The following is a 166,289-nucleotide window of genomic DNA, read 5'->3' as shown; positions in this document are numbered from 1 at the left end:
CGCGGCACTGGAAGTCCACCTGGCCGCCGGGAACCACATGATCATCGATGCGACCTTGAGCACCACGATCAAGGCAGGCGGGCACTGGATATCCATCACACCCGCTGGAATTTTCACCAGCGTGCCGATCCTGCCGGGCGGCGTGCCGATGCCGGGGATGCCAGCGGTGCCGGATTTGCCTGCGCCGCTATCGAAATCAACCGCACGCCCCGCCCTTTCAAACAGCCCGCCAGTAGTGCCCCACAAGCAAGTTGAAGCGATAGGAAGCGGCGCGCTCTTCTGCCCGAGATGCGCCGAAAGGAATAAGGAAATCTTATGAGTACACCATTGGCAAACCCGCCCCAGCCGTTGCCCGGCGATCTGCCATGGGGGCAAACCGTGGGGTTATTACTTGATGCGCTGCAAGTAGATGACCTTATCAAGCGCCTCTATGAATGGTCAGAAGCGCCCCACGTCGACGTTCTTTATCAGGGTACTCAGTGGGCTGGAATCAGCCGCTTTTCTCCGTGTCTGGTACATATCACGCATCCTGAACACCCGGTTTTACTGCAGTTTCTGGCCAACACCCGGAACCAGTGGGGCTATCTGTTATTCAGCGACGGCCCCTGGGCTGAGTTGCTTGATCATCTGCGCTGGTTGACCAGCATCCAGCCAGAGCAGATGGACGAAATGTTCCTGCGCATTTCCGATCCCGTCGTCGCACATGCCCTGTTTGCGGCCGATCTGCACCCACATGCACAGGTCTTTGGCCCTTGCTCCCAAATCGTCGTTGCCAATACGCCGTTAGACGGGTGGCAGCAATACAAACGCCCCGGCGAAATGCCGCAACCTCAATACCACACGCCTTATGTGCCCGGGGCGGCTCAGTGGACTGCGTTGCAGGCCGCAGCTTTTCGCAAGTCCATCGGCGAGCTTTATCTGCATATGCAGCACTTCTTTCCTGGCTACCAAGCGGATCTGCAACCCGCCCAGCGCCTTGCGCATCTGCATGAATTGTCGAGCGCTGCCATCGCGCGAGGCTTTGCAGATGAACGAGAGATCTGGCTGTACGCCAATGTTCACGGATTTTTAGGCGAGCAAAACATCAGTTCGCATCCAGACATCGTGGAACTGCTGACCGTTGAATCCGAGCTGACCACTTTCCAGCGCATTGATCGTGCAAGCGAACTTGCCGCGCAGAGGAGCACCCAATGACCACCGCCATCGATACGCCTCTCGGCCACCTGGCCAACCTGAAGGGCAAGGCCCGCCCTGCAAAACCGCTGGATGCCGGTGGCACCTGTCCGCTGATGAAACGCACGGTGCAGTTTCTACCGCTGCGTTACGGGCTGGTGGAAAACCTGCAACCCGGTCGCGACATTCCGATGCCCCATGAGCTGCAAAGCCGAAAAATGGGCGTGCGCCTGCTGCGTGATGGCTATCTATACATCGTCGACAACGCCAGCGGTTACCTGCACGAATACCATATCGAGCAAGGATCGATCAGCAAACTGCTCTGGAAAGGCGCGCAAGTCAGCGCTGACACTCGCACCAACGCCATTGGCGAGCCAGATCTGGTTTTCCCCCGGCATGGCGCGCTGCACGTGGCGTATTCCGAGTTTCAATGGACGGCCTACAAATGCTCGCAGGTAATCGGCAAACCGCCGGAGCGGGAAAAATACATGCAGTCCGTCAGCTTCGGCCAGATCGACTGCGAGAATGTTGGCGCGCACTTGCTGACAGAAAAGCAGACCCGACGCTGGCTTGCAGAAGTGGCGGAAACCAGCGCAGCAAAGGATCTACCCGAAGGCGCCGACCCCGAGGAAAACACTGCCTACCACTGGGAACACAAACCGCTGTTTCGCAAAGCCTGGATCGAGGAGCTGACAAGTCAGGTCAACGCCGCGCATAAACACGATTTCCTGTTTCTGGTGGTGCGCGACGACATTGGCGTCATGCTGGATCTGGCTGTGGCGCAACTCAAGGTGGCCGACTGGATCGAACGCTGGAGCAATGATGAGGATACCCAGCGCAAATACCTGACCGGCGCCTACATTCAGTCAATGTATCAAGTCACGCAGAAGCGTCTTGATCAACTGGCTACCAAGGACAAACGCTACCAGGCACTGCTTGACGACACCAACGAGGATCAACGGGAAAAGCTCCTCGAGTACCTGCGCGTCAAACGCGACTACCGTGGCCCCGCCATTTTTGGCGATGAGCAGAGCTGGCGTGAGCAGGCGCAACATAACCCGCTGGCGAAGGCGACGATGGACATGCGCGACGCCCTGGGTCCGCAGCTTTTCGATAAACACAGCCCCGCCATCACCGACCTTGAGTTGGCGACCTGGTATGCATTAAGCGGTGAGAAAGTCGGCGAGCGAGGCATCAATCAATTGGCTCATCGCGAACCCATGGACGCTTTTGTGCTCAAGCAGCAGAAGCTTCTAAGCCATTGGCGCAGCCAGCTCAAAAGCATCCGCGCCGACCGCTTGAAGATGATCATTGAAGGTCATTTCCATCGCGCCGCGTGGTACTACGACTTTCGACAAAACGAGCAGATTCAACATCGGTTGGAGCGCGAGTTCAATTGCGTGGCCGCCATCTGTGACGATCAACAAGCCACTGAACAACTGCAGGCGTATCTGGAAAAAAACCCCTTAGTGCAGGTGCCGGGCCTGGACACCTTGAATCTGGCCGACCAGGCGGATTTGCGCAAGAAACTCGCCGACCTCAGCGACTTCAGCATCAAGCTCGCCGACGCCCCCGGCGTAGTGCGCAACATGGACGTACTGGCGAACCAGTTCAACAGCCTGATGCGCCAGAGCCTGCCCAACTATGACAACCTCAATACCCGGTTCAGTGGTTTGAACAGCTTGCTGGGCAGTGCTTATGATCCGGCGCGGCAGTTACGGGTGGCTGCGCGTCTGGCTCAGGCACAACTGGATTTTCAGCGGGGCGCATCGATTGACCCCAATGATTTCATTCGCAGCATTGGACCTGCCGCGCGGCTCCGCCTGCTGAGTGCCTACGCGTCGAGCGGCTTACAATTGAGAGTTGCCTCAGCCTCCGAAGTCGAACTGTTTACCCGCGACCGCAACGCAGCCCTTGCCCTGCGTAACGACCTCAAGACGCTTTATAAGGAGCGCCGTGAAAAGCTCAGGGGGCAGACTACCGACGCAGATCCGCTGGGTTCGCGAAAGCGGATTAATCAGGACATCAACTTCTTCAAATATCAGCTGGGCCCCATAGAAGAGCGCCTCAGCCTGGCGCTGACACCTGGCGGCGGTGCCGGCCAGTTTGGCTTGGTGCTGGGCAATATGGACCCGCAACTCAAGGAGGAAATGCGCCGCACAGTGGACGACTACCGTAGCACTGGGACTTACAAAGCGCCGATGCGCGGCGTGCTGCGATCCACGGGTGATCAGATCGCTGTGGTGTTGTTTTATTTGCAGGTGATGAAGTTTTTCGAAGTGGCTTCGAAGGTCAGGTCGAACGAGGATCGTGGATGGAAAGATCTATTAGATCTTGGTGAGTCTTTAATCGCGACGCTCTCTGCGGGCTTTGCAGCGGTTCAGGGTCTGTCTATCAATATCCTGCGAGCCCATATCGACCAGATGGAAAGTGCGGCTGGCAAGCTCAATACCATGAGTAAGCTGGGGAAGTGGTCGGCTTTTGCGGGGCTGGGCGCATTCGGTTTTGGAATCGGTGCAGCTGCATTTGATCTCGGCAAACACACAAAGCAGTGGATGAATGCTCTGGCAGAAGGTGATGGCAAAAAACTGGCAACGACGTCATTGCAATTGGCTGGCGATTCAATCTTGGCAGGGGCCAATGTATGGGCTTTAAAACATACGGCTTCCATCACCCGCGAGATTATGCGTAAGCCCATGGAGCTACGCGCTCTGGCTTGGGCTGAACGCAGCGTTCAGCTGGTGGGTATTGCGACCAGGGCCAACTTGATCGGAATCGCGGCAACGGGTCTGCAATTGATGGGTGAAGCACTCTTCAATTATTTCAATCTTGATGCGATGAACAAATGGGTATTGCACGGCGCATGGGGCCAGGAGTCGCTCGGCCTGAGTTTGGATGAGGATTGGCGCAAGCTGGCCTCCATCGTCCAGCAACCCGTTTGCCAACTGATCCGTACCGAGTACAGCACCGAATTGCGCCTGACCTTCCCCGGCATACGCAGCGACGAAATGGAACGTCGCAAAGTCTGGATTGAGGCGCTCCAGCGGCAAAAGGATTACAGCGCGCCTTATGGATCACAAAACCCGGTGTATTGGGCGGTGTGCAGCGAAGCCCTGGCAGGGCAGCTCAAGCGAGTAGGACCAGCGGACGGTGCGTTGGTCCTCAGCCTCGATCTGCGCCCGCTGATCTCCGATCATTTCGGCCTCGCCATAGCGGTCAGTTATAACCTGGAAGAGCATCGCGATATAAGTCACCGGTCGACATTCCACGTCCTGGATCTGCACCGCCAACAGGTTGAAGGTCGCTGGCGCGAGCGCAAGGGCGTCTTTGCTTACAAGGCAGAGCCAGATGAGTCAATGCAACTAACGGCAACGCCGCCCTGGCTTCTGCGCGAAGTGGATCTGGAAGCAAGTAATGCTGAATAAACTATTCAAACGCAAAGCCGAACCTGCGCCGCCTTCAACGGCGCAGGAGGGTCAAAACCCCAAAGCAGGGGAAGTACGCCAGTTCGGTTCGGAAGAAATTCTATATCTCGCACCTTTGCCGGTCTATACCGGCCAGCAACCGGTGAGCATGCAGGGTTTTCCAGTAGTTAATGACGTTTACCTGCAAGTGGGCGGAAGTAATATAGGGATGGTGTGGCAAGGAAAGATGCTGGCATGGGTTATTTGGCTGATGATCATTATGAATATTTTTTCTCCGTTATTCCTTGCCGCGCTATTGTGGGTTATAACTCCTGAAGGAACGAACAATACGTTTACCAAAGATTTAAGTATGTTGTCTGAGATTTTTTTATACCTAGGCATTTTTACTGCACCAATATGCATAGGCACCGTTATATATACCATAATCTCCCAAACCCGCGAACAAGCCCGCCAATACCCCCTGCGCTTCAATCGCCAACGCCGGGAAGTATGTTTTGTCGACAGCAACACCCATGAAATCCTGATCGTGCCTTGGGAAAAGGTCACCGCCTGGATTTCTCAGGGCCAGATGGTGACCCAATACAACGCCACGACTTTCTATACCTTCGGCATGGCACTGGAAAACGAAGAGAAAGGCACGGTGCAGCCGATCCTGATCGACAAACCCAGCCAGGCCCATGCTATCGGTACCTGGGAGGCCATTCGGTTGTATATGGAACAGGGTGTTCCAACGGACGAGACAGGCGAATGGTTGAGGCTTTTGTTAGGCCGTGAACTGACGGAGTACGAGTTACGGCCTTATGAAGGTTTGCATACCTGGGAGGTCGAAAAGCTGATGAAAATCGAGGACCGGTTTCCTGACGTCGATATGACCGACGAGGAACGGGCCAAGCATGGCTTCCTTCCTCGCGATTACTGGGCATTGCGCTGGTGGTATGTTTGGCGCGTCCTGAGCTTCTGGAAAATGCCCTACATGATCGCCGAATGGGGCCACAAAGCGGGTACACCTACGATGCCCGAACGCGTTCAACAATGGTCGCAACCCATCCCGCCGGAGCAATGGGCCAAACCCAGCCCTGCCCTGCAAAAAGCCACACAAGTGGTGCAGCACGCCATGGACAAGAAGAAGATGAACTTCATCGAAGCCTGCAAGTTGATTGAGCGTAAGGCTTGAAGTGCAATGTTGACTAAACTATTCAAACGTAAAGCCGAACCTGCGCCGCCTTCAACGGCGCAGGAGGGTCAAAACCCAAAAGCAGGGGAAGTGCGCAAATACGGTTCGGAAGAAACCCTATATCTTGCGCCTTTACCGGTCTATACCGGTCAACAACCGGTGAGCATGCAAGGTTTCCCGGTAGTGAATGACGTCTACCTGCAAGTGGGCGGAAGTAATATGGGGATGGTGTGGCAGGGAAAAATGCTGGCCTGGGTTATCTGGCTATCAATTTTTTATATATTTATGTGCCCGTTTATTATAGCGACGCTGTTATATGTCATCACACCCGAAGGCACGAATAACACATTTTCCAACGATCTCGGCCTATCGTTCCTTTTTTTTGGTGGAACCGGTGTTCCAGGTTGTGCGTTCCTTATCGGTAACTGCATCCAAATACTAATCTCCCAAACCCGCCAACAAGCCCGTCAATACCCCCTGCGCTTCAATCGCCAACGTCGGGAAGTGTGTTTTGTCGACAGCAAAACTCATGAAATCCTGATCGTGCCTTGGGAAAAGGTCACTGCCTGGATTTCTCAGGGGCAGATGGTGACCCAATATAACGCCACGACTTTCTATACGTTCGGCATGGCATTAGAAAACGAAGAGAAAGGCACGGTGCAGCCCATTCTGCTCGACAAACCCAGCCAGGCCCATTCTATCGGCACCTGGGAGGCCATTCGGCTGTATATGGAACAGGGTGTTCCCAAGGACAAGACAGGTGAATGGTTGAGGCTCTTGTTAGGCCGCGAACTGACGGAATACGAGCTTCGACCTTATGAAGGCTTGCATACCTGGGAGGTCGAGAAGCTGATGAAAGAAGAAGACGGCGGTTTGCACAGTTGCTTCACTGACGAGCGCCGCGCAGAAATCGGCCTGACTCCGCGCTCACGCTGGCCGCTGCGCCGTTGGTACATCTGGCGCGTCCTAAGCTTCTGGAAAATGCCCTACATGATCGCCGAATGGGGCCACAAAGCGGGTACACCTACGATGCCCGAGCGCGTTCAACAATGGTCGCAACCCATCCCGCCAGAGCAATGGGCCAAACCCAGCCCTGCCCTGCAAAAAGCCACACAAGTGGTGCAGCACGCCATGGACAAGAAGAAGATGAACTTCATCGAAGCCTGCAAGTTGATTGAGCGTAAGGCTTGAAGTGCAATGCTGTATGAGATGGCCTTTGTGGGAGAGGACTTGTCCTCGATAGCTGGCCCAGACAACGCTGATCCGTCTGACCCACATGTGGTGCAGAAGTTGATTGAGCGTAAGGCTTGAAGTGCAATGCTGTATGAGATGGCCTTTGTGGGAGAGGACTTGTCCTCGATAGCTGGCCCAGACAACGCTGATCCGTCTGACCCACATGTGGTGCAGAATTACAGCCATCGAGGACAAGTCCTCTCCCACAGCCAAATGAAGGGCGCCCCAGAAGTTGTCCACCTTCCCGCCCTGAGACCCACAGCACAAAGAACCTCGCCTCAATCGCGTTACGTTGTGTTTCACTAGCATCCGGGCCAGCCCGGCGCTGCGGTAACAGTTATCCACAGGCGCCTCCTGCGAATTTCACGACACAAGGACGGTTGTACGTTGATTTCGATCTATCAGCTCAAACCCCGCTTTCAAAACCTGCTGCGGCCTCTGGTTCAGCGTTTGTTCGACCAAGGCGTGACGGCGAATCAGGTCACGTTAAGTGCCTGTGCGGTGTCTATCGTGATTGGCGCGTTGGTGGCGCTGTTTGCCGCGCATCACTGGGTCTTCGTGCTGATCCCGCTGTGGATGATCGTGCGTATGGCGCTCAATGCTGTCGACGGCATGCTCGCCCGCGAGTTCGGCCAGCAGTCGCGGCTTGGCGCTTATCTCAACGAATTGACCGATGTCATCGCCGACAGCGCGCTGTTCCTGCCTTTCGCGCTGCTTCCCGATGTGAACCTGTTGCTGGTGGTGATGGTCACTGTGTGGGCGATTTTCAGTGAGTACGCAGGCGTGCTCGGCCCGATGGTCGGTGCTTCGCGGCGCTATGACGGGCCGATGGGCAAGAGCGATCGGGCTTTTGTCTTTGGCGTGTTGGGCGCAGGCGTGGCCATCGGCTGGCTTTCCGGGCTGTGGATAAATATTGTCCTGGCCGTGATTGCTGCACTGCTGGTTTACACCGTGGTCAATCGCGTGCGTCGCGGTCTTGCCGAAACGCCTGATCCCGCAGCCCCCAGCAAACAATAAATAATCGCCAACGACACCCGGCATAAGGATATCCACATGCGTGACGTTCAGGATCAGCGCTTCATGACCCATGATGGGGTCGAGCTGTTCTACCGCCATTGGCCCGCAGCGAATCAGGACCCGACGGTCCCGCGCCAGGCCGTGTTGTTGTTCCATCGTGGCCATGAACACTCCGGACGCATTGCGCATCTGGTGGATGAGCTGGATCTGCCGGGTTTCGATTTTTTTGCCTGGGATTCGCGCGGCCATGGCCAGTCGCCCGGCGCGCGTGGTGACAGCCCGAGCTTCGCCACCAGTGTGCGCGACGTGCAAACTTTCGTTGATCACCTGAGCGCGACGTTCGACATCGCCGAAGAAAACATGGCCGTGGTTGCGCAAAGTGTTGGCGCAGTCATCGCGGCGACCTGGGCCCATGACTATGCGCCGAAGATCCGCGCACTGGTGCTCGCCTCGCCGGCCTTCAAGGTCAAGCTGTACGTGCCGTTTGCCCGTCCGGGGCTGGCGTTGCTGCGCAAGTTCAAAGGCAATTTCTTCGTCAACAGTTACGTCAAGGCGCGCTTCCTCAGCCATGACCCGCAGCGCATTGCGTCCTACGACAGTGACCCGCTGATCACCAAGGCCATTTCGGTCAACGTGCTGCTCGGTCTGTACGAAGCGGCCGATCGGGTTGTAGCCGATGCGCAGGCCATTTCGATTCCGACCCAGCTGTTGATCTCCGGCTCGGACTTTGTCGTGCATCGCGGCCCGCAAGAGCGTTTTTTCGAGCGGCTGGGCAGTGTACGCAAGGAAAAACACATCCTGCCGGGCTTCTTTCACGACACCCTCGGCGAGCGGGATCGCCATTTGGCGGTCAGTCGTGCGCGGCGTTTTATCCTGCAGAACTTCGAACTGCCGATGACCCGCCCTTCCCTGCTGGACGCTGACAAGCTCGGCGTGACCTGTGCCGAGTCCGAAGAGCTGGCCGCGCCGCTGCCGCATAACTCGCTGCGCGATCTGTACTGGCGCATGACCCGGGCCAGCATGCGCTTGGGCAGCAAGTTATCCACAGGCGTAAAACTGGGTTTCGATACCGGTTTCGATTCCGGCAGCACGCTGGATTATGTCTATCGCAACCAGCCCATCGGCAGCGGCAAGCTGGGCGAGATGATCGACAAGAATTACCTGGATTCCATCGGCTGGCGCGGCATTCGCCAGCGCAAGCTGAACGTTGAGGAGCTGCTGCGCCTGGCCATGGAGCACCTGCGCAATCAGGGCAAGCCGGTGCGCATCGTCGATATCGCCGCAGGTCACGGGCGTTACATTCTCGAATCTCTGCAAGGCGTCGATCCGCTGCCGGAATCGATCCTGCTGCGCGACTACAGCGACATCAATGTGCGCGATGGCAGCGCCTTGATCGAGCAGAAAGGTCTGGGTCACATTGCGCGCTTCATCAAGGCCGATGCCTTTGATCGCAACGACCTCGCCGCTCTCGACCCGAAACCGACGCTGGCTGTGGTGTCCGGCTTGTACGAGCTGTTCGCCAGCAACCAGATGGTTGGCGACTCACTGGCAGGATTGGCCACAGCGGTCGAGCCGGGCGGATATCTGGTGTACACCGGCCAGCCTTGGCACCCGCAACTGGAATTGATCGCCCGCGCCCTGACCAGCCATCGCCAGGGCCAGGCCTGGGTGATGCGTCGACGCAGCCAGACGGAAATGGATCAGCTGGTGGAGGCTGCGGGTTTCCGCAAGATCACCCAGCGTGTGGATGAATGGGGGATTTTCAGCGTGTCACTGGCGCAGCGGATCAATTGAAGATGCTGCGCGAAGCCGGTTTGTGGAAGCGCGCCGTGGTCTGGTTGCTGGCGCTGGCGCCGTTCTTCTTCGCCAGCTACGGCTTCGCCACCTGGGTGACGGCACAGCGCAGCGACGTGCCAAGCCTGGCCTTCGGTTGGGAAGCGCATATGCCATTCTGGGCCTGGACCATCGTGCCCTATTGGTCCATCGACCTGCTTTATGGTTTCTCGCTGCTGGCGTGCCTGACGCGTCGCCAACTGGATACTCACGCCCTGCGCCTGTTCAGCGCGCAATTGATTGCGGTGAGCTGCTTCCTGATCTGGCCGCTGCGTTTCGCGTTCGAGCGTCCGGAGCTCGACGGCGTATTCGGCTGGTTGTTCGCCGTGCTGGCGGGGTTCGACAAGCCCTTCAATCAGGCGCCTTCGCTGCATATCGCGCTGTTGGTCGTGCTGTGGGTCTGTTATGACCGCTATTTGCGCAACTTTCATCAGGTCTGGCGCTGGTTGCTGCATGGCTGGTTCAGTCTGATCGGCATTTCGGTGCTGACCACTTATCAACATCACTTTATCGACTTACCCACAGGCGCGCTGGCCGGTTGGTTCTGTGTGTGGCTATGGCCGGATGAAGGCCGCAGCCCTTTGCTTGCAGCGCGTATCAGCCTGGGACCGAAGCGCCTGAAGCTGACGGCGATTTATGGACTAGCCGCGCTGCTACTGGGCGCAACGGCCCTCAAACTGGGCGGCGCCTGGCTTTGGCTGGCCTGGCCAGCAGGCTCGCTGCTGTTGGTCGCGCTGAATTACCTGCTGTTCGACGCGGCAGGTTTTCAGAAACGTCCGGACGGCAGCCTCAGTCCGGCGGTGTATGGGCTGTTCGCGCCGTATCTGCTCGGTGCCTGGATCAATTCGCGGCTGTGGACCCGCAAGCATCCGCAGCCCGATCAGGTTGTGGATAACGTCTGGCTGGGGCGCTTGCCTGATCGGGAGCAACTAAAGCCATTCACTGCGGTTGTGGATATGTGTGCAGAAATCGCGATACAGCCGGGGCCACGCGGCTATCAGTCGATCCCGACCCTGGATCTGGTCGCGCCCACCGCGCAGACCTGCCTGCTTGCAGCCCAAGCTATTGAGCGCCTGCGCCAGCAAGGCCCGTTGCTGGTGTGCTGCGCGCTGGGTTATTCGCGCAGCGCCACGGCAGTTGCCGCCTGGCTTTTGCACAGCGGCCGTGCCGGGACTGTGGATAACGCAATTGCGATCATCCGTGAGGCGAGACCGGGCGTCGTCTTGCGCGCCGCGCATGTTGAAGCCTTGCAGGAAATCGTAGGCGCGAGGCTTGCCCGCGAAAGCAATCCGCCTGACACAGTGTCTCCGCCTGCAGGCCTGATAACCACAGGACTCAACGATGTCATCTGAAATGCAGCTGCATATCGTCGCCAGTCTGCTGCGGCGCGGCCAGACGCTGGATAACTTGTCCACAGGGCTGACATTGCTCGGCCTGGCATTCGGGCTGCTCCAGCTGTTGATAACTCCGATAATGCCATTGCTGTTGATACTGGCGGCGGCGGTGGTTCTGCTGGGCCTTATTGAAAAGTACTACGCGCTGCGGGTCGCGTTCGATGCCGATTTATTCCAGGCCGTCGCCAACGATGCAGCCCGGCTGGCCGAGCGCACTTTTGCTCTCGATCAAGCGCTGGTCGCGCTGCAGTTTCAGCCTGTGGATAAATCCGGGCGATCCTGGGCGCTGCGCAGCAAGGGCGCGCTCCGGCTGCTGCGCCAACAATTGTTGTTTGTTGCTGTCCAGCTGTTGGTGATGCTGGGCGCGATGCTGATCTTCCCTTGGTTGTCCTTCACCGCATCATAAGGAAACGCCATGTTCGAACCTTTGGTCGCGACGATCATTACTGCCGGCGCGCGAAGCGTGACTGGCGCGCGCAGTCTCTGGCTGGGTTGCACGCCGGAACCGGTGCAGCGCATCTATTTCGCCAATCACAGCAGCCACGGCGACTTCGTGCTGTTGTGGGCTTCGCTGCCGCCCGCATTGCGCAAGCTGACCCGGCCGGTGGCGGGCGCGGATTACTGGCAAAGCAGTCCGCTGCGGCGTTACATCATCAATCGCGTGTTCAATGGCGTGCTGGTCGATCGCCAGCGCAAGGCGCCAGACGCCAATCCGCTGCAACCGATGCTCGAAGCGCTGGAAAACGGCGACTCGCTGATCATCTTCCCCGAAGGCACGCGCAATCTGGAGGACGGCTTGCTGCCCTTTAAAAGCGGCCTGTATCACTTGGCGAAAAGTTATCCACACGCTGAGCTGGTCCCGGTGTGGATAGCCAACCTGAACCGCGTCATGCCCAAGGGCCGCGTGTTGCCGCTGCCATTGTTATGCACAACCAGTTTCGGCACGCCGTTGCAGTTGGGCAATGATGAACTCAAAGAACAGTTTCTATTGCGCAGCCGTGAAGCGCTGCTGGCCCTGGCACCGGAGCAGCATTGATGGATAACCAGACGCAAATGTTGTTCATGGGGATCGGCGCGATTCTGTTGCTGGCCTCCACCATCGGGTTCATTCTCAAACGCCGGGCTGGCGGCCCGAATTCGGTAATCGACAACCTCAACGCGCGAATCAACGCGTGGTGGGTGATGGTCATCGTGATCGGCATCGCCTTCGCGCTGGGCTATAGCGCAGTGATCATCCTGTTCTACGCCGTGTCGTTTTATGCGCTGCGCGAATTCCTGACCCTGACGCCCACGCGCAAGAGCGACTACCCGGCGCTGGTCGCCGCGTTCTATCTGGCGCTGCCGCTGCAATACGTGCTGATCGCCATGAGCTGGTACGGGCTGTTTTCGATCTTCATTCCGGTTTACGTGTTCCTGCTGCTGCCGATCCTCGCGTCTCTGGGCGGCGACAGTACGCACTTTCTGGAGCGCGCGTCGAAAGTCCAGTGGGGCTTGATGATCGCGGTGTTCTGCGTGTCCCACGTACCCGCATTGCTGACCCTGGAAATCCCCGGTTACGAAGGCCGCAATCTGCTGCTGATCGCTTATCTGGTGATCGTCGTGCAGCTGTCGGACGTGTTGCAGTACGTCTGCGGCAAGTTGTTCGGCAAGCGCAAGATCGCGCCGAACCTGTCGCCGTCCAAGACTGTGGAAGGCTTCGTCGGCGGCATCGCCCTGGCTTCGCTGATCGGCGGTGCGCTGTGGTGGATCACGCCGTTCAATCCCTGGCAGTCGGCGTTGATCGCGCTGCTGATCAACCTGCTCGGTTTCGCGGGTGGCATCGTCATGTCGGCGATCAAGCGCGACCGTGGTGTGAAGGATTGGGGGCACATGATCGAAGGCCACGGCGGCATGCTGGATCGCCTGGACTCGGTCTGCTTCGCCGCGCCGATCTTCTTTCACCTGGTTCGTTATTGGTGGGTGTGAGGCAGCGGCAAGCGGCAAGCATCTAGCTGCAAGCGCAAGCTGCAAGCAAAAGCGGAATTCGATCGCTGCTGCTTGAAGCTTGCAGCTTGACGCTTATAGCTGTAAATATTACAACCATAATCTAATCGCTCTCGACCCGTTTCCGGACTCACGAGCTACGCTTCCCTCCATTCTCAACTTCAGGAGCATTTGGGCATGAGCAGTTATGACGTTGTAATCATCGGCGGCGGCCCTGGCGGCTATAACGCAGCCATTCGCGCGGGCCAGCTGGGCTTGAGCGTGGCCTGTGTCGAAGGCCGCGAAACACTGGGCGGGACTTGTCTGAACGTCGGTTGCATCCCTTCCAAGGCCTTGCTGCACGCCTCGGAACTGTATGAAGCGGCCACCGGCGAAGAGTTTGCCAAACTGGGCATCGAGGTCACGCCGACCCTGAATCTGGCGCAGATGATGAAACAGAAAGGCGAAAGCGTGACGGCGCTGACCAAGGGCATCGAGTTTCTGTTTCGCAAGTACAAAGCCGAATGGATCAAGGGTTGGGGGCGGATCGCCGGGCCGGGCAAGGTGATCGTCACCGACGCCAATGGCGCCGAAACCGAGCTGCAGGCCAAGGACATCATCATTGCCACCGGCTCCGAGCCGACCCCGTTACCGGGTGTGGATATCGATAACCTGCGCATTCTGGATTCCACCGGCGCGTTGTCCCTGACTGAAGTGCCCAAGCATCTGGTGGTGATCGGCGCCGGCGTGATCGGCCTGGAGCTGGGTTCGGTGTGGCGGCGGTTGGGCGCGCAGGTGACGGTGGTGGAATTTCTCGATCACGTCGCCCACGGCAGCGATCTGGAAGCGGGCAAAACCTTGCATCGTGCGCTGTCGCGTCAGGGCATCAACTTCAAGCTCAGCTCCAAAGTGACCACCGCCACAACCTCGGACAAAGGCGTCAGCCTGAGCGTCGAACCGGCAGCGGGCGGCGAGGCTGAGTTGATCGAAGCGGATTACGTGCTGGTGTCCATTGGACGTCGGCCTTTCACCAAGGGCCTGGGGCTGGAAACGGTCGGCCTGGAGTTGGACAAGCGCGGCATGCTGGAAAACAAGGGCCATCGCACCGCAGCTGAAGGCATCTGGGTGATAGGTGACGTGACGTCCGGTCCGATGTTGGCCCACAAGGCCGAAGACGAAGCCTCGGTGTGCGTGGAGCGCATCGTCGGCAAAGCGGGCGAGATCGATTACAACCTGATCCCCAACGTGATTTATACCCGTCCGGAACTGGCCAGCGTCGGCAAGACCGAAGAGCAGCTCAAGGCCGAGGGCCGCGCCTACAAAGTCGGCAAGTTCCCGTTCAGCGCCAACAGTCGGGCCAAGGTCAATCACGAAACCGAAGGCTTTGCCAAAGTCCTGGCCGACGAGCGCACCGATGAAATCCTCGGCGTGCATCTGGTCGGCCCAAGCGTCAGCGAAATGATCGGCGAGTTCTGCGTGGCGATGGAATTTGCCGCGTCTTCCGAAGACATCGCCCTGACCAGCCACCCGCACCCAACGCGCTCCGAAGCGTTGCGGCAGGCGGCAATGAGTGTGATTGGGTTGCCGACGCAGTCGTAGATTCCACCTGCGTAGGACCGGCTTTAGCCGGGAGAGCGTCATTTCTGACGAAAGATGTTCAGAATGTACCGGCCCTCTCCCGGCTAAAGCCGGTCCTACGAAGGTTTTTCCATCCTTATTTCAACGCCGTAAATTGAAGATTGACCGTCCGTAGGAGCGGCTTTAGCCGCGAAGGCGATAGGGCAGAGGATAAAGATGTGTCCGGCGTCGTTGTGAAAATTCTGTCACGGCGCTAAAACGGTAAATCGACAAATAGCCTCAAAGCCCGGCCCAGACAGCCATTGATACAATCCAATGGAACTAAATCGTAATTATTTATGTTTTTTTCGAACCGGTTGCTGTGTTTGTTATCTGTTGTGGGTAGTTTGGCGTTCAGCAAGGAGTCGTAGCGCGCATTTCTCTTGTGCAGGACGCACAGCACTAGTCAGAGGCTTCACCTTATGAATCGCAGGAATCTCCTTAAAGCATCCATGGCGTTGGCGGCTTACAGCAGCGTGCCGGCCTCGGGGCTTTATGTTGCACGTGCTTTTGCTGCCGCCGCCGATGGCGAGATCGAAAACTTCGATTTCGATACGTTGAAAGCCCACGCCAAACAACTCGCTGGCCGTGGCTATGTCAGCAACAAGCAAGTCCTGCCGCCCGTGTTGGCGAACATGACCCCGCAACAGTTCAACGCCATCAAATATGACGCCGGCCATTCCTTGTGGCACGACGTCAAAGGCCAGCTGGACGTGCATTTCTTCCACGTCGGCATGGGCTTCAAGACGCCGGTACGCATGTACAGCGTCGACCCGACGACCAAGCAGGCGCGGGAAGTCCACTTCCGCCACGAACTGTTCAATTACGAGTCCAGCGGCATCGACAAGTCGCTGGTCAAGGGCGATCTGGGTTTTGCCGGCTTCAAGCTGTTCAAGGCCCCGGAAATCGCCATCAACGACGTGGTGTCGTTCCTGGGCGCCAGCTATTTCCGCGCCGTGGACAGCAACAAGCAATACGGCCTTTCCGCGCGCGGCCTGGCCATCGACACGTATTCGACGCGTCAGGAAGAATTCCCCGACTTCACCAAGTTCTGGTTTGAAACTCCGGACAAGAACGCGACCCGCTTCGTGGTCTATGCCCTGATGGATTCGCCGAGCGCGACCGGTGCCTATCGCTTCGATATCGACTGCCAGTCCGGGCAAGTGGTGATGAATATCGATGCCACGGTCAATGCGCGCACCGACATCGCTCAGCTGGGTATTTCGCCGATGACCAGCATGTTCAGCTGCGGCACCCATGAGCGCCGCATGTGCGACACCATCCACCCGGAAATCCACGACTCGGATCGCCTGGCCATGTGGCGCGGCAACGGCGAGTGGATCTGCCGGCCGCTGAACAATCCGCCGAAACTGCAATTCAACGCCTTCGCCGACAAAGATCCGAAGGGTTTTGGTCTGGTGCAGACTGATCATAATTTCACCAGCTACCAGGACACCGTCGATTGGTATCACCGCCGCCCGAGCCTGTGGGTCGAGCCCACCACGCCTTGGGGCGAGGGTTCGGTGAATCTGGTGGAGATCGTCACCACCGGCGAGACGATGGATAACATCGTGGTGTTCTGGACGCCGAAAGATCCGGTCAAGGCCGGCGAAACGCTCAACTTTGGCTACAAACTGTACTGGAGCCCGCTGCCTCCGGTGAGCACGCCATTGGCGCAGGTCCATGCAACCCGTTCCGGGATGGGTGGCTTCATCGAAGGCTGGGCGCCGGGCGAGCATTATCCGGAAGTCTGGGCACGGCGCTTCGCGGTGGACTTCAATGGCGGCGGTCTGGAACGCTTGCCGGAAGGCACGGCCATCGAGCCGATCGTCACGGTGTCCAACGGCAAGGTTCAGGATTTCAACATTCTGGTACTGCCGGATATCCAGGGTTATCGCGTGACATTCGACTGGTATCCAACCAACGAGGGTGCCGATCCAGTCGAGATGCGCATGTTCATCAAGTCCCAGGATCGCACCCTGAGTGAAACCTGGCTGTATCAGTACTTCCCGCCAATGGCTGACAAACGCAAGTATCCGTAAGCGGCAAGTTTCAAGCTTCAAACGGCAAGTTCGGGGTGACCTGAACTTGCCGTTTTGCGTTATAGGGTCGCTATAACCTGTGTCAGTTTCAGGATTATTTACACCGTCAAATTTCTAGCACCCAATAAATTCAAAAAGTTAGCGGGTTAACACTGTTACGCTTGTCGGCATCTGATTAATTTTTGACGAATAGATTGACAGTCTCTCCAAGTCAGGCTGATATAGCCCTTGTCGCGTAGTTGGAGCGTTCGCTCCAGACCTGAATGCCGCACCCTTCTTCAGCGGCCATTTTCCTATCCTGATTGATACCTCTATTGACCGTTTTCGACAGTCGATGGGCGGTAGCGTTGGCGATTGCTCAATCTCAACAAGCGCTTCAGAGGCAGAAAACATGATGTTGAACTCTGCGAACAGGGCCGACGATAACGCGTCGATGCTTTCCTTCAATAAGTCGACGGCCATCGTCTGGGCCGCTATCAGCCTGATTGTGGTCGAGACTTTTTCCGGCGCGTTGCGTTTCTATCTCGACCAGGCGGGACTTTCGCCAGCGCTGTACCTGCCAAAAATTGCCTGTCTGATTCTATTGCTTCTGGAGCTGCGCACTTACAAGGCCGGTCGCGTGGTGTGGCTGAGTTTGCTGATGCTGGTGATTTCCGCCGTGCTGGCGATGTTGCATGGCGCCACGCTCAATAACGTCGCCTTCACCCTGTTCGCCCTCAGCCCGATTTTGTTCGGCATGGTGTGCAGCGACCACCTGATCCATCGCCGGCGGCTGCTGATGTGGGTCATCGGCCTATGCCTGGTGGCGTGTTTTGTCGGCCTCGCCCTGGACAAAGTCACCACGGTGCCGTGGAAGGGTTACAGCTACGCCATTGGCGAGACGCAGCTGAGCGCCAACACCACCTGGTCGGTCGGCGACGAGGACCGCAGCGCCGGTTTCGCCCGAGTCTCCAATACGTTGTCGATCCTGATCGCGATCTACAGCCTGTACATCGCGATGTTCCTGCGCTCGCGCCTGCTGATTCTGGCTCTGAGCCTTGTCGCCCTGTACGGCATCGTTCTGACCACCAGCAAGGCGCCAGCCGGCGGGTACATGTTGACCATGGGCCTGCTGCTGATTGCCCGCATGCGCTGGACCACTCGCGGCGCGTGCATCGTGGCCGTGGTGGTCGGCATGCTGCTGCCGCTGATGGGCCTGCTGTATGACTTCGACGCCCGCACCGTAAGCAGCGGCGGGTCATCGCTGTCGTCACTGTATGACCGCTTGAACAACACCTGGCCCAACGTCGTCGATGCCATGACCAAGCTGGGTTATGGCTACACCGGCGCAGGTTTCGGGTTGTTCGGCAGCTCGGTGATCATTTTCCCGGTACCCGGCACCGAATTTTTGGTCGGCTCGGACAGCACCTTCATGTACCTGTGGGGATTGTTCGGGGTGTTCGGCCCGCTGCTGTACGCCCTGCAGGTTCCGTTGTTCTTCGCCCTCAGCAATGACGATTCGCGCATCGCCCGGGCGTTGCTGGCAATCACCTTCTGCTGCTGCCTGATCAGCTGGACCACGGACATGTTCGAAATCGCCGTGGCCAATCTGTTTCTCGGCCTGGCCATCGGTCATGTGCTGACCGGCAAGCAACTGGACAGCCGACAGACCGCGCGCCCTGCGCAGTTCCAGCTGTCCACCCTGCCCAACATGAATTGAGTGGTGAGCATGAAGGTCTGTCAACGTCTTGCCGCAAGCCTGTTATGTGTCGGCTGCCTGAGTGGCGGTTTGGCCAAGGCGCAGGAAACCGCGCCAGAGCCGTTCATTCTCGGCATTGGTACGCACCTGATGAATTACCCGACGCCGTCGCGGCCAGCCCTGCAACTGGCGGCCGATGCCGGCATCGCTTCGGTCAAGGACGACGCGCATTGGTCCACCGCAGCGCCCAACGCCAACGAACTGCGCATCGTGCCCTCGTGGCGTACTTACCTGACCGACGCCCAGAGTCTGGGCCTGAGCCGGCTGACGATCCTCGACTACAGCACCTGGTTTCATGACAACGCCAAACCGCGCAGCGGCGAGGTCAAGGCGGATTTCCTGAGGTATGTGGACTACGTGACCGGCCAGCTGGGCAATCGCGTGACCTTCTATGAAATCTGGAACGAGTGGGACATCGAAGCCCCCAAGGACCCGCAACTCAGCGCCGACTATGCCGCGCTGGTGCGTGATGTGGTGCCGCTCATTCGCAAGAACACGCAGAACGTTGAGGGCACACCGGCAAAAATCCTCGCCGGCTCGGTTACGCCCGAAGGCATGGATTACGGATTCGCCGACCGCCTGATCGACGCCGGCATGCTGGATCTGGTCGATGGCCTGTCGGTTCACCCTTACGCCCACTGCTTGCCCAACGTAAAGCCCAACCCTGAAGCCTGGGTGGTCTGGATGCGTGCATATGAGGAGCATATCCGCGCCAAGGCCGGGCGCGATGTACCGATCTACATCACGGAAATGGCTTGGCCCAGCCATCAGGGCAATTGCGGCTTCACGCCGACGGTTCAGGCGGTGTACATGGCGCGGATTCTGTTTCTCGCCCGCAGCCTGCCGAATCTCAAGGGCATGTGGTGGTACGACCTGGTCAACGATGGCCCCGACCGCACCGATCAGGAACACAACTTCGGCTTGCTCAACGAAGACCTTTCACCCAAACCGGCCTATCAGGTCATGAAAGTTATCGCCCCGGTGATCAAGGACTTCAGCTATGACGCCCAGGCCAGTCGCCAGTCGGACAACATTTACCTGCTGTATTTCGACAAAGGCCCGCAGCGCGTGGTGGTCGGCTGGACCACCGGCCCGACGCTGCAACAGGACATTGCCAGCGCCGCGCCCATGACTGGAGCAGTGCGCCTGATCGATACCGCTGAACCCGAGAAAGGCAGTCTGTCGGGCGAGCAATGGCAGTGCGCGGATCAGCGGTGTTCGGTATCGGTCACCCTGACCCATTTCCCCAAGATCATCAGCCTGAGCCCCGAGGAGACAGTGGCCACGCCCTGAACCCGCCTCCTCGCTCCTACGTGAAAAAACGCCATGGACTTCAGAAAAGACATCAATGGACTACGCGCCATCGCGGTCATCGCCGTGCTGCTGTTTCACTTCAACCCCGGCTGGCTGCCGGGCGGCTTTGCGGGCGTCGATATTTTCTTCGTGATCTCCGGCTACCTGATCACCGGAATCATCGTGCGCAGCCTGCACAAAGGTAATTTCAGCCTGATCGCGTTCTACAAGTCCCGGGCCAGACGGATTATTCCGGCGCTGGCGGCGCTGTGTTTCGTGCTGCTGCTGGCGGGCTGGTTTTATCTGCTGCCGCTGGAGTACAGCGAACTGGGTAAACACATCGCGGGCAGCCTCGGGTTTGTCTCCAACTTCGTGTATTGGGCTGAAGCCGGGTATTTCACGGCGGGCGCCCACGAGAAATGGCTGCTGCACACCTGGTCGCTCTCGGTGGAATGGCAGTTCTACATGATTTACCCGCTGGCGTTGCTGGCCTTGAGTCGCTTCATTGCCCAGCGCCATCTGCGCTGGTGGATCCTCGCTGGTTGCCTGCTCGGCTTTGGTTTCTGCGTGGTCGCTTCGTTTCTGTGGCCGGAACCGGCGTTTTACCTGCTGCCTACCCGGGCGTGGGAATTGCTGGTCGGCGGCGTCGCCTGCGTGTTTCCGGTCAAGCTGCGTGCGCTGCCGCAACGCCTGCTGGAAGCCACCGGCCTGGGCCTGATGCTCGCCAGTTTTGTGCTGCTTTCCGAAAAAGACGTCTGGCCCGGTTATCTGTCGTTGATGCCGGTGCTGGGAACCCTGGCGGTGATTATCTCGGCTCGTCAGGATTCGTTCATGACCAGCAACCCATTCTCGCAATGGACCGGGAAGCTTTCCTACTCGCTGTATCTCTGGCATTGGCCGGTCGTGGTGTTCATGAGTTATGCCGGTTATCTGGGCGACACGTTCAACGCGTTGCTCGGCATCGCCTGCGCCTTTGCGCTGAGTCTGGCGTCCTATCAATTGATCGAAAAATCGCCAGCCAAAACACTCAAACCCAAACGCAGCTGGAAGTTCGCCACTGCCAGCGGCCTGATCACCATGGTCTTCGCCGCTGCCACTGCGGTCAGCGCGACCGAAGGCGCAATCTCACCACTGCGCACCCTGAGCATTTCGGACAAGGCGCGCTTTGTTCAGGACTATGCGGATCGGCAGAAGAATCTCTACGAATCGTACTGGCTCAAGTGTGATGCCTTTTCGGCCTTCACCCAGCGCGGGTTGTCGGGCATCGACGAGTCCTGCACCCACAAGCAAGGCGAAGGCGGCGTGTTTCTGTGGGGTGATTCCCATGCCCAGGCGCTTTCCCTGGGGCTTCGAACGTCGCTGCCAGCGGGCACGCCGTTCTATCAGGTCGCTTCCGCCAGTTGTCGGCCCAGCCTGACCCTGGACAACGGCCGCGCCACCCCGCCGCGCGTGACGTGCAACTACTCCAACAAAAAGGCCCTGGAAAGCATTCAGAAGCTGCAGCCGGACGTGGTGGTCATCGCGCAAAAGGATGAACACGACAAGACGCGCTGGAGCGACATCGCCGCGCGGCTCAAAAGCTATGGCGTCAAACACATTGTGCTGCTGGGTCCGTTGCCGCAATGGAACCCGTCACTGCCCAGCGTCATCGCCAATCGTCATTGGGGCCTGAATGAATCGCACATTACCGACGCCGCGCTGGACCAGAGCGTGATGGCCGCTGACCAGGCGATCCGCCGACAAATCGATCCGCAAGCGGTGGATTTCGTCTCGCTGATCGACAAGTTGTGTGTCGCCAATTCCTGTCTGGTGCGCTTGCAAGACGACTCCCTGCTGCAAATCGATTCCGGGCATTTGAGCGAAAAAGGCTCGCTGTACATCGTGAAAAACTTTGTGATGCCGGAGTTGAGCAAAATCAGCACCCGATAACCGGTCCCCCAAACAACAAAAAGCCCGCATGGCGTGACCATTGCGGGCTTTTTTTGCGTTGAGGCCACGAACCCTCTCGACCAGCACACAGGATCCTACGGCATCTGGGGTTCTGGCTTACAGCCGCATACCCACCGCCAATCGATTGAAGGCATTCATCAACGAAACGGCAATGGTCAGATCGGAGATCTCGGTGTCGCTGAATGTGTCCTTCAGCACGGCATACAACTCGTCCGATGCGCCTTGGGTGGAAACATGGGTCAGCGCTTCCGACCAGGCCAAAGCGGCCTGCTCCCGCGCATCAAACAGTTCGCTGACACGCCAGCCGGCCAGGCAGTCGAGTTTGCGCTGCGATACACCAGCAGCGCGCAATGACTTGGAATGCATGTCCAGGCAAAACGCGCAGCCGTTGATTTGCGAAATGCGCAGGTAAACCAGCTCGACCAGCGCCTGACCGAGAGAACTTTTACTCAGGGCGTGGCTGGTGTTCTTCAAACCTTGATAGGCCTCTGGAGAAAGGTCTGAAAATGGAAGACGAAGCTTGCTCATTGGATACTCCCGAATGAATGGATGAATTGCGGGTGGATTTGAATCGGGGTTTCAATCGCCTGGCACAGAATGCCCGGCCAGTTGTTGTGCCGCCGCGATAAACGCCGCGCGGCTCACTTCCTCGCCGAGGACCATGCCTTCCAAATAGACGAAGTGAACGTCGAACAGGCCGATGGTTTTCAGCACTTCAAGCAGGTACGGCGTGAGGAAATCGGCTTGCTGTCCACGCGGCTTGAGATGAAAGCCTCCTGAGCTGACGATGATGTAGACCGGGCGATCGCGCAGCAGACCGACCTTGCCATCAGGCCTGGCTTCGAAGCTGCGCCCGATGCGCACCACGTAATCAATCCACAGCTTCAACGCGGCGGGCACAGTGAAGTTATGCATTGGCGTGGCAATCAGCAGCAGGTCGCAGCGCTCCAGTTCGCCAATCAACTGCTCGGACAACTCAAGCGCCGGTTGGGCGACAGGATTGCGCTGGGTCAACGCGGTGGCGTAGGCATCGCTGATAGGCAGCAGCGGATGGGCGGCCAGGTCGCGCTGGGTCAGGGTGAAGGGCGCGTGCCTGGATCGCAGCGAGTCGACCCATTCGATGGCCAGGCCATATCCGGCTGACGTTTCCCGGTGCGGGCTGGCATTGATCAGCAACAACTCACGCATGGGCTGACTCCTGGGTGGCTTGCAGTGGCTGGACGAAGTGCATGCCTCGGGCCAACAGCCCGGCGCGATAATAAAAGCGCTGTGCCAGCGCCATGTGCAGACCAGTGTCCAGAACCAGATGCGCGCAGCCGCGCAGTCGGGCTTCTTCGCGGACTTTATCCAGCAACAGCGCGCCCAATCCTGACTGGCGCATGGCCGGATCGACGATCAGATCATCGACGTAAATGAAGCGGCCATAGATCAGGTTTTCCAGCTCACGAAAGCCGATCAATCCGGCCAGCTGATCGCCCTGCCACAAACCCCACAACCGATAGCCGTGATAGGCCTGGCGATCCAGCTGCATCGTGAACGATTCAAGATCGCTCAAGTGCGGGCGTAGTTGCTGCATGAGCTTGAAGCCTGCCGCCTGCTCGGCGCCGCGACTCAACAGTCTGAACATGTGGGGTTGCATGGCACGTTCTCCTTCAAATGTGTGCCCACTGTATGCGCCACATGGCCTACTCTATAGAGCCAAGAAGTGCAAAAACGACTAGGCCATGCGATGAATAAATCCTTGCCCGACACAACCCCGGACGCGCCCCTGTATCGGCAGATCTATTTGCGCTTTCGCCAGTCCATTGCCGATGGCCACCTCAAGCCCGGGGATCGAGTGCCATCGGTGCGCGCGCTGGCCGCCGAACTGAACCTGGCGCGCGGCACGGTAGAAACCGCTTATCAGCTATTGATCAGCGAAGGTTACCTGCTCGCCCGTGGACCGGCCGGCACGGTGGTTTCGCAACTGGTTGACGCTGTGGCTGGCGCGCCGCCCACCCGCCCCGCTCGCGAACCGCAGCCTGCTGTCGTGCATCCCGGCACTGCGTCCTTGCCATTGCAGATGGGAATGCCCGCGCTGGACGCGTTTCCGCGCAAACTCTGGAATCGGCTGGCCAGCCGCACATTGCGCCAAGGCGGGCTGGACGCACTCAACTATCCCGACAGCCACGGCGATCTGGCGCTGCGCACCGCGCTGGCGGGGTATCTGGGGATTTCGCGGGGTATCAATTGCCTGCCGGAACAGATCTTCATTTGTGCAGGCTATCGCGGCTGTCTGGATCTGATCTGCCGCAGCCTGATGCACAAAGACGATCACTGCTGGTTCGAAGATCCCGGCTATTTCATGGCCCACCAGTTTCTCGGCGAAGCGGGCATGCAACTGGTCCCGGTGCCGGTGGACAGCGATGGCCTGATAGTCGAGGCCGGCATCCAGCGCGCACCCGATGCACGCTTTGCCGTGGTCACGCCCACGCATCAGAGCCCGCTGTGCGTTTCACTGTCGTTGAATCGCCGCCAGGCGCTGTTGGACTGGGCCAATCGCCAGGACAGCTGGATCATCGAGGACGATTACGACAGCGAATACCGTTACAAAGGTCGGCCGATTCCAGCGCTCAAGAGCCTGGACGAACACGGCCGGGTTTTGTACTGCGGCACCTTCAGCAAGGTGCTGGTGCCCGGCTTGCGCCTTGCGTACCTGGTGGTGCCCGAGGCGCAGGTCAACCGGTTCCGCAAAATGGCCGACGACATGCATAACCATTGCCCGCAACTCTGGCAATCCACCGTCGCCACCTTTATCGAGCAAGGCCACTTCTCCCGGCATCTGAAAAAGATGCGCAGCCTCTATGCCCATCGGCGAATGTTGCTGACCCAGGCACTGAGCGTCAGGCTGGGCATGCAGCTGTCGGTGAACCTCCAGTTAGGCGGCATGCACCTGTGCGCCGATCTGAAAGAAGGCCTGAACGATCAAGTCATCGCCGCTGCGGCAAGGCGGGCCGGGCTTGGGGTTCAGGCATTGTCCGACTGGCACCTCACCTCACCCGCCCAACGCGGGCTGTTGATGAGTTTTACCAACGTGACCAGCGAGGCTCAGGCAGCGGAACTGGCTGAGCGGTTGGCGGGGGTGATTGATGAATGTGGGAAGTTATCCATAAACAACCCCTGACTGTAGAAGCTGGTAGCTGTGGATAACCGGGCCTGACCTGCGACTAGCCAAGCCCGAACCGCTTGCGAGGAAATCCGGTTTCGTCCGGGAACCCCATCGCCTTGAAAGTGCATCCTGGCATATCTGGCTTTGTATCGATGAGATCGGCGACGTCGTTGATCCAGGTCGAGCCTGGTGCGAATTTCTGCAGCAAAAACCACATGACCGCGACCAACCCGTACAGCCGCGTAAGCGCTTGTTGGTCCAGTCCCAGCTTCTGAAAATAAGGGTCAGCAGAAACCCCCAACGGATTGGGAGACGCCTGATTCCATATGCGCGCATGGTGCGCACATCGGTTACGCAGATGGCTGGTCTGCTGCATCCATCGGCTCAGTATCCTGGCGTTGTCTAAACCAAGGCGGGCGACGATAAGGTTCTGATACTTATGACTCAGCAGCTCAAAAAACTCCGAGAGGTCACCGAAGTCCCACGCCTCGACCGCGACCCAAACAGGGATCGACTTGCCTGAGCGCAAGTGCCACTGGATGCAATCCTCTCTACTGCGCACGATGTGCGACTGCTGTTTCTGACTCCATTCTGTCCACTTGTTGCGCAGATTGCCGCGACCATCAGTGTAGGTTTGCGTCCACTTGCGCAGGACGAACTTCGCATTGGTGTAGGCCATGGGGTCGTGATACCCGACCTCGTGAGCCATGACGGTCTTGAGGTGGACTTCCAGACGTTCGATTGCATCCAGCATGAGCATTCGCAACTGTTTATCGAACTTGTAAACGCCAACCGCTGCGTCGAAAGCGGTGGCAGCGTGGAACGTGTCCAGACGCAGCGGCTTGCCGGTTACCTCGCACAATTCCTGCTGCTGGCCGCTCATCTTGAACTCGCGCGCCGGATACCAGAATCCGCTGAGACGGTAATAACCCAGCTGCGCAAGCTTACGCTCAGCACGCAATGGATCATCGATTTGCATACCCCGATTGGCCAGCAGCGTAACCAGATCAGGATAGGTACAGAACGGTTTTGGAGGGGATAACGCAGGCAACTTCCATGTCCCAGAAATAAGAAGGCCCAAACGTAATGCCGGACTAAGCCAGCACCAGAGGATCGGGCGCAATTGCGACGAATATTGCCGGGACCTAACGGCTATGTCAACGGCGCGTCACGGATGAATCCGCAAAAAAGGTTGCACAAAAATTCATGACTCGCTGTGGATAACTTATTCCACAGTCACCGACTTGGCCAGGTTGCGCGGCTGATCGACGTCCGTTCCCTTGAGCACTGCGACGTAATACGAGAGCAGTTGCAGCGGGATCGTGTAGAGGATCGGCGACAGTGCATCGATGATGTGCGGCATGGCGATCACGTGGGTGCCTTCGCCGTTGGTCATGCCGGCTTGTTCGTCAGCGAACACGATCAATTCGCCGCCACGCGCGCGGACTTCCTGCAGGTTCGATTTGAGTTTTTCCAGCAGCTCGTTGTTTGGCGCAACGGTGACCACTGGCATGTCGCTGTCCACCAGCGCCAACGGGCCATGCTTGAGCTCGCCAGCCGGGTAGGCTTCGGCGTGGATGTAGGAAATCTCCTTGAGCTTGAGCGCGCCTTCCATCGCCACCGGGAATTGCGCGCCACGACCGAGGAACAGCGTGTGATTCTTCTCGGCAAACAACTCGGCCACTTTCTCGATGGTGTGATCCATGGCCAACGCTTCACCCAGACGAGTCGGCAGACGCCGCAGCTCTTCGACCAGTTCGGCTTCGACGCCTGCGCCTAACGTACCCTGCACCTGGCCCAGCGACAGCGTCAGCAACAGCAGGCCGACCAATTGCGTGGTGAAGGCTTTGGTGGACGCGACGCCGATTTCCGGCCCGGCCTGAGTCAGCAGGGTCAGATCCGACTCACGCACCAGCGAACTGATGCTGACGTTGCAGATCGCCAGACTGGCCAGGAAGCCCAGCTCCTTGGCATTGCGCAGCGCAGCCAGCGTATCGGCGGTTTCGCCGGACTGGGAGATGGAGACGAAGAGCGTGTCCGGCTGGACCACGACCTTGCGATAGCGGAACTCACTGGCCACTTCGACCTGACACGGAATGCCCGCCAGCCCTTCCAGCCAGTAACGCGCCACCATACCGGCGTGGTAACTGGTGCCACAGGCGACGATCTGCACATTACGAACTTTGGCGAACAACTCGGCGGCCTGCGGGCCAAAGGCCTGAACCAACACCTGCTGCTGCCCCAGACGACCTTCAAGCGTGCGTTGCACAACTTTTGGCTGCTCGTGGATTTCCTTGAGCATGAAGTGACGGAACGCGCCCTTGTCAGCAGCTTCCGCACCTTCACGGTACTGGACGACTTCACGTTCTACCGGCAGGCCGTCGACGGCCCAGATCTGCACGCTGTCGCGACGAATCTCGGCGATGTCGCCTTCTTCCAGGTACATGAAGCGGTCAGTGACCTGGCGCAGGGCCATCTGGTCGGAGGCGAGGAAGTTTTCGCCAAGGCCCAGACCGACCACCAACGGGCTGCCACTGCGGGCGGCCAGCAGACGATCCGGTTGTTTCGCGCTGACCACGGCCAGACCGTAAGCGCCATGCAGTTCCTTGACTGCCGCTTTCAGGGCGACGGTCAGGTCCGGCGTGTCCTTGAGCTTGTGGGCCAGCAAGTGAACGATGACTTCGGTATCGGTATCGGAAACGAACACATAGCCGAGCCCCTTGAGGCGCTCACGCAGGGCTTCGTGGTTTTCGATGATGCCGTTGTGAACAACCGCCAGTTCCTCGCCGGAGAAATGGGGGTGGGCGTTGCGTTCGCAAGGCGCGCCGTGAGTCGCCCAACGGGTGTGCGCGATGCCAAGACGGCCTACCAGCGGCTCTCCGGCCAAGGCCTGCTCCAGCTCGCTGACCTTGCCTGAGCGACGACGGCGCTCAAGCACACCGGCGTTGCTGAAGACAGCGACACCGGCGCTGTCATAGCCGCGGTATTCCAGGCGTTTCAGGCCTTCGAGCAAGATGGCGGTGATATTACGTTCCGCGACGGCACCAACGATTCCACACATAAGTTTTCTCCTAGCTGACGGCGGCGCAAATCAACGTTATGCCGCGGGCTTCAATCTGTTCGCGTGCCTCAATGGGCAGGCGATCATCGGTAATCAGGGTGTGGACGCTGCTCCAGGGCAGCTCCAGATTGGGTATCTTGCGTCCAACTTTGTCGGCTTCGACCATCACCACCACTTCTCGGGCCACTTCAGCCATCACCCGGCTCAAACCCAGCAATTCGTTGAAGGTGGTGGTGCCACGATTCAGATCGATGCCATCGGCACCGATGAATAGCTGATCGAAATCGTAGGAACGCAGCACTTGCTCGGCGACCTGGCCCTGAAAGGACTCGGAATGCGGGTCCCAGGTGCCGCCGGTCATCAACAACACCGGCTCGTGTTCCAGCTCGGACAGAGCGCTGGCGACATGCAGCGAGTTGGTCATCACCACCAGGCCCGGCTGCAGGCCCAGTTGCGGAATCATCGCTGCGGTGGTGCTGCCACTGTCGATGATGATTCGCGCGTGCTCGCGAATCCTGGTAACGGCAGCACGGGCGATGGCCTGCTTGTATTTCGAGACTGGCTGACCGCTTTCGGTGATCAGCTCTTGCGGCAACGTGACCGCACCGCCGTAACGACGCAGCAGTAAGCCGTTGCTTTCGAGCGCAGTCAGATCCTTGCGAATCGTAACCTCGGAAGTTTCGAAGCGTTTCGCCAGTTCATCCACACTGACCTCGCCCTGCTCGTTGAGCAAGGCGATGATGTTGTGGCGACGCTGGGGAGTATTGCGTTTCGATATGGACACGGTTTTGTTTCGTTTCGAAAGATAACGAAGGCAATCAAAACCTATTGCGCAAAAAAAAACAAGCCGTAGGAGCGGATTTATCCGCGAGGCGTTACGAACAGGTGCCGGGTTTTGCCAATCTCCCCGGCACCCTCCCAGATAAATCCGGTCCTACGATTTCTTGATCTTCACCGGACGTTTCCAGCCTTCGATGTTGCGCTGGCGAGCGCGGGCGACGGCGAGTTGCGACTTATCCACATCCTGGGTGATGGTCGACCCGGCGGCGGTGTTCGAGCCATCGCCAATACTCACAGGCGCAATCAGTGAGTTGTTGGAGCCGATGAACACGTCTTCACCAATCAGGGTCTGGTGCTTGTTGGCCCCATCGTAGTTAACCGTAATGGTGCCGGCGCCGATGTTGGTACGGGCACCAATCACGGTATCGCCAAGGTAGGTCAGATGGCCGGCTTTCACGCCTTCGCCCAGATGGGCATTCTTCAGCTCGACGAAGTTACCCACATGCGCCTTGGCTTCCAGCACGCTCCCCGGACGCAGACGGGCGAACGGACCAGCATCGCTGCCCTCACCCATGATCGCGCCGTCGATATGGCTGTTGGCCTTGATGACGACGCCTTTGCGTAGAGTGCTGTCCTTGATCACGCAGTTCGGGCCGATCTCCACGTTGTCTTCGATAATCACCCGGCCTTCGAGGATCACGTTGATATCAATCAGCACGTCGCGACCTACGGTCACTTCGCCGCGCACGTCAAAACGCGCCGGGTCACGCAAGGTCACGCCTTGCGCCATCAAGCGGCGGGCTTCGCGCAATTGATAGTGACGCTCCAGTTCCGCCAGCTGCTTGCGGTCGTTGGCGCCCTGCACTTCCATGGCGTCGTGGGGCTGCTCGGTCGCCACCACCAGGCCGTCGCCGACCGCCATGGCGATCACGTCCGTCAGGTAGTACTCGCCTTGGGCATTGTTGTTCGACAGCCGTCCCAGCCAGTCAGCCAGGCGCTTGCCCGGTACCGCCAGAATTCCGGTGTTGCCTTCGGTAATCGCTTTCTGGGCGTCGGTTGCGTCTTTGTGCTCGACGATGGCACAGACACGATTCTGCTCGTCCCGCACGATGCGACCATAACCGGTCGGATCGTCGAGGTTGACGGTCAGCAGACCCAGCTGCTCGGCGTTGACCTGTTTCAGCAGACGTCGAAGGGTTTCCACTTCAATAAGTGGCACATCGCCGTAAAGGATCAGCACGTTCTCGGCAGTCAGCTCCGGCAGCGCCTGTGCAACCGCGTGGCCGGTACCCAGTTGCTTGTCCTGCATCACAAAGTTCAAGTCATCTGCCGCCAGACGCTCACGCACGACATCCGCGCCATGCCCGATCACGACATGGATACGCTGCGGCGCAAGCTGGCGGGCGCTGTGGATAACATGCCCGAGCATGGAGTCGCCAGCGACCGGATGCAGAACCTTGGGCAGGGCCGAACGCATGCGAGTGCCTTGGCCGGCGGCGAGAATAACGATATCGAGAGACATGAGGGCTTCCAACTGAGCGAGCCGCGAACCCGTGAATCCGGGTGGGCTGATCCTGAAAAAAGAAAAAGGGTAGCCGAGGCTACCCTTTTACTCAATCGCGCAGAATGACGACGGGGTTAGCCGCCGTACTTCTTGCGAATTTGCTGAACGGTACGCAGCTGGGCTGCGGCCTCGGCCAGACGAGCGGTTGCAGATCCGTAATCGAAATCCGCGCCCTTTTCGTGCAGAGCTTTCTCGGCGGCCTTTACGGCGGCCTGAGCAGAGGCTTCGTCCAGGTCATCAGCGCGTTGCACAGTGTCGGCAAGCACCTTGACCATGTTCGGTTGAACCTCGAGGAAACCACCCGAGATGTAATACACCTCAGCTGCTCCGCCCTGCTTGATCAAGCGGATCGGACCTGGTTTCAGATCAGTGATCAGCGGCGCGTGACCTGGAGCGATACCGATATCACCCAGGTTGCCGTGCGCAATCACCATCTCGACCAGACCGGAGAAAATTTCTCCTTCCGCGCTGACGATATCGCAATGGACTGTCATAGCCATTTGCTTGCCTCGACCTGATTAGCGCCCGTTGCCGGGCGCTGGGATTACAGTTTCTTGGCTTTCTCGATCGCTTCTTCGATGCCGCCGACCATGTAGAACGCTTGTTCTGGCAAGTGGTCGTAGTCACCGTTGAGGATGCCTTTGAAGCCGGCAATGGTGTCTTTCAGGGAAACGTATTTACCCGATGCACCAGTGAAGACTTCAGCCACGAAGAACGGTTGCGACAGGAAGCGCTGGATCTTACGAGCACGGTTAACCAACTGTTTGTCGGTCTCCGACAGCTCGTCCATACCCAGGATCGCAATGATGTCCTTCAGTTCTTTGTAGCGCTGCAACACGTACTGTACGCCGCGAGCGGTGTCGTAGTGTTCCTGGCCGATTACGTTCGGGTCCAGCTGGCGCGAAGTCGAATCCAGTGGGTCTACCGCTGGGTAGATACCCAGGGAAGCGATGTCACGGGACAGTACGACGGTTGCATCCAAGTGGGCAAACGTGGTCGCTGGCGACGGGTCAGTCAAGTCATCCGCCGGTACGTATACCGCCTGGATGGAAGTGATCGAACCGTTCTTGGTCGAAGTGATGCGCTCTTGCAGAGTACCCATCTCTTCGGCCAGGGTCGGCTGGTAACCTACTGCCGAAGGCATACGGCCCAGCAGTGCGGATACTTCAGTACCGGCCAGCGTGTAACGATAGATGTTGTCGACGAAAAGCAGAACGTCGTTACCTTCGTCACGGAATTTCTCGGCCATGGTCAGGCCGGTCAGTGCTACGCGCAGACGGTTACCCGGCGGCTCGTTCATCTGACCGTAAACCAGTGCCACTTTGTCCAGAACGTTGGAGTCCTTCATCTCGTGGTAGAAGTCGTTACCCTCACGAGTACGCTCACCCACACCGGCGAACACGGAATAACCGCTGTGCTCGATGGCGATGTTACGGATCAGTTCCATCATGTTTACGGTTTTGCCTACACCGGCACCACCGAACAGACCGACTTTACCGCCTTTGGCGAACGGGCAAACCAGGTCGATAACCTTGATGCCTGTTTCCAGCAGATCGTTGCCGCCCGCTTGCTCAGCGAAGGTTGGCGCAGGACGGTGAATGCCCCAGCGTTCTTCGGTGGCGATTGGACCGGCTTCGTCGATCGGGTTGCCCAGCACGTCCATGATCCGGCCCAGAGTCGCTTTGCCGACCGGTACGGAGATGGCTGCGCCAGAGTCTGTCACTTCCAGACCGCGCTTCAAGCCCTCGGTGGAGCCCATCGCAATGGTGCGAACCACGCCGTCGCCCAGCTGTTGCTGAACTTCCAGGGTGGTCCCTGCCGCGCTTTGAACCAACAGCGCGTTGTAGATGCTCGGTACGCTATCGCGTGGGAATTCCACGTCGATCACGGCGCCGATGATTTGAACGATACGTCCGCTACTCATTAGCTGGTTCCTCTAATATTTGAACCGTTAAACCGCGGCAGCGCCGCCGACGATTTCCGAGATCTCTTGGGTGATCGCTGCCTGACGCGCCTTGTTGTAGATCAGCTGCAAATCGCTGATCAAATCACCGGCGTTGTCTGTGGCGTTCTTCATCGCGATCATCCGCGCTGCTTGTTCAGCTGCGTTGTTCTCGACCACCGCCTGGTACACCTGCGACTCAACGTAGCGAACCATCAAGCCGTCAAGCAGCTCTTTGGCGTCCGGTTCGTAGAGATAGTCCCAGTGGTGCTTGAGTTTCTGATCCGGGGTTGCCACCAGCGGAATCAATTGCTCCACCGTTGGCTGCTGGGTCATGGTGTTGATGAACTTGTTGGACACCACGGACAGGCGATCAATACGGCCATCCAGGTAGGCATCCAGCATCACCTTGACGCTGCCGATCAAATCATTGATCGACGGCTCTTCGCCCAAGTGGCTGATCGCAGCGACGACGTTACCGCCGAAGTTGCGGAAAAATGCCGCACCTTTGCTGCCGACCACACACAGATCGATCTCTACGCCGTTTCCACGGTTTACCGCCATGTCCCTGACCAAAGCCTTGAACAGGTTGGTATTCAAGCCACCGCACAAACCACGGTCACTGCTCACTACGACATAACCGACACGCTTTACTTCGCGCTCGATCATGAACGGGTGGCGGTATTCCGGGTTGGCGTTGGCCAGATGACCAATCACCTGGCGGATGCGCTCCGCGTAAGGACGGCTAGCAGCCATGCGCATTTGAGCCTTGCGCATTTTACTGACCGCCACTTTTTCCATGGCGCTGGTGATCTTTTGCGTGCTTTTGATGCTCGCAATCTTGCTGCGAATCTCTTTTGCGCCTGCCATGTAACACCTATCAGGTTAGCAAGCGGGAGCCTTTCGGCCCCCGCTGCGGCTTACCAGGTTTGGGTGGCCTTGAACTTCTCGATACCGGCTTTCATGCCAGCGTCGATTTCGTCATTGAAGTCACCCTTCACGTTGATCTTCGCCATCAAATCGGCGTGATCGCGGTTGAAGTAAGCAATCAGCGCTTGTTCAAAGCTGCCAATCTTGGCGATTTCGATGTCGATCAGGAACCCACGCTCAGCGGCATACAGCGACAGCGCCATGTCAGCAATCGACATTGGTGCATATTGCTTCTGCTTCATCAGCTCGGTAACGCGCTGACCATGCTCAAGTTGCTTACGGGTCGCTTCGTCCAGGTCAGAAGCGAACTGGGCGAATGCCGCCAGTTCACGGTACTGAGCCAGAGCGGTACGGATACCACCGGAGAGCTTCTTGATGATCTTGGTCTGCGCAGCACCGCCCACACGGGATACCGAAACACCGGCGTTCACAGCCGGACGGATGCCGGAGTTGAACATGGCCGATTCCAGGAAGATCTGACCGTCGGTGATGGAAATCACGTTGGTCGGAACGAACGCGGAAACGTCGCCAGCCTGGGTTTCGATGATCGGCAACGCGGTCAGGGAACCGGTTTTGCCGGTCACTGCGCCATTGGTGAACTTCTCTACGTATTCTTCGGAAACACGCGATGCGCGTTCCAGCAGACGGGAGTGGAGATAGAACACGTCGCCTGGGTAAGCTTCACGGCCTGGTGGACGGCGCAGCAGCAGGGAAATCTGGCGGTAAGCCACTGCTTGCTTGGACAGATCGTCATAAACGATCAGCGCGTCTTCACCGCGGTCGCGGAAATACTCGCCCATGGTGCAACCCGAGTACGGTGCAAGGAACTGCAGCGCAGCGGATTCGGAAGCACTGGCAGCAACGACGATGGTGTTAGCCAACGCGCCGTTTTCTTCGAGTTTGCGAACCACGTTGGCGATGGTCGATTGTTTCTGACCAATTGCTACGTAGACGCAGAAGATGCCGCTGTCTTTCTGGTTGATGATTGCGTCGATGGCCAGAGCGGTTTTACCGATCTGACGGTCACCGATGATCAGCTCACGCTGGCCACGGCCGACTGGAATCATGGCATCGACGGCTTTGTAGCCGGTCTGCACAGGCTGGTCGACCGACTTACGCCAGATCACGCCCGGTGCAACCTTCTCGACAGCGTCAGTGATGACGTTGTTCAGAGGGCCTTTGCCGTCAACTGGGTTACCCAGTGCATCGACTACGCGGCCGAGCAGTTCCGGACCAACCGGAACTTCAAGGATGCGGCCAGTGCACTTAGCGCTCATGCCTTCAGCCAGAGTCGTGTATGCGCCCAGTACCACAGCACCTACAGAGTCTTGCTCAAGGTTCAGCGCCATACCGTAGACGCCGCCCGGAAACTCGATCATCTCGCCGTACATTACGTCGGCCAGACCGTGAATCCGCACGATGCCGTCAGATACGCTGACGACTGTGCCTTCGTTACGGGCTTGGGAGGTTACATCGAGCTTGTCGATGCGACCCTTGATGATTTCACTTATTTCGGAAGGATTGAGTTGCTGCATTGCTCTGCTGCCCCTTCAAACTCAAGATTTCAATGCTTCGGCTAGTTGCGCGAGTTTGCCGCGAACTGAGCCATCGATAACCAGGTCGCCGGCGCGGATTACGACACCACCGATCAGGGTGGCATCCTCCGCAGCGTGCAGGCGCACTTCCCGGCCGAGCCGTGCACTGAGAACCTTGGCGAGTTTGTCTTGCTGTTCTTGGTTCAATGCAAAAGCACTGGTGACATCGACATCGACTGATTTTTCCTGCTCGGCCTTGTACAGGTCAAACAGTTCGGCGATCTCCGGCAAAAGCGGGAGACGGTCGTTTTCAGCAACGATGTGGATGAAATTCTGTGCCTTGGCATCGAACTTGTCGCCACACACTTCAATAAAAGTGGTGGCCTTGTCTGCGCTCGTCAGTCGCGGGGCCTTGAGTACGCGCTGCATGGTGTCGTCTTCCGACACCGCTGCAGCCAGGCCGAGCATGGCTGACCAATTGGCCAGTTGCTGGTGAGCCTGGGCGTACTCGAAGGCAGCCTTAGCGTAAGGTCGGGCCAACGTGGTCAGTTCTGCCATGATCGCCCTCGCTTAAATTTCAGCAGCCAGTTTATTAACCAGCTCCGCGTGCGCGTTTTGATCGATTGTGGCACCCAGGATCTTCTCAGCGCCGTTGACTGCCAGGCTACCCAATTGGGCGCGCAGCGCATCTTTGACACTGTTCAGTTCCTGCTCGATCTCGGCCTGAGCCTGAGCCTTCACACGTTCAGCTTCAACGCGAGCCTGTTCCCGGGCTTCGTCGACAATCTGAGTACCGCGTTTCTTGGCTTGCTCAATGATTTCAGCTGCCTGAGCTTTTGCATCGCGCAGTTGATGACCCGCTTTCTCTTGGGCCAACTCCAGGTCGCGAGCTGCTCGGCTGGCAGCGTCCAGTCCATCCGCGATCTTCTTCTGACGTTCGTGCAAAGCCGTAATGACCGGAGGCCAAACGTACTTCATGCAGAACAGCACAAAAATGAAGAACGCAACGGACTGGCCAATCAGGGTTGCATTAATGTTCACGCCAACACCTCGCTCGTTCGTTGTCCATCACACCAATCACCTCGAATATTCGAGAGATTAGCCAGCGAGTTGACCAACGAAGGGGTTCGCAAAGGTGAAGAACAGAGCGATACCAACACCGATCATGGTCACGGCGTCGAGCAGACCGGCAACGATGAACATTTTGACCTGCAGCATTGGAACCATTTCTGGTTGGCGAGCAGCGCCTTCCAGGAACTTGCCGCCCAGCAGGCCGAAACCGATTGCAGTACCCAGTGCGCCCAGGCCGATCAACAGTGCAACAGCGATAGCAGTTAGACCAACTACAGTTTCCATCTTTCCTCCCGACTTTTACGTCGTATTGGTTAGGTTTTTTAGATTAAAGCGGTAAAACAAATCGTTTCCAGCATCAGCCCTTGCGGTTACCCGCTTGCGGCTATCCTCTCGCCGAAACGAGAGGTACATCCAGACGCGCCAGGCGAGTCTTAATGGTTGTCTTCGTGAGCCATCGACAGGTAAACGATGGTCAGCATCATGAAGATGAACGCCTGCAAGGTGATGATCAGGATGTGGAAGACAGCCCACGCCCATTGCAGAACCACGCCCAGGCCGCTCAGCCAGAGCAGGCCGCTGCCGAACATGACGGCGATCAGGATAAACACCAGCTCGCCAGCGTACATGTTGCCGAACAGACGCAGTGCCAACGAAATAGGCTTGGCAATCAGAGTCACGAATTCAAGCAGGAAGTTCACCGGAATCAACAGCGCCTGAACAAAGATGTTCTTGCTGCCGAACGGGTGAAGGGTCAGTTCGCCGATGAAGCCGCCGATGCCCTTGACCTTGATACTGTAGATGATGATCAACGCAAACACCGACAGGGCCATGCCCAGGGTGGCGTTAGGGTCAGTCGTCGATACCGCACGGAACGGAATGTGAGAATCCCCGGTGATCATGATCGCCAGCTGAGGAATCCAGTCGACCGGGATAAGGTCGACGGCGTTCATCAGGAAAACCCAGACGAAAATGGTCAGTGCCAGCGGTGCAATCACCGGGCTACGACCGTGGAAGCTGTCCTTCACGCTGCCGTCGACGAACTCGACGAGCACTTCAACGAAGTTCTGCAGTGCGCCTGGTTGACCGGAAGTCGCCTTTTTTGCCGCCATGCGGAAAATCAGGACGAAGATCAGACCCAGTGCGACCGACCAGCCGAGGGTATCGACGTGGAAAGCCCAAAAACCCATTTCCTTCGCCGCGGCCGCATCGTGGGCGAAGCCCCAAGTGCCGTCCGGCAAATGACCAAAGGTCAGGTTCTGCAAGTGGTGCTGGATATAGCCCGAAGCTGTTTGCTCTGCCATGGTTGCCTCAAACGCCCTAAGGTCTCGAAAGTCTTGTTCTCATAAGCACCGGTGCGAACCAGCTGACCAGTTGGGTCAGCATGAAGACGCCGAATACAGCCAGCGGCGCCAATGGCTTCACACCTGCGAACGTCAGTGCAAACAGCACTGCCGTCAAAATCAGTTTGCCCGCCTCGCCGGCATAAAAAGACCGGACAATGGCTTGCGCTGCTCTAGCCCCGGTGAACCGGAAAGCCTTGTGAGCGAAATACAAATTGGGGAGCCAAGCTATCAGGCCTCCGCACAGCCCTGAGTATCCAGCTACGACCCCATGCCACTGCCAAAGCGCCAAAGCTGCCAGCAGCAGGACAATAAATTGAGCAAGCAGTACCGGAAAAACCGCCAGGCGATGGAACGGCAAGCGGTTTGGCATGCGTGATTCCATCACAATTGCTCCTGATGCGTCGGCCGCCAAAATCAATAACTTGGCATAAAATGTGCCGACAAAATGCGCGCAGAGTATAGGGGCGCTTAAGCCCCTATTCAACCGTCAGGTAGTGATTTCCGACTACACGCTACACAGCAATTGTTTCAGCGGATGTGTGCGAGTACGCCCTGAAGCTCATCCAGTGAGTTATATCGGATAACCAATTGACCTTTTCCCTTCTGCCCGTGGCGTATTTGCACCGCGGAGCCCAGCCGCTCGGCCAATCGCTGTTCCAGGCGGCTGATGTCCGGATCGGTTTTTACCGGTTCCGCAGCGGCCGGTTTGCCGCTCAGCCACTGGCGAACCAGGGCCTCGGTCTGACGCACCGTCAGGCCACGTGCGACAACGTGTCGCGCCCCTTCGACCTGCCGGTCTTCCGGCAAACCCAGCAAAGCTCGGGCATGACCCATTTCCAGATCGCCATGGGACAGCATGGTCTTGATGACTTCCGGCAACGCAATCAGACGCAGCAGGTTGGCCACGCTGACGCGGGACTTGCCCACCGCGTCGGCGACTTGCTGCTGGGTAAGCTGGAACTCCTGCTGCAAACGCTGCAGGGCGACCGCTTCCTCGATGGGATTGAGGTCTTCACGCTGAATATTCTCGATCAGCGCCATGGCGATGGCCGTTTCGTCCGGCACATCGCGCACCATCGCCGGAATGGTTTCCATCCCCGCCTGCTGGCTGGCACGCCAGCGGCGCTCACCGGCAATGATTTCAAAACGGTTGTCGGCAAGCGGCCGCACCACGATGGGCTGCATCACGCCTTGGGCCTTGATCGACTGGGCCAGCTCTTCGAGGGCTTGCGGGTCCATGTCGCGGCGCGGTTGATATTTGCCCCGCTGGATCAGGTCCAGCGGTACGTGCTGCAATTCGCGCTGATCGGCCTTGACGGCCTGTTCTTCCAGCGAACTGACGGTTGGACTGCTCAGAAGTGCGTCCAGCCCACGTCCGAGACCTCGTTTCTTGACGGCCATGGGATTCCCTTAAGTTGGCTGAGCTGTGCGCGTAGTGCGCCGTTGACGACGGACCATTTCCCCGGCCAGAGCCAGGTAGGCCAGCGCACCGCGCGATGACTTGTCATACGCCAGCGCCGGCATGCCGAAACTCGGTGCCTCGGCCAGACGGATGTTGCGCGGAATCACCGTGTCGTACAGCTGCTCGCCAAAGTGTTCCTTGAGCTGGGCAGAAACGTCGTTGATCAGGCTCAGGCGAGGGTCATACATGGTTCGCAACAGGCCTTCGATTTTCAACTGCGGGTTGAGCAGTTCGCCAATGCGCTTGATGTTATCCACAAGGTCACTGAGCCCTTCGAGGGCAAAGTATTCGCATTGCATGGGGATAATTACCCCGTCGGCTGCAACCAGAGCGTTCAACGTGAGCATCGACAACGACGGCGGACAGTCGATGAGGATGTAGTCGTAGTTCTCGCGGATCGGCGCCAGCGCATTGCGCAGGCGACTTTCCTTCATCTGCATTTCCAGCAGATTGACTTCCGCAGCCGTAAGGTCGCGGTTGGCCGGCAACAGCTGATAACCGCCATGCTCGGAAAACTGCATGGCCTGCACCAGATCACATTCGCCGATCAGTACGTCGTAAATGGAGTTTTCCAACCCGTGTTTATCCACACCGCTACCCATCGTAGCGTTGCCTTGCGGGTCGAGATCGATCAACAGAACGCGGCGCTTGGTCGCGACCAGTGACGCTGCGAGGTTGATGCAGGTGGTGGTTTTGCCCACACCGCCCTTTTGGTTCGCTATCGCGAATACCTTAGCCATTCTTGCTTGTGTTCCCCGTCATGCCGTGCGGCGCAGTATCAGCAGATGGCGTTGGCCTTGGCAACCTGGAACGGTCAAGGCTTGTGCGCTATCGAGGTAAAAATCTGCCGGTAATGCTACCAGCTCATCGGCAGGATGCAGCCCTTTCATCGCCAGCCATCGCGTATCGGTGTCACCCATGTGTCGGGTCCACCCGGTAAAGTCCTCGAGGCTGCTGAACGCCCGGGAAACAATCCCGGTAAACGGTACTGCGGGCTGATACGACTCTGCACGGCTGTGGATAACTTCCAGATTGTCGAGCTTGAGCTCAAGTTTAACCTGGGTCAGAAATCGTGTTTTCTTGCCATTGCTGTCCAGCACGGTGACTTTCATCTCCGGAAACAGGATAGCCAATGGAATGCCAGGCATGCCGCCGCCACTGCCGACATCGAGCCAACGCGGGCCTTCGATGAAGGGGACGACGCTCAGGCTGTCGAGCAAATGCCGCGAAACCATCTCGTCTGGATTACGCACCGCAGTGAGATTGTAGGCCTTGTTCCACTTGATCAGCAGCGCCAGGTAAGCCAGCAGCTGGTTGTGCTGGCCCTCGCTGAGGGTAACACCCAGCTGTTGGGCGCCACGGGACAACTCTTCGGCGTGTTGCGGGGTGACCATAGAACTCAAGCGCTTTGCTCCAACTGACGGCCCGCGCCGCGTTTTTTCAAATGAATCATCAACAGGGAAATCGCCGCCGGGGTAACGCCGGGGATGCGTGAAGCCTGTCCGAGGGTTTCCGGCCGGGTTATCCCCAGCTTGCTCTGAATTTCTTTCGACAGGCCGGAAATGCCGGTGTAGTCGATGTCTTCCGGAAGTTTAGTGTCTTCACTGGCCCGCAACCGGGCAATCTCGTCCTGCTGACGGTCGATGTATCCGGCGTACTTGGCCTTGATCTCGACCTGTTCGGCCACTTGTGGATCCAGGCAGCCATCACCAGTGATCGACACCAGACTGGCGTAATCGATTTCCGGACGGGTCAGCAGGTTGAGCAGATTGTATTCGTGGGTCAGCGGCGTACCGAAATGGTTGGCAATCGCTTCGCCCTGTTCGGTGCCGGGACGAACCCAGGTACTTTTCAGACGCTGCTCTTCGCGCTCGATGCTTTCGCGCTTGGTGCAGAATGCGGCCCAGCGCTGATCATCGACCAGACCCAACTCGCGGCCCTTCTCGGTCAGACGCAGATCGGCGTTGTCTTCACGCAGGATCAAACGGTATTCCGCCCGGGAGGTGAACATCCGGTACGGTTCCTGAGTTCCCAGGGTAATCAGGTCGTCGACCAGCACGCCGATGTACGCCTCGTCCCGTCGCGGACACCAGCTTTCCTTGCCTTGGGCACGCAGTGCAGCGTTGGCTCCGGCCAGCAAACCCTGGGCTCCGGCTTCTTCGTAACCGGTCGTGCCGTTGATCTGCCCAGCGAAGAACAGACCGCCGATGACCTTGGTTTCCAGGCTGTATTTCAGGTCGCGAGGGTCGAAATAGTCGTATTCGATGGCATAGCCGGGACGCACGATATGGGCGTTTTCCATTCCGCGAATCGAGCGCACCACTTGCAGCTGAACGTCGAACGGCAGGGAAGTGGAAATGCCGTTTGGATACAGCTCGTGGGTGTTCAGCCCTTCCGGCTCGATGAAGACCTGATGGCTTTCCTTGTCGGCAAAGCGGTGGATCTTGTCTTCGATCGATGGGCAATAGCGCGGGCCGACGCCTTCGATGATTCCCGAATACATCGGCGAACGATCAAGGTTGGCCGCAATGATTTCGTGGGTGCGGGCGTTGGTATGGGTGATCCAGCAACTGACCTGGGCCGGATGCTGTTCCCTGGAGCCCATGAACGACATGACCGGAATCGGCGTATCGCCCGGTTGCTCGGTCATCACCGAAAAATCTACCGAACGACCGTCGATGCGCGGCGGCGTACCGGTTTTCAGGCGACCAACGCGCAGCGGCAATTCACGTAAGCGTTGTGCCAGGGCAATCGACGGCGGATCACCGGCGCGACCACCCGAGTAATTCTGCATTCCGATGTGGATAAGTCCACCGAGGAAGGTGCCAGTGGTCAACACAACCGAGTCGGCCATGATGCGCAGGCCCATTTGGGTCACGACACCACGTACCTGATCCTGCTCGACGATCAGATCGTCACAGGCCTGTTGAAATATCCACAGGTTCGGCTGGTTTTCGATGGCTTCACGGATCGCGGCCTTGTACAGGACGCGGTCGGCCTGAGCACGAGTAGCCCGGACTGCCGGGCCTTTACGACTGTTCAAGACGCGGAATTGAATACCACCTTTGTCCGTGGCCATCGCCATGGCGCCGCCCAAGGCGTCGATTTCCTTGACCAGATGGCTTTTACCAATGCCACCGATCGCCGGGTTGCAGCTCATCTGACCCAGCGTTTCCACGTTATGGGTCAACAGAAGGGTTTTTGCACCCATACGTGCCGACGCCAGTGCGGCCTCGGTACCGGCATGACCGCCACCGATGACGATCACTTCAAAACGGGAAGGGAAATCCACCACGCACCTCGTGCCTGTTGTAGATGGGAATTTGGGATAGCTGACAAGTATAGGGACTTCACCCCCCTGAAAGGAACCCGTTGAACAAAATTTAACCAGCTGTGGAAAACTCTCAGATATAGAAATTAAAAGAGAGAAGATTTATAGAATCTTTGTTTTTATGTTTATTTCTACTGAGCACATTTTCTGTGGATAGAATCCTACAGGCTATATAAATCAATGTGTACAGAGATTCAAAAGTCTGTGGTCATGTGCCAGTGAGGGGTTGGGATAACCGCCGTGAGCCTGTGGATTAAAACGGTACTTGTCCACAGGCGGGTTTTTCCTCAGGTTTAACCCCCGCTTATCAACCGAGCTAAAGGTGCGTTATGCACAGGGCTTATGGGTGAAATTCTTTGAAATTGGCTGAAAAAATCTGTCTGGACGAGCGGGCGGTTAGCGAGATTTTCTCCAAGAGGCTCGAATTAATCCTGAAAAATGCCGGTAAAGGCGCTCTTGTGAGTTCCAGAAACAAAAGCTAATAATAGGCATTATCATTAACTCGCTCTCTTCCTATGTCCTCTCAATCCCACACGACCGCAGTCCAGCGCATTTATGAGCAGCATCATTCGTGGTTGCATGGCTGGCTCAAAGGCAAGCTGTCCAACACGAGCGATGCTGCCGATCTGGCTCAGGATACGTTTGTGCGAATTCTCGGCTCGGCCAATGCAGCGCAGATCCGTGAACCTCGGGATTACTTGGCGACCATCGCCAGAGGGCTGGTTATAGATCGATATCGACGACGGGCCATTGAGCAGGCTTACCTGCAATCCCTGGCTGCACGACCGGAACTCACGGTCATCAGTGAAGAAGACAAGGCACTGATCATCGAAACGCTGGTGGCTGTGGATAAAACCCTCGCAGGCCTTGGCCCGCGGGTTCATCGCATATTTATGCTGTCGCAGATCGATGGTCTGACTTATCAACAGATCGCCGAGCAACTGCAGGTTTCCTTGACCACGGTGAAGAAGCACATGATTCGCGCATTTACCGAATGCTCGATGCTCCTGGCGGGGCTGGCATGATCAATATGCCGGATCGCAAGGTCTTTCAGGCGGCCGCCAGTTGGTACGTGCAGTTTCAGGTGGAGCCGCCGACGCCAGCCGAGCAGCACGCCTGGCAGCAATGGCTGGACAGTGATCCCGCCCATCAGGCGGCGTGGAACCAGATGGAGCAACTGCAACGCGGGCTTGGCGCGTTACCGCCCGATCTGGCGCGGCGCGCGCTGTCCGAGCCGCGCCAGCGTCGAGACATTCTCAAACTGATGCTGGTGCTTGCCGGTGCCGGCTATGTGGGCTGGAATATCAAGCAGCACACCAGCCTGGGCAATGTCTGGGCGGATTACCGGACGCCTGTGGGTCAACGGCGACATATCGAATTGGCCGATGGCAGTCAGATCGAGCTGAACACCAATACCTCTGTCGATGTGGTGTTTGATGGCCAGCAGCGCTTGATTCACCTGCGCGCAGGCGAGATTTTGATCCAGACCGGTAAACGCGGCGACACCCGACCGTTTTTTGTCGAAACGCGCCAGGGACGCGTTCAGGCATTAGGTACGCGTTTCTCGGTTCGGCAACTGGATACCACGACACGAGTCGGCGTCCTGGAAGATCAGGTCAGCCTTTTACCCAAGGAGCCCGTCGGTCATCCGGTTCTGCTCACGGCGGGGGAAAGTGCAGAGTTTGACGATCATCGTGCCAATCCGGGCCGCACTTACACCCCCGCCGAAGTGGCCTGGGTTGATGGTCAACTGGTGGTGCTCAACGCCCGGCTCGGGGATCTGATTGACGAGCTGAGTCGCTATCGCCCAGGTGTCATGCACTGTGACGAGCACGCTGCTCGATTGCGCGTGTCGGGGGCGTTCCGACTCGATGCCATCGATGCGGTGCTGGCCAACCTGCAAGCGACGCTGCCGATTCGCGTCAGCCATTTCACCCGTTATTGGGTTTCGGTCAAGAGCACCGCCTGAGCAAATCTCGCGTGAAAATAAATCTATCCACAGGGTTATCTTTTTTCGGCATGGCACGGCCCTACAGGTAAACGCGAAATTCAATCCTTCAGGGCTTCAAAACCATGCGCTTTCCACCGCTCCCGCTTCCTGCTCGTCAGCGTCTTTTCCGGCAATGCTTCAGCTACAGCCTGTTGATGGCCAGCGGCGTCGGCTTCGCTTTGGCGGCGAACAGCGCCATTGCTGCCAGCGCTACGCAGAATTTCAATATCAGTGCCGGGCCGCTGGACAGCGCGTTGAGTCAGTTTGCCTCGGCGGCCAACGTGATTTTGTCGTTTTCCCCTGAGCAGACTGCCAATCGCCGCAGCTCCGGGCTGCAGGGCAACTACTCGGTTGAACAGGGTTTCGCCGTGTTGCTGCAGGGTTCCCGGTTGCAAATCGCGGCGCAGGCGCCGGGCAGTTACATCCTGCAGCCGGTCCCGGAAAACGGCTCGGTGGTGCTCGGCCCCACCAATGTGAACAGTTTTCAAGCGGATGACGCCAGTCAGGGCCGCACGCTGGATGTCGGCTACAAGGCCGAAAAGAGCCGCATCGGCACCAAAACCGATACGCCGCTGTCGGAAACGCCGCGTTCGGTGTCCGTGGTTACCAGCCAGCGCATGAAAGATCAGAAGACCCAAACCCTAACCGAAGCGCTCGGTTATGTGCCGGGCATTTTTGCGCCGCCCTTTGCGGCTGGGGATAACCTGGCGGGCGATCTGTTTTTCATTCGCGGTTTCAACGCTACGGATTATGGCTACGGCCTGCTGCGCGACGGTTTGCGCGTTCAGGGCAATCGTTATGACACCACGACCGAGCCTTATGGTCTGGAGCGGGTCGAGGTGTTTCGCGGGCCTTCTTCGATCCTGTACGGCGAAAACGCGCCGGGCGGGCTGGTCAATGTGGTCAGCAAACGCCCGACTGCCATCGCCCAGGGCGAAGTTCAGCTCAGTTATGGCTCGAACAATCGCCGTCAACTGGGTGTGGATATCTCCGGTCCGCTGGACGACAGCGGCAATATTCTGGGTCGCGTGGTCATGATGGGCCGCAACGCTGATACCCAAACCGATCACGTGCCGGATGACCGCATCTACATCGCGCCATCCATGACCCTGAACTTTGACGACTACAACACCCTGACCTTGCTGACTCACTATCAGAAGGATCACACCAACATGGAGCTTGGCCTGCCCGCCTCCGGCACCTTGCTGCGTAATCCCAATGGCAAACTGGACAAGGACACCATGCTTGGCGTTCCGGACTGGAACACCTTCGAGCGCGAAACCTGGAGTGCCGGCTATGAGTTCAGCCACAGCTTCAACGACGATTGGCAATTCCGACAGAACTCACGCTATTTGCAGTCGAGGATTACCCGTCACGAGACCTGGCCAGGCAATCTCAATAACGCGGGCTTCGGCAGCTTGTTGAACGTCACCGCTTACGACCGTTACAACAAGTCGATGGTGTATTCGCTGGATAACCAACTTGAAGGCAAATTCAATGCGGGCGGCCTGGAAAATACCGTCTTGTTCGGCGCCAGTTTTGACCGCACTTCATTCAGCCAGGACTGGGATGCCGGTTCGGCGGGACGCATCAATATTTTCAACCCGATTTATACACAGGACCCCGTCACCTCAATCGCTGTGCAAAACACCCTGCTCGAACAGCAAATGCAGGGTTTGTATGCGCAGATCCAGAGTAAGTACGACAACTGGATTTTCCTGTTGGGCGGGCGTCAGGATTGGGTCGAGAGTGATTTTCGCAACAAACTGGCGCCGGCCGGCGGTATTCACTCCAACGATCAGAAATTCACCTATCAAGGTGGGGTGATGTATCAGTTCGACAACGGCCTGACGCCGTATGTCAGCTATTCCACCGCATTCGTCCCGGTGCAGCAGATTTCCAATGGCGGCTCGCCGCTGGACCCGATTACCAGCGAACAATATGAAGTGGGTTTGAAATACGAACCGGCGGGTTGGAACACCACCATGACGGCATCGGTTTTCGACCTGCGCAAAAAAGACGACACCTACTTCGATTCGACCAGTGCCAGCTACCGGCAAGTGGGCGAAAGCCGTTCCAAGGGTGTTGAGCTGGAGGTCAACAGCGATATCAATCGCAACCTGAATCTGACCGCCTCGTACACCTACACCGATGCGCGGGTGATCAAGGACACCGCAGGCTCGTTGATCGAAGGCCATCAAATCACCGGGGTGCCGCGCAATCAGGCGTCGGCCTGGGCCAAATACCGCTTTCTTGACGGCTATCTCAACGGACTACACGTTGGCGGTGGTATTCGCTACTTCGACAGCACCTTTGCCTACACAGCGAGTTCGCTGTACGGCAAGCTTGATGCAGGCGACGTGACGTTGGTGGATGCGGCAATTGGATATCAGATCGACAAGAACTGGTCGGTGGACCTGAATGCCAAGAACCTCTTCGACAAGGAATATGTATCGGGCTGTAACGATGCCGGTCGCTGCTATTGGGGGGACAGCCGAACCCTGCTCGGTTCGGTGAGCTACAACTGGTAAACCTGTGGATAAGTTATTGGCGGCCAGAGTTCGATAGCCAGGCCGCCAATCACTATTTGCCGATGCAAAAGCTGGAAAATATTCGACCCAACAGGTCGTCCGAACTGAATGCACCGGTAATTTCCGCCAAGGACTGTTGCGCCTGACGCAGATCTTCGGCCAATAACTCCCCTGCGCCCGCCAACGTCAGCTGCGCCCTGCCGTGTTCCAGCGAGCCACTGGCATGTCGTAGTGCCTCCAAATGGCGTCGACGCGCGCTAAAGCTGCTTTCAGAGGTCTGCTCGTAACCCATGCAGGCCTTGAGATGCTCGCGCAGCAAGTTCAGGCCTTCACCTTCCGCCTTGGCACTCAGGCTAATCGTTACGTGGCCATCGGCGCTGGTGTGCATCTCGATCAGATCGCCGCTCAAATCCGCCTTGTTGCGAATCAGGGTGACTTTGGCCGGGTCAGGCCGTTGTTCGAGAAACTCGGGCCACAATGCGAAAGGATCCACAGCCTCCGGAGCGGTTGAATCGACCACCAACAGAATCCGGTCGGCCTCACCAATGGCCTTGAGCGCACGTTCCACGCCTATTTTCTCCACCTGATCCTCGGTATCACGCAAACCGGCGGTGTCTACAACGTGCAGCGGCATGCCATCGATGTGGATATGTTCGCGCAGGATATCCCGAGTGGTGCCGGCAATCTCGGTGACGATAGCCGCTTCCTTGCCTGCCAGCGCATTCAAGAGGCTGGATTTACCCGCATTCGGTCGACCGGCAATGACCACGGTCATCCCGTCCCGCAATAACGCGCCCTGCCCAGCTTCGTGCAGCACTGTGGATAACTCCGCACGCACCGCATCCAGCATGCTCAGCACATGACCATCGGCAAGGAAGTCGATTTCTTCCTCGGGAAAGTCGATGGCCGCTTCGACATAGATGCGCAGGCTGATCAATTTCTCGGTCAAGTTATCCACACGCCGGGAAAAAGCGCCCTGCAATGAGCGCAACGCATTGCGTGCGGCCTGGGCCGAACTGGCTTCGATCAGGTCAGCAATCGCCTCCGCCTGGGCGAGGTCGAGCTTGTCGTTGAGGAATGCGCGCTCGCTGAATTCACCTGGTCGCGCCAGGCGACTGCCCAGTTGCAGGCATCTTTGCAGCAGCATATCCAGAACCACAGGCCCGCCATGGCCTTGCAGTTCAAGGACGTCTTCGCCGGTAAACGAATTAGGGCCCGGGAAATACAAGGCGATGCCTTCGTCAATAACCTGCCCGGACTCGTCGGCAAAGGGCCCGTAATGCGCAAAACGCGGTTTAAGTTCGCGGCCGGTAATGGCCGTCGCCGCCTTGCTCGCCAACGGGCCGGATATACGCACAATGCCTACCCCGCCGCGGCCCTGGGCTGTGGCGATGGCAGCAATGGTTTCACGTGGGACATTCATGGTCCGGCTCCTGGAGCAAATGACAGATAGCAAAACGCCCCACTAGGGGGCGCCTTGTACAACTTATTCACAAGCTGTGATCAGGCTTCTGCTTTCTTGGCAGCCGCTTCGATCTTGCGAGTGATGTACGCCTGCTGCGTAATGGACAAGGTGTTGTTCACAACCCAGTACAGAACCAGACCAGCCGGGAACCACAGGAAGAAGAACGTGAAGATGATTGGCATCAGCTTCATGACCTTGGCCTGCATCGGATCCGGAGGTGTCGGGTTCAAACGCTGCTGGATGAACATCGTGGCGCCCATGATGATCGGCAGGATGAAGAACGGATCCTTGATCGACAGGTCGGTAATCCACAACAGCCACGGGGCCTGGCGCATTTCTACGCTTTCAAGCAGTACCCAGTACAGCGACAGGAAGACCGGCATTTGTACAAGGATAGGCAAGCATCCACCCAACGGGTTGATCTTTTCCTTCTTGTACAGCTCCATCATGGCTTGCGACATTTTCTGCCGGTCATCGCCATGTTGCTCTTTCAGAATCGCGAGTTTCGGTGCAACTGCACGCATACGAGCCATGGATTTGTAACTGGCTGCCGACAGAGGGAAGAAAAGCCCTTTGATCAGCATGGTCAGGAAGATAATCGACCAGCCCCAGTTACCCACAATGGCGTGGATGTGTTGCAGCAACCAGAAGATCGGTTGAGCGATGAACCACAGAATGCCGTAGTCGACCGTCAATTCCAGACCTGGGGATAACTCTTTGAGCACCGCCTGGCTTTTCGGGCCGGCGTACAACGTAGCGGTCGCTTCACCTTTGGCACCTGGCGCAATGGTCAACGCCGGGCCAGTGAAACCAATGATGTAGTTGCCCTGACTATCCTTACGAGTGGTAACAGCATTGCTGTTGTTCTTGTCGGGAATCCAGGCCGTTACGAAGTAGTGCTGCAGCCATGCAACCCAGCCACCTTGTACGGTTTCCTTGATCGAACCCTTGTCGATGTCTTTCATCGACACCTTTTTGTAGGGTTCCGAAGGTGTCCACAGAGCGGCACCGAGGTAAGTCGCAGTACCGGTAGCAGTAGTCGACGATGGATCGGAACTGTTATCGCGCTTGAGTTGCGCGAACATGTTACCGGACCAGGGCTGAGCGCTCTGGTTGTCGATCACGTAGCTGACAACCAGGTCATACAGGCCGCGCTTGAAGGTAAAGCGCTTGATGTAATTGACGCCGTTATCAGTGAATTTCAGATCGACGACCAATTGGTCCTGACCATCCACCAGCTGATAAGACTTCTGTGCGGTCGAGTAAACAGGACGACCAGCAGGTCGAGCGTCCGGGCCGTTTACGCCAGTCAGACCACTTTGCGCCAGGAAGATACGCTCGCCGCCGTTATCGAACAGCTGGAACGGAACGTCTGGATGGTCCTGACGACGTGGATAAAGTGGCAGTCGCAGTTGCACGACATCGCCACCCACCGGGTCGATTTCGAGATTGAGCACATCTGTTTTGACCTGGATGAGATCTTTGCTGGTTGCAACCGGGGTCTCGATTGGAGCAGTCGCATCGCCGCTGGCGCTAGGAACATCGGCACTTGCAGAAGCATTCGTACCTGCAGCCGTATCCGGTATAGCCGGTGCGGTGGTGCTGGCAGCAACATTCTGAGTCGGCAGGGCGGCCTGGCCGTAGTCTTGGTTCCATTTCAGAACCCCGACGTAGGTCACGATTGCCAGGGCGACGATCAGGATCGTGCGTTTAATATCCATGATTACTCGGCCATCGAAGAAGAACGGGAGGTGGGGACAGGTGGAACCGGGTCATAGCCACCGGCATTCCACGGATGACAGCGACCTAATCGACGAAAGGTCAGCCAGCCACCGCGTAGAAGGCCATGATTTTCAATGGCTTCATACGCGTAGCAGGAGCAACTGGGGTAGAAACGACAGTGACTGGCCATCAGCGGGCTGATGGCATAGCGGTAAAACTGGATCGGAACGAGCGCCAGCTTACGCATCGGTACTGTCTACCCCTACAGTTTCGGTTTTTGCAGCAGGAGCCGGCTGACTACGCGCCAGACGCTTCCAGAGCTTGCCGAAATGCTGAATCAATTCGGGGTTTTCTATTTCACCCAACCCTTTGCGCGCGACAATCACGATATCCCAACCGACCAAATTATCTTGGTGTTGGCGAAATGATTCGCGCATCAGGCGTTTCAAGCGGTTGCGCTCAACGGAGAGTTTGACGCTCTTTTTACCGATAACCAGCCCCAGACGGGGATGATCAAGGTCGTTATTGCGCGCAAGGAGCAGGAGATTTTTCCCCGGAACCTTGCCGGTAGGGGAGTCAAAGACTGCCTTGAAATGCCGGGGAGTAAGCAAACGCTTTTCCCGACTGAAGTCCTGACTCACCTCCAGTGCCGGATTATCAAACTGCCAGACGCGCACGACCTTTGGCGCGGCGACGCGACAGGACGGCACGGCCGTTCTTGGTAGCCATGCGAGCACGGAAACCGTGAGTACGAGCGCGTTTGATAGTGCTTGGTTGGAAAGTACGTTTCATGTCGTGTTACCTGGTTCGTCCACAACGGGCCGGAATGGCCCCCGTTTTAAGAGACCGGGGATTCTAGAGAAACCGCGCCTCTAGGTCAATTTCCAACCAACGTTTCGTTCATTTACTTCTTCAGGGCCTTTTTTGCCTGTCCCTCAGATTGATTCGAAATGGATGACGGCGCTAGATATAGAAATAAAGAAGGAAAGTATTTAAAGCTTCTTTATAAAGCTTATTAAAGCTAGGGCAGCACTTCGCTGTGGATAACTGGCCTTAGCCCAGTAAACACGTAGCGTACAGAGAATGACAACACTGTCGAGAAACGGTGCTCTGCCTGTGCTGCGCTGTCGGAAAAGCTGTGCATGAAATGCCTTGTTATCCACAGGCGGGTTATCCACAGACTTTCGACCCGACTTATGCAAAGACCTGAAGCGGGGTTATCCACAGGGCTTATCCACATGCCGTCCGTCGCGTAAATTCTCGATAAAAGCCTGATTTCAACAGCTCTGTACGCAAGCTACATGTGGATAAGTCGCGCTCTGATCGTTACAATGGCCGCTTGTTTTTTGCCTCACCGGCTTTCGACTTAGGGGATATCCGTGTCAGTGGAACTTTGGCAGCAGTGCGTGGAGCTTTTGCGCGACGAGCTGCCTGCCCAGCAATTCAACACCTGGATCCGTCCGCTACAGGTCGAAGCCGAAGGCGACGAGTTGCGCGTCTATGCGCCGAACCGCTTTGTTCTCGATTGGGTCAATGAAAAATACCTGAGTCGCCTGCTTGAGCTGCTGGGTGAACACGGCCAGGGACTGGCGCCTGCGCTTTCCTTATTAATAGGCAGCAAGCGCAGTTCTGCTCCCCGCGCTGCACCCAATGCGCCGCTGGCCGCTGCCGCTTCTCAGGCTATGGTGTCTAATCAGGTCGCGGCCTCCGCGCCAGCCCAGGTAGCAACGCCAGCCCCCGCGCATCCGATGCCTGTCCACGACGAACCGTCGCGGGCCAGCTTTGATCCGATGGCTGGAGCCAGCTCTCAGCAAGCGCCAGCACGTGCCGAACAGCGCACGGTTCAGGTAGAAGGTGCGCTCAAGCACACCAGCTACCTGAACCGGACCTTCACCTTCGAAAACTTTGTCGAAGGTAAGTCCAACCAACTGGCGCGCGCTGCCGCCTGGCAAGTCGCGGATAACCCCAAGCACGGTTACAACCCGCTGTTCCTTTATGGCGGTGTTGGCCTGGGTAAAACCCACTTGATGCACGCTGTGGGTAACCACCTGTTAAAGAAGAACCCGAATGCCAAGGTGGTGTACCTGCATTCGGAGCGCTTTGTGGCCGACATGGTCAAGGCGCTGCAACTGAATGCAATCAACGAGTTCAAGCGTTTCTACCGTTCGGTGGACGCGCTGCTGATTGATGACATTCAATTCTTCGCCCGCAAAGAGCGCTCTCAGGAAGAATTCTTCCATACTTTCAACGCGTTACTGGAAGGTGGACAGCAAGTCATTCTGACCAGTGACCGCTATCCGAAAGAGATCGAAGGCCTGGAAGAACGTCTGAAATCGCGTTTCGGCTGGGGCCTGACCGTTGCGGTCGAGCCGCCCGAGCTGGAAACCCGGGTTGCGATTCTGATGAAGAAAGCGGATCAGGCGAAAGTGGATCTGCCACACGATGCCGCGTTTTTCATTGCCCAGCGCATCCGCTCCAACGTCCGTGAACTCGAAGGTGCGCTCAAGCGTGTCATTGCCCACTCGCACTTCATGGGTCGTGATATCACCATCGAGCTGATTCGCGAATCGCTGAAAGACTTGCTGGCGTTGCAAGACAAGCTGGTGAGTGTGGATAACATTCAGCGCACCGTCGCCGAGTACTACAAGATCAAGATTTCCGACCTGTTGTCCAAGCGTCGTTCCCGATCGGTAGCTCGCCCGCGCCAGGTGGCGATGGCGTTGTCCAAGGAACTGACCAACCACAGTTTGCCCGAAATTGGCGATGTGTTTGGCGGTCGTGACCATACGACGGTCTTGCACGCATGCCGCAAGATCAACGAACTTAAGGAATCCGACGCGGACATCCGCGAGGACTACAAGAACCTGCTGCGTACTCTGACTACCTGATGACACCAGCGCAGCTTATTAAGGCAAGGGACTAGACCATGCATTTCACCATTCAACGCGAAGCCCTGTTGAAACCCCTGCAATTGGTCGCCGGCGTGGTTGAACGCCGCCAGACCTTGCCGGTGCTCTCCAATGTGCTGTTGGTTGTTCAAGGCCAACAGCTTTCGCTGACCGGTACCGATCTTGAGGTCGAACTGGTCGGTCGCGTCCAGTTGGAAGAACCTGCTGAGCCGGGCGAGATCACCGTACCTGCGCGCAAGCTGATGGACATCTGCAAAAGCCTGCCCAACGACGCACTCATCGACATCAAGCTCGACGATGCCAAGTTGATCGTCAAGGCTGGCCGCAGTCGCTTCACCTTGTCGACGCTGCCAGCCAACGATTTTCCGACCGTTGAAGAAGGTCCGGGCTCCCTGACGTTCAATCTGGTGCAGAGCAAACTGCGTCGCCTGATTGAACGCACCAGTTTTGCCATGGCTCAACAAGACGTGCGCTACTACCTCAACGGCATGTTGCTGGAAGTCAGTGCCGGCATTCTGCGCGCCGTTGCCACTGACGGTCACCGTCTGGCCATGTGCTCGATGTCGGCCGAGATCGAACACGCTGATCGTCATCAAGTGATCGTGCCGCGCAAAGGTATCCTTGAATTGGCGCGCTTGCTGACCGAGCAAGACGGTATCGTCAGCATCGTGCTGGGTCAGCACCACATTCGCGCCACCACCGGCGAGTTCACGTTCACTTCGAAACTGGTCGACGGCAAATTCCCTGACTACGAGCGCGTCCTGCCAAAAGGCGGCGACAAACTGGTATTGGGTGATCGTCAGGCGCTGCGCGAAGCGTTCAGCCGCACGGCTATTCTTTCCAACGAAAAGTACCGGGGTATTCGTCTGCAGTTGGCCGCTGGCCAGTTGAAGATTCAGGCGAACAACCCGGAGCAGGAAGAAGCAGAAGAAGAGATCAGCGTGGACTACAACGGTGGTTCGCTGGAAATCGGCTTCAACGTCAGCTACTTGCTGGACGTCCTGGGTGTGATGACCACTGAACAGGTTCGCCTGATTCTGTCGGACTCCAACAGCAGCGCCCTGGTGCAAGAGTCGGACAACGACGATTCCGCCTATGTCGTTATGCCGATGCGCCTGTAACCAGCTTGTTCATGTTCAGCGGAACCTAGATGTCTCTCAGCCGCGTCTCGGTCACCGGGGTGCGCAATCTGCACCCGGTGACCTTCTCCCCTTCCCCGCGTATCAACATCCTCCACGGTGAAAATGGCAGTGGCAAAACCAGCGTGCTGGAAGCCATCCATTTGCTCGGTCTTGCCCGGTCCTTTCGCAGCGCGCGCTTGCTTCCCGTCATTCAGTACGAGCAACCGTCGTGTACGGTTTTTGGCCAGGTCGAACTGGCCGAAGGCGGCCACAGCAGCTTGGGCGTTTCACGGGATCGCCAGGGCGATTTTCAGATCCGGATTGATGGACAGAACGCACGCAGCGCGGCGCAACTTGCCGAGACCTTACCGCTGCAACTGATCAATCCGGACAGTTTTCGCTTGCTGGAAGGCGCGCCCAAAATACGCAGACAGTTTCTCGACTGGGGAGTGTTCCACGTGGAACCTCGATTCATGTCGACGTGGCAGCGCCTGCAGAAGGCCTTGAGGCAGCGAAACTCATGGCTTCGGCATGGTACACTTGACGTCGCTTCGCAAGCGGCATGGGATCGCGAGCTGTGCCTGGCCAGCGATGAAATAGATGAGTTTCGCCGAGCATACATCAAGGCTTTGAAGCCAGTCTTTGAACAAACCTTGAGCGAGCTGGTTGAGCTCGAAGGTTTGACCCTGAGCTACTACCGCGGATGGGATAAAGAAAAAGAGTTGAGCACGGTGCTCGCTTCTTCTCTCCATCGGGATCAGCAAATGGGCCATACACAGGCCGGACCACAACGCGCTGACTTGCGCCTTAGATTAGGCGCACACAACGCCGCGGATATTTTGTCCCGGGGTCAGCAGAAGTTGGTGGTCTGTGCGCTGCGCATAGCCCAAGGACATCTCGTTAGCCAGGCTCGACGCGGCCAATGTATTTACCTGGTGGATGACTTGCCGTCGGAACTCGATGAGCGTCACCGCCAGGCACTTTGCCGTTTGCTGGAAGAATTACGCTGCCAGGTTTTCATTACCTGTGTAGACCACGAATTATTGAGGGAAGGCTGGCAGACGGAAACGCCAGTCGCTTTGTTCCACGTGGAACAAGGCCGTATCACCCAGACCCACGACCATCGGGAGTGATTGCATGAGCGAAAACCAAACGTACGACTCCTCCAGCATTAAAGTGCTGAAAGGGCTAGATGCCGTACGCAAGCGTCCCGGTATGTACATCGGTGATACTGACGATGGCAGCGGTCTACACCACATGGTGTTCGAGGTGGTTGATAACTCGATCGACGAAGCTTTGGCTGGCCATTGCGACGACATCAGCATCATCATCCACCCAGACGAATCGATTACCGTCCGTGACAACGGTCGCGGCATTCCGGTAGACGTGCATAAAGAAGAAGGCGTATCGGCAGCAGAGGTCATCATGACCGTGCTTCACGCTGGCGGTAAGTTCGATGACAACTCCTACAAAGTATCCGGCGGCCTGCACGGTGTAGGTGTTTCGGTTGTGAACGCCCTTTCCGAATTGTTGCTGCTGACTGTGCGTCGCAGCGGCAAGATCTGGGAACAGACCTACATCCATGGTGTTCCACAGGAACCCATGCGCATTGTTGGCGAGAGCGATTCCACCGGCACCGAGATTCACTTCAAGCCATCGGCTGACACCTTCAAGAACATCCACTTCAGCTGGGACATTCTGGCCAAGCGGATTCGTGAACTGTCTTTCCTGAACTCCGGTGTGGGCATCGTCCTTAAAGACGAACGCAGCGGCAAGGAAGAGTTGTTCAAGTACGAAGGCGGTTTGCGTGCGTTCGTTGAATACCTGAACACCAACAAGACTCCGGTCAACCAGGTGTTCCACTTCAACATTCAGCGTGAAGATGGCATCGGCGTCGAGATCGCGTTGCAGTGGAACGACAGCTTCAACGAGAACCTGTTGTGCTTCACCAACAACATTCCTCAGCGCGATGGCGGTACTCACCTGGTGGGTTTCCGTTCTGCGCTGACGCGTAACCTGAACACCTACATCGAGCAGGAAGGTCTGGCCAAGAAGCACAAGGTCGCGACCACCGGTGACGATGCGCGTGAAGGTTTGACGGCAATTATTTCGGTAAAAGTGCCGGACCCGAAATTCAGTTCGCAGACCAAAGACAAGCTGGTTTCGTCCGAAGTGAAAACCGCAGTTGAACAGGAGATGGGTAAACACTTCTCCGACTTCCTGCTGGAAAATCCGAACGAAGCCAAAGCCGTCGTCGGCAAGATGATCGACGCTGCGCGCGCTCGTGAAGCGGCGCGCAAGGCCCGTGAGATGACTCGCCGTAAAGGCGCGTTGGACATCGCAGGTTTGCCGGGCAAACTCGCTGACTGCCAAGAGAAAGACCCTGCCCTCTCCGAACTGTATCTGGTGGAAGGGGACTCTGCTGGCGGCTCAGCCAAGCAGGGGCGTAACCGTAAAACCCAGGCGATCCTGCCACTCAAAGGCAAGATCCTTAACGTCGAGAAAGCACGTTTCGACAAGATGATCTCTTCGCAAGAAGTGGGCACCTTGATCACTGCGCTCGGCTGCGGCATTGGTCGCGACGAATACAACATCGCCAAGTTGCGCTACCACAACATCATCATCATGACCGATGCTGACGTCGACGGTTCGCACATCCGCACCTTGTTGCTGACGTTCTTCTTCCGTCAGTTGCCTGAGCTGATCGAGCGTGGCTACATTTACATCGCTCAGCCGCCGCTGTACAAGGTCAAGAAAGGCAAGCAAGAGCAGTACATCAAAGACGACGAGGCCATGGAAGAGTACATGACCCAGTCGGCGCTTGAAGATGCCAGCCTGCACTTGAACGAGTCGGCTCCGGGTATTTCCGGTCCGCAGCTGGAGCGTCTGGTTAACGATTTCCGCATGGTCATGAAGACCCTCAAGCGCCTGTCGCGTCTGTATCCTCAGGAACTGACCGAGCATTTCGTTTACCTGCCGCCGGTCAGCCTGGAACAGCTTTCCGATCACGAAGGCATGCAAGCCTGGCTTGCCCTGCTCGACACACGTCTGCGCGTCGGCGAGAAGTCCGGTCTGGTTTACAAAGCCAGCCTGCGTGAAGATCGCGAACGTAACGTCTGGCTGCCAGAGGTCGAACTGATCTCCCACGGCTTGTCCAACTACGTGACCTTCAACCGTGACTTCTTCGGCAGCAACGATTACAAGACTGTGACCGCTTTGGGTCTGCAGATCAGTACGTTGCTGGAAGAAGGCGCTTACGTACAGCGTGGCGAACGCAAGAAGCCGGTCAGCGAGTTCAAGGAAGCCCTTGCCTGGTTGATGGCCGAAAGCACCAAGCGTCACACCATCCAGCGCTACAAAGGTCTGGGCGAAATGAACCCGGATCAGCTGTGGGAAACCACCATGGACCCGTCTGTACGTCGCATGCTCAAGGTCACCATCGAAGACGCCATCGGCGCCGACCAGATCTTCAACACCCTGATGGGTGATGCGGTCGAGCCTCGTCGTGACTTCATCGAAAGCAATGCCCTGGCAGTGTCCAACCTCGATTTCTAAGGGGCTGCACCGCTAACCAAATCAGGCCAACGCTGATCCAGCGTTGGCCTTTTTTGTGGGCGGTGTGAAAGGCTGAACGGCGCCTGAATAATCACCAGGCCTGTGTGCCGTTCAGTTACGAGCGCCGTACACTTGCTCACCTGCTTTCACCTTTGGAACTCCTGATGCCTGCAAAGCCTGCGCCCAGCATTCTGAACACCGTCGAAGGTCAGCGGTTGACTGACGTTGATGCCGAGCGATGGCGCGAGTGGGGGCCTTATCTGAGCGAACGTCAGTGGGGTACGGTTCGTGAGGACTACAGCGCCGACGGCGATGCATGGAATTATTTCCCCCACGATCACGCGCGCAGTCGGGCGTATCGCTGGGGTGAAGACGGGCTTGCCGGATTCTCGGACAAGTCCCAGCACTGGTGCCTGGGACTTGGATTGTGGAATGAGCGTGACCCCATTCTGAAGGAGCGCTTGTTTGGGCTGAACAATGCTGAAGGCAATCATGGCGAGGACGTCAAAGAGCTGTATTTCTACGTCGATGGCGTGCCAAGTCATGCCTACATGCGCATGCTCTACAAATATCCACAGACTGCTTTTCCCTATGAGCAGCTGGTCAGCGAGAATGCGCGACGCGGGCTGGCCGATACCGAATACGAGATTCTTGATACTGGCGTGTTCGATGAAGACCGCTATTTCGATGTAGCCGTCGAATACGCCAAGCACCAGCCAGACGATATCTTCATGCGCGTCACTGTGCACAATCGCGGTGATCAAGCGGCCCGTTTGCATGTGTTGCCGCAGCTTTGGGCGCGCAATATCTGGAGCTGGACCGAGAACGCGGCGATGCCTTCGCTACGTCTTGAGGATCAACAGTTGGTGGCCGAACATCCCGAACAGGATGTCAAAGTGGCAAGTGCCTGGAGTAACGAAGCTGCATGTGAATGGCTGTTCTGCAACAACACCACCAATACCAACCGGCTGGGAGGCAATCCTGTAGTCGGGCCATTCAAGGACGGGATCAACGACTATCTGCTGGCTGGCAATGAACAGGCCATCGACCGCACTTCCGGCACCCGCGCCGCTGCGCACTTTTTACTCGACTTGGAAGGCCACGCCAGTCAGGTCATCTACCTGCGTTTCTGTCCGGCTGATGCAGCGGCGGTTGATGCAGAGGCGTTATTTACCCAGCGCAAAGCCGAGGCCGATGGCTTCTATGCGGCGCTGCAACATGAGTTGGCGGATGCCGATGCGCGCAATGTGCAGCGTCAGGCCTTGGCGGGATTGCTCTGGTCAAAGCAACTGTATTACTTCGATGTGAATTGCTGGCTCAATGGTGATCCGACACAACCAGCGCCCTCCCCCGAACGGGTCAATGTGCGCAACAAGCATTGGCGACACCTGTCGAATTTCGACATCGTGTGCATGCCGGACAAGTGGGAATACCCGTGGTATGCGTCTTGGGATCAAGCGTTTCAAGCGGTTGCTGTCGCGCTGATTGATACGGAATTCGCCAAGCAGCAATTGTTGATGCTGGTCCAGGATCGTTTCATGCACCCCAACGGTCAGCTGCCCGCTTATGAATGGCGCTTCGATGATGCGAATCCGCCCGTGCATGCCTGGGCGACCTGGCGGGTTTACAAGATGGAGCAGGCGCTCAAGGGTGAAGGCGATGCGGATTTTCTTGAGCGAATTTTCCACAAGCTGCTGCTGAATTTCTCCTGGTGGGTGAATCGTAAAGACGCCGAAGGCCGTAATCTTTTTCAGGGCGGATTCCTTGGGCTGGATAACATCGCCTTGTTCGACCGCTCGGCTGAGCTGCCGCCGGGTTATCAACTGGATCAGGCTGATGGCACCGCGTGGATCGCTGCGTATGCGCTGGACCTGATGCGTATTGCGTTGGAGTTGGCCAAGCGCAACGCGGCGTATGTGGATATCTCGGTGAAGTTTTTCGAACACTTCCTGTATATCGCCGGCGCGATCAACTCGGTTGACGATGATGCTGAAGGACTTTGGGACGAGCAGGACGGTTTCTTCTACGACATGTTGCGCAGCCCGAACGGCGAACGCGAGCCGGTGCGTTTTCGCTCCATTGTTGGCTTGATGCCGTTGTTCGCGGTGCAGGTTCTGGAACAACGCGAGCACGAAGGTTTACCGGGCCTGCGCGACCGGCTGCTGGCGTTCCTGAAACACCGTCCTGACCTCGCCCGGCTGGTTTCGCGCTGGACAGAGCCGGGCAAGGGCAATCGCTTGCTGCTGGCGTTGCTCAGAGGTCAGCGCACCAAGGATTTGCTCAAGCGCATGCTCGACGAGTCGGAGTTCCTGTCCGAGTTTGGCGTGCGTTCCGTTTCCAGGGCCTATGCCGCCAACCCGTTCAAGATGCGCATGAATGGCGATTCGCTGTGTGCCGATTACCAGCCTGCGGAATCGCCTTCGCGGCTGTTCGGGGGTAACTCCAATTGGCGTGGCCCGCTGTGGATGCCGGTCAACTACATGCTGATCGAGTCGCTGCGGGAATTTCATCGCTATTACGACGAGAACTTCTCCATCGAGTTTCCGACCCATTCAGGCTATCTGGCATCGCTCGATGAAGTGGCCGATGAACTCAGCGCGCGTCTGACTCGCTTGTTTCTCAAGGATGAAAACGGCAGTCGGCCTTCGATGGCGGGTTATCCACAACTGCAAGCCGATCCGCAGAGCCGCGACTTGCTGTTGTTCCACGAATACTTCCATGGCGAAACTGGACGCGGCTTGGGAGCGTCCCATCAGACGGGCTGGAGCGCGTTGGTTGCGCTGCTTTTGCAGCCGAAAAAATAGCGGCAAATCAGCACTCTGAAACTGAATCAACAGCCATAAAAAAACCGACTTCAATGAAGTCGGTTTTTTCTGTTCAGAAAAACTTATGCACGTTTTTGGCTCATTAATGAGTAATCGAAATAAGCAGTAAAATTAAGGGGTTGGCAGGGTTTTTTGCAGTTTTTGCGAAAACGGTGCACAGGTTATCCACAAAATCAGACCGCCGCTTTTTCGGTGCTCGTCGTCGGTGCAGCCACCGAGCCCATGGCCACCTGCGTCGCTTCGTTCCAGGCCTGCACGCGGTCATTCAACGCAGCAATGGCGCGCGGTCCTGTGCCCTCGGCGTACATGGGTGCGCCGATCACAACCTGGATCGTGCCGGGCTTTTTCGCCCAGCCTTCTTTCGGCCAATACCTGCCAGCGTTATGCGCAATCGGCAGCACCGGCAGATCAGCGTTGACCGCCAAGGCAGTGCCGCCTCGGGAAAACTTGCCGACCTGACCAAACGGCACGCGTGTGCCTTCGGGGAAGATCAATACCCAGACGCCATCCTTGAGCAGCTCATGACCCTTCTTGGCGATTTCCTTCAGCGCGGCCTTGGGGTTCTCGCGATCAATGGCGATAGGTCGCAGCATGGCCATGGCCCAGCCAAAGAACGGTACGTAGAGCAATTCACGCTTGAGCACCTGGCTCAGAGGCTCGAAATGCGCGGACAGGAAGAATGTTTCCCACGTGCTCTGGTGGTTGGAAATGATCACGCAGGGCGTTGCCGGGACATTTTCCTGGCCGATCAATTCGACGCGAATGTTGAGAAATACCCGCGTGAGCCACAATGCGCAGCGGCACCAGTACACATTGATGAAACGATAGCGTGCGCGAAACGGCAGGAACGGCGCGATAAAGAAACTCAAGGTGCACCACAGCAGCGAACTGGTGCCCAGCAGCAGGTAAAAGACAAAGGTTCTGATTGCCTGCATGATCGACATAGCTACTTTTACCGTACGGGACTAATGCCCGCTCAATGAAGCGGACCGCTATTGGTTCTGCGGAGCGCTCTTGTGGATAAGTTCTGCGGCAACTGCCGCCAGATCGTCAAAAACCAAAGTACCCGTGGGCAGCGTTCCAGCCAGCGTCTTGCTGCCCTTGCCGGTCTTGACCAGAACCGGTTGAGAGTCGACGGCCAGCGCGGCCTGCAGGTCACCGCTGCTGTCACCTACAAACCATATACCCGCCAGATCCACAGCGTAGTGATTTGCGATGGTCTGCAACATGCCCGGCTTGGGCTTGCGGCAAGCGCAGCCTTCGTCCGGGCCATGTGGGCAATAAACGATCAAACCGACTTCGCCGCCCTGCCCGGTCACGAGTTCACGCAAGCGCGCATGCATGGCATCGAGGGTGGCAATGTCGTAATAGCCCCGGGCGATGCCGGACTGGTTAGTGGCGACTGCCACCGTCCAGCCGGCCTTGCTCAGTTGTGCAATCGCTTCGATCGATCCGGGGATCGGAATCCACTCCTGCACCGACTTTATGTAACTGTCGGAGTCATGATTGATGACTCCGTCGCGATCAAGGATCAACAGCTTCACGATTGGCCCCTTAGCGATCAACCCAGCAGCGAGATATCCGCAACGCCCAGGAACAGCCCGCGCAGACGTGCCAGCAACGCATAGCGGTTGGCCCGCACGCTGGCGTCTTCGGCGTTGACCATCACCGCTTCAAAGAACGCGTCGACCGGTTCACGCAAGGCGGCCAGACGTGCCAGGGTTTCGCTGTACTGACGCGCTGCGGCCATAGGCGCGACGGCCTGGTCCGCTTGCTGGATCGCCGAGTACAAGGAGAACTCGTTAGCATTGTCGAAGTACTTGGGCTCAACCGTCTGAGCGATTTTGCCTTCGGCTTTGCTCAGCAAATTGGAAACGCGCTTGTTGACCGAGGCCAACGCTGCCGCTTCAGGCAATTTGCGGAACGCCTGAACGGCTTGCACGCGCTGATCGAAGTCCAGTGCCGAACCCGGTTGCAGGGCACGCACCGACAGGTAAACCGCAACTTCGACGCCTTCGTCTTCGTAACGGGCACGCAGGCGGTCGAAGATGAACTCCAATACCTGCTCGGCAAGACCGGCCGGCTTGATCTTGGCGCCGAACTGATTGACCGCGAATTTCACGGTTTCGATCAGGTCCAGATCCAGTTGTTTCTCGATCAGGATGCGCAGGATGCCCAGCGCCGCGCGACGCAGTGCATACGGGTCTTTGCTGCCAGTCGGCAACATGCCGATGCCGAAGATCCCGACCAGGGTGTCGAGCTTGTCCGCGATGGCAACCGCAGCGCCGGTCAACGTGGTCGGCAGTTCTGCGCCCGCGCCACGCGGCATGTACTGCTCGTTGAGCGCCAGAGCGACATCTTCTGCTTCGCCGTCGGCCTTGGCGTAGTAATAACCGGCAACGCCCTGCATCTCAGGGAATTCGCCGACCATTTCGGTCGCCAGATCGCACTTGGACAGCAGCCCGGCGCGTGCGGCGCGTTGTGCATCGCCGCCAATGCGTGGGGCAATGAATGCCGCCAGTTTGGCAACACGCTCGGCCTTGTCGAAAACACTGCCCAACTGCGCCTGGAACACGACATTCTGCAGGCGCTGGTTGAAAGTCTCCAGCTTCTGTTTTTTGTCCTGCTTGAAGAAGAACTCGGCATCGGTCAGACGTGGGCGAACGACTTTCTCGTTACCCAGGACGATCTGCTGCGGGTCCTTGCTTTCGATGTTGGCGACCGTAATGAAGCGCGGCAGCAATTTACCGTCAGCGTCCAGCAGGCAGAAATACTTCTGGTTGTCCTGCATCGTGATGATCAAGGCTTCTTGCGGTACTTCGAGGAAGCGCTCTTCGAACGAACACACCAGCGGCACTGGCCATTCGACCAGCGAGGTCACTTCGTCCAGCAGGCTTGGCGGCACGATAGCGGTGCCTTCGTGCTGAGTTGCCAGCTCTTCGACGCGCTTGATGATGATCTGGCGACGTTCGTTGAAGTCGGCCAGCACATACGCTGCGCGCAGGTCAGTGAGGTAGCTGGCGGGCGAATTGATGCGCACGCTTTGCGGATGATGGAAGCGGTGCCCACGGGATTCGCGACCGGAAGTCTGGGCCAGGATCGTGCAGTCGATCACTTGATCGCCGAACAACATGACCAGCCATTGGGTCGGACGCACGAACTCTTCCTTGCGAGCACCCCAGCGCATGCGCTTGGGAATCGGCAAGTCGTTCAGCGAGTCTTCAACGATGGTTGGCAGCAGGCTGGCTGTCGCTTTGCCAGCGATGCTCTGGCTGTAGCGCAACTTCGGGCCGCTCTGATCGATTTCGCTCAGATCAACGCCGCACTTCTTGGCGAAACCCAATGCAGCCTGGGTCGGATTGCCTTCAGCATCGAACGCCGCCTGACGTGGCGGGCCATCGAGATTGACGCTGCGATCCGGTTGTTGGGTCGCCAGATCGGTGATCAGCACAGCCAGACGACGCGGCGCGCCGTAGGCCTGTTTGGCGCTGAACGTCAGACCTGCGGCGAGCAAGCCCTTTTCGATACCGGCCAGAAATGCATCGGCCAAGGTGTTGAGCGCTTTTGGCGGCAGCTCTTCGGTGCCCAGTTCAACCAGGAAATCTTGAGCACTCATTGTTGCGCCTCCAGCTTAGCCAACACTTCATCACGTAGATCGGGCGGTGCCATCGGGAAGCCCAGCTTGGCGCGGGCCATCAGATAAGCTTGCGCAACCGAGCGGGCCAGGGTGCGCACACGCAAAATGTATTGCTGACGCGCGGTGACGGAAATCGCCCGTCGCGCATCCAGCAGGTTGAAGGTGTGCGATGCCTTCAGGACCATCTCATAGCTCGGCAGCGGCAACGGTTGATCCAGTTCGATCAGGCGCTTGGCTTCGCTTTCATAGAAATCGAACAGTTCGAACAGCTTGTCGACGTTGGCGTGTTCGAAGTTGTAGGTCGATTGCTCCACTTCGTTCTGGTGGAACACATCGCCATAAGTCACGCGCCCGAATGGACCGTCAGCCCAGACCAGGTCATAGACCGAGTCGACGTTCTGCAGGTACATGGCCAGACGTTCCAGGCCGTAAGTGATTTCGCCGGTCACCGGGTAGCATTCGATGCCGCCCGCTTGCTGGAAGTAGGTGAACTGCGAGACTTCCATGCCGTTGAGCCAGATTTCCCAGCCCAGACCCCAGGCGCCCAGAGTCGGCGATTCCCAGTTGTCTTCGACGAAACGCACGTCGTGGACCAGCGGGTCCAGGCCGACATGCTTCAGCGAGCCCAGGTACAACTCCTGAAAGTTGTCCGGGTTTGGCTTGAGCACCACCTGGAACTGGTAGTAATGCTGCAAGCGGTTAGGGTTTTCGCCATAACGGCCATCTGTAGGACGACGGCTTGGCTGTACGTAGGCTGCGTTCCAGGTTTCCGGGCCGACGGCGCGCAGAAACGTGGCAGTGTGGAAAGTGCCGGCGCCTACTTCCATATCGTAGGGCTGAAGTACCACACAACCTTGCTCGGCCCAGTATTGCTGGAGGGCGAGGATCAAGTCTTGGAAGGTACGCACGGCTGGCGTAGGCTGGCTCACGAAATTCACCTGTACTGGGGCTGCGATTTAAAGAGCGGGAGTATACCCGATTCGGCCGCGCCTCCACCCTTGGGAGCCATATGGCACGCTGCTTTTGGTGCAACAATGACCCTGTTTACATCGATTATCACGATCTGGAGTGGGGCGTACCGCTGCGCGATGCGCAGAAGCTCTTCGAGTTGCTTTTGCTCGAAGGGTTCCAGGCGGGCCTTTCGTGGATCACGGTTCTGAAGAAACGCCCGCGTTATCGTGAGGTCATGTTCGGCTTTGACGTGCAGCGTGTCGCCGACATGACGGACGCCGAGATCGAAGCGCTGATGCTCGAACCGGGCATCATTCGCAACCGCCTGAAACTCAACGCCGCGCGGCGCAACGCCAGAGCGTGGTTGGCGTTGGACAATCCGGTGGAGTTTCTCTGGTCCTTCGTCGGCGGGCAGCAGAAGGTCAATCACTTCAAGGATCGCAGCGAGGTTCCAGCGATCACGCCGGAGGCCGAAGCCATGAGCAAAGCCCTGAAAAAGGCCGGCTTCACGTTCGTCGGACCGACCATTTGTTATGCGTACATGCAGTCCAGCGGCATGGTCATGGATCACACCATCGACTGTGATTGCTACGCGGTTCTGACCCGCTGATGGTTACAATGGCCGCCTTGAGATTTAGGGAGTGATCTGTGGAAAAGTTTAAAGGCGCCCTGATGGTGGGCGCATTGCGCCTGTTTGCCCTGCTGCCGTGGCGCGTTGTGCAGTGGGTCGGCACCGGCATTGGCTGGCTGATGTGGAAACTGCCGAACCGCTCCCGTGAAGTGGCGCGGATCAACCTCGCCAAGTGCTTCCCGGAAATGGACGCCGCCGAACGCGAGCGTCTGGTCGGGCAGAGTCTGATGGACATCGGCAAGACCCTGACCGAGAGCGCTTGCGCCTGGATCTGGCCGGCCCAGAAATCCATCGATCTGGTCCGCGAAGTCGAAGGCCTCGACGTGCTCAAGGAAGCGCTGGCGTCCGGCAAAGGCGTGGTGGGCATCACCAGCCACCTGGGCAACTGGGAAGTGCTCAATCACTTCTATTGCAGCCAGTGCAAACCGATCATTTTCTATCGGCCGCCAAAGCTCAAGGCGGTGGACGATCTGCTGCGCAAACAGCGCGTGCAACTGGGCAACCGCGTCGCCGCGTCCACCAAGGAAGGCATTCTCAGTGTCATCAAGGAAGTGCGCAAAGGCGGCTCGGTGGGCATTCCGGCTGATCCGGAACCTGCGGAATCGGCGGGTATCTTCGTGCCGTTTTTCGCCACTCAGGCCCTGACCAGCAAGTTCGTGCCCAACATGCTGGCGGGCGGCAAAGCGGTCGGTGTGTTCCTGCACGCCATGCGCCTGCCGGATGGTTCAGGCTACAAAGTCGTCCTCGAAGCCGCGCCGGAAGCGATGTACAGCACCGACGCCGAAACCTCGGCTGCGGCCATGAGCAAGGTCGTCGAGAAATACGTGCGTGCGTATCCGAGCCAATACATGTGGACGATGAAACGCTTCAAGAAGCGCCCTGCCGGGGAAGCCCGCTGGTATTGAAAGCCGCCACCCGGCTCAACGCGACCCGCAGCAACCGCAGGACCGGCTTTAGCCGGGAGGCCGTTATATGCCAAAGCTTACATCTTGGTGTTGAACGCGGCTCGCGGCTGAAGCCGCTCCTACGGGGCGGCCCGGCGGAGAAGTCAGGGGCGCCCATAGGACCGGCTTTAGCCGGGAGGCTGTTATATGCAAAAGCATGCATCTTGGTGTTGAACGCGGCTCGCGGCTGAAGCCGCTCCTACGGGGCGGCCCGGCGGAGAAGTCAGGGGCGTTAAAAAAAACTCAACCCCACCTGAAACAGCCGCTCCACATCGCGGATGTATTTTTTATCCACAAGGAACAGGATCACGTGGTCGCCCGAGGCGATCACGGTGGCGTCGTGGGCGATGATCACTTCGTCGGCGCGGATGATGGCGCCGATGGTGGTGCCCGACGGCAGCGCGATGTCCTTGATGGCCTTGCCGATCACCTTGCTGGATTTGGCGTCGCCATGGGCCACGGCCTCGATGGCTTCCGCCGCGCCCCGACGTAGCGAATGGACGCTGACGATATCGCCCCGCCGTACATGCGTCAGCAAGGTGCCGATGGTCGCCAGTTGCGGGCTCACCGCGATATCGATTTCCCCGCCCTGCACCAGATCGACGTAAGCCGGGTTGTTGATGATGGTCATCACCTTGCGCGCGCCCATGCGCTTGGCCAGCAGCGACGACATGATATTGGCTTCGTCGTCGTTGGTCAGCGCCAGGAACAGATCGGTGTTGGCGATGTTCTCTTCCATCAACAGATCGCGGTCCGAGGCGCTGCCTTGCAGGACTACAGTGCTGTTGAGGGTTTCCGAAAGGTAGCGGCAGCGCGCCGGGTTCATCTCGATGATCTTGACCTGATAGCGACTTTCGATCGCTTCGGCCAGACGTTCGCCGATGTGCCCGCCGCCGGCAATGACGATGCGTTTGTAGTTCTCGTCCAGCCGGCGCATCTCGCCCATCACCGCGCGAATGTCAGCCTTGGCGGCAATGAAGAACACTTCGTCGTCGGCTTCAATGACGGTATCGCCCTGAGGCAGAATCGGCCGGTCGCGACGGAAGATAGCCGCCACGCGCATGTCGACGTTGGGCATGTGTTCGCGCAGTTGGCGCAATTGCTGACCTACCAATGGCCCGCCGTAATAGGCCTTCACTGCCACCAGTTGCGCCTTGCCGCCGGCGAAGTCGATCACCTGCAAGGAGCCTGGGTATTCGATCAGGCGCTTGATGTAGTTGGTGACCACTTGCTCGGGGCTGATCAGCACGTCCACGGGAATCGCGTCGTTGTCGAACAGCCCGGCGCGCGTCAGGTAAGCCGCCTCGCGCACCCGGGCGATTTTGGTCGGGGTGTGAAACAGCGTGTACGCCACCTGGCAGGCGACCATGTTGGTCTCGTCGCTGCTGGTCACGGCCACCAGCATGTCAGCATCCTCGGCGCCAGCCTGACGCAATACGGTCGGGAACGAGCCTCGGCCCTGCACGGTGCGGATATCCAGGCGGTCGCCCAGATCACGCAGCCGATCGCCGTCGGTGTCGACCACCGTGATGTCGTTGGCTTCACCGGCCAGATGTTCCGCCAGCGTCCCGCCGACCTGTCCTGCGCCGAGGATGATGATTTTCAATCAGGTGCTCCTTGAAGCGGTTACCGCAAGACCCGTAGGACCGGCTTTAGCCGGGAGGGCTGCATCCAGATAACAGCATTGCGGCGGATTTGCCGGCCTCTTCGCGGCTAAAGCCGCTCCTACGGAAATGATGCGTGGCCTGTTAGCGCAGCATCACGCCGCAATCTTGATCAGTTTGGCGTAATAAAACCCGTCGTGCCCGCCTTCCTGCGCCAACAATTGGCGGCCGTGGGGCTGTTTCAGGCCGGGGGGTTGTTGACCGAGTTGCCCGGCGATGTCCAGTTCCCGCGCGCCGGAAGTCCGGGCGAGGAAGGCGGCGATGACTTCGGTATTTTCCATCGGCAGCGTCGAGCAGGTGGCATATAAAAGTACGCCGCCAACCTGCAAGGTCGGCCACAGCGCGTCGAGCAGCTCGCCTTGCAGCGTCGCCAGGGCCGGAATGTCGTCAGCCTGACGGGTCAGCTTGATGTCCGGATGGCGACGAATCACGCCGGTTGCCGAACAAGGCGCGTCGAGCAGGATGCGATCAAACGGCTTGCCGTCCCACCATTGCGCGGTTTCCCGGGCGTCGGCAGCGATCAACTCGGCGCTCAGGCCAAGACGGGCGAGGTTTTCCCGCACACGCACCAGACGCTTGGCTTCCAGATCCACAGCGACCACACCGGCCAGCGCCGGTTGGACTTCCAGCAAATGGCAGGTCTTGCCGCCGGGTGCGCAGCAGGCATCGAGCACGCGTTGACCGGGCGCCAGCTCCAGCAGATCGGCGGCCAGTTGCGCCGCTTCGTCCTGCACGCTGATCCAGCCTTCGGCAAAGCCCGGCAGGTTGCGCACATCGCAGGGTTCAGTCAGCAAAATGCCGTCCTGGCTGAACGTGCAGGCGTTGGCTGCAATGTCGGCGGCGGCCAATAGCTGCAAATATTGATCACGGCTGTTATGCCGACGATTGACCCGCAGGATCATCGGCGGATGCGCGTTGTTGGCGGCGCAGATCGCTTCCCAGTGTTCCGGCCAGGCGGCTTTCAAGGCCTTTTGCAGCCAGCGCGGGTGAGAAGTACGCACCACCGGATCATGTTCCAGCTCGGCCAACAGCGCTTCGCTTTCCCGTTGGGCGCGGCGCAATACGGCGTTGAGCAAGGCCTTGGCCCAAGGCTTTTTCAGCTTGTCGGCGCAACCGACGGTTTCACCGATGGCGGCGTGGGCGGGAATGCGCGTGTAGAGCAGCTGATACAAACCCACCAGCAGCAATGCTTCGACGTCGGCATCGGCGGCCTTGAAAGGTTTTTGCAGCAGTTTTTCTGCCAGCGCCGACAGCCGTGGCTGCCAGCGGGCGGTGCCGAATGCGAGGTCTTGCGTCAGGCCGCGATCGCGAACTTCAACTTTGTCCATCTGGGTCGGTAACGAACTGTTCAGCGATGCCTTGCCGCTGAGTACAGCTGCCAGCGCCTTGGCGGCGGCCAGACGCGGGTTCATTGACCCGCTACCGGTTGGCCGAGCACGGTGCCGACGGCGAATTTCTCGCGGCGACTGTTGAACAGATCAGTGAAATTCAGCGGCTTGCCGCCGGGCAGTTGCAGGCGGGTCAGGCGCAAGGCGCCTTCGCCACAGCCGACAATCAGACCGTCCTTGCTGGCGGCGAGAATTTCACCCGGCGCGCCCTGCCCTTCGGCAATGCTGGCGGCCAGCACTTTCAAGGCTTCGCCATTGAGTGTGCTGTGGCAGATTGGCCACGGATTGAAAGCGCGCACCAGTCGTTCAAGCTCAACGGCCGGACGATTCCAGTCGATGCGTGCTTCGTCTTTGTTCAGTTTGTGGGCGTAAGTGGCGAGGCTGTCGTCCTGCACTTCGCCGACCAGCGAACCGTCGGCCAAACCCGCGATGGCTTGCAGAACCGCCGGTGGGCCGAGTTCGGCAAGACGATCATGCAGCGTGCCGCCCGTGTCTTCGCCGGTAATCGGCGTCACCGCCTTGAGCAGCATCGGGCCGGTGTCCAGACCCAGTTCCATGCGCATCACGGTCACGCCGCTTTCTGCATCGCCCGCTTCCACGGCCCGCTGAATCGGCGCGGCCCCACGCCAGCGCGGCAGCAGCGAGGCATGACTGTTGATGCAGCCCAGACGCGGGATATCCAGCACCACTTGCGGCAGGATCAGGCCATAAGCAACCACCACCAGCAGATCCGGCTTGAGCGCCGCCAGTTCGGCCTGGGCCGCTGCATCGCGCAGGGTCGGCGGTTGCAGCACCGGGATGTCATGTTGCAAGGCGAGCTGCTTGACCGGGCTGGGCATCAGCTTTTGTCCACGACCTGCCGGGCGATCAGGCTGGGTGTAGACGGCGATGATCTGGTAAGGGCTGTCGAGCAAGGCCTTGAGGTGTTCGGCGGCAAATTCGGGGGTGCCGGCGAAGACGATGCGCAGTGGCTCAGTCATGGGCTTCTCGTAGGGAAAGGGGGGTGATCTGTGGGACCGGGGTCGCTCTGCGGAGCGCGATCCGGTCGTAGGAGCGGCTTTAGCCGCGAGAATGCCCTCCCGGCCAAAGCCGGTCCTACGGCCGAATCGCCAGCGACTTCAAGCGTTCTGCTTGTGCAGTTTTTCCAGCTTCTTCTTGATCCGGTCGCGCTTGAGGTTGGACAGGTAATCGACGAACAGTTTGCCGTTCAGGTGATCGCATTCATGCTGGATGCATACCGCCAGCAGACCTTCGGCGACTTCCTCGTACGGCTTGCCGTCACGATCCAGGGCCTTGATGCGGATTTTCTGCGGGCGGTCGACGTTCTCATAGAAGCCTGGCACCGAAAGACAGCCTTCCTGATACTGGTCGACTTCGTCGGTCAGGGTTTCGATTTGCGGGTTGATGAAAACCCGTGGCTCGCTGCGGTCTTCGCTGAGGTCCATGACCACGACGCGCTTATGCACATTGACTTGCGTTGCAGCAAGACCGATGCCTGGCGCTTCGTACATGGTTTCAAACATGTCGTCGACCAACTGGCGAATGCCGTCGTCCACCTCAGCCACAGGTTTGGCGATGGTGCGAAGGCGCGAATCGGGAAATTCGAGGATGTTTAAAATAGCCATATACGTAAGAGCTGCACTTGTAGGGTAAAGTCAAAATCGGCTGCCGGGCTTGAGACGTCGAAGCGGAGCAACCAGTTTTTTGAAACCGAGCCTGATGGGGCTCTATGTTCACGCAAAGCAACATGATAAAGGGATTCACTGCATGAGGAAATCACTACTCGCCCTGCTGCTGTTGGCCTCGACCGGTCTTGTGCAGGCGCAAGTGCAACTCAGGGAAGGCCATCCGGAGCGTTACACGGTTGTTGCAGGTGACACGCTTTGGGACATTTCCGGCAAATTTCTCAGCGAACCATGGAAATGGCGCGAGATCTGGAGAGCCAATCCGCAGATTCACGACCCCGATCTGATCTATCCCGGCGATTCGCTATCGTTGGTCTATATCGACGGCCAGCCGCGCATCGTGCTCAACCGGGGCGAATCCCGTGGCACGATCAAACTCTCGCCGAGCGTACGCAGCACGCCCATGATCGAGGCCATCCCGAGTATTCCGCTGGGCGCGATCAATGCGTTTCTGCTCAGCAACCGCATCGTCGATGATCCCGCGCAGTTTGATGAAGCCCCTTACATCGTTGCCGGCAACGCCGAGCGCGTGCTCAGCGGCGTGGGCGATCGAATCTACGCCCGAGGCACGGTCGACCCGGCGCATCCGGTGTATGGCATCTTCCGTCAGGGCAAGACGTACACCGATCCGGTGACCCAGGAAGTGCTCGGTATCAACGCCGACGACATCGGCGGTGGCGAAATAATTGCGACAGAAGGTGACGTATCGACCCTGACGCTACGCCGTGCCGTTCAGGAAGTGCGCCTGGGCGATCGTTTGTTCGTCAGTGAAGAGCGCGCGATCAATTCGAGCTTCTTGCCGAGTGCGCCCAAGACCAACATCGATGGTTTGATTCTTGATGTCCCGCGTGGCGTCACGCAAATCGGCGTATTTGACGTGGTCACGCTGGACAAGGGCAAGCGCGACGGCCTGGAAGAAGGCAATGTCCTGGCCATCTTCAAAACCGGCGAGATGGTCCGGGATCGCATCACCGGTGAACAAGTCAAAATTCCTGATGAGCGATCCGGGTTGCTGATGGTTTTCCGAACCTACGACAAACTCAGCTACGGTCTGGTTTTGCATGCCAACCGATCTTTGGAGATTATGGACAAGGTCCGCAACCCCTAGCCACATGTTGCAGAATTGATACAAATTCTGGTTGAAAACCAACAGTTATCAAATAGTTGTCAACAGAGTTATCCACAGGTTGGCCCGCCGCTGAGGTGGGCTACAGATCAAGGAAGATCTCATGCCGCTGTTCGAAAAAGCTGCCTCTTCGCCTGCTGAACTTGAAGCGCGCCTGCGCTTGCACCGCTTGCCGGAGGTCGGCCCCAAGCGTTTTCGTAAGCTTATTGATGCATTCGGTTCCGGCTCCTCGGCCCTGTCCGCGCCGGCCAGTGCATGGCGCGCATTGGGCCTGCCCTCGGCCTGTGCCGAGGCGCGACGCGAGCCCAGTGTTCGCGATGGCGCAAGCGCTGCATTGGTCTGGCTGGAGCGTCCGGGCCAGCATCTATTGATGTGGGACGCTCCGGAGTACCCGGCCTTACTCGCGGAAATTCCCGATCCACCCCCGCTGCTCTTCGTCGCAGGCGACCTCGCAATTCTGGAACGTCCGCAACTGGGCATGGTCGGCAGTCGTCGCGCGTCGCGCCCCGGACTGGATACCGCAGCGGCTTTCGCGCGCAGCCTGGCGGGCGCCGGATTTGTGATTACCAGCGGTCTGGCGCTGGGCATCGACGCCGCCGCGCACCAAGGCGCGCTGGATGTCGGCGGCGCGACAGTCGGCGTACTCGGCACCGGCCTCGAAAAACTTTATCCACAGCGCAATCGTCAGTTGGCCGCGAGGATGGCCGCCGAAGGCAGCGCGGTGGTTTCCGAGTTCCCATTGGATGCCGGACCGGTCGCCAGCAACTTCCCGCGACGCAACCGGATCATCAGCGGTTTGTCCCTTGGCGTGCTGGTGGTCGAGGCCAGCGTCGCCAGCGGCTCGTTGATTACGGCGCGGCTGGCGGCTGAGCAAGGGCGTGAGGTGTACGCCATTCCCGGCTCGATTCATCACCCCGGCGCCCGCGGCTGCCATCAGCTGATCCGAGATGGCGCGGTGCTGGTGGAAACGGTCGAGCACATTCTCGAAGCCTTGCGCGGCTGGCAGGTTCAGGCACCTGCCTGCGCGTCCCCCGAATCCCTGGCTGCGCCGCGCCATCCGCTGCTCGCGCTGCTTTATGCGGCGCCGCAGACCAGCGAAGCGCTTGCAGTGTCCAGTGGCTGGCCGTTGCCCAAAGTCCTGGCGGCGTTGACCGAGCTTGAGCTGGACGGGCATATCGCCAGTGAAGCGGGACGATGGTTCGGCCGCGCGCGCTAAGGTTAAACTGCTCGCAGTGTTTATCGGAGATGTAACCAATGGTCAGCAGTTGGCGTGTGCAACAAGCCGCTCGCGAGATTCGCGCCGGTGCGGTAATTGCCTACCCAACCGAGGCGGTATGGGGTTTGGGGTGTGATCCATGGGATGAAGAGGCGGTGTATCGCTTGCTGGCGATCAAGTCACGGCCTGTGGAGAAGGGCCTGATCATGGTTGCCGACAATATCCGCCAGTTCGATTTCCTGTTCGAGGACTTCCCGGAACTGTGGCTGGACCGCATGGCCAGCACCTGGCCGGGGCCGAATACCTGGCTGGTGCCTCATCAAAACCTGTTGCCCGAATGGATTACCGGGGTTCATGAAACCGTGGCCTTGCGTGTCAGCGATCACCCGACTGTGCGTGAACTGTGCGCGCTGGTCGGGCCGCTGATTTCGACCTCGGCCAACCCGGCCGGCCGCCCGGCTGCCCGCACGCGGATACGTGTCGAGCAGTATTTCCGGGGCCAGATCGATGGCGTGCTCGGCGGCAACCTGGGCGGCCGCCGCAACCCCAGTGTGATACGCGATATCGCTACCGGGCAGGTAGTTCGCGCGGGTTAACAGCATTGAGGAGATCGTAGGACCGGCTTTAGCCGGGAGGGCGTCATTCCCGGCGATAGAAATCTCCAGAGTGCGCCGGGTTTCTCCCGGCTAAAGCCTGTCCTACAGAAATGCGTTCCGGTTTTTTAAATCAAGGCACCAGAATAGTCGAACCCGTCGTGCGTCGGCCCGACAGTTCGATCTGCGCTTTGGCGGCGTCCTTGAGGGCGTATTGCTGGATGTTGTCGACCTTCAGTTTGCCGCTGGCGACCATTTCGAACAGCTCGTCAGCCATGTGTTGCAGGTTCTCGGCGTTATTGGCGTAAGAGCCCAGCGTCGGGCGCGTCACGTACAGCGAGCCTTTCTGCGCGAGGATGCCCAGATTGACGCCAGCTACCGGCCCGGACGCATTGCCGAAACTGACCAGCAGGCCACGCGGCGCCACGCAATCGAGCGAGGTCAGCCAGGTGTCCTGACCTACACCGTCGTAGACCACCGGGCATTTCTTGCCGTCAGTCAGTTCCAGTACGCGCTTGGCGACATCTTCATGGCTGTAATCGATGGTTTCCCACGCGCCCAGGGCTTTGGCGTGTGCGGCTTTTTCAGCCGAGCTGACCGTGCCGATGACTTTTGCGCCCAACGACTTCGCCCACTGGCAGGCCAGCGAGCCTACGCCACCGGCGGCCGCGTGGAACAAAATGGTGTCACCCGATTTCACGTCATAGGTCTGGCGCAGCAGGTACTGCACGGTCAGGCCCTTGAGCATCACGGCAGCGGCCTGTTCGAAGCTGATCGCTTCCGGCAAATGCACCAGATGATCCTGAGGCAATGTATGCAGATCGCTATAGCTGCCCAGCGGGCCAGTGCCGTAAGCCACGCGGTCGCCAACCTTGAAGCGCGTCACTTCGCTGCCCACCGCATCGACGATGCCCGCCCCTTCATTACCCATGCCCGATGGCATCGACGGCGCTGGATACAGCCCGCTGCGGTAATAGGTGTCGATGAAATTCAGGCCGATGGCCTGGTTGCGCACACGTACCTGTTGCGGGCCTGGCTCGGCAGGTTCGAAGTCCACATACTCGAGAACTTCCGGGCCGCCGGTAGTGCTGAACTGGATACGCTTTGCCATTTGCTCTCTCCGTCATGAATCGAAACAAGAATGTAAGGGGGCCTATCGGACTCCTTCACCTGGTCTTCGTCAACTGCGGCGCGCGGCGGGCCGGTGGTATGCTACGCCCCAATTTCGCTGTGGCCCTTTCAGAACGGGCGCTCAGTCGTTTGCAGCTTTTAAAGGGATCGACATGTCATCTACTCGCACCGACGCCGTCAAAACCTACCTGCTCGACTTGCAGGACCGAATTTGCGCCGCTTTGCAGCACGAAGACGGCGGCGCGCATTTTGTCGAAGACGCGTGGACGCGGCCGGCCGGTGGCGGTGGCCGTACCCGGGTCATCGAGAACGGCACTGTCATCGAGAAGGGCGGCGTGAACTTTTCCCACGTATTCGGCACGGGTCTGCCGCCGTCGGCGAGCGCGCATCGCCCCGAACTGGCCGGACGAGGCTTCGAGGCGTTGGGCGTGTCGTTGGTGATCCATCCGCACAACCCGCACGTGCCGACTTCCCACGCCAACGTGCGCTTTTTCATCGCGGAAAAAGACGGCGAAGAGCCGGTCTGGTGGTTCGGCGGCGGTTTTGACCTGACCCCGTATTACGGCGTCGAAGCCGATTGCGTGCATTGGCACCGCGTCGCCGAAAAGGCCTGCGCGCCGTTCGGGGCCGACGTTTACCCGCGCTACAAAGCCTGGTGCGACACCTACTTCCACATCAAGCATCGCAACGAGCCGCGCGGCATTGGCGGCTTGTTCTTCGACGACCTGAATCAGTGGGATTTCGACACCAGCTTCGCCTTCATCCGTGCCATTGGTGACGCCTTCATCGATGCGTACCTGCCCATCGTGCGCCGACGCAAAGCCGCCGCGTATACCGTGCAGCAACGCGAATTCCAGGAATTCCGCCGGGGTCGTTATGTGGAATTTAACCTGGTTTACGACCGAGGCACGCTGTTCGGCCTGCAATCGGGCGGGCGTACCGAATCGATTTTGATGTCGCTGCCGCCGCAAGTGCGTTGGGGCTACGACTGGAAAGCCGCGCCAGGCAGCGAAGAAGCGCGCCTGACCGAGTATTTCCTGCAGGATCGGGACTGGTTGGCGTTGGGGTGATTCAGTTTTGTAGGACCGGCTTTAGCCGGGAGGGCAATTGACGCCTTCGCGACTAAAGTCGCTCCTACGGGCCATTCGCGAGCAAGCTCGCTCCCACACATTCAATATTCACCCGTCATGCTTCAGGAAACCCAATGGATCACTACGTCGTCTTCGGCAACCCGATCAGCCACAGCAAATCCCCGCTGATTCATCGCCTGTTCGCCGAGCAAACCGGCCAGGCGCTGGATTACCGGACCGCGCTGGCGCCGCTGGATGACTTCACGGCGTTCGCCCAGGCGTTTTTCAATGAAGGACGTGGCGCCAACGTCACCGTGCCGTTCAAGGAGCAGGCGTTCCGCATGGCCGACAGCCTGACCGAGCGCGCCCGGCGTGCCGGCGCGGTCAACACCTTGAGCAAACTGGCCGACGGCACCTTGCTTGGCGACAACACCGATGGCGCGGGCCTGGTTCGCGATTTGACCGTCAATTGCGGCATCAGCCTGCGCGGCAAGCGCGTGTTGCTGCTGGGCGCTGGCGGCGCGGTGCGTGGCGCGTTGGAACCCTTGCTGGCCGAACGCCCGGCGGTGCTGGTCATCGCCAACCGCACGGTCGAAAAAGCCGAGCAACTGGCGCAACAGTTCGCCGATCTGGGGCCGGTGTTCCCCAGTGGTTTCGATTGGCTGGAAGAGTCCGTGGACGTGATTATCAACGCCACTTCCGCGAGCCTCGCCGGTGAGCTGCCGCCGATTTCGCCGAGTCTGATCCAGGCTGGCCATACATTCTGCTACGACATGATGTACAGCAAGGAACCCACCGCGTTCTGCCGTTGGGCGAGCGAGCATGGCGCGGCGCAATCCGTTGATGGTTTGGGCATGCTGGTCGAACAGGCCGCCGAAGCGTTCCTGCTGTGGCGTGGCGTGCGCCCGGATTCAACGCCGGTGCTGGCTGAGCTTCGGCGTCAGCTGGCGGGCTGAGGCTGTGCCCGTGTAACTTCCCTGATTCCGTGGGACCGGCTTTGGCTGGAGAACGTCCTCCCGGCTGAAGCCGGTCCTACACTAATCTTCGAATTGAATGGGGCATTTGTCCGCCCCTTCCAGCTTTTGCAGCTCTTCGATGACTTGCGGCCGCGCGCGGCGCAGGGTCAGGGTGCGGTCGTGAAGGCGCAAGCGGCGGGCCTCCTGATGCAGCATCTCGACGCCTGAATAGTCGATGAAGTTGATCTGCTGCGCGTCGATCACCACATGTTTGCCTTCAGTGCGTTGCAGGCGCGTTTGCAGGTAGTGGCTGGCGCCGAAAAAAATCGAACCGCCGACGCGCATGATGTCTTCATCGCCATCGCGCCACTGCTGCACGCGGGGTTGCGAGGTGCGTTTGAGGTAAAAGAATAACGAGGCCAGCACCCCCGCATAAATCGCCGTTTGCAGCTCCAGCAACAGCGTCGCCAGGCAGGTCAGCGCCATCACCAGAAACTCCGCACGGCTGACCCGGAACAACGCGCGGATACCGCGCCGATCAATCAGGCCCCAGCAAATCAGCAGGATCGACGCCGCCATGCTCGGGATCGGAATGTGCGAAATCAACGACGCGCCCGCCACCGCGAACAGCGCAACCCATAACGCGGAAAACACGCCAGCCAATGGCGACCTCGCCCCGGCTTCGAAACTCAGCGCGGCGCGGGTGAACGACCCGGCCGACAGATAACCGGAGAACAGCGCGCCGACCATGTTCGACAGGCCTTGCGCGCGGACTTCCTGATTGGCGTCGAGTAACTGCTGCGAGCGCGACGACAGCGAGCGGGCAATCGACAGGCTGTTGACCAGCCCGAGCATGCCCACGGCAACGGCGCTCGGCAGCAATTTAAGGATCAGCTCCAGGTCCAGCGGCAGCGGGCTGAACGGCGGCAAGTGGCCAACGAACGCGCTGACGGTTTTCACATGGCCGAACATCGCCGGCCACAGCCAGACCAGCAGGCTGGCCGATACCAGAGTGATCAGCAGCGTTGGCCAGCGTGGCACCATAATCTTCAGGCCGACGCCCAGGGACAGGGTCAGCAGTCCAAGAATCAGCGACGTTTTATCGATTTCGCCCCGATGATCAAGCACGGCCATCAGGCTATTGAGCGCTGTGGTCTGGCTGGGCAGGTCGATGCCCAGCAGGTTTGGCATTTGCCCCAGGGCAATGACCACCGCTGCGCCGAGGGTGAAGCCCAGCACTACGGAATGCGAGACGAAATTGACCAGCGCGCCAAAACGCAGCATGCCCAGCAACAGCTGGAAAACCCCGGCAATGAACGTCAGTAACAGGATCAGGCCGATGTAGTCCTGACTGGCCGGAACCGCCAGCGGGCTGATGCTGGCGTAGAGCACGATGGAAATCGCAGCGGTCGGTCCGCAGATCAGATGCCAGGATGAACCCCATAAACACGCGATCAGCACCGGAACGATAGCGGCGTACAAACCGTATTCAGGCGGCAGGCCGGCGATCAAGGCGTAAGCGATGGATTGCGGCAAGGCCAGAACCGCCCCGCTCAACCCCACCACGGCATCGCGGCCCACGCTGGCGCGGGTCTGCCGGGGGAGCCAGGCGAGAAAAGGCAGGAATGTGTGGCGATTGAGCCAACCCATGAAACTCTCTTAAAAGGATTGCAGGACAGCTGTAGGAGCCAACTTGTTGGCGAGGTTCCTGTGTATGCAGGATTATCGCCTCGCGAACAAGTTCGCTCCTACGTTTACAACGTCGCCTTCACCGCCGGCAACGCCTCTTTGTCATCGATGGTTTTCACGCCGTCGAGCCACTTGTCCAGCACCGCTGGGTTGGCTTTGATCCAGGCTTTGGCAGCAGCGGCATTGCTGACCTTGTTATTGGTCACGTCCGCCATGATGCTGTTTTCCATGTCCTGAGTGAACGTCAGGTTAGTCAGCAGCTTGCCCACGTTCGGGCAGGCGGCAGCGTAGCCTTTACGGGTCAGGGTGTGAACCGTGCCGGTGTCGCCGAAATATTTTTCGCCGCCCTTGAGGTAATGCATGCCCTTGATCTGCACGTTCATCGGGTGCGGCGTCCAGCCGAGGAAGGTCACGAACGTGCCTTTCTTCACGTTGCGATTCACTTCGGCGAGCATTGCCTGCTCGCTGGACTCGACCAGCTTCCAGCCGCCCAGATCAAATTCGTTTTTCTTGATGATTTCCTGCAACGACAGGTTCGCCGGAGCGCCCGAGCCGATGCCGTAAATCTTCTTGCCGAACTTGTCGGCGAATTTGTTCAGGTCGGCGAAGTTATGCACCCCGGCATCCCAGACGTAGTCCGGCACGGCGAGGGTGAATTCGGTGCCGTCGAGGTTTTTTGACAATTGCGTTACATCGCCGGTGGCGACGAACTTGTCGTAGAAGCCCTGCTGCGCCGGCATCCAGTTGCCCAGGAAGACGTCGATCTTGCCGTCCTTCAGGCCGCCGTAAGCAATCGGCACCGCCAGCGTGTCGACTTTGGCCTTGTAGCCCATGCCTTCGAGCAGGATACCGGCGATGGCGTTGGTAGCAGCGATATCGCTCCAGCCTGGGTCCGCCATCTTCACGGTGCTGCAGCTCTCATCGGCAGCAAACGCCGACCAGCTGCTCAAAGCCATGACACCAACCGCAAGTGTTGTGGATAACGTCTTCATTAACTTCCCCTATGTTTTCGTTTTTTTGGGCAGAGTCAAGGTTGTGGATAACGTGCCTTGCGCTCCAGATCGTCTAGATCGATATGGTTGCGCATGTACTGCTGACTGGCGTCTACCAGCGGCTGGTGATCCCAACTCTTCAGCTTGCCGAGTGCCAGCGACTCAGCGACAAAGCGCCGCCGGCGTTGGCTGGCGAGCACCTGGTGGTGTATCGCCGGTATATCCCACTTGGCCCGTGCTTCGGCCAGGAAGTCATTGAACAGTTGCTGGTGAGCGGCCGATTGGCTCAGCTCTTCCCGCTCTTTTGGATCGTTATGAATATCGAACAGCAGGCACGGGTCCTGCTCCGAATAAATGAATTTGTACGCGCCGCGCCGGATCATCATCAACGGGCTGTTGGTGCCTTCGGCCATGTATTCGCCGAACACCTCATCATGCCCGCCTTCACCGATCAAATGCGGTAGCAGAGAACGGCCATCCAGCGGCAAGCCTTCGTTGAGTTCACCTTCAGCCATGGCCACGAAGGTCGGCAACAGGTCGGCGGTGGACACCGCTGCCGTCACCCGCCCGGCTTTGAATTGGCCCGGCGAATAAACCAGCATCGGCACCCGCGCCGACATCTCGAACCAGTGCATTTTGTACCAGAGGCCACGCTCGCCGAGCATGTCGCCGTGATCGCCGGAGAACACGATGATCGTGTCTTCAGCCAGGCCGCATTCTTCAAGGGTCTGCACCAGCTTGCCGACGTTGCTGTCGATGTAGCTGCACGCACCGAAATAAGCCCGACGCGCATCGCGAATCTTGTCATCCGGCAGCGGTTTGTCCCACAGATCATAGACTTTCATCAGGCGCTGGGAATGCGGGTCCTGATCGGCTTGATCCGGCTGGAATTCCGGCAGCGGGATTTCGTCGTCGCTGTACAGATCCCAGAACGGTTTCGGGATGGTGTACGGATCGTGGGGATGGGTCATGGAAACCGTCAGGCAAAACGGCTGGTCGCCATCGTTGCGCACGTGATCGAACAGATACTGCTGGGCCTTGAAGACCACTTCTTCGTCGAAGTCCAGCTGATTGGTGCGCACGCACGGCCCGGCTTGCAGCACCGACGCCATGTTGTGATACCAGGTCGGGCGCACGTCCGGCGCGTCCCAGTTCACCGACCAGCCGTAATCGGCCGGATAGATGTCGCTGGTCAGGCGTTCTTCGTAGCCGTGCAGTTGATCCGGGCCGCAGAAGTGCATCTTGCCGGACAACGCCGTCTTGTAGCCCAGGCGCCGCAGGTAATGCGCGTAAGTCGGGACATCCGCCGGGAAGTCCGCCGCGTTGTCATAGGCGCCGATCTTGCTCGGGAGCTGGCCGCTCACCAGAGTGAAACGCGATGGCGCACACAGCGGGCTGTTGCAGTAAGCAGCGTCAAACACCACGCCTTCAGCGGCGAGGCGACTCAAATTGGGCATTTTGACTGGAGATGAAGCGTAGAACGGCAACATCGGCGCGGCCATTTGATCGGCCATGATAAAAAGTATGTTTTTGCGCTTCATGTAGTTCGCGGCATCCCATAGTGAATATTTATGCGAAAGTGCTGCGCTTGAGGATGAGACCCATGGGGTTTAAGGTAAAGCCCACGCAAAACAATACCTAGGATAAGCCCAGCTTATGTTTGAAGCGCTTGGTGATATGTCGCTGGATCTGCTTCGCGCGTTCGAAGCCGCCGCCCGTTTGCGTAGTTTTACCGCTGCGGCAATCGAGCTGGGCACCACGCAGCCCGCCGTCAGCCAGCAGATCAAGCGCCTTGAAGAACAGCTGGCGACGCGGTTGTTCGACCGCATCTATCGCGGCATCGAACTGACCGAAGCGGGCGAAGTACTGTTCAGCCATGTGCAGACCGGATTGCAGTCGATGGACAGCGGCCTGGTCGCGATCACCCATCAGAGCCAGCACGAGGTGTTGCAGGTCGCCACCGACTTCGCCTTCGCCGCCTATTGGCTGATGCCGCGCCTGCACCGCTTTCATAAGGCCAATCCGGATGTGGACGTCAGCCTGGTCACCAGCGAACGCACGCACAACATGTTGCGCGCCGATATCGACGTGGCGATCCTGTTTGGCGACGGGCGTTTCAAGCAAGGCGAAAGTCGCTGGCTGTTCAGCGAGGAAGTGTTCCCGGTGTGCAGCCCGCAATTGCTGGCCGGTCGCGAGCCGCCACTGCCTACCGACGTGCTGCGCGAGTTTCCGCTGCTGCACTTGCGTGGCGAAGGCAGCAGCAACTGGTTCGACTGGGCGGGCGTGTTCCGCGCCCTGAACATCCCGCAGGCCCCGGCGCCCGGTCAGTTGCGCTTCGACAACTACACGCTGTTGATCCAGGCGGCGATTGCCGGGCAAGGCGTGGCCATCGGCTGGCGGCATCTGGTCGACGCGCTAATTGATCAAGCGCTGCTCTGCCGACCCATTGCCGCTTCGGCGATTTCCGGTTTCGGCTATTACGTCGTCCTGCCGCAACGCAAACGCCGGGTGCAGGTGGTACAGCAATTCGTCGATTGGCTGGCCAGCGAACAAGCGCGCAGCGGTGATGACTTGGCGGGACGGCCGTTGCCTTCGATTGCGGTGTGATGCCGGATAAATACCGCCTTGAGTTTGAATACATCCCGTAAGACCGGCTTTAGCCGGGAGCTAGCCGGTACATTCGCGACAGTTGCGTCGTCAGACCTTCTGCCCTCCCGGCTGAAGCCGGTCCTACGGGATGCTGTGTGCTGCGTCGCGGTGCAAGCGAACTGTAAATGTCACACCAAAAAATTCACCAACTCGCGTACATGCAGATTCAGACGCAACTCATCGGCGATCCCGGCGGCTACCCGGGCGAGGCGCTCCAGGGGTTCGGCCAGGCCGGGTTCGAGGCTGCTGCTGACCTGGCTGAAATGCTCGATGCTCAAGCCCGCCACGCCTTGGGGCGCGTTGACCAGTGTCCAGCTAACGTCGCTGGCGCGCAGGGATTGGAACATTGGCAGGGAGTCGTCCATGTCGGCAAAATCACTCACCAGAATCAAGCGCTTGCTGTCCATGCGCTGCATGCCGGCGAGCAAGGTTTGCGTGGCGCGCGTCTGTTCCTGAACATCCAGATCGCGGTCAGCCTGGTCATGTTCAGCGCCGACCGGCAAGACCTTGGCATCCAGCAGACAAATCACCGCTGAGCTGCCCGCTATGCTTTCACTGACGCGCTCGGCATCGAACAGGCTGCCGACTTTGGTGCGCAGTCCCGGCCTTGGCGCGAGGGCGTTCAAGTCGTCGAGAATGGCGATGACTTCATGCTGACGGCGCAGCATTTCAGCCATCAGCGCGCTGCCCAGGCTGCTGATCGCGCCGAACAGGACGATTTTTATGACAGGTGTTTCTGCATTCTTCATAGGAATTGATCCAGGTCTGTGGATAACTCACGCAAAGATTCAGACTCGCAGCGGTATGCAGCGTTCAGCCAATTTCCAGGGGAGACCAGGTAAATGCCAGAGATTCAGGGCTATCACGCCCATGTCTATTTCGACGCAGACACCATCGAACAGGCCCGCGCCTTATGTGAGGCGGCGGCTGAGCGATTTGGTGTGCAGATGGGGCGGATTCACGAGCGGCTGGTCGGCCCGCATGTGGACTGGAGCTGCCAGCTGGCTTTTGATCACGGGCAGTTCGCGGACTTGATGCTGTGGCTGTCGCTCAATCGGCAGGGTTTGGTGGTGCTGATCCATCCGCTGACCGGTGATGACCTGGCGGACCATACCGAGCACGCAATCTGGATGGGTGCCGTGCGGCCGCTGGATGTGGGGATGTTCAAGCGTTGATGAAATGAATACTCCATAACCCGGCAGAAGGGACTTGTCCCCGAGAAAAGGCGAGCAGATCCGGCCTCTGTGTCGACCGACATGGCGCCTTCCCGGACAAGTCCGGTCCTACCGAGCAACCCGGTAGGAGGGGAATTGTCCCCGAGGAGGCCTCAGATAATCAGTTCAGAACACCGTCCAGAATCGCATACACAATCCCGGTGCCCCCGGCGATCAGCACGATGTCGGTGCCGGTGCGGCGCCATTCGTAGCCTTCGTAATGCGGCAGGTGTTGCAGCGAGCGCGCGTCGAGGCGTTTGCCGTAGCCTGGTGGCAGGCGATGGCCTTTGACCACATGGATGTTCGGCGGCAGCGGCTTGCCTCGGCCGATCACGTCACGGTGTTGCTGAATGGTGTGACGCACGTCATCAAAATTCTCGGGCGGGCGATTGCCGCCACGGTTGTCCTGATGCGCCTGCTGCTGCGGACGGTTGTCGTTACCGCGGTTGTTGTTGTTCTTGCCGTTGCCCTGATCGTGTCCGCCATTGTTCTGCGGACCCTGGCCTTGTTGCTGGCCCGGGCGATTATCGTCATGGTCACCGCGCTGATCTTGCGGCGCTGCTTGCAACAGCGGACTGGCGCTGATCATCAAGATGCCCAGCCCTGCAATCAAACGGTTCGGCAGTTTCATGTGTTGCTCCTGGATAATTCAAGTCAGCAAAAAGGGGTTCAAGGCATCAGCCTTGAACCCCTTTGCCTGACTACTTGGAACCTGCGCCAGGGCGTTGATTCCTTTGTATCAGGAACTTTACCTTTAGCCGATTCGAGCGTTGCGCACGCCTTGCGACAGCGCGGCGCACAAGCTCAATACGCCATCCACCGCCTGCTCCGGCGAAGCGGCATTGGCGATCTGATCAACCAGTGCCGAACCCACCACAACACCGTCAGCCAGACGCGCGATGGCGGCGGCTTGCTCGGGGGTGCGGATGCCGAAACCGACGCAAATCGGCAGGCTGGTATGGCGATGCAAGCGTTCGATGGCGCCTTCGACGTGTTGCGTGGTGGCCGAACCTGCGCCCGTCACACCGGCAACCGAAACGTAGTAGACGAAACCGGAGCTGCGCTCCAGCACGCGGGGCAGGCGCACGTCGTCGGTGGTTGGCGTGGTCAGACGAATGAAGTCGATGCCCGATGCCTGAGCCGGAGTCGCCAGTTCGGAGTCATGCTCAGGCGGCAGGTCAACAATGATCAGGCCATCAACGCCCGCTTGCCTGGCTGCGGCGACAAAGGCCTCTACGCCAAACCGGTGAATCGGGTTGTAGTAACCCATCAGCACGATTGGCGTGGTCTGGTCGTCGACGCGGAACTCTTCAACCATCTTCAGGGTTTTCGGCAGTGTCTGCCCGGCGTCCAGCGCGCGCAGCGTGGCTAGCTGAATGGCAACGCCGTCCGCCATCGGATCGGTGAAGGGCATGCCCAACTCGATCACGTCAGCGCCCGCCGCTGGCAAGCCCTTGAGGACTTTCAGCGAAGTGTCGTAGCCAGGGTCGCCAGCGGTGATGAAGGTCACCAGCGCGGCACGGCCTTCGGTTTTCAGCTGGGCAAAGCGTTGTTCGAGGCGGCTCATGCCAGGATCTCCTGATTCTTTTCAGCGGCGGCCATGTGATTCATGACGGTTTGCATGTCTTTGTCGCCACGCCCGGACAGGCACACCACCATCAGGTGATCGTCGCGCAGATTGGTGGCGCGCTTCATGGCTTCAGCCAGGGCGTGGGCGGTTTCCAGGGCCGGGATGATGCCTTCGAGCAGGCAGCAATGATGGAAGGCTTCGAGGGCTTCTTCATCGGTGATGCTGACGTATTCGACACGCTTCACTTCATGCAGGAAGGCGTGTTCCGGGCCGATGCCTGGGTAATCCAGACCGGCGGAAATGGAGTGCGCGTCGGTGATCTGGCCGTCGGTGTCTTGCAGCAGGTACGTGCGGTTGCCGTGCAGCACGCCGGGAACCCCGCCGTTCAGGCTGGCCGCGTGCTTGTCGGTGTCCACGCCGTGACCGCCGGCTTCGACGCCGATGATTTCCACGCTGGCGTCATCCAGGAACGGATGGAACAGGCCCATGGCGTTGGAACCGCCACCGACGCAAGCGATGAGACTGTCCGGCAGGCGGCCTTCCTTCTCCTGCATCTGCACTTTGGTTTCCTTGCCGATGATCGACTGGAAGTCGCGGACCATGGCCGGATACGGGTGCGGACCGGCAACAGTGCCGATCAGGTAGAACGTGTCATCGACGTTGGTCACCCAGTCGCGCAATGCTTCGTTCATGGCGTCTTTCAGGGTGCCGGTGCCGGAAGTCACCGGCACGATTTCAGCGCCCAGCAACTTCATGCGAAAGACGTTGGCCTGTTGGCGCTCGATGTCGGTGGCGCCCATGTAGATCACGCACGGCAGACCGAAACGCGCCGCAACGGTGGCCGTCGCCACGCCGTGCATGCCCGCGCCGGTTTCGGCGATCAGGCGTTTTTTGCCCATGCGCATGGCCAGCAGCACCTGGCCGATGCAGTTGTTGATCTTGTGCGCGCCGGTGTGATTGAGCTCTTCGCGCTTGAAGTAGATTTTCGCGCCGCCGCAGAACTCGGTCAGGCGTTCAGCGAAATACAACGGGTTCGGGCGACCGATGTAGTCGCGCTGGAAGTAGGCCAGTTGCTCAAGGAATTCAGGGTCAGCCTTGGCGGCTTCGTACTCGCGGTTCAGATCGAGAACCAGCGGCATCAGGGTTTCTGCAACGTAGCGGCCACCGAAGGAGCCGAACAGGCCGTTTGCATCTGGGCCTGCACTGAATTTGGACTGGGTCATGGGACCTCCAGGTCGTTGAGCGAATGAGGGAGCCGAATCGGCAATGAACACACTTTAACCAGCGCCAGCCCGGATGAAAACCGATAAGATCAACACAACCTGTCAGGAAAACTCACAGATATCATGAGCCGCGACCTTCCTCCCCTTAACGCCTTGCGCGCCTTTGAAGCGACAGCACGTCTGAACAGCGTCAGTCAGGCGGCTGAACAGCTGCACGTTACGCACGGTGCCGTCAGCCGTCAGCTGAAAGTCCTTGAAGAACACTTGGGCGTGGTGCTGTTTATCAAGGACGGACGTGGCCTGAAACTCACAGATGCCGGGGTTCGGCTGCGAGACGCCAGCAGCGATGCTTTTGACCGCCTGCGCAGCGTCTGCGCTGAATTGAGTCAGGGCGGTGCAGAGGCGCCGTTCGTGCTGGGTTGTTCGGGAAGCTTGCTGGCGCGCTGGTTCATCCCGCGTCTAGGCCGACTGAATGCCGAGCTGCCGGATCTGCGCCTGCATTTATCGGCTGGGGAAGGCGATCTTGATCCGCGTCGTCCCGGGCTCGACGCGCTGCTGATTTTTGCCGAACCGCCATGGCCGGCGGACATGCAGGTCTTCGAACTGGCCAGCGAACGGATCGGCCCGGTCTTGAGTCCGCGTTTCGCGCACTTTGAGCATATGCGGGAGGCACCGGCCAAGGCGTTACTCGACGAGGCCTTGCTGCAAACCACATCGCGCCCGCAAGCCTGGCCCAGCTGGGCACAGCAAAACGGCATCGATCCGCAGGATTTGCGATACGGGCAAGGTTTTGAGCATTTGTATTATTTGCTGGAAGCGGCCGTTGCGGGCCTGGGTGTTGCGATTGCACCTGAACCCTTGGTTGCAGATGACCTTAAGGCGGGACGCCTGGTGGCACCGTGGGGTTTCAGTGAAACCCCGGCGCAACTGGCGTTGTGGGTTCCCAAACGTGCCGTTGACGGGCGCGCTCAATCACTAGCGAAGTGGCTAAAAAATGAGCTGAGGCGTTCGGGGAACCCGCAATAGCAACCAATCAGTTACCGCGTTTGCACAGCAGGTAAGCGGCCAGCAGGCCGACTGCACCAACGGCTACACCAGCGGTAGTCCATGGGTGTTCTTGAGCGTAGTCACGGGTGGCAACGCTGGTTTCGCGAGTCTTGACCTTGACGTCTTCGTACACGTCGCTGAGCAGGCTGCGCGAATGGCTCAGGGCACTTTCGGCGTTGGCTTTGAGGCTTTTCAGTGTTCTGCGCGACTCGTCCGATGCGTCCGATTTCAGGCTTTCCAGGGACTTGAGCAGACTTTCGATTTCCGCTTCCATGCTTTTCAACGAGGCTTTGCTAAGTGAATTACTAGCCATGATGTTTCTCCTGCAAGGTGAGTGGCGTGTGTTGTTTCCGACTACGGCGTTTTGAGAAAGTGCGGTGCGGTTTTCGTAAATCGCTGAACTTTTCCGCAAAATTTCCCCACAGAGGTATGGAGCGCGATCACTGCTACGCTCGTAATGACCCCTTAGGAGAACTGCCATGACTGATCACCACACGTACAAGAAGATCGAGCTGGTTGGCTCGTCGACCACCACTATCGAAGACGCGATCAACAACGCTCTGGCCGAGGCCAGCAAAAGCCTTCAGCACCTGGAGTGGTTTGAAGTCCTGGAAACCCGTGGTCACATCGAAGACGGCAAGGTCGCCCACTATCAGGTCACCCTCAAAGTCGGTTTTCGCATCGTCAATAGCTGATCCGGCCTGAACTTTTACGCTGGCGCAATGCCATAAACTCCGCCCGCTGTCGCGAAATCGTTGGCGTGGCTCATGTATTCAGGTCCTTCCAGGTGCTGTTTAGTGTGCTGAAGCGACCTGTTTTGGCTGACGAAGGAGTGAGACCAATGAAGAAGTTACTGTTGGCGGTAGGTTTGTTGAGCATTGCGGGTACCACCATGGCTGCCGGCAAGTCCTGTGATGACGTGAAAGCGGACATCGACGCAAAGATCCAGGCCAAAGGCGCTACGTCCTACACGCTTGAAGTCGTCGAAATAGGCAGCGTGACCGACAAGAAAGTTGTCGGCAGCTGTGAAGGCGGCACCAAGGAAATCGTGTATCAGCGCGGCTGATCTGATTGCAGAAACAAAAAAAGACCCGACTATCCCGTAGGACCGGCTTCAGCCGAGAGGGCGCTCTCCCGGCTGAAGCCGGTCCTACGGGATGAACTGCGCTCTCCCGGCTGAAGCCGGTCCTACGGGATTGAACTGCGTGCTCCCGGCTGAAGCCGGTCCTACGGGTTACCCCCGCGCAGTCTCGGCGAGGATTTCATACGAGCGCAGCCGATCGGCGTGGTCGTACATGTCGCAGGTGAAGATCAGCTCATCCGCGTCGGTCTGTTCCAGCAGCACATCCAGCTTGGCGCGGATTTTTTCCGGGCCGCCGACCATCGCCAGACCGAGGAAATCACCCACCGCTTCGCGCTCATGGGGCAACCACAGGCCTTCCATGCTCTTGACCGGTGGACGCTGCATCAGCGACTGGCCACGCATCAGCGCCAGGATGCGCTGATAGACCGACGTCGCCAGGTATTCGGCGTGCTCATCGGTGTCAGCGGCGGCCAAGGGAATCCCGAGCATCACGTACGGCTTGTCGAGCACCGCCGAAGGCTGGAAGTGATTGCGATAGACGCGAATCGCTTCGTGCATGTAACGCGGGGCGAAGTGCGAGGCGAAGGCGTAGGGCAACCCGCGCTGGCCTGCCAGTTGCGCGCTGAACAGACTCGAACCCAGCAACCAGATCGGCACATTGGTGCCCGAACCCGGCACCGCGATCACGCGCTGATCCGGGGTGCGCGGGCCCAGGAATGCTGTCAGCTCACTGACGTCTTCGGGGAAGTCATCGGCGCTGCCGGAGCGTTCACGGCGCAGGGCGCGGGCGGTTTGCTGATCGGAACCGGGCGCGCGGCCCAGGCCCAGATCGATGCGGTCCGGATACAGGCTCGCCAGGGTGCCGAACTGTTCGGCGATCACCAGTGGCGCGTGATTGGGCAGCATGATGCCGCCAGCGCCGACACGAATGGTCGACGTGCCGCCCGCCAGATAGCCCAGCAGCACGGCGGTGGCGGAACTGGCGATGCCATCCATGTTGTGGTGCTCGGCCACCCAGAAGCGGTTGTAACCGAGTTTTTCGACGTGTTGCGCCAGATCCAGCGAGTTGCGCAAGGATTCGGCGGGGCCTTTGTCGTGGCGCACGGGCACCAGGTCCAGGACTGAGATTTTTACATCGGCAAGACGTTTCATAGGCCGCTACATCTCCTCATCAGTGGTTTTGCAGGCCTGGCCCATGACGCGCGCAGATGACCAAAAGCCCGCAGCTGTGAATGAAAATGAGGGCATATGCTCCAGATTCAATGCCCAGCGAGGAAATATCCTACTAAATAACTAGGTTTTTCCTCTACGTTGAACTTTATAAAGCCAGCTATCCTCAGAACCTTCGTCCATGTGCGAAACCTCGCACGTATCCATGAGGAGACATCATGAGCATCGTCAAGAAAGCATCCGCCCATTGGGAAGGTGACCTGAAAACCGGTATCGGCAGCATCTCGACTGAAACCGGCGTTCTGCGCGAAGCCCCATATGGCTTCAAAGCCCGTTTCGAAGGCGGCAAAGGCACCAACCCTGAAGAATTGATCGGTGCAGCTCACGCAGGCTGCTTCTCCATGGCGCTGTCGATGATTCTGGGCGGCGAAAACCTCACCGCTGAAAGCATCGACACCACCGCTGACGTGACCCTCGACCAGGTCGAAGGTGGCTTCGCCATCACTGCGGTACACCTGACCCTGAAGGCTAAAGTGCCGGGCGCAACCCAGGAGCAGTTCGACAAACTGACCGCCATGGCCAAAGAAGGCTGCCCGGTGTCCAAAGTGCTGAACGCCAAAATCACCCTGGACGCTACGCTGGTCAGCTAACTGATCCCGCTGCATCCAATGACCCGCTCGGTTGAACCGACCGGGTCATTTTTTTAGCCTTCGACGTCCATCATCCAGTGCCGACGCACTTGCCGACGCTGCCAGTGCGAGTTGTATTGGCGACTCTCGCGGGTGTGAGCAAACAGCTGGCAACCGCCCTCCTCGGCCTCACCCAGCCGGAACGTGCGGCTTGCGCCGATCGCTTCCTTGTCAGAGCCATAGAACGCGATCACCCGGACTTCCAGCCCGGTAAACGTCCAGCCTTCGCCCGGCAGGTGGCCCTGCATCGGGATCGCGTGAAGCGTCGCCAGGCGTTGAATCAACGCGCCGAACGTGCCGATATGGGTGAAATCCCCGGTCCCCAGCGGGCCCTGGCGCGTGGCGTTGTGCAGCACCAGATCCTGATCGATTTCTCCTTTGCTCTCTTCGCGAATGTCGGTGACGTCGCAGCACAGCCGACCCTGATTGGTGTCGAGCAGCAGCACGAGTTGATTGATGAAGATCGGTTCGGCGCTCATGTTGCTGATCAGGCACAGCGAGCCAATGCCCTTGCCAGCGCCGCGATTGATGATGATGCGCGGCCTGCGCTGGCGACGATAATTGTTCAAGAGTAACTGTGCGTACATGACCCAGACGATCAGCGTACCGATGCTGATCATGACCGTCAGAGCGTCTTTATATTGGATAACCCACTGGATGAAAGAGGAATTCATTACTACTCGCTGTCAGATGATCGTCCCGCTGTGATAGATCAAAGCAGCAGAAGTTCGACCCGCGCGACCAACGTAGAACGAACTTGCATGGGCGCCTTGAGGTCTATGAAACACTGCAGCGCTGGCGCGGTAATCTGCCTGATGTCCCGTTGCGGACCGTATCGAAGGAGTCGAGCATGAAACGTTTTGCATTAGCCGTGATAGGGACAGTAATGGCCACCAGTGTCCTGGCTGCACCTAAATCCTGCGAAGAGCTGAAGGCCGAGATCGAAGCCAAGATCCAGGCCAACAATGTCAGTTCCTATACGCTGGAAATCGTCAGCAATGACGAAGTCCACGATCAGAATATGGTCGTCGGAACGTGCGACAACGGCACGAAAAAGATCATCTATCAGAAAAATGATCGCTAGATGCAGTTTGATTCCTCTTGCTCGACCAGCTCGTTGCGCTGCGCGTCGAACAGCCAGGCGGTGATGGAGTTGTGCATGGAGCGCACCTCGATCATGTAGCGCTGCCCCGCCGCGAAATGGTCGTATTTCAGGTCGATGTAGCAGGTCAGCTCGGTAAAATCGTCGCTCATCGCGCTGAAACCGCCGTAGTTGATTTCGTAGTCGTAGCGCACCTGCAGCTTGTGGCTGCCGGGCGGGACCTGAAAATAGCGGCCGTCGTAGGTGGTCACGCCGTCGACTTTGTCGGCCATCACCAGCTTGCCGGTGAGGGTGCGCATATCGACCCACGCTTGTTGCGGGTCCACCGCGGGCATGGGGCCAGCACATCCGGTCAGGGCAGTCAGGGCGAGGATCAGCGAAAGGTAGCGCATGGTTGGCTCCGTATGGACGGACAGCGATGATAGTTGCGCAACGGCAGTGCTGTCCGGCATAACGCGTGATGTTTCGAATGTTGAGGCGGTCCATGCCAAGTATTACCCTTTCCCGCCTGGGGCGCAGCTTGCCTTTGGTGGCGCTGCTGTTACTCGGCGGCTGTTCCAGCGTCAATTATTACGACCAGTTAGTGAGCGGTCAGTTGCAGCTGCTACGCGCCAGGCAGCCGGTGTCGGATGTCATCGCCGACCCGATGCGCAGCCCGCGCCTGCGCCAGCTGCTGGAGCATTCGCAACAAGCCCGGACCTTCGCCAGCCGTCAGTTGCACTTGCCGGACAATCGCAGCTATCGCCTGTATGCCGATCTGGGCCGACCGTATGTGGTCTGGAATGTGTTTGCCACGGACGAGTTCTCGCTGGACCCGATCACCCATTGTTTTCCGATTGCCGGATGCGTGGCCTATCGCGGCTATTACAGCGTTGGCGGCGCACGAGGCGCGGCGGCGTTGCAACGTCAGGCCGGACAGGACGTGTATGTCAGCGGCGTCGAGGCTTATTCGACCCTGGGCTGGTTTGACGATCCGATCCTCAGCTCCATGCTGGGCTGGGGCGATGAACGTCTGGCGACCTTGATCTTCCACGAGCTGGCGCACCAGCAGTTCTACGTGAAGGACGACAGCGAGTTCAACGAGTCCTTCGCCAGCTTTGTCGAGCAGGAAGGCACCCGCCAATGGCGCGCCGCACGGGGCTTGCCTGCCGAGCGCCTGTCGCAATCCCGGCAGCGCGATCAATTCACCCAGTTGGTGCTCGACACCCGGGAACGCCTCAAGCGGCTTTACCGCCAGCCCTTGAATGCCGAGCAGATGCGCGAAGGCAAAGCGGCGGAATTCGAATTGCTGCGCCACACCTACCGCGCATTGCGCGATAGCCAGTGGGCGGGCGACAAGCGCTATGACGCGTGGATCAATGCGCCGCTGAACAATGCGAAGCTGCTGCCTTTCGGACTGTACGACCAATGGGTGCCAGCGTTTGCCGCGCTGTTCAAACAGGTCGATGGAGATTGGCCGGCGTTTTACGCGGCGGTGGAGCGATTGGGGGGGGTGCCGATGGCGGAGCGTAGAGCCCGGTTGCAAATGCTGATTCCGATCAACCCGTAGGAGCCAACTTGTTGGCGAGGCATTTAACCTGTGTGAACAGAATTATTGCCTCGCCAACAAGTTGGCTCCTACAGATCGGATCGCGGGATGCCAGCTTATTTCAGCCCGGACATCTTCTGGATGGCGCCTTTGAGATCGTCATCCGAGCAATCGGCACAGGTGCCTTTTGGCGGCATGGCGTTGATGCCGGTAATCGCCTTGGCCAGCAGGCCGTCAACACCGCCTTCTTTGTCGGCGCGGGTTTTCCAGGCGGCAGCGTCACCGATTTTCGGCGAGTTCAGCAGACCGGTGCCGTGACAGGCATTGCAGTGCTTGGCGATAACATCATCCGGCGACTTGGCACCACCGGCGCCACCCGCTGAAGCCACGACTTCCATCCCTGCGCATTCCTTGCCCTGAACGCAAACCTGGCCCACCGGCTCCAGCCGTTTAGCGATTTCGTCATTGGTTGCTGCCTGAGCGGTGAACGCCCAAAAAGTCAACGTAGCAGCAACTGCCAGAATCTTATTAGTTAGGTTCACGCTTACACCCTCATGGTGACTATTCACGCCCGCAGCCACGGTTTAGCAGGCGGGCGCAAGTATAGCGTTTAGCCTGTCAGTCCGAAACACCCTTATAACAAGAAGGGTTATTCCCTGACAGTCTAGCGTTTCCGGCGCATTTGTCGTTGTCCCGTAACTACGGGGCAATCCGTGCGCTCATATTAGAAGTTGGCCGGTGTAGCTGCGCTGATTAGTCGCGCCGGAACATCGAACGGGTTGCGAAAACGATGCGGCTTTGTGCTCTCGAAATAATAGCTGTCGCCTGCTTCGAGAATATACGTATCCAGGCCGACCACCAGTTCCAGTCGTCCTTCGACGAGGATGCCGGTTTCCTCACCTTCATGAACCAGCATCTCAACGCCCGTATCGGCACCCGGCGGATAAATTTCGTTCAGAAACGCGATTGAGCGGCTCGGATGCGCCTTGCCCACCAGTTTCATGGTGACCGCGCCGTCCGAGATATCGATCAGCTCGCTGGCCTTGTAAACCACTTGCGTCGGATTTTCTTGCTCAAGCTCTTCAGAAAAGAACTCAACCATGGACATCGGAATACCGCCGAGTACTTTGCGCAGGGAACTGATCGATGGGCTTACGCTGTTTTTTTCGATCATGGAGATCGTGCTGTTGGTCACGCCGGCTCGTTTGGCGAGTTCGCGCTGGGACAGGCCCTTGAGCTTACGAATGGATTGCAGTCGTTCACCGACGTCCAATGCGGCAGTCCCCCTGTTTCAGTCTGATTAAGGTCGAGATGAACGCCATGATGGCAACAGCGTTCAGTATTTACAACACTTCGACCGGCGAGGGACTGACTGAGGAGACTAGCGGCTTGGCGGGACGGGGCATCAGGCGTTCTGATAGAGCCTTGGCACCCGACGCAGGTTGCAGAAAATCCGATAGGGGATCGTGCCAGCGCGGGCAGCGACATCACTGGCCAGCACGTTCTTGCCCCACAGCTCGACACGACTGCCCAGCCCGGCTTGGGGCAAATGGGTCAGGTCGACGCACAGCATGTCCATGGACACCCGGCCCAACAGCTGGCTCGGATGGCCGTCAATCCAGACCGGCGTGCCGGTGGGTGCTTCGCGTGGATAGCCGTCGGCATAACCCATGGCGACCACGCCGACACGACTGGCGCGCTCGGTAATAAACGCCGCGCCATAGCCGACCGGTTCACCGGCAGGCAATTCACGCACGCAGATCACTTTCGATTCCAGGGTCATGACCGGCTGCAACTGATCGGCCAATACGTTCGGCTGATCGAAGGGTGTCGCGCCATAGAGCATGATGCCGGGGCGAACCCAGTCGCTGGGCATGTTCGGCCAGCCAAGCACGGCCGGCGAATTGCGCAGGCTGATTTCGGCAGCCAGACCCTGACGCGCGGCTTCGAACACCGCCAATTGGTCCTGGCTGCATGGATTGTCCAGTTCGTCGGCACGGGCGAAGTGACTCATCAGGACGATCTTCGCCACTTTGCCGCTGGCCAGCAGGCGATGATAACCGGCGCGGAAATCCTTGGGGTGCAGGCCAACACGATGCATGCCCGAATCCAGCTTGAGCCAGACCATGATCGGCTTGCGCAAGTTGGCCTGTTCGATGGCTTCCAGCTGCCACGTCGAATGCACCACGCACCAGAAATCGTGCTCGACGATCAGCGCCAACTCATCGGCTTCGAAAAAGCCTTCCAGCAGCAGGATCGGCGCGCGAATCCCGGCTTCACGCAATTCCAGCGCTTCTTCGATACAGGCCACGGCGAAACCGTTGGCTTCGGCCTCCAGGGCCTGGGCAACTTGCACGGCGCCATGACCATAGGCATCGGCCTTGATCACCGCGAGCGCCTTGGCGCCCGTGGCCTGGCGGGCGAGCTGGTAGTTGTGACGCAGGGCTTGAAGATCGATTAAGGCGCGAGCTGGACGCATGATGGGCATCTGATAGTAGGTTGAGACTGTTGGACGCTGGCGTTGGACCGGCTTTAGCCGGGAAGGCCATTGACGCCTTCGTGACTAAAGTCGCTCCTACAGCGCGGTTCGCGGACAAGCCACGCTCCAACGGATGTGTTGCTTACGGCAATGCGGCAATCACGGACAACTCCACCAGAATTTCCGGCTCGCAGAGTTTGGCTTCAACCGTGGCCCGCGCGGGCGCGACGCCTTTTGGCAGCCAGGTGTCCCAGACGCTGTTCATGCCAGCGAAGTGGGCGTCGATGTCTTTCAGGTAGATCGTCACTGACAGGATGCGGCTTTTGTCAGTGCCGGCCAGATCCAGCAAGCGCTCGATGCTGTTGAGCGTCTCGCGGGTCTGCTGTTCGATCCCGGCAGACAGGTCGTCACCCACTTGACCGGACAGGTACACGGTGCCGTTGTTGACCACGACCTGGCTCATGCGCTCGTTAGTGAGCTGGCGCTGGATTGACATGTTGGGCGATCTCCTTGGTACTGCCATAGCGATAGATATTCAAGCCTTCGGCGCTGATCTGCGGCGTTTTGCGCGAGATCAGATCGGCCAGCAAACGGCCCGAACCGCAGGCCATCGTCCAGCCCAGCGTGCCGTGGCCGGTATTGAGGAACAGGTTGCTGAACGGCGTGGCGCCGACAATCGGCGTGCCGTCCGGCGTGGTCGGACGCAGCCCGGTCCAGAAACTGGCCTGGGTCAGATCACCGCCCTGAGGATAGAGGTCGCCCACGATCATCTCCAGCGTTTCGCGCCGACGAGGATTGAGCGACAGATCGAAACCGGCGATTTCCGCCATGCCGCCGACGCGGATGCGGTTGTCGAAACGGGTGATCGCAACCTTGTAGGTCTCGTCGAGAATCGTCGACGTCGGCGCCATGGCCGGATTGGTGATCGGCACGGTCAGCGAGTAACCCTTGAGCGGATAAACCGGTGCCTTGATGCCCAACGGCTTGAGCAGCTGCGGCGAGTAACTGCCCAGCGCCAGCACGTAGCGGTCAGCGGTTTCCAGCTTGCCGTCGATCCATACGCCATTGACGCGGTTGCCGGCAAAATCGATGCGTTCGATGGACTGATTGAAGCGGAACTCGACGCCCAGGTTCACCGCCATCTCGGCGAGACGCGTGGTGAACAGCTGGCAATCGCCGGTCTGGTCGTTGGGCAGACGCAAGGCGCCAGCGAGAATATCGGTGACGCTGGCCAAGGCCGGTTCAACCCGGGCGATGCCGGCGCGGTCGAGCAGCTCGTAAGGCACGCCGGACTGTTCGAGCACGGCAATGTCCTTGGCGGCGTTATCCAGTTGCGCCTGGGTGCGGAACAGTTGAGTGGTGCCCAGCGTGCGGCCTTCGTAGGCAATGCCTGTTTCAGCGCGCAGTTCATCAAGGCAATCGCGGCTGTATTCAGACAGGCGAACCATGCGCTCTTTATTCACTGCATACCGGCTGGCGGTGCAATTGCGCAGCATTTGCGCCATCCACAGGTATTGATCGATATTGGCCGTGGCCTTGATCGCCAGAGGCGCGTGGCGTTCCAGCAGCCATTTGATGGCCTTGAGCGGCACACCCGGCGCAGCCCAGGGCGATGCATAACCCGGCGATACCTGGCCGGCGTTGGCAAAACTGGTTTCCATGGCCGCCGCGGGCTGGCGGTCGACAACGGTGACCTCATAGCCTGCACGCGCCAGATAATAGGCACTTGTCGTACCGATCACACCACTACCAAGGACCAGAACGCGCATGTCGATGACCTCATCGCGGATATCCGCTGACGTTTTGAAGTTTTAAGCAAGGATGTGTGCAGTATATGCAGCATCTGGCAGTGCTTTTCACCATATAAACGCCTATATTCGGCGGAAATTCTCGGTAAAGAACGCTTTGCTAGAGGGGGTTTCCCTTGCGAACGGAACATCAGTCAAAACGTGAGCTGGACAAGATCGATCGCAACATTCTGCGCATCCTTCAGGCCGATGGCCGAATTTCGTTCACCGAGCTGGGCGAACGCGTCGGATTGTCCACTACGCCGTGCACGGAGCGGGTCCGCAGGCTGGAACGTGAAGGCATCATCATGGGCTACAACGCCCGGCTCAACCCGCAGGCGCTCAAAGCCAGCCTGCTGGTTTTCGTCGAAATCAGCCTGGATTACAAATCCGGCGATACCTTCGAAGAATTCCGCCGCGCCGTGCTCAAATTGCCCCATGTGCTGGAATGCCATCTGGTGTCCGGCGACTTCGATTACCTGGTCAAGGCGCGCATTTCGGAGATGGCGTCCTATCGCAAACTGCTGGGCGACATCCTCCTCAAACTCCCCCACGTGCGCGAATCCAAAAGCTACATCGTGATGGAAGAGGTGAAGGAGAGTTTGAATTTGCCGATTGCGGAGTGAGAACAGCAGACTTGGAATGCATTCCTACGGTGTTCGATTACACCAACACCTGCCGCGTCGACGCCATGTACGCGTGAATCTGCTTCTCGACCCGTGGATGGATCAGCTCCACGGGGCGGCGGCCGTTGGGGCATGGCAGTGTCGGCGTGGTGCCGAACAGGCGACAGATCAGCGGGCGCTCGTCGTACACGGTGCAGCCGTTGGGGCCCAGATGCACGCAGTTGAGTTCATCCATGGCCGCTTCCTGCTCGGCTGCCGTCTTGCGCGGCAAGCGGGACATTTCTTCCGGCGACGTCGTCACCGGCCCGCAGCAGTCATGACAGCCAGGAACGCACTCGAAAGACGGAATCTGCTGACGCAGCGAGCGGATTTTCTGACTGTTGCAGCTCATTGGATCGATTACCCCGTGTGAATGGGCGCGATTTTGCCTCAGTTGCCCACCTCATGACAGCGCCGTCGGACCGATCCTTGCCCAGGCTTGAAGCTGCGGCTTATCCTCCGTGAAGTTTTTCAAACACCGCCAACGGAACCCACGCCATGGACGCCCGCGCCCGACCCTCTGCCGCGACCGGTCAACACGCCGCTTCTTATTATGCCGCCAGCAGCCATCCGCAGCCGGATCATCCGTTGTTGCAAGGCGAGTTGCAGGCCGACGTGTGCGTGGTGGGCGGCGGGTTTTCCGGGCTTAACACTGCCATAGAACTGGCCGAACGCGGCCTGAGCGTCGTGTTGCTTGAAGCGCACAAGATCGGCTGGGGCGCGAGCGGGCGTAATGGCGGTCAACTGATTCGTGGTGTCGGCCACGGCCTTGAGCAGTTCGCCAATGTGATCGGCAACGACGGCGTGCGCCAGTTGAAACTGCTGGGGCTGGAAGCCGTGGAGATCGTGCGCCAGCGCGTCGAGCGCTACGCCATCGATTGCGATCTGACCTGGGGTTATTGCGACCTGGCCAACAAACCGCGTGATCTGCTCAGTCTGACCGCAGACGCCGAAGAGCTGCGCAGCCTCGGTTATCGCCATCATCTGCAACTGCTGCAAGCCAGCGAAATGCACAGTGTGGTCGGTTCTGATCGGTATGTCGGCGGCATGATCGACATGGGCTCCGGGCATTTGCATCCGCTGAACCTGGCGCTGGGTGAAGCGGCGGTGGCGAAGACATTGGGCGTTCGGTTGTTCGAACACTCGGCGGTCACCCGCATCGACTACGGCCCGCAGGTCAAGGTGCACACCGCCCAAGGCTCGGTCGCTGCCAAGACCCTGGTGTTGGCCTGCAATGCTTACTTGAACGACCTCAACCCGCAGTTGAGCGGCAAGATCCTGCCCGCTGGCAGCTACATCATCGCCACCGAACCCTTGAGCGACGCTCAGGCTCATGAGCTATTGCCGCAAAACATGGCGGTGTGCGACCAGCGCGTCACGGTGGATTATTTCCGGCTCTCGGCGGATCGCCGGTTGTTGTTCGGGGGTGCCTGTCATTATTCCGGGCGTGATCCTCAGGACATCGCGGCTTATATGCAGCCCAAGATGCTTCAGGTGTTCCCGCAATTGGCCGGGGTGAAAATCGATTACCAATGGGGCGGCATGATCGGCATCGGTGCCAACCGCCTGCCGCAAATTGGCAAGCTGGCGGATCAGCCCAACGTGTATTACGCCCAGGCGTATGCCGGACATGGCCTGAACGCCACGCATCTGGCCGGCAGGTTGTTGGCCGAAGCCATCGCCGGGCAGCACAGCGCGGGTTTCGATTTATTCGCCAAAGTTCCACACATGACCTTCCCTGGCGGCAAACACCTGCGCTCGCCGCTGCTGGCGTTGGGGATGTTGTGGCATCGGTTGCTGGAGTTGCGCTGAAAGTCCATGAATTGGAATTCATCCCGCAGGACCGGCGTCAGCCGGGAGAATGCCCTCCCGGCTGACGCCGGTCCTACGGGTTTTCATGTTTCCATGGTTGTAGGGCCAGCTGTCACTCTCTCCAGAACGGCTTCAACCCTTCCGTCCTGGCTTGCCCCGGCGTGACGCCAATGTCCTGCAACTCATCCGCGGTCAGGTTCAGCAGCATTTTGCGTGACGTCCAGCGATGGCCATACAGAGCCCAGCGACTCAGCTTGGGTGCGCAGGCTGTCTTGACGACAACTGCTTGCCCTTCACTCAGTTCCTGGCTGTAAAGCGCCAACCGCACATCACTGAACCCGTTCATTGGTCAAACCCTCATCACGTTGTCTGTGGCTACATGATGGCGGCCCAGCGGAAACCGTTACAGATCCAAACAAAACTATTAATTTCCATACAGATGATTTCAAACCTGCCCTGAATGCTGTATTTTTCACGCATCTGTATGGTTTCCATCTTTATCGCAGCCGGGAGTTCGCCATGACCCTTTACGTCAACCTCGCCGAGTTGCTCGGCTCGCGGATTGAAAACGGTTTTTATCGCCCCGGCGACCGGCTGCCTTCAGTGCGCGCCTTGAGCGTCGAACATGGCGTCAGCCTGAGCACCGTGCAGCAGGCGTATCGGCTGCTGGAAGACAACGGCCTCGCGGCGCCGAAACCCAAGTCCGGGTATTTCGTGCCCGCCAGCCGTACAGTTCCTGCGCTGCCAGTGATCGGCCGTCCGGCGCAGCGGCCGGTGGATATTTCCCAATGGGATCAGGTGCTGGAGCTGATTCGCGCCAAGACCGATCCCAAGCTCCAGCAACTCGGACGGGGCATGCCGGACGTGACCAGCCCGACGCTACGGCCGCTGCTGCGGGCCATGGCGAGGATCAGCCGCAATCAGGATATGCCGGGTCTGTATTACGACAATATCTACGGCACCCAGACACTTCGCGAGCAAGTCGCGCGTCTGCTGCTGGATTCGGGCTGCAACCTCACCGCCAATGACCTGGTGATTACCACCGGCTGCCATGAAGCGTTGTCGTCCAGCATCCGCGCCATCTGTGATCCCGGCGATATCGTCGCGGTGGACTCGCCGAGCTTTTTCGGCGCTATGCAAACCCTCAAGGGCCTGGGCATGAAAGCCCTGGAAATCCCCACCGATCCGCTGACCGGGATCAGCCTCGACGCGTTGGAGCTGGCGTTGGAGCAGTGGCCGATCAAAGCCATACAGTTGACCCCCAGCTGCAACAATCCACTGGGCTACGTCATGCCCGAAGCGCGCAAGCGGGCGCTGCTGACCCTGGCCCAGCGCTTTGACGTGGCGATCATCGAAGATGATGTGTATGGCGATCTGTCCTACACCTACCCGCGACCACGCACTATCAAGTCCTTCGACGAAGATGGCCGGGTGCTGCTCTGCAGCTCGTTTTCCAAGACGCTGGCGCCGGGGCTGCGCATTGGTTGGGTTGCACCGGGGCGCTACCTTGAGCGCGTGCTGCACATGAAATACATCAGCACTGGCTCTACCGCGCCGCAACCGCAACTGGCGATTGCCGAATTTTTGCAGGGCGGGCATTACGAGCCGCATCTGCGGCGCATGCGTAGCCAGTACCAGCGCAGCCGCGACTTGATGATCGACTGGGTGGCGCGTTACTTCCCGGCGGGCACGCGGGTCAGTCGGCCGCAGGGCAGCTTCATGCTGTGGGTTGAGCTGGCTGAGGATTTCGATACTCAGCGCCTGAATCGGGCATTGCTGCCGCTAGGCGTACAGATCGCGGTGGGCAGTATTTTTTCCGCATCCGGCAAGTACCGAAACTGCCTGCGGATGAACTACGCCGCCAAGCCGACGGCTGATGTCGAGGCTGCCGTGCGTACCGTCGGCGAGACCATTTCGCAACTGATCGCCAACCCGTAACGCGGCGGGCGTAACTTTTAGCGGGTTTCGGGGGTCATATCGCCAAACCGAAGTGTGCGGGTGGTGAGTTTGAAGAAAGCGTGGGCGTCGTCCCTTTGTCTGCTATTTGCGTTGTGCGTCAGTGGCTGCGCCCATGTCAGCATTCCCAATGAACCGAGTCAGGCGTTGCCGCCGACGGATTCGGCGTTCGGCCGCTCGATTCAGTCCATGGCCATGCCCCATGAAGGGCGTTCGGGCTTTCGCCTGCTGCCCAACAGCACCGAAGCCTTCATGGCCCGGGCCGAGTTGATCCGCAATGCGCGCACCAGCCTGGACTTGCAGTACTACATCGTTCACGACGGCCTGAGCACGCGCGCGCTTATCGATGAACTGCTCGAAGCGGCAGATCGCGGGGTCCGGGTGCGAATCCTGCTGGACGACACCACCAGCGACGGCCTCGATCAGGCCATCGCCACCCTCGCCGCGCACCCGAACATTCAGATCCGCCTGTTCAACCCGCAAGAGCTGGGCCGTGAAACCGGCGTGACGCGCAGCATGGGCCGCCTGTTCAATCTGTCTCGCCAACACCGACGCATGCACAACAAGTTGTGGCTGGCCGACAGCAGTGCGGCGATTGTCGGTGGACGCAATCTGGGCGACGAATATTTCGACGCCGAGGAAAACCTCAACTTCACCGACATCGACATGCTTAGCGTCGGCCCGGTGGCGCAACAATTGGGGCACAGCTTCGATCAGTACTGGAACAGTGCGCTCAGCAAGCCCATCGCCGAATTCATGTATTTCCTGCCGACTGTGCGTGACCTGGCCAAGGCGCGGGTGCAGCTCGAAGACTCGCTGGAGAAGTCCCACCAGCAACACCGCGCCTTGTACGACCGCTTGATGGCCTACAAAACCCAGCCGCGCATGAAAACCTGGCTCAACGAGCTGATCTGGGCGCATAACCAGGCGCTGTGGGATGCGCCGACCAAAGTGCTGGCCCGCGACGAACCGGACCCGCACTTGCTGCTGACCACGCAGCTGGCCCCGGAACTGCTCAACGTTCATGAAGAATTGATGCTGATTTCTGCCTACTTCGTGCCCGGCAAGGAAGGCCTGACTTACCTCACGGGGCGCGCCGATGCGGGGGTCGCGGTCAGTTTGCTGACCAATTCCCTGGAGGCCACCGATGTTCCTGCGGTACACGGCGGTTACGCGCCCTATCGCAAGGCGTTGCTTGAGCACGGCGTGAAGCTGTTCGAAATGCGCCGTCAACCCGGTGATACCGGTACCAGCGGCGGCAGCGGTCCGCATCTGTTCAAGAAAGCCCCGTTCATCACCAGCGGCTCGGACTCCAGCCTGCACAGCAAGGCGATGATTTTTGATCGACAGAAAATCTTTGTCGGCTCGTTCAATTTCGATCCGCGTTCAGTGCTGTGGAATACCGAAGTCGGCGTATTGGTCGACAGTCCGCAGCTCACTGAATACCTGCGGGAACTGACTCTGCAAGGCATGGCGCCGGCCTTGAGTTATCAGGCGAAGCTGGAGGACGGCCAAGTGGTGTGGGAAACCGAAGACGACGGCAAGATCCACACCTTGCACAAGGAACCGGGCGACGCCTGGCGCCGCTTCAATGCGTGGTTCAGCAGCGCCGTCGGCCTGGAGAAAATGCTCTAGGCCGCCACCGGCTGCACGCCAAACGCGCCGCGCCGCTGCGACAACAGCACCAACCCGAAGGCACCCGCTGCCATCAACAGTGGCAATGCCTGCCCGCTGACCCATTGGCTGCCCGCTCCGGCCGCCAATGGCCCGATCAGACAGCCAATCCCCCAAAGTTGCGCGACATGGGCGTTGGCGCGCACCAGCGAGTCGTCACGAAAGCGCTCGCCGATCAGGATCAGCGACAAGGTGAACAAGCCACCGGCGCTGGCACCGAACAGCACCCACAGCGGCCAGATCAACACGGTATCGACCATCAGCGGCACCAACAGGCTGGAAATCATCAGCGCCAGCGCGCAAGCGGAAAACAGCGTGCGTCGGGAAATGCGGTCGGCCAGTGCGCCAATCGGCAGTTGCAGCAATGCGTCGCCGACCACCACGGTACTGACCATCGCCAAAGCGATTTCCGCAGTGAAGCCCTGACGCAGGCAATAGATCGGCAGCAGCGTCAGGATCAGCGCTTCAAACGCCGCGAACAGCGCCACGGCCCAGGCAATGGCGGGCATGGAGCGGCAGAATCCGAACAAATCGATAAAGGTCACGCTGCAGGCATCAGCGCTGGGCGCTCCGCTGCGTCCGAGCAACAGCAGCGGCGAGCTGACCAGCAACGCCACGCCAACCCAGAAGCCATAATCGTCTTCGGTGCCCAGCGCGCCGAGCAGCAACGGCCCGGCCAGTTGGCAGAGCGCGTAAGTGCTGCCGTACAGCGCCACCAGCCGGCCGCGCAAACGTTCGACCACCAGTTGGTTGATCCAGCTTTCGCCCAGAATGAACACGATGGTCAGGATTACACCGAGCATCAGCCGCAGCACCAGCCAGACCGGGTAATACGGCAGCAGCGCAAGCAAGCCCACCGACAGCGCGCCCGCCCACAGACACAGGCGCATCAGCGCCGCCGTGCCGAACCGGGCGGCCAGCTGACTGGCCAGACTCGCGCCCAGCAACACGCCAATGGCGGGCATCGCCGCCATCACGCCAATCGCGAACGAGCCGTAGCCCCAGCTTTCCAGGCGCAGCGACACCAGCGGCATGCTGACGCCCAGCGCGAGGCCAACGCTCAGCACCGAAGCCAGCACCGCAAAATAAGTCCCCCAACGCATTGCCACGCTCCTGTGGGTCAAAAGGCTGAAACGACACAGCCGGATTCCTGGGAGGGAGTCCGGCTGGTTCTAGAACTGAACGATGATCACCCGTGGGACCGGCTTTAGCCGGGAAGGTGGCATGTCAGGAAACGCATATGTGGCGAATGTACTGACCTCTTCCCGGCTAAAGCCGGTCCCACAGGGATAAGCCTCCGGGTCTATAACTTAATCCACGTCGCCTTGAGCTCGGTGTACTTGTCGAACGCGTGCAGCGACTTGTCGCGGCCGTTGCCCGATTGCTTGAAGCCGCCGAACGGCGCGGTCATGTCGCCGCCGTCGTACTGATTGACCCACACGCTGCCGGCACGCAACGCTTTGGCCGTCAGGTGCGCCTTGGACAGATTGGCGGTCCACACCGCAGCAGCGAGGCCGTACGGCGTGTCGTTGGCGATCTGGATGGCTTCTTCGGCGGTATCAAACGTCAGCACCGACAGAACCGGCCCGAAAATCTCTTCCTGGGCGATCTTCATGGCATTGGTCACGCCGTCGAAAATCGTTGGCTCAACGTAAGTGCCGCCGGTTTCCTGCAGGATGCGCTTACCGCCCGCAACCAGTTTGGCGCCGTCGCTATGGCCGGACTCGATGTACGACAGCACGGTGTTCATCTGTTGAGTATCGACCAGCGCGCCGACCGTGGTGGCCGGGTCCAGCGGATTGCCTGGCTTCCAGGCCTTCAGCGCTTCGATGACCAGCGGCAGGAAGCTGTCCTTGATGGAACGCTCCACCAACAGGCGCGAGCCAGCGGTGCAGACTTCGCCCTGGTTGAAGGCGATGGCGCTGGCGGCGGACTCGGCTGCGGCCTGCAGGTCCGGCGCATCGGCAAACACGATGTTCGGGCTTTTGCCACCGGCTTCGAGCCAGACGCGCTTCATGTTCGATTCGCCCGAATACACCAGCAACTGCTTGGCGATTTTCGTCGAGCCGGTGAACACCACGGTGTCGACGTCCATGTGCAAGGCCAGCGCCTTGCCCACGGTGTGGCCATAACCCGGCACGACGTTGAGCACGCCGGCCGGAATGCCCGCCTCGATGGCCAGTTGGGCAATACGAATGGCGGTCAGCGGCGATTTTTCCGATGGCTTGAGCACCACTGAGTTACCAGTGGACAGCGCCGGACCGAGTTTCCAGCAGGCCATCAGCAGCGGGAAGTTCCACGGCACGATGGCCGCGACCACGCCAATCGGCTCGCGGGTCACCAGGCCAAGCTGATCGTGCGGGGTGGCGGCGACTTCGTCATACAGCTTGTCGATAGCCTCGCCGCTCCAGCTCAAGGCTTGGGCCGCGCCGGGAATATCGATGCCGGACGAGTCGCTGATCGGCTTGCCCATGTCCAGCGTTTCCAGCAGGGCCAGTTCCTCGACGTTTTTGTTGAGCAGCGCGGCAAAGCGAATCATCGCGGCCTTGCGCTTGACCGGTGCCAGGCGCGACCAGACCCCGGAATTGAACGTGGTGCGGGCGCTTTCCACGGCACGCTGGGCGTCGGCGACGTCACAACTGGCGACTTTCGCTAGCAAGCGGCCATCAACCGGGCTGAGGCATTCGAACGTATCGCCAGACACGGCGTTGGTGTATTCACCATTGATGAAAGCGCGGCCTTCGATCTTCAGATCCTTGGCGCGTTGTTCCCAGTCGGCATGAGTCAGGGTGGTCATACGAATGTCCTCCGCTTGATAGATTGAAGCATGCTGGAATCGGCAAACAAGGCCCGAAACGCACGCTTTGAGAATACGATGAGATCAAATAACGGCATTCGTCACCCTAAACCAGTGAATGGGCGATTTCCAATATATTTGACATAAATGGCCTGAACGGCCCGGCGATGTTCGTTTTATTCAACATGGCCGACAGCCGCCGGGCACTATTGCCCCGACACTTCGTCAAACCCGCATTGCCTCTAGCGTGAGAATGAAAAATGACCATCGACAGCATCGTGGACTTCAGTGAAGCCGGCACAACCGCCGAACACTATCGCCCTGCTCCGGAAAGGATTTTTAAAGGTGACCCCGAGCAGACGCTCTACAACCATTACAACAGCCCGTGCGGACAAATGAGTGCGGGTGTCTGGGAAGGTCAGGCCGGGCAATGGCTGGTCAACTACACCGAGCATGAATACTGCGAAATCGTTCAGGGCGTTTCAGTGCTGCGCGACGAAGCGGGCGGTGCAAAAACCCTGCGCGCCGGTGACCGCTTCGTGATCCCGGCGGGCTTCAAAGGCACGTGGGAAGTGCTGGAGCCATGCCGCAAGATTTACGTGGTGTTCGAGCAGAAAATATAGGTTTGTACCGCGCGGCGTTGTTTGTCAGGGCCGAGAATAGTGCTTTCCACTCAAGCAAAGCCCTGGCGAACAAGGAAGGCCTGCATGACCAACGAAGAAGCTTACAAAAAAATCAAACATCTGATCGGATGCCCGTACCATCCGTGCGTCAAAGCCTATATCCGCTGCCTGACCGGAAAGGCCAGCGTCGTCGGTCCGGACGACATCATGTTCAACCCGGCACTCGATTACTCATCTGAAAGTTTTGACTACGATCCCGACCGGGCCACCATTGATACGGAAAACGGCGTCATCCTCGATTTCTTCCTGGGCTGAAGCCTTCGCATCGCCCACAAAAAAGGCCCGCATCTCACGATGTGGGCCTTTTTTGTAGAAGAAAAATCAATTACTTGATTTTGGCTTCTTTGTAGATCACGTGCTTGCGAACCCGCGGATCGAATTTTTTGATTTCGATTTTGTCCGGAGTGGTGCGCTTGTTCTTATCGGTGGTGTAGAAATGGCCTGTACCAGCGCTCGACACCAAACGGATCAATTCACGCATGACTTTCTCCCTTAAATTTTGCCGTCGCGACGGAGTTCAGCAAGCACGACAGTGATGCCACGCTTGTCGATGATACGCATGCCTTTAGCAGATACGCGCAGACGAACAAAACGTTTCTCTTCTTCAACCCAAAAGCGGTGATGCTGCAGGTTTGGCAGGAAACGACGACGGGTTTTGTTGTTTGCGTGGGAAATGTTATTCCCAGTCACCGGACCCTTACCGGTAACTTGACATACTCTCGACATGCCTCAGCCCTCTAAAACCACATGCCCAACCCGGCATGGGTTGGCCGCTTAATCTCTCAGTCATTTGGCGCCAGGCGCCGCGTTTCTTTAAGGGTCTTACCGGCTACACCTACAGTGAAGGAACCGGGCCCCTAGAAAAGAGCGCTGCTTTATACCAGAAAGGCTGGCATGCAACAACAGGCAATGCGCTTTGCCTGTGCATATCGCAGGCCGTGCAGCCTGCGATGGCGCGCCAGTGCGGGACGATAGCAAATCTACCGCCCGTCGTGTTAGAGCGATTGTTCTGGGCCGATGCATGGTCTAGGGTAACTACCTCACCAGGCTGCGCCTGCAGATGGGGCCCTTTTCTGACAGGAATATAGCCATGCGTCTTGCTGCGATACCGTTTTTGCTCGCTCCTTTATTCGCCCCGCTGCTGGCTCAGGCCGCGACGACGTTGAGCGTTTGCACCGAAGCCAGCCCCGAAGGTTTCGACGTCGTGCAGTACAACTCGCTGACAACCACCAACGCCTCGGCCGACGTGCTGATGAACCGTCTGGTGGATTTCGACGCCAAGAGCGGCAAGCTGGTGCCAAGCCTGGCGCAGAGCTGGACGGTTTCTGCGGACGGCCTGACCTACGATTTCAAGTTGCGTTCGGGGGTGAAATTTCATCACACCGATTACTTCACCCCGACCCGCGAATTGAACGCCGATGACGTCGTGTTCAGCTTCCAGCGCATGCTTGATCCGCAGAATCCATGGCACAAGGTCGCCCAGAGCGGCTTCCCTCACGCCCAGTCCATGCAACTCCCGGCGCTGATCAAGAAAATCGACGCCCCGGACCCGCTGACCGTGCGGTTTACCCTTGATCATGCGGACTCTACTTTCCTGGCCACCTTGAGCATGGGCTTCGCCTCGATCTATTCGGCTGAATACACCGCGCAGTTGCTCAAGGCCGGTACGCCAGAGAAGCTCAACAGCCAGCCGATTGGCACCGGGCCGTTTGTGTTCAAGCGCTTCCAGAAGGACGCGGTGGTCCGTTACGAAGCCAACGCCGACTATTTCGCGGGCAAGCCTGGCGTCGACGCGTTGGTCTACGCCATCACGCCGGACGCCAACGTGCGTTTGCAGCGCATTCGCCAGAATGAATGCCAGATCACTTTGTCGCCCAAGCCTCTGGATATTCAGGAAGCCGCGAAAGATCCTGCGCTGAAAGTCGAAAAGACCGAGGCGTTCATGACTGCCTTCCTGGCGATCAACAGCCAGCATCCGCCGTTCGACAAGGCTGAAGTGCGTCAGGCGATCAATCTGGCCTTCGACAAGCCGACCTATCTCAAGGCCGTGTTCGAAGGTACAGCCGAAGCCGCCAACGGGCCGTATCCGCCCAATACCTGGGGCTACGCCAAAGATTTGCCCGGCTACAAGCTGGACATCGCCAAGGCCAAGGAGCTGTTGGCCAAAGCGGGCGTGAAAGACGGCTTCAAAACCACGATCTGGACGCGGCCTTCCGGTAGCTTGCTCAACCCGAATCCGAGCCTTGGGGCGCAATTGCTCCAGGCGGATCTGGCCAAGGTTGGCATCAGCGCCGAGATCAAGGTGATCGAATGGGGCGAGCTGATCCGCCGCGCCAAAGCGGGCGAGCATGACCTGTTGTTCATGGGCTGGGCGGGCGATAACGGCGATCCGGATAACTTCCTGACGCCGCAGTTTTCCTGCGCCGCCGTCAAATCAGGCACCAACTTCGCCCGTTATTGCGACGCGAAGCTGGACAAGCTGATCAGCGACGGCAAGGCCACCAGCGATCAGGCGGCCCGCAGCACGCTGTATCACCAGGCGCAGGAGCAGATCCAGCAGCAAGCCTTGTGGTTGCCACTGGCCCACCCAACCGCCGCCGCGCTGACCCGCAAGAGCGTGACGGGTTATCAGGTCAGCCCGTTTGGTCGCCAGGATTTCTTCAAGGTGCAGGTGAAGTAAGCGACGCCGCTGTAGATACCGTCCTGATACGGTCCTACGGGCATCAAGGCGTTCCGTTGGAGCGGTTGTTACATCAGTCCGCACTCCACCATCGACAACGGATCACCGTCGCCGATGATCACGTGGTCGAGCACCTTCACGTCGATCAGCCACAGCGCGTCCTTGAGGCGCTTGGTCAGTTCGATGTCGGCCTGGCTGGCGTCGGTGATGCCGGAGGGGTGGTTGTGGCACAGGATCAGGCTGGCGGCGTTGTGCACCATGGCCCGCTTGACCACTTGCCGTGGATGCACGTGGGCGGTGTTGATCGAGCCGTGAAACAGCACCTCAAAGCACAGCACCCGATGCTTGTTGTCCAGAAACAGGCAGCCGAAGACTTCGTGGGGTTCATGGCGCAATCGAGCCTTGAGATAGTTGCGCACCTGTGCCGGGCTTTCCAGTGCGGAATCACGCTTCAGGGACTCGGCCATGTGGCGGCGCGACATTTCCATTACGGCCTGTAACTGGGCGAATTTCGCCGAGCCCAAACCCAAATTCGAACTGAATGTTGCCAGGTCCGCATCCAGTAGCCCGCGCAGCCCGTCAAATTGATTCAACAGATGACGCGCCAGGTCGACAGCGCTTTTTCCGGCCACTCCGGTGCGCAAAAAGATCGCCAGCAGTTCGGCGTCGGAAAGACTTGCCGCACCCAGTTCCAACAGCCGCTCCCGTGGGCGCTCCGCCGCAGGCCAATCACGAATACTCATAGCACCTCCATGTGTGTGGGCGCCGCTGTTCCAGTGCGGTCGCTGTGCTATCTTAGCCCATCTTTTTTGCGCGGCGATTGGCCTGGGGAACGCCATCGCCGTCGCGTATAACTCGACTAAAAGGCAGGCCTATGCAACGGCTGTATCGGAAACGCATCGTGCTCGGCGTCGGCGGCGGCATCGCGGCCTACAAAAGCGCAGAGCTGGTCAGGCGTTTGCGCGACCAGGGTGCCGAAGTTCGGGTCGTGATGACCCGTGGCGGGGCTGAATTCATTACGCCACTGACCATGCAGGCATTGTCCGGGCACCCGGTGCACATGGATTTGCTCGACCCGGCCGCAGAAGCCGCGATGGGGCATATCGAGCTGGCCAAGTGGGCCGACCTGATCCTGATCGCCCCGGCTACTGCTGACCTCGTTGCCCGGCTCGCCCAAGGCATCGCCAACGACTTGCTGACCACCGTGGTATTGGCCACCGACGCCATCGTGGCGATTGCGCCGGCCATGAATCAGGCGATGTGGCGCGACCCGTCAGTGCAGGCCAATACCCGTTTGCTGGAAGAGCGGGATTTTCGCGTGTTCGGCCCGGCGACCGGCAGCCAGGCCTGTGGCGACGTGGGTTTCGGCCGCATGCTTGAAGCCACCGACCTTGCCCAATGTGCTGCCGATTGTTTCCAGCGCCTGTCGCTGACCGGCAAACACGTGGTGATTACCGCAGGCCCGACCCAGGAAAACATCGACCCGGTGCGCTACATCACCAACCACAGCTCCGGGAAAATGGGCTTTGCCCTGGCCGAAGCTGCCGTTGAGGCTGGCGCCCGTGTCACGCTGATCACCGGACCGGTGAATCTGCCGACGCCGGATCGCGTCTCGCGGATCGACGTGGTCAGCGCCCGGGACATGCTCGCCGCCTGCGAAGCGGCGATTCCCTGCGACTTGTTCATCGCCTCTGCTGCCGTGGCGGACTACCGCCCGGAAGTCGTTGCCCCACACAAACTCAAGAAAGATCCTTCGACCGGCGACGGCCTGCTGCTGCAGATGGTGCGCAACCCGGACATCCTGGCCACTATCGCAGGTCGTCCGGATCGGCCTTTCAGCGTCGGTTTTGCCGCCGAAACCGAACACCTGCTCGATTACGCCGCCCGCAAGCTCAAGGACAAGAACCTTGATCTGATCGTCGCCAACGACGTTGCCAATCCGAGCATTGGCTTCAACAGCGAAGAGAACGCGTGCAGCGTGATCGACCGGGCCTTGCACGCAACGCTCTTTGCCCAGACCAGCAAGGGCAAGATTGCCCGCCAGCTGATCACTTTTATCGCCGAACGAATGAACCAGGTTTAATCACGAATGCACGCTCTACAAGCCAAGATCCTCGACCCTCGCATTGGCAACGAATTTCCGCTGCCGGCCTACGCCACCGTTGGTTCCGCCGGGCTTGACCTGCGCGCCATGCTCCAGGAAGACACCACGCTGGAACCGGGCCAGACCCTGTTGATCCCGACCGGTCTGTCGATTTACATCGGCGACCCCGGCCTGGCGGCGATGATTCTGCCGCGTTCCGGCCTGGGCCATAAACACGGCATCGTGCTGGGCAATCTGGTCGGTCTGATCGACTCGGATTACCAGGGCGAGTTGATGGTGTCGTGCTGGAATCGCGGCCAGACCGCATTCAAGATCGCCATTGGCGAACGGATTGCCCAATTGGTGTTGGTGCCGGTGGTGCAGGCGCATTTCGAACTGGTTGAAGAGTTCGACGTCAGCCAGCGCGGCACAGGCGGTTTTGGCCATTCCGGCAGCCACTGATTCTGACCCGAATGCTTGATCGCGGCACGCGTGATGCGGGTTGCGTGCAAGCGATCAAGGAATGAGCAGTTCAGGATGAATTCGTGGAGAGAGGTCAGGTGACAGCCACCCAGCGTTCCGAGAATCAAGGCACCCAGCTTCTGGCTGCGCGTCTGCGCGCCCTCTCCCCCGGTTTATGGCCCGCCGTTATCGGGCTGGTCGCGGCGAGCGTGCTGGTGTGCATGGCGCTCATCGACAAGCCGCAGCATCAACTTCAGGCCGAGCAGGTCTGGGGTAACGCCCAGGCCGCAGCGGTTGGCGTAACGCTCAGGCAAATGAATGCTGACACTCAGGCCGCAGCGATGAACACCGGTCTGGTGGTGGCGCTGCAAGCCAATGATCCCGTGGTGCTTGAGGCTGCGGTCAGTCCGCTGCGCTTCTGGGGCGGTGTGTTGGGGGCGCGAGTCAATCCGCTGGGTATGACCGATGTTGATGCCCAGGGCGCAATGCCGATCAGCTTTTCGACGCTGGACATGCTGAGCCAGGCCGCTCGCGGCCAGCAGGCGACGCCCGAGGCGCGCAAGGTCGGCGAGCGCTGGATGATCTACAGCGCCGCACCGCTGCGTGCCGGTCCCACAGCGCCGGTCGCCGGGACCTTGCTGCTGGCCTACGATCTGCAACGTTTGCTCAATGCGCTGCCGGTCATCCCCGAGTCGGTGGGCCAGGTTCGCTTGATCCAGCAATTCGGCAATGGGCCCGAGCAGGTGTTCCTGCAACACGGACAGTCCGATGGCGGCAAAGCCGAACGCCTCGATACCGGCTTTGCCAACTGGAAACTGGAATTTACCCCCGGGCCCGGGTTGAAATCTTCGCCGCCCTTCTTGCTTCTTGCGCTGGCGGCTCTGATCGCTCTGGCAGGCGTTGTGCTGGGCCTTTACCTCAATGAACGCGCCTTGCAGCGACGGATCGAGGCTGACGCCCGTCAGCTCAATCAGCTGCTTGAAGAACTCTCCAGCGGAAAAGCCGTCAAACCTTTCGGTTTGGACCTGCCCGCGCTTCACAGCCTGGCCCAGAGCCTCGCCCGCTTCTCACCGCGCAACCCGTCCTCGGCTCCGGCCGCCGATGTGGTCGATGGGCAGTCAGGCGCACTACCGGACATTGAACAAAGCAGTGCTTCAGCATCGGCTCCATCGGCAGCACCAGGCGATTGGACCGACCCGCTGTTTCAAGATACCGACATTCTCGATATCGACATCCTCGACGAAAACCAGGACTTCCTGAGATCGGAGCACCCCCCAGTTATGAACACCCCAGCATCCGTGGCACCAAAATTCCCTGACGATATCTTTCGCGCCTATGACATTCGCGGCGTGGTCGGGGACACCCTCAGCGCTGAAACAGCGTACTGGATCGGTCGCGCCATCGGCTCCGAGAGCCTGGCGCAGAACGAGCCAAACGTCAGCGTTGGCCGCGATGGCCGTCTTTCCGGCCCTGAGCTGGTACAGCAATTGATCCAGGGCCTGCACGACAGCGGCTGCCACGTCAGCGATGTCGGCCTGGTGCCGACGCCAGCGCTGTATTACGCCGCCAACGTGCTGGCAGGCAAGACCGGCGTCATGCTCACCGGTAGCCACAACCCGAAGGATTACAACGGTTTCAAAATCGTCATCGCTGGCGACACCCTCGCCAACGAGCAGATCCAGGCGCTGCACGAGCGCATCAAGACCGGCAACCTGACCTCGCAAAAAGGCAGCGTGACCAAAGTCGACATCCTTGATCGCTACTACAAGCAGATCAAGGACGACATCGTCATGGCGCGCAAAATGAAGGTCGTCGTGGACTGCGGCAACGGCGCTGCTGGCGTCATTGCCCCGCAACTGATCGAAGCACTGGGCTGTGAAGTGATTTCGCTGTTCGCCGAAGTCGACGGCAACTTCCCGAACCACCACCCGGATCCGGGCAAGCTGGAAAACCTGCAAGACCTGATCGCCAAGGTGAAAGAAACCGGCGCTGATCTGGGCCTGGCGTTCGACGGCGACGGCGACCGCGTGGGTGTCGTGACCAACAAAGGCAATGTGGTTTACCCGGACCGCCTGCTGATGCTGTTCGCCCTGGACGTGCTGAAGCGCAACCCTGGCGCCGACATCATTTTCGACGTGAAATGCACGCGCCGTCTGACGCCGCTGATCAGCAAGCATGGCGGTCGTCCGGTCATGTGGAAAACCGGTCACTCGCTGATCAAGAAAGAAATGCGCAGAAGCGGCGCATTGCTGGCTGGCGAAATGAGCGGCCATATCTTCTTCAAGGAACGCTGGTTCGGTTTCGACGACGGCATCTACAGCGCTGCACGCCTGCTGGAAATCCTCAGCCAGGAATCGCAGACCGCCGAAGAGCTGTTCGAAACCTTCCCGAATGACATCTCGACCCCTGAAATCAACATCAAGGTCACCGACGTCACCAAGTTCACCATCATTGAAGCGCTGGAAAAAGACGCTCAATGGGGCGACGCCAAACTGACCAGCATCGACGGTGTTCGCGTGGATTACCCGCAAGGCTGGGGCCTGGTTCGCGCGTCCAATACCACGCCGGTGCTGGTGCTGCGTTTCGAAGCTGAAACCGAGGCGGAGTTGCAGCGCATCAAAGACGTGTTCCACGGCGAACTGAAAAAAGTCGCGCCGGACCTCGAACTGCCTTTCTGATTGTTTTTCCCTTTGACTGGAGCCCTGAATGACCCTCGAACGTGATTCCGCAGCCAACGTCGCCAAGGTATTGTCCGAAGCGCTGCCCTACATCCGCCGTTTTGTCGGCAAGACGTTGGTGATCAAGTACGGCGGCAACGCCATGGAGAGCGACGAGCTGAAAACCGGCTTCGCGCGCGACATCGTGTTGATGAAAGCCGTGGGAATCAACCCGGTGGTCGTTCACGGCGGCGGGCCGCAAATCGGTGACCTGCTCAAGCGCCTGTCCATCGAAAGCCACTTCATCGACGGCATGCGCGTCACTGATGCGCAGACCATGGACGTCGTGGAAATGGTGCTGGGCGGCCAGGTCAACAAAGACATCGTCAACCTGATCAACCGGCACGGCGGCAGCGCCATCGGCCTGACCGGCAAGGACGCTGAGCTGATTCGGGCGAAGAAACTCACCGTCACGCGTCAGACGCCGGAAATGACCAAGCCGGAAATCATCGACATCGGCCAGGTGGGCGAAGTCGTTGGCGTGAATACCGATCTGTTGAACATGCTGGTCAAAGGCGACTTCATTCCGGTCATCGCGCCGATTGGCGTTGGCCCCAATGGCGAGTCCTACAACATCAACGCCGATCTGGTGGCGGGCAAGGTTGCCGAGGCTCTCAAGGCCGAGAAACTGATCCTGCTGACCAATATCGCCGGCCTGATGAACAAGCAGGGCGACGTACTGACCGGGCTCAATACCGAGCAAGTCGACAGCCTGATCGCCGACGGCACGATCTACGGCGGCATGCTGCCCAAGATTCGTTGCGCGCTGGAAGCGGTGCAGGGTGGCGTCAACAGCTCGCACATCATCGATGGTCGCGTGCCGAACGCAGTGCTGCTGGAGATCTTCACCGACAGCGGCGTAGGCACCCAGATCACCAATCGCAAGCGGCATTGATTGGACGCGTTGCTTTGGTGGGAGAGGACATGCTGCATTAAGAAGCCCTGCCGGTATTTCCGGCAGGGCTTTTTTAATGGCTAAGCAATTTCTGAACGTTGACTCGATCGGTCGCGAAGTCGGCCTCCGCCTCCGCGCGTGCGGCCTGGTTGCGCTGGATGTCGTTCCGCAAGCTTTGCTGCTGAGCGCGCAGATCGGCAAGCTGGTCGATCAAGGTCTGGGGCACCGGGCGCCCTGCCCGCTCCTGATCGGCCGCCTGCTTTTGCAGGCTGCTCTGCTGCGCATTGAGATTGAGGATATTGCCCTTGGCCACGTCCACCAGGGCATCCAGCTCGGCGAGCTTGCGCGCTTTGGCGCGGTCCACGTCGTCGACGCTGCTGTACTGACGCAACAGTTGCGCGTCGGCGGTTGCCTTGGTTTTAGCGGCTTGCGCCTGCTCCAGCTCTTCGGCAGTCGGCGGCGGCGGTACAACCCGCACCACTCGCCCGCGTGAATTCAACACTTCGTAACCCTTGGCGGCGTATTCCGGCGGCACGCCCTGACGATCCAGAACGGTCACGCCGCGACTATCCACGTAGCGATAGAGCAGAACTTCAGGCGCCTGCGCAGCCTGGATCGCGAACGGCGAAAGCAGTGGGGCCAGCGATAAACACAAGCAAATGACGCTCAATCTACGCATGGCGCTCCTTCGACGTTGCGATCACAAGCTCAAAGCCAGTTGGCATAAGCGTCTTCTAGATCCCGTATTGAGCCCGGTAGGCCTCGACCGCAGGCAAATGTTGCTTGAGTTGCGGATCGTCAGCGAGAAATTGCAGCACCTGGTTCAGGGACACAATGCTCACCACTGGAATGCCAAAATCGCGTTCGACCTCCTGAATCGCCGAAAGCTCGCCGTTGCCGCGCTCCTGCCGATTGAGTGCGATCAAGACGCCGGCCGCTGTCGCGTCCTGGCCCTTGATGATCTGCATGACCTCGCGAATCGCCGTGCCAGCGGTGATCACGTCATCGATGATCAGCACATTGCCGGTCAGCGGTGCGCCAACCAGACTGCCGCCTTCGCCATGGGCCTTGGCCTCTTTACGGTTGAAACACCACGGCAAATCCATCCCGTGATGTTCGGCCAAAGCCACGGCGGTAGCGGCCGCCAGGGGAATGCCCTTGTACGCCGGACCAAACAGCACGTCGAAAGCAATACCGCTTTCAACCACAGCCGCCGCATAGAAACGACCGAGCTGCGCCAGGGCAGAACCACTGTTGAACAGGCCGGCATTGAAGAAGTACGGACTGGTGCGTCCGGACTTGAGAGTGAACTCACCGAAGCGCAAAACCCCGCGATCGATGGCAAAACGAATGAAATCGCGCTGATACGCTTGCATGAAAAAAGCCCCGAATACCACGGATTTAGCTAATTAGGTAGAGCTCGGGTATCATACACGCACGTGATTTTTGGGGCCATTTATGCGGATCATCAGTGTGAACGTAAATGGCATTCAGGCCGCAGTCGAGCGTGGTTTGCTCAGTTGGCTGCAGGCTCAGAATGCCGACGTCATCTGCCTTCAGGATACCCGCGCCTCCGCCTTCGAACTGGACGACCCAGCCTACCAACTGGATGGCTATTTCCTATATGCCTGCGAAGCAGAAGTGCCGGCCCAGGGTGGTGTGGCGCTGTATTCGCGGTTGCAACCGAAAGCGGTAATCAGCGGTCTGGGCTTCGAAACAGCCGACCGTTATGGGCGTTACCTGCAAGCAGATTTCGACAAAGTCAGTATTGCTACCTTGCTGCTTCCTTCGGGAATGAACGGCGACGAAGACTTGAATCAGAAATTCAAGCTCATGGACGATTTCGGCAAGTATCTGGACAAGCAGCGTCGCAAGCGTCGCGAGTACATTTATTGTGGCTCGCTGTACGTGGCGCAACAGAAGCTGGACATCAAGAACTGGCGTGACAGCCAGCAATCACCGGGCTTCCTGGCGCCAGAGCGTGCCTGGATGGACGAGATTGTCGGCACCATGGGTTATGTCGATGCCTTGCGCGAAGTCAGTCGCGAAGGTGATCAGTACAGCTGGTGGCCGGATAACGAACAGGCCGAAATGCTCAACCTCGGCTGGCGCTTCGACTATCAACTGCTGACCCCAGGCCTGCGTCGCTTCGTACGCAGCGCCCGCTTGCCACGCCAGCCGCGCTTCTCGCAGCATGCGCCGCTGATCGTGGACTACGACTGGACGCTGACCATCTAGCCTCCAATCGCACAGCAAAAAGCCGACTTCGTGTCGGCTTTTTTACGAAAATCATCCCGTAGGACCGGCTTTAGCCGGGAGAGCGGTCTCGCGGATCTCGCGGATCTCACGGATCTCGCGGCTAAAGCCGCTCCTACGGAAATGATGGGTTTACGGCGCGCCAGCAACCTCAAGCCCGATGCAACGTCGCCAGAAAACCCGCCGCGCCGACAAACAAACCGGCGAATGTGCGGTTCATCCGGCGTTGCTGTTTCGGGGTTTTCAACAGGCGCAGCACCCGCGAGGCGAGTCCGGTGTATCCGGCCATGACAATCAGATCGACGCAGACCATGGTCGCGCCAATCGTCAGGTATTGAGCGAGCAGCGGCGCGGTTGGATCAATGAATTGCGGCAGGATCGCCAGCATGAACACCAGCGCCTTGGGGTTGCTGATGTTGACCAGGAAACCGCGCAATACCAGGCTCAGCGGCTTGCCGATGGGGCGAATGGCTGGATCGTCGGACATGTCGGCGGGCAGCGCTCGCCACTGCTTCACGCCCAGATAAATCAGGTACGCGACGCCAAACCATTTGATCAGGGTAAAGGCCAGCGCTGACGCTGCCAGCACCGCGCCAACGCCCGCCGCGACAATCGCAATCTGCGCCGCCAGGGCGATTTGCAGTCCCAGTGCGTTCCAGTAGCCGCGCCAGAAACCGTATTGCAGGCCGCAGGACATCGACGCAATCGCGCCGGCGCCGGGTGACAAACTGATTACCCAGCAAGCGGCAAAAAACCCCAGCCATGTTTCCAACGCCATCACACACCTCAAACCTAAGGGCTATTAAAAAGCTTCTGCCGGATAAGCTAGTGTTTGCGCGAGCATTTGACTACGGGTTTGTGGTGATTGTGTGCAGTTTCAGAAAAAACCTACTGATCACCCAGATGCTTTTCAGCGGATGCTATCGGCAGAACATCACTGCCGCGCCAGCGTCGGACCGACTTCTGGAAAAACTGGCTATTGGGCACTTGCACCAGTGCGCCGCCCGCTTCGGGCAGTTCGATCAGCGTCGTGAACATCAGATTGATCGCAGTGACGCGGCCTTTGACGCCGGGCTTGTCGAGGGTATCGACCAACTCCACCACGTCGCCGATGCGAAACGGGCCAATGGTGTAGATCAGGATCGCGCACAGCAGGTTGGAGAGCACGCTCCACATGGCGAAGAACGCCACGGCGGCGACTGCGACAAAGCCCGACAGCGCCGTCCACAGAACGGTGGCGGAAACACCCAGCCGACCCAGTACAAAAACAAAGGCGCTGCCCATGATCAACCAGCGCAGACCGCCGCGTAGCGGCATCAGCAGTTCCGGCGGCAAAGGGTAGCGCTCGCCCAGGCGAGTCAGGAAGCGACCCACCAGACGTTGCAGCAGATAGCCAGCCAGCAGAATCAGCAGGATCTGCACGCCCAGCCAGATGGGTTCGACCCAGTAAGGCGGCACCGGCAAGTTGAAACTGCCCATCAGGCCTTAACCCGCATCACGACAAGGCTTCCAGTTCGGCCTGCATGGACTCCAGCAGTTCCAGCGATTCCATCCACGATTCTTCCAGTTCGGCTTCGCGAACCTTCAGGCTGGCTTGTTCGGCCAGCAGATCGCGCAACTTGTCTTTGTTCGCTGCCTCGTAGTTCGCGCTGTCGGCCAGTGCGGCTTCGACCTTGGCGAGCTTCTCGTGCAGCAATCCCAAGTCGCGTTCCAGCTTGTCGGCCTGTTTCTTGTGCGGTGCCAATTGCTGACGCAAGGCCGCTGCCTGTTGGCGCTGGGCCTTCTTGTCGGTCTTGTCGACGTTGATCGGCGTATTGCTGACCGGGGCGTTACGCAGGCGGTATTCCACCAGCCAACGGGCGTAGTCTTCCAGATCGCCGTCGAATTCCTGCACGCGGCCGTCAGCCACCAGCAGGAAATCATCGGTGGTGCTTTTGAGCAGATGCCGATCGTGAGAAACCACCAGTACCGCGCCACTGAATTCCTGCAGGGCCATGGTCAACGCCAGGCGCATCTCCAGATCCAGGTGGTTGGTGGGTTCGTCGAGCAGCAGCAGGTTGGGCTTTTCCCAGGCAATCAGCGCCAGGGCCAGACGGGCTTTTTCGCCGCCGGAAAAATTCAGCACCGGCTCGTCGAGACGCGCGCCACGGAAGTCGAAGCCGCCGAGGAAGTCGCGCAGGGTTTGCTCGCGTTCAGTCGGTGCAATGCGCTGCAAGTGCAGCAGCGGACTGGCCTTGGAATCCAGCGAGTCCAGCTGATGCTGAGCGAAGTAGCCGACGACGGTGTTTTCGCCGCGCACCAGTCGGCCGCTCAAGGGCTCAAGTTCGCCAGCCAGGTTTTTGATCAGCGTCGATTTACCCGCGCCGTTTGGCCCGAGCAGACCAATCCGTGCGCCCGGCGTGAGTTGCAGCTTGACCTTCTCAAGTACCGCCCGGTCACCATAACCCAAACGGGCATCGGACAAATCCAGCAGCGGGCTGGAGATTTTGTTCGATTCGCGGAAAGTGAAGTCGAACGGCGAATCCACATGCGCCGCCGACAGCTCTTCCATCCGTTCCAGGGCCTTGATCCGGCTCTGGGCCTGCTTGGCCTTGGTGGCCTGGGCCTTGAAGCGCGCGATGAATTTCTCCATATGCGCGCGCTGCGCCTGCTGCTTGTCGTAAGCCTGTTGCTGCTGGGCCAGACGCTCTGCACGGGCGCGTTCGAAAGCGCTGTAGCCACCGCGATAAAGGGTGATCTTGCGCTGCTCGACGTGCGCCACGTGATCAACCACGGCATCGAGAAAATCCCGGTCGTGGGAAATCAGCAGCAAGGTGCCGGGATAGCTTTTGAGCCAGTCTTCCAGCCACAGAATGGCGTCGAGGTCCAAGTGGTTGGTTGGCTCATCGAGCAGCAACAGGTCTGACGGGCACATCAAGGCCTGCGCCAGGTTCAGACGCATCCGCCAGCCACCGGAGAAGTCGGAGACCGGCTTGTCCATTTGTTCATTGGTGAAGCCCAGACCGGCGAGCAATTTGCGCGCCCGGGCGTCGGCGGTGTAGCCATCGGCGCTGTCCAGCTCCGAGTGCATGCGCGCCTGAGCGGCACCGTCGCCCGCCGTTTCGGCTTGCTCCAGCAAACGCTGCACTTCACGCAGGCGCAGGTCGCCATCGAGCACGTAGTCCACCGCAATGCGGTCGAGGGTGTCGATCTCTTGCCGCATGTGCGCGATGCGCCAGTCGGCGGGTAGCAGACAGTCGCCGGAGTCCGGGGTCAACTCACCCAGAAGCAACGCGAACAGGCTGGATTTGCCGGCGCCATTGGCACCGATCAAGCCGGCTTTCTGACCGGCGTGCAGGGTCAGCTCGGCGTCTTCTAGCAGACGTTGCGGGCCACGCTGTAAGGTAAGGCTTTGAAGTCGAATCATAATGGCGGCGGAGTCTACCAGCTTCGTCTCAAACAGGTAGATCACTATGCATGCTGACCTTTGGAGTTTCACCCTCGATTTGTATGCCAAACCGGGGATCGAAGCGGCGTGCCTGAGCCTGCAAGCCAGCGGCGCCAACGTTTGCCTGTTGTTATGTGGCGTCTGGCTGATGCGTCGTGATGTGGCCTGCAGCGCGCAGCGCGCCCTGGAAATCGGACAGTTGGCGACGCCCTGGCATGACGATGTGGTGCGCCCGCTTCGCGAGTTACGCACGCAATGGCGTAATGCGGCACAGCACGATCCGGCGCTGGGCTCGTTTCGCGAGCGCGTCAAGGCGCTGGAGCTTGAGGCTGAGCATGAGTTGTTGACGAGGCTGGAGACGCAGACGCTGGGCTGGTCAGCGACAGCTCCAAGGGGGCAGGAAGACTGGTTGACGCTGTTGGCGGGTGAGGCGGCCGACAAGGACCGCGACGCGCTGCATGTGCTGCGCGTCGCGGCAAACCAGACTTAGGAAGCGCTGGTTGGTGTTGTGCTGCTGTTTGCCGGTGCTGCTGGCGTTGCTGCAGGTGCTGTTGGCGCTGGAGTTGCGGTAGCGGCCGGAGTTGCCGGCTTGGCCACTGCTGGTTTGGCAGCAGCCGGTTTTGCAGCTGGCTTGGCTACGGCTGGCTTGGCAGCGGCGGGTTTGGCAACCGCTGGCTTGGCTGCAGGTTTAGCGGCAGCGGCTTTGGCCGGAGCTTTTGCAGCTGGCTTGGCGGCTGCTTTGACAGGCGCTTTTACCGCAGGCTTGGCAGCAGCGCTGGCAGCTGGAGCTTTAGCGGCGGCTGGTTTGGCTGGCGCAGGCTTGGCAGCGGTTTTGGCTGGAGCAGGCTTGGCGGCGGCAGCTTTGGCAACCGCAGGCTTGGCGGCCGCTGGTTTTGCCGCAGGTTTGGCAGCAGATGCGCTGGCCGCCGCTTTAACCGGAGCCTTGGCAGCAGGCTTGGCAGCAGGCTTGGCGGGTGCTGCTTTGGCTGCAGGCTTGGCAGCGGTTTTTGCCGGTGCTTTGGCTGGGGCCTTGGCGGCAACAGCTTTGGCAGCAGGTTTGGCTGCAACTGGCTTGGCGGCTGGCGCGGGTGCTTTGGCGGTAACGGCTTTTGCCGCAGTGGCCTTGGCTGGCGCTGGCTTGGCGGCGCGGCTGTCCAGGGCTTTGCTGACGGCTTCCTTGACGCGACCAACGCCCTGAGCCAACTTCAAGCTTTCCTGAGCGTCACGCTTGAGTTGCAGGATGTAGGTGCGGGTTTCAGTCTGGCGAGATTTGAGAGCGTCGAGCAATTCTTCCAGCTCGGCGACGCCACTCTTGGCCTTGGCTTGCGCCTTGGCTTTACCGGCAGTAGCCGCGTCCTGCAATTTGGTGCGCGACTTGTGCAGTTTTTCTTGTGCCTTACCACGTTGCTTTTCAAGCTTGGCGAGCAGTTTCTCGGCATCAGCCATGGCTTGCGAACAGGCGTCTTCGAGGTGCTCGAGCAAGCTGCTCGAAAGCTGTTGGAGCAAATGCAACGGGGTGTTTACTGGCTTCTTTTTGGCCGACATGATTTACCCTCTGGCTGGCTGAATTGCGGCTCATACTAGACCTCTGCCTGCACCGCCGCTAGCGCATGTTGACAGTGTAGAAAGCAACCTGTTGCATGCGCGGGAAAATGCTTGCGGTGTCTTTGACCAAGGTCATGCAAAAAACACTTGGCAAGTGTCATCACATGCAGGCGATTGCACTGGCATAATCGCTCCCTTCCCAGGCCGGAGAGCATTCATGTCGCGCTACCTGTTAACGTCGTTGTTGTTCTTGCTACCCCTGGCTCAGGCCGCGGAAACCGGTGCGTCCAGCGATGCGCATGATCTTGCGTACAGTCTCGGGGCGAGCCTGGGCGAGCGTTTGCATCAGGAAGTTCCGGACCTGGAATTGTCCGCCTTGATCGAAGGTTTGCAGCAAGCCTACAAAGGCAAACCACTCGCGCTGAAAAAAGAACGCATGGATGCGATCCTCAGCGAGCATGACGCGGCAGTCGCGCAAGCTGAAGCTTCAGGCGTGTCGGAACCGCAAAATGAGGCGGCACTGAGCGCGGAAAAGCGCTTCATGGACAGCGAAAAGGCCAAGCCCGGCGTGAAGGAACTGGCAGACGGCATCTTGATGACCGAGCTGGCACCGGGAACCGGTGCCAAGCCGAATATTGACGGGCGGGTTCAGGTCAGTTACGTCGGACGTCTGCCGGACGGCACGGTCTTCGACCAGAGCAAGCAACCGCAATGGTTTCGGCTGGACAGCGTGATCAGCGGCTGGACCACCGCACTGCAAAGCATGCCCGTGGGGGCCAAATGGCGCCTGGTGATACCTTCTGATCAAGCTTATGGCGCCGAAGGTGCGGGCGATCTGATCGATCCGTATACGCCGCTGGTGTTCGAGATCGAACTGGTCGCAGTCGGTCAGTAATTCCCCGTACGCCAGATGTGCGAAGGGGTGCAGAACGCACCCCTCGGCTATAACGATTTGAATCGCACGTTCCAATCACCAGACCCAGGGCTTCAAGCCTGAGCAGCGATCTCTTCCTTGTGGGAATTGTGCAGCACTTCGATCAGGCAATCTTCCAGCTCGAAGCGCTCATGCAGCAAACCGCCCAGGGTTTTGAACTCAGCGGCAACCACGGTGCAGTCAGAGCAATCGCCCTTGTCGCAACGGTCGTTGAACGCCAAGGCGGACTTGGTGATGACGTCCAGACGCGGGTAAATGGTGTCCGCCAGCTCAAGTCCGCGCTCATCGTTGAACGCCTTGGCTTCGCTGGTCAGTTGTTCGTAGATTTCGAAATGCCCGGCGGACACGTAATCCACCAGCACTTCACAAAATTTCTGCAGGCCGTCGCGATCAGCGGCCAGCTCCTCGGGGGTGTCGCCGAGTGCGTCGTAGACGCGAATCAGCTCCAGGCGGTCCTGTAGCCAGCGGTCGATGAGTTTATTGACCCCACCCCAGCGTTCCTGAGCATTCTGACAACTTTCCAACATGATGTTCTCTCTTCCCTTCAGGGGCATGCAGCCTTGCTTCGGCCTTTGGATTGTCCCAGCGAAGGAGACAGGCTATGTGCGCAAGGTTTGCATAATTCCAATAACGCTTGCGGCCCAGATTATGCCCGCATGACTAGGCCATCAAGGTACGCAGGAGACAAAGTTCATACAAGCGTTTAATCCTCGGCCCGACTTTCGGCGCCTGAACGCCTCGCCGACGCCCTGCACAGCGGGTATAGCGCCAGCAACGCAAGGCCCACGAACGCCAGCAGACTCCACTCCGGCAGGCTGATGCCGAACAGCGACCAGTTGATTTCGGCGCACATGTCAGCGTCCAGGCGCAGGTGGTCGACAGGATCACTCAGAAAGATAAAGTCCAGGCCTCGTTCAATCGCCGCTAACACCGGTATCAGCTCATCGGCCGTCGCCGTTTGCAGCCAGACTTGCGCACCGGCAAGCGTTGCGCCGGACAAGGCCAGCAGCAGGATCAGCGCGCCGTAGCGGCGAGATCCCGTTGTGCCCGGTGCGTGCAAGGCTGCTGCGAGGGAAATGACGGCGCACAGCAGGAAGATCCAGCGTTGCCAGATACACAACACGCAGGGAGTCAGTCCGAACACCCGTTGTAGATACACGACGGTGCCGATGATCAATGCACATGCGATGAACGCCAGGAAAAACAGGGAGCGCGTGCGAGCCAGAGGCATGGCGAATCCGTAACAAGAAACGAAGATGGTTACGGTAGAGGAAAGCGCACAACCCTTTCAAGGAGCCGCCATTAGGATACTTCCGCGATTGGCGCGGAAGTTCCTGACAGAAGAAGTGCGCTTCTATACAACCCATCGAAAGAAAAATCTTGCGATGGCGAAGTTCGGAAGAGTTTTCCTACATTTCGCCCTCGAAGGGCTGAACACCGCTGCGCGATTGCTGGCTGAAGTCAGCCTGCCAGTGCCGGCAGCGGACGCGCCAACAGTCGCTCGTCAAGCAGGCCCAGACCTTCCTGAAACAGCTGATTGCTGCGCTCGGTTTCTCCCAGCTGGCCCAACAGACGCGCCAATTCTGCGCAGGTTTCAGGATTGCGCTGCATGCGCAGGCTGCTTTCCAGATAATCCCGGGCCTTGCCCCACAAACTGCCTTGCAGGCACAGCCGACCCAGCGTCAGTAACAGGCTGGGATCAGTGGAATGTTCCTTGAGCCAGCCCTCGGCGGTCTGTAACTGGCGTCCCGGATCGCTGCCGCGCACCAGCCCGTAAAGGCGTGCGAGGTGGCTGTTGTAGTTGCGCTTGAGTGCGGCGCGCAACGCTTCTTCGGCCTTGGCGTCAGCGCCCAGGCGGCGCAGTTGCTCGGCATACGCCAGAACCAGTTGCGGTTCCTGGCGCTGAGCCGAGGACAGCCCGTCCCACGCTTTGTCCAGCGCTGGCAGGCCCGCTGGGGCCGCATCGCCTTCCTGCTCGCGATAGGCAGCCAGCGTGAGGTTTTCACCCCAGGCGCGACGCTCCAGCTCGGCCAGTTCCTGAGGCGGCAGGACTTTATCCTTGCGCAGTTCGGGCATGAGCTTGATCAGCGCCGACCATTCACCGCGCTGGCGGTACAAACGCTGCAGTTGACGCAGGATTTGCACGTTATGCGGATGGCGTTGCTGCATGGCCTGCAAGGTGGTCAGGGCGCCGTCGCTGTCACCGCGATCCTGTTGCAACTGCGCATGACTCAGGGCAATCGCCAGCTCCGCTTGCGGCTGACGCTCCAGCGCCCGCTCGAGGAGGCCGTCGCATTCTTCATATTTGCCCTGCTCGTTGGCGGCCCGTGCGGCGCCGAGATAAAACAGCAGCGGCTGAGGCTCGGCTTCGGCAGCCCGATGCAGATGACGTTGAGCGCTGGCCCAGCGGCCTTCCGCGAGGTCCATCTGGCCCTGCTCGATTGCCACTTGCACCCGACGGCTGCGATTGCGTCGCGACCATGGATTGACCACGCCACTGGAAGTCATCACCAGGCCGAGCAGCAGCCGAACGATGTAAACCACCAGCCAGATGGCGAACAGCAGGCCCAGCGTGGCCCACAGACTCGATTCATAACGGAAGTTCTGATAAGCGATCAGCACGTAGCCGGAATGTTCGGCAACTGCCACGCCGATCAGTGCCGCGATGGCGATCGCAACGAACAGCAGGATGTAGGCACGCTTCATGGGCTGATCCCCTGCTTGGTTTGCGCAGGTTGGCTGCTTGAGTCCGCAGGCGTATCAGTGGCCATGTTTCGGCGTCCAAGGTAAGCCTGGACCGCGCTTAAACTCTGGGCCAGATCAGGCGTCTTCACCGCAACGGGCTGGCCGCGCAATGCTTCGAGCTGCTCGCCAAGCGATTTGACCTGCGCGTTATCCTGATTGAAGTTGCTCAGCAACACATCCCGCGCTTCAACCATCGCCCGGGTGTACACCTGTGGCTCGCCGTTCAGTGCGGCCCATTGCGCCTGCTCAATGGCCAGACTCAGCGCCAGACGAACCTGGGTCAGGCTCTGCCCGGCCAGCAGCGGACGGACATTCTTGTCGGCATTGAAGTCGATGCGGATGTAATGCGAAATCTGATCCCACCACTGCGCCCAGCGGCTGTCTTGATTGTCGCCGGTCGTCAGGCCCAGCAGCGATTCGCCCTTATCCTTGTATTCCGGTGCCAGCTCGTTGAGCTGGGTGGCCTGATCGCGCAGCGCGGCCAGTTGCAGGAACAGACCGGTCCGGTCCGGCTGGTCGATACTGCGCAGCGCTGCGAGGCTTTTCGCCAATTGATCACGTGCTGCGAAAGCGCCCGGATCGTCTTGCTCACGCAGGATTTCGTCGGCGCCTTGCACCAGCGCCTGAGCGCTGTTGATGTCCTGCAGGGCGGACAAACGCAGGCTGGCCAGACGCAGCAGGTGTTCGGCTTCGGCCAGTCGCCAGTCTTTGCGGCTGGCGCCCAGCACGGTTTCCAGACGCTGACTCAAACGCTGCTGGTCACCCTGCAATTGCGAGACAAGACGACGGCGCTCTTCGAGTTCGCCAGCGGCCGGCAGTTGCGCCAGCTGCGTCGAGAGCTGCTGTTCGTGTTGCTGCAAAGTCTGGGTCTGGGCCGCGAGGTCGAGCATTTGCGTGCGTTGTACCTGATGGCTGGCCTGAACCGCGCGCAGTTGCCAGACGCCCCAGCCGGCCACGCCGATACCCGCCACGCCAAACAGTAAAGCCAGGATCACCAGACCATTGTTGCGGCCGCCGGAACGCTTCGGGCCAATCGGGTCGGGTGTCGGCGCGGAGTTCACCAGCACCGGTTCGGAATCATCTTTGGGCAAGACTGTTTCGCTCACGTATCCATCCTTTGCATTTGGGCGTAATCGACTGAACGACAAGCAGGTCGATCAATGCGTCTGAATTTCACAACGTCTGCACGGGTTCGGGTTGTTCCCGCAACGCCGCCAGCAAGGCCGTGGCATTCGCGCCCCGGCAATTGACAACTGTTCGAGCCCCGGCCTGCGTCGCCAGTTCAGCGACGCGAGGGCTCGGTACAAATAAAGGCAATTGCGACAATTCAGGCCAGGCATCGCCCGCCAACTGACGCAAGTGTTCAAAACCCTGCCCACTGCTGACCACCAGCGCGTTCAAGCGTTCCGCCTGCACACGTTGCATGAGCGTCGACGGTGGGTACAGCGGCAAGTGGCGGCGGTACAGCGGCAGATAGTCGACACTAGCACCCAGTTGCCGCAAACGCTCGGCCAAAAGTTCGCGGCCGTCTTCGCCACGCATGATTAACACGCGACTTGCAGGCAAGGCGACGGCGTGTTGCAGCCTGGGCAGGTCAAGCAAGGCTTCGCTGTCATCGCCCTGTTCAGGCCAGCTCACGTCCAGGTTCTGGTCCTGCAACAGTTGCGCGGTGCCTTTGCCGACCGTGAACCATGGCTGAATCGGCGGCACCGGCCACAGCTCGTTGAGCAGCGCCAGGCCCAGGCGTGCGGCGGGTTTGCTGACCACAATGACAGCGCTGTAGTGATCGAGATCATTGAGTATCGCGCACTGCGCCGGGGTCATCGGGACAGGCTCGATTTCCAGCAGCGGCAGGCTGCTGCTGAAGATGCCGAGATCGGCGAGCGTCTGCGCCAGCGCTGCCGATTCTTCGGCAGGTCGGGTCAGCAGCAGTCGCCAGCCGGTCATTCAGGGTCAGCCTCGCCGTAAACGGCTTTGAGGATTTTCGCCGCGCCCTGGTCCAGCAATGCGTCAGCGACCTGTACGCCCAACGCCTGGGCTTGTGCCTGTGGCGCCCGCGCTTGGGCATGCAGCAGCAAGGCGCCGGAAGGATCGCCCACCAGCCCGCGCAGCCAGATCTGATCGCCTTCGAGCACGGCATAACAGGCGATGGGAACCTGGCAACCGCCATTCAGGTGTTTGTTCAGGGAGCGCTCGGCAATGACGCGCACGGCGGTGTCCGCGTGATGCAATGGCGCGAGCAAGGCGTGAATCTGCGCATCGGCGCTGCGGCACTCGATGCCAACCGCACCTTGGCCACCGGCTGGCAGACTGTCCTCGACGCTGATGCTGGCGGTGATCCGGTCCTCGAAACCGAGGCGAATCAGGCCAGCGGCGGCAAGAATGATCGCGTCATATTCACCGGCATCGAGCTTGGCCAGTCGGGTGTTGACGTTGCCGCGCAGGAAATGAATGGTCAGGTCCGGACGTCGTGCCAGCAGCTGCGCCTGACGACGCAGGCTCGAGGTGCCGACGATGCTGCCGGCAGGCAGTTGCTCAAGGCTGGCGAAGTTATTGGAGACGAACGCATCGCGCGGGTCTTCACGCTCGCAGATGCAGAACAGGCCCAGGCCAGGCGGGAAATCCATCGGCACGTCTTTCATGGAGTGCACGGCGATGTCGGCCGTATCTTCCAGCAAGGCGGTCTCCAGCTCCTTGACGAACAGGCCTTTGCCGCCGATTTTCGACAGCGGGGAATCGAGCAGCTTGTCGCCGCGGCTGACCATGGGCACCAGGGTCACGATCAAGCCGGGATGAGCCTGCTCCAACCGGGCTTTGACGTATTCGGCCTGCCAGAGGGCTAGCGCACTTTTGCGAGTGGCGATGCGAATTTCGCGAGAGGACATGAATCAATCCGTACTTGATGGTTGCCACGGATAATAACAGCTCAGGCAAAACGACTCAGCGCTGTGTGAATAGACCTTCGCGCAGGTTGATCCTGGTCAAGGAATCCGATCCCGGGAGCGGACGCAATTCTGTTGGAGCGAGGCACGCCCGCGAAGCATTCGACGACGGCGTGTCAGGCATTGCGCGTCGCCGTTATTCGCGGGCAAGCCTCGCTCCAACAGGTTAAAGCTGCTGCATCATCTTGCGCACCCCGGCCACATGCCGACGGCTGACGATCAGTGCATCGCCATTGAGGCCTTTGAGAAACAACTGAAAATGCCCCAAAGGTGTTCTCTGCAAGCGTTCGATTCGCTCGCGGGCCACCAGCGCGTTGCGGTGGATGCGCACGAAGCGGTCGCCGAACTCGTCTTCAAGCGCCTTCAAAGGCTCGTCCAGCAGCACTTCACCTCCCTCGTGACGCAAGGTGACGTACTTGTGATCGGCGATGAAAAAGATCACCTGATCCAGGGGGATCAGTTCAATACCTTTGCGGGTGCGCGCACTGATATGGCTGCGCGGGCCGTTGCCGCTTTCCGCCGCAGGGCGGGTCATCGCCGCCAGTTGCACGCGGTTGGGGCGTTCGGCCTTTCTGAGCGCTTCCACCAAATGCTCGGGGCGCACAGGTTTGACCAGGTAGCCGACAGCGCTGACCTGGAAGGCATCAAGGGCAAACTCGTCGTGTGCAGTACAAAAAACCACGGCGGGCGGGTTTTCGCGCTCGCACAATTTTGCTGCGACTTGCAGGCCATCAACGCCCGGCATACGAATATCGAGTAACACGATATCCGGCTTGAGGCTGTCGATCAGCGTCAAGGCTTCCTCGCCATTGGCGGCGCTAGGTTCCAATACCCGGTAACCCTCGATTTCGCTGACCAATCGGCTCAGGCGTTCGCGGGCCAGGGGTTCGTCATCAACGATCAGGACATTCATATTGCTCTGGCTTCCTGCGTGAGTCTCGCACAAGGATAGCGTAGACAGGTGAAGTGACGACCGTCACGGCGCTCCACGCTCAGACTGGCGTGCGGGCCAAAAAGTGCCGTAATGCGTGCACCGATATTTACCAGGGCCTGTTGAGTACCGTTGGACGTCTGCCGGGTGGCAACTTCGTCATAGGGATTGCTGACACACAATATGAACACTCCCTTTTTATAGTCCGCTTCCACCTTTATGACACCACCTTCAACGCGAGGTGCAATCCCATAAAGCAAAGCGTTCTCCAGTAATGGCTGCAAGGTTAGCTGGGGAATTGGCAAGTCGTCTGGAATTGCACTGATCGCCCAGTCCAACTGTAGACGCTCGCCAAGACGATATTGCTCAATCGATAAATATCGTTTTGCCAATTCCAGTTCATCACGCCACGTCACCAGGCTGCCCGGTTTGGCCAGACTTGCCCGAAACAGGTCGGAAAGATCCAGCACCGCTTGCTCGGCCTTGGCGGGGTTGCTCACCACCAGGCTGGCAATACTGTTGAGCGTATTGAACAGAAAGTGCGGGCGGATCCGTGCCTGCAGCGATTCGATACGGGCACGCAGCTCGCCCTGCTGCTGTTTGCGCCACTGACTTTGCAGATAAAAATAACGCAGCATCAAGGCCGACATGATCAGCGCAATCAGGGCATAGCGCAGGTAGCGTTCGACCATGCCGCCCGGATTGAGCCTGCCGGTCAGCTGGCAGATGTCGGTGACCGCCGTGCAGATCAGCGTCAGCGCGACCACCAGCAAACAGCCGATCAGCCCCGCCATGCCTGTGGGCAAGCGCGCCAGCCAGGGCCGCAGGCCGCACAGCAAAGCGGCGGACAGCAGGACGATCCATTGCACGAACAGCGACATCAGGGCCAGACGTACCCAGTCGAAACCGGTCCGCATCGGTTCGACCAGCACCAGCACGATCACCAGCAGTTCGGCGAGCAGCACAAGGACCAGCAGCGCCTGCGGCAGGCACAGTTCAGGGAGGAAAAATTCCTTGCCTTGTTCGTCGGGCTGGCGGTGCTTCAGGGGATCATTTCGCATCGGCCCAGTCTCAACGTTGCGGTGTTCAGCGGCAAGCCGGCCCGCAATAAAAAAACTGCAACCTGTTATTATCGCGGGCACGCCAATTTCAGCAGATCAACGAGCGAATCCATGAGCACCGACAAGACCAATCAGTCCTGGGGCGGCCGCTTCAGTGAACCCGTCGACGCCTTCGTCGCGCGCTTCACCGCCTCCGTCACTTTCGACCAACGCCTTTATCGCCACGACATCATGGGCTCGATTGCCCACGCCACGATGCTGGCCAAGGTCGGCGTTCTTACCGACGCCGAGCGCGACACCATCGTCGACGGCCTGAACAGCATTCAGGCCGAGATTGAGGCGGGCAGTTTCGACTGGCGCGTCGATCTGGAAGACGTGCACATGAACATCGAAGCGCGCCTGACCGATCGCATCGGCGTCACCGGCAAGAAGTTGCACACCGGTCGCAGCCGCAACGATCAGGTTGCTACCGATATTCGCCTGTGGCTGCGCGATGAAATCGACCTGATCCTCAGCGAAATCACCCGTCTGCAACAAGGCCTGCTGGGCCAGGCCGAGCGCGAAGCCGGAACCATCATGCCCGGTTTCACTCACCTGCAGACCGCGCAGCCGGTGACGTTCGGTCACCACATGCTGGCCTGGTTCGAAATGCTCAGCCGCGACTACGAGCGTCTTGTGGACTGCCGCAAGCGCTTGAACCGCATGCCTCTGGGCAGCGCGGCGCTGGCCGGCACGACCTACCCGATTGACCGCGAACTGACGTGCAAACTGTTGGGTTTCGACGTCGTCGGCGGCAACTCTCTGGACAGCGTGTCGGATCGCGACTTCGCCATCGAATTCTGCTCTGCGGCGAGCATTGCGATGATGCACTTGTCGCGCTTCTCCGAAGAGTTGGTGCTGTGGACCAGCGCGCAGTTCCAGTTCATCGATTTGCCCGACCGTTTCTGCACCGGCAGCTCGATCATGCCGCAGAAGAAAAACCCCGACGTGCCGGAACTGGTGCGCGGCAAGAGCGGCCGTGTGTTCGGCGCCTTGATGGGCCTGCTTACCTTGATGAAGGGCCAACCGCTGGCCTACAACAAGGACAACCAGGAAGACAAGGAGCCGCTGTTCGATGCCGCCGATACCCTGCGCGATTCGCTGCGGGCGTTTGCCGACATGATTCCGGCCATCAAGCCCAAGCACGCCATCATGCGTGAAGCGGCGCTGCGTGGATTCTCCACCGCGACCGATCTGGCGGATTATCTGGTGCGTCGTGGTCTGCCTTTCCGCGATTGCCACGAAATCGTCGGTCACGCTGTGAAATACGGCGTGGAAAGCGGCAAGGATCTGGCGGAAATGAGCCTGGAAGAGCTGCGCAAATTCAGCGTTCAGATCGAGCAGGATGTGTTTGCCGTGCTGACGCTGGAAGGTTCGGTCAATGCGCGTAACCACATTGGCGGCACTGCACCGGCGCAGGTCAAAGCCGCAGTGGTGCGTGGTCAGGCGTTGTTGGCGGGTCGTTAATACCAATCCTGTAGGACCGGCTTTAGCCGGGAGGGCGATTGATTGACGCTCTCGCGACTAAAGTCGCTCCTACGGTCGCTCCTACGGTCGCTCCTACAGTCGCTCTAGCGGGTAATAGTCGTTACGGCTTTACCCGCTCCAGAAACGCCGGAAGCTCGGCGTCCTTGTCCAGGGCGATGCGTTGCACATGGGGGTTTTGCGCCAGGCGCGCCAGCAGTGCCCGTGCGCAGGGCAGGTCTTGCAGATAATCCGTAGCAAACAACTGTTTGCCCACTGACCGGGCCAGTTCGACGCTGTACAGAAAGTACAGATCCGCCACGCTAAAAACCTCACCCGCGACATAAGGTGCGAAGCGCGCACGCTGCTTCAAGGCCGCAAAACCCTTTAGCAGATCCCGCTCAGCCTTGTCCTTCAGCGCTTGAGGCGTCGGCCTGCCGCCGAAAAAAACTTCGACGTAGCAAACACGCGCCGGTAACTCGATATACAGCTCGATTTCCTTGGCCAGCGTCCAGACTTGCGCACGCTCGAACGGGTCGGCGGGCAGCAGCCCATGGGCCGGATAGACGTCCTCCAGATAACTCAGAATGACATCTGTTTCACTGATAAAACCCTGCGCGGTTTGCAGGATCGGCACTTTGCCACGGGCGCTGATGGCCAGCACAGCAGGGTTCTGGCAGCCATGCAGCGGGATCATTTCGAAAGGCAGTTGCTTCTCCAGCAGCGCCAGTTTGACCATGTTGAAATAATTGCTCGCGGCAAATCCATACAGCTTCAGCATTGCGGGCCTCCTGGCCATTGTTGGAGTTAACTCCTTGAAGAATATGAATTTTAATCGTTTTTACAGGCGCCGAATCGCCGCGTGGCAAGCCTTTGGAAAATTCAGAATGTGCTGACAGAACGCTCCTGCAAGGTTTCCCGAGGCGGGCAATCACTCCGGTGCCCAATACGGGTAAACTGACGGCCATTTCCGAGGAGCACGCCATGACCGACGCCATCGACAACGACGAAGAAGAATTCGCAGAATCGACCCTGATCCAGGCCATCGAGAACCAGATTGAAAGCGACAATCCGCCCGCCGCCAAAGCTACCTTCAACAAGTTGACCCTGGTGGGCTACGAGCGAGAAGAGATCCTGCAACTGATGGCCCATGTCCTGGCCGCCGAGATCGATGCGCTGCTGGAAGCCGATCGTCCGTTTGATACCGAGTGGTATGAACAGGCGCTGCGCAAGCTGCCCGAGTTGCCGCCAGAGGCATGATCCCGGCTGGATTGACGGCCCTCAAGATAAGCCCTGCAAAAATTTCAGACTGTGGCTACACTGCAAATGCCCCGCTGCCATGAAACACCTCGGGGCTGTCACGCCAAGCCAGCCTTAACGGTCATCCAGAACCGACAAGCGCAGCACAGACCTGTCGATTCCAGAGAGCCCGCCGGCCAGCGCGGCGTATCACTAGAAAAGTCTGGAGCACCTATGTCGTATACCCCTGAGTTGGTTGCCGAACTGGAAATCCTCGCACTGTTTAATCTGGGCAATACCCTTGAAGGGCTCAAAGTCCACCACGTTGCTGCCCCGACCGCCATTGCCGCTGCCCAAAGACTCTTCGAAAAAGGACTGACCACGCAGGTCGATGGAGGCTATCTGACAAGCCTGGGGCTTGAAGCCGCTCAACACGCCCAGTCGTTGCTGACCATACTGAACGTTGCCAAAGAAGCCGCTTGAGCTCAGACAGGGTCCGCCAGCAAAAAAGCTCTGACGGACCCTTCATTTATAAAATCCGCAGCCGATAGGCAATTGGCGCCAGAACAAAAACCCCGCTGAAGCCGTTCGCTTTCAGATTTTAACTGCCCGCCGCCCTGTTCATTTTGAATGATCACCCTCACGAGCTCCGGCAGCCGGTTTGAATTGCGATGACGCGTAATTTTGAAATTCGTCCCGATCTGGATGAAGGCATCGACCGCAAGGTGCTGACGCAACTGCGCGCCCGTTTTCTGACCCTCAACAGTGGCCGGTTTGCACGCGCCATGGAGGGTTTGTCGACCCGGCAACAATCGGTGTTGACGCTCTTGCCGCTGTTTTTTCACGTCAATCATCCGCTGTTGCCCGGCTACGTATCCGGCAGCACGCCCGCCGGGGTTTCGCAGTACGAGCCTAACGCGCTGGCGCTGGCCGAAGCGCAACGGCTGACCCGCTCCTTTTCCTACAAAACCCGTCGCGCCAATGCGCCTGAGCCGATTCACGGCCTGTTTTTGATGGGTAGCCTGGGCACGCTGGCTCAGGCGGAACAAAGCGACATGGATGTCTGGGTTTGCCATGAGCCGGGCCTGCCCGCCGAAGCTATCGAAGAGTTGCGCAAAAAGTGCCAGGCGCTGGAAGCCTGGGCCGACAGCCAGGGCGCTGAAGCGCATTTTTTCCTGATTGATCCGCAGCGCTTTGTGCTGGGCGAACGGGATGCGCAGCTCAGCTCTGAAGATTGCGGAACCACCCAGCATTATCTGTTGCTCGATGAGTTCTATCGCACCGCCATCTGGCTCGCCGGACGCACGCCGCTGTGGTGGCTGGTCCCGACGTACGAAGAGCAGCGCTACGCCGAGTACACCCATACCTTGCTGTCCAAGCGCTTCATTCGCGCGGAAGAAATCCTCGACCTGGGCAATATGGCGCGGATTCCGCCGGGCGAATTCATTGGTGCCGGTCTGTGGCAGCTGTTCAAGGGCATCGAATCGCCTTACAAGTCGGTGCTCAAGCTGTTGCTGACCGAGGTCTACGCCAGCGAACATCCGCGCGTGCAATGCCTGAGCATGCGCTTCAAGCACGCGGTATTCGCCAATCAGCTGGATCTGGATGAGCTTGACCCGTACATGGTGGTGTATCGCCGGATCGAGGAATACCTCACTGACCGCGGCGAGCTTGAACGGCTGGAGCTGGTGCGGCGCAGCCTGTACCTGAAAGTGAACAAAAAGCTGACCGGTGCCGCGCGCCTGCGCAATCCCGGCTGGCAGCGCGTGTTGCTGGAGCGCCTGACCCAGGAATGGGGTTGGGATGAGCGCCAGCTGGCGTTGCTCGACAGTCGCAGCCAGTGGAAAGTGCGTCAGGTTGCCCACGAGCGCCGCGCGCTGGTCAACGAGCTCAATTACAGTTATCGCTTCCTGACGCAGTTCGCCCGCACGCACAAGGTCGCCAACTCGATCAATGCCCGGGATCTCAATGTCCTCGGTCGCCGCCTTTATGCGGCATTCGAGCGTAAGGCTGGCAAGGTCGAGTTCATCAACCCCGGTATCGCCCCGGATCTGGCCGAAGACACCCTGACGCTGGTGCAGTCCCCCAACAAACGCGAGCCGGGGAAAAACCAGTGGGCGTTGTACAACGGCAATCTTGCCGCCCATGACTGGCAGAATTTCTCGCCGATCAAGCGCAGCCGGGAACTGCTCGACCTGCTGGCCTGGTGTCATCGCAATAACGTCATCGACACCACAACCCGGCTCGCGCTGCATCCGGGCACCAGCGACCTGACCGAGTTCGAGCTGTTCAACCTGATGGGCGCGCTGCAACAGACGATCCCGGTGCCGCTGGAGGTGGTGAGCGAAGAGCGACTGCTGAATGCCAGTATTCCCGGCGAAATCCTCTTGCTGGTCAACGTGGGCGTCGATCCGCTCAAGCATCATCGGGATCTGAATATCCTGATGACCACCGAGCGCACCGATTCCCTGAGTTATGCCGGCGTGCGGGAAAATCTGGTGCTGACGCTCGATCAGATCACCGTCAACAGCTGGAACGAAATCCTCGTCAGCCGCTTTGACGGACCCTTTGCATTGCTCGACTGCCTCAGCGAACTGTTGAGCAACATGCCTCAAGGCGCGCCGCAACCGAACGTGCGGGTGCGCTGCTTCTGCCATAACCGCGCGCCGGCCATCGCGCAACGTGTCGAGGAACTGGTGGCCACCGCCCAATTGCTGCTGGCGCGGCGCCTGAACCATCGCTATCTGATTCAGGTGCAGCAGCAATATCATGTGTTGGAAATGGTGCCGGGTCGGGTTACTCACGTGATGATCAACAGCCTGTCTGGCCTGTTCGAATATCTGGGCGAGGAGCTGCCGCGTTACAGCCCGCTGCATCTGGACCCGCATGCGCTGGGCGAACACGATCTTTCGTTGATCCTGCCCCACGGCCAGCCCGAATGTATCCAGGTGTTTTACCGCCTGAACGAACCGGACGCCGACGTCTACGTGCTCGACGAACATAACGCGCTCTGGCACCAGCGCGTGCCTTACCACGACGAGTCGAGCCTGCTGTTGCCGTTGCAGCGGTTTTTCCATTCGCTGGTCTATCGCCGGGGCGCGATGCTACCGCTGGATAATCCGCTGGAGCCGGTGTCTCTGGAAACCTTGTATTACCAGGTATTGCCCTCAGGTCCCGGACGCGCCCGGCGAATCGAATCCCGCGCCGCGCCGACGGCTGTGGACAAGCCGTTCTATGACGTACAGGCCATCGTCGAAGAAGCCTCGCCTGGGCAAGTCAGCGTCACGCTGTACTGCAACAACAATGAGTTTTCCGAACTGGAATACGGCGACCAACTGTACAGCGCCGTCGCGCGGCAGATTCTCGCCCAGCGCCACGAACCCCAACGCTACCGCTGCTACATCACCGACCTCGACCTGTCAGGCCTGCTGGGTGACGACCACGGGCAAAGCATCCTTTACCTGCGCTACAAGGCCGATCTGGAAAAATCGCTGAATGAGGCGATGGACAGGGCTTGAGGCCGCCCATGCAGTCAACCGTTACCGACCCTAAATCCCGCCTCTCCGACTTCCTGCCATTCCACTGTGCTGCTACAGGTGTAGAATCGCTTTTATCCATCGCCAGTCATCCCCGGCGGGTTTATGAGCTCAGGCCGAGCGTACGGCGATCCCGTAGCGTTTTCGGTTTCCTTCGCAACATCCGGTCACTGCCGTTTGTGTGTGACGACACTAGAAGCTCACTCCCTTACCTATTTACCTGATTAGCCGCCAGGAGTGCTCCATGCCTGATTATCGCTCGAAAACGTCCACCCACGGCCGCAACATGGCCGGCGCTCGTGCCTTGTGGCGCGCCACCGGGATGAAGGATGCGGATTTCAAGAAACCGATCATCGCCGTTGCCAACTCGTTCACCCAGTTCGTACCCGGCCACGTGCATCTGAAGGACATGGGCCAGCTGGTTGCCCGTGAAATCGAACGCGCCGGTGGTGTGGCGAAAGAATTCAACACCATCGCGGTCGATGACGGCATCGCCATGGGTCACGACGGCATGCTGTATTCGTTGCCGAGCCGCGAGATCATCGCCGACTCCGTGGAATACATGGTCAACGCCCACTGCGCCGACGCCATTGTCTGCATCTCCAACTGCGACAAGATCACCCCCGGCATGTTGATGGCTGCCTTGCGCCTGAACATTCCGGTGATCTTCGTTTCCGGCGGCCCGATGGAAGCCGGCAAGACCAAGCTGGCCGCCCACGGCCTGGATCTGGTCGACGCCATGGTCATCGCCGCCGACGATACGGCCAGCGACGAGAAAGTCGCCGAGTACGAGCGCAGCGCATGCCCGACCTGCGGTTCGTGTTCCGGCATGTTCACCGCCAACTCGATGAACTGCCTGACAGAAGCGCTGGGCCTGGCCTTGCCCGGCAACGGTTCGCAACTGGCGACCCACAGCGACCGCGAGCAGCTGTTCCTGCAGGCCGGCCGCACCATCGTTGACCTGTGCCGCCAGTACTACATCGAAAACAACGACGCCGTATTGCCGCGCAACATCGCCAACTTCAAGGCCTTTGAAAACGCCATGACGCTGGACATCGCCATGGGCGGCTCGACCAACACCATCCTGCATTTGCTGGCAGCGGCTCAGGAAGCGGAGATCGATTTCGATCTGCGCGACATCGACCGCCTGTCCCGGGAAGTGCCGCAGCTGTGCAAGGTCGCGCCGAATATCCAGAAATACCACATGGAAGACGTGCACCGCGCTGGCGGGATCTTCAGCATCCTCGGCGAACTGGCCCGTGGCGGCCTGCTGCACACTGACCTGCCGACCGTGCACAGCAAGACGCTGGCCGAAGGCATCGCCAAATGGGACATCACCCAGACTGACGATGAAGCGGTTCACACCTTCTTCAAGGCTGGCCCGGCCGGTATCCCGACGCAGACGGCGTTCAGCCAGTCGACCCGCTGGGAAACCCTGGACGACGACCGCGAGAACGGCTGCATCCGCAGTGTCGAGCACGCGTACTCGCAACAAGGCGGCCTGGCCGTGTTGTACGGCAACATCGCGCTGAATGGCTGCGTGGTGAAAACCGCTGGCGTGGACGAGTCGATCCACGTGTTCGAAGGCAATGCAAAAATCTTCGAAAGCCAGGACAGCGCAGTGCGCGGCATCCTGGCTGACGAAGTCAAAGCCGGCGACATCGTGATCATTCGTTACGAAGGCCCGAAAGGCGGCCCGGGCATGCAGGAAATGCTGTATCCGACCTCGTACCTGAAATCCAAAGGTCTGGGCAAGGATTGCGCGCTGCTGACCGATGGCCGTTTCTCGGGCGGTACCTCGGGCCTGTCCATTGGCCACGCTTCCCCGGAAGCTGCCGCTGGCGGCGCGATTGGTCTGGTGCGCGATGGCGACAAAGTGCTGATCGACATTCCGAACCGCTCGATCAACCTGTTGATCGACGACGCGGAAATGGCCGAGCGCCGTGCCGAGCAAGACAAGAAAGGCTGGAAGCCAGTCGAGTCGCGCCCACGTAAAGTGACCACTGCGCTGAAGGCCTACGCGTTGTTGGCCACCAGCGCCGACAAAGGTGCTGTGCGCGACAAGGAGCTGCTGGACAGACTGGTGCCATAAGCTTGATCGGCTAGTGGGGCACAGCCCCCGTAGGAGCGGCTTCAGCCGCGAGCAGCGTTCGCCGCCAAGCGGCACGGGTGCAAAGGACGCCCTCCCGGCTAAAGCCGGTCCTACAGCGCGGAATCAGCGCGAGCACAAAAAACCCGGCAGCGATGCCGGGTTTTTTTGTGGGGCACAGCCCCCGTAGGAGCGGCTTCAGCCGCGAGCCGCGTCGCCGCCAGATGTGCACGGGTGCAAAGAACGCCCTCCCGGCTAAAGCCGGTCCTACAGCGCGGAATCAGCGCGAGCACAAAAAACCCGGCAGCGATGCCGGGTTTTTTTGTGGGGCACAGCCCCCGTAGGAGCGGCTTCAGCCGCGAGCCGCGTCGCCGCCAGATGTGCACGGGTGCAAAGAACGCCCTCCCGGCTAAAGCCGGTCCTACAGCGCGGAATCAGCGCGGGATCGGTGAGATCGAGCAAATCCTGGCAGGCTTTTTACTGAATCTCCTCCGGCTTGACGATCACCCAATTCTTGTCCGCTGTCACCGCCAGGCCTTCCTTGGCCTGAGCCGCTGCGTGTTTGGCCATCATGCCGTTGATTTGGGTCATGTACTTGTCTTTGCGGTTGATCCACAAGTGCACGCCGCCCTTGGCCACGTCCACGTCGTGGAACAGCATGTAGCCATCGCTGGTTGGCGTATCGCCGCCGACCAACACTGGTTTTTTCCATTCGTCGATGTAGGTCAGGATCGCCGCATGTTTGCCGGCCATCCAGGTGGCTGGCGTCCACAGGTATGGAGTGAGTTCCAGGCCGAGGTTGGCTTTCTCGTCATATTTGCCGGCGGTGATTTGCTTGCGCGCCGTGGTCAGCTCGCCGGTCTTGCGATCCTTGAGCAGCGTGGTCACGCCGATGACGTTCTGCGGTTTGACGTTGTAGCCATACTTCGGATCGGCCGCGACCATGCGCACCAGCTCTTCGGAAGCGGCGGTCATGACGTAGACCTCAATGCCGTTTTCCATCAGCTTGTTGTACAGCTCTTTCTGGCCGGTGAAGATCCGGGGTGGCTCGACGTCGAGTTTCTTGACCACATCGCCGTCGTAATAGGTCGCCGGCACCGGTTTGCCCGACGCCATCAGCTCGTCGACGTAACTTTTGAGTTCCTTGAGGGTGAAGCCTGCGAACACTTGCGCGACCCACGGATAGCAGACCATGTCGTCCACTTCGCAGAGGCGATAGTAATAGCTGAACAGGCTTTCCTTGTGGTCGGCGGTGTCCTTGAACGGCATCAGCTTGAGGGAGGGGTCCAGGCTTTCGCGGGTGATCAGGCCTTTGTTTTCCATGAACGGCAGCAGCGATTCTTCGAGGTCGAAGCGGTAGCTGGTGTTGTCCATGTCGAACACCGCGTAATTGCCCTTGTTGGCATTGGCCGTGATCATGGCGTTGAGCGCCTTGGCGGCGGGTTCGGGCCAGTGGGTTAATTCGGTGGACAGTGCCTGCCCGGCAAGGCCCAGGCACAGCGCGACAGCGAGTAGTTTTGGCGCGAACTTCATAATGGTTTCCCTCCCCGGGTAGTAGAAGGTCGACCGTAGCAAATTGCCGTTACTGTTTGAGTGCGTCAGCGACCGCGTGCGTTCCGATGACGTCATGTCGAGAACGATTCGCGACGGGATTCGCCGATTGCGACATATTTGTGACCGTAGGAGCGACTTGTTCGCGAGGTTTTTTGCGGGTTACGCGGGACTGACGCCGAACACAGCGTAGGAGGGGACTTGTCCCCGAAAGCGGTGGATCAGGCGGTGTCAATTTTCCGGATTTTCGTTGCAAGGAGCATCGCATTCGGGGACAAGTCCCCTCCTACCGGTCGTTAGGGATTCAGGTAGGAGTGATCGGTTTACCGACGTTGCCACACCTCAAAGGTGTAAGCGGGTTTGCCATCCAGTGCCGGGTTAAAAACTTCTGATTCCAAAACCCATTGCGCCGGATCAACCTCTGGAAACCACGCATCGCCCTCGGGGCTCAAGGCCACGCGGGTCAGATACAGCCGGTCAGCCTGCGGTAGGCCTTGGGCATAAAGCTGCGCGCCGCCGATCAGCATCACTTCATCGACGCCCTGCTCTTTCGCCCACGCTTCGGCGCGGGTCACGGCCGATTCCAGCGAGGTGAAGACTTCGGCACCCTCGAGCTGCAAATCCGCCTGGCGAGTCACCACCAGATTCAATCGGCCAGGCAATGGTCGACCGAGCGAATCCCAGGTCTTGCGGCCCATGATGATCGGCTTGCCGAGCGTCGTCGCCTTGAAATATTTGAAGTCCCCCGGCAAATGCCAGGGCATGGAATTGTCGACGCCAATCACTCGGTTTTCACCAAGCGCGGCAATCAGGCTGAGAGGCAGTTGAGTTTTCATGGCGGCGAGAATAGCAGAGCACGGCAGTGAATTCGTACCGTGCTTTTCGCTCGAATGCACGACGCAGAGGTTATGCTCATCCCTGACTTTACCAACGAGACGCCGTGTGACTGCTCTGACCCCACTCGATAACCTCTGGCTGACCGAAGCCGTGCGTCTGCGCGAACAACAGGCCGGTCAACTCGATGACCCTGAAGCCAACCGCCGGGCCCGCGCTCAGGCAGGCGACTTGCCGAGCCGCATTGTGCATCGCGCTGTGTGGCTGGCCGAGCGCGATGGCATGCTTGAAGCACTGCGCCACTGGAAACAAGGCGCGCGCCTGGCATTGATTGCCCTGGCGATTCTGGCGGTCATCAGCGGTGCCGGACTGGCTTTCGCGGCCCTGGGCGACGGGCAGACGCCGGTTAATGTGTTCTGGGCGCTGGGCAGTTTGCTCGGGCTGAACCTGATTTTGCTGATCAGCTGGGCGTTGGGCCTGGTTTTCGCCGGGGAAAGCGCGGCCAGCCTCGGACGCTTGTGGTTATGGATGAGTGAGAAGCTCGCCCGGGATGCCCAAGCGGCGCAACTGGCACCGGCGCTGATTCTGCTGCTGCAACGACGACGCCTGAATCGCTGGGCCTTGGGGGCGCTGGTGCATGGTTTATGGCTGCTGGCGTTGGTCAGCGCGCTGGTGTTGCTGTTGATGCTGATGGCGACGCGGCGCTACGGCTTTGTCTGGGAAACCACGATTCTGGGCAGCGACACCTTCGTCAGTCTGACCCAAACCCTCGGCACGCTTCCGGCACTACTCGGTTTTAGCGTGCCGAGCGAAGCCATGATCCGCGCCAGCGGCGACAGCGCCTTGGTGGTCGAGTCGGCGAGGCAAGCATGGGCCGCATGGCTGGTGGGCGTTTTGCTGGTCTACGGCATCGTGCCGCGCTTGATATTGGCGCTGGTGTGCTTCTCATTGTGGAAGCGCGGCCGCGCGGGGTTGAGTCTGGACTTGAGCCTGCCCGGTTACAGCGAACTGCGCGAACGCCTGATGCCCAGCAGTGAGCGGCTTGGCGTCAGCGATGCCGCGCCAGAATCGTTGCCGCAGATTGCCCCGCAGCACGGCAGCCAGGACAGTGAAGGCGCGTTGCTGGTCGCCATCGAGCTGGATGACGATCAGCCATGGCCGCCCGCGCTGCCAGCGACCGTTGCCGACGCCGGAATTCTCGACAGTCGCGAGTCGCGACAGAAACTGCTCGAGCAACTGACGCGTTTTCCTCCGGCGCGCCTGGTGATTGCCTGCGACCCACGACGCTCGCCGGACCGGGGCAGCCTGGCGCTGATCGCCGAACTGGCGCGCTGTGCCGGGCGCACCCGAGTCTGGTTGCTCGCCGCGCCTGCGGGGCAGTATCTGGATGCCGAGCGCGTCAGCGACTGGCATGCCGGGCTGCAACAGTTGGAGCTGACCTGGGCCGACACTGCGCCGTTGAACTGGCTGGAGACGGGTAATGAGTAAGTCCGAGAAGATTCGCCCGCTGAAACTCGCCGTCGTCGGCCACACCAATGTCGGCAAGACTTCGCTGCTGCGCACCCTCACTCGCGATGTCGGCTTCGGTGAAGTCTCCCATCGGCCCAGCACCACCCGCCACGTGGAAGGCGCTCGGCTGTCGGTGGATGGCGAGGCCTTGCTGGAACTGTACGACACGCCCGGTCTGGAAGACGCCATCGCACTGCTCGATTACCTGGAACGCCTGGATCGTCCCGGCGAGCGGCTGGACGGTCCGGCGCGGCTGGCGCGGTTTCTTGAGGGCAGCGAGGCGCGGCAGCGTTTTGAACAGGAAGCCAAAGTCTTGCGCCAACTGCTGGCGTCGGATGCCGGTTTGTATGTGATCGATGCTCGCGAGCCGGTGCTGGCGAAATACCGCGACGAGCTGTCGGTGCTGGCCAGTTGTGGCAAGCCGCTGTTGCCGGTGTTGAATTTCGTCAGCAGCGCCGACCATCGCGAACCGGCCTGGCGTGAAGCCCTGGCGCGGCTTGGCCTGCATGCGCTGGTGCGTTTCGACAGCGTGGCGCCGCCGGAAGATGGCGAGCGACGCCTCTACGAAAGCCTGGCGCTGTTGCTGGAGGCGTCCCGAGGCCAGTTGGAGCGCCTGATCCTCGATCAGGAAGCCCAGCGCGAAACCCGTCGCCAGAGCGCGGCGCGGTTGATTGCCGAGCTGCTGATCGACTGCGCGGCGTGCCGACGCAGCGTGTCGACCGAATCGGGTCAGGAGCAGCTGGCCGTTGATGAATTGCGCAAAGCGGTGCGCCAGCGCGAGCAGCGTTGCGTCGAGGCGCTGCTCAAGCTGTATGCGTTTCGCACGCAGGATGCGGCGGCCAGTGATCTGCCGCTGCTGGATGGGCGTTGGGGCGATGATTTGTTCAACCCCGAAACCCTCAAGCAACTGGGCGTGCGGGTCGGTGGCGGCATTGCGGCGGGCGCCGCAGCCGGAGCGGGTGTCGATCTGCTGGTGGGCGGGATTACGCTTGGCGCAGCGGCACTGGTCGGGGCGATTGCCGGCGGCGCATTGCAGACTGCCCGCAGTTACGGCGGCCGTTTGCTGGGCAAGATCAAGGGCCAGCGCGAACTGACTGTGGATGACGCGGTGTTGCGTCTGCTGGCGTTGCGTCAACGGCACTTGCTGCAAGCCCTCGGCGCACGAGGTCATGCCGCGCTGGAAAGCATCAAGCTCACCACGCCCCAGGACATGACCTGGCGCGAAGGCAAAATCCCTGAAGCGTTGCACAAGGCACGCGCGCACCCGCAATGGTCGTCGCTCAACCCGGGGGCGAAGCTGAGCCAGGCTGAGCGCCAGGAGCAGATTGAAGGCCTCACCCAAATCTTGTTGGAGCGAGGCTTGCCCGCGAATCGGGATTGAATGCAACCTATCGGCGCTGGAAACGACGCCTTCGCGGGCAAGCCTCGCTCCAACGGAATTGCCGCCGACAGTCGCCTCGCGCATTTTTGCCTACGCGAATCCCCTTCAGACCGGTATCATCCCGCGCCCGATACACCCGGAACTGGATTCAAATGAAACCCACCTTGATCGCCGCCGCAGAACTCGACCGTATCGATACCTGGGCGAAATACTCCAGCCACATGTGCGGAGGCTGTGTTTCCAGCTGCTGCACGCTGCCTGTTGAAGTGAAGATCAAGGATTTGATCCGCATCGGCATCGTCGATGAGTTCGAGCGCGGGGAGCCGGCGAAGAACATCGCCAAGCGTTTGCAGAAGGAAGGCATCGTCGAGCGCTACAACCAGAAGTCCGAGATCTTCACTTTGCAGCGCATGAGCAACAACGATTGCCTGTACCTGGATCGCAAGAGCCGGCTGTGCACGATCTACGAGACGCGCCCGGATACCTGCCGCAACCACCCCAAGATCGGCCCGCGCCCCGGCTATTGCGCTTACAAGCCCAAGGATCTGGTCCGTCAGGACACCGGCACGCTGAAGAACAACACCAGCACGCCGTTTCCGAAGTTTTAAGTAACATTCATTCTGTAGGACCGGCTTCAGCCGGGAGGGCGGTCTGTCCGGGACAAATCTGTTCCGGGTCGACCAGTGCCCTCCCGGCTAAAGCCGGTCCTACTGCGGTTCAAGACCTTGCGGTCGGGGGCGTTTTGTTTTTAGCCGACTAACTGATCAATCAGTTGCCGCTTTTCTTGGCAGCGCGGGTACGCTCGCTTTCGCCAAGAATTTTCTTACGCAGGCGGATCGACTTTGGAGTCACTTCGCAGAGTTCGTCTTCTTGCACGAATTCCAGCGCTTGTTCCAGAGTGAAACGGATAGGCGGAACCAGAGCGATGGTTTCGTCTTTACCGGAAGCACGCATGTTGTCGAGCTTCTTGCCTTTGGTTGGGTTTACACCCAGGTCGTTGTCGCGGCTGTTGATGCCGACGATTTGACCTTCGTACACGTCTTCGCCGTGGCCCAGGAACAGCTTGCCACGTGCCTGCAGGGTTTCCAGCGAGTAAGTCAGAGCCTTACCGGTAGCAACCGAAACCAGAACGCCGTTCTGACGGCCGGACATGTCGCCGGACTTCATCACGTCGTAACGGTCGAAGATGCTGGTCAGGATGCCGGCACCGGAAGTCAGGGTCAGGAACTCGTTACGGAAACCGATCAAGCCACGAGCCGGGATGTTGTACTCAAGGCGAACACGCCCTTTGCCATCCGGAACCATGTTGGTCAGGTCGCCTTTACGGATACCGATCTGTTCCATGATCGCGCCCTGGGACTCTTCAGGCAGGTCGATGGTGACGTTTTCGTACGGTTCGTGCTTCACGCCGTCAACCAGACGGATGATCACTTCAGGACGACCAACGCCCATTTCGAAGCCTTCGCGACGCATGGTTTCGATCAGTACCGAGAGGTGCAACTCGCCACGGCCGGAAACCTTGAACTTGTCAGCGGTGTCGCCTTCTTCAACGCGCAGGGCAACGTTGAACAGCAGCTCTTTGTCCAGACGTTCCTTGATGTTACGGCTGGTGACGAACTTGCCTTCTTTACCGCAGAAAGGCGAATCGTTTACCTGGAAAGTCATGGAAACGGTTGGTTCGTCAACGGTCAGCGGCTTCATCGCTTCGACGTTCAGTGGGTCGCACAGAGTGTCGGAGATGAACAGCTGGTCGAAGCCGCTGATGCAGACGATGTCGCCGGCAGCTGCTTCTTCAACGTCGATGCGGTGCAGACCGTGGTGACCCATCAGCTTCAGGATACGGCCGTTGCGGCGTTTGCCGTCAGCGTCGATCGCTACAACCTGAGTGTTCGGCTTGACCTTGCCGCGAGCGATACGGCCAACGCCGATGACGCCCAGGAAGCTGTTGTAGTCCAGTGCCGAGATTTGCATCTGGAACGGACCGTCACGGTCAACCTTTGGCGCAGGAACGTGGTCAACAATCGCCTGGTACAGCGGGGTCATGTCTTCCGCCATGGCGGTGTGTTCCAGACCGGCAATACCGTTCAGCGCGGAAGCGTAAACGACCTGGAAGTCCAGCTGTTCTTCGGTAGCACCCAGGTTGTCGAACAGGTCGAAGATCTGATCCAGAACCCAGTCCGGACGCGCGCCTGGACGGTCAACCTTGTTGATGACCACGATTGGACGCAGGCCGGCTTCGAAAGCCTTCTTGGTCACGAAACGGGTCTGCGGCATAGGGCCGTCTTGAGCGTCAACCAGCAGCAGAACGGAGTCAACCATCGACATCACGCGCTCTACTTCACCGCCGAAGTCGGCGTGGCCCGGGGTATCCACGATGTTGATGTGGTAGCCGTTCCAGTTGATAGCGGTGTTTTTCGCCAGAATGGTAATACCGCGTTCTTTCTCCTGGTCGTTGGAGTCCATCACGCGTTCGTCGTTGAGCTCGCCGCGTTCCAGGGTGCCGGATTGACGCAAGAGTTTGTCTACCAGGGTGGTTTTACCATGGTCAACGTGAGCAATGATGGCGATGTTGCGTAGATTTTCGATCACTTGTGTATCTCGATCAGAGGATTCGGTCAGCTGAATAAATCTAGACAGCTATTTATAACGTTAGAGTCGGCCAAAAGCCGTTACGGCTAGACGACTGGCGTCGGGGGGCCGGTGACGCAAGCCACAGGCAAACAGCCCCGGGCACTTAGCTCGGTCGATAAACGCGCACATTGGCATGCCCCTCACTGAGCAAATGATGAGCATGCAGGCGACTCATGACGCCTTTGTCGCAATACAACAGGTACTGGCGCGTGTCATCCAGTTCCTTGAAGCGGCTGTTCAGTGCATAGAACGGCAGCGCCTGTATTTCAATGCCGGTCAATTGCAGCGGCTGGTCTTCCTGGGCATCCGGATGACGGATGTCGATGATGACCTGACCTGCCAGCGCTTGACTGACTTCCTCTATCTCGATGCTGCGGCTCAAATCGTCGATAACCCGATCGATCGAAACCAGCTTGGCATTCTCCAGCGCTCGCTCGAGAATCGCCATGTCGAACTGTTGTTCTTCGTACTCAACGCGGTTGCGCTTGGCGTTGGTCTTGGGGTTGATCGAAATCACCCCGCAATACTCAGGCATGTGCTTGGCGAAATCGGCAGTACCGATTTCAACCGCCTGATCGACGATGTCCTGCTTGTGGCTGGTGATCAGCGGGCGCAGGACCAGCTTGTCAGTGGCCGCATCGATCAGCGACAGGTTCGGCAACGTCTGGCTGGCCACCTGGGAAATCGCTTCGCCGGTTACCAGCACGTCGATTTCCAGGCGATCAGCAATAGAGGATGCAGCGCGCAACATCATACGCTTCAAAACTACACCCATATGACTGTTATCGACTTTCTGCAGAATTTCTCCGAGAACTTCCTCGAAAGGCACGCTGACAAACAGCACTCTTTGCGAGCTGCCGTACTTCTTCCAGATGAAATGCGCGACTTCCATCACGCCCAGTTCGTGGGCACGACCGCCCAGGTTGAAGAAGCAGAAGTGCGCCATAAGCCCGCGCCGCATGACCTGATAGGCCGCGACGGTCGAATCGAAACCGCCGGACATCAACACCAGGGTCTGTTCGAGCGCGCCCAGCGGATATCCGCCGATACTGTTGTGCTGGCTGTGAATCACGAACAACCGTTGGTCGCGAATTTCCATCCGCACTTCGATTTCCGGCTTTTTCAGGTCGATCCCGGCCGCGCCGCACTCGATCCGCAGCTTGCTGCCGACGTATTTTTCGACGTCCATCGAGCTGAACGAATGCTTGCCGGCACGCTTGCAGCGCACGGAAAAAATCTTCCCCGGCAGTAAGTCGGCGTAGTGCAGTTTGCACTTGGCGAGGATGTCGTCCATGTCGCCCAGCGGGTATTCAGCCACCTGCAGGAAGTTGGCGATGCCGGGCATGCAACTGAGGCGCTCAGTCATCTCGTGCAGGGTCTTGGGCTCAGTGATACGCGTCTGAACCTCAAGATTGTCCCACACGCCCCCCACCACCAGTGCCGGGTCCAGGTCGCGGAGCACGGTACGGATGTTCTTGGCCAGCTGGCGGATGAATTGCTTGCGCACCGGCCGGCTTTTGATAGTGATTTCTGGGAAGACTTTTACGATTAGTTTCATGAAACAGCGCGCGAGGTGCCTGCCGAAAAAGAGGGGGCGGGATTATAGCGGAAATTGCTCAAGGTTTAACCAGTTATCGTGCAACCAATCATCGATGCACCAAAACGGATCTACCGACTAGTTGCCCGCATCATTAAGGTGCGTGCAAATTAGTTAAAATCGCGTTTTCCCCCTATAAAGAGCCTGTTTGACGCAAAAAACCCAACACGGGGCACTGGCATGCAATTTGCTCCCTTGTGAGGCAGGTTGCCTTAGCCGAGTATTCGCGCCGGCATCACCCAAATTCTAAGGGCCTAAACCATAAAACGGCCCGAAGCCACCCGGAGGACACCATGTCGAAGTCGGTTCAACTCATCAAAGATCATGACGTTAAGTGGATTGATCTGCGCTTCACGGACACCAAAGGCACTCAGCATCACGTGACCATGCCGGCTCGCGACGCGCTGGATGAAGATTTCTTTGAAATCGGCAAAATGTTCGACGGCTCCTCCATTGCTGGCTGGAAAGGCATCGAAGCTTCCGACATGATCCTGATGCCGGACGACAGCACTGCCGTGCTCGACCCGTTCACCGAAGAGCCAACCATCATCCTGGTTTGCGACATCATCGAACCTTCGACCATGCAAGGCTATGACCGCGACCCACGCGCCATCGCTCACCGTGCCGAGGAATACCTGAAGTCCACCGGTATCGGCGACACCGTATTTGTGGGTCCGGAACCAGAATTCTTCATCTTCGACGAAGTGAAGTTCAAGTCCGACATCTCCGGTTCCATGTTCAAGATCTTCTCCGAACAAGGTTCGTGGATGTCTGACCAGGACGTGGAAGGCGGCAACAAAGGCCACCGTCCAGGCGTGAAAGGCGGCTATTTCCCTGTTCCGCCATTCGACCACGACCACGAAATCCGTACCTCCATGTGTAATGCCATGGAAGAAATGGGCCTGGTCATCGAAGTTCACCACCACGAAGTGGCGACTGCCGGTCAGAACGAAATCGGCGTCAAGTTCAACACGCTGGTCAAGAAGGCTGACGAAGTTCAGACCCTCAAGTACTGCGTACACAACGTTGCCGACGCTTACGGCCGCACCGCTACCTTCATGCCTAAGCCTTTGTACGGCGATAACGGTTCGGGTATGCACGTTCACATGTCCATCTCCAAAGATGGCAAGAACACCTTCGCTGGCGAAGGTTATGCCGGCCTGTCCGACACCGCCCTGTTCTTCATCGGCGGCATCATCAAGCACGGTAAGGCACTGAACGGCTTCACCAACCCGTCGACCAACTCCTACAAGCGTCTGGTCCCAGGTTTCGAAGCTCCGGTAATGCTGGCCTACTCGGCTCGTAACCGTTCCGCTTCCATCCGTATTCCTTACGTGTCGAGCCCTAAAGCCCGCCGTATCGAAGCGCGCTTCCCGGATCCAGCAGCCAACCCGTACCTGGGCTTCGCTGCACTGTTGATGGCTGGCCTGGACGGCATCCAGAACAAGATCCACCCTGGCGACGCAGCTGACAAAAACCTGTATGACCTGCCGCCTGAAGAGGCCAAAGAGATCCCACAAGTTTGCGGCAGCCTGAAAGAAGCCCTGGAAGAGCTGGACAAAGGTCGTGCGTTCCTGACTAAAGGCGGCGTTTTCAGCGACGACTTCATCGACGCTTACATCGCTCTGAAAAGCGAAGAAGAAATCAAAGTACGCACCTTCGTACACCCACTGGAATACGAGCTGTACTACAGCTGCTGATCCAGTCACGTCAGCGGTTTTGACGTAACAAAGAGGCCTCCTTCGGGAGGCCTTTTTTATGCGCCGGTTTTCTGGTTGACTACCCGGCCCTGCGCGAAATCGCTCGGGTGCGGGCTTGCAGCCGCAACGCTTGGATCCCACAAAAACAACGTAGAGATCAACCGATGCCCAATGCCAGCAAAATGGTCCGACGTCTGCTTCTTCCCGCATGCCTCGTCAGTATCGGCGCGTGCACCTCGAATCTCCCGGCTCCGCCGCCGCCCCCGCAGCACTGGCGCCCTTGCTCGGCAGCATCAGCGAGCGGCTGACCATCGCCGATCAGGTCGCGCTGACCAAATGGGACAGCGGCAAACCGATTCAGGACAGCCCGCGCGAACAGCAGGTAATTGCCGCCGCAGCCAAACTTGCGCCGAGCTACAAGCTCGATGGCGATGAAGTCAGCCAGTTCCTGGCGGCCCAGATCGAAGCGAACAAACTGGTGCAATACGCGCTGCTTGCCAGCTGGCACGCAGTCGGCAAGGCGCCCGACAGCCCAAGGCCGGACCTGACCAAACAGATCCGCCCGAAGCTTGATCAGCTGCAAATCCAGCTGCTGCAACATTACGCGGCGTTTGCCCCTTATCGACGCGACCCTCACTGCCCGAACTGGTTGGGACAGCAGCGTGCGCGGCAGGTCAGCGACTCGATTCATGATCTGGCGCTGGTGCGGGCAACCGGGGAATTGTGTATCAAGAGCCAATAGGCACCGCGTTCATCGACGCAGTAAACAGGCCTCCTTCGCGAGGCCTTTTTTATGCTCGATGAAAATCAGCATCCCGGTGCGGTATTGGGTTACCGCATTCACGTTCGGCCTTTTTGACATCCTTCGCATTTCGCGCACCTGCTCGATTCAGAGCGGTGCAATGAGCCGCCGTTATAGGCAGGCTCCAACGAACGAAGGAATACCTCAGATATGCTCAAAAAAGCGCTCGTTGTTCTTGGCGTACTGCTGACCACCACCGCCTGTAATGCACAGTCCGGCAAGCTTGATTCAACGGTATTGCTCAAATCGACCACTTCCTGGGACGGCACAGCCTACACGGCTTACCCTGCCGGCCAGCCGGAACTGACCGTGCTGAAAATCAACATACCGGCGAAAACCACGCTGAACTGGCACAAACATCCGATTCCCAACGCCGCTTATGTGGCCTCGGGCGAACTGGAAGTCGAAACACAGGACGGCAGTCATTCAATTTGCCTGAAACAGGGTGACACCCTGGCGGAATTGGTGGATATCATGCATCGCGGCAAGACCGGCGATAGCCCGGTGGAACTCATTGTGTTCTATGCTGGCACTCCGGGCGTTGCACTGTCGGAGTAGCTGCCGCAGTAATCACCAGAGTAACCGTGCAAGCCATTGTCGTCGGAGTGTTCATGCGTCGAAGTCTTTTCTGTCTGCTGCTGTTGATCGCCTTGCCTGCGGCGGCGCAGATCTACAAATACACCGATTCCAACGGCAACACCGCGTTTACCAATCAGCCTCCGGATGGCATCAAGGCCGAGGTCATCGAGTTGCCGCCGCTGAACAGCGTCGAAACGCCGAAGCCGTCGAGCCCGGTGCAGAGCCCGCCAAGTGAGTCACGCCCGTCTGCTTCCCGGCCTGAGGCGGCCTATCAGGTGCTGGAGCTGACCGATCTGCCTGCTGGCGAAGCGCTGCGCGCCAACAACGGCACCTTCACCGTTGGCGTAATGATCCAGCCACGTCTGGCGCCGGGCCATCAATTGCAACTGCTGGTGGATGGCAATCCGTATGGCCAGCCGGGCAATGTTCCGCGGTTGCAGGTCGTCAACCTCGACCGTGGCGAACACAGCTTCGCGGTGATCGTGCTCGATCAACAAGGCATTGTTCAGCAGAGTCCGACCGTGACCCTCACCGTGCAGCGAGTTCATGTCGGCAAGCCTTGAGTCGCGCCTGATGCGCTGCGCCGTGTTCTGGCTGTTGCTGCTGGTCGGCCTGCCGGCAATAGCCGACGTTTATACCTATATCGACGCCGAGGGGAATCGCGTCTTCACCGACCAACCTCGCAAGAACGCCAAACGGGTGGAGATCCTGCCCAGCAACAGCACCACTGGCGCGCCACCCAAGCGTGCCGTGCAAGCCAGCCCGGCCAAGCCCAAGACAAAGGCGATGTTTCGTTACGACTTGCTGCGGATTCTGGTACCTGAACCCGACGCCACGGTGCGCAGCGCTCCAGGTGAATTGATTGTCAGCGTCACCAGCGACCCGGCGCTGCAGCCGGGGCACGGTTATCGATTGCTGGTGGATGGCAAACCGTACGCCGATGCCGGACGCAGCCCGGTCTTTCCCCTGAGCAATATCGACCGAGGCACGCATCAACTGTCGGTGGAAATCGTCGATGAAGCGGGTCGGGTTCTTGAGCGAACGCCTAACCAACCTTTCCACATGCAGCGCATCTCCCTGGCCCAGAAGCGTCTGGCGCGGCCCTGCAAGACTGAAGACTACGGCGTTCGTCCTGAATGCCCGCTGAGCACCAAGCCCGAAGAAAAAAGCAGTTTCCTGCCTTTTTTCTGACTGCGACCTGATCCTGAACGGCTAAGCTCCATATTGGTGCATTAAATTGTCAGCCTGCGAGAGCTTGAACCCATTTTGGGTCGAAAAAAGCTCGCCCCTGTGACCAAAAGCAGACCTCTGTCCAAAAAAAGCCCGAATTTGCAGATTAAACGCTTCTTTTCGGAGCCTTGGTTTGGTTTTTGCAACTTCCCCGTAACAGCACCCATATCTGCACTGTACGCAAGCGTATCAGTGGTTTTGCCAACGCTGGAAAAGACCAACCAGTGCCTGCGATACCGGGCTTGCCTGGGTTGCAATGTGCCAAAAGAGGTCAACGACTTTCATGACTATCAGCGACGCGCTGCACCGTTTGTTACTGGATAACCTGACCACTGCCACCATTCTGCTCAATGCTGACCTGCGCCTTGAGTACATGAACCCCGCGGCGGAAATGCTGCTGGCCATCAGCGGTCAACGCAGCCATGGGCAATTCATCAGCGAATTGTTCACCGAGTCGGCAGAAGCCTTGAGCTCGCTGCGTCAGGCCGTGGAACAAGCGCACCCGTTCACCAAGCGCGAGGCAATGCTCACCGCCCTGACGGGTCAGACGTTGACGGTTGATTACGCAGTTACGCCGATCCTCAGCCAGGGCGAAACCCTGCTGCTGCTGGAGGTCCATCCCCGTGATCGCCTGCTGCGCATCACCAAGGAAGAGGCCCAGTTGTCCAAGCAGGAAACCACCAAAATGCTGGTGCGTGGCCTGGCCCATGAAATCAAGAATCCATTGGGCGGGATTCGTGGCGCGGCCCAGTTGCTGGCCCGCGAACTGCCTGAAGAAAGCCTCAAGGATTACACCAACGTCATCATCGAAGAGGCCGACCGCCTGCGTAACCTCGTGGATCGCATGCTGGGCTCAAACAAACTGCCTTCGCTGGCGATGACCAACGTGCATGAAGTGCTGGAGCGCGTCTGCAGTCTGGTCGACGCCGAAAGCCAGGGTTGCATCACTTTGGTGCGCGACTATGATCCAAGTATTCCCGACGTATTGATCGACCGCGAACAGATGATTCAGGCCGTGCTCAACATCGTGCGCAACGCGATGCAAGCCATCAGCGGCCAGAACGAGCTGCGCCTGGGGCGCATCAGTCTGCGCACCCGCGCCATGCGGCAATTCACCATCGGTCATGTGCGTCATCGGCTGGTGGCCAAGGTTGAAATCATCGACAACGGCCCCGGTATTCCGGCCGAGCTTCAGGAAACCATTTTTTACCCGATGGTCAGCGGCCGTCCCGACGGCACCGGGCTCGGACTTGCCATTACCCAGAACATAATTAGTCAGCACCAAGGACTGATCGAGTGTGACAGCCATCCTGGCCACACCACGTTTTCGATCTTCCTGCCGCTGGAACAAGGAGCAGCTTCGACATGAGCCGTAGTGAAACTGTCTGGATCGTCGATGACGATCGTTCCATCCGTTGGGTATTGGAAAAGGCCTTGCAACAGGAAGGCATGACCACGCAAAGCTTCGACAGCGCCGACGGCGTGATGAGCCGCCTGGCCCGTCAGCAACCGGACGTCATCATTTCCGATATCCGCATGCCCGGCGCCAGTGGTCTCGATCTGCTGGCGCGGATTCGCGAACAGCACCCGCGTCTGCCGGTCATCATCATGACCGCCCACTCCGACCTCGATAGCGCCGTGGCGTCCTATCAAGGCGGGGCGTTCGAATACCTGCCCAAGCCATTTGACGTCGATGAAGCGGTGTCGCTGGTCAAGCGTGCCAACCAGCATGCCCAGGAACAGCAAGGCATCAACGTTGCACCAACCCTGACCCGCACGCCGGAAATCATTGGCGAAGCGCCAGCGATGCAGGAAGTGTTTCGCGCCATCGGCCGCTTGAGCCACTCCAACATCACCGTGCTGATCAACGGCGAATCGGGCACCGGTAAAGAACTGGTCGCCCACGCCTTGCACCGCCACAGCCCGCGTTCAGCCTCGCCGTTCATTGCCTTGAACATGGCGGCGATCCCCAAAGACTTGATGGAATCCGAACTGTTCGGCCACGAGAAAGGCGCGTTCACCGGCGCAGCCAACCTGCGTCGCGGTCGTTTCGAGCAAGCCGATGGCGGCACGCTGTTCCTCGATGAAATCGGCGACATGCCTGCCGATACCCAAACGCGTTTGCTGCGGGTTCTGGCGGATGGCGAGTTCTATCGTGTTGGCGGTCATACACCGGTCAAGGTCGACGTACGAATCATCGCCGCGACTCACCAGAATCTGGAAACCCTGGTGCAAGCGGGCAAATTCCGTGAAGACTTGTTTCACCGTCTGAACGTGATCCGCATCCACATTCCGCGCATGTCCGACCGTCGCGAAGATATTCCGACGCTGGCCAAGCACTTCCTGAGTCGTGCAGCCCAGGAGCTGGCAGTCGAACCAAAGCTGCTCAAGCCGGAAACCGAGGAATACCTCAAGCACCTGCCATGGCCGGGTAACGTGCGTCAGCTGGAAAACACCTGCCGCTGGATCACCGTCATGGCATCCGGCCGTGAGGTGCATATCAGCGACTTACCGCCTGAACTGCTGAGCCTGCCGCAAGACGCCGCGCCCGTGACCAACTGGGAACAAGCGCTGCGTCAGTGGGCCGACCAGGCACTGGCTCGCGGCCAGTCCAGCCTGCTCGACAGCGCCGTGCCAACCTTCGAACGCATCATGATCGAAACCGCCCTCAAACACACCGCCGGTCGCCGTCGCGACGCCGCTGTGCTGCTGGGTTGGGGCCGCAATACCTTGACGCGCAAGATCAAGGAACTGGGCATGAAGATCGATGGCGGGGATGACGACGAGGGTGATGAGGGCTGATCAAAAAGCCACTGAATGGTCTGTCGTAGGACCGGCTTTAGCCGGGAGGGCAATTGATGCTCTCGCGACTAAAGTCGCTCCTACGGCGGATTCGCTGCCTATCGCACCAAATGCAAAAACTGCATATGGCGTTCGTACTGGTCAAGAATATCGTTGATGACCTGTTCCTTGGTGTAACCCACCAGATCGTAATCCTGGCTGCCTTCGCTCAAGTGAACCTCGGCGCGGTAGTAGCGTCGATTATTCAGCTGCTTGGAACCCATGCCGCCCCGAGCAAACGACGGGGTAAAGAAGCCCTTCATCATCACCTGATAAATGAACGGCCTTTCTTCGCCGTGGCCGATTTCCAGACTCACGCTGTCGTTGGCCGGGTCAGGCTGAGCGACCACATTCAGGCCTTTTTCGACAAACACATTGGTCACGTCCTCGATGGCCGGACGCACCGTCTGCTCAAGAAAGCGATACACCTCGTCCCGTGACGGGTAATGCACCGCCTGGCTCAAGCGCTGCCGCCAGCCGCCGCGCCGCGCCCCCGAAGCCGGAGCCAGCGAATACAGCTGGGCAATCTGCCGCTGGGATTCCATGAAGAACGCTTTGTGCAGCCCCCACATCATCAGCAATAGAATCAGCGAGAACGGCAGCGACGTCAGCACCACCGCAGATTTCAACGCATCGATACTGCCGGAGAACAACAGGCCACTGGTGATCAGCGCCGTCGCGACACCCCAGAAAACCCGCAGCCATTTCGGACCGTCCTCGTCGGGATTGCCGCCCTTGGCCGACAAAGTTGAAAGCACCACAGTGCCCGAATCGGCCGAGGTCACGAAGAACACAAAGCTGATGAACACCGTGACCGCGATGACGGTTTTGCTCCACGGGTAGGTTTCCAGCAGCAGATACAGGGTCATCGACGGATCATCGATAGCCGATTGCCCCAAGGCAACCATGCCGTGATTGATCACCTGATCGATAGCGCTGTTGCCGAAAATCGACATCCACGCCAGGGTGAAACCCAGCGGAATCAGCAGCACGCCGAAGACGAATTCACGAATGGTGCGACCCCGGGAAATACGCGCGATGAACAGGCCCACAAACGGCGACCAGGCAATCCACCAGGCCCAATAGAACACTGTCCAGCCGCCCAGCCAGTCACTCGGCTTGTCGTAGGCGTAAACATCGAAACTCTTGGTCGGCAACGCGCCCAGGTAATCCCCGATGTTCTGCACCAGGGTATTGAGCAAGTGCTGCGTCGGCCCGGCGAACAGCACAAACAGCAGCAACGCGCAGGCCAGCAACATGTTGATGTCGGACATGACGCGCACGCCCTTATCGACACCGGCAATCGCCACCAGAATCGCCGCGCCCATCATCAGCGTGATCAATCCGACCTGAATCCATTGGGTATGCGGCACGTCGAACAGATAATCCAGGCCAGAGTTCAGGTGCAACACGCCAAAGCCCATATCGGCACCGAGGCCGAAGATGGTCGCAATGATACCGAAGCCATCCACCGCATAGCCGATAGGGCCATTGATGCGCTTGCCGATCAGTGGATACAAGGCCGAACGCAGGGCCAGCGGCAAATTATGTCGATACGCGAAATACGCCAGTGCCATGCCGACGAAGGCGAACACACCCCAGCCATGCAGACCCCAGTGCAGAAACAGCAACTGCATCGCCTGCCGCGCCGACTCAGTCGTCCCGCCCTCGCCTTGCGGCGGTTGCAGCATGTGCGTCAGCGGTTCTGACACGCAGAAGAAGAACAGCGTGATGCTGATCCCGGCGGCGAACAACATCCCCGCCCAGGACAGATAACTGAACTCGGGCTCGTCATGGTCGGCACCGAGCTTGATCTTGCCGTAGCCAGACAACGCAGTGAACACCACGAAGACCAGATACAACGTCATCGCCAGCATGTAATACCAGCCGACCGTATTGGCCGCCCAGTTCTGCGCCGCCAGCAACCATTGGCCGGAAGCCTCGGGAAACGCGATGACGACCACGCCAAAAATCAGAATAAAAGACGCCGCGAAATAAAACACCGGCGGATTCATGCGGACCGAACCGCTGGCTTGCGTAGCAGATGTACTCATAAAAACTGCACCTCCAGATGAAGGAAAGCAGCAGCAAAAAACGGATTCAGCAAAGGTAAGCCTCCTGTTGTGAGCGGGCAGCGAACCACCGATTTATATTGAATGAGCGTTCAATTAAAACACGGAAGCACCCACGACGGCTAATCGCAGGCCAATGGAGGCTAGCTCAAGGGAGGTTATGACGCCGGGGTTGTGGGGTTCGTTCCCTGCCAAAAAATCGGTCGATGAATCGATTCAGTAGGCCAATGGAGGCTAGCTCAAGGGAGGTTATGACGCCGGGGTTGTGGGGTTCGTTCCCTGCCAAAAAATCGCGGTCAATAAAAACAAGGTCGTAGCGTGCCCATTCCTCCTCGCGAAACTCGGCGTCGGGCATGAGGGTTTTCAAAAGGGCTGCGACTTCGTCGATTTTGCGTTTTTCGACGTGGATTTCGAAGCTAGCCATAGTGTTGTGCTGGTAGCTGGTGACGATCATTTTTCTTTTCCGGTCAATAAAAACAAGGTCGTAGCGTGCCCATTTTTTGGTGCGTTGCCTGACCGGGTTTTCGAACGTCATCAGTTCTGATTTGCGCTCATTTGCGTTGAGACTAACCTCATCAGCGTTCTCGCTGTCACTCATAGCAACGGCCTTCTTCATAATCCACATTCGACGGTGCGTATAATTTTGCGAGCGAAAGAAATTCGTCAAACCGGTCTTTTGGAAGAAAAGTTTGAAAATAAAGATAGTTTTCTTCAAAGGGAATATCGGGATCATAGCGCCGCTGAAGAACAACAAGGCCTCTCTTTCTATCGACGAATATGAGGTGAGGTCTATCCCACTTAAAACTGCTGTGGCTGATTTCATTTTCCCATTTTAGTAAGCCGCTTGCTGAGGCCGCAGCCATTGCTGCCGGACCGGCAAGCGCCCATACGAAGCTCGGCTCTATTAAAATCATAGTCAGTACGGCAACAAAGAAAAAGACGCTGATACCTTTGAACACGTAAGGAGTGTAAACCCAATAGTGCTGCCAGTACTCGACCCACCCTCCAGCGTGAGTAATTACATAATTGTAGACTGTTTTTTTTCTAGCTACGACTAGCCAAAAGAGAAGAACGAAGCACATGCTACAAACACTCGTAATCCTGGTGAACTCTCGATCACTTTCGCTCTCGTAAAACTCTCCGTATAGGAAATAGGAAAAAAAATTAAAACGAACCCCCCAAATGTCATGTCTACAATCCGCATTGGATGTGGATGGGCTTTGATTCTCCACGCCATAACCTCAGCTCCTTGAAAGGGCTCAATATCGGCTAACTGAGGGTCATTCTCTGATGGCTCTGGTTGAAGAGCTGCGCCACTATCATTGCTCGCCATAGTTTATTTCCTTATTACGAGACCAAACTGAGCGTCACTCACCACTTCCACTCCTCCTCGCGAAACTCGGCGTTGGGCATGAGGGTTTTCAGAAGGGCGACGACTTCGTCGATTCTGCGTTTTTCGACGTGGATTTCGAAGCCGGCCATTGTGTTGCTCTGGTAGCTGGTGACGATCATTTTTCTTTTTCGGTCAATAAAAACAAGGTCGTAGCGTGACCATTTTTTGGTGCGTTGCCTGACCGGGTTTTCGACCGTCATCAGTTTTGAAGAAGCTGCAAATGCCATCGCACCAGGGCCGGCTAGCATCCATATGAAGCTTGGCTCCATGGCGATCATTGTCAGGACCGCGACAAAAAAGGTGATTGCGATACCTTTGAAAATGTATGGTGTAAAACTTGCGTAGTCTTGCCAATCTTCAACATGCGCGCCGTCTTCGGTCAGGATGTAGCTATATATCGTTTTTTTTCTGGCAACTACTAACCAGAGAAAAAGTAGCAGCAACATGGGAAATGCACTTTGGCTAGCGATGAAATTGCCTTCTGCCTCATCTTCATAAAATAGTAGTCCGGCAAGGAAAAAGCCAACTGGTATAGATGTCATCGCTCCAAGTGCCAAATCAATTGCGCGCATTGGGTGTGGGTGAGCCTTGACCATCCAACTCGCAATTTCCGCGCCTTTAAAAGCTTTGCGAGTCAGCACTCGCGACATGCTATCAGTTGAATCGAGACTAACTTCATTAGCGTTCTCACTGTCACTCACAGCAGCGCCTCTCTTTCGCCTTTGGTTGATAAAGGCAGGGTCATAGCTGGTCCATTTTTTTGGTGTGTTGTTCGACCGGGTTATCAAAACACCTAGCGGCAGATGATCCTGGGGCGATCAAGTTTGGTTCAATGGGGCTTATGGCACCCAGATTTAGAGGGACGTTCCCTGATGCTAAGGTGATGGATGAGCGACTCAATAAAACCACTCCCATTCCTCCTCGCGAAACTCGGCGTCGGGCATGAGAGTTTTCAAAAGGGCGACGACTTCGTCGATTTTGCGTTTTTCGACATGCATTTCAAAGCCGGCCATGGTGTCGTTTTGGTAGCTTGGGACGACTATTTTCCTTTTTCGATCGATGAAAACCAGGTCGTAGCGCGACCATGTCGTAGAGTGATGTTCGATCAGGTTTTCGAACTTCATTAGTTTTGAGCACGCCGCTAGCCCTATTGCACCGGGACCGGCCAACATCCATATGAAACTGGGGTCAATCAAGATCATTGTCAGGACCGCGACAGAGAAAATAATCGCGATGCCTTTAAAGATGTGCCCAGTGTATTTTGAGTAGTCAAGCCAGCGCTCAACTTTTCCACCGCTTTCAGAAATAATATAGTTGAACACTGTTTTTCTTCTGAAATCTTTAAAAAAATAGAGCAAAGTCAAATACCCGAAAATGCTCATCACAGTTATAATTTCTTTTATACTTTCGTCTTCATTAAGGGCTCCAAAAAAATAAAAAATAGTATTCATTGAGCCCATAAATCCGAACATGATATCGACCGGGTATATTGGATAAGGGTGCGCTTTAATTTTCCAATTTAAGAGCACTGCACCCTCCTGCTCATCGAGAGGTATCAACTGCGACGAAAGCCCGTCGATTTCACCCTGTTTATCGTTGATCTCTTCTAATTTCATATCATTTTAACCAACAATTGGAAGTATGGCCGCGTCGTTGCGACCACCTAGTTTTTCAATCAAAAGCGTGCTGTTATTAGTTTCGAGAATGTGACCATTGCTCTCGGCTGCTCCCGCAGCGGCCAGCTCAATCTGGAAGCGATACCCCTTGTCACCGTTTCTAACAGTGATGATTGCCGAGGGATACCAGACTTGTGCCTCAAGGTATTGGGCATTGTCAGACACTGGAACCCAAGTCTGCCATATAGCATCCTCGCCTTCCGGCGGGATCGGCTTATAGGGTGGATCGTTGTAGAGCATATCTGGCTTCTGCTCTGACGTAGTTCCCCATCCGACAACAGACTCGGTAATACCATAGCCAATAAAATACTCTTTCAAACTACCTTCCAACGCCTGTACAGGCATCATTGACCCAAGGCGACGGCTGGCTAGCAGATTTACCTGAATAATGTTGCCCCGTAGCGCAGCAGGAATACGTAGTTGAACCCAAGCTCCGTTTGGCACTTCCCGCAGCACGGAACCAGTGTGGCCGACATTAAAGTATTTAGTTACAAGAGTAGGTTTCACGAAAAGTGCGGGGCTAAGCTGGATTTCGAGAAATAGATTATTTTCTTCGCCTTCGTCCTGGAATCGTTCTTCAGGGTACTGAGACCACCTGCATTTGTGAAGCCAATGTCCTATTGCATCGCGTTTCAAATAGTTAAGGGCGACCGTCGTAAATAAATAAATAAGACCGATAATTACAGCACCAGCTGCAAACCACGGATTCATTACTAGCGGAATAAGAAAGTTAGATCCTGCGAGTGCCAACATTCCAGCTGAAGTTTGTGCTACTCCAATCCCTAACATACCAAAAACCGCAGCAGCTTTTATAAGAAGATAACTTTTGTCTAATGCAAATTCCGTAGATCTGTAGTCATCAATAATGTCCCATGACTCCAGTGAAGCCGCCACTACTGCGAAACCGCCCAAGCCAATCAACCGTGCGCTGAACCCACGAATCAATTTCCCCCAAGACTGAGTCCTACCCTCGGTTCCGGCCCAATAGCTTGCTGACTTGCCAGTAATTTTAACTATTTTTTTATCTCGGATTTCCGTCTCCAACCCCTTCATCCCCACCCAAGCCGTCTCCACAAAAACCGCCATCAGCGCGTTCCCGGTGTAAGCCGCTGCGGAGCCGATCTTTGCCCAGTCCTTGGCATTCAGATCGCCGTCTTTACTGGCGAGCTGATATGTAGCCATCGTATTGAAGAAGTTGACGACCACCAGGCCCCAGGTAATTGCGCCTGCATTGAGCCCATGTTGTTCGGTAAAGGCTCGGGCGTGGCTTTGCCAGTTGCCGGCCAACTGAGCGCTGTTTTTGTGGAAGTGGGCGATTTCCATTTGCAGTCGGCGCAGGTAACGGTTTTGGGCGTAGTCCAGTAAATGCGGTCGTTGCAGATTGTGCTGCTCGATGTGCTCGTTCAGTTCGACCAGTACTTCTGCCACTCGCTTGCGGTCATAACGACCGCCCGGGTTTGACCAGTGGTGCTCAACGACCAGTTTTTCGTTACGCAGCCGTTCTGCTTCCTTGCTCCAGGCGGCGATGCGCTCGTTGAATTCCTGGTCAATCTTCAGTCGGTCCTGATGGCTGAACAGCAAATGACCGATGGTGAGATTGCGCAGGGCAATGGCCTGATCGCTCATGCGACTGTCCACCGCGATGAACGCCAGCTGAATCTGTTCCAAGGTCGTTTTGCCGGCGCCCTTGGCTAATTCCGTCAACGCCTGGAGCGTCAGCTGCACGGGCTCGCTCAAGACCCTTATCCAGGGATGTGCCGCTATCGCATCGTGATTGAGGAAACCATTAATCTCTCCCGCCCGGCCCGCCAGGGCGGTGAAGTCGGTGATGCCGGACATCAGGCGATTGGCCTCGTTGGTCATCGCCTCTTTGATGGGCGCGGAGAAGCCGTAGCGGGTCAGGCCGAACAGGGTTCTGCTTCGCTCTTCCTCTTTTTCCAGCCATCGGGAAAAGCTCACGTCCTGGCTGAGGCTGCACAACAGTTCGGCAGTGAGGTCCAGAAGGCAGTGCAGCGAGGTGGCATTGGTGGTGTCGATGAACAGGCGCATCGGATCAGTGCCGATATGCTCGCCGATGGCCTTGATATCGTCCTGGGTTTGCGTGATGTGCTGCTTCAGGCTGTTGAGTTGTGGCTGTCGAGCTTCAGTGAAATCCCGTGCGGCATCCAGGTCGACTTCGCGACGCCATTTGCTGCGCTCTTGCCAACTGCTGCGCAATGCCGGATCGGGCAGGCGGCCATAGCGGCTTTTCAGCTCGTAGCCCAGAGTGGTCGAAGGCAATTCGACCACTCCCAGGATGAGCCCTTCGGTTCCCGCAGCGGCTCGATCCTCAACGTCCAGCTCCTCGAAATACGCTTCGATGTCGCGAATGTATTGTCGGGTTTTCACCTCATCGCCTTTAACCGAGGCTGGCAGCAATGCGGGGTCGCCACCGACACCGCACAGGCGCTCGACGATGCCCGCGATATTCATCGCATGCTCATGCTCGGCCTGAAACGCGAAGAGCGCGGCCTGATCGGCGATGAGTTGCATGCCCAGGTCTTCCAGCATGCCCAATGAGTCGTCGAGAGCGAACAGCACGGCGCTGGATTTGTCTTCGACGCTGCCGGTCCAGACGACATCTGCGGCCAGCGGCAGCGGCTTGTATCCGGCACCTTCAGGTACCACCGGCGGATTAGCTGAATCGGCGAAGCGCCCGTCGTGATCGACAGGGTAAGGATCGACGTCGGCTACAACTTTTTCGCTCAAGCGGGCCAATGGCAGTGCATGGGTGACCGACATATCGCGGCAGTAGTCGCGCAGGTCCAGCGGCTGCATCCACGAGGCGCGATTCGCCGGGCTGGAACGCATCTGCTCACACATGCGCCAGGTCCATTGCCAGGGCGAAAACGCGATGCGCAATTTGCTGTTTCGCGGATATAGCAGATGCGTGCGGCTCTCGGCTTTTCTCGCACGGATATCCAGCCCTGGCTCGGCGTCGCTCCAGACAATCCGCGTCAGACTCGCGTCTCGAGCATTGAACGCGTACTCATGCAGCACCTCGTCCATGTCGTTGTAGACGTAAACAAAGCCATCGCGCAGTTGGCGCAAGGTCAGATTGCGAGTCTGCAACCCGGGATAACGCGCCCATTTACCGCTGGCGGCTAACGGCGTGAGTCTGTCGGGATCGACGTCGTAGCGTGAGCGGTCCAAAGCGTAGCGCATGGGCACGATGGCGATGTCGGGGCCTTTGAACGGGCAGGTGCCCGTTCCGGAAAGAACCGTGTTGGAGAACACGGAATCACGACATTGGGCCGGTTGGCCGTTTTTGTCAGTCATGAGCGACTTCCTTGTGCGTGCGGCTATAGAGTTCGAAAGCACGGATGCGCGGCTCTGGTGCCAGCCCGGCGTTCGCCGCGTCCAGGTTTATCCATTGCTGATAGGGGCTTTGCGGTCGGGAAGCGAAGTCTTGGCCGTAGTCGACGCAAGCCTCGACCCACATGGCGAGTGCACGTTCTGTGACGAGCCCCCATCCCAGACCTGCTTCCAGGCTGGAGTACAGCCAATGGCTGATCTGCGCATCTGCCATTTCGGCGAAGAAATCCGGATTGCGCTCGCCAAGCCAATCGTAGATACGGCCCGTAAATCGCCAGCGCTGAGCCAGTTCCAGCGCGGCAAGCTGATCCTCGCCCAGCAAGGCATGTCGTTCGTCCCACGCGAACTCGGGGCCAGGCCCGCTGAACGTCTGCCATTGCATTTGCTTTGGTGATTCCCAGCTGTGGCGTGGCGAGGCAACCCACCATTGCTCAATCGGCCCAAGATGCTGGCTTGAGCCATTGGGATAACTCGACAACCAGAAATGTGCCACCAGCGGATCGGCAAAGCGCAGCAGGCCGCCGCCGCCCAGGCAATCTGCGGGAGAAATGAAACGGCGCAGGTGATTGGCGACTTGTTCGATGTTGGCGCGGCTGTAGATGAGGGTTGAGTCTTTTCTTAGCGACTCGTGGTCAAGCCATTCCGACAACAACGGGCTGCGTGAGTCGGGTTTGATCAGGATCGGTCCCAGATCATGAAGGTCTTTCCAGCGGGTTCCCAGATACAGCGCATCAATTTCGAACAGTTCGTGTCGTTGATAGAGGCCCACAAGCGCGTCCGCTCTCAGTGCCCCGTCGATGAGCAGATAGTTGGCTTGGGCAGGATGATTCATTGACCAGACTCCGCCAGCGCTTCGCATTCTTCGCAGCGAGACGGTAGAAGCTTGAATTCATCGCGAAGCGCTTGCACAGCAACCTCGGGCACCGGCGTGGACGGAGCACCGGGAGCTGCGACACGTTTTTCGAGCGGCATCGGTGGCAGCGGCACCGCTGGCATCCCCGGCGTCGGCACGCCGCCCGGCAGGATCGGTACACTGCTGAAAATTCCTGCGGGCGAGATGTATAGCCAGTGCCCGCCCGCCTTGATCGTGGTGCTGAGGGTCGCGTCGACGATCGTGTGCTGCCCGGCGGCCAGGTGGACTTCCAGTGCCGCG

General features: G+C 58.8%; 151 protein-coding genes and 2 pseudogenes. 69 read left to right on the top strand and 84 right to left on the bottom strand.

The genetic code is table 11. The features are described 5' to 3' along the window. From CFII64_RS29830 to CFII64_RS17060, 16 genes and pseudogenes are all read left to right on the top strand, one after another. Window positions 1-319, top strand: a pseudogene (locus CFII64_RS29830) (type VI secretion system tip protein VgrG); the annotation flags it as partial. After that, a complete protein-coding gene (locus tag CFII64_RS17130; RefSeq protein WP_020292072.1) occupies window positions 316-1,194 on the top strand; it encodes a DUF4123 domain-containing protein in 879 nt (292 codons plus the stop codon). The pseudogene CFII64_RS29830 and the gene CFII64_RS17130, both read left to right, overlap by 4 nt. Continuing rightward, window positions 1,191-4,598 (top strand): toxin VasX, encoded by a 3,408-nt coding sequence (locus tag CFII64_RS17125; RefSeq protein WP_020292071.1) that lies wholly within the window; start codon window positions 1,191-1,193, stop codon window positions 4,596-4,598. The genes CFII64_RS17130 and CFII64_RS17125 overlap by 4 nt, the downstream gene beginning before the upstream one ends. Continuing rightward, window positions 4,588-5,772, top strand: coding sequence for a DUF6708 domain-containing protein (locus CFII64_RS17120; RefSeq protein ID WP_020292070.1), 1,185 nt, complete (start codon window positions 4,588-4,590; stop codon window positions 5,770-5,772). The genes CFII64_RS17125 and CFII64_RS17120 overlap by 11 nt, the downstream gene beginning before the upstream one ends. A gap of 6 nt (window positions 5,773-5,778) precedes the next feature. Continuing rightward, complete coding sequence (locus CFII64_RS17115) at window positions 5,779-6,963, top strand: DUF6708 domain-containing protein (protein ID WP_020292069.1); 1,185 nt, start codon at window positions 5,779-5,781, stop codon at window positions 6,961-6,963. Between the two features lie 429 nt (window positions 6,964-7,392). Next, a complete protein-coding gene (locus CFII64_RS17110; RefSeq protein WP_020292067.1) occupies window positions 7,393-8,022 on the top strand; it encodes a CDP-alcohol phosphatidyltransferase family protein in 630 nt (209 codons plus the stop codon). Between the two features lie 36 nt (window positions 8,023-8,058). Then, window positions 8,059-9,816, top strand: a complete 1,758-nt coding sequence (locus CFII64_RS17105) for a bifunctional alpha/beta hydrolase/class I SAM-dependent methyltransferase (RefSeq protein ID WP_020292066.1) — start codon at window positions 8,059-8,061, stop codon at window positions 9,814-9,816. Beyond that, window positions 9,813-11,207, top strand: coding sequence for a phosphatase PAP2/dual specificity phosphatase family protein (locus tag CFII64_RS17100; protein ID WP_156883217.1), 1,395 nt, complete (start codon window positions 9,813-9,815; stop codon window positions 11,205-11,207). The genes CFII64_RS17105 and CFII64_RS17100 overlap by 4 nt, the downstream gene beginning before the upstream one ends. Then, window positions 11,197-11,655, top strand: a complete 459-nt coding sequence (locus CFII64_RS17095; protein ID WP_044901451.1) for a hypothetical protein — start codon at window positions 11,197-11,199, stop codon at window positions 11,653-11,655. Before CFII64_RS17100 ends, CFII64_RS17095 begins: the two co-directional genes overlap by 11 nt. A 9-nt stretch (window positions 11,656-11,664) precedes the next feature. Then, window positions 11,665-12,285 (top strand): 1-acyl-sn-glycerol-3-phosphate acyltransferase, encoded by a 621-nt coding sequence (locus tag CFII64_RS17090; protein WP_020292063.1) that lies wholly within the window; start codon window positions 11,665-11,667, stop codon window positions 12,283-12,285. Beyond that, a complete protein-coding gene (locus CFII64_RS17085; protein ID WP_020292062.1) occupies window positions 12,285-13,214 on the top strand; it encodes a phosphatidate cytidylyltransferase in 930 nt (309 codons plus the stop codon). The genes CFII64_RS17090 and CFII64_RS17085 overlap by 1 nt, the downstream gene beginning before the upstream one ends. Window positions 13,215-13,409: 195 nt before the next feature. Continuing rightward, window positions 13,410-14,810, top strand: a complete 1,401-nt coding sequence (lpdA, locus tag CFII64_RS17080; RefSeq protein ID WP_020292061.1) for a dihydrolipoyl dehydrogenase — start codon at window positions 13,410-13,412, stop codon at window positions 14,808-14,810. Between the two features lie 440 nt (window positions 14,811-15,250). Continuing rightward, complete coding sequence (locus CFII64_RS17075) at window positions 15,251-16,870, top strand: glucan biosynthesis protein D (RefSeq protein ID WP_020292060.1); 1,620 nt, start codon at window positions 15,251-15,253, stop codon at window positions 16,868-16,870. A gap of 391 nt (window positions 16,871-17,261) precedes the next feature. Continuing rightward, complete coding sequence (locus CFII64_RS17070) at window positions 17,262-18,569, top strand: hypothetical protein (protein ID WP_020292059.1); 1,308 nt, start codon at window positions 17,262-17,264, stop codon at window positions 18,567-18,569. A gap of 9 nt (window positions 18,570-18,578) precedes the next feature. Continuing rightward, the gene (locus CFII64_RS17065; protein WP_020292058.1) at window positions 18,579-19,901 is read left to right on the top strand and encodes a hypothetical protein; all 1,323 of its coding nucleotides are present in this window, start codon (window positions 18,579-18,581) and stop codon (window positions 19,899-19,901) included. Window positions 19,902-19,934: 33 nt separating this feature from the next. Next, window positions 19,935-21,830, top strand: coding sequence for an acyltransferase family protein (locus CFII64_RS17060; RefSeq protein ID WP_020292057.1), 1,896 nt, complete (start codon window positions 19,935-19,937; stop codon window positions 21,828-21,830). Between the two features lie 117 nt (window positions 21,831-21,947). On the opposite strand, the gene CFII64_RS17055 is transcribed toward CFII64_RS17060, so the two are convergent. The 3 genes from CFII64_RS17055 to CFII64_RS17045 are packed head-to-tail and all read right to left on the bottom strand — an operon-like array spanning window position 21,948 to window position 23,490. Then, the gene (locus CFII64_RS17055; protein ID WP_020292056.1) at window positions 21,948-22,379 is read right to left on the bottom strand and encodes a carboxymuconolactone decarboxylase family protein; all 432 of its coding nucleotides are present in this window, start codon (window positions 22,377-22,379) and stop codon (window positions 21,948-21,950) included. 51 nt (window positions 22,380-22,430) lie between these two features. Beyond that, window positions 22,431-23,039: an FMN-dependent NADH-azoreductase gene (locus CFII64_RS17050; RefSeq protein WP_020292055.1), complete on the bottom strand. Its 609-nt coding sequence runs from the start codon at window positions 23,037-23,039 to the stop codon at window positions 22,431-22,433. Continuing rightward, entirely contained in the window at window positions 23,032-23,490 is a 459-nt protein-coding gene (locus CFII64_RS17045) for a GNAT family N-acetyltransferase (protein ID WP_020292054.1), read from the bottom strand. Before CFII64_RS17045 ends, CFII64_RS17050 begins: the two co-directional genes overlap by 8 nt. A 90-nt stretch (window positions 23,491-23,580) precedes the next feature. Between CFII64_RS17045 and CFII64_RS17040 the strand changes: the two genes are divergently transcribed. Then, window positions 23,581-25,014 carry a PLP-dependent aminotransferase family protein gene (locus CFII64_RS17040; protein WP_020292053.1) on the top strand — a complete coding sequence of 478 codons (1,434 nt, stop codon included), beginning with the start codon at window positions 23,581-23,583 and terminating at the stop codon, window positions 25,012-25,014. Window positions 25,015-25,057: 43 nt separating this feature from the next. On the opposite strand, the gene CFII64_RS17035 is transcribed toward CFII64_RS17040, so the two are convergent. From CFII64_RS17035 to mnmG, 17 genes are all read right to left on the bottom strand, one after another. Further along, on the bottom strand, window positions 25,058-25,978 hold the full coding sequence (locus CFII64_RS17035; RefSeq protein WP_020292052.1) for an Abi family protein: 921 nt from the start codon (window positions 25,976-25,978) through the stop codon (window positions 25,058-25,060). 246 nt (window positions 25,979-26,224) lie between these two features. Next, window positions 26,225-28,060, bottom strand: coding sequence for a glutamine--fructose-6-phosphate transaminase (isomerizing) (gene glmS, locus CFII64_RS17030; protein ID WP_020292051.1), 1,836 nt, complete (start codon window positions 28,058-28,060; stop codon window positions 26,225-26,227). 10 nt (window positions 28,061-28,070) lie between these two features. Next, window positions 28,071-28,838: a DeoR/GlpR family DNA-binding transcription regulator gene (locus CFII64_RS17025; RefSeq protein WP_044901459.1), complete on the bottom strand. Its 768-nt coding sequence runs from the start codon at window positions 28,836-28,838 to the stop codon at window positions 28,071-28,073. Window positions 28,839-28,994: 156 nt separating this feature from the next. Beyond that, complete coding sequence (gene glmU, locus CFII64_RS17020; protein ID WP_020292049.1) at window positions 28,995-30,362, bottom strand: bifunctional UDP-N-acetylglucosamine diphosphorylase/glucosamine-1-phosphate N-acetyltransferase GlmU; 1,368 nt, start codon at window positions 30,360-30,362, stop codon at window positions 28,995-28,997. A gap of 116 nt (window positions 30,363-30,478) precedes the next feature. Beyond that, entirely contained in the window at window positions 30,479-30,904 is a 426-nt protein-coding gene (locus tag CFII64_RS17015) for a F0F1 ATP synthase subunit epsilon (RefSeq protein WP_020292048.1), read from the bottom strand. 44 nt (window positions 30,905-30,948) lie between these two features. Next, a complete protein-coding gene (gene atpD, locus CFII64_RS17010; protein ID WP_020292047.1) occupies window positions 30,949-32,328 on the bottom strand; it encodes a F0F1 ATP synthase subunit beta in 1,380 nt (459 codons plus the stop codon). Between the two features lie 27 nt (window positions 32,329-32,355). Continuing rightward, window positions 32,356-33,216 (bottom strand): F0F1 ATP synthase subunit gamma, encoded by an 861-nt coding sequence (gene atpG, locus CFII64_RS17005; RefSeq protein ID WP_020292046.1) that lies wholly within the window; start codon window positions 33,214-33,216, stop codon window positions 32,356-32,358. A gap of 50 nt (window positions 33,217-33,266) precedes the next feature. Further along, window positions 33,267-34,811 (bottom strand): F0F1 ATP synthase subunit alpha, encoded by a 1,545-nt coding sequence (atpA, locus tag CFII64_RS17000; protein ID WP_020292045.1) that lies wholly within the window; start codon window positions 34,809-34,811, stop codon window positions 33,267-33,269. A 21-nt stretch (window positions 34,812-34,832) separates the two neighbouring features. Further along, on the bottom strand, window positions 34,833-35,369 hold the full coding sequence (locus CFII64_RS16995) for a F0F1 ATP synthase subunit delta (protein ID WP_020292044.1): 537 nt from the start codon (window positions 35,367-35,369) through the stop codon (window positions 34,833-34,835). 12 nt (window positions 35,370-35,381) lie between these two features. Further along, the gene (locus CFII64_RS16990) at window positions 35,382-35,852 is read right to left on the bottom strand and encodes a F0F1 ATP synthase subunit B (RefSeq protein ID WP_020292043.1); all 471 of its coding nucleotides are present in this window, start codon (window positions 35,850-35,852) and stop codon (window positions 35,382-35,384) included. 57 nt (window positions 35,853-35,909) lie between these two features. Further along, window positions 35,910-36,167, bottom strand: a complete 258-nt coding sequence (gene atpE, locus CFII64_RS16985) for a F0F1 ATP synthase subunit C (protein WP_002555987.1) — start codon at window positions 36,165-36,167, stop codon at window positions 35,910-35,912. A 149-nt stretch (window positions 36,168-36,316) separates the two neighbouring features. Then, window positions 36,317-37,186, bottom strand: a complete 870-nt coding sequence (atpB, locus tag CFII64_RS16980) for a F0F1 ATP synthase subunit A (protein ID WP_020292042.1) — start codon at window positions 37,184-37,186, stop codon at window positions 36,317-36,319. A gap of 16 nt (window positions 37,187-37,202) precedes the next feature. Then, window positions 37,203-37,610, bottom strand: coding sequence for a F0F1 ATP synthase subunit I (locus tag CFII64_RS16975; protein ID WP_020292041.1), 408 nt, complete (start codon window positions 37,608-37,610; stop codon window positions 37,203-37,205). Window positions 37,611-37,756: 146 nt separating this feature from the next. Then, the gene (locus CFII64_RS16970) at window positions 37,757-38,629 is read right to left on the bottom strand and encodes a ParB/RepB/Spo0J family partition protein (protein WP_020292040.1); all 873 of its coding nucleotides are present in this window, start codon (window positions 38,627-38,629) and stop codon (window positions 37,757-37,759) included. Between the two features lie 9 nt (window positions 38,630-38,638). Then, entirely contained in the window at window positions 38,639-39,430 is a 792-nt protein-coding gene (locus tag CFII64_RS16965) for a ParA family protein (RefSeq protein ID WP_020292039.1), read from the bottom strand. 18 nt (window positions 39,431-39,448) lie between these two features. After that, window positions 39,449-40,084: a 16S rRNA (guanine(527)-N(7))-methyltransferase RsmG gene (gene rsmG, locus CFII64_RS16960; protein ID WP_020292038.1), complete on the bottom strand. Its 636-nt coding sequence runs from the start codon at window positions 40,082-40,084 to the stop codon at window positions 39,449-39,451. Between the two features lie 5 nt (window positions 40,085-40,089). Beyond that, the gene (gene mnmG / locus CFII64_RS16955) at window positions 40,090-41,982 is read right to left on the bottom strand and encodes a tRNA uridine-5-carboxymethylaminomethyl(34) synthesis enzyme MnmG (RefSeq protein ID WP_020292037.1); all 1,893 of its coding nucleotides are present in this window, start codon (window positions 41,980-41,982) and stop codon (window positions 40,090-40,092) included. A 554-nt stretch (window positions 41,983-42,536) separates the two neighbouring features. Here mnmG and CFII64_RS16950 point away from each other — a divergent pair. The 3 genes from CFII64_RS16950 (at window position 42,537) to CFII64_RS16940 (ending at window position 46,542) form a co-directional block, all read left to right on the top strand. Then, window positions 42,537-43,046, top strand: coding sequence for a sigma-70 family RNA polymerase sigma factor (locus CFII64_RS16950; RefSeq protein WP_020292036.1), 510 nt, complete (start codon window positions 42,537-42,539; stop codon window positions 43,044-43,046). After that, on the top strand, window positions 43,043-43,990 hold the full coding sequence (locus CFII64_RS16945; RefSeq protein WP_020292035.1) for a FecR domain-containing protein: 948 nt from the start codon (window positions 43,043-43,045) through the stop codon (window positions 43,988-43,990). Before CFII64_RS16950 ends, CFII64_RS16945 begins: the two co-directional genes overlap by 4 nt. Before the next feature lie 176 nt (window positions 43,991-44,166). Next, entirely contained in the window at window positions 44,167-46,542 is a 2,376-nt protein-coding gene (locus CFII64_RS16940) for a TonB-dependent siderophore receptor (protein ID WP_256208107.1), read from the top strand. A 52-nt stretch (window positions 46,543-46,594) separates the two neighbouring features. On the opposite strand, the gene mnmE is transcribed toward CFII64_RS16940, so the two are convergent. From mnmE to rpmH, 5 genes are all read right to left on the bottom strand, one after another. Beyond that, window positions 46,595-47,965, bottom strand: coding sequence for a tRNA uridine-5-carboxymethylaminomethyl(34) synthesis GTPase MnmE (mnmE, locus tag CFII64_RS16935; RefSeq protein ID WP_020292033.1), 1,371 nt, complete (start codon window positions 47,963-47,965; stop codon window positions 46,595-46,597). Between the two features lie 80 nt (window positions 47,966-48,045). Further along, the gene (gene yidC, locus CFII64_RS16930; RefSeq protein ID WP_020292032.1) at window positions 48,046-49,728 is read right to left on the bottom strand and encodes a membrane protein insertase YidC; all 1,683 of its coding nucleotides are present in this window, start codon (window positions 49,726-49,728) and stop codon (window positions 48,046-48,048) included. A 2-nt stretch (window positions 49,729-49,730) separates the two neighbouring features. Next, complete coding sequence (gene yidD, locus CFII64_RS16925; RefSeq protein ID WP_020292031.1) at window positions 49,731-49,976, bottom strand: membrane protein insertion efficiency factor YidD; 246 nt, start codon at window positions 49,974-49,976, stop codon at window positions 49,731-49,733. Beyond that, a complete protein-coding gene (gene rnpA, locus CFII64_RS16920) occupies window positions 49,969-50,370 on the bottom strand; it encodes a ribonuclease P protein component (RefSeq protein ID WP_020292030.1) in 402 nt (133 codons plus the stop codon). Before rnpA ends, yidD begins: the two co-directional genes overlap by 8 nt. Before the next feature lie 16 nt (window positions 50,371-50,386). Next, window positions 50,387-50,521, bottom strand: coding sequence for a 50S ribosomal protein L34 (gene rpmH, locus CFII64_RS16915; RefSeq protein ID WP_003213577.1), 135 nt, complete (start codon window positions 50,519-50,521; stop codon window positions 50,387-50,389). 587 nt (window positions 50,522-51,108) lie between these two features. On the opposite strand from rpmH, the gene dnaA reads away from it, so the two are divergent. The 5 genes from dnaA to CFII64_RS16890 all read left to right on the top strand — a co-directional run bounded on the left by dnaA (window position 51,109) and on the right by CFII64_RS16890 (window position 60,118). Further along, window positions 51,109-52,617, top strand: a complete 1,509-nt coding sequence (dnaA, locus tag CFII64_RS16910; protein ID WP_020292029.1) for a chromosomal replication initiator protein DnaA — start codon at window positions 51,109-51,111, stop codon at window positions 52,615-52,617. Between the two features lie 38 nt (window positions 52,618-52,655). Then, window positions 52,656-53,759 carry a DNA polymerase III subunit beta gene (dnaN, locus tag CFII64_RS16905; RefSeq protein ID WP_020292028.1) on the top strand — a complete coding sequence of 368 codons (1,104 nt, stop codon included), beginning with the start codon at window positions 52,656-52,658 and terminating at the stop codon, window positions 53,757-53,759. A gap of 29 nt (window positions 53,760-53,788) precedes the next feature. Next, on the top strand, window positions 53,789-54,892 hold the full coding sequence (gene recF, locus CFII64_RS16900; protein WP_020292027.1) for a DNA replication/repair protein RecF: 1,104 nt from the start codon (window positions 53,789-53,791) through the stop codon (window positions 54,890-54,892). Between the two features lie 4 nt (window positions 54,893-54,896). Then, window positions 54,897-57,314: a DNA topoisomerase (ATP-hydrolyzing) subunit B gene (gene gyrB, locus CFII64_RS16895; RefSeq protein WP_020292026.1), complete on the top strand. Its 2,418-nt coding sequence runs from the start codon at window positions 54,897-54,899 to the stop codon at window positions 57,312-57,314. Between the two features lie 164 nt (window positions 57,315-57,478). Further along, entirely contained in the window at window positions 57,479-60,118 is a 2,640-nt protein-coding gene (locus tag CFII64_RS16890; protein ID WP_020292025.1) for a hypothetical protein, read from the top strand. Window positions 60,119-60,312: 194 nt separating this feature from the next. Here the strand turns inward: CFII64_RS16890 and CFII64_RS16885 are convergent, their stop codons facing one another. Genes CFII64_RS16885 through glyQ form a run of 4 tightly spaced genes read right to left on the bottom strand, consistent with a single transcriptional unit; the run spans window position 60,313 to window position 64,705 of the window. Next, window positions 60,313-61,083, bottom strand: a complete 771-nt coding sequence (locus CFII64_RS16885) for a 1-acyl-sn-glycerol-3-phosphate acyltransferase (RefSeq protein WP_020292024.1) — start codon at window positions 61,081-61,083, stop codon at window positions 60,313-60,315. Between the two features lie 48 nt (window positions 61,084-61,131). After that, a complete protein-coding gene (gmhB, locus tag CFII64_RS16880) occupies window positions 61,132-61,683 on the bottom strand; it encodes a D-glycero-beta-D-manno-heptose 1,7-bisphosphate 7-phosphatase (protein WP_020292023.1) in 552 nt (183 codons plus the stop codon). Window positions 61,684-61,700: 17 nt separating this feature from the next. Further along, window positions 61,701-63,755: a glycine--tRNA ligase subunit beta gene (gene glyS, locus CFII64_RS16875; RefSeq protein ID WP_020292022.1), complete on the bottom strand. Its 2,055-nt coding sequence runs from the start codon at window positions 63,753-63,755 to the stop codon at window positions 61,701-61,703. Continuing rightward, window positions 63,752-64,705 carry a glycine--tRNA ligase subunit alpha gene (gene glyQ / locus CFII64_RS16870; RefSeq protein WP_020292021.1) on the bottom strand — a complete coding sequence of 318 codons (954 nt, stop codon included), beginning with the start codon at window positions 64,703-64,705 and terminating at the stop codon, window positions 63,752-63,754. The genes glyS and glyQ overlap by 4 nt, the downstream gene beginning before the upstream one ends. Before the next feature lie 80 nt (window positions 64,706-64,785). Between glyQ and CFII64_RS16865 the strand changes: the two genes are divergently transcribed. Next, window positions 64,786-65,337, top strand: coding sequence for a DNA-3-methyladenine glycosylase I (locus CFII64_RS16865; protein WP_020292020.1), 552 nt, complete (start codon window positions 64,786-64,788; stop codon window positions 65,335-65,337). Between the two features lie 38 nt (window positions 65,338-65,375). Next, entirely contained in the window at window positions 65,376-66,263 is an 888-nt protein-coding gene (locus tag CFII64_RS16860) for a lysophospholipid acyltransferase (RefSeq protein WP_020292019.1), read from the top strand. A gap of 271 nt (window positions 66,264-66,534) precedes the next feature. Here the strand turns inward: CFII64_RS16860 and trkA are convergent, their stop codons facing one another. The 4 genes from trkA to def form a co-directional block, all read right to left on the bottom strand. Then, window positions 66,535-67,908, bottom strand: a complete 1,374-nt coding sequence (trkA, locus tag CFII64_RS16855) for a Trk system potassium transporter TrkA (RefSeq protein WP_020292018.1) — start codon at window positions 67,906-67,908, stop codon at window positions 66,535-66,537. Between the two features lie 153 nt (window positions 67,909-68,061). Next, a complete protein-coding gene (gene rsmB, locus CFII64_RS16850; protein WP_020292017.1) occupies window positions 68,062-69,378 on the bottom strand; it encodes a 16S rRNA (cytosine(967)-C(5))-methyltransferase RsmB in 1,317 nt (438 codons plus the stop codon). Further along, window positions 69,375-70,334, bottom strand: a complete 960-nt coding sequence (fmt, locus tag CFII64_RS16845; RefSeq protein WP_020292016.1) for a methionyl-tRNA formyltransferase — start codon at window positions 70,332-70,334, stop codon at window positions 69,375-69,377. The genes rsmB and fmt overlap by 4 nt, the downstream gene beginning before the upstream one ends. A gap of 138 nt (window positions 70,335-70,472) precedes the next feature. Beyond that, window positions 70,473-70,979 carry a peptide deformylase gene (def, locus tag CFII64_RS16840; protein ID WP_020292015.1) on the bottom strand — a complete coding sequence of 169 codons (507 nt, stop codon included), beginning with the start codon at window positions 70,977-70,979 and terminating at the stop codon, window positions 70,473-70,475. Window positions 70,980-71,121: 142 nt separating this feature from the next. Between def and CFII64_RS16835 the strand changes: the two genes are divergently transcribed. The 3 genes from CFII64_RS16835 (at window position 71,122) to CFII64_RS16825 (ending at window position 73,977) form a co-directional block, all read left to right on the top strand. After that, window positions 71,122-72,147 carry a LysM peptidoglycan-binding domain-containing protein gene (locus CFII64_RS16835; RefSeq protein ID WP_020292014.1) on the top strand — a complete coding sequence of 342 codons (1,026 nt, stop codon included), beginning with the start codon at window positions 71,122-71,124 and terminating at the stop codon, window positions 72,145-72,147. 121 nt (window positions 72,148-72,268) lie between these two features. Then, on the top strand, window positions 72,269-73,381 hold the full coding sequence (gene dprA / locus CFII64_RS16830) for a DNA-processing protein DprA (protein ID WP_020292013.1): 1,113 nt from the start codon (window positions 72,269-72,271) through the stop codon (window positions 73,379-73,381). Window positions 73,382-73,419: 38 nt separating this feature from the next. Then, entirely contained in the window at window positions 73,420-73,977 is a 558-nt protein-coding gene (locus CFII64_RS16825) for an L-threonylcarbamoyladenylate synthase (protein WP_020292012.1), read from the top strand. A gap of 130 nt (window positions 73,978-74,107) precedes the next feature. Here the strand turns inward: CFII64_RS16825 and CFII64_RS16820 are convergent, their stop codons facing one another. Continuing rightward, window positions 74,108-75,085 carry a quinone oxidoreductase gene (locus CFII64_RS16820; protein ID WP_020292011.1) on the bottom strand — a complete coding sequence of 326 codons (978 nt, stop codon included), beginning with the start codon at window positions 75,083-75,085 and terminating at the stop codon, window positions 74,108-74,110. 172 nt (window positions 75,086-75,257) lie between these two features. Between CFII64_RS16820 and hemF the strand changes: the two genes are divergently transcribed. After that, window positions 75,258-76,175, top strand: a complete 918-nt coding sequence (gene hemF, locus CFII64_RS16815; RefSeq protein WP_020292010.1) for an oxygen-dependent coproporphyrinogen oxidase — start codon at window positions 75,258-75,260, stop codon at window positions 76,173-76,175. Between the two features lie 134 nt (window positions 76,176-76,309). Continuing rightward, on the top strand, window positions 76,310-77,131 hold the full coding sequence (gene aroE, locus CFII64_RS16810; protein ID WP_020292009.1) for a shikimate dehydrogenase: 822 nt from the start codon (window positions 76,310-76,312) through the stop codon (window positions 77,129-77,131). An 81-nt stretch (window positions 77,132-77,212) separates the two neighbouring features. Here aroE and CFII64_RS16805 read toward each other — a convergent pair whose 3' ends face one another. The 3 genes from CFII64_RS16805 to betC form a co-directional block, all read right to left on the bottom strand. Beyond that, window positions 77,213-78,781 carry a SulP family inorganic anion transporter gene (locus tag CFII64_RS16805; RefSeq protein WP_020292008.1) on the bottom strand — a complete coding sequence of 523 codons (1,569 nt, stop codon included), beginning with the start codon at window positions 78,779-78,781 and terminating at the stop codon, window positions 77,213-77,215. Window positions 78,782-78,885: 104 nt separating this feature from the next. Then, window positions 78,886-79,812, bottom strand: coding sequence for a choline ABC transporter substrate-binding protein (choX, locus tag CFII64_RS16800; RefSeq protein WP_020292007.1), 927 nt, complete (start codon window positions 79,810-79,812; stop codon window positions 78,886-78,888). 35 nt (window positions 79,813-79,847) lie between these two features. Continuing rightward, window positions 79,848-81,353, bottom strand: coding sequence for a choline-sulfatase (gene betC / locus CFII64_RS16795; protein ID WP_020292006.1), 1,506 nt, complete (start codon window positions 81,351-81,353; stop codon window positions 79,848-79,850). Between the two features lie 115 nt (window positions 81,354-81,468). On the opposite strand from betC, the gene CFII64_RS16790 reads away from it, so the two are divergent. Beyond that, on the top strand, window positions 81,469-82,419 hold the full coding sequence (locus tag CFII64_RS16790) for a LysR family transcriptional regulator (RefSeq protein WP_020292005.1): 951 nt from the start codon (window positions 81,469-81,471) through the stop codon (window positions 82,417-82,419). A gap of 170 nt (window positions 82,420-82,589) precedes the next feature. Here CFII64_RS16790 and CFII64_RS16785 read toward each other — a convergent pair whose 3' ends face one another. Then, complete coding sequence (locus CFII64_RS16785) at window positions 82,590-83,210, bottom strand: NAD(P)-dependent oxidoreductase (RefSeq protein WP_020292004.1); 621 nt, start codon at window positions 83,208-83,210, stop codon at window positions 82,590-82,592. A gap of 93 nt (window positions 83,211-83,303) precedes the next feature. Between CFII64_RS16785 and CFII64_RS16780 the strand changes: the two genes are divergently transcribed. Continuing rightward, window positions 83,304-83,636 (top strand): DOPA 4,5-dioxygenase family protein, encoded by a 333-nt coding sequence (locus CFII64_RS16780; protein WP_020292003.1) that lies wholly within the window; start codon window positions 83,304-83,306, stop codon window positions 83,634-83,636. Between the two features lie 160 nt (window positions 83,637-83,796). Here the strand turns inward: CFII64_RS16780 and CFII64_RS16775 are convergent, their stop codons facing one another. The 3 genes from CFII64_RS16775 to trpB form a co-directional block, all read right to left on the bottom strand. Next, window positions 83,797-84,306: an anti-virulence regulator CigR family protein gene (locus CFII64_RS16775; protein WP_020292002.1), complete on the bottom strand. Its 510-nt coding sequence runs from the start codon at window positions 84,304-84,306 to the stop codon at window positions 83,797-83,799. 123 nt (window positions 84,307-84,429) lie between these two features. Continuing rightward, on the bottom strand, window positions 84,430-85,242 hold the full coding sequence (gene trpA / locus CFII64_RS16770; protein WP_020292001.1) for a tryptophan synthase subunit alpha: 813 nt from the start codon (window positions 85,240-85,242) through the stop codon (window positions 84,430-84,432). Then, window positions 85,239-86,468: a tryptophan synthase subunit beta gene (trpB, locus tag CFII64_RS16765; protein ID WP_020292000.1), complete on the bottom strand. Its 1,230-nt coding sequence runs from the start codon at window positions 86,466-86,468 to the stop codon at window positions 85,239-85,241. The genes trpA and trpB overlap by 4 nt, the downstream gene beginning before the upstream one ends. Before the next feature lie 123 nt (window positions 86,469-86,591). Here trpB and CFII64_RS16760 point away from each other — a divergent pair, with 123 nt between their 5' ends. Next, a complete protein-coding gene (locus CFII64_RS16760; RefSeq protein ID WP_020291999.1) occupies window positions 86,592-87,494 on the top strand; it encodes a LysR family transcriptional regulator in 903 nt (300 codons plus the stop codon). 7 nt (window positions 87,495-87,501) lie between these two features. On the opposite strand, the gene CFII64_RS16755 is transcribed toward CFII64_RS16760, so the two are convergent. Continuing rightward, on the bottom strand, window positions 87,502-87,828 hold the full coding sequence (locus CFII64_RS16755) for a YqjD family protein (protein ID WP_020291998.1): 327 nt from the start codon (window positions 87,826-87,828) through the stop codon (window positions 87,502-87,504). Between the two features lie 166 nt (window positions 87,829-87,994). Here CFII64_RS16755 and CFII64_RS16750 point away from each other — a divergent pair, with 166 nt between their 5' ends. Both CFII64_RS16750 and CFII64_RS16745 read left to right on the top strand, forming a co-directional pair. Further along, entirely contained in the window at window positions 87,995-88,210 is a 216-nt protein-coding gene (locus tag CFII64_RS16750) for a dodecin (protein ID WP_020291997.1), read from the top strand. 146 nt (window positions 88,211-88,356) lie between these two features. After that, window positions 88,357-88,581 (top strand): DUF1161 domain-containing protein, encoded by a 225-nt coding sequence (locus CFII64_RS16745; protein ID WP_020291996.1) that lies wholly within the window; start codon window positions 88,357-88,359, stop codon window positions 88,579-88,581. Between the two features lie 168 nt (window positions 88,582-88,749). Here CFII64_RS16745 and CFII64_RS16740 read toward each other — a convergent pair whose 3' ends face one another. Then, the gene (locus tag CFII64_RS16740) at window positions 88,750-89,751 is read right to left on the bottom strand and encodes an LLM class flavin-dependent oxidoreductase (RefSeq protein ID WP_020291995.1); all 1,002 of its coding nucleotides are present in this window, start codon (window positions 89,749-89,751) and stop codon (window positions 88,750-88,752) included. Window positions 89,752-89,987: 236 nt separating this feature from the next. On the opposite strand from CFII64_RS16740, the gene CFII64_RS16735 reads away from it, so the two are divergent. Continuing rightward, window positions 89,988-90,419, top strand: coding sequence for an OsmC family protein (locus CFII64_RS16735; protein WP_020291994.1), 432 nt, complete (start codon window positions 89,988-89,990; stop codon window positions 90,417-90,419). A gap of 53 nt (window positions 90,420-90,472) precedes the next feature. Here CFII64_RS16735 and CFII64_RS16730 read toward each other — a convergent pair whose 3' ends face one another. Further along, window positions 90,473-91,132: a hypothetical protein gene (locus CFII64_RS16730; RefSeq protein WP_020291993.1), complete on the bottom strand. Its 660-nt coding sequence runs from the start codon at window positions 91,130-91,132 to the stop codon at window positions 90,473-90,475. Window positions 91,133-91,308: 176 nt separating this feature from the next. Between CFII64_RS16730 and CFII64_RS16725 the strand changes: the two genes are divergently transcribed. Then, the gene (locus CFII64_RS16725; RefSeq protein WP_020291992.1) at window positions 91,309-91,542 is read left to right on the top strand and encodes a DUF1161 domain-containing protein; all 234 of its coding nucleotides are present in this window, start codon (window positions 91,309-91,311) and stop codon (window positions 91,540-91,542) included. On the opposite strand, the gene CFII64_RS16720 is transcribed toward CFII64_RS16725, so the two are convergent. Next, on the bottom strand, window positions 91,539-91,952 hold the full coding sequence (locus CFII64_RS16720) for a hypothetical protein (protein ID WP_020291991.1): 414 nt from the start codon (window positions 91,950-91,952) through the stop codon (window positions 91,539-91,541). The two genes, CFII64_RS16725 and CFII64_RS16720, sit on opposite strands and share 4 nt — an antisense overlap. A 92-nt stretch (window positions 91,953-92,044) precedes the next feature. On the opposite strand from CFII64_RS16720, the gene CFII64_RS16715 reads away from it, so the two are divergent. Continuing rightward, window positions 92,045-93,109, top strand: coding sequence for an aminopeptidase (locus CFII64_RS16715; RefSeq protein ID WP_020291990.1), 1,065 nt, complete (start codon window positions 92,045-92,047; stop codon window positions 93,107-93,109). A gap of 95 nt (window positions 93,110-93,204) precedes the next feature. On the opposite strand, the gene CFII64_RS16710 is transcribed toward CFII64_RS16715, so the two are convergent. The 5 genes from CFII64_RS16710 to dadA all read right to left on the bottom strand — a co-directional run bounded on the left by CFII64_RS16710 (window position 93,205) and on the right by dadA (window position 97,336). Next, window positions 93,205-93,630 carry a cytochrome c5 family protein gene (locus CFII64_RS16710; RefSeq protein WP_044901448.1) on the bottom strand — a complete coding sequence of 142 codons (426 nt, stop codon included), beginning with the start codon at window positions 93,628-93,630 and terminating at the stop codon, window positions 93,205-93,207. A gap of 182 nt (window positions 93,631-93,812) precedes the next feature. After that, window positions 93,813-94,361: a cupin domain-containing protein gene (locus CFII64_RS16705; protein WP_020291988.1), complete on the bottom strand. Its 549-nt coding sequence runs from the start codon at window positions 94,359-94,361 to the stop codon at window positions 93,813-93,815. 132 nt (window positions 94,362-94,493) lie between these two features. Then, complete coding sequence (gene alr / locus CFII64_RS16700) at window positions 94,494-95,567, bottom strand: alanine racemase (protein ID WP_020291987.1); 1,074 nt, start codon at window positions 95,565-95,567, stop codon at window positions 94,494-94,496. A 142-nt stretch (window positions 95,568-95,709) separates the two neighbouring features. Continuing rightward, window positions 95,710-96,063 (bottom strand): RidA family protein, encoded by a 354-nt coding sequence (locus CFII64_RS16695; RefSeq protein WP_020291986.1) that lies wholly within the window; start codon window positions 96,061-96,063, stop codon window positions 95,710-95,712. Further along, on the bottom strand, window positions 96,038-97,336 hold the full coding sequence (gene dadA / locus CFII64_RS16690) for a D-amino acid dehydrogenase (protein WP_020291985.1): 1,299 nt from the start codon (window positions 97,334-97,336) through the stop codon (window positions 96,038-96,040). Before dadA ends, CFII64_RS16695 begins: the two co-directional genes overlap by 26 nt. A 155-nt stretch (window positions 97,337-97,491) precedes the next feature. Here dadA and CFII64_RS16685 point away from each other — a divergent pair, with 155 nt between their 5' ends. After that, on the top strand, window positions 97,492-97,980 hold the full coding sequence (locus CFII64_RS16685) for an Lrp/AsnC ligand binding domain-containing protein (protein WP_020291984.1): 489 nt from the start codon (window positions 97,492-97,494) through the stop codon (window positions 97,978-97,980). 37 nt (window positions 97,981-98,017) lie between these two features. Here the strand turns inward: CFII64_RS16685 and CFII64_RS16680 are convergent, their stop codons facing one another. Then, window positions 98,018-98,371, bottom strand: coding sequence for a YkgJ family cysteine cluster protein (locus CFII64_RS16680; RefSeq protein ID WP_020291983.1), 354 nt, complete (start codon window positions 98,369-98,371; stop codon window positions 98,018-98,020). A gap of 146 nt (window positions 98,372-98,517) precedes the next feature. Here CFII64_RS16680 and CFII64_RS16675 point away from each other — a divergent pair, with 146 nt between their 5' ends. Continuing rightward, window positions 98,518-99,831 (top strand): FAD-binding oxidoreductase, encoded by a 1,314-nt coding sequence (locus CFII64_RS16675; RefSeq protein ID WP_020291982.1) that lies wholly within the window; start codon window positions 98,518-98,520, stop codon window positions 99,829-99,831. A gap of 112 nt (window positions 99,832-99,943) precedes the next feature. Here CFII64_RS16675 and CFII64_RS16670 read toward each other — a convergent pair whose 3' ends face one another. After that, a complete protein-coding gene (locus CFII64_RS16670) occupies window positions 99,944-100,177 on the bottom strand; it encodes a DUF1127 domain-containing protein (protein ID WP_020291981.1) in 234 nt (77 codons plus the stop codon). Window positions 100,178-100,350: 173 nt separating this feature from the next. On the opposite strand from CFII64_RS16670, the gene CFII64_RS16665 reads away from it, so the two are divergent. Both CFII64_RS16665 and CFII64_RS16660 read left to right on the top strand, forming a co-directional pair. After that, window positions 100,351-101,769 (top strand): PLP-dependent aminotransferase family protein, encoded by a 1,419-nt coding sequence (locus tag CFII64_RS16665; protein WP_020291979.1) that lies wholly within the window; start codon window positions 100,351-100,353, stop codon window positions 101,767-101,769. 69 nt (window positions 101,770-101,838) lie between these two features. Then, window positions 101,839-103,422, top strand: coding sequence for a phospholipase D family protein (locus CFII64_RS16660; protein WP_044901456.1), 1,584 nt, complete (start codon window positions 101,839-101,841; stop codon window positions 103,420-103,422). On the opposite strand, the gene CFII64_RS16655 is transcribed toward CFII64_RS16660, so the two are convergent. Together CFII64_RS16655 and CFII64_RS16650 are read right to left on the bottom strand one after the other, a co-directional pair. Then, window positions 103,419-104,564 (bottom strand): MFS transporter, encoded by a 1,146-nt coding sequence (locus CFII64_RS16655; RefSeq protein ID WP_020291977.1) that lies wholly within the window; start codon window positions 104,562-104,564, stop codon window positions 103,419-103,421. The genes CFII64_RS16660 and CFII64_RS16655 overlap by 4 nt on opposite strands. A gap of 200 nt (window positions 104,565-104,764) precedes the next feature. Continuing rightward, window positions 104,765-106,258 (bottom strand): aldehyde dehydrogenase, encoded by a 1,494-nt coding sequence (locus CFII64_RS16650; RefSeq protein WP_020291976.1) that lies wholly within the window; start codon window positions 106,256-106,258, stop codon window positions 104,765-104,767. 260 nt (window positions 106,259-106,518) lie between these two features. Between CFII64_RS16650 and CFII64_RS16645 the strand changes: the two genes are divergently transcribed. Both CFII64_RS16645 and CFII64_RS16640 read left to right on the top strand, forming a co-directional pair. Then, entirely contained in the window at window positions 106,519-106,881 is a 363-nt protein-coding gene (locus CFII64_RS16645) for a cupin domain-containing protein (protein WP_020291975.1), read from the top strand. A gap of 84 nt (window positions 106,882-106,965) precedes the next feature. Beyond that, window positions 106,966-107,196, top strand: a complete 231-nt coding sequence (locus CFII64_RS16640) for a hypothetical protein (RefSeq protein WP_020291974.1) — start codon at window positions 106,966-106,968, stop codon at window positions 107,194-107,196. A 70-nt stretch (window positions 107,197-107,266) separates the two neighbouring features. Here CFII64_RS16640 and rpmG read toward each other — a convergent pair whose 3' ends face one another. Together rpmG and rpmB are read right to left on the bottom strand one after the other, a co-directional pair. Then, window positions 107,267-107,422, bottom strand: a complete 156-nt coding sequence (gene rpmG, locus CFII64_RS16635; protein WP_003437824.1) for a 50S ribosomal protein L33 — start codon at window positions 107,420-107,422, stop codon at window positions 107,267-107,269. Between the two features lie 11 nt (window positions 107,423-107,433). Then, window positions 107,434-107,667, bottom strand: a complete 234-nt coding sequence (gene rpmB / locus CFII64_RS16630; protein WP_007920377.1) for a 50S ribosomal protein L28 — start codon at window positions 107,665-107,667, stop codon at window positions 107,434-107,436. 364 nt (window positions 107,668-108,031) lie between these two features. Between rpmB and CFII64_RS16625 the strand changes: the two genes are divergently transcribed. After that, window positions 108,032-109,621 carry an ABC transporter substrate-binding protein gene (locus CFII64_RS16625; RefSeq protein WP_020291972.1) on the top strand — a complete coding sequence of 530 codons (1,590 nt, stop codon included), beginning with the start codon at window positions 108,032-108,034 and terminating at the stop codon, window positions 109,619-109,621. 68 nt (window positions 109,622-109,689) lie between these two features. Here the strand turns inward: CFII64_RS16625 and radC are convergent, their stop codons facing one another. Further along, a complete protein-coding gene (gene radC / locus CFII64_RS16620) occupies window positions 109,690-110,364 on the bottom strand; it encodes a DNA repair protein RadC (protein WP_020291971.1) in 675 nt (224 codons plus the stop codon). Between the two features lie 131 nt (window positions 110,365-110,495). Here radC and coaBC point away from each other — a divergent pair, with 131 nt between their 5' ends. From coaBC to argB, 4 genes are all read left to right on the top strand, one after another. Next, window positions 110,496-111,704, top strand: a complete 1,209-nt coding sequence (gene coaBC / locus CFII64_RS16615) for a bifunctional phosphopantothenoylcysteine decarboxylase/phosphopantothenate--cysteine ligase CoaBC (protein ID WP_020291970.1) — start codon at window positions 110,496-110,498, stop codon at window positions 111,702-111,704. 6 nt (window positions 111,705-111,710) lie between these two features. Beyond that, window positions 111,711-112,166: a dUTP diphosphatase gene (gene dut, locus CFII64_RS16610; RefSeq protein WP_020291969.1), complete on the top strand. Its 456-nt coding sequence runs from the start codon at window positions 111,711-111,713 to the stop codon at window positions 112,164-112,166. Window positions 112,167-112,264: 98 nt separating this feature from the next. Further along, complete coding sequence (locus CFII64_RS30565) at window positions 112,265-114,844, top strand: phosphomannomutase/phosphoglucomutase (RefSeq protein WP_371106452.1); 2,580 nt, start codon at window positions 112,265-112,267, stop codon at window positions 114,842-114,844. 28 nt (window positions 114,845-114,872) lie between these two features. Next, window positions 114,873-115,778, top strand: a complete 906-nt coding sequence (gene argB / locus CFII64_RS16600) for an acetylglutamate kinase (protein ID WP_020291967.1) — start codon at window positions 114,873-114,875, stop codon at window positions 115,776-115,778. A 73-nt stretch (window positions 115,779-115,851) separates the two neighbouring features. Here argB and CFII64_RS16595 read toward each other — a convergent pair whose 3' ends face one another. Beyond that, the gene (locus tag CFII64_RS16595; RefSeq protein WP_044901446.1) at window positions 115,852-116,457 is read right to left on the bottom strand and encodes a hypothetical protein; all 606 of its coding nucleotides are present in this window, start codon (window positions 116,455-116,457) and stop codon (window positions 115,852-115,854) included. Between the two features lie 55 nt (window positions 116,458-116,512). Beyond that, the gene (gene pyrE, locus CFII64_RS16590; protein ID WP_020291965.1) at window positions 116,513-117,154 is read right to left on the bottom strand and encodes an orotate phosphoribosyltransferase; all 642 of its coding nucleotides are present in this window, start codon (window positions 117,152-117,154) and stop codon (window positions 116,513-116,515) included. Between the two features lie 82 nt (window positions 117,155-117,236). On the opposite strand from pyrE, the gene CFII64_RS16585 reads away from it, so the two are divergent. Further along, window positions 117,237-118,016, top strand: coding sequence for an exodeoxyribonuclease III (locus CFII64_RS16585; protein WP_020291964.1), 780 nt, complete (start codon window positions 117,237-117,239; stop codon window positions 118,014-118,016). 169 nt (window positions 118,017-118,185) lie between these two features. Here the strand turns inward: CFII64_RS16585 and CFII64_RS16580 are convergent, their stop codons facing one another. From CFII64_RS16580 to abc-f, 3 genes are all read right to left on the bottom strand, one after another. Further along, window positions 118,186-118,812, bottom strand: coding sequence for a LysE family transporter (locus tag CFII64_RS16580; protein ID WP_020291963.1), 627 nt, complete (start codon window positions 118,810-118,812; stop codon window positions 118,186-118,188). Between the two features lie 110 nt (window positions 118,813-118,922). Further along, window positions 118,923-119,513 (bottom strand): mechanosensitive ion channel family protein, encoded by a 591-nt coding sequence (locus CFII64_RS16575; protein ID WP_020291962.1) that lies wholly within the window; start codon window positions 119,511-119,513, stop codon window positions 118,923-118,925. 16 nt (window positions 119,514-119,529) lie between these two features. Further along, window positions 119,530-121,440, bottom strand: coding sequence for a ribosomal protection-like ABC-F family protein (gene abc-f, locus CFII64_RS16570; RefSeq protein WP_044901455.1), 1,911 nt, complete (start codon window positions 121,438-121,440; stop codon window positions 119,530-119,532). 46 nt (window positions 121,441-121,486) lie between these two features. Here abc-f and CFII64_RS16565 point away from each other — a divergent pair, with 46 nt between their 5' ends. Next, a complete protein-coding gene (locus CFII64_RS16565) occupies window positions 121,487-121,951 on the top strand; it encodes a TIGR02444 family protein (protein ID WP_020291960.1) in 465 nt (154 codons plus the stop codon). Here CFII64_RS16565 and CFII64_RS29050 read toward each other — a convergent pair. Then, window positions 121,948-123,006, bottom strand: a complete 1,059-nt coding sequence (locus tag CFII64_RS29050; RefSeq protein ID WP_020291959.1) for an AlgP family protein — start codon at window positions 123,004-123,006, stop codon at window positions 121,948-121,950. The two genes, CFII64_RS16565 and CFII64_RS29050, sit on opposite strands and share 4 nt — an antisense overlap. Before the next feature lie 217 nt (window positions 123,007-123,223). Here CFII64_RS29050 and CFII64_RS16550 point away from each other — a divergent pair, with 217 nt between their 5' ends. After that, window positions 123,224-123,901: an FKBP-type peptidyl-prolyl cis-trans isomerase gene (locus CFII64_RS16550; RefSeq protein WP_020291958.1), complete on the top strand. Its 678-nt coding sequence runs from the start codon at window positions 123,224-123,226 to the stop codon at window positions 123,899-123,901. A gap of 92 nt (window positions 123,902-123,993) precedes the next feature. Here the strand turns inward: CFII64_RS16550 and CFII64_RS16545 are convergent, their stop codons facing one another. The 8 genes from CFII64_RS16545 to CFII64_RS16510 all read right to left on the bottom strand — a co-directional run bounded on the left by CFII64_RS16545 (window position 123,994) and on the right by CFII64_RS16510 (window position 131,619). Beyond that, window positions 123,994-124,467, bottom strand: coding sequence for an Rsd/AlgQ family anti-sigma factor (locus CFII64_RS16545; protein ID WP_020291957.1), 474 nt, complete (start codon window positions 124,465-124,467; stop codon window positions 123,994-123,996). Window positions 124,468-124,643: 176 nt separating this feature from the next. Continuing rightward, the gene (locus CFII64_RS16540; RefSeq protein WP_020291956.1) at window positions 124,644-125,171 is read right to left on the bottom strand and encodes a disulfide bond formation protein B; all 528 of its coding nucleotides are present in this window, start codon (window positions 125,169-125,171) and stop codon (window positions 124,644-124,646) included. Window positions 125,172-125,401: 230 nt separating this feature from the next. Continuing rightward, complete coding sequence (locus tag CFII64_RS16535; RefSeq protein WP_020291955.1) at window positions 125,402-126,646, bottom strand: heme biosynthesis protein HemY; 1,245 nt, start codon at window positions 126,644-126,646, stop codon at window positions 125,402-125,404. Continuing rightward, entirely contained in the window at window positions 126,643-127,791 is a 1,149-nt protein-coding gene (locus CFII64_RS16530; protein WP_020291954.1) for a uroporphyrinogen-III C-methyltransferase, read from the bottom strand. The genes CFII64_RS16535 and CFII64_RS16530 overlap by 4 nt, the downstream gene beginning before the upstream one ends. 67 nt (window positions 127,792-127,858) lie before the next feature. Then, the gene (locus CFII64_RS16525) at window positions 127,859-128,632 is read right to left on the bottom strand and encodes a uroporphyrinogen-III synthase (protein ID WP_020291953.1); all 774 of its coding nucleotides are present in this window, start codon (window positions 128,630-128,632) and stop codon (window positions 127,859-127,861) included. Then, window positions 128,629-129,570 (bottom strand): hydroxymethylbilane synthase, encoded by a 942-nt coding sequence (hemC, locus tag CFII64_RS16520; RefSeq protein WP_020291952.1) that lies wholly within the window; start codon window positions 129,568-129,570, stop codon window positions 128,629-128,631. Before hemC ends, CFII64_RS16525 begins: the two co-directional genes overlap by 4 nt. Before the next feature lie 223 nt (window positions 129,571-129,793). After that, window positions 129,794-130,540, bottom strand: a complete 747-nt coding sequence (locus CFII64_RS16515) for a LytTR family DNA-binding domain-containing protein (RefSeq protein ID WP_020291951.1) — start codon at window positions 130,538-130,540, stop codon at window positions 129,794-129,796. Continuing rightward, window positions 130,537-131,619, bottom strand: coding sequence for a sensor histidine kinase (locus CFII64_RS16510; RefSeq protein ID WP_020291950.1), 1,083 nt, complete (start codon window positions 131,617-131,619; stop codon window positions 130,537-130,539). Before CFII64_RS16510 ends, CFII64_RS16515 begins: the two co-directional genes overlap by 4 nt. Before the next feature lie 111 nt (window positions 131,620-131,730). Here CFII64_RS16510 and argH point away from each other — a divergent pair, with 111 nt between their 5' ends. Further along, a complete protein-coding gene (argH, locus tag CFII64_RS16505; RefSeq protein ID WP_020291949.1) occupies window positions 131,731-133,125 on the top strand; it encodes an argininosuccinate lyase in 1,395 nt (464 codons plus the stop codon). 121 nt (window positions 133,126-133,246) lie between these two features. Here argH and CFII64_RS16500 read toward each other — a convergent pair whose 3' ends face one another. Further along, window positions 133,247-133,903, bottom strand: coding sequence for a glutathione S-transferase family protein (locus CFII64_RS16500; RefSeq protein ID WP_020291948.1), 657 nt, complete (start codon window positions 133,901-133,903; stop codon window positions 133,247-133,249). Window positions 133,904-134,106: 203 nt separating this feature from the next. Here CFII64_RS16500 and CFII64_RS16495 point away from each other — a divergent pair, with 203 nt between their 5' ends. From CFII64_RS16495 to ilvD, 4 genes are all read left to right on the top strand, one after another. After that, complete coding sequence (locus CFII64_RS16495) at window positions 134,107-134,382, top strand: hypothetical protein (protein WP_020291947.1); 276 nt, start codon at window positions 134,107-134,109, stop codon at window positions 134,380-134,382. Window positions 134,383-134,595: 213 nt separating this feature from the next. Next, window positions 134,596-134,844: a TIGR02647 family protein gene (locus tag CFII64_RS16490; protein ID WP_020291946.1), complete on the top strand. Its 249-nt coding sequence runs from the start codon at window positions 134,596-134,598 to the stop codon at window positions 134,842-134,844. 188 nt (window positions 134,845-135,032) lie between these two features. Continuing rightward, complete coding sequence (locus CFII64_RS16485) at window positions 135,033-137,879, top strand: class I adenylate cyclase (RefSeq protein WP_020291945.1); 2,847 nt, start codon at window positions 135,033-135,035, stop codon at window positions 137,877-137,879. A gap of 262 nt (window positions 137,880-138,141) precedes the next feature. Beyond that, window positions 138,142-139,989, top strand: coding sequence for a dihydroxy-acid dehydratase (ilvD, locus tag CFII64_RS16480; protein WP_020291944.1), 1,848 nt, complete (start codon window positions 138,142-138,144; stop codon window positions 139,987-139,989). A gap of 474 nt (window positions 139,990-140,463) precedes the next feature. Here ilvD and CFII64_RS16475 read toward each other — a convergent pair whose 3' ends face one another. Both CFII64_RS16475 and CFII64_RS16470 read right to left on the bottom strand, forming a co-directional pair. Further along, the gene (locus CFII64_RS16475; RefSeq protein ID WP_020291943.1) at window positions 140,464-141,519 is read right to left on the bottom strand and encodes a haloacid dehalogenase-like hydrolase; all 1,056 of its coding nucleotides are present in this window, start codon (window positions 141,517-141,519) and stop codon (window positions 140,464-140,466) included. Window positions 141,520-141,860: 341 nt separating this feature from the next. Next, window positions 141,861-142,373, bottom strand: coding sequence for a dihydrofolate reductase (locus CFII64_RS16470; RefSeq protein WP_020291942.1), 513 nt, complete (start codon window positions 142,371-142,373; stop codon window positions 141,861-141,863). A 106-nt stretch (window positions 142,374-142,479) separates the two neighbouring features. Here CFII64_RS16470 and CFII64_RS16465 point away from each other — a divergent pair, with 106 nt between their 5' ends. The 3 genes from CFII64_RS16465 (at window position 142,480) to CFII64_RS16455 (ending at window position 145,869) form a co-directional block, all read left to right on the top strand. After that, window positions 142,480-143,859 (top strand): DUF2868 domain-containing protein, encoded by a 1,380-nt coding sequence (locus CFII64_RS16465; protein ID WP_020291941.1) that lies wholly within the window; start codon window positions 142,480-142,482, stop codon window positions 143,857-143,859. Further along, on the top strand, window positions 143,852-145,261 hold the full coding sequence (locus CFII64_RS16460) for a GTPase/DUF3482 domain-containing protein (protein ID WP_020291940.1): 1,410 nt from the start codon (window positions 143,852-143,854) through the stop codon (window positions 145,259-145,261). Before CFII64_RS16465 ends, CFII64_RS16460 begins: the two co-directional genes overlap by 8 nt. 152 nt (window positions 145,262-145,413) lie before the next feature. Next, window positions 145,414-145,869 (top strand): YkgJ family cysteine cluster protein, encoded by a 456-nt coding sequence (locus CFII64_RS16455; RefSeq protein WP_020291939.1) that lies wholly within the window; start codon window positions 145,414-145,416, stop codon window positions 145,867-145,869. A gap of 160 nt (window positions 145,870-146,029) precedes the next feature. Here CFII64_RS16455 and typA read toward each other — a convergent pair whose 3' ends face one another. Continuing rightward, window positions 146,030-147,850, bottom strand: coding sequence for a translational GTPase TypA (typA, locus tag CFII64_RS16450; protein ID WP_020291938.1), 1,821 nt, complete (start codon window positions 147,848-147,850; stop codon window positions 146,030-146,032). Window positions 147,851-147,995: 145 nt separating this feature from the next. Further along, window positions 147,996-149,450, bottom strand: coding sequence for a tRNA uracil 4-sulfurtransferase ThiI (gene thiI / locus CFII64_RS16445; protein ID WP_020291937.1), 1,455 nt, complete (start codon window positions 149,448-149,450; stop codon window positions 147,996-147,998). A 332-nt stretch (window positions 149,451-149,782) separates the two neighbouring features. Here thiI and glnA point away from each other — a divergent pair, with 332 nt between their 5' ends. The 7 genes from glnA (at window position 149,783) to ntrC (ending at window position 156,602) form a co-directional block, all read left to right on the top strand. Further along, the gene (gene glnA / locus CFII64_RS16440) at window positions 149,783-151,189 is read left to right on the top strand and encodes a glutamate--ammonia ligase (protein ID WP_020291936.1); all 1,407 of its coding nucleotides are present in this window, start codon (window positions 149,783-149,785) and stop codon (window positions 151,187-151,189) included. A 229-nt stretch (window positions 151,190-151,418) separates the two neighbouring features. Then, entirely contained in the window at window positions 151,419-151,931 is a 513-nt protein-coding gene (locus tag CFII64_RS16435) for a chorismate mutase (protein ID WP_256208103.1), read from the top strand. A gap of 210 nt (window positions 151,932-152,141) precedes the next feature. Continuing rightward, a complete protein-coding gene (locus CFII64_RS16430) occupies window positions 152,142-152,549 on the top strand; it encodes a cupin domain-containing protein (protein WP_020291934.1) in 408 nt (135 codons plus the stop codon). A gap of 53 nt (window positions 152,550-152,602) precedes the next feature. Then, window positions 152,603-153,133, top strand: coding sequence for a DUF4124 domain-containing protein (locus CFII64_RS16425; protein ID WP_020291933.1), 531 nt, complete (start codon window positions 152,603-152,605; stop codon window positions 153,131-153,133). A 10-nt stretch (window positions 153,134-153,143) separates the two neighbouring features. Then, entirely contained in the window at window positions 153,144-153,761 is a 618-nt protein-coding gene (locus CFII64_RS16420) for a DUF4124 domain-containing protein (protein ID WP_020291932.1), read from the top strand. A gap of 322 nt (window positions 153,762-154,083) precedes the next feature. Then, window positions 154,084-155,169 (top strand): nitrogen regulation protein NR(II), encoded by a 1,086-nt coding sequence (glnL, locus tag CFII64_RS16415; RefSeq protein ID WP_020291931.1) that lies wholly within the window; start codon window positions 154,084-154,086, stop codon window positions 155,167-155,169. Beyond that, window positions 155,166-156,602, top strand: coding sequence for a nitrogen regulation protein NR(I) (ntrC, locus tag CFII64_RS16410; protein ID WP_020291930.1), 1,437 nt, complete (start codon window positions 155,166-155,168; stop codon window positions 156,600-156,602). Before glnL ends, ntrC begins: the two co-directional genes overlap by 4 nt. Window positions 156,603-156,700: 98 nt before the next feature. Here the strand turns inward: ntrC and betT are convergent, their stop codons facing one another. The 8 genes and pseudogenes from betT to CFII64_RS30065 all read right to left on the bottom strand — a co-directional run. Further along, window positions 156,701-158,656: a choline transporter BetT gene (gene betT, locus CFII64_RS16405; protein ID WP_218187609.1), complete on the bottom strand. Its 1,956-nt coding sequence runs from the start codon at window positions 158,654-158,656 to the stop codon at window positions 156,701-156,703. Between the two features lie 205 nt (window positions 158,657-158,861). Further along, window positions 158,862-159,311: a hypothetical protein gene (locus tag CFII64_RS30285; RefSeq protein WP_256208102.1), complete on the bottom strand. Its 450-nt coding sequence runs from the start codon at window positions 159,309-159,311 to the stop codon at window positions 158,862-158,864. Then, window positions 159,304-159,795 (bottom strand): hypothetical protein, encoded by a 492-nt coding sequence (locus CFII64_RS29815; RefSeq protein ID WP_156883209.1) that lies wholly within the window; start codon window positions 159,793-159,795, stop codon window positions 159,304-159,306. Before CFII64_RS29815 ends, CFII64_RS30285 begins: the two co-directional genes overlap by 8 nt. A gap of 289 nt (window positions 159,796-160,084) precedes the next feature. After that, entirely contained in the window at window positions 160,085-160,807 is a 723-nt protein-coding gene (locus CFII64_RS16395; RefSeq protein ID WP_020291927.1) for a hypothetical protein, read from the bottom strand. A 195-nt stretch (window positions 160,808-161,002) separates the two neighbouring features. Then, window positions 161,003-161,722 carry a hypothetical protein gene (locus CFII64_RS16390; protein WP_020291926.1) on the bottom strand — a complete coding sequence of 240 codons (720 nt, stop codon included), beginning with the start codon at window positions 161,720-161,722 and terminating at the stop codon, window positions 161,003-161,005. 6 nt (window positions 161,723-161,728) lie between these two features. Further along, window positions 161,729-165,100 carry a toxin VasX gene (locus CFII64_RS16385; protein WP_020291925.1) on the bottom strand — a complete coding sequence of 1,124 codons (3,372 nt, stop codon included), beginning with the start codon at window positions 165,098-165,100 and terminating at the stop codon, window positions 161,729-161,731. Then, window positions 165,093-165,968: a DUF4123 domain-containing protein gene (locus CFII64_RS16380; RefSeq protein WP_020291924.1), complete on the bottom strand. Its 876-nt coding sequence runs from the start codon at window positions 165,966-165,968 to the stop codon at window positions 165,093-165,095. Before CFII64_RS16380 ends, CFII64_RS16385 begins: the two co-directional genes overlap by 8 nt. Continuing rightward, window positions 165,965-166,289: pseudogene (locus tag CFII64_RS30065) on the bottom strand (type VI secretion system tip protein VgrG); the annotation flags it as partial. The pseudogene CFII64_RS30065 and the gene CFII64_RS16380, both read right to left, overlap by 4 nt.

The sequence above is a fragment of the Pseudomonas sp. CFII64 genome (assembly GCF_000416235.1).
Classification (GTDB): domain Bacteria; phylum Pseudomonadota; class Gammaproteobacteria; order Pseudomonadales; family Pseudomonadaceae; genus Aquipseudomonas.
This window is presented reverse-complemented; position numbering and strand designations above follow the sequence as displayed.

What these genes read in the sequence shown, in the direction of transcription:
- CFII64_RS17130 (WP_020292072.1), top strand. Translation starts at nt 316, where the DNA reads ATGAGTACACCATTGGCAAACCCGCCCCAGCCGTTGCCCGGCGATCTG.
- CFII64_RS17125 (WP_020292071.1), top strand. Translation starts at nt 1,191, where the DNA reads ATGACCACCGCCATCGATACGCCTCTCGGCCACCTGGCCAACCTGAAG.
- CFII64_RS17120 (WP_020292070.1), top strand. Translation starts at nt 4,588, where the DNA reads ATGCTGAATAAACTATTCAAACGCAAAGCCGAACCTGCGCCGCCTTCA.
- CFII64_RS17115 (WP_020292069.1), top strand. Translation starts at nt 5,779, where the DNA reads ATGTTGACTAAACTATTCAAACGTAAAGCCGAACCTGCGCCGCCTTCA.
- CFII64_RS17105 (WP_020292066.1), top strand. Translation starts at nt 8,059, where the DNA reads ATGCGTGACGTTCAGGATCAGCGCTTCATGACCCATGATGGGGTCGAG.
- CFII64_RS17095 (WP_044901451.1), top strand. Translation starts at nt 11,197, where the DNA reads ATGTCATCTGAAATGCAGCTGCATATCGTCGCCAGTCTGCTGCGGCGC.
- CFII64_RS17090 (WP_020292063.1), top strand. Translation starts at nt 11,665, where the DNA reads ATGTTCGAACCTTTGGTCGCGACGATCATTACTGCCGGCGCGCGAAGC.
- CFII64_RS17085 (WP_020292062.1), top strand. Translation starts at nt 12,285, where the DNA reads ATGGATAACCAGACGCAAATGTTGTTCATGGGGATCGGCGCGATTCTG.
- lpdA (WP_020292061.1), top strand. Translation starts at nt 13,410, where the DNA reads ATGAGCAGTTATGACGTTGTAATCATCGGCGGCGGCCCTGGCGGCTAT.
- CFII64_RS17075 (WP_020292060.1), top strand. Translation starts at nt 15,251, where the DNA reads ATGAATCGCAGGAATCTCCTTAAAGCATCCATGGCGTTGGCGGCTTAC.
- CFII64_RS17070 (WP_020292059.1), top strand. Translation starts at nt 17,262, where the DNA reads ATGATGTTGAACTCTGCGAACAGGGCCGACGATAACGCGTCGATGCTT.
- CFII64_RS17065 (WP_020292058.1), top strand. Translation starts at nt 18,579, where the DNA reads ATGAAGGTCTGTCAACGTCTTGCCGCAAGCCTGTTATGTGTCGGCTGC.
- CFII64_RS17060 (WP_020292057.1), top strand. Translation starts at nt 19,935, where the DNA reads ATGGACTTCAGAAAAGACATCAATGGACTACGCGCCATCGCGGTCATC.
- CFII64_RS17055 (WP_020292056.1), bottom strand. Translation starts at nt 22,379, where the DNA reads ATGAGCAAGCTTCGTCTTCCATTTTCAGACCTTTCTCCAGAGGCCTAT.
- CFII64_RS17050 (WP_020292055.1), bottom strand. Translation starts at nt 23,039, where the DNA reads ATGCGTGAGTTGTTGCTGATCAATGCCAGCCCGCACCGGGAAACGTCA.
- CFII64_RS17045 (WP_020292054.1), bottom strand. Translation starts at nt 23,490, where the DNA reads ATGCAACCCCACATGTTCAGACTGTTGAGTCGCGGCGCCGAGCAGGCG.
- CFII64_RS17040 (WP_020292053.1), top strand. Translation starts at nt 23,581, where the DNA reads ATGAATAAATCCTTGCCCGACACAACCCCGGACGCGCCCCTGTATCGG.
- CFII64_RS17035 (WP_020292052.1), bottom strand. Translation starts at nt 25,978, where the DNA reads ATGCAAATCGATGATCCATTGCGTGCTGAGCGTAAGCTTGCGCAGCTG.
- glmS (WP_020292051.1), bottom strand. Translation starts at nt 28,060, where the DNA reads ATGTGTGGAATCGTTGGTGCCGTCGCGGAACGTAATATCACCGCCATC.
- glmU (WP_020292049.1), bottom strand. Translation starts at nt 30,362, where the DNA reads ATGTCTCTCGATATCGTTATTCTCGCCGCCGGCCAAGGCACTCGCATG.
- CFII64_RS17015 (WP_020292048.1), bottom strand. Translation starts at nt 30,904, where the DNA reads ATGGCTATGACAGTCCATTGCGATATCGTCAGCGCGGAAGGAGAAATT.
- atpD (WP_020292047.1), bottom strand. Translation starts at nt 32,328, where the DNA reads ATGAGTAGCGGACGTATCGTTCAAATCATCGGCGCCGTGATCGACGTG.
- atpG (WP_020292046.1), bottom strand. Translation starts at nt 33,216, where the DNA reads ATGGCAGGCGCAAAAGAGATTCGCAGCAAGATTGCGAGCATCAAAAGC.
- atpA (WP_020292045.1), bottom strand. Translation starts at nt 34,811, where the DNA reads ATGCAGCAACTCAATCCTTCCGAAATAAGTGAAATCATCAAGGGTCGC.
- CFII64_RS16995 (WP_020292044.1), bottom strand. Translation starts at nt 35,369, where the DNA reads ATGGCAGAACTGACCACGTTGGCCCGACCTTACGCTAAGGCTGCCTTC.
- atpE (WP_002555987.1), bottom strand. Translation starts at nt 36,167, where the DNA reads ATGGAAACTGTAGTTGGTCTAACTGCTATCGCTGTTGCACTGTTGATC.
- atpB (WP_020292042.1), bottom strand. Translation starts at nt 37,186, where the DNA reads ATGGCAGAGCAAACAGCTTCGGGCTATATCCAGCACCACTTGCAGAAC.
- CFII64_RS16975 (WP_020292041.1), bottom strand. Translation starts at nt 37,610, where the DNA reads ATGGAATCACGCATGCCAAACCGCTTGCCGTTCCATCGCCTGGCGGTT.
- CFII64_RS16970 (WP_020292040.1), bottom strand. Translation starts at nt 38,629, where the DNA reads ATGGCCGTCAAGAAACGAGGTCTCGGACGTGGGCTGGACGCACTTCTG.
- CFII64_RS16965 (WP_020292039.1), bottom strand. Translation starts at nt 39,430, where the DNA reads ATGGCTAAGGTATTCGCGATAGCGAACCAAAAGGGCGGTGTGGGCAAA.
- rsmG (WP_020292038.1), bottom strand. Translation starts at nt 40,084, where the DNA reads ATGGTCACCCCGCAACACGCCGAAGAGTTGTCCCGTGGCGCCCAACAG.
- CFII64_RS16950 (WP_020292036.1), top strand. Translation starts at nt 42,537, where the DNA reads ATGTCCTCTCAATCCCACACGACCGCAGTCCAGCGCATTTATGAGCAG.
- CFII64_RS16945 (WP_020292035.1), top strand. Translation starts at nt 43,043, where the DNA reads ATGATCAATATGCCGGATCGCAAGGTCTTTCAGGCGGCCGCCAGTTGG.
- CFII64_RS16940 (WP_256208107.1), top strand. Translation starts at nt 44,167, where the DNA reads ATGGCCAGCGGCGTCGGCTTCGCTTTGGCGGCGAACAGCGCCATTGCT.
- mnmE (WP_020292033.1), bottom strand. Translation starts at nt 47,965, where the DNA reads ATGAATGTCCCACGTGAAACCATTGCTGCCATCGCCACAGCCCAGGGC.
- yidC (WP_020292032.1), bottom strand. Translation starts at nt 49,728, where the DNA reads ATGGATATTAAACGCACGATCCTGATCGTCGCCCTGGCAATCGTGACC.
- yidD (WP_020292031.1), bottom strand. Translation starts at nt 49,976, where the DNA reads ATGCGTAAGCTGGCGCTCGTTCCGATCCAGTTTTACCGCTATGCCATC.
- rpmH (WP_003213577.1), bottom strand. Translation starts at nt 50,521, where the DNA reads ATGAAACGTACTTTCCAACCAAGCACTATCAAACGCGCTCGTACTCAC.
- dnaN (WP_020292028.1), top strand. Translation starts at nt 52,656, where the DNA reads ATGCATTTCACCATTCAACGCGAAGCCCTGTTGAAACCCCTGCAATTG.
- recF (WP_020292027.1), top strand. Translation starts at nt 53,789, where the DNA reads ATGTCTCTCAGCCGCGTCTCGGTCACCGGGGTGCGCAATCTGCACCCG.
- gyrB (WP_020292026.1), top strand. Translation starts at nt 54,897, where the DNA reads ATGAGCGAAAACCAAACGTACGACTCCTCCAGCATTAAAGTGCTGAAA.
- CFII64_RS16890 (WP_020292025.1), top strand. Translation starts at nt 57,479, where the DNA reads ATGCCTGCAAAGCCTGCGCCCAGCATTCTGAACACCGTCGAAGGTCAG.
- CFII64_RS16885 (WP_020292024.1), bottom strand. Translation starts at nt 61,083, where the DNA reads ATGTCGATCATGCAGGCAATCAGAACCTTTGTCTTTTACCTGCTGCTG.
- glyS (WP_020292022.1), bottom strand. Translation starts at nt 63,755, where the DNA reads ATGAGTGCTCAAGATTTCCTGGTTGAACTGGGCACCGAAGAGCTGCCG.
- CFII64_RS16865 (WP_020292020.1), top strand. Translation starts at nt 64,786, where the DNA reads ATGGCACGCTGCTTTTGGTGCAACAATGACCCTGTTTACATCGATTAT.
- rsmB (WP_020292017.1), bottom strand. Translation starts at nt 69,378, where the DNA reads ATGAACCCGCGTCTGGCCGCCGCCAAGGCGCTGGCAGCTGTACTCAGC.
- fmt (WP_020292016.1), bottom strand. Translation starts at nt 70,334, where the DNA reads ATGACTGAGCCACTGCGCATCGTCTTCGCCGGCACCCCCGAATTTGCC.
- def (WP_020292015.1), bottom strand. Translation starts at nt 70,979, where the DNA reads ATGGCTATTTTAAACATCCTCGAATTTCCCGATTCGCGCCTTCGCACC.
- CFII64_RS16835 (WP_020292014.1), top strand. Translation starts at nt 71,122, where the DNA reads ATGAGGAAATCACTACTCGCCCTGCTGCTGTTGGCCTCGACCGGTCTT.
- dprA (WP_020292013.1), top strand. Translation starts at nt 72,269, where the DNA reads ATGCCGCTGTTCGAAAAAGCTGCCTCTTCGCCTGCTGAACTTGAAGCG.
- CFII64_RS16825 (WP_020292012.1), top strand. Translation starts at nt 73,420, where the DNA reads ATGGTCAGCAGTTGGCGTGTGCAACAAGCCGCTCGCGAGATTCGCGCC.
- CFII64_RS16820 (WP_020292011.1), bottom strand. Translation starts at nt 75,085, where the DNA reads ATGGCAAAGCGTATCCAGTTCAGCACTACCGGCGGCCCGGAAGTTCTC.
- hemF (WP_020292010.1), top strand. Translation starts at nt 75,258, where the DNA reads ATGTCATCTACTCGCACCGACGCCGTCAAAACCTACCTGCTCGACTTG.
- aroE (WP_020292009.1), top strand. Translation starts at nt 76,310, where the DNA reads ATGGATCACTACGTCGTCTTCGGCAACCCGATCAGCCACAGCAAATCC.
- CFII64_RS16805 (WP_020292008.1), bottom strand. Translation starts at nt 78,781, where the DNA reads ATGGGTTGGCTCAATCGCCACACATTCCTGCCTTTTCTCGCCTGGCTC.
- choX (WP_020292007.1), bottom strand. Translation starts at nt 79,812, where the DNA reads ATGAAGACGTTATCCACAACACTTGCGGTTGGTGTCATGGCTTTGAGC.
- betC (WP_020292006.1), bottom strand. Translation starts at nt 81,353, where the DNA reads ATGAAGCGCAAAAACATACTTTTTATCATGGCCGATCAAATGGCCGCG.
- CFII64_RS16790 (WP_020292005.1), top strand. Translation starts at nt 81,469, where the DNA reads ATGTTTGAAGCGCTTGGTGATATGTCGCTGGATCTGCTTCGCGCGTTC.
- CFII64_RS16785 (WP_020292004.1), bottom strand. Translation starts at nt 83,210, where the DNA reads ATGAAGAATGCAGAAACACCTGTCATAAAAATCGTCCTGTTCGGCGCG.
- CFII64_RS16780 (WP_020292003.1), top strand. Translation starts at nt 83,304, where the DNA reads ATGCCAGAGATTCAGGGCTATCACGCCCATGTCTATTTCGACGCAGAC.
- CFII64_RS16775 (WP_020292002.1), bottom strand. Translation starts at nt 84,306, where the DNA reads ATGAAACTGCCGAACCGTTTGATTGCAGGGCTGGGCATCTTGATGATC.
- trpA (WP_020292001.1), bottom strand. Translation starts at nt 85,242, where the DNA reads ATGAGCCGCCTCGAACAACGCTTTGCCCAGCTGAAAACCGAAGGCCGT.
- trpB (WP_020292000.1), bottom strand. Translation starts at nt 86,468, where the DNA reads ATGACCCAGTCCAAATTCAGTGCAGGCCCAGATGCAAACGGCCTGTTC.
- CFII64_RS16760 (WP_020291999.1), top strand. Translation starts at nt 86,592, where the DNA reads ATGAGCCGCGACCTTCCTCCCCTTAACGCCTTGCGCGCCTTTGAAGCG.
- CFII64_RS16755 (WP_020291998.1), bottom strand. Translation starts at nt 87,828, where the DNA reads ATGGCTAGTAATTCACTTAGCAAAGCCTCGTTGAAAAGCATGGAAGCG.
- CFII64_RS16750 (WP_020291997.1), top strand. Translation starts at nt 87,995, where the DNA reads ATGACTGATCACCACACGTACAAGAAGATCGAGCTGGTTGGCTCGTCG.
- CFII64_RS16745 (WP_020291996.1), top strand. Translation starts at nt 88,357, where the DNA reads ATGAAGAAGTTACTGTTGGCGGTAGGTTTGTTGAGCATTGCGGGTACC.
- CFII64_RS16740 (WP_020291995.1), bottom strand. Translation starts at nt 89,751, where the DNA reads ATGAAACGTCTTGCCGATGTAAAAATCTCAGTCCTGGACCTGGTGCCC.
- CFII64_RS16735 (WP_020291994.1), top strand. Translation starts at nt 89,988, where the DNA reads ATGAGCATCGTCAAGAAAGCATCCGCCCATTGGGAAGGTGACCTGAAA.
- CFII64_RS16730 (WP_020291993.1), bottom strand. Translation starts at nt 91,132, where the DNA reads ATGAATTCCTCTTTCATCCAGTGGGTTATCCAATATAAAGACGCTCTG.
- CFII64_RS16725 (WP_020291992.1), top strand. Translation starts at nt 91,309, where the DNA reads ATGAAACGTTTTGCATTAGCCGTGATAGGGACAGTAATGGCCACCAGT.
- CFII64_RS16720 (WP_020291991.1), bottom strand. Translation starts at nt 91,952, where the DNA reads ATGCGCTACCTTTCGCTGATCCTCGCCCTGACTGCCCTGACCGGATGT.
- CFII64_RS16715 (WP_020291990.1), top strand. Translation starts at nt 92,045, where the DNA reads ATGCCAAGTATTACCCTTTCCCGCCTGGGGCGCAGCTTGCCTTTGGTG.
- alr (WP_020291987.1), bottom strand. Translation starts at nt 95,567, where the DNA reads ATGCGTCCAGCTCGCGCCTTAATCGATCTTCAAGCCCTGCGTCACAAC.
- CFII64_RS16695 (WP_020291986.1), bottom strand. Translation starts at nt 96,063, where the DNA reads ATGTCAATCCAGCGCCAGCTCACTAACGAGCGCATGAGCCAGGTCGTG.
- dadA (WP_020291985.1), bottom strand. Translation starts at nt 97,336, where the DNA reads ATGCGCGTTCTGGTCCTTGGTAGTGGTGTGATCGGTACGACAAGTGCC.
- CFII64_RS16680 (WP_020291983.1), bottom strand. Translation starts at nt 98,371, where the DNA reads ATGAGCTGCAACAGTCAGAAAATCCGCTCGCTGCGTCAGCAGATTCCG.
- CFII64_RS16675 (WP_020291982.1), top strand. Translation starts at nt 98,518, where the DNA reads ATGGACGCCCGCGCCCGACCCTCTGCCGCGACCGGTCAACACGCCGCT.
- CFII64_RS16670 (WP_020291981.1), bottom strand. Translation starts at nt 100,177, where the DNA reads ATGAACGGGTTCAGTGATGTGCGGTTGGCGCTTTACAGCCAGGAACTG.
- CFII64_RS16665 (WP_020291979.1), top strand. Translation starts at nt 100,351, where the DNA reads ATGACCCTTTACGTCAACCTCGCCGAGTTGCTCGGCTCGCGGATTGAA.
- CFII64_RS16655 (WP_020291977.1), bottom strand. Translation starts at nt 104,564, where the DNA reads ATGCGTTGGGGGACTTATTTTGCGGTGCTGGCTTCGGTGCTGAGCGTT.
- CFII64_RS16650 (WP_020291976.1), bottom strand. Translation starts at nt 106,258, where the DNA reads ATGACCACCCTGACTCATGCCGACTGGGAACAACGCGCCAAGGATCTG.
- CFII64_RS16645 (WP_020291975.1), top strand. Translation starts at nt 106,519, where the DNA reads ATGACCATCGACAGCATCGTGGACTTCAGTGAAGCCGGCACAACCGCC.
- CFII64_RS16640 (WP_020291974.1), top strand. Translation starts at nt 106,966, where the DNA reads ATGACCAACGAAGAAGCTTACAAAAAAATCAAACATCTGATCGGATGC.
- rpmG (WP_003437824.1), bottom strand. Translation starts at nt 107,422, where the DNA reads ATGCGTGAATTGATCCGTTTGGTGTCGAGCGCTGGTACAGGCCATTTC.
- rpmB (WP_007920377.1), bottom strand. Translation starts at nt 107,667, where the DNA reads ATGTCGAGAGTATGTCAAGTTACCGGTAAGGGTCCGGTGACTGGGAAT.
- CFII64_RS16625 (WP_020291972.1), top strand. Translation starts at nt 108,032, where the DNA reads ATGCGTCTTGCTGCGATACCGTTTTTGCTCGCTCCTTTATTCGCCCCG.
- radC (WP_020291971.1), bottom strand. Translation starts at nt 110,364, where the DNA reads ATGAGTATTCGTGATTGGCCTGCGGCGGAGCGCCCACGGGAGCGGCTG.
- coaBC (WP_020291970.1), top strand. Translation starts at nt 110,496, where the DNA reads ATGCAACGGCTGTATCGGAAACGCATCGTGCTCGGCGTCGGCGGCGGC.
- dut (WP_020291969.1), top strand. Translation starts at nt 111,711, where the DNA reads ATGCACGCTCTACAAGCCAAGATCCTCGACCCTCGCATTGGCAACGAA.
- argB (WP_020291967.1), top strand. Translation starts at nt 114,873, where the DNA reads ATGACCCTCGAACGTGATTCCGCAGCCAACGTCGCCAAGGTATTGTCC.
- CFII64_RS16595 (WP_044901446.1), bottom strand. Translation starts at nt 116,457, where the DNA reads ATGCGTAGATTGAGCGTCATTTGCTTGTGTTTATCGCTGGCCCCACTG.
- pyrE (WP_020291965.1), bottom strand. Translation starts at nt 117,154, where the DNA reads ATGCAAGCGTATCAGCGCGATTTCATTCGTTTTGCCATCGATCGCGGG.
- CFII64_RS16585 (WP_020291964.1), top strand. Translation starts at nt 117,237, where the DNA reads ATGCGGATCATCAGTGTGAACGTAAATGGCATTCAGGCCGCAGTCGAG.
- CFII64_RS16580 (WP_020291963.1), bottom strand. Translation starts at nt 118,812, where the DNA reads ATGGCGTTGGAAACATGGCTGGGGTTTTTTGCCGCTTGCTGGGTAATC.
- CFII64_RS16575 (WP_020291962.1), bottom strand. Translation starts at nt 119,513, where the DNA reads ATGGGCAGTTTCAACTTGCCGGTGCCGCCTTACTGGGTCGAACCCATC.
- abc-f (WP_044901455.1), bottom strand. Translation starts at nt 121,440, where the DNA reads ATGATTCGACTTCAAAGCCTTACCTTACAGCGTGGCCCGCAACGTCTG.
- CFII64_RS16565 (WP_020291960.1), top strand. Translation starts at nt 121,487, where the DNA reads ATGCATGCTGACCTTTGGAGTTTCACCCTCGATTTGTATGCCAAACCG.
- CFII64_RS29050 (WP_020291959.1), bottom strand. Translation starts at nt 123,006, where the DNA reads ATGTCGGCCAAAAAGAAGCCAGTAAACACCCCGTTGCATTTGCTCCAA.
- CFII64_RS16550 (WP_020291958.1), top strand. Translation starts at nt 123,224, where the DNA reads ATGTCGCGCTACCTGTTAACGTCGTTGTTGTTCTTGCTACCCCTGGCT.
- CFII64_RS16545 (WP_020291957.1), bottom strand. Translation starts at nt 124,467, where the DNA reads ATGTTGGAAAGTTGTCAGAATGCTCAGGAACGCTGGGGTGGGGTCAAT.
- CFII64_RS16540 (WP_020291956.1), bottom strand. Translation starts at nt 125,171, where the DNA reads ATGCCTCTGGCTCGCACGCGCTCCCTGTTTTTCCTGGCGTTCATCGCA.
- CFII64_RS16535 (WP_020291955.1), bottom strand. Translation starts at nt 126,646, where the DNA reads ATGAAGCGTGCCTACATCCTGCTGTTCGTTGCGATCGCCATCGCGGCA.
- CFII64_RS16525 (WP_020291953.1), bottom strand. Translation starts at nt 128,632, where the DNA reads ATGACCGGCTGGCGACTGCTGCTGACCCGACCTGCCGAAGAATCGGCA.
- hemC (WP_020291952.1), bottom strand. Translation starts at nt 129,570, where the DNA reads ATGTCCTCTCGCGAAATTCGCATCGCCACTCGCAAAAGTGCGCTAGCC.
- CFII64_RS16515 (WP_020291951.1), bottom strand. Translation starts at nt 130,540, where the DNA reads ATGAATGTCCTGATCGTTGATGACGAACCCCTGGCCCGCGAACGCCTG.
- CFII64_RS16510 (WP_020291950.1), bottom strand. Translation starts at nt 131,619, where the DNA reads ATGCGAAATGATCCCCTGAAGCACCGCCAGCCCGACGAACAAGGCAAG.
- argH (WP_020291949.1), top strand. Translation starts at nt 131,731, where the DNA reads ATGAGCACCGACAAGACCAATCAGTCCTGGGGCGGCCGCTTCAGTGAA.
- CFII64_RS16500 (WP_020291948.1), bottom strand. Translation starts at nt 133,903, where the DNA reads ATGCTGAAGCTGTATGGATTTGCCGCGAGCAATTATTTCAACATGGTC.
- CFII64_RS16495 (WP_020291947.1), top strand. Translation starts at nt 134,107, where the DNA reads ATGACCGACGCCATCGACAACGACGAAGAAGAATTCGCAGAATCGACC.
- CFII64_RS16490 (WP_020291946.1), top strand. Translation starts at nt 134,596, where the DNA reads ATGTCGTATACCCCTGAGTTGGTTGCCGAACTGGAAATCCTCGCACTG.
- CFII64_RS16485 (WP_020291945.1), top strand. Translation starts at nt 135,033, where the DNA reads ATGACGCGTAATTTTGAAATTCGTCCCGATCTGGATGAAGGCATCGAC.
- ilvD (WP_020291944.1), top strand. Translation starts at nt 138,142, where the DNA reads ATGCCTGATTATCGCTCGAAAACGTCCACCCACGGCCGCAACATGGCC.
- CFII64_RS16475 (WP_020291943.1), bottom strand. Translation starts at nt 141,519, where the DNA reads ATGAAGTTCGCGCCAAAACTACTCGCTGTCGCGCTGTGCCTGGGCCTT.
- CFII64_RS16470 (WP_020291942.1), bottom strand. Translation starts at nt 142,373, where the DNA reads ATGAAAACTCAACTGCCTCTCAGCCTGATTGCCGCGCTTGGTGAAAAC.
- CFII64_RS16460 (WP_020291940.1), top strand. Translation starts at nt 143,852, where the DNA reads ATGAGTAAGTCCGAGAAGATTCGCCCGCTGAAACTCGCCGTCGTCGGC.
- CFII64_RS16455 (WP_020291939.1), top strand. Translation starts at nt 145,414, where the DNA reads ATGAAACCCACCTTGATCGCCGCCGCAGAACTCGACCGTATCGATACC.
- thiI (WP_020291937.1), bottom strand. Translation starts at nt 149,450, where the DNA reads ATGAAACTAATCGTAAAAGTCTTCCCAGAAATCACTATCAAAAGCCGG.
- glnA (WP_020291936.1), top strand. Translation starts at nt 149,783, where the DNA reads ATGTCGAAGTCGGTTCAACTCATCAAAGATCATGACGTTAAGTGGATT.
- CFII64_RS16430 (WP_020291934.1), top strand. Translation starts at nt 152,142, where the DNA reads ATGCTCAAAAAAGCGCTCGTTGTTCTTGGCGTACTGCTGACCACCACC.
- CFII64_RS16425 (WP_020291933.1), top strand. Translation starts at nt 152,603, where the DNA reads ATGCGTCGAAGTCTTTTCTGTCTGCTGCTGTTGATCGCCTTGCCTGCG.
- CFII64_RS16420 (WP_020291932.1), top strand. Translation starts at nt 153,144, where the DNA reads ATGCGCTGCGCCGTGTTCTGGCTGTTGCTGCTGGTCGGCCTGCCGGCA.
- glnL (WP_020291931.1), top strand. Translation starts at nt 154,084, where the DNA reads ATGACTATCAGCGACGCGCTGCACCGTTTGTTACTGGATAACCTGACC.
- ntrC (WP_020291930.1), top strand. Translation starts at nt 155,166, where the DNA reads ATGAGCCGTAGTGAAACTGTCTGGATCGTCGATGACGATCGTTCCATC.
- betT (WP_218187609.1), bottom strand. Translation starts at nt 158,656, where the DNA reads ATGAATCCGCCGGTGTTTTATTTCGCGGCGTCTTTTATTCTGATTTTT.
- CFII64_RS30285 (WP_256208102.1), bottom strand. Translation starts at nt 159,311, where the DNA reads ATGAGTGACAGCGAGAACGCTGATGAGGTTAGTCTCAACGCAAATGAG.
- CFII64_RS29815 (WP_156883209.1), bottom strand. Translation starts at nt 159,795, where the DNA reads ATGTGCTTCGTTCTTCTCTTTTGGCTAGTCGTAGCTAGAAAAAAAACA.
- CFII64_RS16390 (WP_020291926.1), bottom strand. Translation starts at nt 161,722, where the DNA reads ATGAAATTAGAAGAGATCAACGATAAACAGGGTGAAATCGACGGGCTT.
- CFII64_RS16385 (WP_020291925.1), bottom strand. Translation starts at nt 165,100, where the DNA reads ATGACTGACAAAAACGGCCAACCGGCCCAATGTCGTGATTCCGTGTTC.
- CFII64_RS16380 (WP_020291924.1), bottom strand. Translation starts at nt 165,968, where the DNA reads ATGAATCATCCTGCCCAAGCCAACTATCTGCTCATCGACGGGGCACTG.